General features: G+C 43.0%; 211 protein-coding genes, 1 other RNA gene, 1 pseudogene and 2 CRISPR repeat arrays (1 of these 215 cut by a window edge). Of the genes and pseudogenes, 67 read left to right on the forward strand and 146 right to left on the reverse strand.

All coding sequences use genetic code 11. From position 1 onward, the window contains the following. Window positions 1-251: 251 nt before the first annotated feature. The 3 genes from pgl to pgi all read right to left on the reverse strand — a co-directional run bounded on the left by pgl (window position 252) and on the right by pgi (window position 4,363). A complete protein-coding gene (gene pgl, locus ABMY45_RS09395) occupies window positions 252-962 on the reverse strand; it encodes a 6-phosphogluconolactonase (protein WP_010606511.1) in 711 nt (236 codons plus the stop codon). Then, the gene (gene zwf, locus ABMY45_RS09400; RefSeq protein WP_227387214.1) at window positions 962-2,431 is read right to left on the reverse strand and encodes a glucose-6-phosphate dehydrogenase; all 1,470 of its coding nucleotides are present in this window, start codon (window positions 2,429-2,431) and stop codon (window positions 962-964) included. The genes pgl and zwf overlap by 1 nt, the downstream gene beginning before the upstream one ends. Before the next feature lie 285 nt (window positions 2,432-2,716). Next, window positions 2,717-4,363 (reverse strand): glucose-6-phosphate isomerase, encoded by a 1,647-nt coding sequence (gene pgi, locus ABMY45_RS09405; RefSeq protein WP_349288801.1) that lies wholly within the window; start codon window positions 4,361-4,363, stop codon window positions 2,717-2,719. A gap of 382 nt (window positions 4,364-4,745) precedes the next feature. Here pgi and ABMY45_RS09410 point away from each other — a divergent pair, with 382 nt between their 5' ends. After that, entirely contained in the window at window positions 4,746-5,783 is a 1,038-nt protein-coding gene (locus ABMY45_RS09410; RefSeq protein WP_349288802.1) for a LacI family DNA-binding transcriptional regulator, read from the forward strand. A 50-nt stretch (window positions 5,784-5,833) separates the two neighbouring features. On the opposite strand, the gene ABMY45_RS09415 is transcribed toward ABMY45_RS09410, so the two are convergent. Continuing rightward, a complete protein-coding gene (locus tag ABMY45_RS09415; RefSeq protein ID WP_010606507.1) occupies window positions 5,834-6,901 on the reverse strand; it encodes an AI-2E family transporter in 1,068 nt (355 codons plus the stop codon). Then, entirely contained in the window at window positions 6,894-7,145 is a 252-nt protein-coding gene (locus tag ABMY45_RS09420) for a hypothetical protein (RefSeq protein WP_010375515.1), read from the reverse strand. Before ABMY45_RS09420 ends, ABMY45_RS09415 begins: the two co-directional genes overlap by 8 nt. A gap of 65 nt (window positions 7,146-7,210) precedes the next feature. Here ABMY45_RS09420 and ABMY45_RS09425 point away from each other — a divergent pair, with 65 nt between their 5' ends. The 5 genes from ABMY45_RS09425 to ABMY45_RS09445 all read left to right on the forward strand — a co-directional run bounded on the left by ABMY45_RS09425 (window position 7,211) and on the right by ABMY45_RS09445 (window position 10,802). After that, window positions 7,211-7,876, forward strand: a complete 666-nt coding sequence (locus ABMY45_RS09425) for a hypothetical protein (protein ID WP_010606506.1) — start codon at window positions 7,211-7,213, stop codon at window positions 7,874-7,876. Window position 7,877: 1 nt separating this feature from the next. Continuing rightward, the gene (locus tag ABMY45_RS09430) at window positions 7,878-9,329 is read left to right on the forward strand and encodes a M48 family metalloprotease (protein ID WP_010606505.1); all 1,452 of its coding nucleotides are present in this window, start codon (window positions 7,878-7,880) and stop codon (window positions 9,327-9,329) included. Between the two features lie 140 nt (window positions 9,330-9,469). Then, window positions 9,470-9,817, forward strand: a complete 348-nt coding sequence (gene arsC, locus ABMY45_RS09435) for an arsenate reductase (glutaredoxin) (RefSeq protein WP_010606504.1) — start codon at window positions 9,470-9,472, stop codon at window positions 9,815-9,817. Further along, on the forward strand, window positions 9,817-10,368 hold the full coding sequence (gene wrbA / locus ABMY45_RS09440; RefSeq protein ID WP_010606503.1) for an NAD(P)H:quinone oxidoreductase: 552 nt from the start codon (window positions 9,817-9,819) through the stop codon (window positions 10,366-10,368). The genes arsC and wrbA overlap by 1 nt, the downstream gene beginning before the upstream one ends. Then, complete coding sequence (locus ABMY45_RS09445; RefSeq protein ID WP_010606502.1) at window positions 10,365-10,802, forward strand: DUF2069 domain-containing protein; 438 nt, start codon at window positions 10,365-10,367, stop codon at window positions 10,800-10,802. Before wrbA ends, ABMY45_RS09445 begins: the two co-directional genes overlap by 4 nt. Before the next feature lie 94 nt (window positions 10,803-10,896). On the opposite strand, the gene ABMY45_RS09450 is transcribed toward ABMY45_RS09445, so the two are convergent. After that, window positions 10,897-12,234 (reverse strand): ankyrin repeat domain-containing protein, encoded by a 1,338-nt coding sequence (locus tag ABMY45_RS09450; protein WP_349288803.1) that lies wholly within the window; start codon window positions 12,232-12,234, stop codon window positions 10,897-10,899. Between the two features lie 145 nt (window positions 12,235-12,379). Between ABMY45_RS09450 and ABMY45_RS09455 the strand changes: the two genes are divergently transcribed. After that, entirely contained in the window at window positions 12,380-12,586 is a 207-nt protein-coding gene (locus ABMY45_RS09455; protein ID WP_010606500.1) for a DUF2897 family protein, read from the forward strand. A 35-nt stretch (window positions 12,587-12,621) separates the two neighbouring features. On the opposite strand, the gene ABMY45_RS09460 is transcribed toward ABMY45_RS09455, so the two are convergent. Then, window positions 12,622-13,032 carry a hypothetical protein gene (locus tag ABMY45_RS09460; protein WP_017218873.1) on the reverse strand — a complete coding sequence of 137 codons (411 nt, stop codon included), beginning with the start codon at window positions 13,030-13,032 and terminating at the stop codon, window positions 12,622-12,624. A gap of 106 nt (window positions 13,033-13,138) precedes the next feature. Then, complete coding sequence (locus ABMY45_RS09465) at window positions 13,139-14,296, reverse strand: endonuclease/exonuclease/phosphatase family protein (protein WP_174170954.1); 1,158 nt, start codon at window positions 14,294-14,296, stop codon at window positions 13,139-13,141. Window positions 14,297-14,462: 166 nt separating this feature from the next. On the opposite strand from ABMY45_RS09465, the gene ABMY45_RS09470 reads away from it, so the two are divergent. Next, the gene (locus ABMY45_RS09470; RefSeq protein WP_174170955.1) at window positions 14,463-16,481 is read left to right on the forward strand and encodes a response regulator; all 2,019 of its coding nucleotides are present in this window, start codon (window positions 14,463-14,465) and stop codon (window positions 16,479-16,481) included. A gap of 45 nt (window positions 16,482-16,526) precedes the next feature. Here ABMY45_RS09470 and ABMY45_RS09475 read toward each other — a convergent pair whose 3' ends face one another. From ABMY45_RS09475 to ABMY45_RS09490, 4 genes are all read right to left on the reverse strand, one after another. Next, complete coding sequence (locus ABMY45_RS09475) at window positions 16,527-17,498, reverse strand: RimK family alpha-L-glutamate ligase (RefSeq protein ID WP_010375495.1); 972 nt, start codon at window positions 17,496-17,498, stop codon at window positions 16,527-16,529. Window positions 17,499-17,667: 169 nt separating this feature from the next. Further along, the gene (locus ABMY45_RS09480; RefSeq protein WP_174170956.1) at window positions 17,668-18,957 is read right to left on the reverse strand and encodes a Glu/Leu/Phe/Val dehydrogenase; all 1,290 of its coding nucleotides are present in this window, start codon (window positions 18,955-18,957) and stop codon (window positions 17,668-17,670) included. 86 nt (window positions 18,958-19,043) lie between these two features. Next, a complete protein-coding gene (locus ABMY45_RS09485) occupies window positions 19,044-21,017 on the reverse strand; it encodes a UvrD-helicase domain-containing protein (protein ID WP_206471631.1) in 1,974 nt (657 codons plus the stop codon). A gap of 151 nt (window positions 21,018-21,168) precedes the next feature. Beyond that, entirely contained in the window at window positions 21,169-21,630 is a 462-nt protein-coding gene (locus ABMY45_RS09490; protein WP_010375489.1) for an HPP family protein, read from the reverse strand. Between the two features lie 110 nt (window positions 21,631-21,740). Between ABMY45_RS09490 and ABMY45_RS09495 the strand changes: the two genes are divergently transcribed. Continuing rightward, on the forward strand, window positions 21,741-22,271 hold the full coding sequence (locus ABMY45_RS09495; protein ID WP_174170958.1) for a TetR/AcrR family transcriptional regulator: 531 nt from the start codon (window positions 21,741-21,743) through the stop codon (window positions 22,269-22,271). On the opposite strand, the gene ABMY45_RS09500 is transcribed toward ABMY45_RS09495, so the two are convergent. From ABMY45_RS09500 to ABMY45_RS09535, 8 genes are all read right to left on the reverse strand, one after another. Continuing rightward, complete coding sequence (locus ABMY45_RS09500; protein WP_045989089.1) at window positions 22,261-22,572, reverse strand: YciI family protein; 312 nt, start codon at window positions 22,570-22,572, stop codon at window positions 22,261-22,263. The genes ABMY45_RS09495 and ABMY45_RS09500 overlap by 11 nt on opposite strands. 20 nt (window positions 22,573-22,592) lie before the next feature. Continuing rightward, a complete protein-coding gene (locus tag ABMY45_RS09505; RefSeq protein ID WP_017218863.1) occupies window positions 22,593-22,820 on the reverse strand; it encodes a hypothetical protein in 228 nt (75 codons plus the stop codon). 138 nt (window positions 22,821-22,958) lie between these two features. Next, a complete protein-coding gene (cyoE, locus tag ABMY45_RS09510) occupies window positions 22,959-23,837 on the reverse strand; it encodes a heme o synthase (RefSeq protein WP_010606490.1) in 879 nt (292 codons plus the stop codon). Between the two features lie 13 nt (window positions 23,838-23,850). Next, complete coding sequence (gene cyoD / locus ABMY45_RS09515; protein ID WP_017218861.1) at window positions 23,851-24,210, reverse strand: cytochrome o ubiquinol oxidase subunit IV; 360 nt, start codon at window positions 24,208-24,210, stop codon at window positions 23,851-23,853. Continuing rightward, window positions 24,210-24,830 (reverse strand): cytochrome o ubiquinol oxidase subunit III, encoded by a 621-nt coding sequence (cyoC, locus tag ABMY45_RS09520; protein WP_010606488.1) that lies wholly within the window; start codon window positions 24,828-24,830, stop codon window positions 24,210-24,212. The genes cyoD and cyoC overlap by 1 nt, the downstream gene beginning before the upstream one ends. A 3-nt stretch (window positions 24,831-24,833) precedes the next feature. Then, complete coding sequence (gene cyoB / locus ABMY45_RS09525) at window positions 24,834-26,816, reverse strand: cytochrome o ubiquinol oxidase subunit I (protein WP_174170959.1); 1,983 nt, start codon at window positions 26,814-26,816, stop codon at window positions 24,834-24,836. 2 nt (window positions 26,817-26,818) lie between these two features. Beyond that, the gene (cyoA, locus tag ABMY45_RS09530; RefSeq protein WP_349288804.1) at window positions 26,819-27,727 is read right to left on the reverse strand and encodes a ubiquinol oxidase subunit II; all 909 of its coding nucleotides are present in this window, start codon (window positions 27,725-27,727) and stop codon (window positions 26,819-26,821) included. Between the two features lie 335 nt (window positions 27,728-28,062). Next, a complete protein-coding gene (locus tag ABMY45_RS09535) occupies window positions 28,063-28,473 on the reverse strand; it encodes a hypothetical protein (RefSeq protein ID WP_174170961.1) in 411 nt (136 codons plus the stop codon). 392 nt (window positions 28,474-28,865) lie between these two features. On the opposite strand from ABMY45_RS09535, the gene ABMY45_RS09540 reads away from it, so the two are divergent. Further along, window positions 28,866-30,500, forward strand: a complete 1,635-nt coding sequence (locus ABMY45_RS09540) for a methyl-accepting chemotaxis protein (RefSeq protein WP_206471629.1) — start codon at window positions 28,866-28,868, stop codon at window positions 30,498-30,500. A gap of 303 nt (window positions 30,501-30,803) precedes the next feature. Here the strand turns inward: ABMY45_RS09540 and ABMY45_RS09545 are convergent, their stop codons facing one another. Next, window positions 30,804-31,259: an NAD(P)H-dependent oxidoreductase gene (locus tag ABMY45_RS09545; RefSeq protein WP_138583305.1), complete on the reverse strand. Its 456-nt coding sequence runs from the start codon at window positions 31,257-31,259 to the stop codon at window positions 30,804-30,806. An 81-nt stretch (window positions 31,260-31,340) separates the two neighbouring features. Here ABMY45_RS09545 and soxR point away from each other — a divergent pair, with 81 nt between their 5' ends. Further along, on the forward strand, window positions 31,341-31,847 hold the full coding sequence (gene soxR / locus ABMY45_RS09550; RefSeq protein WP_010375466.1) for a redox-sensitive transcriptional activator SoxR: 507 nt from the start codon (window positions 31,341-31,343) through the stop codon (window positions 31,845-31,847). 13 nt (window positions 31,848-31,860) lie between these two features. Next, window positions 31,861-33,645, forward strand: a complete 1,785-nt coding sequence (locus tag ABMY45_RS09555) for a DUF885 domain-containing protein (RefSeq protein WP_010606482.1) — start codon at window positions 31,861-31,863, stop codon at window positions 33,643-33,645. 159 nt (window positions 33,646-33,804) lie between these two features. On the opposite strand, the gene ABMY45_RS09560 is transcribed toward ABMY45_RS09555, so the two are convergent. The 6 genes and pseudogenes from ABMY45_RS09560 to ABMY45_RS09585 all read right to left on the reverse strand — a co-directional run bounded on the left by ABMY45_RS09560 (window position 33,805) and on the right by ABMY45_RS09585 (window position 40,506). Next, window positions 33,805-35,964, reverse strand: coding sequence for a S46 family peptidase (locus tag ABMY45_RS09560; protein ID WP_349288805.1), 2,160 nt, complete (start codon window positions 35,962-35,964; stop codon window positions 33,805-33,807). A gap of 150 nt (window positions 35,965-36,114) precedes the next feature. Further along, window positions 36,115-36,646: pseudogene (locus ABMY45_RS09565) on the reverse strand (hypothetical protein). Between the two features lie 70 nt (window positions 36,647-36,716). Further along, window positions 36,717-37,247 carry a hypothetical protein gene (locus ABMY45_RS09570; protein ID WP_211868615.1) on the reverse strand — a complete coding sequence of 177 codons (531 nt, stop codon included), beginning with the start codon at window positions 37,245-37,247 and terminating at the stop codon, window positions 36,717-36,719. Between the two features lie 70 nt (window positions 37,248-37,317). Next, window positions 37,318-37,845: a hypothetical protein gene (locus ABMY45_RS09575; RefSeq protein WP_349288806.1), complete on the reverse strand. Its 528-nt coding sequence runs from the start codon at window positions 37,843-37,845 to the stop codon at window positions 37,318-37,320. A 70-nt stretch (window positions 37,846-37,915) separates the two neighbouring features. After that, entirely contained in the window at window positions 37,916-38,443 is a 528-nt protein-coding gene (locus tag ABMY45_RS09580) for a hypothetical protein (RefSeq protein ID WP_349288807.1), read from the reverse strand. Next, entirely contained in the window at window positions 38,440-40,506 is a 2,067-nt protein-coding gene (locus ABMY45_RS09585; protein WP_349288808.1) for a DUF2235 domain-containing protein, read from the reverse strand. Before ABMY45_RS09585 ends, ABMY45_RS09580 begins: the two co-directional genes overlap by 4 nt. Before the next feature lie 247 nt (window positions 40,507-40,753). Here ABMY45_RS09585 and ABMY45_RS09590 point away from each other — a divergent pair, with 247 nt between their 5' ends. Continuing rightward, on the forward strand, window positions 40,754-42,349 hold the full coding sequence (locus tag ABMY45_RS09590) for an ABC-F family ATPase (RefSeq protein ID WP_010375453.1): 1,596 nt from the start codon (window positions 40,754-40,756) through the stop codon (window positions 42,347-42,349). Between the two features lie 152 nt (window positions 42,350-42,501). Further along, the gene (locus tag ABMY45_RS09595) at window positions 42,502-42,732 is read left to right on the forward strand and encodes a hypothetical protein (RefSeq protein WP_045965390.1); all 231 of its coding nucleotides are present in this window, start codon (window positions 42,502-42,504) and stop codon (window positions 42,730-42,732) included. Window positions 42,733-42,845: 113 nt separating this feature from the next. Here ABMY45_RS09595 and ABMY45_RS09600 read toward each other — a convergent pair whose 3' ends face one another. Further along, entirely contained in the window at window positions 42,846-43,607 is a 762-nt protein-coding gene (locus ABMY45_RS09600) for a peptidylprolyl isomerase (protein WP_174170970.1), read from the reverse strand. 278 nt (window positions 43,608-43,885) lie between these two features. On the opposite strand from ABMY45_RS09600, the gene ABMY45_RS09605 reads away from it, so the two are divergent. Together ABMY45_RS09605 and ABMY45_RS09610 are read left to right on the forward strand one after the other, a co-directional pair. Then, window positions 43,886-45,142: an aromatic amino acid transport family protein gene (locus ABMY45_RS09605; RefSeq protein ID WP_010606473.1), complete on the forward strand. Its 1,257-nt coding sequence runs from the start codon at window positions 43,886-43,888 to the stop codon at window positions 45,140-45,142. A 204-nt stretch (window positions 45,143-45,346) separates the two neighbouring features. After that, window positions 45,347-49,552 carry a DEAD/DEAH box helicase gene (locus ABMY45_RS09610; RefSeq protein WP_349288809.1) on the forward strand — a complete coding sequence of 1,402 codons (4,206 nt, stop codon included), beginning with the start codon at window positions 45,347-45,349 and terminating at the stop codon, window positions 49,550-49,552. On the opposite strand, the gene ABMY45_RS09615 is transcribed toward ABMY45_RS09610, so the two are convergent. Continuing rightward, entirely contained in the window at window positions 49,536-50,642 is a 1,107-nt protein-coding gene (locus ABMY45_RS09615) for an amidohydrolase family protein (protein WP_349288810.1), read from the reverse strand. The two genes, ABMY45_RS09610 and ABMY45_RS09615, sit on opposite strands and share 17 nt — an antisense overlap. 23 nt (window positions 50,643-50,665) lie before the next feature. After that, a complete protein-coding gene (locus ABMY45_RS09620) occupies window positions 50,666-50,983 on the reverse strand; it encodes a DUF962 domain-containing protein (RefSeq protein WP_010606470.1) in 318 nt (105 codons plus the stop codon). A gap of 118 nt (window positions 50,984-51,101) precedes the next feature. Here ABMY45_RS09620 and ABMY45_RS09625 point away from each other — a divergent pair, with 118 nt between their 5' ends. Further along, window positions 51,102-51,560, forward strand: coding sequence for a protease (locus ABMY45_RS09625; protein WP_349288811.1), 459 nt, complete (start codon window positions 51,102-51,104; stop codon window positions 51,558-51,560). 94 nt (window positions 51,561-51,654) lie between these two features. Here the strand turns inward: ABMY45_RS09625 and ABMY45_RS09630 are convergent, their stop codons facing one another. Then, window positions 51,655-52,560: an OmpA family protein gene (locus ABMY45_RS09630; protein WP_010606468.1), complete on the reverse strand. Its 906-nt coding sequence runs from the start codon at window positions 52,558-52,560 to the stop codon at window positions 51,655-51,657. Between the two features lie 164 nt (window positions 52,561-52,724). Between ABMY45_RS09630 and rnt the strand changes: the two genes are divergently transcribed. After that, window positions 52,725-53,399 (forward strand): ribonuclease T, encoded by a 675-nt coding sequence (gene rnt / locus ABMY45_RS09635; RefSeq protein WP_349288812.1) that lies wholly within the window; start codon window positions 52,725-52,727, stop codon window positions 53,397-53,399. Between the two features lie 46 nt (window positions 53,400-53,445). On the opposite strand, the gene ABMY45_RS09640 is transcribed toward rnt, so the two are convergent. Next, a complete protein-coding gene (locus ABMY45_RS09640; RefSeq protein WP_010606466.1) occupies window positions 53,446-55,098 on the reverse strand; it encodes a FapA family protein in 1,653 nt (550 codons plus the stop codon). A gap of 331 nt (window positions 55,099-55,429) precedes the next feature. Here ABMY45_RS09640 and ABMY45_RS09645 point away from each other — a divergent pair, with 331 nt between their 5' ends. After that, complete coding sequence (locus ABMY45_RS09645; protein WP_174170975.1) at window positions 55,430-56,581, forward strand: DUF1887 family CARF protein; 1,152 nt, start codon at window positions 55,430-55,432, stop codon at window positions 56,579-56,581. 106 nt (window positions 56,582-56,687) lie between these two features. On the opposite strand, the gene ABMY45_RS09650 is transcribed toward ABMY45_RS09645, so the two are convergent. Continuing rightward, window positions 56,688-58,694: a hypothetical protein gene (locus ABMY45_RS09650; RefSeq protein ID WP_349288813.1), complete on the reverse strand. Its 2,007-nt coding sequence runs from the start codon at window positions 58,692-58,694 to the stop codon at window positions 56,688-56,690. A 434-nt stretch (window positions 58,695-59,128) separates the two neighbouring features. Here ABMY45_RS09650 and ABMY45_RS09655 point away from each other — a divergent pair, with 434 nt between their 5' ends. The 6 genes from ABMY45_RS09655 (at window position 59,129) to ssrA (ending at window position 65,938) form a co-directional block, all read left to right on the forward strand. After that, window positions 59,129-59,929, forward strand: a complete 801-nt coding sequence (locus tag ABMY45_RS09655; RefSeq protein ID WP_349288814.1) for a hypothetical protein — start codon at window positions 59,129-59,131, stop codon at window positions 59,927-59,929. 2 nt (window positions 59,930-59,931) lie between these two features. Beyond that, window positions 59,932-61,047, forward strand: a complete 1,116-nt coding sequence (gene csm6 / locus ABMY45_RS09660) for a CRISPR-associated ring nuclease Csm6 (RefSeq protein ID WP_174170978.1) — start codon at window positions 59,932-59,934, stop codon at window positions 61,045-61,047. Further along, window positions 61,044-61,331, forward strand: coding sequence for a CRISPR-associated protein Csx16 (csx16, locus tag ABMY45_RS09665; RefSeq protein WP_211868595.1), 288 nt, complete (start codon window positions 61,044-61,046; stop codon window positions 61,329-61,331). Before csm6 ends, csx16 begins: the two co-directional genes overlap by 4 nt. Further along, entirely contained in the window at window positions 61,328-62,215 is an 888-nt protein-coding gene (locus ABMY45_RS09670) for a hypothetical protein (RefSeq protein WP_174170979.1), read from the forward strand. The genes csx16 and ABMY45_RS09670 overlap by 4 nt, the downstream gene beginning before the upstream one ends. A gap of 615 nt (window positions 62,216-62,830) precedes the next feature. Continuing rightward, window positions 62,831-63,407: a CRISPR direct-repeat array (repeat unit 24 nt; unit sequence CCCCGTTTAATAGGGGATTAAGAC). Window positions 63,408-64,173: 766 nt separating this feature from the next. Beyond that, window positions 64,174-64,466: a CRISPR direct-repeat array (repeat unit 32 nt; unit sequence AGTTACACCCCGCACACATAGGGGATTGAGAC). Window positions 64,467-64,929: 463 nt separating this feature from the next. After that, window positions 64,930-65,403: a hypothetical protein gene (locus ABMY45_RS09675; RefSeq protein WP_206471606.1), complete on the forward strand. Its 474-nt coding sequence runs from the start codon at window positions 64,930-64,932 to the stop codon at window positions 65,401-65,403. A gap of 178 nt (window positions 65,404-65,581) precedes the next feature. Continuing rightward, window positions 65,582-65,938, forward strand: a transfer-messenger RNA (tmRNA) gene (gene ssrA / locus ABMY45_RS09680). Window positions 65,939-66,223: 285 nt separating this feature from the next. Here the strand turns inward: ssrA and ABMY45_RS09685 are convergent. The 9 genes from ABMY45_RS09685 to ABMY45_RS09725 form a co-directional block, all read right to left on the reverse strand. Next, a complete protein-coding gene (locus tag ABMY45_RS09685; protein WP_039495876.1) occupies window positions 66,224-66,412 on the reverse strand; it encodes a hypothetical protein in 189 nt (62 codons plus the stop codon). 135 nt (window positions 66,413-66,547) lie between these two features. Next, window positions 66,548-67,684 (reverse strand): zonular occludens toxin domain-containing protein, encoded by a 1,137-nt coding sequence (locus tag ABMY45_RS09690; protein ID WP_349288815.1) that lies wholly within the window; start codon window positions 67,682-67,684, stop codon window positions 66,548-66,550. Between the two features lie 10 nt (window positions 67,685-67,694). Continuing rightward, window positions 67,695-68,018 (reverse strand): hypothetical protein, encoded by a 324-nt coding sequence (locus tag ABMY45_RS09695; RefSeq protein WP_349288816.1) that lies wholly within the window; start codon window positions 68,016-68,018, stop codon window positions 67,695-67,697. Further along, window positions 68,011-69,999, reverse strand: a complete 1,989-nt coding sequence (locus ABMY45_RS09700; protein ID WP_349288817.1) for a collagen-like protein — start codon at window positions 69,997-69,999, stop codon at window positions 68,011-68,013. The genes ABMY45_RS09695 and ABMY45_RS09700 overlap by 8 nt, the downstream gene beginning before the upstream one ends. Before the next feature lie 89 nt (window positions 70,000-70,088). After that, window positions 70,089-70,223, reverse strand: coding sequence for a hypothetical protein (locus ABMY45_RS09705; protein WP_275440285.1), 135 nt, complete (start codon window positions 70,221-70,223; stop codon window positions 70,089-70,091). A gap of 24 nt (window positions 70,224-70,247) precedes the next feature. Further along, on the reverse strand, window positions 70,248-70,514 hold the full coding sequence (locus ABMY45_RS09710) for a hypothetical protein (RefSeq protein ID WP_239421431.1): 267 nt from the start codon (window positions 70,512-70,514) through the stop codon (window positions 70,248-70,250). Between the two features lie 10 nt (window positions 70,515-70,524). After that, on the reverse strand, window positions 70,525-70,842 hold the full coding sequence (locus tag ABMY45_RS09715; protein ID WP_010377253.1) for a hypothetical protein: 318 nt from the start codon (window positions 70,840-70,842) through the stop codon (window positions 70,525-70,527). Between the two features lie 98 nt (window positions 70,843-70,940). Then, window positions 70,941-72,968: a replication endonuclease gene (locus tag ABMY45_RS09720; RefSeq protein ID WP_349288818.1), complete on the reverse strand. Its 2,028-nt coding sequence runs from the start codon at window positions 72,966-72,968 to the stop codon at window positions 70,941-70,943. A gap of 8 nt (window positions 72,969-72,976) precedes the next feature. Further along, window positions 72,977-73,219 (reverse strand): DNA-binding protein, encoded by a 243-nt coding sequence (locus tag ABMY45_RS09725; RefSeq protein WP_239421429.1) that lies wholly within the window; start codon window positions 73,217-73,219, stop codon window positions 72,977-72,979. Between the two features lie 106 nt (window positions 73,220-73,325). On the opposite strand from ABMY45_RS09725, the gene ABMY45_RS09730 reads away from it, so the two are divergent. Beyond that, entirely contained in the window at window positions 73,326-73,721 is a 396-nt protein-coding gene (locus ABMY45_RS09730; RefSeq protein WP_349288819.1) for a helix-turn-helix domain-containing protein, read from the forward strand. On the opposite strand, the gene ABMY45_RS09735 is transcribed toward ABMY45_RS09730, so the two are convergent. The 3 genes from ABMY45_RS09735 to ABMY45_RS09745 are packed head-to-tail and all read right to left on the reverse strand — an operon-like array spanning window position 73,714 to window position 74,995. Further along, entirely contained in the window at window positions 73,714-74,286 is a 573-nt protein-coding gene (locus ABMY45_RS09735) for a DUF2726 domain-containing protein (RefSeq protein WP_349288820.1), read from the reverse strand. The genes ABMY45_RS09730 and ABMY45_RS09735 overlap by 8 nt on opposite strands. Further along, on the reverse strand, window positions 74,283-74,549 hold the full coding sequence (locus ABMY45_RS09740; RefSeq protein ID WP_349288821.1) for a hypothetical protein: 267 nt from the start codon (window positions 74,547-74,549) through the stop codon (window positions 74,283-74,285). The genes ABMY45_RS09735 and ABMY45_RS09740 overlap by 4 nt, the downstream gene beginning before the upstream one ends. Further along, the gene (locus tag ABMY45_RS09745; protein WP_349288822.1) at window positions 74,528-74,995 is read right to left on the reverse strand and encodes a hypothetical protein; all 468 of its coding nucleotides are present in this window, start codon (window positions 74,993-74,995) and stop codon (window positions 74,528-74,530) included. The genes ABMY45_RS09740 and ABMY45_RS09745 overlap by 22 nt, the downstream gene beginning before the upstream one ends. Window positions 74,996-75,265: 270 nt before the next feature. On the opposite strand from ABMY45_RS09745, the gene ABMY45_RS09750 reads away from it, so the two are divergent. Further along, window positions 75,266-76,258: a tyrosine-type recombinase/integrase gene (locus ABMY45_RS09750; RefSeq protein WP_349288823.1), complete on the forward strand. Its 993-nt coding sequence runs from the start codon at window positions 75,266-75,268 to the stop codon at window positions 76,256-76,258. A gap of 320 nt (window positions 76,259-76,578) precedes the next feature. Here the strand turns inward: ABMY45_RS09750 and ABMY45_RS09755 are convergent, their stop codons facing one another. The 4 genes from ABMY45_RS09755 to ABMY45_RS09770 form a co-directional block, all read right to left on the reverse strand. After that, window positions 76,579-77,688: a hypothetical protein gene (locus ABMY45_RS09755; protein ID WP_349288824.1), complete on the reverse strand. Its 1,110-nt coding sequence runs from the start codon at window positions 77,686-77,688 to the stop codon at window positions 76,579-76,581. An 8-nt stretch (window positions 77,689-77,696) separates the two neighbouring features. Then, on the reverse strand, window positions 77,697-78,095 hold the full coding sequence (locus ABMY45_RS09760; protein WP_340548030.1) for a hypothetical protein: 399 nt from the start codon (window positions 78,093-78,095) through the stop codon (window positions 77,697-77,699). Window positions 78,096-78,532: 437 nt separating this feature from the next. Then, window positions 78,533-79,606: a DUF262 domain-containing protein gene (locus ABMY45_RS09765; protein WP_340548029.1), complete on the reverse strand. Its 1,074-nt coding sequence runs from the start codon at window positions 79,604-79,606 to the stop codon at window positions 78,533-78,535. Then, window positions 79,603-80,358, reverse strand: coding sequence for an FRG domain-containing protein (locus tag ABMY45_RS09770; protein ID WP_340548028.1), 756 nt, complete (start codon window positions 80,356-80,358; stop codon window positions 79,603-79,605). Before ABMY45_RS09770 ends, ABMY45_RS09765 begins: the two co-directional genes overlap by 4 nt. Before the next feature lie 516 nt (window positions 80,359-80,874). Here ABMY45_RS09770 and ABMY45_RS09775 point away from each other — a divergent pair. From ABMY45_RS09775 to ABMY45_RS09785, 3 genes are all read left to right on the forward strand, one after another. Beyond that, window positions 80,875-83,583 (forward strand): CHASE domain-containing protein, encoded by a 2,709-nt coding sequence (locus tag ABMY45_RS09775; RefSeq protein ID WP_349288825.1) that lies wholly within the window; start codon window positions 80,875-80,877, stop codon window positions 83,581-83,583. A gap of 221 nt (window positions 83,584-83,804) precedes the next feature. Next, entirely contained in the window at window positions 83,805-84,485 is a 681-nt protein-coding gene (locus tag ABMY45_RS09780; RefSeq protein WP_227387232.1) for a transporter substrate-binding domain-containing protein, read from the forward strand. A gap of 97 nt (window positions 84,486-84,582) precedes the next feature. Further along, window positions 84,583-85,623 (forward strand): tetratricopeptide repeat protein, encoded by a 1,041-nt coding sequence (locus ABMY45_RS09785; protein ID WP_010606438.1) that lies wholly within the window; start codon window positions 84,583-84,585, stop codon window positions 85,621-85,623. Between the two features lie 66 nt (window positions 85,624-85,689). Here the strand turns inward: ABMY45_RS09785 and grpE are convergent, their stop codons facing one another. Together grpE and ABMY45_RS09795 are read right to left on the reverse strand one after the other, a co-directional pair. Next, on the reverse strand, window positions 85,690-86,307 hold the full coding sequence (gene grpE, locus ABMY45_RS09790) for a nucleotide exchange factor GrpE (RefSeq protein ID WP_102056533.1): 618 nt from the start codon (window positions 86,305-86,307) through the stop codon (window positions 85,690-85,692). Window positions 86,308-86,372: 65 nt separating this feature from the next. Then, window positions 86,373-87,308, reverse strand: a complete 936-nt coding sequence (locus tag ABMY45_RS09795) for an HrcA family transcriptional regulator (protein ID WP_206471604.1) — start codon at window positions 87,306-87,308, stop codon at window positions 86,373-86,375. Window positions 87,309-87,398: 90 nt separating this feature from the next. Between ABMY45_RS09795 and nadK the strand changes: the two genes are divergently transcribed. The 3 genes from nadK (at window position 87,399) to recN (ending at window position 90,699) form a co-directional block, all read left to right on the forward strand. Beyond that, window positions 87,399-88,283, forward strand: coding sequence for an NAD(+) kinase (nadK, locus tag ABMY45_RS09800; RefSeq protein ID WP_045990546.1), 885 nt, complete (start codon window positions 87,399-87,401; stop codon window positions 88,281-88,283). A 62-nt stretch (window positions 88,284-88,345) separates the two neighbouring features. Beyond that, on the forward strand, window positions 88,346-88,927 hold the full coding sequence (locus tag ABMY45_RS09805; protein ID WP_010606436.1) for a hypothetical protein: 582 nt from the start codon (window positions 88,346-88,348) through the stop codon (window positions 88,925-88,927). Window positions 88,928-89,022: 95 nt separating this feature from the next. Next, window positions 89,023-90,699, forward strand: a complete 1,677-nt coding sequence (gene recN / locus ABMY45_RS09810) for a DNA repair protein RecN (protein ID WP_174168587.1) — start codon at window positions 89,023-89,025, stop codon at window positions 90,697-90,699. A 28-nt stretch (window positions 90,700-90,727) separates the two neighbouring features. Here the strand turns inward: recN and ABMY45_RS09815 are convergent, their stop codons facing one another. The 4 genes from ABMY45_RS09815 to ABMY45_RS09830 form a co-directional block, all read right to left on the reverse strand. After that, window positions 90,728-91,123 (reverse strand): DUF1801 domain-containing protein, encoded by a 396-nt coding sequence (locus tag ABMY45_RS09815; protein WP_010606434.1) that lies wholly within the window; start codon window positions 91,121-91,123, stop codon window positions 90,728-90,730. Window positions 91,124-91,516: 393 nt separating this feature from the next. After that, on the reverse strand, window positions 91,517-92,932 hold the full coding sequence (locus ABMY45_RS09820) for an FAD-dependent oxidoreductase (RefSeq protein WP_206471603.1): 1,416 nt from the start codon (window positions 92,930-92,932) through the stop codon (window positions 91,517-91,519). A gap of 9 nt (window positions 92,933-92,941) precedes the next feature. Beyond that, entirely contained in the window at window positions 92,942-97,399 is a 4,458-nt protein-coding gene (gene gltB / locus ABMY45_RS09825) for a glutamate synthase large subunit (RefSeq protein WP_174168585.1), read from the reverse strand. A 611-nt stretch (window positions 97,400-98,010) separates the two neighbouring features. Beyond that, window positions 98,011-98,355 carry a Grx4 family monothiol glutaredoxin gene (locus ABMY45_RS09830; protein WP_010375406.1) on the reverse strand — a complete coding sequence of 115 codons (345 nt, stop codon included), beginning with the start codon at window positions 98,353-98,355 and terminating at the stop codon, window positions 98,011-98,013. 386 nt (window positions 98,356-98,741) lie between these two features. On the opposite strand from ABMY45_RS09830, the gene ABMY45_RS09835 reads away from it, so the two are divergent. From ABMY45_RS09835 to ABMY45_RS09850, 4 genes are all read left to right on the forward strand, one after another. Then, a complete protein-coding gene (locus ABMY45_RS09835) occupies window positions 98,742-99,323 on the forward strand; it encodes a Fe-Mn family superoxide dismutase (protein ID WP_010375405.1) in 582 nt (193 codons plus the stop codon). Between the two features lie 185 nt (window positions 99,324-99,508). Then, on the forward strand, window positions 99,509-101,431 hold the full coding sequence (locus tag ABMY45_RS09840) for a PrkA family serine protein kinase (protein ID WP_010606431.1): 1,923 nt from the start codon (window positions 99,509-99,511) through the stop codon (window positions 101,429-101,431). Window positions 101,432-101,456: 25 nt separating this feature from the next. Further along, window positions 101,457-102,740 carry a YeaH/YhbH family protein gene (locus ABMY45_RS09845; RefSeq protein WP_174168584.1) on the forward strand — a complete coding sequence of 428 codons (1,284 nt, stop codon included), beginning with the start codon at window positions 101,457-101,459 and terminating at the stop codon, window positions 102,738-102,740. An 18-nt stretch (window positions 102,741-102,758) separates the two neighbouring features. After that, a complete protein-coding gene (locus tag ABMY45_RS09850; RefSeq protein WP_206471602.1) occupies window positions 102,759-104,264 on the forward strand; it encodes a SpoVR family protein in 1,506 nt (501 codons plus the stop codon). Between the two features lie 166 nt (window positions 104,265-104,430). On the opposite strand, the gene ABMY45_RS09855 is transcribed toward ABMY45_RS09850, so the two are convergent. Beyond that, window positions 104,431-104,790: a DUF4870 domain-containing protein gene (locus ABMY45_RS09855; protein ID WP_206471601.1), complete on the reverse strand. Its 360-nt coding sequence runs from the start codon at window positions 104,788-104,790 to the stop codon at window positions 104,431-104,433. Between the two features lie 388 nt (window positions 104,791-105,178). Between ABMY45_RS09855 and ABMY45_RS09860 the strand changes: the two genes are divergently transcribed. Together ABMY45_RS09860 and ABMY45_RS09865 are read left to right on the forward strand one after the other, a co-directional pair. Further along, window positions 105,179-105,838, forward strand: a complete 660-nt coding sequence (locus ABMY45_RS09860) for a hypothetical protein (protein ID WP_206471600.1) — start codon at window positions 105,179-105,181, stop codon at window positions 105,836-105,838. Next, window positions 105,820-106,305 (forward strand): DUF2269 family protein, encoded by a 486-nt coding sequence (locus tag ABMY45_RS09865; RefSeq protein WP_174168583.1) that lies wholly within the window; start codon window positions 105,820-105,822, stop codon window positions 106,303-106,305. The genes ABMY45_RS09860 and ABMY45_RS09865 overlap by 19 nt, the downstream gene beginning before the upstream one ends. 148 nt (window positions 106,306-106,453) lie before the next feature. Here ABMY45_RS09865 and ABMY45_RS09870 read toward each other — a convergent pair whose 3' ends face one another. Both ABMY45_RS09870 and ABMY45_RS09875 read right to left on the reverse strand, forming a co-directional pair. Then, window positions 106,454-107,428 (reverse strand): diguanylate cyclase, encoded by a 975-nt coding sequence (locus tag ABMY45_RS09870; protein ID WP_010375394.1) that lies wholly within the window; start codon window positions 107,426-107,428, stop codon window positions 106,454-106,456. Between the two features lie 2 nt (window positions 107,429-107,430). Next, complete coding sequence (locus ABMY45_RS09875) at window positions 107,431-108,435, reverse strand: response regulator (RefSeq protein ID WP_010606424.1); 1,005 nt, start codon at window positions 108,433-108,435, stop codon at window positions 107,431-107,433. 201 nt (window positions 108,436-108,636) lie between these two features. Between ABMY45_RS09875 and tpx the strand changes: the two genes are divergently transcribed. Beyond that, window positions 108,637-109,218, forward strand: coding sequence for a thiol peroxidase (tpx, locus tag ABMY45_RS09880; protein ID WP_010606423.1), 582 nt, complete (start codon window positions 108,637-108,639; stop codon window positions 109,216-109,218). A gap of 95 nt (window positions 109,219-109,313) precedes the next feature. Here tpx and htpG read toward each other — a convergent pair whose 3' ends face one another. Together htpG and recR are read right to left on the reverse strand one after the other, a co-directional pair. Beyond that, on the reverse strand, window positions 109,314-111,227 hold the full coding sequence (gene htpG / locus ABMY45_RS09885; protein ID WP_010606422.1) for a molecular chaperone HtpG: 1,914 nt from the start codon (window positions 111,225-111,227) through the stop codon (window positions 109,314-109,316). A 166-nt stretch (window positions 111,228-111,393) separates the two neighbouring features. Beyond that, window positions 111,394-111,993, reverse strand: a complete 600-nt coding sequence (gene recR / locus ABMY45_RS09890; protein WP_010606421.1) for a recombination mediator RecR — start codon at window positions 111,991-111,993, stop codon at window positions 111,394-111,396. 270 nt (window positions 111,994-112,263) lie between these two features. Between recR and ABMY45_RS09895 the strand changes: the two genes are divergently transcribed. Then, a complete protein-coding gene (locus tag ABMY45_RS09895; RefSeq protein ID WP_227387233.1) occupies window positions 112,264-114,339 on the forward strand; it encodes a M13 family metallopeptidase in 2,076 nt (691 codons plus the stop codon). 50 nt (window positions 114,340-114,389) lie between these two features. On the opposite strand, the gene ABMY45_RS09900 is transcribed toward ABMY45_RS09895, so the two are convergent. The 9 genes from ABMY45_RS09900 to ABMY45_RS09940 all read right to left on the reverse strand — a co-directional run bounded on the left by ABMY45_RS09900 (window position 114,390) and on the right by ABMY45_RS09940 (window position 123,111). Next, on the reverse strand, window positions 114,390-114,965 hold the full coding sequence (locus ABMY45_RS09900; protein ID WP_206471598.1) for a rhomboid family intramembrane serine protease: 576 nt from the start codon (window positions 114,963-114,965) through the stop codon (window positions 114,390-114,392). Between the two features lie 104 nt (window positions 114,966-115,069). Continuing rightward, the gene (locus ABMY45_RS09905) at window positions 115,070-116,050 is read right to left on the reverse strand and encodes a restriction endonuclease (protein ID WP_206471597.1); all 981 of its coding nucleotides are present in this window, start codon (window positions 116,048-116,050) and stop codon (window positions 115,070-115,072) included. Between the two features lie 12 nt (window positions 116,051-116,062). Continuing rightward, window positions 116,063-116,605 (reverse strand): hypothetical protein, encoded by a 543-nt coding sequence (locus tag ABMY45_RS09910; protein WP_174168579.1) that lies wholly within the window; start codon window positions 116,603-116,605, stop codon window positions 116,063-116,065. A 308-nt stretch (window positions 116,606-116,913) separates the two neighbouring features. Continuing rightward, window positions 116,914-117,240 (reverse strand): YbaB/EbfC family nucleoid-associated protein, encoded by a 327-nt coding sequence (locus tag ABMY45_RS09915; protein WP_010368987.1) that lies wholly within the window; start codon window positions 117,238-117,240, stop codon window positions 116,914-116,916. A 63-nt stretch (window positions 117,241-117,303) separates the two neighbouring features. After that, window positions 117,304-119,637 (reverse strand): DNA polymerase III subunit gamma/tau, encoded by a 2,334-nt coding sequence (gene dnaX, locus ABMY45_RS09920; RefSeq protein WP_349288826.1) that lies wholly within the window; start codon window positions 119,635-119,637, stop codon window positions 117,304-117,306. A 2-nt stretch (window positions 119,638-119,639) separates the two neighbouring features. Beyond that, window positions 119,640-120,185 carry an adenine phosphoribosyltransferase gene (apt, locus tag ABMY45_RS09925; protein WP_010606415.1) on the reverse strand — a complete coding sequence of 182 codons (546 nt, stop codon included), beginning with the start codon at window positions 120,183-120,185 and terminating at the stop codon, window positions 119,640-119,642. A 642-nt stretch (window positions 120,186-120,827) separates the two neighbouring features. Then, a complete protein-coding gene (locus ABMY45_RS09930; RefSeq protein ID WP_349288827.1) occupies window positions 120,828-121,577 on the reverse strand; it encodes a putative DNA-binding domain-containing protein in 750 nt (249 codons plus the stop codon). A 2-nt stretch (window positions 121,578-121,579) separates the two neighbouring features. Continuing rightward, window positions 121,580-122,416, reverse strand: coding sequence for a DUF692 domain-containing protein (locus ABMY45_RS09935; RefSeq protein ID WP_349288828.1), 837 nt, complete (start codon window positions 122,414-122,416; stop codon window positions 121,580-121,582). 155 nt (window positions 122,417-122,571) lie between these two features. After that, a complete protein-coding gene (locus ABMY45_RS09940) occupies window positions 122,572-123,111 on the reverse strand; it encodes a hypothetical protein (protein WP_206471594.1) in 540 nt (179 codons plus the stop codon). A gap of 268 nt (window positions 123,112-123,379) precedes the next feature. Between ABMY45_RS09940 and ABMY45_RS09945 the strand changes: the two genes are divergently transcribed. Together ABMY45_RS09945 and ABMY45_RS09950 are read left to right on the forward strand one after the other, a co-directional pair. Next, a complete protein-coding gene (locus tag ABMY45_RS09945; protein ID WP_174168574.1) occupies window positions 123,380-124,366 on the forward strand; it encodes a tRNA-dihydrouridine synthase in 987 nt (328 codons plus the stop codon). A gap of 37 nt (window positions 124,367-124,403) precedes the next feature. Then, the gene (locus ABMY45_RS09950) at window positions 124,404-124,778 is read left to right on the forward strand and encodes a TraR/DksA C4-type zinc finger protein (protein ID WP_010606408.1); all 375 of its coding nucleotides are present in this window, start codon (window positions 124,404-124,406) and stop codon (window positions 124,776-124,778) included. Here ABMY45_RS09950 and ABMY45_RS09955 read toward each other — a convergent pair. The 10 genes from ABMY45_RS09955 to ABMY45_RS10000 form a co-directional block, all read right to left on the reverse strand. Then, window positions 124,741-125,745: a hypothetical protein gene (locus ABMY45_RS09955; RefSeq protein ID WP_206471593.1), complete on the reverse strand. Its 1,005-nt coding sequence runs from the start codon at window positions 125,743-125,745 to the stop codon at window positions 124,741-124,743. The two genes, ABMY45_RS09950 and ABMY45_RS09955, sit on opposite strands and share 38 nt — an antisense overlap. A 51-nt stretch (window positions 125,746-125,796) precedes the next feature. After that, window positions 125,797-127,056 (reverse strand): tetratricopeptide repeat protein, encoded by a 1,260-nt coding sequence (locus tag ABMY45_RS09960; protein WP_174168572.1) that lies wholly within the window; start codon window positions 127,054-127,056, stop codon window positions 125,797-125,799. Window positions 127,057-127,067: 11 nt separating this feature from the next. Further along, a complete protein-coding gene (locus ABMY45_RS09965) occupies window positions 127,068-127,682 on the reverse strand; it encodes a TonB family protein (RefSeq protein ID WP_010606405.1) in 615 nt (204 codons plus the stop codon). Continuing rightward, window positions 127,682-128,086 carry a biopolymer transporter ExbD gene (locus ABMY45_RS09970; RefSeq protein WP_010606404.1) on the reverse strand — a complete coding sequence of 135 codons (405 nt, stop codon included), beginning with the start codon at window positions 128,084-128,086 and terminating at the stop codon, window positions 127,682-127,684. The genes ABMY45_RS09965 and ABMY45_RS09970 overlap by 1 nt, the downstream gene beginning before the upstream one ends. Window positions 128,087-128,100: 14 nt before the next feature. Next, window positions 128,101-128,625, reverse strand: coding sequence for a MotA/TolQ/ExbB proton channel family protein (locus tag ABMY45_RS09975; RefSeq protein ID WP_237116924.1), 525 nt, complete (start codon window positions 128,623-128,625; stop codon window positions 128,101-128,103). After that, window positions 128,625-129,986 carry a MotA/TolQ/ExbB proton channel family protein gene (locus tag ABMY45_RS09980; RefSeq protein WP_237116945.1) on the reverse strand — a complete coding sequence of 454 codons (1,362 nt, stop codon included), beginning with the start codon at window positions 129,984-129,986 and terminating at the stop codon, window positions 128,625-128,627. Before ABMY45_RS09980 ends, ABMY45_RS09975 begins: the two co-directional genes overlap by 1 nt. Window positions 129,987-129,992: 6 nt before the next feature. After that, a complete protein-coding gene (locus ABMY45_RS09985) occupies window positions 129,993-130,763 on the reverse strand; it encodes a DUF3450 domain-containing protein (RefSeq protein WP_138582638.1) in 771 nt (256 codons plus the stop codon). Between the two features lie 403 nt (window positions 130,764-131,166). Further along, window positions 131,167-131,811, reverse strand: coding sequence for a CatA-like O-acetyltransferase (locus ABMY45_RS09990; protein ID WP_174168571.1), 645 nt, complete (start codon window positions 131,809-131,811; stop codon window positions 131,167-131,169). 49 nt (window positions 131,812-131,860) lie between these two features. Continuing rightward, a complete protein-coding gene (locus ABMY45_RS09995; RefSeq protein WP_010606399.1) occupies window positions 131,861-132,901 on the reverse strand; it encodes a Glu/Leu/Phe/Val dehydrogenase in 1,041 nt (346 codons plus the stop codon). Between the two features lie 428 nt (window positions 132,902-133,329). Then, the gene (locus ABMY45_RS10000) at window positions 133,330-134,856 is read right to left on the reverse strand and encodes a fumarate hydratase (protein ID WP_010606398.1); all 1,527 of its coding nucleotides are present in this window, start codon (window positions 134,854-134,856) and stop codon (window positions 133,330-133,332) included. 164 nt (window positions 134,857-135,020) lie between these two features. Here ABMY45_RS10000 and pabB point away from each other — a divergent pair, with 164 nt between their 5' ends. The 6 genes from pabB (at window position 135,021) to ABMY45_RS10030 (ending at window position 141,937) form a co-directional block, all read left to right on the forward strand. Continuing rightward, window positions 135,021-136,370: an aminodeoxychorismate synthase component I gene (gene pabB, locus ABMY45_RS10005; protein WP_349288829.1), complete on the forward strand. Its 1,350-nt coding sequence runs from the start codon at window positions 135,021-135,023 to the stop codon at window positions 136,368-136,370. Further along, window positions 136,360-136,920 (forward strand): CoA pyrophosphatase, encoded by a 561-nt coding sequence (locus ABMY45_RS10010; RefSeq protein ID WP_349288830.1) that lies wholly within the window; start codon window positions 136,360-136,362, stop codon window positions 136,918-136,920. The genes pabB and ABMY45_RS10010 overlap by 11 nt, the downstream gene beginning before the upstream one ends. 168 nt (window positions 136,921-137,088) lie before the next feature. Beyond that, complete coding sequence (locus ABMY45_RS10015) at window positions 137,089-138,465, forward strand: L-serine ammonia-lyase (RefSeq protein ID WP_010606395.1); 1,377 nt, start codon at window positions 137,089-137,091, stop codon at window positions 138,463-138,465. A gap of 130 nt (window positions 138,466-138,595) precedes the next feature. Further along, window positions 138,596-138,826 carry a hypothetical protein gene (locus tag ABMY45_RS10020; protein WP_349288831.1) on the forward strand — a complete coding sequence of 77 codons (231 nt, stop codon included), beginning with the start codon at window positions 138,596-138,598 and terminating at the stop codon, window positions 138,824-138,826. A 229-nt stretch (window positions 138,827-139,055) separates the two neighbouring features. Further along, the gene (locus ABMY45_RS10025; RefSeq protein ID WP_239420923.1) at window positions 139,056-141,398 is read left to right on the forward strand and encodes a S8 family serine peptidase; all 2,343 of its coding nucleotides are present in this window, start codon (window positions 139,056-139,058) and stop codon (window positions 141,396-141,398) included. A 14-nt stretch (window positions 141,399-141,412) separates the two neighbouring features. Continuing rightward, window positions 141,413-141,937, forward strand: coding sequence for a hypothetical protein (locus tag ABMY45_RS10030; protein ID WP_010606392.1), 525 nt, complete (start codon window positions 141,413-141,415; stop codon window positions 141,935-141,937). A gap of 610 nt (window positions 141,938-142,547) precedes the next feature. On the opposite strand, the gene ABMY45_RS10035 is transcribed toward ABMY45_RS10030, so the two are convergent. Then, complete coding sequence (locus ABMY45_RS10035) at window positions 142,548-143,918, reverse strand: YjiH family protein (protein ID WP_349288832.1); 1,371 nt, start codon at window positions 143,916-143,918, stop codon at window positions 142,548-142,550. 65 nt (window positions 143,919-143,983) lie between these two features. Next, complete coding sequence (gene bamC, locus ABMY45_RS10040; RefSeq protein ID WP_349288833.1) at window positions 143,984-145,042, reverse strand: outer membrane protein assembly factor BamC; 1,059 nt, start codon at window positions 145,040-145,042, stop codon at window positions 143,984-143,986. A gap of 332 nt (window positions 145,043-145,374) precedes the next feature. Here bamC and ABMY45_RS10045 point away from each other — a divergent pair, with 332 nt between their 5' ends. Together ABMY45_RS10045 and bcp are read left to right on the forward strand one after the other, a co-directional pair. Next, window positions 145,375-145,908: an ACT domain-containing protein gene (locus ABMY45_RS10045; RefSeq protein ID WP_010606389.1), complete on the forward strand. Its 534-nt coding sequence runs from the start codon at window positions 145,375-145,377 to the stop codon at window positions 145,906-145,908. Window positions 145,909-145,917: 9 nt separating this feature from the next. Then, window positions 145,918-146,391, forward strand: coding sequence for a thioredoxin-dependent thiol peroxidase (gene bcp, locus ABMY45_RS10050; RefSeq protein ID WP_349288834.1), 474 nt, complete (start codon window positions 145,918-145,920; stop codon window positions 146,389-146,391). A gap of 85 nt (window positions 146,392-146,476) precedes the next feature. On the opposite strand, the gene putP is transcribed toward bcp, so the two are convergent. Next, window positions 146,477-147,958: a sodium/proline symporter PutP gene (putP, locus tag ABMY45_RS10055; RefSeq protein WP_010606387.1), complete on the reverse strand. Its 1,482-nt coding sequence runs from the start codon at window positions 147,956-147,958 to the stop codon at window positions 146,477-146,479. A gap of 319 nt (window positions 147,959-148,277) precedes the next feature. Here putP and ABMY45_RS10060 point away from each other — a divergent pair, with 319 nt between their 5' ends. Then, the gene (locus ABMY45_RS10060) at window positions 148,278-149,498 is read left to right on the forward strand and encodes an HDOD domain-containing protein (RefSeq protein WP_010606386.1); all 1,221 of its coding nucleotides are present in this window, start codon (window positions 148,278-148,280) and stop codon (window positions 149,496-149,498) included. A gap of 89 nt (window positions 149,499-149,587) precedes the next feature. After that, complete coding sequence (locus ABMY45_RS10065; protein ID WP_349288835.1) at window positions 149,588-151,606, forward strand: TonB-dependent copper receptor; 2,019 nt, start codon at window positions 149,588-149,590, stop codon at window positions 151,604-151,606. Window positions 151,607-151,653: 47 nt separating this feature from the next. On the opposite strand, the gene ABMY45_RS10070 is transcribed toward ABMY45_RS10065, so the two are convergent. The 10 genes from ABMY45_RS10070 to ccmA are packed head-to-tail and all read right to left on the reverse strand — an operon-like array spanning window position 151,654 to window position 159,391. Continuing rightward, a complete protein-coding gene (locus ABMY45_RS10070) occupies window positions 151,654-152,385 on the reverse strand; it encodes a VacJ family lipoprotein (RefSeq protein ID WP_102056499.1) in 732 nt (243 codons plus the stop codon). Continuing rightward, window positions 152,386-153,669 (reverse strand): c-type cytochrome biogenesis protein CcmI, encoded by a 1,284-nt coding sequence (gene ccmI / locus ABMY45_RS10075; RefSeq protein ID WP_102056498.1) that lies wholly within the window; start codon window positions 153,667-153,669, stop codon window positions 152,386-152,388. After that, on the reverse strand, window positions 153,666-154,130 hold the full coding sequence (locus ABMY45_RS10080; RefSeq protein ID WP_349288836.1) for a cytochrome c-type biogenesis protein: 465 nt from the start codon (window positions 154,128-154,130) through the stop codon (window positions 153,666-153,668). Before ABMY45_RS10080 ends, ccmI begins: the two co-directional genes overlap by 4 nt. Beyond that, window positions 154,127-154,699 carry a redoxin family protein gene (locus ABMY45_RS10085; RefSeq protein ID WP_010606381.1) on the reverse strand — a complete coding sequence of 191 codons (573 nt, stop codon included), beginning with the start codon at window positions 154,697-154,699 and terminating at the stop codon, window positions 154,127-154,129. Before ABMY45_RS10085 ends, ABMY45_RS10080 begins: the two co-directional genes overlap by 4 nt. 1 nt (window position 154,700) lies before the next feature. After that, on the reverse strand, window positions 154,701-156,659 hold the full coding sequence (locus tag ABMY45_RS10090) for a heme lyase CcmF/NrfE family subunit (protein ID WP_010606380.1): 1,959 nt from the start codon (window positions 156,657-156,659) through the stop codon (window positions 154,701-154,703). A 1-nt stretch (window position 156,660) separates the two neighbouring features. Further along, window positions 156,661-157,140: a cytochrome c maturation protein CcmE gene (gene ccmE / locus ABMY45_RS10095; protein ID WP_010606379.1), complete on the reverse strand. Its 480-nt coding sequence runs from the start codon at window positions 157,138-157,140 to the stop codon at window positions 156,661-156,663. Then, complete coding sequence (ccmD, locus tag ABMY45_RS10100; protein ID WP_010606378.1) at window positions 157,137-157,340, reverse strand: heme exporter protein CcmD; 204 nt, start codon at window positions 157,338-157,340, stop codon at window positions 157,137-157,139. The genes ccmE and ccmD overlap by 4 nt, the downstream gene beginning before the upstream one ends. Before the next feature lie 2 nt (window positions 157,341-157,342). Beyond that, on the reverse strand, window positions 157,343-158,080 hold the full coding sequence (locus tag ABMY45_RS10105; protein WP_010369087.1) for a heme ABC transporter permease: 738 nt from the start codon (window positions 158,078-158,080) through the stop codon (window positions 157,343-157,345). 1 nt (window position 158,081) lies between these two features. Then, entirely contained in the window at window positions 158,082-158,768 is a 687-nt protein-coding gene (gene ccmB / locus ABMY45_RS10110) for a heme exporter protein CcmB (RefSeq protein WP_010606377.1), read from the reverse strand. Further along, window positions 158,768-159,391, reverse strand: coding sequence for a cytochrome c biogenesis heme-transporting ATPase CcmA (ccmA, locus tag ABMY45_RS10115; protein WP_349288837.1), 624 nt, complete (start codon window positions 159,389-159,391; stop codon window positions 158,768-158,770). Before ccmA ends, ccmB begins: the two co-directional genes overlap by 1 nt. A 103-nt stretch (window positions 159,392-159,494) precedes the next feature. Here ccmA and ABMY45_RS10120 point away from each other — a divergent pair, with 103 nt between their 5' ends. Further along, window positions 159,495-161,948: a flagellar hook-length control protein FliK gene (locus ABMY45_RS10120; protein WP_349288838.1), complete on the forward strand. Its 2,454-nt coding sequence runs from the start codon at window positions 159,495-159,497 to the stop codon at window positions 161,946-161,948. Window positions 161,949-161,952: 4 nt separating this feature from the next. After that, window positions 161,953-162,249 carry an EscU/YscU/HrcU family type III secretion system export apparatus switch protein gene (locus tag ABMY45_RS10125; protein WP_010369096.1) on the forward strand — a complete coding sequence of 99 codons (297 nt, stop codon included), beginning with the start codon at window positions 161,953-161,955 and terminating at the stop codon, window positions 162,247-162,249. 290 nt (window positions 162,250-162,539) lie between these two features. Here ABMY45_RS10125 and ABMY45_RS10130 read toward each other — a convergent pair whose 3' ends face one another. The 29 genes from ABMY45_RS10130 to ABMY45_RS10270 form a co-directional block, all read right to left on the reverse strand. Further along, entirely contained in the window at window positions 162,540-162,971 is a 432-nt protein-coding gene (locus ABMY45_RS10130) for a DUF2802 domain-containing protein (protein WP_102056493.1), read from the reverse strand. Next, a complete protein-coding gene (locus ABMY45_RS10135) occupies window positions 162,972-163,469 on the reverse strand; it encodes a chemotaxis protein CheW (RefSeq protein WP_102056492.1) in 498 nt (165 codons plus the stop codon). 24 nt (window positions 163,470-163,493) lie between these two features. Further along, window positions 163,494-164,255, reverse strand: coding sequence for a chemotaxis protein CheW (locus ABMY45_RS10140; protein ID WP_102056491.1), 762 nt, complete (start codon window positions 164,253-164,255; stop codon window positions 163,494-163,496). Between the two features lie 8 nt (window positions 164,256-164,263). After that, complete coding sequence (locus ABMY45_RS10145) at window positions 164,264-165,034, reverse strand: ParA family protein (protein ID WP_010606373.1); 771 nt, start codon at window positions 165,032-165,034, stop codon at window positions 164,264-164,266. A gap of 130 nt (window positions 165,035-165,164) precedes the next feature. Continuing rightward, complete coding sequence (locus ABMY45_RS10150) at window positions 165,165-166,307, reverse strand: chemotaxis response regulator protein-glutamate methylesterase (RefSeq protein ID WP_010606372.1); 1,143 nt, start codon at window positions 166,305-166,307, stop codon at window positions 165,165-165,167. Between the two features lie 74 nt (window positions 166,308-166,381). Beyond that, a complete protein-coding gene (locus ABMY45_RS10155) occupies window positions 166,382-168,607 on the reverse strand; it encodes a chemotaxis protein CheA (RefSeq protein ID WP_010606371.1) in 2,226 nt (741 codons plus the stop codon). A 13-nt stretch (window positions 168,608-168,620) separates the two neighbouring features. Then, window positions 168,621-169,397 carry a protein phosphatase CheZ gene (locus ABMY45_RS10160; protein WP_010606370.1) on the reverse strand — a complete coding sequence of 259 codons (777 nt, stop codon included), beginning with the start codon at window positions 169,395-169,397 and terminating at the stop codon, window positions 168,621-168,623. A 20-nt stretch (window positions 169,398-169,417) separates the two neighbouring features. After that, a complete protein-coding gene (gene cheY / locus ABMY45_RS10165) occupies window positions 169,418-169,801 on the reverse strand; it encodes a chemotaxis response regulator CheY (protein ID WP_010369104.1) in 384 nt (127 codons plus the stop codon). Window positions 169,802-169,843: 42 nt separating this feature from the next. Beyond that, on the reverse strand, window positions 169,844-170,578 hold the full coding sequence (locus tag ABMY45_RS10170; protein WP_010369105.1) for an RNA polymerase sigma factor FliA: 735 nt from the start codon (window positions 170,576-170,578) through the stop codon (window positions 169,844-169,846). Between the two features lie 2 nt (window positions 170,579-170,580). Next, the gene (locus tag ABMY45_RS10175) at window positions 170,581-171,441 is read right to left on the reverse strand and encodes a MinD/ParA family protein (protein ID WP_010606369.1); all 861 of its coding nucleotides are present in this window, start codon (window positions 171,439-171,441) and stop codon (window positions 170,581-170,583) included. Continuing rightward, window positions 171,434-172,909: a flagellar biosynthesis protein FlhF gene (gene flhF, locus ABMY45_RS10180; RefSeq protein WP_235368049.1), complete on the reverse strand. Its 1,476-nt coding sequence runs from the start codon at window positions 172,907-172,909 to the stop codon at window positions 171,434-171,436. The genes ABMY45_RS10175 and flhF overlap by 8 nt, the downstream gene beginning before the upstream one ends. Window positions 172,910-172,928: 19 nt before the next feature. After that, window positions 172,929-175,031 carry a flagellar biosynthesis protein FlhA gene (gene flhA, locus ABMY45_RS10185; protein WP_039492505.1) on the reverse strand — a complete coding sequence of 701 codons (2,103 nt, stop codon included), beginning with the start codon at window positions 175,029-175,031 and terminating at the stop codon, window positions 172,929-172,931. 83 nt (window positions 175,032-175,114) lie between these two features. Next, window positions 175,115-176,245 (reverse strand): flagellar biosynthesis protein FlhB, encoded by a 1,131-nt coding sequence (gene flhB / locus ABMY45_RS10190; protein WP_010606366.1) that lies wholly within the window; start codon window positions 176,243-176,245, stop codon window positions 175,115-175,117. 9 nt (window positions 176,246-176,254) lie between these two features. Beyond that, window positions 176,255-177,034: a flagellar biosynthetic protein FliR gene (gene fliR, locus ABMY45_RS10195; protein ID WP_010606365.1), complete on the reverse strand. Its 780-nt coding sequence runs from the start codon at window positions 177,032-177,034 to the stop codon at window positions 176,255-176,257. A 2-nt stretch (window positions 177,035-177,036) separates the two neighbouring features. Further along, complete coding sequence (gene fliQ, locus ABMY45_RS10200) at window positions 177,037-177,306, reverse strand: flagellar biosynthesis protein FliQ (protein ID WP_010369116.1); 270 nt, start codon at window positions 177,304-177,306, stop codon at window positions 177,037-177,039. 1 nt (window position 177,307) lies between these two features. Next, window positions 177,308-178,045 carry a flagellar type III secretion system pore protein FliP gene (gene fliP / locus ABMY45_RS10205; protein ID WP_010606364.1) on the reverse strand — a complete coding sequence of 246 codons (738 nt, stop codon included), beginning with the start codon at window positions 178,043-178,045 and terminating at the stop codon, window positions 177,308-177,310. Then, window positions 178,038-178,496 (reverse strand): flagellar biosynthetic protein FliO, encoded by a 459-nt coding sequence (fliO, locus tag ABMY45_RS10210; RefSeq protein ID WP_349288839.1) that lies wholly within the window; start codon window positions 178,494-178,496, stop codon window positions 178,038-178,040. Before fliO ends, fliP begins: the two co-directional genes overlap by 8 nt. Beyond that, entirely contained in the window at window positions 178,496-178,894 is a 399-nt protein-coding gene (gene fliN, locus ABMY45_RS10215; protein ID WP_010369124.1) for a flagellar motor switch protein FliN, read from the reverse strand. Before fliN ends, fliO begins: the two co-directional genes overlap by 1 nt. Before the next feature lie 72 nt (window positions 178,895-178,966). Beyond that, window positions 178,967-180,061 (reverse strand): flagellar motor switch protein FliM, encoded by a 1,095-nt coding sequence (gene fliM, locus ABMY45_RS10220; RefSeq protein WP_010606361.1) that lies wholly within the window; start codon window positions 180,059-180,061, stop codon window positions 178,967-178,969. 10 nt (window positions 180,062-180,071) lie between these two features. Further along, window positions 180,072-180,596 carry a flagellar basal body-associated protein FliL gene (fliL, locus tag ABMY45_RS10225; protein WP_010606360.1) on the reverse strand — a complete coding sequence of 175 codons (525 nt, stop codon included), beginning with the start codon at window positions 180,594-180,596 and terminating at the stop codon, window positions 180,072-180,074. A 43-nt stretch (window positions 180,597-180,639) separates the two neighbouring features. Then, on the reverse strand, window positions 180,640-182,727 hold the full coding sequence (locus ABMY45_RS10230; protein ID WP_349288840.1) for a flagellar hook-length control protein FliK: 2,088 nt from the start codon (window positions 182,725-182,727) through the stop codon (window positions 180,640-180,642). Window positions 182,728-182,869: 142 nt separating this feature from the next. After that, window positions 182,870-183,316, reverse strand: a complete 447-nt coding sequence (fliJ, locus tag ABMY45_RS10235; protein WP_017218039.1) for a flagellar export protein FliJ — start codon at window positions 183,314-183,316, stop codon at window positions 182,870-182,872. Continuing rightward, a complete protein-coding gene (gene fliI, locus ABMY45_RS10240; RefSeq protein ID WP_102056486.1) occupies window positions 183,316-184,647 on the reverse strand; it encodes a flagellar protein export ATPase FliI in 1,332 nt (443 codons plus the stop codon). The genes fliJ and fliI overlap by 1 nt, the downstream gene beginning before the upstream one ends. 72 nt (window positions 184,648-184,719) lie before the next feature. Beyond that, the gene (fliH, locus tag ABMY45_RS10245; RefSeq protein ID WP_102056485.1) at window positions 184,720-185,535 is read right to left on the reverse strand and encodes a flagellar assembly protein FliH; all 816 of its coding nucleotides are present in this window, start codon (window positions 185,533-185,535) and stop codon (window positions 184,720-184,722) included. Between the two features lie 3 nt (window positions 185,536-185,538). Next, entirely contained in the window at window positions 185,539-186,579 is a 1,041-nt protein-coding gene (gene fliG / locus ABMY45_RS10250; protein ID WP_010369151.1) for a flagellar motor switch protein FliG, read from the reverse strand. Further along, complete coding sequence (gene fliF, locus ABMY45_RS10255) at window positions 186,572-188,290, reverse strand: flagellar basal-body MS-ring/collar protein FliF (RefSeq protein ID WP_130126591.1); 1,719 nt, start codon at window positions 188,288-188,290, stop codon at window positions 186,572-186,574. The genes fliG and fliF overlap by 8 nt, the downstream gene beginning before the upstream one ends. A gap of 20 nt (window positions 188,291-188,310) precedes the next feature. Beyond that, entirely contained in the window at window positions 188,311-188,643 is a 333-nt protein-coding gene (fliE, locus tag ABMY45_RS10260) for a flagellar hook-basal body complex protein FliE (RefSeq protein WP_010369155.1), read from the reverse strand. A gap of 257 nt (window positions 188,644-188,900) precedes the next feature. Continuing rightward, window positions 188,901-190,280 (reverse strand): sigma-54 dependent transcriptional regulator, encoded by a 1,380-nt coding sequence (locus ABMY45_RS10265; protein ID WP_237116910.1) that lies wholly within the window; start codon window positions 190,278-190,280, stop codon window positions 188,901-188,903. Further along, window positions 190,277-191,377 carry an ATP-binding protein gene (locus ABMY45_RS10270; protein ID WP_017218044.1) on the reverse strand — a complete coding sequence of 367 codons (1,101 nt, stop codon included), beginning with the start codon at window positions 191,375-191,377 and terminating at the stop codon, window positions 190,277-190,279. The genes ABMY45_RS10265 and ABMY45_RS10270 overlap by 4 nt, the downstream gene beginning before the upstream one ends. Window positions 191,378-191,613: 236 nt before the next feature. Here ABMY45_RS10270 and ABMY45_RS10275 point away from each other — a divergent pair, with 236 nt between their 5' ends. After that, entirely contained in the window at window positions 191,614-192,213 is a 600-nt protein-coding gene (locus ABMY45_RS10275) for a DNA-3-methyladenine glycosylase I (RefSeq protein WP_227387247.1), read from the forward strand. Window positions 192,214-192,481: 268 nt separating this feature from the next. Here ABMY45_RS10275 and ABMY45_RS10280 read toward each other — a convergent pair whose 3' ends face one another. Further along, window positions 192,482-193,921, reverse strand: a complete 1,440-nt coding sequence (locus ABMY45_RS10280) for a sigma-54 dependent transcriptional regulator (protein ID WP_206471581.1) — start codon at window positions 193,919-193,921, stop codon at window positions 192,482-192,484. A gap of 147 nt (window positions 193,922-194,068) precedes the next feature. Next, window positions 194,069-194,854, reverse strand: coding sequence for a flagellin (locus tag ABMY45_RS10285; RefSeq protein ID WP_017218047.1), 786 nt, complete (start codon window positions 194,852-194,854; stop codon window positions 194,069-194,071). Window positions 194,855-195,077: 223 nt separating this feature from the next. Between ABMY45_RS10285 and pseB the strand changes: the two genes are divergently transcribed. The 4 genes from pseB to ABMY45_RS10305 are packed head-to-tail and all read left to right on the forward strand — an operon-like array spanning window position 195,078 to window position 198,400. After that, window positions 195,078-196,079: a UDP-N-acetylglucosamine 4,6-dehydratase (inverting) gene (gene pseB / locus ABMY45_RS10290; RefSeq protein ID WP_017218048.1), complete on the forward strand. Its 1,002-nt coding sequence runs from the start codon at window positions 195,078-195,080 to the stop codon at window positions 196,077-196,079. Continuing rightward, window positions 196,076-197,257 carry a UDP-4-amino-4,6-dideoxy-N-acetyl-beta-L-altrosamine transaminase gene (gene pseC, locus ABMY45_RS10295; RefSeq protein ID WP_349288841.1) on the forward strand — a complete coding sequence of 394 codons (1,182 nt, stop codon included), beginning with the start codon at window positions 196,076-196,078 and terminating at the stop codon, window positions 197,255-197,257. Before pseB ends, pseC begins: the two co-directional genes overlap by 4 nt. Window positions 197,258-197,267: 10 nt before the next feature. Beyond that, entirely contained in the window at window positions 197,268-197,690 is a 423-nt protein-coding gene (locus ABMY45_RS10300; protein WP_349288842.1) for a Gfo/Idh/MocA family oxidoreductase, read from the forward strand. Next, window positions 197,684-198,400 (forward strand): Gfo/Idh/MocA family oxidoreductase, encoded by a 717-nt coding sequence (locus tag ABMY45_RS10305; RefSeq protein WP_349288843.1) that lies wholly within the window; start codon window positions 197,684-197,686, stop codon window positions 198,398-198,400. The genes ABMY45_RS10300 and ABMY45_RS10305 overlap by 7 nt, the downstream gene beginning before the upstream one ends. A gap of 28 nt (window positions 198,401-198,428) precedes the next feature. Here the strand turns inward: ABMY45_RS10305 and ABMY45_RS10310 are convergent, their stop codons facing one another. The 4 genes from ABMY45_RS10310 to pseI are packed head-to-tail and all read right to left on the reverse strand — an operon-like array spanning window position 198,429 to window position 202,780. Then, entirely contained in the window at window positions 198,429-199,937 is a 1,509-nt protein-coding gene (locus tag ABMY45_RS10310; protein WP_349288844.1) for a class I adenylate-forming enzyme family protein, read from the reverse strand. Continuing rightward, window positions 199,934-201,496 carry a pseudaminic acid biosynthesis protein PseG gene (locus ABMY45_RS10315; protein ID WP_349288845.1) on the reverse strand — a complete coding sequence of 521 codons (1,563 nt, stop codon included), beginning with the start codon at window positions 201,494-201,496 and terminating at the stop codon, window positions 199,934-199,936. Before ABMY45_RS10315 ends, ABMY45_RS10310 begins: the two co-directional genes overlap by 4 nt. Further along, window positions 201,477-201,746, reverse strand: coding sequence for a hypothetical protein (locus ABMY45_RS10320; RefSeq protein WP_102056476.1), 270 nt, complete (start codon window positions 201,744-201,746; stop codon window positions 201,477-201,479). The genes ABMY45_RS10315 and ABMY45_RS10320 overlap by 20 nt, the downstream gene beginning before the upstream one ends. Then, window positions 201,743-202,780 (reverse strand): pseudaminic acid synthase, encoded by a 1,038-nt coding sequence (gene pseI, locus ABMY45_RS10325; protein ID WP_349288846.1) that lies wholly within the window; start codon window positions 202,778-202,780, stop codon window positions 201,743-201,745. The genes ABMY45_RS10320 and pseI overlap by 4 nt, the downstream gene beginning before the upstream one ends. A 149-nt stretch (window positions 202,781-202,929) precedes the next feature. Between pseI and ABMY45_RS10330 the strand changes: the two genes are divergently transcribed. From ABMY45_RS10330 to ABMY45_RS10350, 5 genes are read left to right on the forward strand one after another with little or no spacing between them, the layout of a single operon-like run. Further along, entirely contained in the window at window positions 202,930-203,655 is a 726-nt protein-coding gene (locus tag ABMY45_RS10330) for a glycosyltransferase family protein (RefSeq protein WP_102056474.1), read from the forward strand. Window positions 203,656-203,705: 50 nt separating this feature from the next. Further along, a complete protein-coding gene (locus ABMY45_RS10335; RefSeq protein WP_349288847.1) occupies window positions 203,706-204,749 on the forward strand; it encodes an SDR family oxidoreductase in 1,044 nt (347 codons plus the stop codon). After that, window positions 204,746-205,618, forward strand: coding sequence for a sugar phosphate nucleotidyltransferase (locus ABMY45_RS10340; protein WP_349288848.1), 873 nt, complete (start codon window positions 204,746-204,748; stop codon window positions 205,616-205,618). The genes ABMY45_RS10335 and ABMY45_RS10340 overlap by 4 nt, the downstream gene beginning before the upstream one ends. A gap of 29 nt (window positions 205,619-205,647) precedes the next feature. After that, on the forward strand, window positions 205,648-206,739 hold the full coding sequence (locus tag ABMY45_RS10345; RefSeq protein WP_349288849.1) for a DegT/DnrJ/EryC1/StrS family aminotransferase: 1,092 nt from the start codon (window positions 205,648-205,650) through the stop codon (window positions 206,737-206,739). A 2-nt stretch (window positions 206,740-206,741) separates the two neighbouring features. Next, window positions 206,742-207,401: a hypothetical protein gene (locus tag ABMY45_RS10350; RefSeq protein ID WP_308373840.1), complete on the forward strand. Its 660-nt coding sequence runs from the start codon at window positions 206,742-206,744 to the stop codon at window positions 207,399-207,401. A gap of 99 nt (window positions 207,402-207,500) precedes the next feature. On the opposite strand, the gene ABMY45_RS10355 is transcribed toward ABMY45_RS10350, so the two are convergent. The 5 genes from ABMY45_RS10355 to ABMY45_RS10375 form a co-directional block, all read right to left on the reverse strand. After that, window positions 207,501-208,211, reverse strand: a complete 711-nt coding sequence (locus tag ABMY45_RS10355) for a class I SAM-dependent methyltransferase (RefSeq protein WP_308373841.1) — start codon at window positions 208,209-208,211, stop codon at window positions 207,501-207,503. An 11-nt stretch (window positions 208,212-208,222) separates the two neighbouring features. Beyond that, window positions 208,223-209,095, reverse strand: coding sequence for a phytanoyl-CoA dioxygenase family protein (locus tag ABMY45_RS10360; RefSeq protein ID WP_349288850.1), 873 nt, complete (start codon window positions 209,093-209,095; stop codon window positions 208,223-208,225). Between the two features lie 16 nt (window positions 209,096-209,111). Next, window positions 209,112-210,206, reverse strand: coding sequence for an FkbM family methyltransferase (locus tag ABMY45_RS10365; RefSeq protein WP_308373843.1), 1,095 nt, complete (start codon window positions 210,204-210,206; stop codon window positions 209,112-209,114). 24 nt (window positions 210,207-210,230) lie between these two features. Continuing rightward, the gene (locus ABMY45_RS10370) at window positions 210,231-210,953 is read right to left on the reverse strand and encodes a hypothetical protein (protein WP_349288851.1); all 723 of its coding nucleotides are present in this window, start codon (window positions 210,951-210,953) and stop codon (window positions 210,231-210,233) included. Between the two features lie 437 nt (window positions 210,954-211,390). Then, a complete protein-coding gene (locus ABMY45_RS10375) occupies window positions 211,391-212,473 on the reverse strand; it encodes an FkbM family methyltransferase (RefSeq protein WP_102056467.1) in 1,083 nt (360 codons plus the stop codon). Window positions 212,474-212,889: 416 nt separating this feature from the next. Here ABMY45_RS10375 and ABMY45_RS10380 point away from each other — a divergent pair, with 416 nt between their 5' ends. Both ABMY45_RS10380 and ABMY45_RS10385 read left to right on the forward strand, forming a co-directional pair. Further along, complete coding sequence (locus ABMY45_RS10380) at window positions 212,890-213,567, forward strand: class I SAM-dependent methyltransferase (RefSeq protein WP_102056465.1); 678 nt, start codon at window positions 212,890-212,892, stop codon at window positions 213,565-213,567. After that, window positions 213,557-214,534, forward strand: a complete 978-nt coding sequence (locus tag ABMY45_RS10385) for a GNAT family N-acetyltransferase (protein ID WP_102056464.1) — start codon at window positions 213,557-213,559, stop codon at window positions 214,532-214,534. The genes ABMY45_RS10380 and ABMY45_RS10385 overlap by 11 nt, the downstream gene beginning before the upstream one ends. A 13-nt stretch (window positions 214,535-214,547) precedes the next feature. On the opposite strand, the gene ABMY45_RS10390 is transcribed toward ABMY45_RS10385, so the two are convergent. From ABMY45_RS10390 to ABMY45_RS10455, 14 genes are all read right to left on the reverse strand, one after another. After that, window positions 214,548-215,927 carry an FAD-dependent oxidoreductase gene (locus tag ABMY45_RS10390; RefSeq protein WP_349288852.1) on the reverse strand — a complete coding sequence of 460 codons (1,380 nt, stop codon included), beginning with the start codon at window positions 215,925-215,927 and terminating at the stop codon, window positions 214,548-214,550. Continuing rightward, window positions 215,924-217,246 (reverse strand): DUF4910 domain-containing protein, encoded by a 1,323-nt coding sequence (locus tag ABMY45_RS10395; RefSeq protein ID WP_349288853.1) that lies wholly within the window; start codon window positions 217,244-217,246, stop codon window positions 215,924-215,926. The genes ABMY45_RS10390 and ABMY45_RS10395 overlap by 4 nt, the downstream gene beginning before the upstream one ends. Then, window positions 217,246-219,333 (reverse strand): 6-hydroxymethylpterin diphosphokinase MptE-like protein, encoded by a 2,088-nt coding sequence (locus tag ABMY45_RS10400; RefSeq protein ID WP_349288854.1) that lies wholly within the window; start codon window positions 219,331-219,333, stop codon window positions 217,246-217,248. The genes ABMY45_RS10395 and ABMY45_RS10400 overlap by 1 nt, the downstream gene beginning before the upstream one ends. An 18-nt stretch (window positions 219,334-219,351) precedes the next feature. Further along, the gene (locus ABMY45_RS10405) at window positions 219,352-219,648 is read right to left on the reverse strand and encodes a hypothetical protein (protein ID WP_010606314.1); all 297 of its coding nucleotides are present in this window, start codon (window positions 219,646-219,648) and stop codon (window positions 219,352-219,354) included. Next, window positions 219,638-220,066, reverse strand: coding sequence for a flagellar export chaperone FliS (gene fliS, locus ABMY45_RS10410; protein ID WP_010369245.1), 429 nt, complete (start codon window positions 220,064-220,066; stop codon window positions 219,638-219,640). The genes ABMY45_RS10405 and fliS overlap by 11 nt, the downstream gene beginning before the upstream one ends. 17 nt (window positions 220,067-220,083) lie before the next feature. Further along, window positions 220,084-221,493, reverse strand: a complete 1,410-nt coding sequence (fliD, locus tag ABMY45_RS10415) for a flagellar filament capping protein FliD (protein WP_010369248.1) — start codon at window positions 221,491-221,493, stop codon at window positions 220,084-220,086. Window positions 221,494-221,511: 18 nt separating this feature from the next. Next, a complete protein-coding gene (locus tag ABMY45_RS10420) occupies window positions 221,512-221,922 on the reverse strand; it encodes a flagellar protein FlaG (protein WP_102056460.1) in 411 nt (136 codons plus the stop codon). An 82-nt stretch (window positions 221,923-222,004) separates the two neighbouring features. Then, a complete protein-coding gene (locus ABMY45_RS10425; RefSeq protein ID WP_010606311.1) occupies window positions 222,005-222,967 on the reverse strand; it encodes a flagellin in 963 nt (320 codons plus the stop codon). 162 nt (window positions 222,968-223,129) lie between these two features. After that, window positions 223,130-224,095: a flagellin gene (locus ABMY45_RS10430; protein ID WP_010369253.1), complete on the reverse strand. Its 966-nt coding sequence runs from the start codon at window positions 224,093-224,095 to the stop codon at window positions 223,130-223,132. A 504-nt stretch (window positions 224,096-224,599) separates the two neighbouring features. Beyond that, a complete protein-coding gene (locus ABMY45_RS10435; protein WP_010369260.1) occupies window positions 224,600-225,562 on the reverse strand; it encodes a flagellin in 963 nt (320 codons plus the stop codon). Between the two features lie 317 nt (window positions 225,563-225,879). Beyond that, window positions 225,880-227,115, reverse strand: coding sequence for a flagellar hook-associated protein FlgL (gene flgL / locus ABMY45_RS10440; protein WP_102056459.1), 1,236 nt, complete (start codon window positions 227,113-227,115; stop codon window positions 225,880-225,882). Window positions 227,116-227,117: 2 nt separating this feature from the next. After that, a complete protein-coding gene (gene flgK / locus ABMY45_RS10445) occupies window positions 227,118-229,130 on the reverse strand; it encodes a flagellar hook-associated protein FlgK (protein ID WP_349288855.1) in 2,013 nt (670 codons plus the stop codon). A 1-nt stretch (window position 229,131) separates the two neighbouring features. Next, a complete protein-coding gene (gene flgJ, locus ABMY45_RS10450) occupies window positions 229,132-230,106 on the reverse strand; it encodes a flagellar assembly peptidoglycan hydrolase FlgJ (protein WP_102056457.1) in 975 nt (324 codons plus the stop codon). A gap of 108 nt (window positions 230,107-230,214) precedes the next feature. Next, window positions 230,215-230,686 carry the 3' portion of a flagellar basal body P-ring protein FlgI gene (locus tag ABMY45_RS10455; protein WP_010606307.1) on the reverse strand. The gene runs 629 nt beyond the window's last position, so 472 of the gene's 1,101 nt are visible here — the last part of the coding sequence; its start codon lies off the right edge, out of view; it ends in the stop codon at window positions 230,215-230,217.

A 230,686-nucleotide genomic window follows, 5' to 3' on the forward strand; every position in this document is an offset into this window, starting at 1 on the left:
AAGAAGTAAGAAGTAAGAAGTAAGAAGTAAGAAGTAAGAAGTAAGAAGTAAGAAGTAAGAAGTAAGAAGTAAGAAGTAAGAAGTAAGAAGTAAGAAGTAAGAAGTAAGAAGTAAGAAGTAAGAAGTAAGAAGTATTGTCGCTTCGAGCTTAATGTCCAGAGGTATTCAATCAGTTGACTCAAATAATCTAGGTAAGGCCAGCTACCACGCCAACCTTACCTTCTACTATTTCTAGTACCTATGATCTTAGGTTACGGGCACCAGAATACGGTCAAATTAATATCAGGATGATTTAATACAGCACGCAGTGGTACTTCATACTCTGAGCCGGGTTGTTTTGCCGCTTCATACACCGCTTTTTTTTCATCACCAGAGATCAATAAAACAGCCGCCTTAGAATTAGCTATTCCTGCCAAAGACAAACTCATGCGCTCGGTGATCTCACCTGTCACTTCGCTTTGATGAGCATTAATTGCGCACACAGTGTTTGTAGTCGTTAATGCGTGTTCTAGGCCATTTGCACTTGGGAATAAACTGGCGGTATGACCATCCGGCCCCATTCCTAAAATGGTTACATCAAACGGCTTTTTCAACGCTGCATAAGCAGACTCACATAGATCAGCGCCTTCTAGTGCTGACACTGCTGCATTCTTCATTGTCACAAATCGAGCATTTGCCGCTTTGTCTTTCAGTAATGTCGACTTAATAAATGCTTCGTTAGACTTTTCGTGATCCGGTTCGACCCAACGTTCATCAACCATAGCAACCGTAATTTTGTCCCAGCCTAGCTCAACACCTGAAAGGTAACGATACGCTGGAGCCGGTGATGAACCGCCAGACACTAGCAACACCGCTTCACCGTCTTGCTCAATACCTTGACTGAGCCCAGTTTGAAGTAGCTCTGCAAGCGCTGCTGTCATTTCGTCTTTCGAGTTGAAGTTTCTTTCTGTTAACTGTGCCATTACGCTTGCTCTCCCGCATTGAACCAAACATGTTTGTTTTCTTCAAGCAGTTCATCGGCATCTTCAGGACCCCAAGAGCCAGCACGATAAAGTGACGGAGTCCCTTTACTCTGCCAACGCTCAATGATTGGATCAACCCACTGCCACGCTTGTCGTACTTCGTCACGGTGAATAAATAAAGCAGGGTTATTTGCAGCTGCGTCTAGCATTAAGCGCTTATATGCATCTGAATGATAGCCATTGTTATACTTTTCACTCAATGAGATATTTAGCGTCACTGGCTCTAGTTGCATTTCAAGGTTATCTAGACGCTTAGACATTAGCGTTAATTGAATACTTTCTTCAGGCTGTAATCTTATCACCAAGCGGTTTGGCTGAATTGGACCCGCCGCATCACCATAGACGTTATGAGAAACAGGCTTGTACTCAACCACAATTTCAGCACAACGCTTTTTCATACGCTTGCCTGTTCTTAAATAGAAAGGCACACCAGACCAACGCCAGTTATCAATGTGAGCACGAATAGCAACAAATGTTTCTGTTTTACTCGACCCTTCGCCCAGCTCTTCTAGGTAACCAGGTACCAGCTTACCTTCAAGGTCGCCTGGTACATATTGACCACGCACAACATTATTATCTACATCTGAGTCAATTAGCGGTCTAAGCGCTTCTAATACTTTAAGCTTTTCAGTGCGAATACTGTTGGCATTAAGTTTATGTGGTGACTCCATCGCAACCAAGCAAAGTAGTTGCAATAAGTGATTTTGCACCATATCACGAAGCGCGCCCGCTTTGTCGTAGAAGCCAGCTCGGCTTTCAAGACCTACCGTTTCAGAGATACTGATCTGAATATTATCTATGGCTTTAGCATCCCATAAATTCTCGAACAGTGCGTTTGAGAACCTAAGCGCCATCAGGTTTTGAACCGTTTCTTTACCTAAGTAATGATCGATACGGAATACTTGCTCTTCCGAGAAGAACTCACCGATTTTGGCATTAATTTCTTCTGCAGATTTACCGCAATAGCCAATAGGCTTTTCAACAACTACACGTGATTGCTCAGTGATTAGCCCTTTGATTGACAATAGCTCACAACAACGGCCATAAACCGCTGGAGGAAGTGACAAATAGAATACACGAGACTTATCTTCCCCATCGGCCAACATATTCTTTAGCGTATCCCAGTGTTCGTCTTCTTCAGTAACATTGACTATCACAGGTACTAAAAACTGTTCAAATGCGGACCAATCTTTCTTGTTGTATTCGCCTTTGCCAAGGTGAGTTTGTAATGCGATATGTGCCGTTTCGATAAATTCTTGTTGTTTGTTTTGTTCACGAACGGTCGGTAAGATGCGAGTGCCTTCAGGTAAGTTACCTTCTTGATATGCACGATACAAAGCAGGTAGGAGTTTGCGAAGTGCTAAATCGCCTCCCCCACCAAAAATTACGATGTCAAAAGGATTAAGCATAATTCACTCTCATTAGGTTAGGCGTGCACTACAAGCACGCAGTGTTTATTCGATTTGGAGCCACTCCAAAGCCTACCAAACTCATTGTGTAACGGGTGATGATTTCGATTGCAATGCACTAGTAATATCAATTCGACTTAATACCTGCTCAATTTGAGGGATTAAGTAAGTTGGTATAAATGAGTCTTAGAAACCTGTATTTCCTCTCACAAAAATACAGGTTCTAAGTACTCCAGCGCTACCCGTTCAAAGGTATTCTGTTTACTTCCAGTTCCACTCGAAGTATTAATTTGTTCTCTTTTGCTTGTAATAAGCGATTAGACCCGCCGTTGAGCTATCATGCGGGTTAGTAACGCCTTCTTGCGTTAGCTCGGCTTCAATATTTGAAGCAAGCCCTTTACCAAGCTCAACACCCCACTGGTCAAATGAACACACATCCAAAATAATACCTTGGCAGAAAATTTTGTGTTCATACAAGGCAATTAGTCGGCCCACAGCTTTTGCATCTACCTTATCTAAGATAAATGAAGAGGTTGGACGGTTACCTTGGTGTATTTTATGCGGGATCAACTTGTCGATTTCCGCATCCGACTTACCTTTAGCCGTTAAATCTTCACGAACCTGCTGTGCATCTACACCCGCCATCATCGCTTCCGTTTGCGCAAAGAAGTTAGACAGTAAAATATCGTGATGCTGGCCTACTTTGTTTTGCGGCTCAATTGAAGCGATAAAATCAGCAGGCACGATTACATTACCTTGGTGCAAACACTGATAAAAAGCGTGTTGGCCATTTATCCCTGTCATGCCCCAAATAATTGGCACAGTCGTATAGTTTACCTGTTCTCCTGCAAAAGTAACATGCTTACCGTTACTTTCCATTTCACCTTGTTGTAAATACGCAGGCAGCATATGAAGCGCCTGATCATAAGGCAAAATAGCTTGTGCTTGATACCCTAAGAAACTGGTATTCCAAACGCTAAGTAACGCCATCAACAGTGGAATATTGTCTTCGTTGTTTGCCGTTTTAAAGTGCTCGTCAATTTCAAACGCACCTTCAAGCACTTCGACAAACTTATCGAAGCCTAAATAAAGTGCGATTGGCAATCCTATCGCGCTCCAAAGCGAGAAACGACCGCCAACCCAGTCCCACATCGTAAATACGTTGTCATCGCTAATACCAAACGCTCTGGTCTTCTCAAGATTGGTGCTCACCGCAACAAAATGCTTGGCGATTGCCGTTCTATCATTTGCAGCATTCAAAAACCACTCAACGGCAGTCTTTGCATTGGTCATGGTTTCAGAGGTCGTGAACGTTTTTGATGACACAACAAACAAGGTGGTTTCTGCATCCAAACCTTTTAGTACTGAAGCAATCTGTACACCGTCAACATTCGAAACATAATGCACGTTTAGCGTGTCATCTGCATACGCGGCTAGCGCATCAGTCACCATTTGCGGACCTAAGTTAGAACCACCAACGCCAATCGCAACCACATCTTTTACAGCTTTGCCTGTATACCCTCGCCACTCACCTGAACGAACTCGGTTACTAAATGCTTGTAGTTTTTCTAATTCCGCATTGACTTGCTCAGTAACATTTACGCCATCCACATAAATAGGTGTATTTGCTCGGTTACGCAGCGCCGTATGTAAAACCGCTCGGTCTTCGGTGATATTTATTTTTTCACCAGAAAACATCTTTTCTCGCCAAAGCGCGATATCGCTCTCTTTTGCGAGCTGCATCATTTCAGAGAATGTTTGGTCGTCAATGCGTTGCTTGGAAAAGTCGAACAACACACCTGGGATTTGACGAGAGAACTTTTCAAATCTTTGTGCATCGTTTGCAAACATCGTTTTTAAATGCTGCTGCTCTACTCGCTGCGCAGAACCACTGAGCTTTTGCCAACTATCCAAATCTACACGACCACCCATTACATATTCCCCTAAGACGTAAGTGATTGTTAGTTACCTTACTTTTCAGGTAGTAACAACAAAGAAACATTATTAAACAAGCACATTATGCCAAAATGACAACGCTGTCAAATCGCTTCTTTTCAATTTTACATTGCGAATAATAACCTAAAATAAAATTTTTGACACCGGTATCATTCATTTATTTCTGCGAATTGTAGTGCTAAATTCTGTACTTATTAGATAGACTAAGAAAAACAGATGATCCTTTTATTAAGCCAATAGTCACCTGAGCGGCTAAATATCTCAGAAATTGGGCGCTAGCTTCTGCATACATAAAGCGCTACTATTCCTCTGTGCTTAATAATGATCGATACAGACCTGTAAATAGAAGAACAATTACATGAAAGTCACTATTAATGATGTTGCCAAGCTAGCTGGCGTATCTATGAAAACCGTATCGCGGGTAATCAATAAAGAGCCTTCGGTTAGAAAAAAAACCTACGATCAAGTAATGCAGGCTGTAAAAGAGCTTAATTATCAGCCTAATATTGCTGCGAGAAACTTAGCTGGTACTTCTTCATTTGCAATTGGCTTGGTCTACGACAATCCCAATGCGTATTATGTCATTGATATGCAAAATGGGGTGTTATCTCGCTGTAGGGATGAAGGGTATGAACTCGTCATCCACCCCTGTGAATCCAATTCGGAAAATATGGCCGAAGAATTCGTCACTATGATCAAACGCTCACGTCTTGCAGGTTTGGTTTTGACTCCTCCTCTATCCGAGCAACAAACCATTATTGATATGCTAGATGAGCTGGGCATTCATTACGTGCGTCTACTTTCAGGCCGAGCGCAAGAAGCGGAAAACAGCGCAAATAACTGTATCTTTGTTGACGACTACGCTGCAGCCTATGAAATTACCGAGCATCTGATCCAACTTGGACATAAAAAAATTGCTTTTGTACTTGGCGATGAAGAGCATAAATCAACTGCAGAGCGACTAGCTGGATATCGCGATGCGCTGAAAGCACACGATATAAAACAAGACGATACACTGCTCTATCACGGCACGTACTCATTTGAATCTGGAGTAAAAGGCGCTAAAGCACTGCTGGCCGATGGTAATCCAAACCAAATCACTGCGATTTTAGGTGGTAACGATGAGGTAGCCGCTGGAGCTTTATTTGCTGCGCGGCTGATGAATATAGAGATCCCGGGTCAATTGTCTATCAGTGGCTTTGAGGACTCTCCATTCTCCCGCCAAACTTGGCCAAAGCTTACGACTGCACATCAGGCTAACAACATTATTTCTGAACATGCTGCGCGTCTATTGTTTTCTAAAACACGTGGACATCGAAAAAATGATAAAGAAGTCTCACATGTGTTCACACCGAGCATGGTGGTTCGTGAAAGCACGGGTAGAGTCACACAATAACTACTTATTTATAGTCGGCTCATGAGCCGACTAACATCAAAAAAACTTCACTATTTCACCAATAGTTCTTCACTCTTACTCGACCATGCATTGATCAGCGCCTTGACCAGAGATGCAAGTGGAATAGCAAAGAATACCCCCCAAAACCCCCATAAACCACCAAAAAATAATACTGCAACAATAATATAAACAGGGTTAAGATCCACAGCTTCTGAAAACAATAACGGCACTAAAACATTACCATCTAATGCTTGAATAATGCCGTACGCGATGAGAATGGTCCAAAATTCTGGCGCTAGACCAAATTGAAACAAAGCTACTGCGGCAACGGGTAAGGTAACGAGTGCAGCACCAATAAATGGGATAAGTACAGAAAGTCCAACCAATGTCCCCAGTAATGCGGCATAGCGTAAATCCAAAATAGAAAAGGTCACAAAGCTCACTACACCAACGATGACAATCTCAAAAACTTTACCACGAATATAATTCATGATTTGTTGGTCCATCTCATGCCACACTTGTGAAATAAGCTTTCTGTCCTTAGGTATAATTTTTGACACTCCAGATGTAAGTTCTGACTTGTCTTTCAACATGAAAAAAGCAAGCAGTGGCACTAAGACCAAATAAATCATCCATGCGACAACGTCTTTTAATGAGGTTAATGAGGCTGAGACAATAACTTCGCCAAGCTCTAGCAATTTACTTTCCACAGAGCTCACAATTGCCTGTACCTGAGTTGTAGAGATCAGCGTCGGGTAGTATTCAGGTAAATGTAAAAGGAAGTCCTTACCCTCTTCTACCATGGTTGGACTTTCTTGGAGCAAGTTACTTAACTGTTGCCACAGAACAGGAACGATACCAAATACCAGCCCCAAAGCGACGCCCACAAATACCGCCATTACGACTACTGCTGATAACATCCTACTGCCAGTCACTCGGGTGAGCTTATTCACTGGCCATTCAAGTAAATAGGCTATGACAATTGCGACCAGTACCGGCATGACATAACTGCCAAAAAAGTACAGCAAAGCAACTGTGGCAACTAGCATCAACAATAGCGTGACGGAATGTGGATCTGAAAACTTTTTGATGTACCACGCTTTTACTAACTCAAACATCCATGATCTCCAAACACACTTCACCGCTTTCAATTTCAATAATTTGGTAACTCACCGAGTTACCATCCAAATACTTTTTGATATCTAACAAGCTCTGATCCTGACTCATCAGCAATTTTAGTTTGCCTAGAGTATAGTCATGGCGCTTTAACCGCCACTTAAACTGAACAAATAATGCAGGACAGGTAAATTCTCGTAGATCATGTACAAATTTTGTCGTCTTGTCTCCACACAAATCACTCAATGCGGTAGCCCTCAAGGCGTTGATGGTTTATTCTTAATAGCATACTCTACTTCTTGGGAATCTTAATGCCAGGCGTTAATAATAAGGCCCGATTGCCAGCCAATCCAACACTAAAAGAAATAAATTGGTACAAAAAGCAAATTAATTGGGGAGAACTTCCGCCTTTTTATCACCTTGTCGCCTCAGCGGTAAGTGAATGTGAAGGTCTGCTCCATCACGGCTTTGACAATGCGGTAAAGCGTTTGCTAGATAAGCGAAATTGGAATATAGAACTATTAGGTGGTTATGAAGATGACAGTGGCATAATTCACTGTGACAATAAACCTCAAATCGCGTTACATCAAGCATTTACTGACAGAGGTTTTGAGCTTTGGGCTTACCCAATAGCCAAAGGCACCAAGATTGATGCCTATGTTAAAGACAATCGTTTTTTGGAGTTTCGAGTATGGGATCCGCATACGATGAAAAACTTACTGCGCATCAACCAGCTCCATAAATTCATTGCGTTTTACTTTGAACGCGGTGATATAGCTGACAAAGCTCTGATACTTCATGCGCACAAAGTGCTGCATATGACAGTGACGTTTTTGCAAAAAGAATTGAACATCACTAGTGTTGCTGGGGTCTCAATAAAAGATTTTTACCAACTTTGTGAAAAAGATGCTCGAGCATGCAATGATGAAGTCGACTTAGCTAGGATCATGCTCGGAGAAGACCTTAAAAGGGATTAAAATGCGGTTAAAACCCCTATTAAATTCAATCGTTTTAACATTTGCGCTCGCTGCATCAAGCAGCGCTATTGCACAAACAGAACTGAAACTACCAGATTTAGGCACTTCAGCTCTCCAAGTACTACCTATTGAAAAAGAACAAGCGATCGGCGAAGTCATGATGATGCAGCTGCGCTCCCGCTCCCCAGTGGTTGGCGATCCGGTACTTGAAGAGTACTTAACCAGCCTAGGCAATCGCCTCGTCGCCAATGCTAATGATGTACGCTTTCCATTTACCTTTTTTTGGATAAATAACAAAGATATTAATGCCTTCGCTTTTTATGGAGGCCACGTTGGTGTACATACAGGACTCATTGCGCAATCCGATAATGAGAGTCAATTAGCATCCGTTATTGGCCACGAAATTGCGCACGTTACCCAACGTCATTTAGCACGCCGCGTACAAAACGCAAAAGACAACAGCGCCTTGACCATAGCGGGGCTTATTACTGGTATTTTGGCAACCGTAGTTGCCCCAGATGCGGGTATCGCCATTTTATCCGCAAGCCAAACGCAATCATCGTTGAACCAACTAACGCATAGCCGAAAAGCCGAGCAAGAAGCCGACCGATTTGGTATGAATACACTACATAAAGCCGGCTTTGACCCCTATGCGGCCAGTGAGTTTTTAACTAAGCTCTCGGATCAAATTCGTTTTAAAAATAAGCCCCCTGCATTTTTGCTTACGCACCCGTTACCCGACAGTCGAGTATCGGACGTTAGGCTTAGGGCACAACAATTCGAGAAAAAGCATTATCCCTCAAGCCTTTCCTACGCGTTAGCTAAAAGCCGTGTGCTTGCACGATACTATTATTCAGAAGATGCTGGTGAAGCCTTTTTCAGAAACGCTCTAAAGCACTCAGCAGAGCTCGACAAGCGCGCCCTACAATACGGGTTAGCAATTACGTTACTCGATCAAAAAAACTACGAGGAAGCTGGCAAACTATTGGATGAGTTGTTAGAAAAAGATCCGAATAACCTGTTTTATCTTGATGTGTATACCGATTATTTAATTGCGACAGAGCATTCTGGCAAAGCGGTTGAGATGCTTCAAGCTCAACACCAACTTAGACCCAATAACCAAGTTATCACACTAAACTATGCCAATGCCGCAATAAAAGCAAAACAGTATGAAGTTGCCGAGCAATTGCTTAAGATCTTTTTGCTTGAGAAACCGGATCATATTCTCGCCCGTGATTTACTCACACAAGCCTATGAAGCCCAAGAAAACAAGGCGGCTTACCATGAGTCAAAAGCGAGTGTCTATGCCCAGTATGGTGCATTTAATAAAGCAGCAGACGAAGTCCAGCGTGCACTCAATCATGTCGAAGATAACGAAGATATCAAGCGTACCAGATTAAAAGCGCTACTTAGCCAATACCGTAATATGCAAAAAGAAATCGCTAAGCTGTGATGCTTGGCGATTGCTTACAGCGATATACAGCGATAGTAGAAACGTATTTAAGCCAATTTTCTTGCACATCGCTTTTCGTCATCTCTGCATTAAGCTATGATCCGCTTACATTACGACTTAGAGCAAAATAGAGCGAAATCATGTCAGTAGAAATCTATCACAACCCGCGTTGTTCAAAATCACGTGAAACCCTAGCTTTACTAGAGTCCAATGGCGTTAATCCTACCGTTATTGAATACCTAAAGACGCCAATCGATAGTGACACTTTGGCTAATTTACTTTCTAAACTTGGATTTAGTTCTGCTCATCAGCTTGTACGTAGCAAAGAAACGCTCTACAAAGAGCTTGGACTATCGAAAGAGTCGGACGAAGCGACACTGCGCACTGCCATGCTTGAAAACCCTAAACTGATTGAGCGTCCTATCGTTGTTAAAGGTGATAAGGCGGCGATTGGCAGGCCTCCAGAGTCGGTGCTTAATATCCTGTAATGAGTAAAATTCTTATTTTATACCACTCCAGTCATGGCTCTGTGGCAAATATGGCGCACGAATTTGCAGACACCATAGTGTCACAAGGTGGTGAAGCCATAGTGCGCGTATTTGAGAAGCGCCAAGACCATGATGTGATCGTAACAAAGCAAGACTTAGTAGCATGCGACGGGTTAGCGTTCGGTACTCCAACACGCTTTGGCATGATGGCAGCCCAAGCGAAAGCGTTTTGGGAAACCACCAGCGATTTGTGGCTTAAAGGCACGCTCATCGATAAACCAGCCTGCGTATTTTCGTCTTCAAGCAGTATGCACGGTGGCAACGAGGCTACCCTACTCAACCTCTCCTTACCGTTATTACACCACGGCATGATGTTGTTAGGTATCCCCTATGATGTTCCAGAGCTTTTGGCGACCGAAATGGGCGGAACGCCTTACGGTGCAACACATGTTGCGGGCAGCCAAAACAATGCTTCACTCACTCAAACAGAAATCAAAATTTGTCGTGCAGCAGCGAGTCGACTGCTACGCGTCGCGGAAAAGTTAACATGAATGAAATTGCAAAAAAGCCCATCACTAGACGCTTTCAACGCTTTGCGCTAGTCGGGTATTTTGGTCTTTTGATCCTGATGCCACTGTGGCTCTTCGTGCTTGCACCAAGAGAAGGTTACAGCTTGGGCTTTGTCTTTGTGGTGTACGTTTTACCTTTATTACTCCCGCTTAAAGGTATTTTACAAGATAAGCCATACACTTATGCGTGGGCAAACTTTGTCGTAATGTTTTATTTTATCCACGGCTTTACCCTGTTGTGGACATCTCCAGACGAGCTATTGTTAGTCCTGCTTGAGATTGGCTTTGCAACGTCCATGTTTATTGGTTGCACTTACTATGCAAGACACAGAGGCCAAGAGTTAGGGTTGAAGATCCGCAAGTTAAAAGAAGACCTTGCTGACGAAAAGGCAGCGCACGAGCATAAAGAGTCATAATCTCGCTCGCATAACTCCATTAAAAAAGCGCAGTCTTCAATGAAGTAACTGCGCTTTTTAGCATCAATCCGTCAGCTTAGTTCGTTACTGTAAGCTACTGCAACGATAGTACGGCTATCAACACCAATACTGAAAACAATACCTGCACACCAATACTAAGCCATGCTAACGCATTTACCCCGATTAGTGACCAAGGCGTTGAGCTGTTTGGGTATAGAGGGTTGCTGCGTTTACGCCTCGCAAAAACAAAAATTGCGATAGAAGCTGCCGTAGTGACAAGTGTTGCGATGGTTTTTTCATCCACCTCATCAGTAAAGAATAAAAATAACTGCAGCGGTAGCAAAATAGCAGCAAAGGCATAAAGAATATGGACAGTTTTTATTTTTTGATACTTTGCCTCATTAGAAAGCTCGATAATACCGTGCTGCTCAAATGTTTGCTTAGAAGTAAGCGCCTGATTTTTCATAGCCACACGGTAAGGGGTGTCGCCATGAATATCCGCAAGCGTCGGGTCATCACCATGTTCAAAAATCATTTCGATCATAGCTGCAGAGTTCGATGCCGCCGCATAGTGCATTAAGTTCCTGCCCGATTCGTCCAATTCATTTACTTTATGGTGCGGCAACATGGTTTCAACCGCGCTCACAAAGCCATTTTCAACCGCTAACATAATAGCTGAGCGCCCACTGCTATTATCTCTCGCAGTTCCTGTCGCGCCCTGCGTGACTAAGGTGATAATCGCTGATTGCTTCACCTGTTGTTGGGTTAGCTGGAACAATAGCGCTTGTTCCAAAAGACCCGTTACTTCATCTTTGTCACACATAGTGCAAAGCAGCTCAAAAGTCTGCTGTCCATCCAGCAAACTATCTGTTGCTAGTTTAGCCGTGGCTGCTCGGTCAAGCAGACAAGTATCAATATGAGTCAATAGTGCCGCATGTGTTGCCTCCGAGCTGTTGCACCACAGAGAAACAATTTCTTTCGCGCTAAACTTAAGCCCTTTCTCCAGTAGCCATATCAGCGTTTTTTCATAATGTTTGTCACAGAGCAACTCTACAAACGATAAGCTTTGCTCTTGCACCTGAGCTTGAATATTAGAGTACTGGCCAAGACGCTGAATGAGTGTTTTTATTAGCTCATCCTGATCAGTATCATTTTCCTCAATGTGTTGAATTACGCTATTAACGTATTGACGCTGTTTATCGTCATAGTCATCAATATGCTGAAAATAACAGGCTTCGAACGGCTCTAGCGGTCGTAACCAAGCGAGGTAAAATAAAGGAGGTAGAACAGTGGTCGTTACGCCCTGCTCATCTTTCATTTGTTGGCAATTCGGCCATGCCTCTATGGCATCTAGAATGTAAGCACCGTTTTGTTCGATTAACCCCTTTAACAGCATGGGATACTGAGCAGGCCAAATTAACACTTGTTCCATGAATGCGCTATTATCCTCAGAATGTAAATATATGCAGCATAATTATCGCGAAATGACTAGGTGGTGAATAATATCAACAGTCGCGCTAAAATGCTCACCTATTTCAGGACAAATTTAAAAAATAGGGCTTTTTTGAGGAGCTAGAATGGGCAATCAATTAGAAACATGGCAAGTGGTCTTGATCATTGCTGGCGTGTTAGGGGTGATTTGGAGCAATATTGCGTTGTTAAAGTATTCCGCCAAATTTGAAATGAAAAAGAAAATAGACGAGCAAACGGCACCTTTTGACAAAGATAAAGTAACATCCAAAAACAACACGCCTCAAAACAATCCAAAAAAGGATGAAGATTGAAGCATGTTGCGACGTTAGACGTGCTGACTAATCATTCATCCACATTTGAAATTTAATCGCACATCATAAGGCTTACCGAGCGCACCATCGGCTATTCCTCCACCTATGGTCATTGCAGCCCCTGCATCATCAACACTATTTCGACCAAAAATCCACATCGCCATACCGGCAGCCTCAACGGCGTTAGCTACGCCTTTTTGCGTGATATAAGTACTCTCAGGCGTATCGCTGTTATAAATGATATCTAGATTCACAACATACGCGACCATATCAGCTTGTTTGCAATAGTGTCTAGCCTGCTTTAATGCTTCTTTACTACCCGCATCACGGCTGTCGGAAAATAACATAATATTATGCACACCATCAGACGATGGACGCACATCATCATGATGAGCACACCCAGATAACCAAACCGCTAAACCAACACTTAATAGAATTCTTTTCATCACACTCTCCTATTCATTAAGCGCAAGCTTAAAGGTTATTTCGGTTTAGTTCCGTTAGTCATTGTTTAAATTTGTAGTAAGCGACACGGTTGACCAATCACTGAGCTCACTTAACTTCCACGTCCACCCAAACTAGGCGATGATCGGAGCTGGCATGACGACTTTCCACTAAACGGAATAATTCATCTTCTTTGCTTGGCCAGAAAACCCCGCTGCTAAGTACTCGAAAGCCGAACTTGGATGGTAGTACGTAATCTACGCGTGCCCCCCAATGTGCGGTATAACTGCGACTCGCACTTTCCTTGCTATGTTCACTTCCGCCTCTACTCGTTGGCGCTAAGTCCGAGAATACTTTAGGGTTATCTAATAATTGTTCTATCACACCAGGTCTATGTTTATCCCCTGTATCGGCAGCATTTAAATCACCGACAATGACAAACCGTGTATCATTTTTAAGGCCACCTTTAACGCCATTATCATCATAAATGTACTGGCTACGTTTAGGGTCGATATAATCGGCCATTAAGCGGATCTCATCGTGATTTCTGTTGCCATTTCTATCCTCTTCACCATCAAAAACTGGAGGCGTTGGATGCATCGCCAGCAGGTGAAATAATTTACCGTTCACTTCAATTGGCAGATCCCAGTGAGATTTTGAGCTTAGTCTCAAATTTTGCCACTCTTGCTCACTATACCAAGGCTGTTTCGTCACAGGGTCTGTTGTGACCTTATGGTCTGGCATATCTTTCCAAAGAAAGGTCTGCAGAGTTCGGGCCTGCTCTTTTTTAATCGGGTACTTTGACAGTACAACCATCCCATATTGCCCCTCATATAAACCAAACCCTTGGGCATCACCGCCATAACTAGATTGCTTGCCGTCATTATCTAAATCATACGGTGTTGGTAATCCAGTATTGACTGGCGCAATATAAAAGTAAGGATACGATATCGGCTGCTGATCCGCTTGAGGTTGTGCTAGATAGTTATTTACAAATGCCTGTACACCTTTATTTGGTTCAGCGATGTAATCAAATTCATTAAGTAGAATCACATCTGGGCGAACACGCTGAATGATTTCTGCAATATTTCTGATTTGTTGATGTTGACCATTCTGTAGCAGTTTACTGAGCTTTTGAGAGTCCAGAGCTTGCCCTTTTTGTTGATAGTTCGTTGCTTCCATACTGACATTAAAGGTAGCAACACGAAGTGTTTGTGCACTTACGACCGTTGTCATTAATAAAAAAAGTAGACCTACGTATTTCATAGACTTGCCTTAAAAAATTGTGAAAATCCCGCGTCGACTATTTTATTCATAATCCTTTGAAAAATGGAAATTATCTCGACAGATTCAAACGATTTAATGTTGGCAAGTTAGCAAAGAGCGGTTAAAGTTAAGTGATTAACTGCCTTGTACTGCCAATGTGAAATTTGTGAGTATTTTAAAACGATTACACCTCATCACCACAAACCAAGACACCACATTTGAAGAAAAAGTGACGGCGCTGCTGACACTTGGTCTCGATGTGTTTGAGCTTGATATTGCAATCGTCAGTGAAATTCAGGCTGATATATACACAGTAAGACATGTGATCACCCCAGATAATTCTTTGTTGGTAGGTACGGATTTTGAACTGGCGAACACCTATTGCTGGCACACTTTACAAGCTGACAGCGCACTGTCTTTTCATCACGCTGGTATCAGCGAAATTGCCACTCACCCTTGCTACGCAAACTTTGGCCTAGAGAGCTACATTGGTGCGCCGATTATTGTTGATGGTAAACGCTATGGTACCGTCAACTTTTCCGCATCTAGTGCCAAAGCCCAAGCGTTCAGTCAAGAACACTTAGATTACGTGAGTTTATTAGGTCAATGGATTGGTGTTGAAATTTCTCGGCAAAAGGCGTTAAAAAAGATACAACACCGTTCACAAGCATTAGCAGCGATGAGCCGTCTTGCTGATATTGGCTCATGGGAAGTCGATTTTAAAAAGAACAAAGTGTATTGGAGCCAACAAACGCGACTCATTCATGGCGTTGATGATAACTTTACACCAACACTCGACAATGCCATCAGCTTCTATAAACCCGGCGTTCACCAAGGAAACATTAAACAAGCCATAGACGACGCCATCACCTCCAAAACCAAATGGGACATAGAATCCATTATTATTGATGCCAACGGCAACGAAAAGTGGGTCGCCTCTCACGGTCAAGGTGAATATGAAAATGGCGAATGCGTTCGGGTTTTTGGTGCCATTCAAGATATAGATGAACAAGTCAAAATGCGTATTGCATTGGAGCAAAAGCGCGAAGAAGCGGAGCAACTTCTTAAAACCCGGAGTGAATTTATCGCCAAAATCAGCCATGAATTAAGAACCCCGCTGAACGGATTAGTCGGTATGCTTCAAGCGTGCAGAAAAGAAACCGACATAAAAGAAATCAAGAGCAACCTGAGCGTTGCAGTCAACAGTGCAGATATGTTGATCACATTAATAAACGACGTATTAGACTTCAGTAAGTTAAATAGTAATAACCTGAAGCTAGACAATACTCCGTTTGATCTTCATCAGTTAGTCGAACAAGTTGTAGGCCTGTACAGTCCAGCCTGTCGCGAAAAAGGGCTTTCAATTAACTTCCATATTCATAAAAAAGGTACAAATTGGCTCTATTCAGATCCGACGCGAGTTAAACAAATTATTGCAAACCTCGTGAGTAACGCCATCAAATTTACACCAACGGGTAGTATCGATATTTATGCCGACGTGCTGGGAAGTGAAACTTCACCGGTTCTACAATTAAGTGTCTCAGACACAGGCATAGGGATTGCTAAGACCAATCAAGTACATCTTTTTCAGCCATTTAGCCAAGGCGATGTCAGTGTAAGTCGGCATTTTGGTGGTACTGGTCTTGGCCTTTCAATCGTATTTGAGCTTTGTAATTTGTTACAAGGCGAAGTACAGGTAGAAAGTGAGTTGGGTAAAGGAAGTACCTTTATCGTTACCTTCCCAATAGAGTTTGCAGACGAGACCAACGACGTACAAGAGCAAAAGACTGAAGAGCAGCATATTTCCTTATCAGAATGTAAAATCCTGCTTGTAGATGATAATCAAATCAACGTACTGGTGATGGAAAAGTTACTGAATCAGTTTGGTGCAACTCACATCGACAAAGTTTATAACGGCGAGCAAGCCGTAAAATCATGCCAAGACAAAACCTTTGATATTGTGTTTATGGATTGCGTCATGCCGATTATGGATGGCTTTGAAGCCACTCGTAGTATTCGTAGGCTGTCAAAAGAGAAACGCCAAGGACCACATATTATTGCGTTGACCGCCAATACTTCAGAGTCCGATAAGGCAGCCTGTTATGAGGCCGGCATGAATAACTTTCTGTCTAAGCCTATTCAGCTTGACGCACTAAGAAGCGCGCTTGAGCCCTTCACGCAATAAAAAAGGAGCTTGACCTAGCTCCTTTCTTGTTATGACGTAGCGGTATTATTCCGCTGCTTTTTCTTTGCTCGCTTTAGTGCCGTTACTGCTCTTCTTTGATTGACCAGTGCGATTAAAGATCCCTAAGCGAATTCGAATAAAGTGTAAAATCTCTCTCGCCACATCAATGTCTACAGCCTGTTCTAGCCCTTCAAAACCTGGACTTGAGTTTGCTTCACAAATTTTAAAATGCTCTTCATCGAATAATAAGTCGATGCCAGCAACATCTAGATTCAGGATATTAGCGGTCTGTGTTGCTAGCCATTCGATTTCAGGGGTGATCGGGTGTGGGCTACCTTTTGCACCTAAACTTACGTTGGCCTTAAAGTTCTTACCGCCAGAATTACGCTCCATACAAGCGACAGCACGGCCGCCAATGGTCAATACACGTAAGTCTCGACCATGACTCGACTTCACAAAACGCTGCAAAATGATATTTGCTTTTGGATTTGTTGCTTCAATAAGTTGCATCAAATCATCAAATTCACCGCGTGATTTTGACAAAAATACGCCGCTGCCCTGCGAGCCTGATAGCGTTTTAATCACGACTGGGAAACCAATTTGCTTCTCTACCAGTTCAATATTTACAGGGAACTTAACCAACATGGTTTTTGGTGTTGGTAAGTTTTGCTCTGCAAGGATCTGCTGCGCATACAGCTTATCTTTTACAGTTTCGATAGACTGCGAAGAGTTAAAACAATGTACGCCTAAACGCTCAAGGTGACGGATAATCGCAAGCGTAAAGTAAGTCGTGCCTGCACCCATACGCGGCAGTACAAAGTCAGGTAACGCAACCGGCTGACCATCGATTAGAATACTTTCTTCATCTTCTCTAGTTACCAATAGATCGAATTGATCAGGTGAGTAAACTTGAAGATCAATACCTTCTTCCTTTGCCACCGCCATCAATCTATCTATTTCATAAATTTCAGGTTTTAACAAACTGGCAGAGTCTTTGTAAATGATCCAACCGCGCATACGAATTGCCCCTTGAGTAGCGGAATAAGAGGGTCGCTGTTGACACGAATTGTTAAGTGAAAACACCTAAGCTGGTTCGTGTATCACCGACCCCCAAACAAAAGCGCGATTATGTGGACTCACCAGAAAACAGTACAGCAAAATAAATTTATCGACACAATCTAAAAAACTACTCACGATTTTCAAAGTAAGATTGTGTCCCGTGGGCTTCCAAGGCGCTCTCAATACGTTTTAATGCCAGTTTGTATACGGCATCTCGCATTTCAAGCCCTTCATCACTTCGCAGCTGCCACGCCGCTTCAAATGCATTCGATAAATATTGCGCCAATTTATCTTGCACAGTTTGCTCGTCCCAAGCCTCTCCTTGGCGATTCTGACACCACTCAAAATAGCTTACGATGACGCCGCCGGCATTAGCTAAAATATCAGGGATCACTATCACGCCCTGTTCATGCAAGATTTCGTCGGCGTCCGCCTCAATGGGTCCATTGGCAATTTCGACAATATATTTTGCTGATACTGCTTTGGCGTTATCTCGGGTGATTGCGCCGGATAGTGCTGCGGGCACCAAAATGTCCACATCCAGCGCAAGCAGCTCTTCATTACTCAGCACTTTATGTTCAACGCTTTCACAGACCGAATCATCACAGTACACGGCTTTAAGCGCCTTATTGCGTTGCTTTTCTTGATAAATGCTTTCTATATCTAAGCCATCTTTACAGTAAATCCCGCCTTTTGAATCGCTTACTGCAACGACTTTATAACCCGCTTGCTGCAACAGCCTTGCACAGTGATAGCCACCGTTACCAAAGCCTTGAATAGCTACCGTTTGTTCCGCTTTATTCCAATTATTTTTTTCACTAAGCCGCTCTATCATTAAAAATGCACCGCGACCCGTGGCGGACTCTCGCCCTTCACTCCCTCCAAAAATAAGCGGTTTACCAGTGATCACGGCAGGACTTTTTTTACGGACGATTTTCTCGTATTCATCCATCATCCAACCCATGATCCTGGCATTGGTGTACACATCCGGTGCGGGAATATCTTGATTGGGTCCAATAAAATCAGCATTAGCTCTAATATATGCTCGAGCAAGGCGCTCAAGCTCCATGGGACTCAGTGATTTAGGGTCAACGGTTACGGCACCTTTACCACCGCCAAATGGCACGCCAACCGCCGCACATTTTAGTGTCATCCAAAGGGCTAAAGCTTGCACCTCACTCATATCAGATTCTTGATGGAAGCGTATTCCGCCTTTTGTTGGGCCTAGCAAATCATTGTATTGACAACGATACGCCTTAAAATAATCAAGCTTACCGTTGTCACGACGAATTGAAATGTTGCTCGACAGCGTTCTTTGAGGCTGGGCTAACGCTTGATAGGTAGACTCGTTAACTCCTGTTTTTTCGACTATATGGTTTAATCTTTTCAACGCGTCTTTTAGTAGATCCGTACTCATCCTTTCCTCGCTTATGTTTTAATTCAACAAGTAATTGTATGAGTGCCTGGCGCAAAAAGATCAAGTCCATCAACAGGGATTAATAATTATGCGATTTCCTCTAAAAAGTAGGAAGGTGTATCATTTGGTGCTAATAAAAAGCATTGTTTCTTCGCTCTAGTTAACGCCACATAGAATAAGCGTCGCTCTTCTGCGTCGGGAAATGCCCCTTGTGCAGGTAAAAGCGCATCGACAAATGCTGGCGTTTTTACCTGTGACGGAAAGTTTCTATGCTTGAGACCAAATACTATCGTAAAGTCTGCTTCAGACCCTTTGGCACCGTGAAAGGTGTTATGTGAAATAATAAGCTCTGGATAGAGCTGCCGCCACTGCGCAATCTTTGATTTATCAGGTAATGCTCTGTGATTCCTTGCCAGTAAGGCAACGGAAGTTTTCCCTTCGTTGCGCTGCTCAATATGATTGAGCAGTTGTTGCGCCTGCGACAATTCATCATCAACCATCACTTTCACTACGCCCTGTCCTGCCACGCCTGTGGTATGAGAAGTGATATGCTTGGTTATTTGTTCTGGATTGCGGCAAATAAACTCACTCGCCGTGTCTAAAATGGTTTGAGGATAACGGAATGTTTTATCCAAATATGTGGTCGTTGACTTACCAAAATACCGAGTAAACTCGGTAGTTAGGCGCATATCGCCACCACTAAAGCGATAAATAGCCTGCCAATCATCACCAACGGCGAACAATTGCGAGCCGGCTTTTTTATCTAGCAACACCTGAATGAGCTTTGCCCGCACACGGGAGATGTCTTGAAATTCGTCGACCAAGATGAACTTCCACGGTGAAATAAACTGACCAGACTCTACGTAATAAATAGCCCGCTCCAGCATGTCATCGAAATCGATGCTAGATTCATTGCTTAGATACAGCTGATATTCCGCAAGAACTGGCATGATCACACTCATTTGATTGCTAAATTGCGTCAGCAGTTGCTCAACCTCCCCCATTATTTGAGCATGCTTCATCAATGGTAATACCTGACTTATCAGGTCTATCGCCTGTGACGCTTGCTGTGTGCTCGAACTTTTCAGAAATAGTGCAAAATCTCGCTCAAAGTGGCTTTCTTGTCGCAACGACTGCACGGTGTCTGCAATAAATTGTTTAAATAGTTTTTTATCCGTTGCTAGATTTGAAATTGTCGGCTTTTCCCCGGTAACCGCTTCGATGATCTGCATGCCAAGCGAATGAAAGGTAGAGCAATTTAAGGTATTACAGAGAGGCCGACAGCGCTGACGCATCTCCGTCGCGGCATCATTACCATACGCAAGCAACAACAGCTCATTCGCCTGAGCTAATTTACGATGCAAGAGATACCCAACTTTGGCCTTGATAACGCTTGTCTTACCCGTGCCTGCGCCAGCAAGCAGTAATTGCCTGTCATCTTGGATCACACAAGCCTTACGCTGAGCTAGCGTAAGGGGATTTGATTCAATGCTGTCAAAATAGTTGGCGTCTTTTGCCAAGTAGTGTTCGACAAAAGCAGACTGAAATTCCGCAACCTCACGCTCATTCCAAAGTGCAATTTCTCGCACTGTTGCTACTTGAGGCTTTAACGAACTTGGTACGATATTGTCATCTAGGTGCTGCCAGCTGGACCATAAGGCACCGCAAACATGACGCACTAAACTTTGATTATGATGGCTAAGATATCGACGCGTTAATAATTGCTCAATTTTACGAACTTTGACTTGCAAGTGCTTGCCATGGTGTAAAATCCAAAGTCGTTGCAATTGTTGCACTAACTCATCTGCACCTTGATTTTTAACACTTAACACATAGGTCTCGTGACCCTGTTTGATCAGGACTTTTTGAGCAAGCCAACCACGCTGAGGTGCTGGTGGAACTGTCATAGCGCTAAAGGGGATGAAACTGTCAGCAGATTTCGACTTAAGGTGGAGGCCTTCTTTCGTACATTTGGCACCACGTACCCCATAAAACAGCCGACTAAAGAGATGTAATGCTATCAATTGGTCAATCAGACAAAGTAATTCCGTTGCAGCCATGCTAGCACGAAACCCAAAAACGCGCTTAATGAAATTTTGTCATCGCTATTTATTTTTTATTAATTTCAATGAACTAATCTAATACCTAGCTAACAGATTGTGCGACTCAATATTTGAGAAGGCAGGCGAATAAGGCCTGCACATCAACATATCAAGCAGCTGTTATTGTAGTTAGCTTTGTTTTAGCCGCTAACGTTGCTTTACCAACCAGTACGAGTACCACTGCACCAATAATCACAGGCGTAAATAAAAAGCTCCATCCCTCCAGTGCCAACATGATCAGTATTGGATTTGCGCCAGCCGGTGGGTGGGTGGTTTTTGTTACTAACATACTAAATACGCCAAGCCCCGTTGCTAATGCCAAAGTGAATTCGTTAACACCGATATACTGCGCAAAAATAATCCCGATTGTTGCGGTAATGATATGTCCAAAGATGACGTTTTTAGGCTGCGCTAGTGGACTTTCGGGCACACCAAATACCAGCACTGCCGTTGCGCCCAAAGGTGCCATTAAAAAAATATGCTCAGCACTTATCGTTTGACTAAACGCCAATATTGCAATTGCGATAAACGCCCCCGCTCCAGCAATTAAAGCAAGTTGTATTTCTCTCATTGTATTCTTTCCCTTTCCAAAAAGTAGACCAACTTGTCTACTCCGCAAATGGTAGACAAGTTGGTCTACTTCTGTCAACCTATAATCACGGTAATAAACATGACTGACTGATGAGTACAAAAAGACAACAACTGATCGATTGCGCAATGGACCTGTTCTATCAACATGGCATTCATGCCATTGGCATTAACGAAGTATTAAAGTCATCTGGCATTGCTAAAAAAACCCTGTACAACCATTTTGAGAGTAAAGAGGCACTGGTGCTTGCAACACTTGAGCAGCGGCATCACCTATTTATATCTTGGTTATCTCGTTGCCTCGAAAATGCTCGAACGAATGAACAGCTCACAGAGCAGCTATTTTCAGCGCTAGATCAGTGGATTAATAACAAAGTGGCAGTGCTGGGCGATTTTCGTGGTTGTTACTTTATCAACACGGCGGCAGAATTTGGTGAGCTTACCAATCCAATAAATCAACTATGCCAGCGGCACAAACTTGCGGTAAAAGCGTTACTTAAACAAGCGCTCAACGACGCTGATGATGCCGCTGTCGAGCGCCTGTTTCTATTGAGCGAAGGGATTATTTCAACGGCCTATACCTGTCACGATACGGATGTGGCCAAGCGGGCACTCAAGAATTAAGGTATTTCTCCACTTCTGTAAAGCAAGATGCAAACTTGCTTGGCACAAACTCGATAATGTCATACCGAGCCACTTCGGCGACATAAAAGGGATCTTGACGAACAATATCAAGTAGTTCAGCTTCACTACTCGCCTTTGCCAAAATAACCCCACCAGTTCGTGGGATTTTTCTGCCAGAGGCGATAAAAGTACCATTGGCATAGAAGCGATCTAAAAACGCAATATGAGGGGCGAGCAGCGGCTCTACCTGTTCAATTTCGGTAACATAAGTAAGGTTAACAATAAATATCGAAGCTGACATTAAGCTATTTTCCTGTGTAATTATGGTTCTGATTTGGGTGCTTTTTTACGTTGTTCTTGTTTGGCTTTCGCGACATTTTTAAAAACGGGTGGTGGAATAGGAAAAAGAGAGATGAGCGGCATTAAAGCCAAAAATAGATAGGCGCCTTTTGGCATTTTTTTGGCCCATAGCACGACCTTAAAAAGTAAAAAGGACGCGATAAAAATCGCCGTAAATAACAACAATACTTCTGTGATCCCTATATCCATTATTATCTTCTCATCTATTCAATAAGCTGGATATGGAGATAAAATGGGTAAAAAGCAAGCGACGTAAAACAAATAAGATAAGAACGAAAAAAGGCCCCGTGGGCCTTTGGATTTTAGTTACTTTGGGATAATCTGCGATCAGTACAGCATCGCAGAAACTGTGCTGTGATTATCAATCGCCATCGCGATACTTAGGACTGTGATATTGACTATTGAGAATGCAAATACTTGCCTCGCCCAACCATGTAAATCTAAGTCTCTTTGGTATCCTTTTAGCGCCATCAATAACCACCAAAAACTGGTTGTACAGGCCACCGCCATAAATGCTATGCCGGTATAACCGCTAAGCGGTAGTAACATCACCACCAGTGCATAAATGGCGATATACAAAACAATATGATGCTTAGCCTTCTCAACACCTTGCGCGACTGGCAACACCGGAATATTCGCGGCCCGGTAATCTTCAAAACGGAAAATCGCAATGGCATAAGAGTGCGGCATTTGCCAAAGACAAAACATCAATAATAAAATGGCAGCGCCAGAGTCAAACACCCCGCTTACTGCGCAGTAACCAACCACAGGAGGCACTGCCCCTGACAGGCTACCAACCACCGTGCCATACACTGAGTTTCGTTTCATGTATAAGCTGTAAACACCGACATAAATAAAAAACCCAAATGCGGCAAAACTCAGCGCAATCCAATTGGTGAAATAGGCTAAGAGCCCAAAGCCAGATAATCCGAGTACCAGACTATGTGACAGTGCAGCAACTGAGGAAATTTCCCCAGTTACTGTCACGCGAGTTTTAGTACGGGCCATTGCCGCATCGATATCCCTGTCGATGACATTATTAACTACACAACCTGACGCAACGACTAAAGATAGCCCTAGTAGAGTCAAGGCAAATAGCAGCCAATCAACTTCACCTCGAGAGGCCAATAAAAAGCCTCCTGCGACTGAAATCAAGTTTCCCATAATGATCCCAGGTTTTGTCACCTGAAAATAACGACGCAGCATGACTACTCTCCTGTTAATACATCATCATGGCGTTCGATTCGTAGATGATCCAGACCGACAGCCCCACTACCATCACAATAATCAACGCACTAAAGATAAAGGAAAGCGTGCTTGCCTTGCCTTCTTCCGTAACAAAATTCAGGTGTAAAAAGTACTTTAGGTGCACCCAAATTTGCACTAACGCCGTTGTCACTAACGTCCAAAATGTCGTGCTAGATGACAAGCTGCCACTCATCACGGCAGCAAAAGGAATGGCTGTCAAAATAACGGATAGCACAAAACCAATTAGATACGACTTCACACTTCCGTGGCTGTCGTGTTCATGCTCATGAACATCCATCTGTGCTAACGCTTGAGATTCACTATGGCTCATTACATTGCCCCCATTAAATAAACAACGGTAAATACACAGATCCACACGATATCTAAAAAGTGCCAGAACAAGCTTAAGCAGCTCAAACGCGTTACCGTTTGTGGCTTAAGACCACGACGTGTCACTTCAATCATCATCACAGTCATCCAAATCAAGCCTGCCGTCACGTGCATGCCGTGCAGACCCACCAATGAGAAGAAAGAAGTCAGAAAAGCACTATGCTGCGGCCCATGACCATGTACTATCAAGTGATGGAATTCATACACTTCCATGCCAATAAACACCGCACCAAAGGCAAATGTCACCGCAAGCCAAGATAAGGTTTGCGACTTTTTCTGTTTGTTTGCCGCTATCATGGCAAACCCAAAGGTAATACTACTTAACAGTAGGGCCGCGGTTTCAACCGCAACAAAACCCAGCTCGAATATGTCTTTGCCAGACACCCCGCCTGCCGTGTTCATGTACAACACGGCATAAGTGGCAAAGAACGAAGCAAACAACAAACAGTCCGTCATCAGATATAGCCAAAAACCGAATACGGTGTTTGAACCTGTGTCATGATCTGCATGCTCGTGAGCATCTTCTAACGCATGCAGCGTAGCGGGAGTAATCGCACTCATGAATTAACCCTCCTGTAATGCGCGAGAAAGGTGGGCAGACTCAATCTGCTCAATCTCGTCAACCTGAACATAATAATCAACGTCGCTGGTGTAACAACGCTTAATAAATACCGCGATAGCACTGACAAAACCCACCGCCGCTAACCACCAAATATGCCAAATCATGGCAAAGCAAAACACGGTCAATGACGCGCTGATAAGCACTCCAGTCGGGGTATTTTTTGGCATGTGAATAGGCTGATAATGTGCAGGCTTTTGATATGCCTGTCCCTGCTCTTTCATTTCTGTCCAAGCGTCAATATCGTCAACCACAGGGGTTTTCGCGAAGTTGTAGTACTGCGGGGGAGAGTCCGTTGACCATTCCAGCGTATGCCCATTCCACGGATCGCCTGTGGTGTCTTGCAATTGCTCGCGGTTTTTGTAACTCACCACTAACTGTACCACTTGGAAAATTATCCCAAACATAATGATAAAGGCACCAATACACGCGATGTATAGCCAAATGTTCCACTCTGGCGTGTTGGTATGATTAAGACGACGTGTCATGCCCAAGAAGCCGAGCACATAAAGCGGCATAAAGGCCACAAAAAAGCCAACCAGCCAGCACCAGAATGAGGCTTTCCCCCAACGCTCATCAAGCTTGTAACCCATTACTTTAGGGAACCAGTAAGCAAAACCCGCTAGATAACCAAACACCGCCCCACCGATAATGGTGTTATGAAAATGTGCGATCAGAAAAAGACTGTTGTGCAGCACATAGTCCGCGCCTGGAATTGCAAGCAGTACGCCAGTCATCCCACCTACGGTAAAGGTCACCATAAACCCTAACGTCCAAAGGACCGGCACCGTGATCCGCAAACGACCGCGATACATCGTAAATAACCAGTTAAAGAGTTTTACCCCCGTCGGGACCGCAATGACCATCGTCATGACCCCAAAGAAAGCATTAACATTGGCGCTTGAACCCATAGTAAAGAAGTGATGTAGCCAAACAATGAAGCCCAAAATAGAAATCGCACCGCTGGCATACACCATCGACTTATAGCCAAACAGGCGTTTGCCTGTAAAGGTTGAAATAATTTCTGAGAAAATCCCAAACGCAGGCAAGATCAAAATATAAACTTCAGGGTGACCCCATGCCCAGAACAGATTGATATACATCATGGCATTACCACCGGCTTCATTGGTGAAGAAGTGGAAATCCATATAACGGTCAAGCGTTAGCATCGCTAGCACCGCAGTAAGAATTGGGAAAGACGCCGCAACTAGGATATTTGCCCAAGTACAAGTCCAAGTAAAAATAGGCATTTTCATTAGCGTCATGCCAGGTGCACGCATCTTAAATACGGTTACCAAGAAATTCACGGCGGTGAGCAATGTCCCAAGCCCGGATATTTGCAGTGCCCAAATATAGTAATCAACCCCGACACCCGGACTAAACGACAACTCCGACAATGGCGGATACGCCACCCAACCGGTTTTTGCAAACTCGCCAAATGCCAAGGACAAGTTGATCAGAATTGCCCCGCCCGCCGTCAGCCAAAAACTGAGATTATTCAAAAACGGAAAGGCAACATCTCTAGCACCAATTTGCAGTGGCAAGATGATATTCATCAAACCAATCATAAATGGCATCGCCATAAAGATGATCATGATCACCCCATGTGCGGTAAAGATCTGGTCATAGTGCTCAGGAGGTAAGTAACCGGCAGCGCCGCTTGTGGCCATCGCCAACTGCGTACGCATCATGATGGCGTCGGCAAAACCACGCATTAACATAATTAATGCCAAGATAATGTACATCACGCCTAGACGTTTATGATCGATTGAAGTGATCCAATCGTGCCACAGCACGCCCCATTTTTTGTGTTTTGTGACCATTGCCGCCACAATTAGACCAACAATCGCCACCACAGCTAACGTCACCATAATGATGGGTTCGTGATAGGGGATTGCCTCGATGGATAATTTACCAAACAACGACATAATTACTCCTCAGCCTTGCCGTGATGTGGATGCGCAGCATGCTCTGGTTTAGCGTAATAACTCATTTCGCCATGGCCCTGCATGTACTTCATAACTATGGTGTGGAATAAGCCCTGCTCTACCGAGCCAAAATATTCAACGGGGTGATATTCCGAAGGCTCAGCCAGTTGCGTGTAACGACCTGCGGTTAAGGCTTCGCCGTTTGCTTTGACATCGGCAACCCAGTTATCAAAACTTGCTTGATCTTTGGTCGCAATGGCATCGAACTTCATACCCGTAAAGCCCGCTCCACTGTAGTTAGCAGAAAAGCCTTTGAATGTCCCCGGCTCGTTGGCAATCAGGTGAAGCTGCGTTTCCATTCCAGCCATCGAGTAGATTTGGCTACCAAGCTGTGGAATAAAGAAAGAGTTCATGGTGCTTTCGGAAGTGATTTTGTACTCCACTGGTACATTCGCTGGAAACACCAACTCATTCACTGTAGCAATGCCTTGCTCAGGATAGATAAATAACCACTTCCAGTTTAGCGATACCACCTGAACAGTGAGGTGTTCACCCTTACCTTCCAACGGCTTGTACGGATCAAGTGATTGTGTAGAGCGCCAAGTGATCACCCCAAGTACAATAATAATCACAATCGGAATGGTCCAAACCACGGCTTCTATTTTGTTAGAGTGAGCCCATTTAGGTGCATAGATCTCGTGGTCACGACCGTCTCGGTACTTCCACGCAAAATATAAGGTAAGAATAATAACTGGTACTACAACGAGTAACATCAGTACAGTGGCAATGATGATCAAGGACTTCTCATCCATGCCAATTTGCCCCTTGGGATCTAAAATGCCACCACTACAGCCGGTGAGCATAAGCCCCAATGAAGCGAACGCATAATTCACAACACTACGTTTATTCAATTGATTACCCTTCAACGATAAGCTGCGGCTTATTTATCAAGCACGCTGAGTATCTATTTGTGCAAGCTATGCTGCACAAGTTCGAATTGCACTGTATCCATCAGGGAAAATGCATTAGTGAAGGGAAACGCTCCTTTGATACCAGTCACTAACCATTTACCAAATAATCGATACAGTAAACGGACAATCACATTTGCTAAGCTTACAATTCGCCCAAAAAGGACAGTAAATAGCCGATTAATGTAATTGAAACTGAATTGCTGACTGCTGATCCAAATCGCTTAAATCAAACACATTGGACTCAAATATTGCGATTACGCAAACAGGCAGCGGTATCAAAAAGGAGGAGCACGACAACCATGTGCACTAGGCACCGGTTGAGGATGAATAGCCTCAGTAGAGGCGAATGCCGTTTTACGCAGGACAACGCCAGCGCGTGTAGGCAAAATAGTATGGAAAACTAACCAATAAAGACCTATCAATAATTGTAATGACAAGATAGGCTGAGCCCAAAACTCTCCGAGCATCACCAAAACAGAGTCAGGTAGTGAATTATCTGCAAAAAGTGCTTCTAATTCAGCTACATCACCTAGCATGCCAGTGAATAATAATGCCGCGTTAAACATCATCAATGCGCTTAGCACACTGAAAATACGACCGAATAACTGCGCACGCGTCATCGCACAACTTTGATAGGTTGTGTCGTTAGTAGTAGCAGTTTGTCGAGCATAGCTTAACAGTGGCACAGATTATCCTGATGTTTTTATCTTGATAGAATTGATTAGTTCAGAACTTTCAGTCCAAACTGAAAATTCGCAGCGAGTATAACAAAGTCGCTATTCGATTCAAGCGATATCTGCAATGATCTATATCAAATTTCCTTAATCTACCTCTAACCTTCATCCTTCTCTAAGACAAAATACTTAAACACACTTATTAGAAATAGTTCTCATTCACAATAATTTACAAAACGTGAATATTAACATTTTTATTAACTATCAATTAGATAGCCGTCTGCACGGCTTAACACCTTATTCATCTTTTGTTCATGCTATTTATTTTTGGTTCGTTCTAAGTATGATCCACGCCAACTGACATCGCTGTCATTTTAACTAATTCTTTGTTACTAGAGGAACTCATGAAGCAGCTGAATAAACTCTTAGGTTTAATGAAAGTGCCCAATAAACTCAGACTCAGTCTGCTTTTGTCTGTCGTGATCATTACCCTTGTGCAACTCTCATCAGCACTCGTTTTACGAGACAGCTTAACGCAAGAAAGACACATTAATGCAAAAAACCTAATGGAAACCACAATTGCGCAACTTAATATGGTTGCCACCGAGGCCTCGCTCACCCCACAACAAAGACAAGAAAAAATAAAAAAGCTCATTGATGCCGCACGCTATGGTGATGCAGGTTACTTCTTCTTATTTGACCTAGATGGGAATATGGTAACACACCCCATTAAGCCACTGCTCAATGGCACCTCAATGACTCACCATCATGAACGCTTTATTCGCGAAGCATTCAGCCAGTTCGTCGTCATTGCGAATCAAAATCAACAAGGCTTTGCCCAATATCAATGGCCAAAACCGGGGACAAAGGAGCTTGAGGGCAAGCTCTCTTATATTGCTAACTTAGGGCACTATAACTGGGCAATTGGAACAGGCATTTACCTTCAAGACGTTGAAGAGCAATTTTATGACCGCTTCATGTTGATGACTGCTGAAACGCTCGGCTATGCGATATTACTTATTTTTCTCTCTAGCTTAATCAGCAAAAATATTACCAAGCCACTGGATAAGCTCACCCGTACAATGGGACTTATTTCAGCGCAAAAAGACCTCACCATTGCACTGAAAAGCCACGGAAAAGACGAGCTTGCCCAAATGGCTATCGCATTTAATAAAATGAACTCGCATTTTCGTGATGTACTGCATGATATCAACGAAAGCACCCATTCTTTGGCCTCCCAAGCAGAGGAATTATCCTGTATTACCGAGCAGATCCAAGCTGGTATTGGACAACAAAACAGTGAAACAGAATCAGTGCAAAACCGCATGCAATCGCTTAATCAAGTGGCACAAGCTGTCAATAATGAGTCAAAGCGTGCGCTTGATAAAGTGACAGAGACAACCACACTGACGACCCAAGGGCTGACGCATGTAGACGAAAATGTAGCAGTCATAGCGCATGCCTCTCGTAGCGTCGACTCAGCGCAACAAGCTGTGCTCGAACTACAACGCTCATCAACCGAGATTGGTGCAGTACTTGACGTCATCAAAAAAGTGGCAGATCAAACTAATTTATTAGCATTGAATGCGGCCATCGAGGCTGCGAGAGCAGGAGAACAAGGTCGTGGTTTTGCCGTGGTGGCCGATGAGGTAAGAACACTGGCCCAGCGTACGCAACAATCTACCGATGACATTCAAGCGATCATTGATAAACTGCACAATGGCGTTACCACAACCGTTGAAGAAATGGAGAGCTGCCGTGCAGCATCCGAACAAAGCCTCAAAGTGAGCCAAGAATGTAAGCACGCACTAGAACAAATCAACCTCTCCATCGCAACCGTGCATGATATTAACGTTAATATCGCCACCTGGAGTGAAAAGCAATCTGAAGATCTTAATGACATGACTGACAACATCAGTGGTATCGCAACAGTGGCAAACCAAACCGCCCTTGGCGCTGAACACACCAAAGCGTCGAGCCAGCAATTAAGCGAAATGTCACAACGACTCTCGCAAATGGTCAATGAATTCAAGGTGTGATCTTACACCTGTTTGCAGACGCGGAAGTGCGTACTTCCGCTGAGAAATGTTGGGTAGCAAGGGGGGGTTAGCGCGCCAGTCACAAAGTGCTCGGCGGGTAAACCGTCTCCTACCAGACTGATGTTACTTCGGAGTAGGAGCTGCTTTACGCAACGATCTTTAAAAGCCTTCACCCTCCTCTAAATAAACACCAGTCACAACCGCCTTATACCAGACTGGATTTACTTCAGAGTAGGAGCTGCTTCACGCAGCGATCTTTAAAAGCCATCGCCACACAACCCCACCTAACAAAATCCACAGCGATTAATCAGCATAAGGGTAATGAACATGACGCTGCTCTTGTAATTTCATACCCAAATATTCAAAGGTTCCCACCAGCATCTCAGTAAATGGTGCTGGTGCTTTTTCTTGGCATGAGGTCGACAAGATAGAAAACTGCTTTTCACGTAGCGTTCTAAGCTCCGGCTTTAACGCTTCTATGTCCATAAAGTCGGTTATTCTGTCGATAAATGCCTTCATTCTTGGTGTCACTGCATACCAATAAACGGGGGATGCAAAAATGATGTGCTCAAAACCAAGTACCCATCTAAAAAGGTTAACAAAGTCATCATCACTGTGAGAGTGTTTGTAGCAATACTCACCAATTTTGTAGCGGTCTAAATAGATGAGTTCAGCTCTTTTTTCTGCTGCTAGTGCCTTTGCAGATTGGTAGGTATTTCCATTGGGGTTTGAGCTTGAGTAAATAACGACTGTTTTCATAATGTTCAATTCCAGTTGCACTAATAATAAATTGGGTGCTACCTTAAAACCTCACCTTAAGTTAAGGTAAAGTACTAATTTATGAAAACTGAAAAATTATTAAGAGACGAGCCCAACCTCAGTGTCGGTAAGGTTGCTCAAAGAGCTGACGTTGCGGTGTCTGCTCTGCATTTCTATGAGAACAAAGGGCTTATTCGTAGTTGGCGTAATAACGGTAATCAACGCCGTTACAAAAAGGATGTGTTGCGCCGTATTGCCATTATTAAAGCTGGCCAAAAGATGGGGATAACCCTAGGAGAGATAAAAGAAACCCTTGATACTCTGCCCGACTCAAGAACACCAACTAAAGCGGACTGGGCCAAACTTTCTACAGCCTGGCAAGCAAAGCTGGACGAAAAAATCGCTTACATGCAACGTTTAAGAGACTATGTCGATGGTTGCATTGGCTGTGGCTGTTTGTCGATGAAATCATGCCCTATCTACAACCCCGATGACATCGTTGCCAAAGAGGCTAACGGTGCGGTGTGGTTGGATGAGCCAGACAAAGCAAATAAAGCAAAATCTTGTTATGATAGCGAAAACCATTAAATAGGACACAATAATGAAAAAGACTGCCTTGTGCATGGCGCTAGCCATGGCAATGGGCCTGACTGGCTGCTCACTTTCTCCTTCGTCTGTCGAGACGACGCCTTCAGCTTCACAGCAAACAGTAGCAACAAATGCACAATTCGCTGACTTTTCTCAGCAATTTATCAATGACTTATGGAAACAGTACCCAGAAGCGTCGCTCTGGGCAGGCTTTGGCAAGTACGACGATATTATCACTGTACCAACCCAAGCGACTCGTGATGCAAGTGTTGCCTTCTCTCAGGCGCAACTGGCTAAGTTACAACAGTTCGACCTTGCTAACTTAAGCAATAGTCAAAAAATCGATTATCACTTGATTGAAAATCGCCTAAAACGCGATATCTGGCATATTGAAACCTTCAAAAGCTGGCAGTGGAATCCGTCAAACTACAATGTTTCTTATGGCTTTGCGACGATACTCAATAGCCGCTTTAAAACGGATGACGAAAAGCTCAAGCTCGTTTTAGCACGTCTTCAATATGTGCCAGCGTATTATGAAGCAGCACAAAACAATATTAACAATCCAACGCTCGAATATACTCAGCTTGCGATTGCACAAAACCAAGGCGCATTTAGTGTATTAAACGACGAGTTGCTTGATAAACTCGCGACTTCATTATTAACAGCCGAGGAAAAAGCCCTATTCAAGCAGCGCTTCGCTGCCGCGAAATCTGCCATCAATGGATATGTATCTTACCTTAGCAACCTTGAAAAAGAGTTAAGCGAAAACGGTAATGCGCGCTCATTTAGAATTGGTGAGAAGCTGTACGAAGAAAAATTTGCCTTTGATATTCAGTCTGGCTACACCGCCAAGCAAATGTATGAAAAGGCAATGGCCGACAAAGCCCGTGTTACTAATGAAATGGTTAAGATTGTTGATCAACTCTGGCCAACGTATTTTGCTGACAAGCCACGCCCAAAATCTGACATTGATGCGATTGCCACCCTTATCAAGCACCTTTCGGTCAAACACGTAAAGCGTGAAAACTTTGTGAGCGAAATCAAAGCGCAAATTCCAGAGCTTGAAAAGTTTGTGATGGAAAAGGATCTCATCACGCTAGACCCTGAAAAGCCGCTAGTTGTTCGCGAAACGCCTGAATATATGCGCGGCTTTGCTGGCGCTTCAATCAGTGCTCCGGGCCCATACGACAAAAAGGAGAACACCTATTATAACGTGTCTCCGCTGGACTCAATGAGCGACGAGCAAGCTGAATCGTATCTACGTGAATACAACCATTGGATCCTGCAGATCCTAAATATTCATGAAGCCGTGCCAGGCCATTACACTCAGTTGGTTTACTCTAACGAATCTCCGTCTTTGGTGAAGAGTATCTTAAGCAATGGCGCGATGATTGAAGGATGGGCAGTATACACTGAGCGCATGATGCTAGAAGAAGGCTATGGTAACTTTGAGCCTGAAATGTGGTTAATGTACTACAAGTGGAATCTACGTGTGATCTGTAACACTATCCTAGATTACGGTATCCAAGTAAAAGGAATAAGCAAAGAAGAAGGCTTAGATCTGCTGATGAATGGGGCTTTCCAAGAGCGTGCAGAAGCCGAAGGTAAATGGCGCCGTGCAACCTTGAGCCAAGTACAATTAACCAGCTATTACTCTGGTTATCGCGAAATTTACGACTTCCGTGAAACGCAAAAACAAAAGCTTGGAAAGGAATTTGACTTAAAGACATTCCACGAAGAGTTCTTAAGCTTTGGTAGTGCTCCGGTGAAGTATATCCGCCAGTTAATGGCAAAGTAACATAATAATGCCGGCCTCATGGCCGGCATTATTTTTCGAAAAATTGATATCACCCGTTAGTCGGCCTTTAGGCCGACTAACGTTTAAACCTAAAGGGTACCCTTTAAACCCAAAGACTACCCTTTAAACGTTGGGGGGATTGTCGACCTAAAGGTCGACCTACTTTACTATCTTCATTTCATCTAACAGGTTTTGTGCATTATCAACCTTGTCCATTACCCATAACATGTAACGCGAATCAACATGAATTGAGCGGTTTAGGTTTTTATCGTAATCCCAGTCACCAATAATGCTTTCATATACACCGTCAAACAGTAAACCTACTAACTCCGCTTTCCCGTTTAAGGTCGGCGAACCTGAGTTACCACCTGTGGTATCCACGTTAGAAAGGAAATTCACCGGTACGGTATTCATGCCACCTGTATATTGACCATATACTTTTTCGCGGATCAACTGCTGTTGCTTTTTCGGCGCGTTAAATGGTTCAACATCGGTATTTTTAGCCAGTAACCCTTCAAGCGAAGTAAATGGCGTTGCCACTAAGCCATCTTGCGGTGAGTAGCCACCTACCGTACCGTAAGTGACACGGAGTGTGCTGTTAGCATCTGCGTAAACTGGCTTATTTTGCGACTTGTTGTAAGCAATAATGGCTTCCATCAAAGCTGGACGTGCAGATTGCTGCTTACCAGCCAATTCTTTTTCTTCATCTTCGATTTGCTTCATCACTGCAAAAATCGCTTTTGCATATTGAATGAATGGATCAGAGCTTTGATTTAACTGCTCAAGCTCTAAATCTAACATCCAAAGACGGGCTTTTTCATCAGCAAGCTTAGAGTTAGCATACATCTCATCTAGCAGCGCTTGGTGTTTTGCTTTATTGAAGCCGCTTTCGAGTTGAAGCTGCTTATCGACTTCAGTTAAACGCGCTTCTTTTGGCAAGGCTGCATAAAGCTCCATGAAGTAAAGCATAATCGCTTTATCAACTGTTTCATCATAGCGGCGCGTCATACGCTGAAGCCCCGCTTTGATTTTTGGCATATCACGTTCTTGATAACCACTCTCACGCTCAGCATCAGGCTTTTGTTTTTCAACCGCCAAGCGATAAAGCTTACGCGCAGTAGACATCATTTGCGAACGGTGGATATAGCCAACCATCATATCACGCTCATAATGAGCTTGAGATTGAGCAACCAACTCGCTCAATTCGTTTAGCACGGCGCCATACTTTGCTTTACGGTCTGCATCGGCATTGATCCAAGTGCTAAGATCGCGCTCAAATTGCTGCTTGCGGCTATACATACTGCCTTTTTTGAAGCTCTCAATCATTGAACCAAAGTTTTTGATGTAGTTGTTGTAACCTGCAATGGTGCTTTCATAGGCGATACGAGCTTGCGACCCTTCTGGTGCATTTTCTCCAATTAGTGCCACATACTTTGAGTTATGTTTACGTACCATGGGGTAAACCGTGTTAAACACATAATCTACTTCAGAAGCAATGCGATAACGGTTGGTACGACCCGGATAACCCGTCACCATTACAAAGTCGCCCTCTTGCACGCCTTTTGCACTCACACTCAAGAATGACTCTGGGTTGTAGGGTACGTTATCTTTAGAAAACTCAGCGGGTTTACCATCTTTACCCACATATGCACGGTAAAAAGCAAAGTCGCCAGTGTGACGAGGCCACATCCAGTTATCTATATCGCCGCCATATTTGCCCACGCCCATCGCTGGCGTGTATGCCAGACGGACGTCTTTTATCTCTAGCGATTTAATGAGGTAATATTCCAATCCACCATGAAAGGTATAAACATTACAGCGATAGCTTTCATCTTGCTCACACTCGGCAACAAGCTGTTTGCGCTTACTGTCAATGGCGTCAAAACGTGCTTTACCGGTCAGTGAGTCCGTCCCAGCATTAACTTTATCCGTTACGTTCGACACTTCTTTTGTCACATAAACGCGTGAGCCCGGTGCCGCCGGCAAGTCTTCACTTGGCTGTTTTGCTAAAAAGCCATTCTCAAGAATATTGTTATCTGTTGTTGAATTGTATTGAATAGAGCCGTATGCACAGTGATGGTTTGTCACAACCAGACCTTTAGGAGAGACAAATGACGCCGTACAGCCACCTAAGCTAATCACCGCATTCATCGGGAACTCAGTGAGTTTTGAAATTGACTTAGCATCAATCTCTAGTCCTTTAGACTTTAAAATAGACTCAAGTTCAGGTAGTTGATGTGGTTGCCACATGCCTTCATCGGCAGCAACGTACTGAGAAAAGGCCAACACCATGGCCGCGGAGATAGCTTTAACACGCATATTCCAATCCTAAATGTTATATTATTTTAATTGCGGTCAGTAATGTGACCCAAGATAGCGCCAAATAGCAATTTATTTCGGTGGAATTCGATAAACCGATGTAAACAACCATGCAGAAAGTACCAAGATAAAACGCCTAGTTTTCACTTTTTAGCGAAACATTTCATCGGTTAATTCAAAGGGTTCCCAAGTCGCTTGTGCCGAACCAATTTCTTCTAAAATGCGTCCTTCCACGCCATCAAACGGGGCATTAGAAATCCACATTTTTACTTCACCCTTTTCATCACCAAAGCCGAAGATTATATAGGGCTCAACATCGGTTTCTGTTTCGCCTGTGTAATGAGTAATGCTCGGTAAATTACCCGCGATTTTGTACGCCTTGTCACGCTGTACAGATAGCGTTGCACGATAGTGTTTTCCCTGCTTGTAGTCCCACCACTGCGCTTTTACTTTATGCGGGATTTCGGCTCCCCAAAACGTCCCACTTCCTACGGCATTTCCCCAACCACCGCCTACCGCACCAGCAGGGGGGTGAAAACCTATCATCAAATATCAATTTCACCATCAAATCGCTTTTTTCGTACGAAGAAATACCTATATGTAATTTTTCTAGCTCGGTATGTGAAGAGCAACTGCAAAGCAGTATTACTAGCAACAAAATGATGTAGAGTTTATTTATCATCCTTTTCTCCAAGTCGAACATCCCTTGTCTTATTTGTTTTTTATCTTAACTTTGAATTGTGGGCGCTTATCTAATTAAACATCTCATCGGTTAATTCAAAGGGCTCCCAAGTCGCCTGTGCTGAACCAATTTCTTCTAAAATGCGTCCTTTAACTCCACTAGCAAACTGAGAATTAGAAATCCACATTTTTACTTCTCCCTTTTCACCAAACCCAAAGATGATATAAGGATCAACATCGGTCTCCGTTTTGCCTGTGTAATAAGTCACACTCGGTAAATTATCCGCGATTTTGTATGCCTTGTCTCGCTGTACTATAAACACAGCACGATAATGCCTGCCTTGCTTATAATCCCACCATTCTGCTTGAACTTTATGTGGGATCTCAGCTCCCCAAAACACACCTTTCTTTTGAGCGTTCCCCCAGCAACAGCCTATAGCACCAGCGGGAGGGGAAAATCTATCGTCAAATATCAGCTTTACCATCAGGTCACTTTTTTCATAAGCGGAAATGCCTATATGTAATTTTTCGAGCTCAGAATGTGAAGAGCAACTGCAAAGCAGTATTACTGCCAGTAAAGCGGTATAGAGCTTATTGAACATCCTTTTCTCCAAGTCGAACATCCCTAGTCTCATTTGTTTTTTATCTTAACTTTGGATTGTGGGCGCTTATCTAATTAAACATCTCATCGGTTAATTCAAAGGGTTCCCAAGCCGCTTGCGCCGAGCCAATTTCTTCTAAAATGCGCCCTTTAACTCCTGCAAATGCTGAATTAGAAATCCACATTTTTACCTCACCTCCTTCACCAAACCCAAAAATGATGAATGGATTCACATCATCATCAACACGTCCTGATGCAAATGTAACAGGAGTCAATTCGTCAATTATATGGTAGGCTTTCTTCCGCTGAACTTTGAATGAAGCTCTGTAAAGTTTTGCTTGCTTGTAGTCTCGCCATTCAACATCCACTTTATGTGGGATCTCAGCTCCCCAAAACACACCTTTCTTTTGAGCATTCCCCCAACAGCAACCTATTGCGCCCGCTGGGGGGGAAAATCTATCGTCAAATATCAGCTTTACCATCAGGTCACTTTTTTCATAAGCGGAAATACCTATATTTAATTTTTCGAGCTCGGTATGTGAAGAGCAACTGCAAAGCAGTATTACTAGCAACAAAATGATGTAGAGTTTATTTATCATCCTTTTCTCCAAGTCGAACATCCCTTGTTTTATTTGTTTTTTATCTTAACTTTGGATTGTGGGCGCTTATCTAATTAAACATCTCATCGGTTAATTCAAAGGGTTCCCAAGTCGCTTGCGCCGAGCCAATTTCCTCTAAAATTCGTCCTTCGACGCCATCAAACGGTGCATTAGAAATCCACATTTTTACTTCACCCTTTTCACCAAAACCAAAGATAATCTGAGGGACAAGCTCTTCCTTTATCTCTCCCGTGTGGAAGGTAATACTAGGAAGGTTTTTTGCGATTTTGTATGCTTTATCACGTTGTACACTGAACTCAGCGTTGTAATGCCTTCCTTGTTTATAATCCCACCACTGCGCTTTCACTTTATGCGGGATTTCAGCTCCCCAAAACGTACTATTTGCATTAGCATTACCCCAACAACAACCTATTGAGCCTGCTGGTGGAGAAAACTTATCATCAAACACTAATCTAACCATAAGGTCACTATTTTCGTAAGAAGATACACCAATCCGCAACTTATCCAATTCTGTACTTGAAGAGCAACTGCAAAGCAGTATTGCTGCCAATAAAACGGTATAGAACTTATTGTTCATCCTTTTCTCCAAATTGATTTATTTCCATTTTTAAATGCTTTCCAAATTTGTACCTGCGGTAGCGCTTTTGCATTATTGTAAAACATTTCCCTTTGTCCATTTTCAGTCACGTACTTTGCTTTTGTTTCCTCACCGTGAGCCAATTTATCTGTAAATCCCGAATACCTAGAACTAATATGGATATAATGCTCGTATAGTTTCTGCCAAGCTTGGCTTGCTGGCCCAGCTTTAAGAGCTTTAGGTACCAAAGTTGCGACCTTGTTGCTAAGTTCATAAGGGTAGATACTTTGAAGACGCGCCATTTCTTTTAGCGGAACGCCATGTTGAATCGCCTCGTTATACATTTGGTGCAGTCCATAATGGGCAAGGGTATTATCTATTTTACGTCTCCAAACAGGCCGGTATGTGGTGTAAAAATCCTTATCTCTTCCCGAGCGACTAGCACCATACCTTAGCCTTTTAAAGCGGTAGACCATATCCACATTAATGCCAGGCCACTGATATTTATGTTCAATTGCTAATTTCGCTTGTTGCACTTTTGCTTCATGCTCTGGATTTCCGGGAATACCACGAATGCGCTTTAAAGGATACTCAATATCAATACTGATAGGGGCATACCCGCCTCCAATATCAGAATGAACACCTGGCAAGTAGACTTCCTTATGGTTAGCAAACAAACTACCATCCTTATTTTTTAATGAGCTTAGTGGGAATTTATCACGCCGCTCATCCCAAGCCGTTAAGTGATATACAGCCCCTGCACTGGCTTGATTAAGATCGAGTCTAACCGCATCGTCTAACTCATCTTTCGCATACAGCTCACCATGATCATTATCTCCATCCCCTCCAATAGACGCTACGGTATCGAAAATCCCAACAAAGCGAAATACCACTTCTTTATCGGCTAGTCTAGCATCCTGGTTCTCCCTCATTTTATTGACTAAATTAGTAAGTGCTCTTGCTGCCGCAGCACCTCGACTAAAGCCAAAGCAATCAAGTAATACCGTGCTACAAAGACTAATTGAGCTTTTACTCTTAATGAACGTCTCGATTACATCTATGACTTCTATCAACCTTTCATCAAATGAGTAGGCAACGGCTAAATCAATTGTACTATTATCTTCTCCTGCCTTAGTGCCTACGCCTTCGACATAATGTTTAAAATGAAATTTATCATCCATTTCATACAACTCATGGAGCTTAGCGATATTCGTCGGCTCTTTATCATCAAATGGGTCCAAAATATCGTTGTACTTGTTGTTGCCTGTACCATCAAAGAAGATCCCGATACTCGGTGGCTCGCTAATAAAATATAGGTGTACATTACCCTCACCTGACACTCTGTGTTTAATCAGCTGCACTCCGCCCTCAGCGCCAATCTTAAGTGCTTTTACTTTTTCTATATCAAGTAGGTCTGCATAGGGCACATTGTTAAAAAGCACCTGCTCCGGCACACCCAAGATTTTTGCTTTTAGACTATAGCGACCATCTTCACTCAACTTGCCGAATATCAAAGGCGTTTGTGTTGTCCCTTCAGAGGCTCTGGATAATGTGGGAGTATTAGCACCTTGGATCACAAAACTCACCGCCAACTCCCCTTCCAGCGACACCAATATGCGCTTTTCAGCCACCTCAGGTGATTTATCGACGTTAATCGAGGCCAATACCTGTTCAACCGGTGTTAACGGGTCTAATTGGCTTGCGCCAATGGGCTGATTAGGATCAACCCCACCACTGCTTGTAAAGGCATTGTTTCTAATCTCTGCTTTGAAATAAGACTTGCGTTTAACGATGATTAGCTGCTCTCTAGAACCGGCAGCACTGCCAGACCTTACACTTTGTAAGCCCTTTTTGGTCTTTATAAAAACACGAGTAAATTCGTCACGCTGAACATGGCGCCAATTATGTCTTTGTTGCAATACTATCCAATCACTGGCATGAGGCTTTAGTTGCGTTCTAATTTCTGACGGTAAATGAGCGGTTGTGGTATGGGGTGGTAAGACTTCCAGCGCATCGATTTGTTGGTCAATCAACCAATTATGTTTTTCTTCAACTATTTTCATCCTTGTTCACCAGAGTTAGTTTTCTATATCATCCTTTCGCATTAAAACAGGCTAACATTTAACCACCTAATTGGTAAATAAAATTTAATAAAATCGTAAACAAAACATCTTATGGCGATAAGTTTTCAACGCCTAGGTCTTTGCTATATCAGCCGCAAAAGTAATGTGTGAGTTAGCCAAACTTTTTACATCATTTGTCACCCATAAATGATAGGATCGCCGCAATTGTCAGTAATGAGTCAAATTTATGCTTTCGTGTAACAACATCACTATGCAGTTTGGTGCAAAACCACTGTTTGAGAATATTTCCGTTAAGTTTGGTGACGGTAACCGCTACGGCCTAATAGGCGCTAACGGCTGCGGTAAATCCACCTTTATGAAAATCCTAAGCAAAGAGCTAGAGCCAAGTGCAGGTAACGTAAACTACGATCCAAACGAGCGCATCGCTAAGCTAAATCAGGATCAATTTGCCTACGAGCAATATACGGTTGTAGACACAGTGATCATGGGTCATAAAGAGCTGTGGGAAATCAAGCAAGAGCGCGATCGCATTTACTCATTACCTGAAATGAGCGAAGAAGACGGCATGCGTGTTGCCGACCTTGAAACGCAATTTGCTGAAATGGATGGCTATTCCGCAGAAGCAAAAGCGGGTGAATTACTCCTCGGTGTGGGTATTCCAACCGAGCAACATTATGGCTTAATGTCAGAAGTTGCTCCTGGCTGGAAACTGCGTGTACTACTTGCACAGGTATTATTTGCAGAGCCAGATATCATGCTCTTAGACGAACCAACCAACAACTTGGATATCTATACTATCAAGTGGTTGGAAGACGTATTGAATCAGCGTGATTGTACTATGATCATCATCTCGCACGACCGCCACTTCTTAAACTCAGTGTGTACACACATGGCGGATATCGACTATGGCGATCTGCGTATTTACTCAGGTAATTATGATGAATACATGTTTGCTGCGACGCAAGCTCGCGAGCGCCTGTTGTCAGACAATGCTAAGAAAAAGGCGCAAATCGCTGAGCTACAGCAGTTCGTTTCGCGCTTCTCTGCAAACGCCTCAAAAGCGAAGCAAGCGACATCTCGTGCTAAGCAAATTGACAAGATCCAACTGGAAGAAGTTAAAGCATCAAGTCGTCAAAATCCATTTATTCGCTTTGAGCAGGAAAAGCCGCTATTCCGTAACGCACTTGAGCTTATCTCGCTATCACAAGGTTATGACGACACCCTATTCTCTGACCTAAATGGCCTTGTTGAAGTTGGCGAGAAAGTTGCCATCATCGGTGAAAATGGTGCCGGTAAAACGACACTACTCAACACCTTAGCAGGTCGTAAAGCGCCGCAAGCAGGTGAGTATAAATGGTCAGAAAACGCCAATATTGGTTACTATGCGCAAGACCATGCTGACGAATTTGAAAAAGATCTGGATCTTTTCCAATGGATGGAACAGTGGCAACAGCCAGGCGATGACGAGCAAGTCGTACGCGGCTTCCTTGGCCGTATGCTGTTCTCTCAAAACGACATCAAAAAGTCAGTTAAGGTGATCTCAGGTGGTGAACAAGGCCGTATGCTATTTGGTAAAATCATGATGCATAAGCCAAATATCCTACTAATGGACGAACCAACGAACCACATGGATATGGAATCAATCGAGTCTCTCAACTTGGCACTTGAACAATACGAAGGTACGTTATTCTTCGTATCGCACGACCGCCAATTTGTCTCATCACTTGCAACGCGCATTTGGGAAATAAAAGACGGTAAGATCACCGACTTCCATGGTACGTACGACGAATACCTCGCGAAGAAAGCGGCTGAAGCCGTATAAGATTAGACAGTAAAGGGCCAAATTGGCCCTTTTTATTTTCTCAAGCACAGCGGATCTTTGCCCCCTCACAAACCAGCACAAAAAATAGACAAACACACAATTTTGCTGTTAGGATTGTTCTCGCAAAAATTGGAATAATAAAAGGGTCGGCTATGGAACGTTTACAGAATATGTATTCGATAATGTTGCTGTCTAAGCTGAAAGCAAGCTTTCCAGAATCGTGCGATATCAATCACCATACTTTTTCACTCCCATACGTAGATCAACAACTACTCGAAGATGTTGTAACCACTCACCTCAATGAAGGGCTTATCCAAGTGGATGGCCGTGACCAGTATAGTTTGACGACAAAAGCGATTGCACTGTTTGGCGAAGACGAATAACTTAATAATAAAGAAATAAGCGCACCGAAGTGCGCTTCCAAGTTATTAACCTGAGATCAGGTTAACTAGGGACTGTGATGCTATCGTTAGCATCTGCAACCAAAGTAACTTGGTTACCTATGAAATCTACGTCTAAATCCGAAAATACCAGCCAGCAACATAAGGCCGGCAAACATTGAACCGCCAGATGAATCAGAGTCAGTTGAAGGCTTATCAGGCACTTGATCAATCAAGGTATTTGCTTTTGGGCTTAAGCCTTGAGCTGATTTGGGATCATCATCCAGCACAGTAATTGCGTTTATGGTTACAAAGTTAGCTGCCCCCGGCTCACTATTGCTATCTTTACACTGTTCATCAGTGAAGTTAACTAATGGCACATTACCACAACGAGGAATTTTTGCTATCGCTTCTAATATTTCCATGCCATCACCAGTCACTTGACCAAAAACTGTGAAGCCACCGTTGTCAACGTCCAAATTTTTACTGTTGTCTACCAAATTAAAGAACCATTGGCTTGTCGCACTATCAGGTCTATTTGCTACCTTTGCCATTGCAATAGTGCCTTTTACGTTAGACCATTTAGGTTCATTTTTTACAGCATCGTAAGTAGCGATGGCATCAAGAGGCACGTCTCCTTCATATTTGAAGCCACCACCTTGCACAACAAAATCTGGAATAACGCGGTGAATTACCGTATCAGAATAACGCCCGTTATCTACGTATTTCAAAAAGTTTTCCACGGTTTTAGGCGTACTTTCATCAAATAAATTGACCTGAAAGCTACCATGAGAAGTTTGAAATTCGACAATCGTTGCATTAGCAGCGAAGCTTCCCAACAAAGTTGAAGCGAGCAATAGAGAGTTTAGCTTGAACATACTTTTCCACTTGGTTATTTTAATTCTCTTTGCAAACTAGAATAAAAATTTATTTATAAGTCGGCTAGCAATTCATTGCCAGTGGTAACAATTAAGAACATTTGCAGACTTAGATTTACAATAACCGGTGAAGAACCCACCACACCTTGAGCAAGTTTTAGTCAAACAAACGTATTTCACCGCATAACTCCTCGGAGTAGACGGTTTATACATGCAACACTTCGTCATTTTTTATATGATGCGCCCGATTATAATTCTAAATCCAGGACAACAAGTATATGAGTAATTCCTCTGAAGCGATGATGGAGATGAATACCATCAGCGACGGGCGCTGGACCCAACACGACACACATTGGGTATTAAGTTTATTTGGCACTGCGGTCGGCGCAGGTATCTTATTCTTGCCAATTAACATAGGTATTGGTGGTTTTTGGCCACTCGTTATCATGACAGTGCTTGCCTTCCCTATGACCTATTTAGCACACCGAGGATTGGCCCGGTTCGTCCTTTCATCAAAGCAAAAAAATGCCGATTTTACGGATGTAGTAGAAGAGCACTTTGGCGCAGGTGCTGGCCGTTTAATTTCCTTACTTTACTTTTTCTCTATTTTTCCTATTTTGCTTATCTATGGTGTTGGCCTAACCAATACCGTCGACAGCTTTATTGTCAATCAACTTGGCTTTGAATCGCCATCTCGTATTTTACTCTCCGGTTTGCTCGTTGCCGGGATGATTGCCATTATGCTAGGCGGCGAAAAGCTGCTACTGCGTGCTTTTGCTATTTTGGTTTACCCGCTGGTTGGGGTATTACTGTTTTTGTCACTCTATTTAGTGCCTAACTGGCAAATGCCAGTGATAAGCACGCCTGACGTTGCGAGCTTAACCGAGTTGCTTTGGCTATCCGTTCCTATCGTAGTATTTTCATTTAGCCATGCAGCCGCTATATCTAGCTTTGCTAACGTGCAGCGTCGTCACTACAAAAGTGAGGCAGTTCAAAAATCAGAAGCCATTCTTCGTACGACCTCCATTATGTTGATCGTGTTTGTTTTGCTATTCGTGTTCTCCTGCGTATTCTCTCTAACACCAGAGCAAATGGAAGAAGCAAAATCGGCGAACGTCTCTGTTTTATCCTATTTAGCTAACGTGTATAACAATCCATTTATTGAAATGCTTGGCCCTCTTGTGGCATTTATCGCGATTACTTCGTCTTTCCTAGGCCACTTCCTTGGTGCACGCGAAAGCTTTAACGGCCTTGCAACCAAGCAAACGAGTATGAGCTACAAGCTTGCTGACAAGCTAGGCGTGGTATTTATGTTTGTTGCTATTTGGGTGTGCGCCGTATTAAACCCAAGTATTTTGGACATGATGGGGGCTATCTCAGGCCCGATTATTGCGATGATCTTGTTTATCATGCCAACCATTGCCGTGTTTAAAGTACCGGCACTACAAAAATACAAAAGCCACATTGGCACTTACTTTGTACTATTCGTCGGCTTGCTAGCGGTTTCTGCATTACTGTATAACATGCTAGGCTAACCAAAAGGGAGGCATCGCCTCCCTCACCTCCCTTTCTTGTTGCTTATCCTCATGGCAGTTCAGACTAAATATAGTACTAGTTTTCAGTGTATTGAATGAACCACCATAACCGAAAAATGAACTTTGACTTTGTTTATCTTCATGGCAGTTCAGACTAAATTATGGTAGTTTTCAGTGTCTTAAATTGAATACTATAACCAAACGATGAATTTTGACTTTCCACCAGCAATTAACAAGGAAATCACAGCGCTAATCAATCAAGTGCATAACCTACCTGTGCACGAGCAAACGCTGTTGAGTGTGCTGGCGGTCGTCTATAAACCAGTTTCAGCAATCAAACTCAAACGCCTAGTTCAAGCACTCGTGGCAAAAGATATCATCCCCGAAAATGACTTTGAACAAGGTGTAAGTCATAGCCAAATTATGAAGTGGCGTTCAGACGGGTTAGTGACTTTTAACGAAGATGGAGTGCAAATAAATCTAAAACTCGCGACCAGTTTAAGCCATCGAGTCATGGCTGACGGCCAGTTTTTAGCAATCCTTAACGCTGCTGAAGAGTTTATCCCTGTATTGAATGCTTATGAATGGGAACGCCAATTTGCCGATGAACAGCGACTCATTCGAGACTTTTTATTTATCAACCAACTACCAAAAGCCCGCAATCATTTAGAACTGGCGAAAGACCCACAGGCGGTGTGTCATAAGACCAATCAAGTGCTATTACCACTGTATTTTTATCCTTTTTCAGTTGAAGGATTTTCGGCGCTTGCTGATGACTTGCAATATCAAGCTTTTGCAACTTTGCTCTATACCTTACTACAAGGTGGTCACAGCATTAGCTATGCACTTGAAGTACTCATACAGGTTCAAGCCAAGACACAGAGCCCACTACTGACCTGCTTATTAGCAGAGTATCAAATCTATACCCTGCAATTGGATAAGGCTCAGGCGTTGGTAGCCAATATCCAAACCGCTTATAGTGCACAAATTATGGCAAGCATTGCTTTTTTACAACAACACGACGATATTATCGTTTGTTTTGAACAAGCATTAAAAGCCAAAGACAAAATCACCAAACGTAAAAAGCAGTACCTAGGTAGAACACTGGGTTTGTTTCATAAGTTGGCGTTATTGCAGCAAGCCAATAGCCATGATGCCGCATTATTTGACACCCTCTCTCAACAGCTTGAGTTTGAAAGCCAAGACAGCAAAGCGCCTTATAATAACTTCTTTGCCAATAACGTGCTGTTATACTGCGCAGAGAGCTTGTCGCAAAACAGTACCTACAGCAGCGCCCATTTAAATTATTCAAGTCTGAAGAAATCTCATGTTTTTGACTATTCCTTAGGTCGCTTGCTCGACTGCTTTGCACACTTCTGGTGTAATCAGAGCTTAGATGCCAAAGCGCTTGCCAGTCTCGACGACTGCATCGCAATTTTTGAGCGCCTCTCTTTACCTCTTTTTGCTGGGCTTGCAAAGCAGTTGATGCTGGCAATGCACGGTGAGCAATATCCGCTTGCGTTTAATCCCGAGCTTAATGTTAGTCACCTTGTTGCCAAAAAGACGGCGTGGGATCTGGCACTGGACAAGCTTATTGCGCTCAACCCGAACGCAAATACCAGCCAAGAAGTTGACGAACAATTTCGCCTGATTTGGCAAATTAGGCAAGGTCGCTTTGATATTGAGTTTTTAGCACGCGAGCAAAAGCGGGGTAAAACAGGCTGGGGAAAAGGTAAGCCAATTTCCTGCAAACAACTGAAACAACACCCTGAGCAATTTAGTTATATCAGCCAATCTGATAAAAAGCTGATCGACGCCATCGCACCACAGTCAGGTTATGGCTACAATGGTCGTGCGGACTACACCCTTGCTGGAATTCCAGCGTTAAAAGCCGCAGTCGGCGCCACCAACCTATACCATGAAGAAGACTTAAAACAAGCCATTACCATTGCCGAGAAATCTCCCGAGTTACACATCCGTCAACATGGCGACGATCTGCTACTCTCTATTCCTAATTTACCCAGCTATTTTGGTCAACCGCAAACCTACTCATTTACTCAACAAGCTGAGCATCACTACGAGTTTATTGTGTTTAACCAGTCACATATACAGGTCGCTGAGATTATCGGCGAGTCTGGATTAACCGTGCCTACCAGTGCAAAACAAAAGGTGCTATCGAGTATTAAAGCCATCGCACCTTATCTTAATGTACAGTCTGATTTAGCTGATATAGATACTGGGCTGGATAGTATCGAAGCGCAATCGGCGCTTGTTATTAACATTCAACCTTATCATCAAGGCCTCGATTTTCACTGTGTGGTCATGCCCTTTGGCGAAAAAGGGCCGATTTTTCATCCAGGACACGGTATTGCCACTGTCAGCGCCGAAATTGATGGTAAGCGCTTATCCACCACCCGAAACTTGTTACTTGAGCAGCAAAGATTGGATGAGTTAGATACGCACTGTCCGCTATTTTTGGAGATGACGGATAATCGCTTAAGTTTAGCCGAAATGGATGCAGCGCTAGAGGTGCTGCAAGAACTTGAGCTGGTGATTAATCAAGAGCCTTGCCCTATGGCACTCAAGCTCAGATGGCCTAAAGGCAAAAAGGTTAAGCTCAGTAGCAAGCTCGAAAGCCAACATTTGCAACTTGCCATGAGCAAGAAAAATGAATGGTTCGACATGACCGGCGAGCTACAAGTAAATAATGACCAAGTTATCGAACTTAAACAGCTTCTAAAAATGGTTGCCACCAGCAATGGCCGCTTTATTGCGCTGGATGGTGAGCAAGTACTCGCGCTTTCAAGTGACTTAAAAGCGCAACTTGACCAGCTCAATAACGCGACCGAGGGCGGAAAGTTTCACCCGTTAGCCGCGCCTTTAATTGCTGAAGCCACCACAGGAATGCGGATGAAAACCTTGCCGGCTTGGGAAGAGCAAAACGAAAAAATGCAGCAAGCCGTTGCATTAACTCCAGCGCTTCCTTCAACATTACAAGCCGAGCTGCGCGACTACCAGCAGGCGGGCTTTGACTGGGCAATGAGACTTGCCCATTGGGGTGCAGGTGCGTGCCTTGCCGATGATATGGGATTGGGTAAAACCATCCAAGCGCTGGCGATGATATTGGCCCGTGCCAATGTCGGCCCGACGCTTGTCATCGCGCCAACATCGGTCTGCTTCAACTGGCAACAAGAAATCCAAAAGTTCGCTCCAACCTTGTCGGTGAAACTCTTTTCTGACTATCCACATTCTGATGCTAGAGCCGAGATGCTGAGCAACTTGCAACCACTGGATTGTGTGATATTAAGTTATGGTCTACTCCAGCGCGAAGTTGATATCTTAAAGCCTATCGCTTTTGAAACCATTGTCGCCGATGAAGCCCAAGCGCTAAAAAATCCTTTAGCAAAACGTACTCAAGCCGCGTGCGCGCTCAGAGGCAAATTTAAGCTGATCACCACTGGGACCCCAATAGAAAATAACCTCACCGAGCTTTGGTCACTCTTTCGTTTTGTAAACCCAGGGTTGCTCGGTAACCTCAAACGCTTTAGCGAAAAGTTTTCCGCTCCCATTGAAAACGCCAATGAAGATAAGCTCGCAGCACACCGCGCCCGTAAAGGCCTCAAACACCTGATCCAGCCTTTTATTCTGCGCCGTATGAAGCATCAGGTATTAACTGAATTGCCACCACGCACTGAGATCAATGTACCAATTCAATTGAGCCAAGAAGAACAAACCTTTTACGAAGCGCTGCGCCAAAATGCCATTGACGAAATTTCACAGTCAACACAGCAAGACAGTGCCAATGAACAACGCTTTAAAATGCTGGCAGCGCTAACCCGCTTGCGCCAAGCCTGTTGTCATCCAAAACTGTTAATGGCAGAAAGTCAGATAACCAGCTCGAAATTAGCGGCATTGGATGAGCTTCTAACCGAGCTGCAAGAGAACAATCACAAGGCACTTATATTCAGTCAGTTTGTAGGCCATTTGCAACTTATCAAAGCTCGCTTGGAAAAACGCGGGATCAGGTTTCAATATTTAGATGGCAGCACCCCAAGCAAAGCACGTCAGCAGGCCGTGAATGCCTTTCAAAAAGGTGAAGGCGAGGTATTTTTAATTAGCCTCAAAGCCGGAGGCTCTGGTTTGAACCTTACCGCGGCAGATTATGTTATTCACATGGATCCTTGGTGGAATCCTGCGGTTGAAGAGCAAGCGTCAGACCGCGCACATAGAATGGGACAAACACGCCCCGTTACTATTTATCGCTTAATTGCCAAAGGCACGATTGAAGAGCAAATTGTCGAGCTCCATCACCATAAAAAAGACCTCGCGGATCAATTGCTCGCAAACACCGACAAAGTGATGAAGCTAGACGTAAACGATGTGCTATCCATGCTCAAGGAGACGCTGTAATACAAATCTCTGGCGCGCGATAAGGTAAATCTAATAGCGAAAAGTAGTTTTGACCTAAGGCGATCTGGCGAAAAGCATTGTCATCAAGTTCGGCGAGAATTCGGCTATTGATATCGACTTCTTCTAAATAATCGAAAAAGCGTTTATTTTTACTAGCGACGAAGTCACTGCCTGGCAAAAAACGCTCAGCATGGGCATTAATAAATTCAACATACTGCCCCTGAATTTTCGGGTCACTAAAATAATAGTCGTACAAAATCCGCCATGACAGATCGGCCTTTAGGTTTTTATATTGGGAGAATAACCGCTCCATGGTGTTTATGTGCAGCTCTGGGTCAATTTGGTTTAACTCTTTTGATACTCCCATGTGCATCCAAATAATATCGTTTTCTGGGTAGCGTTTTAACACTTCCTCAAGCAAAGGTAAGTATTTAAGTGGCGTGTTGTTATCGCCTAAGTCAGCGTGCAGAGCAAGCGGAATACGCTTTTCTTTTAGCACAGCCATAAATGGCTGCCACTTGGCGATAGTCTCTTTTTCTACCGCTTGATGCCCATTACCAAAATGCGCTGCTTTAACTAAATTCACTTCTCCCATCCAACGAAATAAGTCACCAAACTCGCCTTCAAGTAGTGCCATTTTTGGCAAAATAGTCTCTGGTTTGTGTAAGTCAGCAAAGGTCATAGACAAGGTAATATGCACGTTATCTGCGCCATATTTAAGATAATTGCTCGCATTTTTAAAGTCATTTTGAATGCTGGGTGAAATCAACTGACTGTAGCACCCACGCTCACCAAAGCAATCAGGCTTTCGCTCGTAGGTTTGACCAATGCCATAAACGTTGACAAACACCACTCCCGCACGCTCTGCCCAAGTAACGAGCTTATCAAATGGGACCGCATCTCCCCGAAATGGCTGAAAATGGTGATGAGAATCAACGGCAAAATAACTAGATTGCGCCTTGCGGTCGTAGCACTGAGTATTATCTACACTAAAAGTTGCTAGCGTGCGTGTGCCAGTGGCTGACACACTTTGGCAACCAGCCAGTAAAACGGCACAGCTCATAGCAATAACACTTTGTTTTACATTCATTTTTATTATCTACTGAGTCTCCTTTACCAAGGTACTTTACCACGGATAATGTCCTTGTACATGACCCAGTCACCCATCAAGCTATACAGTGGATATTGAAATGTCGCAGGCTTATTTTTTTCAAAAAAGAAATGCCCCACCCAAGCAAAACCATAACCCGCGATTGGCAACAACCATAGTAAAGACCAATGTGCAAAAACCAGCGCAAAGAGCAAAATCAAAAGCACTAAGGTTGAGCCGATAAAATGCAAGCGACGGCAGGTTTTGTTTTTGTGCTCAGCGAGGTAATAAGGGTAAAACGATGCAAAAGAATTGAACTCTTTGTTATTATTTTTGGTCATGAGAGTATGCGATTCGTTATTCGACTGTAATACTCAGCATAGTGCAAAGTATTTACGTTGAAAATAAAAAAGGAATGAGCGTGGCAACAGGCTCAAAAACAGTATGTTGAAACCCCTAATGATTATCACCGCTGCTATGCTGCTCCAAGCTTGCAACGACACCGCCCCAACTACAAAATCAGAGGCAACGATGAATGCACAAAGTAACATTCAATGCAGTGTGAGTAAGGGTTCCGACTCAGGTATGACCTACCCCATTAATTTCACTTTTACCAACGCAGGCCATAATGATGAAAAGTTTCTAATTTGGCATACCCCTTTTGAAGGCTGGTGGAGCCAATTTTTAGAGGTAACACAAAATGGTAAGTCGCTTAATTATCAAGGACCCATGGCGAAACGACTCGCGCCGACAGCCAATGAATTTATGACCCTAAATGCTGGGCAAAGTAAAAGCGTAGAATTAGATTTAGCACTGGCTTATGAGATAACCACCGCACAGCCCATTACCATCACCTATCACAATCAGCTAAGCCATGCCAATGCATTAAAAGCGTCATGTAGTACGGTATTAGAATAAAACCGATATCAGCACCGTGTCTCGGCTTGTAGGTCGGCTTTTAAGCCGACAACCCAACTAACCAACAACCCACTACAAAACCAAAACCCCAACATCAAGGTCTTGAAATTTGGATCACGACTCGACGGTTCTTACCGCGACCAATAGCATTGTCGTTGGTATCAATATGGCGTTTTTCGCCAAAGCCGTCAGTCATAATCTTATTCTCTTCAACCCCTAAGCTCGCCATATATGATTTAATCGCCTCGGCACGTTTCTTTGACAATCTCAGGTTGGTATCACGGCCGCCATAACTATCGCTATAGGCCGAAATATAAATTTGCTCAATTTTCGAGTCATTTTTAAGATATTCGCCGATCATATCCAAGCGTTTGCGTGACGACTTTGTCAGTTCGCTGGAATTTTTCTTGTAATTCATCACCGTAAAAGCGATGTCTTCAAAGCTGTATGGCAACAAGTTATCGCGACATTGTAAGAACGCCCAATATGCCTGTTTAAAGTTTACTGACGACAAAGAAACTGAGATTTTATCTACGTCGTTGTGCCAATCTTTATAATAAAAAGTGGGAAAGTAGCCCTTTTCAAGCTCAGTCAGCAACTGCCACGCGACGTCATTTTCAAGTTCACCGTCAAATTTTTTCAGTAATTTCATTTGCCCGATGCTTCTTGCCGGTTTGCCGGCTCGCCAAAGCGGTGGCACCGATTCAAGTCCTGCAAAATCGTAACTTTCAGGACGTACCATCATATCAAGGTTAAAGGTTAAGTCTTTATTTTTACTGGCATTACTTGAAAATATAGCTTCACCGTAATACGGAACTTCATGATTAAGCGCACAACTCAAGCGATTGTTTTGGTCAACATTCCAATGTGATGAATCAGCTTCGGCAGCGTATTGCCGCATTGCAGCCTCGCTATTAAAGGTAATGGCGCATAACGATATACCAACCCAACCTACTGATTTATATAACTTGATCACCCCACACCTCACAACATCAACCATTAATCTACATGCGCTCAACACGCCAAAAACTAGAGCTTATCTCTACCAATTCGCGCTATTTAGAGTTAAGCAATAAATGTACCATATTAAGCGCTCTCAAGCTGCTCGCTTCTTGTCGAGGTATCAGTATAATAGGCCGCTAAATTTCACAAACCAAGAAGATTATGTCTGATACCGAGCAAACGCTATTTTCAAAACGCTTTCGCGGCTTCTTTCCTGTAGTTATCGACGTGGAAACCGCTGGCTTTAATAAAGATACTGACGCCCTACTAGAAATTGCCGTCAGTATGTTAAAAATGGACGATGACGGGGTATTAAGCTTAGATCAGACAGTACACTTTCATGTTGTGCCTTTTGAAGGCGCAAATATTGAGCAAGCTGCGATTGACTTTAATGGCATTGATCCATTTTCACCACTTAGAGGCGCAGTTGCAGAAGATGAAGTGCTGAAAGAAATTTGCAAAGCCGTGCGTAAAGCCCAAAAAGCCGCGGGCTGTCAGCGCTCCGTTGTCGTTGCCCATAATGCCGCTTTTGATCACGGTTTTTTAAATGCAGCGATTGAGCGTAACAAGATAAAGCGCACACCTTTTCACCCATTTGTCAGCTTTGACACCACTTCACTTGCCGGGCTTGCTCTAGGGCAAACGGTGCTTGCAAAGGCATGTCGTGCAGCAGGTATCGAGTTCGATAACAGTCAAGCACACAGTGCACTTTACGACACAGAGCGCACCGCAGAGCTCTTTTGCTACATAGTCAACAAGTGGCAAGCATTAGGTGGCTGGCCATTACCAGAGCCTGAAGCCGAGTCAGAACCTGATTCAACAACCGACACCGAATAATAAAAATGCCAGCAAATCCAGCTGGCATTTTTATCAATGCTCGTTTTTAAGCTATTTCTGCGGTTTTGGCAGTCGTAAACTGCTGCATGATCTTACCTTCATGCAATTTAACGAAATTAGGCGGGTAAATTCGTGAAAACAGTTTAGTGTCTTTCGCTATTTTCACTTCAGTTCCGGGGTGCATCAGCTCATTAACAGTGACTCGACTCAAGCGTGCTAATCGATGTATTTTTTGCTGTATTAACCCGATGTTACGCTGATTACGGCCGTAGTGTTTGTTGATTTGCATTTCGCTGTGCTGCAGCTTGGCAAGATATGCATCTCGTTTTTGCGATTGCGGCGACGCCTGTGCTTTATTCATAGCTTGTTTAATATCGATGACTTTGGACGCCAACACCTTTTCCAGCTCCACTAATTCGCGGTGCTTATCGTGCAAACTATCCCAATCTTGGGCTAATGAAATACGCGTTCTTGTGCCTGATGGTGCTCCAAGTTCACCCGTTTCAATACGCATGGCATCCAATACATTTCCGCCAATCAGCTTGCCTCTGGGGGTTTCACCTTTACCGATTTTGATTAAACGCTTGGAAGCCAAGTCACAATGCAAGGCTTGACGTTCAATGAGAATATCTTGTTCGCTTTCAATTCGGCAGTACTGCGCATAGCCTAACGAAACACTGCGCTTTGCTTTAATCGAGCACGAAAAAGGTTCGCCTTCGGTGCGCTTACGACCAATGGTGCCAAGCATTATCGTGACCGCGCTACCACTTTCAAGAATGGCCGATTCCACAAAGCCAATAACAGTAATATCGCCCGAAGCCTTAACACGCATTCCATCTTTAATATCACCGCTCACAATCACGCTGCCATCAAACTCAACATGCCCAGTCGTCACATCAATGTTTTCATAACACAGCACATCGTCAACACGCATGCCACGAGGAACGGCTACAGGCACGCCTTTTGAATCGGCAATAAGCAGGTTCTTATCGTTGGGATCGAGCTTGGTGCCTTCTGACACCTCAAGTGGCGCGTCTTTGCCTGGTTTAGGGTCAATCACGTCACCAAACACGGTATAGCCCGGCTCGCCTTCAGTTGGCGGGACTTTTTTCATTAATGGGCTGCCCGGCTTTACGGTGATGATAGCACCTAAGTTGCGCATATCGACTTTACCGCCGCTCGATTCTTGCGGGCTGAGCACTCTGTCCTGCGCTGTCATACACAGGCGCACAAACCGTGCGTCATTGCCATCTTTGGCTCGTTGACCATGCGCAACAATACCATTGTAAGTGTGTCCAGGAGGGAGTTCTAACTGCTGACCGAGAAGATTATCGAGGGCTTTGCCACTGACACCTTTTTTAATACCAGCTTGCTTTAATGCTTGTTTGGCTTTGTTCATACAAACCAACTTACCGCCTCGGGCTGTGGTTACTCTCGCTTCAGCAAGCATGTTGCCTTCTTCAATACGCACAGAAATAGACGCATCGATAGCGCGAGCCACAATCAGCGAGTCCTGCTCGGGCGTCTCACTAGCAGCGAATAATTGACCTATATTGGCATGAATGATTTCAAAATCCGCATATGGCGACTCCTCAATCATCTCTATCAATTGAGACGAGCTCGCCGGAAATCCGGATTCCACTGGATGAGAGAGCAAGTAGACATAGCCCTCATCCTCATCAAAACGAAATAATGACATTCATCAACCCTGAAAAGTATGCATGATCTTATTGTTATGTTGTTATTTTTAATGCAGCGAACTCATTTGAGCATAACTTCGCCAAATTGTTAAGCTTAACATTGCCTGAACTGCTACAAATTATAAATGAATGTAAATCATTCCGTGCATTAAAAGTACAACTTATTATTTTCCTTAGATTTATCGACTTTACAGTGCAGAACTTTAGACAAACTTTGGGATTTCACGCCAAATGGCGGCAAATTCATAACTAAGTATTACTCTGTTTTACACTTGCCGTTTTATAGGGTAATTTCATCTTTCATGAAGGACATAACTTTTACGGACAGTCATGACAAAGCACGTACACCTTAGTTTTATCGACACTAACTTTATTAACACGCTTACACCTGTACTCGACCACAATATCGACTCGGATGAAATACTCTATTTAATAGAATCTCAACAACAACAAAACCTTGAAGATATTAAAAGAGTGTTGGGGCCAAGAGGGGTAAAAGTACATCATGCCTTTATTCCTACCAGCCGAGATAGTGACACCTTAATCGACAGCTTCCACCAGCTCATTGATACCCTAATTAGCGAACAACCAGATACTCAATTTGTGTTTAATGCCAGTTGCGGCGACCGCCAACACTTACTTGCGATGTATGAGGTGATCCGCGCCTATCCAATAGAATGTTTTATCATTGAACCCGAACGCGACGAACTTCACTGGCTTGTACCAACAGAGCGAGTCAACACCATCCTTGCCGATAAATTAAAGATACGCGATTTTTTTAACCTCATCGACGGCGATATCACCGAAATTGCAAATGAGGGGATCGTTGATATTCGCTATCGCCAGCTCGGCGCCAAATGGGCAACCAGTCAAACAGATTTTAGCCATGCTCTAGCCCAGCTCAACTACCTCGCTGCCAGCAGCGAAGATAATGCACTTATCAGTGAGCCTTTGAGTCGCAGCCAAATGAATAGCCCAAGTTTGCAAACACTCATTGACGATTTAGAAGATGCTAACGTCGCCACAAGGCAAGACGACAAATTAAAGTTTGCTAATGAAGGCGCTCGTTTTTTTGCCAACGGTGGCTGGCTAGAAGAATATGTTTACGCCACCCTCCTCAGCCTAAAAAAAGAACTCACGATTTTACAAGATGTCGCCCAAGGCGTTGCGATTAAACGTCGCGTGGGGCAAGGCTATGTCAATAACGAGCTAGACATTGTGGCGCTCGCCAACAATAAACTTCACCTCATTGAATGCAAAACCAAAAAGTTTAGTAAAGGGGAAGGCAACCAAGTGATATACAAACTTGATTCCCTTAGCGAGCTATTTGGCGGCGTACAAGCAAGAGGCCTACTGGTGAGCTACCAAGGCATTAGAACCTCGGAAAGACTGCGCGCCAAAGCACTAGAAATTGGCCTGATCTGCGAAGACGACCTTGGCCAACTTAAAGATAGACTACGCAACTGGTTGCGCGGAGCGTAAACACAAAAGGCAACATATCCAGCGTTTGTTGGCGCTGCGTTTATCACCCCTACAAACACACAAAAGCGGTGGCGAGTGCGCCGCTTTTGTGTGGTACAAACCGCAACTACTCGCCGTGCACTAAATAGACTTGTTGTTGCTCACGGGTACGCTCATAATTAATGTAAATCCCTGCGCCCGAGTCAAGCAGCAATGGCCCTACTCCTTGTGCGCTTTCTTCTAACATGGATTTATATTCACTTTGCGGTGCAATAAAATTGAGATGCGCACCCAATCCAACACTTAGTTTTAATAGCCAATTCCCTGCGTTATCAAGCTGTACATGTGCATCATCGTTTAAGTTGTAAAACCCAACTTTTTCCTGCCAATACCACGTATTTGAGTCGGGATAGTATTGTCCAACAATGGAAGTGGTATCATAACCTTCAGTGGCAACCGCTAATACGCCAGCAGGGTTGTAGTCAAGGCTCAAGTAATTGGCTTGGCGATAGGTATAGTTACCAAACTGCGGCTCAAGTAAAAATGGTGCCTGCCAGGTGTCGCTGTTTTTGTCATAAAAGCGGCATAACGTTCTCTCGTTATAATCAAAACACCAGGTTTGATTTCCCTTGTTGTCTTTCGCTGTGCCTCTGAGCGTCATGTTTTTCATCGGATAGTCGCCTTGCACAACTACTTTGGCACCTGCTTCCGAGAGCGCATACCAATCAAGCTCTTCACTCTGGTCATTTGGCAAGCCAATAATTATATGACCTTCAGCTTCCATGCGATTGATATACTCATAAAACTGCCCTTCATTTAAGCCGGTGTTAGCAACAAGCGACTCTTCAACAATGCGCATAAGTACGTAACCACCGATATAAATACCATTACCATCACTATCGTGAGCAACATGCACTAACGCCCAAGGTGATTCAAGCCAAGGTTGTATCACCTCAATAGACTGAATGATCCCTTCGACCCCTTTATAATTGAGCGCTTGATCAAACTGATATTGCTTTTCAATATGTTGATAATTAGGTGCCTCACCATCAAGCTCAATGGTTTTTACATGGGTTTTTACGGTCACTATCCCACCAGCTCGGTTTGACTCACTTCGGTGTACCCGCAAACGTTCACCTAACTGTGTACTCTCTTTAAACTGGTTAAGATGCTCAGTTAAAGCATCACTTTTTACCAGCGCATTTTCGCCAAGCGCTGGGTCAAAAGTGTAGGCCAATGGCGCTTCCGTGACTGCTGCACTGGCTAATATAACAAAGGTGTCTTTGCTGTCGTTTTTCCATAGATATGTTGGCCTATTGCCATCCACCGGTTTTGGTAGCTCGCCCCAATGGCTTAGCTTATCTGCGGCAATATCGCCAGGATTGGTCGGTGCGATTTGCCATTGTTCGTTTTGATATACCACTTCAAGAGCATTCCAATCGAGCGGGTTTTGTGCGTCTTTCCATGCCTTAATAAGCGCAGCCACTTGCTTGGCGGCGAGTGGTTTTTCAGTCGCTGCAAGGTCGCTAAAATACACCTTTTGAAATGCCGTTGAGATAGCCATTAGCGCCTCGTCTGACTGAGCGATATAATCTTTAGCGATATCTAATTGGCTCAACCCAATATCACTCGCCGCAGCCGCGACGGCATCAGCCAACTCCCCACCGCTCTTAAGCTTATCTGCAACATAATGAGACAAGGGCGAAATCACACTGGCCAGTGGCGGCGCGATAAGTTGCTGAGCAGATTGAACCGCAGGCTGACCATCAGCCCGCTTAGTGACCCCCGGTACAAAGTTAGCGACGAGCAGATAGTTTTGTTCGTCGTCTATATCTTTAACATCTAGCGTGACTTTACCGTTTTCTGCCGTTAAACCACTCGGCTCATCAGCCTGCATCGCTAAGTCGCCATTTACATCCATAAATACGCGTACACTTTGGTAACCAGGTACTGTCACGGTGTGACTGTCTAGTGCCGTGGGTGTATCTGTGTTATCTCCGTTATTGCTGTTGTCACCATTGCTACTGTCACCGTTATTTACCGGTGTTGTAGAACTTGAACCGCCACCGCATGCACTCAGTGCGGTAGTGATAGCCAAAACTAAAGTCAATTTACTAAAAGAAGTCTTTAACATGCTAAATCCTTTATATTCACCTGTTGATAAATTTAAACTTTTCAATCACGTCACATTCGCTATAAAGTAATACCAAATGTAACGCCAAGAGAAAGACCGCATTAATTTGCTGGGCGACATGGGCGCAACTGGTAAAACGCGACACCTTAATCTCTCAATACCAATTTGCTTAATTAAGTGGTCTACTTTGAGGCGAGAAAATCTTGTCGATAACCAGGCAAAAATTTTGCTATTTAGTTACTCTAAATAAGAAATTTTTAACGCCGTTAGCGTCAGATTTACTCCTTCAAATTGAGCAAGTATTAAGGCCAATTGGTATCACACAGCATAAAAGATGAAAATGCAGAGAGGGATTTCACAAACTTGTGAAACCTAATTTCAGCACAAAATGGAGTTAACTAACTTAGTCAAACTGAGTAGCAGGAGGCGATATAATGAAACAAACAAGTTATGTAATCTTGGCGCTAGTAGCGCTAATAAACGGCTGTGAAAGCACCAGTTACCCATACCAAAAAAGCAAAGCGTATCGGCCAAACCAAGTTGACTTAGCAAGAGTATGCAGTGCTCAAATCGCGCCTTGCCACCAAGTCTTTTTAAGTCATTGGGATGCATTAAAACGTGCGCTGTTTCCACGTAAATCTTGGTTTGTGGATAACAAATCGCACCAGCCTAGTAATTATGTTACCCAAGCTGCACTCACGTATTGGGGCAGTTTACAGCAAGTAGAAAAGCAAGATTGCCCAGCCAACTACAACACCTGCCCAACCTACAAGCTGAGCGACCTCCAAAGCCCTGTTGCCTATCATCAATATCGTCATGGCCTGCTTAGTCAATTTGGCATACCAGAAAAGCACCGCGACTTTTCTTATACGACTAAAAACGTGCAACATATTACCTTTACCAATCAAGGGCACTGCCTCAACTCTCCGCTTGGTACAGCGCAAAGCGTGTGTGCTTACTTAAATGCGCCCAGCATGGCAGAGCAAGCAGGAATCATTAATAACCACAAACCCAACCCCTACAATAACGACCAAAAACTCAGCGGCAGCTACGCATTATTTGAAATACACATAAGTAACAATGAATTAAAACAGCAAGGCGTGTTCAACCACAGCATCGTGCTTCACATCGCCGTGCCCGGTGATAAAAATATGTGGCAACAACAAAGCTGGGCACAAATACAAGATGCCCTAAAGCATGCCGTTGTGGTATTTGAACAAACAGAGGAAGAATAGCAATGAAACACACACTGCTTGCCGTTACAGGCATGTCACCTCAGGTGATCACTGAATCCATTTATGCCTTTTACAAAAAAGGACAACCCATAGACGAAGTCAAAGTCATCACCACAACAAGAGGTAAAAAAGAAATTTGGCTTAACCTGATGCTCGGCCAAGACGGGCAACCACCGATGCTACAGCAACTCATCAATGACTATAATTTGCCCTCGATTACCTTTACCCAAGACAATATTTTTGTGATTGAAGATAACCAAGGAAATCAGCTAGAAGACGCAAGAACCGAGCTTGAACATCAAGCCTTAGCCGACTTTATTACTCAAAAGGTTCAACAAGAAACCGAAAAGCCAGAGCAAACCGTGCATGCCTCTATTGCTGGCGGTAGAAAAACCATGACCTTTTTATTGGGATACGCCATGAGTTTATATGGCCGACATCAAGATACTTTAAGCCATGTATTAGTAGACGAACCATTTGAAAGTAGCGAGTTTTATTACCCAACCCCCTACTCAAAAGCGATCCACACCCGACTTGGTCGCACCGAAGACGCTAAAGATGCCAACGTTAGCTTAGCGCTTATCCCATTTGTTAGATTACGTCAAGAGTTGCCAGAGAGTCTGCTCAGCGGCCAAGCAAGCTACACGCAAGCCGTAGAGATTTTAAATTTGGCCCATGAGAAATATACATTGGTTATTGATGTTTTTAACAGGCAACTACAAATTGAAAACCACATAGTAGAACTTCCTCCTTCTGTATTAACTTTTTACTGGTGGTTTTTAACCATGCAAGAACAACAAGGTGGAAGTGTTGTTTCCCCAAAACAAAGAAGTAAAGAGTATGGTGACTCTTTTGCCGAGCTAAACAGTATTATCAAAGACGAATTTAGTATGGATGACTTAAAAGCGTCAGCATTTAAAAAAGACAGTTTAGGGCAAGGAATGTCGAGCGCCTTTTTTACAGAGAAAGTCTCACTACTAAACAAAGCCATAGCAAAGCAGCTAGGACAATCTTTTCTACACCAGCTAGGCATTAATAAAGTCAACTACAACAGAAGAGATAGCTTGTACTACAAAGTCGCACTACCACTTGAACGAATAGAGGTGATCTCATCATGAATTATTTTATCAGCCGCCATAGTGGTGCAATTCAATGGGCTAAGCAACATCTTCACATAGACCGTTTTATCACCCATTTAAATATTAACGAGATCCAAGCGGGAGATGAAGTATATGGCACCCTGCCCGTTAACCTAGCGGCGCAGTGCTGCAAAAAAGGAGCACTTTATTTTCATTTAAACCTAACTCTACCAGAAGAGCTCAGAGGCAAAGAATTAACGCACACGCAAATGGAAACACTCGATGCAAATGTAACCCAGTATGATATTAAGGAAATGCCATGATCCGTAATAGACTCAAGTTTTTCCAACAAAAGATCTCAAGCAAAAACGCGGGGGTCTTTTTGTCTGGTACCTTATCCCTTGTCAGCCTAGCCTGGATTGGCGATCAGAGCTTTTTTTATTTTTACAACAAAGAGCAGTTTATTCTCTCTGCGCTGGTTTATGCCATTGTCGCTTTTTTTGCATTTAGCACCTTAACCGCGTTTTTAGCCTTTGATTATATCCGCGTGCGTGACTTGTCTAGCACCAATGACCTACCCAAAGCCGAGATCCTAATTATGGCAGTGTCGCCCATCTCGTTTGGCTATCAAATACGTGAGCATGGCGGTGTGTTTACGTTATACCAAAGGCAAGTTGATGAGCAGCAACAAGTACATTGGATTGAAAAAGCCCAATTTAGTGGCACATTGCAAAAAGATATTACCATGCTCGATAATTATCGCCTGAACTGGCAACAAACCCTGCGCGCACTCAAAGCAAATATAGGTGGATTACAGCAAGCCGTGCTCGTTCCAAGTGAGCAACTAAGAGAGCACATGTATGACGAGGTGAAGCAAATTCATATTTATCAACGCTGGCTCGCCCAATACGGACAAGATCCTCATGCCCCCGAAAACAATTTTATTGTTACCATCCATAAAGAAGCCGTTAACAAAGACAATATGCGCCAATACTATGATGCCTTTGACTATGAGATTGATCTAGCGCGATTGCAGTGCCATGACGAAAAGAAAATTCGGGTGGATGTAACCGGTGGTCAAGTTACCGCCAGCATTGGTGGTAGCCTTGCGACCCTACACAACAATTGCGCTATGCAGTACATAAACAATGACAAGGTCGTAAACAACTACAGTGCAGGTATCAAGCAAGTGCAAGCCAATCCATAACCACCTACCTTAGCATCACGCTCAACACATTCCGGCGCAAGTACTTAACTAGCACGTGCGTTTTAGTTAGGATAGTAGTTGGCCGCTAACCCGAGCCTACTGACATAACAATAAGCATTGAAACTTCAGTAGGTTAGCAAGATTGTATACAAGTCCCTATTTTACACTGTGTACAAGTATTTAGTTGGCCTAAAAGCACACACAACGAGCTATATTTGAGTTATTAAAGACCAGTCAACATAACCAAAAAGAATAAAAGGTTTACACGCTTTTTACCTTCTAATGCACTACACTTGCTGTTATCCACAAAATTCGACCACATAAAACTTGCTCACGTTATAAGCTGTGGACTGTAATCGATTTTGCTCTTTAAAAACATCACATTATCACTGTACCCATGACGTAATATGACAAACTCATCGGAACAGACAAAAACGCTAAAAACCGCAAGTTCTGAAGCCATTGAACTTTATCGGTTTTATGCAATAGCCCGTAAGCTAAATCGCACAAATGTCAGTAGCTATTGACTATTTTAATAACTCTGGTAAAACTATGTATTATCCACCGCTGCAGGCCACGCCACACAAGGCGTCAACACTGCAAGGGTTTGGAGACCCCCCGTTTAATAGGGGATTAAGACGTTCTTCAGTTTCTTGGAAGTTAAGCTTTTGTAGTTTGGAGACCCCCCGTTTAATAGGGGATTAAGACTTATAATCCTCATAATGGGGGCTATAATGATAGCCCGTTTGGAGACACCCCGTTTAATAGGGGATTAAGACTTATAAAAAGGTAGCCTTCTGGCATTGCCAGAAGGTTTGGAGACACCCCGTTTAATAGGGGATTAAGACATTTTGCATTCATCACCATGAACGATTTATTTGGTTTGGAGACACCCCGTTTAATAGGGGATTAAGACCGAACCATCAAAACGTCAGTGTTAGAAAGGTCTGTTTGGAGATACCCCGTTTAATAGGGGATTAAGACGTCAAGATCAGCATTACAGCCAGGGTGAATAGAGTTCGGAGATACCCCGTTTAACAGGGGATTAAGACTCATAAACATAGACACCTTTGGCAGCCACTTGACTGTTCGGAGATACCCCGTTTAATAGGGGATTAAGACAATTGCATTTTCTCATTCATACTCCACTCTGGTGTGTTTGGAGATACCCCGTTTAATAGGCTGAAACCCGTCTCGAGACAAGCGAGTGCTCGCAGCTTGGCTAGGGTTGAAACTGAGGCCTTGGACGGCCGAAGCGGTTAGCGCTTCATGGACGAATCAATGTGCACGGCCTAAAACTGGAAAGCTTTTTAGTTTATACAGCGATTTAAAGCTGAGCCGTAATACATCCCTGTAGCTGGTTCCATCAGGCATCGCCCTCACCTCCTCAAAACAAGCAAGTTAAAAGAGTCGCGACGTAAAGTCGCTGCTACGACTTGGACGGCCGAAGCGGTTAGCGCTTCATGGATGAATCAATGTGCACGGCCTAAAACTGGAAAGCTTTTTAGTTTATTCCAACATTTAAAACTGAGTGGTAATACATCCCTGTAGCTGGTTCCATCAGGCATCGCCCTCACCTCCTCAAACCAAGCAAGTTAAAAGAGTCGCGACGTAAAGTCATAGCAACACCAGCCCCGTAGCAGCGGGTTTATCCCGCGATAGGAACTGTAAAACCAATTAAAGATATCTAATCTAAAAGATTCGCGACGTAAAGTCGCTGCTACGAGTTATGCCCCCTCCCCCTCAACAATGCGTGTATGATCCAGCCTTTGATCTTACTTTATCGCTAGCCTGAGGTTCTCATCAAAACTCCACACAGCTAGCGGCAAGTTAACTTGGTGAATACCTTATAGTTTACAAAATGACCCGTGGCACAAGATCAAAAATAGCAGTACAATGACCATATCTAGCGGAAAACCGCTGATTCGCTCTTTAAAAATAGTCGCTTTGGCGCTGGCAGTTACACCCCGCACACATAGGGGATTGAGACATCGATAAAGTTATTAACTTCTTGCGTAACTACAGTTACACCCCGCACACATAGGGGATTGAGACATACGTTTCCCCTGATACCACGGTGCCGTTGATAGTTACACCCCGCACACATAGGGGATTGAGACCGCGCAATGGACGTTAAGTTAACTGAGTGTTGTTGTTACACCCCGCACACATAGGGGATTGAGACCTCGAATTGGGAACCACGCTTCACGAGAACATTAAGTTACACCCCGCACACATAGGGGATTGAGACCTATCCGTTTTTTCTCACGGATAGATTGGTTTTTTTGTTTGGAGATACCCTGTCTAATAGGTTGAAACCCGTCTTGAGACAAAATAGATTCGCGACATAAAGTCGCTGCTACGAGTTGGACGGCCGAAGCGCTTCATGGGCGGATCAATGTGTACGGCCTAAAACTGTAAAACCAATTAAAGATATCTAATCTAAGAGATTTGCGACGTAAAGTCACAGCTACGCCAGCCTCGTAGCAGCGGGTTTATCCCGCGATAGGAACTGTAAAGCCAATTAAAGATATCTAACCTAAAAGATTCGCGACGTAAAGTCGCTGCTACGGGCTATATGCCCAACTGCTCCCTCTACGTACATAGATTTAAACCCATAATATTAAACCAAACCAATATCCTAGGTTTGTTGAGCCACTTTTGGGCATAAACCTTGCTGAAGTTGTTATACATATTTCAGAAGGATTTGCTAAATGAAAGTTCAACACCAAGCAATGCTATATAATCAGGCTCAGGCTCAGGTGCGACGCGCGCAATCAATCGAAAATGAAGCGAAGGGAAGCGTTTTGCCAGCGTCAGAGGCAACAGATAGCCATACCAAAGAAGCGCAATTCGACTTTACCCACATCACCAAAAAAGAGCTTTCTCAAGCATCCAAAGCGCTGTATGACGAAGGAATATTGGATTTAGGGCAGCATGCTTCGCTTTCTTTACATTATTTTGCTGTTGAGCAAGGTCTAAGTCAGAGGAGTGGACTCCCCTCTCCTGCCGACATTTCACAAGCCGAGAATGAAAAAATCGACGTTATCGCCATACAAAAAGCCAGCTTAAGAGAGGCCCGCCGGAGTGGCCGTTCAGAAACAGAAATTCAATTTTCTGAAAAGCTGCTCAATACTTTAGAGAACTATCAATATGGTGGCAAAGGACGATTCTTTGCAAGTGCTTAGTCGCATATATTCAACACTTACGGTCTTGTTCAACAATCGGTGAGTAATTAATCAAACACGCCTCTGCTTCGTTAAATCATCAGCAAATGGCATGATAAGCCATTGTAATGACATTAATCCTATGTATAATGCGAGACATAGTTAGATGTATAGACACTAACAGTACTGAATTTATTCAGGGGCTGATTAGGATTCGACGGGATTCAAGAAGCCTAAGGTGCATGTCGAGGTGCGGCTGGCCTCGTAAAAAAGCCGTATTTAAAGTAATCGCAAACGACGATAACTACGCTCTAGCGGCATAATAGCCCGCTAGCACTCCTCCATGATATTCTTGTGGATCTGGTTCTGGAGTGTCACCCTACACAAGATCGCTACGGAAACCCTGGCCGGGGTTGAAGGGCTAAAACTAAGCGGCCTCGCCTTTACTTATCGTGTTCGTCCGAGATTTAAAGGTTAACCAAAAGACGATACTAAACATGTAGGACCGAAGGTCGACGCTTTCCGGACGGGGGTTCAAATCCCCCCAGCTCCACCAAATTTTAGCGTTTTAAATCAACCAGTTAGAGAGATTTTCTTTAACTGGTTTTTTTACGCCTGAAGCAAAGTGTCCACATCGTGACCACATTTGTTTTTTGAAAGTCCGCAATTTGTTCATCAGGGCGGTACATTGCCATAGTTCAAAAATATTTTTTCTGCGCGCATGGCAAGTTTTGTGAACAGGTAAAAACGGAGTGTGCTTGCGTTAACCATCAAGGGGCACGCCCCTTAATAATCCCCTTAGCTTTGACTTCCATGAATAGGTTTTGTTTGGTGTGGTGGTTTAGGTGATCTTTCGCATCTTGCCAGTTTTTAAGCTCCTTGCCATGTATGGGATATGGTCGGGGTTCTCGGTTAGGAATTCGACCATTTGTCTGATTTCGACCTCTGATTGGCAGGGAACCCAAAGCGTAACCTTGTTAAGCCCCCTATCCTTTTGCTTTTGTTCATAACGTTGATTACGTGTTTTCATGTGTCACCAGTGACGGGCTATGTATGTTGCCCTTGTTGATGTAGCGTGAATTGGTTTGTGGTGTTCGGTTGGGAAGCGCCAAAAGCGAAATTCAGACAAGCTGAATTGCGCTTTTTTGGGCGCTTCCGTTAGCCGTTACTCTGAGTACAACTTCGATGCAGCATCATCAGGGATTTGATTGAATATATCGCCCATCGGTTTATACCTAAAAATGGCCGCTAACGTTTCCCCAATGTATGCCTCGATACCTATTTCTGTGTTTCGCAATCGATACCCGAGCATCAATAGTTCGTTGCGATTAAACCTATCAATGAGCTGTTTGGATTCGGTTTCAACGACCAGTGTTAGCTCAACAATTTGGCCTTTGTAGATTTCCGAATACGTAACGTAAGCGCGGTTTGTTTGTATGAGTTCACGCATTCGTTGTTTTGGGTCACTCGATATATTGACCCGTTTAGGTTTGGGTGTTGCCTGATTGGTATTCGTCTCGGTCGATGTTGTGTCGGTTCTTGGCGTCGTTTGCTCACTGGCCTGTTTGGATTTGTCATCAACGATTTGTGTTTCACCACTAAACAAACTCGATAGATAGTAAATGGCGTAAGCAAAAATACCGATGAATAACGGCAAATAAAGCTTAAAGCTCTTTGACTTAAACAGATTTACCCTATCGTCTTGATAGACGTCTTTGTTATTGGTGTCTTGTTGGTGACTAAGGTATGAGCCAAAATATTTAGGGTCGTAGGTGTCCGTGCCCGATTTGATTTTCTTAAACACCACATCGCTTTTTTCACCCGATAACATGCCTTGGTACATTTCCCATTTGTACTTTTTATCGAGTCCGACCATAGATAATTTTAGAAACGTGATTTTGCGCTCAACCCGTCGCTTCCATGTTGTGTGGCAATCGGCCAGTGCTTGACCCATACACACAATGTCCATCCCTTTATGGCGGTGTTCGGCAATAAACTTGGTCATTTCATCACTGAGCTTTTGACGCCCAGACGGAAAAAAGTTTTGTAGCTCGTCGATAACCAGCAATGAATCATTTTCCACGTGACTATAGACCTCAGTAACTTGCTCTTCAGTAATTTCGGTATAGAGTTCTTTAAGCTCATCGACCGTCTTACCTGTCAGCTCGGATACTTTGTCGTAGTTAAAGCCATTGAGTCGAGCATACACTTTACGACCTCTTTCGAGGTTGGGAATAATGTGCTTAACAATGGCTTCGTAACTTTTGCCAGAGCCTGGCAAACCCTCATGGAAAATAATCATTGCTGTGTCCTTACCACTGGAATAGTGTTAATAATTTTCGGGTGAGTCGGAATGTATAGCCAAGGCCGATAATCGCCAGCGCATCAGCAAACCCCGTTACCCCGAGCAAATACGCGACATCATTAGGGATAGCGCTAGAAAAACCGCTAATCCCGCCTTGGATAAAATCAGGTGGCTCTATCATTGAAAACACATGCCTGAAGCCCTCTAAAATCAGAGAAAATACCTGTAATGACAGCCACATCATGGCATTAATTACAAAGAGGCAGACACCATAAAACCATTCAACCAGTGCTTGCCATGTGGCGATTAGCCAATCTATAAAATCATTCAATTGCTATCCTCCATGCAAAGAACGCTGCGCACAGCATTAGAATTGCTCGAATGAGCGGTAAAATATCCTGAACCACAGGACTACAAAATTGGTCAATTGATACCTCGAAAGATGCGTCTAAGACTCGAACGTTGGTTGACCATGTAGGGCATGAACCACCAAATGAGGTTTGGAAAAAGCCGTTGACGGCCTCGAAGATGGGTTCTTTTTTCATTTCGGTAACGTGTTCTTCAAGCACCGTCCCAAAATTCTCTTCTTCCCAATCAAATTCCGCGATTTCAGTCCACGCATCGGGCTTGGTTTCTAAATCTAGCGTTGGTTTTTCACCGTCATACTCGGCCATTTTGGTGAGTAGTTCAGTTTGTTTTTTCAGCTCTTTGTTGGTCTCACCAATAGCAGCAATAATGCCGTCTTCGTCAACACCATTGATATCGGTTTCAGTGCCATCCTCACAAATAATTTTAGCATCGCCCTTTTTAGGACCTGCTACGGTAGTGCATGACTTGCCATTTTCTAACGTCGCTGAGGTCTCAGCACAAACGATACTCGCCCCATCAGGCGTGGCAATAACAGAGCAGTCTTTGCCGTTCTCACCATCAACACCATCAGCGCCCTTTTCGCCTTTGTCACCCTTATCACCTTTTTCACCTTTTAGGCCGTCCGTTCCTGATTCACCTTTCTCCCCTCGTTCTCCTTTTTCACCTTTTAGGCCATCAGTGCCAGACTCACCCTTTTCGCCTTTCTCGCCTTTTTCACCATCTACACCATCTACACCGTCTACACCGTCTACACCATCTTGGCCCTTTTCGCCCTTTATACCGCGCTCCCCTTGCTCTCCCTTTTCCCCTTTCTCGCCCTTTTCGCCTTGGTCACCTTTTAATGTGCCTGATTGAATTAATTCATTGAGTTTGGTTTGTGATATGAAGGACGCCTCTATAGCGGATATGCGCTGATTATCGAGCGCGCTGGATTCGGCCAACATACGAACCTGATTCCAGTTGATTGCGATAGCGCTATCTGGGCAATCCACTTTGAATATATCGCCGTCTCTCGTTGCGGTGCAAAATTTATCCTCATATTCAGGCTCTGGATTCGGGCTGGATGCGTTGCCACAGCTCGCACCTGTGAATGTCGTCCCATTAACTGGCGACCACATTGTATGTGAATCAGATTGTTGCTCGTTAATCCATACATTGGCGGTCACCTCACAATAGGCCATTGAGCCGTCAGGTTTGCGCCCGTTCTCAACACAGCGTAACTTTGAGCTATCAGGATACTTATCATTAGACGTAGTAACGGAGTAGAAACCCGCATCATTAGATACCAAATCACTGCATTTTTTTGGTTCTTCAGGGACTTCATTCGGTTGCAATCGGCGGTAGCACATTTCTTCGGCTTCACCATCAAGCACCCAAATACCATCACGCATGCTAATTGATAATTTGGCAGTGTGACGAGGGAATGCGTCAGGTGGGCATGTAACACTATCCTCAATGGTTCTAACGTGGTTTGCACTAAATCGCTGGCTATACTCGCGAAGTTCGCAGTCTCCCTTCCAGTTTTCAACACCCTGAACGCCCCTTACTTCATAGTCACTAACCCATTCGTAATTGAAATGACAACGACTGGCGCCATATGCGTCAGCTAAACTACTCCAAACACCACGACATGCTTCTCCTGCGGTCTCTCCCTCTGAAATGGATGTTGACGATGTGTCACACTGATACTCGCTGATAGTTTCAACTTTTGGACCTTTAGCGTCACCAACATCATATTTAGTCGCTAAATCCGTTGCGGCCATTACCCCAAACGCGCAAATTGAACCTAACAGCAACACCAACCACAGGCGAACGATAAACCATGCTGTTTTTAATGGATGGCGCAGCATGTAGCATGCTAACCGCCACAATGACCGTGCGAACCTATTCAGATTCGAAGCCGCGAATGACTGCAACCGCGCAGGCGATACCCAGTGACGCATACCATAATCCCCATATCATTTGTAAATCCTCTGTGTTTAGATCAAAAAAGCCCCGCGTAATGAGGGGCTTTGTAGACTTGGCGTGTTGGTTAGCGGAACCAGCCGATTACCTTGTTATAACCCCACTTAGCAACGCCCGGTGCGATTTTAACTGCTGCAATTGCAGTGATTGCCGCCACGATTGTTGCTGAGTCAACTGCGCCTGTGATACCTGAAAAGTCCATAATGTTCTCCTTAATGTGTGTGTTTTATGGTTTGTCGTGTTCTGGCCGAAACCAGTTGATTACTGTTCCATAGCCCCAAGAGACTAAGTAACAAAGAATGACCAAACTGAAGCCAGCCATGAAAAGCATCTGGGCATCAGCTTGGGTAATTGCGCTTGGGTCAAAGAGACTTGAACCAAGCAGAAATTGTTGATATTCGTTAGGCTCAAGCAGTACAAAGCCCGTGCAATCATCTATGGATTGTGGCGTTGGTTTGAGTTCGCCATATTCGAGCTGTACGCAAGTAGCCATGATTTACCCCTTACTTCGCTTGCTGTGTTGCGATCGAGTTCAAGCGGAAGCCTTTCCATTCCATTTGGCGTGCGACGTTTGCACCCTCGTAATATTCAAGGTTGAGTAGCACAGGTTTTAAACCCCACCCATTCGGGTCGGATTGGAGTTTTTCTAGCTGCGAAAATGTGCCGTTAGCCATTTGGTCATTCGTGACCTTTACCGTCCAAATGCTCGCGGGGCTTTTAGTGTGAAATTTAAATTCAGCGGTTTCAGGCAACGGTGCGCCTTTGTCGTCCGTACGGTTGACACGTTGTAAGTCTGTGATTGCACCTTCAATACTGGCCATGGTTATTGCTCCTTTGAATAGTCTTCAATAAGTTGATGTTGTGACCGTAGTAGGTCGTTTAATCTGCTGTGTTGCATGTGAATTCCTTAGGGTTACAGTTAATGACACAAGTCCAAGGCGACTTCGTCGCTACCGACTACAGAAAGTGCCTCGTAATCCATAAACAAACACATGTTCTGATAGTCTTCGATTGCGCAGGATTCTAGGAACTGCATTTCTTCAACGCTTGGTTGTTCAAAGCGGCCATCGTCTACCCAGTTCTGGATAGATTCAGATACTCCTAGCATTATCTTGCGCTGTGATTGAATATCTTTTTCAGTCAAGACTTGGTTCGTACCGCGACGGGTAATGACCACAACCGAATCCCATGCAACGCCTAAAATACGCTTGGCTGGCATATCGCCATATTTGGTGGTGAAGTACGGGCTATTAGATTCACTGCGGCTGATCTCCCCTGTGATTTGGTCAACGATGTCAGGGATTTGATAGTGAATGCGCACGGCTTGGTCTTTACGTTTAACCTGCACACCACCCATGGCAAGACAAAAAGCCGCCCAATCGGAAGCGTCGGCCGCAGCTCTTACTTTCTCAAGGGCGTAACGGGAAACCGTGTCTAAGTTTGTGTTCATAGAGTTTGCAACCTCACATTTGCCGCTTTCACCCATGCCAAGGCGTCTAAGTTCGCGCCATGTGGTCACACTCGGGCCACCGATTTGCTGAAAACGTCTGATATTAAAAGTACTCGCCCATGTAGATGCGCGTTCGGCTGCATCAGCGGGAGCGATTGAGATTTTCCCCGCTTCAGAGCAAGTCACTTGATTGATGTGTTCACCGTTAACAGCTTTGGTGATGTATTTGGCGATATACCCCGCAGCACTGCCCTTTTTGGGGTCAATGCTGATTGCCTTAAAACGGGTTGATGATGTACGGACTTCACTTGGTGTGTCTTCAAGTGCCAAAGACTTGAGGATTTTACGAGCCTTGATTGCTTGACCTTTTTCCATAAACAGCAGCATGTGCCAGTGTGGACAGCCGTCATGATGAGGCTCTACAACACGAAAGCCATAAGGGCGAATATCAGCCTTAGCGAACAATGCCCTTGCACGTTTCCATAGGTCATTGAAATAGTTCTGCGCATCGTTGGGTGTTGAGCCGTTATATTTGCGGTTAGGAATGCCGCTTGCGTGTACTGAGTGAAAACGACTAGGCGCGGTGATAGTGTAAAACTCTCCACGGTGGCCGAGTGTCTTTGAACATTCTTCAAAGCCGCGAATGCGCACCATAAGTTCAGCGGCTAGCTGTTTACCAGACGTTGAGCTTTTAGCAGCAACGTCTTTCAATGATTCAAATTCATCAAAGGGATTGGCATCATTTGGTACAACATACAAATCATTCATTATCGCGTCTGATTTGGCGTTACGTTCGCGCTTGCTGCGAATGGTAAATTCACTGACATAAGGTGAGGACTTCTTATGTACGGTGCGCATATCACGGGCTAATTGCTCGATAACCAATGCTTGTTTAGTACGTAAACGACGACGCCACCAAAGTGGGCAAGCCATGCGATTTAGCGCACCTTTCAATTGATTCATTACGCCTTGGCGATAAGCTGGAGGAAGTTTCGAGCGTTCAGCGGGTGATAACGTAAAGTAGTCATCATCAAACGTGGGTGGTTCAATACAGTACACACGGAAGTCATTACAAAGCTGTTTGTAGAATTTGTAGGTAGGCTGATTGCGCTTAACACGCAATTCGAATAAACGCGCTTTGTCTTCTGCGATTTCGCATAGCTCATCATCAGAAACACTGAGATTAATACCACCTAAAGTGAGCACCCTATCGGCCTCTAATAAGCGTTTGCGTGCTTCAGCGTAACCAAAGAATTTTTCGGTAACTAAATAGCCATTAGCAAGCATGACCGCCAAGTTACTATGGGTGTGCAAAATCTCTGAACGCAATTGGTGACTATCGAGTTTTGATTCTGCTAAACGTTCTTTGTTCGGCAATTTAGCGCGAGCAAGAATAGCCGCAGCACTGGTATCAGGTCTGATATCAGCAACAGCATTTACCGCTGATTGTGCGGGGAATGTTTTTTCAAAAGTCGTCAATTGGCGTTCGTTAAGCATGGCTAGCCCTACCCTTGAACTTGAAATTCTAAATTCGCGGCTTTGGCTGCCTCTGCATATAATGCAACCATGTTGATATATTTTTTGACACGAGCAGGATTCTCGTGAGGTGCGCACGGCGGGGTGTATGTGGGTAAGCGTCCATTTGCTACAGCATTAACCACATCCTTGACCTTTTGACCTTGCAGCCTAGCGTATTCGTCATACGTCAAAATAGGCGATGCGAGAGATAAAATTAATTGGTTACTCATGTTATATTCGTCTTTGTCTGTCTGAAACTAACGAAACGAAGCTTAAGTAATAAATTTTATTACGTCAAACTAAAATTTAATTACTTTGGTTGCGAGGTATATTACTTTGGAACTTAACTCATCAGAAGTTTTTGAAAAACTTAAAGATTTGTATGGGTGTAAAACCCTAAAAGAAATTTGCGATATTTTCGGGAAAAACAAAGCTTGGGCTGGGCAAATGATAAAAAATAACTCCCTACCTTACCCACAATGTGTGCAAGCGGCAGCTGAAAAAGGAGTTAGTCTAGATTGGTTATTGTTTGGTAAAGACTCATACACGTTAAGTAAAAGTGCTGTTTTGAGTGAGATTCAAGATGGTATTTATGAGTCCGTTGAACTGGGGATTCTTGACGAGATCAGCACCGAGCAGCTAAAAGCCACATCAGCGCTGATTTTAAAGAAGTTAGAAAATATAACTCAGATCTCTGCTGAACAAATCAAAAATGAAAAGGCTGTCAGCTAGCCTTGTCTAAATCTGTTTTTAGCGCACTAACTTCCCGAGTAGTAAAAGCTTGATACACCACTTTTGCTACCTCTTCTATCTTGTATGCACGCTTGGCATCAAATTGGTAGAGCTTTAAGTCGGCACTGATACAAGCTTTTTCTAAAAACGCATCTCTTTCTTGTCTTGCTTTTTGCTTATGCGATTTATCATTTAACTCAATGGCCGCAATTACCTTTGAAGTTTGTGGGTCGCATAAAACATAATCGAAATGTTTTGAAGATATGGCATTAAAAGACTTCTGCCATAGTGATCGGTCTCCGCTAACATCTGGTTTTAAAACATCAGCAACTCTAACCTTTGAAAAGATAACCGCCTTACTTCCAATCACTGAAACTAAAACGTGATAAAAGCTCAATTCGGCAGGAGACATTAACTCTGATATTTGCTTGTATTTAAAATCAGACTGCCTAGGTTCGTCGTTCTCGATACTCCCCTTTTTAGAGCTTTTGGCCGCGAATACAACGAAAAGAGCCATAGCCAAAAAAAGTAAACCTATTAAAGTATATTCTGTGATGAAGTTCATTTTACAATCCTTAGTGCCCTGTCAGGCTCGATATTTTCCTTTAACAACCTCTGTTGATAGAGGTCAAACTTTATATCCCATAGACGCTTAGCCTCAACTCGCTTTTCTATGGGTAATAATTTTATAGCTTGGTACTCCGACAATAACAACATGGCAAGTTCGCCTAACGGCATATCTTCCTCGTCTTGTTCCTTTAATACGAAAAAGAAAATCAAAAATACTAATATAAAACAGAGCAATGCTAGCGGTAGCTCGATATACATTGACGAACCTTGATATTTGACCAGCTAAGAATGAAGTTTGTTGAGATTAAAACTGCTGTTGTATTTACAATAACGGTGTAAAAATCATAAAACCAATGTGTTTGATGACGATACACAAATGCTAAAAAGTGCATAGTTAAGTATGCCGACATATTAACTATCGACATTAGATAAGCGAGTTTAACTTCACTTGCATGGCGTTCTTTAGTCATCGTATGAACAGCAAATATTGCAAATACGGTAAACGCATCATAAATAAGCCAATTCAGATAATACGCATTAAGCGCAAAATATCGTCCCCCATCTTGTACAAGTTCACTCATAAAGAAGCTGGCCGAGTATGATAGCGCGTAACAAACAGCTGCATACTTAATTGATAAATTCTTATCTTTAAAAAATACCCACAAAGCAGCCGTTACCATTAAACAAAAAACTAAGGTGTCCATGGCCACTACCTGAGACCATGAACTAAGCAAATTAACTTCTAACATGGCAAACTTTTAACTACTAACCGTGCTAGTTTTAGTTACCTTTGCCGTTGCTGGCTCTTTTTCCGGTGGAACTACGACTGCACCACCATCACGACCACCTGATATTTTTTGAAGTAAACTTAAAGGGATTATTGATTTTTGGAATTGCATCGCTGTAACCTCCATTTGTTGCGATTCAGGGTATATTAATTTTTTGTAAAGTTTTGGTCAATGGAGTTTCGATGTATGACTATAAAAAAAGTGGCAAGTGGGTATAAAGTAGACATCAGGCCATGGGGAAGCGATGGCCGACGGATTCGAAAAGTATTTCCCACCCGAGGTGAAGCACAAAGATATTTAAACCACACAGTAGCTCAGGCAGAGGAAAAGCCTTGGAAGCAAGAAAAAACAGATCTAAGAAAGCTATCTGATATTGTCGCTACGTGGTACAAAATTCACGGCCAAACTTATACTGACCCGAAAAAAGCACTCAATAAATTAGAGATGATGTGCGAAGCATTCGGTAACCCAATTGCTCAATCATTCAGCTCAAAAACGTATGTTGATTGGCGAGGTAACAGAATGACAGGTGAAAAGGCTATTTCAGGTAAAACGGCCAATAATGACTTGGCACTTATCAAGGGTGTATTCAATAAGCTAATTGAAGTGGGTGAAATTAATTACCCTAATCCCTTAGCTGATGTTAAACCATTTAGACTCCAGCAGACCGAACTTGCTTTCTTAACTGAGGATGAAATACAAACCGTGCTTAACGAGCTTAAACGCTCGTCAAATCCGCACGTTTATATCGTGGCAAAAATTTGCTTAGCTACCGGATGTCGGATAAGTGAAGCATCCTCACTGAAAGGTTCTCAAGTGATCCACTCCGGTGGTAACTGCAAAATTATGTTTATGAAGACCAAAGGCAAGAAGAACCGTACTGTGCCAATCACTCAAGCACTCTATGATGAAATCCCTAAAAAATCAGGGCCGCTGTTTGCAGACTGCCGAAAGGCATTCGAACGAGCAATAAATAATACAGACATCATTTTGCCAGCTGGTCAGTGCAGCCATGTGTTAAGACACACGTTCGCCAGTCACTTTATGATGAACGGAGGGAATATATTGGTATTACAACAGATACTAGGCCATGCGAAGATAGAGCAAACGATGGTTTACGCACACTTCGCACCTAGTCACTTGGAAGATGCTATTAGGTTTGGGCCTAAAATACCTTAGCCCTAATAGCTCATATTTGATCTTACAGTTTCAATGAATGGGTTTGGACTTCTTCTACCTGACAGCTATGAGCGTATAGCGAACGGTTGCTTTAACAATATTTTGGAAATTTACGAGTTGAGGGTAATACATGATTTGCACGACTAATGGATCTTCAATTCTTATATTTGAAAGCATGTTGGATAGCGCCTTTTGCTTAATCAACCTCGTTCATGTAAATCGGTTAAGTGGCGCAGCCAACAGAAAGATGGTTTAGTTATATCAACTTTTTCATGCGTATATGACCCCTGGTGTACGACTTGCTCCCGTAGACATCAATCCTAATCAAATATTTTTATTTGCAAGTAGTCATCATTAACTATATGTATTCTATCTTGGTAGTTTTTAGAGCGTGGAAATACACGCCAAGAAGTATAGTCGTCAGATAGTAAATACTCTCTACGATCCTTAACTCGAAATAATTCATCTGAATCTGTTTCAATAAATCTTCCAGAATTAATTTTTTTAACCTTAGATATAACAGTTCTGCTTAGATCAAGTGTAGAGTCTGACAATTCTATCCATCTATTATTTTTGAACATATACTCTTTATTTCCTTCACCAGCGGCATATAATTTACCTTCTTCAAACCAAGAGTTGTTAAATTCAATTCTTGAGATATTTTTTACTTCTTCATTGTTCAAAATATCTGTTATTTTTCTTATTGATTTTTCTTTTTCTTCACTTACTAAGTTGTTTTTACTGGTACTTTTAAAGTTAGAGTCGCTGGTTATCTTGTTGAACAAATACACTATCTTATCTCCCAACCCTTCAAGTATTGCCAAGGTTGAGTTAGAGTTCCATTCGCAATCTAAACAAATACTATCATTTATAATTTTTTCCTTTTTTCTGCTAAAGCCAATATTTTTTAACTGTTCGACATCATTATTCATTATTTCTAAAGCACCGTTATCTCCAGCAGCAAGGATAGTTCGTCCCCAAGAACCAGTGCTCAACCCAAAAACTTTTGCCTCTTTCCATAATGGTACTAATTCATTAAATTTCATTATTTTTCCATTATCCCATTCTTCCAAGAATGGTAAGGTCTCTAACCCTCGCTCTGAAGATATATAAAGAATATTATCTTTCACATCTAGATCAGTACTCCAAACATCAAGGTCACAGCAAGTTCCTTTTTGATATTTCTCTAAAAATGACTTTTCGAAGTTCAAAGTTATATTTTCAGTAATAGGGTTGTTATTCCTGTTCCGACAATCTAGTATTTTACTTTTCATAAAGGAATATTCAGGGTGAAGACTAAAATAACGTTCAACTAAATGATTCCAGCTATATGAGCAAAGCCGACCATCTGTATCAACAGTAAATAAAACTCCTGAGTAAATAAATGAATCTATAAAGTCACCAGTGATGTTAATATTTAATTCTTTCATTTTCACTATCATTTTGCCTTGTTAAGTTTCATAATTTCTTTTTTAGGAATTCCTGGGCTCTTGTTCCAAGCTTTCAAAATTTCGCTGCTAGGAAAATCAGTAAGCGCGTTAACTGGATATCCATGCCAACAATTGGTGGTATGCTCTACAAACTTAGCGAGAACTAGCTCAGTGTACGTTTTCCCTTTTTTTATAAAGCGAGGGCGGTGATCTTCACCTATCACATCCAATGTTTTATCCGCACTCTTTAAGGACCAAATGTTTTCGCCATCGAACCATTTGGCTTTGTAACCACTTATGAAAACATCTTTTTCTTGCTCAATACTTATTATCCATTTGCTTTTTTTTGTTTTATTCCACCCCGGCAATCTATGATCGGCTTTATTTTCATATATCGGCATCTGCATTCTAATTAAGTCCTATTAAAAAGTGATAACATAAAGTCAAATTCAATTACTTTGCTTCATTTTAATTAGTTGGGAAAGTTTTTCTAAATTTTATTGCTACTCATACGAAATAGCATATTCATTCATAATGATATAAAAAATTTCTTCAGCCCGAGAGTTTGTAATACAAACTGATCTTTGAACTAGTTCAAACTCTCAAAAATACAAGAACCAGATTCTTTCACTTTTGTACGGAAAATGGGCACATCTTGCATTTGGCACGCTAATCCGAGTTTCATCTACGTCTGCTATTCGCTCAAAAAGTATCTGCATTAAGATACCTTGGAGTAGAAAGGAGTTACGCAGCTCGTCGACTATTGACACACTTGCAGCAGTCAGATTTGATTTAACTCTGTTAATCTATCCTGGCAGTTCGAGTTAAGACTTACTCAACTTAGCTAAATCTCAGTTTCAGATAGCTCCATATAACTACTAAGTATCCTGAAACGCTCTTTGATGTTTGAAGCATCATTGGTCCCTTGCTGTGCTAAGCGGTCAAACTCTAATAGCTCATATGATGATTCTGAATAATTTTTTTCTGCACGAGCTCTGTTATCAGAAAGCAAAACTCTAAAATTCAAAAACTTTCTTCTTTTTAACTTCTCTAGCTCTCCAAGTAAACTAGCTTTCCTGAAAAGAAGATAATAAAGCACCATATTACCTTGAGCTTTCAATATTTCATCGGATTGGCTGAATGTGTCACACATAAGCGATAGGTTTCGTGTTACTTCCTTAACCAGTCTTCGCATTCTAACTCTATCATTCACGTGAACTTTAGCAAACTTATCCAAATAAACCTTTTTGGTATCTACAATTTTCCCGTGTTCTTGCAAGCTGTCTTCTGTTAACAAAATTCTGGCAGCAACTTCTAAATGTTGATATCTCTTATTAGTAAAGCGAACACGATTAACAAAGAGATCTGAACCTGCAATATCCCTTATAGCCTTCACAGCTGCTCCTCCGAATGCGTTTCTCTTTTCAGCAGCATTTAATGGAACAGCTTCATTTAACCTAGAAAACATATCTTCTATTAGATCAATATCATCAGTTTCGACACCAACAATTGGCAATATAAATGAATCAAATTGAATTTTTATTCTCGGAAACTCTTTAGCAATGTCGCTATAAGTCAAACCTTTCATGTTTATTTCGGTATCCTTTTGATACTCGAAGTCTGACGATAAAGGGAACTCTCCTTCAATAAATTGCCAAATTGTTTCTAATCTTTGCCTACCATCAATTACAGAATAAGCAATGCCAGTTTCTTGGTTTGATTTCCTGTCGTAAATATGAAAATAAATCTTTGGTATATCATAGTTATTTAGAATAGAATCGATAAGAAGTTGTTTTTTCTCTTTTGTCCAAACATCGCTCTGGCGCTGGTATACTGGATCTAACTTAATTTCTTCTCGCTCTGCATAAATCAGCATTATGGTTGAATTTTTTAGCGGATTCGTTTGAATAAAGCTCACTGTATACTCTCCTTAATAATATCTCCAATACTTGCCAACTCAGGAAACAATTGAAACTTAGTGTATCCAAGTAATTCTAACTGTTTTTTTATAATCTCCTTTGAATCATTGGGAATGGTTATTTTAATTACATGTTCAAAAGGTTCGATATCATCAATAGCTACATTATCTAAGTGATGAATTGTAAATACCCCATGTTGAGCTTGAATTCGAGCATTATTTCTGGTCGCAATTGTAGCCACAGGTAGAAGCTCTGTATTCGGCGTACTTTTAAGACTGTCTATAGAATAGTTGGTTAATTCAACATCTTCGAAAGATGGAATGTAATCATGCTCATTTTTGTTTCTAATTCTGGAAAGCATATTAAGCTCTGTTGGAAAAAGCACCCAAAGAGCTGCATCTTCTCCTTCGTGCGTTGCTAAACTTTCTACAGCAAAATATAGAGCAACCAAAGGACTTTCACTCCAGTCTAAAAGGCGCGTAGGAACTCCGTAATGTTGCATTAAAAAAAGCCAATCAAAGTCTGATTTGGGAATGGTATTTGTATTTATAAGCATTGCAGCACTTTGTTTGAATTTTTTTAAAAAAGTTGATTCCGATGGCATGTTATTCTGACGCATGTAAAATGGTAATAAGTTCCAGGTGGAACGAGCCTGTCCACGAAACCAAACTTGTTTACTATCTGGATTGATCTTTCCTAATACTTCCAGAAGATCCTGAATTGATTTTATTTCCTGCTGATTAACTGCCAAATCCATTATCCTTAAACTACTGTTTTTGAGTGTCCACATTGTGCCCACATTCACTAGTTAACACAAGATACAACTAGCTTACATGAGATTACAAGTCATTGTTTTTGATGTAAATCATTGTTTTTAAAAGAGCAGTGAGAAAATCGACGCTTTCCGGACGGGGGTTCAAATCCCCCCAGCTCCACCAAATTTTAGCGTTTTAAAACAGCCAGTTAGAGCAATATGCTTTAACTGGCTTTTTTGTTTTCAGGGCAAACATCCACATTTCATCCTAAAAAATGTCCACATCGTGACCACATTTATATAAAGCCCAAAATCCGCATATTTATTTTAGCTTTTATGGTCACATGGCTTATCCGATTTCAATCTACAATTTATCCAAATAACAATTCAAAATATGTCTTTATTGAGCCAATTTAGGCATAAATTCGGGATTGTCACTTCACCGTAATCACTATCAATTCTATGCTATCTGGACTAACATATTGATTAGATTTAAAGCGTAAGGAATATAGCGTGTCGTTAGCGAATGCTCACACAGTTCGCCAGAGCCGATTTTTGCCACTTGTTGCTGCACTACTCGTGTTAGTTGGCAGTATGCTTTATGGGTTGGTGTTATATGAGCAAGAAAAGGAGCATCATGCTGAAAAGGTAGCGGCGGCACTTGCCTCACGGCTTGACCATGTGACTGAGGGTGTAAACGAGCGCGTTACGCTGTATTGGTACGGTATTTTAGGGCTTCGCACTGCAATTTATGCGAATCAACAACACAGCTTTGACTACCAGGCGATGCAGCGTTATATCAGGTCCTTTGACTTCCAAGCAGAATATTCTGGGGCTCGTGGCGTGGGGATCATCAAATATGTCCCCGTTGATAGCGTAAGCAGCTTTGTGCAACAAGCACAAGCTGAGCGTACAGACAGAACATTCTCCATCAAAACGCTAAACCCACATAGCACCAGCAAATTTGTTATCCAGTACATTGAACCCGAAGTAAACAACGATAAAGCCGTCGGCTTGGATATAGGTTCCGAAGCTAGTCGTAGAACAGCAGCAATAGAAGCTGCAACTGCCAATGAGCCGAGGCTTACCGCCCCAATTACCTTAGTGCAAGCCGACAATAAAATTAAATACGGCTTTTTGATACTCGCGCCAATTTATACCTCTATTGGTATGGCAACAAATGAAGAAAATCGGTTAGACAACTTAGTTGGTTGGACTTATTCCCCGTTACTTATCGATGAGATCCTGTCGACTTTGCTGTCTTTTCGACAAGATGTTTCAATTCAAATTTCCGATGTAACCAATAACGATGAAAACACACCATTTTATCAGGTGCTAAAAGAAGATATTAAAGAGTTGGATAACTCAGTGGCTAAACAGGTCACCTTGTTTGGTCGCTCTTGGGAAGTAAAAATTTGGCCAACTCCGCAATTTATCCGTTCACTCAATCTCGTCTCTCCTAATACCATTTTGCAAGTTGCGCTGCTGGTGTCTGCGCTATTGGCAATCATCACTTATATTCTGCTTTTAAGCTTTACGCGTCAGCGCTTAGCAGAAAAGGAAAAGCTAGCAGCCGAAGAAGAAAAAGCACAGTCCCTTGCTAAACTGAACTCTTCATTAGAACAGGAAGTAAAAGCACGAACTAAAGAAATCGTAAAATACAGCCAACTTCACACCAGCATTGTTGAAGGTTCGGGTTATGCCATTGTTGCCACCGATCCTGATGGTATCATTACCCAGTTTAACCCTGCAGCTGAGCGTTTATTAGGGTACAAAAAAGATGAACTCATTGGTAAATCATCCCCTGCCATTTTCCATCTTGAGGAAGAGGTCATAGCAAGAGCAAAAGCGTTAACGGAAGAGCTTGGCAGAGTCATTGAACCTGGATTTGAAGTGTTTGTCGCCAAAGCCAAACAAGGTGTGGTAGATACTAGTCGATGGACTTACGTTACTAAGCAAAATCAACACGTCCAAATTAAGTTAAATGTAACAACCTTGACCGACGAACACGGCAATATTGATGGGTTTTTGGGCATCGCATTAGATCTCACTGAGCAGCTCAAACATGAGCGAGAACTCTCGCACGCCAAAGAAGCAGCTGAGCAAGCAGCCAAAGCCAAAGCCGTCTTTTTGGCGAATATGAGTCATGAAATACGAACCCCCATGAATGGCTTATACGGCACATTACAACTATTAAAGTCGGAACCACTTAACAGCACCGCTACCAACCTACTTGAGAAGGCGACTTACTCGGTTAAGGCACTTAATACTATCATCAACGATATTTTGGATTTCTCTAAAATTGAAGCCGGTAGAATTGAGCTTGAAGAACGACCATTTAATATTGAGGTGTTGGTTGAACACCTACGCTCAGATTTCTTAGTGTTGGCAAAAAACAAGGGATTAAAACTTAAGATCTACGTTGAACTTGAGCATAAGTTTTGGCTTGGAGACGAAGTCAGAGTCAGGCAAGTGTTGCTTAACCTCTTGTCAAACTCCATTAAGTTTACTGAAACTGGTAGTATTATTACCCATATAAAACCACTTCAAAATGATTCAGGTATGCTTATCACCGTTGCCGACACCGGCATAGGAATGACAGAAGCCACAATCAAAAAACTCTTTTCACGATTTGAGCAGGCGGATAAGTCCACCACCAGAAAATTTGGTGGTACGGGGCTCGGCCTTTCTATCACCCGCTCCCTAATCGACCTGATGGGCGGCACGATAAAAGTAGAAAGTACTGTCGGAGAAGGCAGTCAATTTAGCATCAAGTTGCCCTTGCAAAAGGCTAAGTGTACATCAGAGCAACCAAAAGGCGATCCGCTAACAGCAGCAGACTTGAGCGGTACGTCCATATTGCTGGCTGAGGATAATCCAGTAAACCAGCTGGTAGTGCGCTCTATGATCAGTAAAGCCAATGGTGATATTACGATTGCGAATAATGGTAAAGAGTCCATTGAACAATTCGAGCTAAACAAACCCGACTTAATACTTATGGATATTCAAATGCCTGAAATGGATGGCGTTGAAGCCTGCAAGCGTCTCAAAAGAAAGGATCCCAATATCCCAATAATCGCATTGACTGCAAATGCCTTTGCGGAAGACAAAGCCTTGTATGAGCGCGTCGGATTTGATGGTTATGTTGCCAAACCCATAGAGCAGCTTGAGCTTATCAATACCATAGCGACCGTACTCGCACAGAGCCGCAATGTACAATAATAAATTAAGAAGCAAAAAACACTTTGCGGATACATTAAACATTCTTAATCGTTTAACAAAACACGTGTACCAGTCTTCCTTTGCTGATAAAATAAGCATGCTTTATAAAACGCTCAGAGATTTACGCCATGAAATGTTCTATATCACTTTTACTTAGTTTACTTATCACATTTTGGGCATTTGAAACTTTAGCGAAATGTAGCAAAACTTTGCGCATAGGAATGAACGAAACACTGTGGCCTCCTTATATTTCCCGTAAAGAAGGTAATGTCTCTGGTTTAGAGATTAATGCGCTAAACACCTTGTTTAACGACTCATCTTATTGCTTGGAATATGTCTTTTATCCCACTTCAGCGAGAATGCTAGCAGAGTTAAAGGTAGGTAAGGTAGATGTACTAATGGCTGCGACCAAAACGGCATCTAGAGCTAAGTTTGCTTACTTCACTACACCTTACCGCCAAGAAGTCATGGCATTATTCCAACATAAAGAAAAACCAAAAATTGGCGGCGAAGTCGAGTCGTTGATCCTTGCAGGAAACACATTTGCTCTGAATGCCGGCAGCTACTATGGAATTGCCTTTGAAAAACTGATCCAAGACTTTTATAACGATCAGCTGGTACACCTGCCCAATGCCGCTCGCCGCTTTAAAATGTTGGGTAAACAGCGAGTTGATTATGTTGTTGAAGATAAGCTCGCGGGCGAGCACTTTATTCAAGCCAAAGAGTATACCGATGTTATCTATTCTGGTATCGACGCGAATAGAACTCCGGTTAGCTATATGCTTAGCAAAGTCAGTTTAACCACTGTAGACCTTGAAAATATTAATCGGCTAATTGAATTGCACCAGAGTGAACTCAACAATTTGTTTTCTTTTCATCACGTTTCCGATCCCCATTTATAATTGAAGAGGTAACCTCTACATTGTTGCTTATCTTTGTATAATGCTGTTTGTCGTAATTGATTTGGAACTATTTGTTACTGCCGACTACAGTTAATAGATGCGCAAAAATGTGGTTGGGATTTGCTTGGTTCGGTTTTTACTCTTTGTAACTTGTACATTTTATTTTTGCCAACATGCGTTGGCGAAAGACTTCTCATATTTTGAAAGTAAGCTAGACGAGGCCAGCGACTATTTAACGGTTAACCCTGCACAATCCTTGATTATTCTCGACAGTTTAGAGCAACTGCAAGATGTACCTGTACCGTTATTTATTCAGTGGCATTTGCTGAGCGCTCGTGCATCTGTACCAACAAACAAAGTTGATAGGCTCTATACCTCAATAAACGCGACCTTTCTGTATCCAGATGACATGTTTTTTAAAGCCAACCTCCCTACCATTTTGAGTGCGCTAGGGATTTGGTTACGCCGACAAGAATACCTTGATGATGCTGATACTAGTCTTAAGTGTGCCTACAAATATGCAGAAAATGACCGCCAACGACTTACGCTGACTAACAGTATGGCGCTAGTTGCCCGCAACCAAGATGACTACCAAAAAGCGAGAACATTGTATGCCAAAGCACGCAAATTGGCTGAGGAGTTAAAGCAAACCCCGGTACTTGCGATGATCGAAAGCAATTTGGGTAGCCTCGCACTTGATCAAGGTCGAGTATTTGAAGCCGAGCAGTATTTTCGCCATGCTCTGTTGGGCTATCAAGCCGTTGATAAACGCTCGGGTCAAATCTCAGCGGGGATTAACTTGATGTTTGTCTTTCTTATTCAAAAACAAATCGTGAACTACGAACGTTTACAAGGGCCCACGTCTACCCTAACCACAGCCTTTCCAAACGAATCAAAACAAGCTTGGCTACAATGGCTTGAGGCGCGCTATAAACAACTCGAGGGGGAGATGCCCAACCAAAGCACTAAGCAAGCGTTACAACTGGCATATACCCAGTTAGAAAGCGATAAAGTAAAGCTACTAGTACATAGATATTTAGCAAAAGAGTTAGGCGTCGAAGTAACGGCTCCCCTCCCCATCACAGCCAAGTCTTTTTCAAGCCCTTGGTTTGATAGAGTGAAGCTGTGTAGCTGGTAAGCAAATACATTCGTTCCTAAACGCAAAAAAGCCGCTCAATGAGCGGCTTTTTCAAATTGAATTTGCTTATTCAGCAGCCTTAGAGACCATCACCATTGCAGGGCGCAATAGACGACCGTTTAAGGTATACCCTTTTTGCATCACAGCAAGCACAGTATTTGGTGATACATCATTGCTTGGCTGAATTGACATTGCTTGGTGTAGCTCTGGGTTAAATGCTTCACCCTGCGGGTTTACCGCTTCAACACCAAATTTAGCAAGGGCATCAGCAAATGTCTTGATAGTCATATCAATACCTTCAAGCACTGGCTTTAAAGTTTCGTTTTCTTTGTCAGAAAACTCAATCGCACGCTCTAGGTTATCGATTACAGGTAGTAATTCGTTTGAGAACTTTTCTAGCGCAAATTTATGCGCTTTTTCAACATCCTGCGCTGCACGGCGACGAACATTTTCAAGCTCAGCAGCGGCGCGAACAACGCTATCTTTTTGTGAGTCGATAGTTTGCTTCGCGGTTTCAAGCTCAGCATACAGACCAGCGATTTCTTCTTCTGGGCTCAACTCACCCGCATTTTCTGCCTGCTCTTCCTGAGTTTGTTGTTCTGCTTGTGCTTCTACAACTTCCGCTTCCGCTTGTGTTTGTTCTTGTTCAAGCTCTTGCTCTGGGGCTTTTGTCTGCTCAGACATGTGGTGATTCTCCGATTCTTTACAACTGCGGTAATTATGGGGATTGAAATGAGAGTTTCAACCCTTTATTGCGGCAATTTTTTGAATTCCGACAAGATAGCTTCGATCTTTGAATCCGCAGGGCAAATGACGCAAAAGCGACTTTGATATTCTCCTTTGGAGAAATACGGCACACTAAGCACCACTACGCGATGTAAACCGAGCATGCTTAGCTCTTCGCCAAGTAACACGGATATACCGTCTTTAAACGCCAAGCGGTCTTCAACTTGGTCTAAAAATCCGACGCCAAGATTAATCTCTCTATCCAACTCTAGGCGGTTATATAAGTAGCGCTCGCCCACAACAATCGCATTATCTGAGCCTAATTGCTGACTTAACTGCTTAGTCCACTGGGCCAAAATATGATGACAACTCGGCGGTGCGCTGTGTGCCATGGCGCGCATTCGGTGCAACCCTTCAACTAAAGTTTGTTGACTGAATACAGTATTCATCCAAGCCGCGAACTGGTAACGCAACGCGTCGGAGTCATCAACGGGTTTATCTATACAAATATTGTGTGATTGCCCCGCTCTGTCTAACAGCAGGACCAGCCAATTTTTACGATCAAAATCGAGCACTTCGACACGGAACATTTGTTTGCTGCTAACTTGTGGTAATCCAACGCAGCAACAGACCTGGAAGTTTTGGCTCAATAAGTGGGCAAAAGAGACTATTGCGGATTGATCTGGTTGCCAATGAACGGCAACATCAGCCAGAGGAAAAAACTCCTGTAGCCAGAATTTTACACCTTGATCGGTGGGCACGCGGCCAGCTGACGTGTGCGGCGAATACAATAAGCCTTGATTTTCAAGTCTTGCCATTGCATTGCGTACGGTTGCAGAACAAATAGCAAGGCCGTCCTGCTTTGCTATTTTGCTGGATGCAACAGGCTGCCCTTCACCATTACAATAATGGCGCATGACCGCACACAGAATTTGTTCATCTCTGGGATTTAGTTTCATAATTATTTTAATATGGGTGTCAATTGCCAGTTTCAAGCACTACGCTTTTAATATAATCTTGCAACAAAGATACCAAGGACAAATGACTGAATGACGACCACGTTTAACACCATCGGCTTAATTGGCAAACCCAACCACGAAGGCGCGGGGACGACCTTACAACGACTCTACACATTTTTGCAAGCATTAGGATATGAAGTACTCGTAGAAGATCGCGTTGCGGAGCAAATAAAGTCGTTAGACGAAGACGCTGTTGTCGAGTTAGTTGAACTAGGTAAACGCTGCGATCTTGCTATTGTTGTTGGTGGTGACGGTAACATGCTTGGTGCGGCAAGAGTACTGGCTCGTTTTGATGTCGCCGTGATTGGGGTTAACCGCGGTAACTTAGGCTTTTTGACAGATTTGAACCCCGAAGGCTTTGAAGCGCAGCTAGAAGCGGTGTTAAGCGGCCAATTTATTGAAGAATCGAGATTTCTGTTAGAGGTGGCAGTATATCGACATCACCAACTTAAAAGCGCAAATTTAGCAATGAACGAAGCCGTATTACACGCTGATAAGGTTGCTCATATGATTGAATTTGAGGCCTTTATCAACGACGACTTTGTATTTTCCCAGCGCTCAGACGGTTTAATTGTCTCGACACCGACGGGGTCAACCGCTTACTCGCTTTCAGGTGGCGGGCCTATTTTAACCCCAGAACTCGACGCTATTTCTTTGGTGCCTATGTTTCCGCATACCTTATCCAGCCGGCCTTTAGTGGTGGATGCAGAAAAAGAAGTCAAACTTAAGTTAAGTCTAGAAAACACCGATAGCTTACAAGTAAGTTGTGACAGCCATGTTGTACTGGCTGTGCTACCTGGCGACGAAGTTATCATCAAAAAAGCGGAGAAAAGATTAAGATTGATCCACCCTAAATGCTACTCCTACTACAATGTTCTTAGACAGAAATTAAATTGGGGCAGTAGGCTTTACTAAGCACGCAAAGTTACGCAAAATAACCTTGGTTAATTTTTCTAATTTAGGTAAATAACAATAAAATGGCTTACGTTGTATTTTTCACATTGGCGCTGCTTATCACTATACTTTCAGTGTATTTAGTGATTGAAAATAATAGAAGAAAAGCCCGTGAAGCGGAAAAAAAAGCCTTTAACGATCGTTTAAAAGTGATTAGTAGCAACTTTAAACTTAAAGTTGCTGAATTCGTCGAAGCGAAGATTTTAAGGCCAAAATACGCACCGCAGATCAATGCAATTGTTGGCAACTTTTTTGTCGTTCAAGCCCACTCGGAAGAAAACTTAGCGCAACTGGAAAAAGTGTCTGAGTTATTTATCTATTCAGTGACAAACGAGCTTAACAAGTGTCGCTCAAATGGCAATATGGATTTGCTTGCTGAGCAATTACAATATTTTGTTGCCGAATTACCCACGGCAGGCATTGCCTATAATCGCGATTTCTATCGCGAGATGCTCCCGGCCCTCATTGCTCGCATTCAAACACCTGAAACACCAGCACAACAGCAAGATGAAGATGTATTAGACTCACCAGAACTAACTAGCTCAGAGCCATCCAACCAACAAAAGCAAGCAGCAGCCTTAGTAAAAGAGCATGCCGTCGGTTAATCTTGCTATTATTTTTAGCAGAATTTTTTAATTTGAGTTGCTAAACAACAAAATACTGTATAAATTAACAGTAATTCTCTGTTAGGGTGTACAGTATGCTTTTAGCTTTAAATATTCAAAATTTTGCTATTGTTAGTGCGCTAAATACTGACTGGCATTGTGGCATGACCGCAATTACAGGTGAAACAGGCGCAGGTAAGTCCATTGCAATTGATGCGCTTTCTTTATGTCTCGGTGAGCGCGCTGATCCTTCTGCTATTCGTCCAGGTACCGACAAAGCGGATATCTCTGCTCAGTTTGATGTTTCAAATCTCCCAGCTGCCAAACGCTTTCTAACGGAGCATATGCTAGATAACGAAGAGAATGAATGTATTCTTCGTCGTGTTATTAGTAAAAGTGGGCGTAGTAAAAGCTACATCAATGGCTCCCCTGTTACTGCTGGCCAGCAAAAAGAGTTAGGCCAACATCTTATTGCAATCCATGGACAACACGCCCATCAGCTACTGCTAAAGCCAGAATATCAACTGCACTTGCTAGATGCCTATGCTAACCACACGACTTTGTTACAAGCAGTTAAGGGGCAATATAATCACTACCATAAACTGCAAAAAGAATATGCCGAACTACAAAAGTCACAGCAGGCACAAGCCGCAAAAAAACAACTTCTTGAGTACCAAGTAGCGGAGCTTGACGAGTTTGCCCTACAAGAAGGCGAATATGAAGATATTGAGACCGAACATTCACGCCTAAGCCATAGCCAAACCATTTTAGAACAATGCCACCGTGAGCTCTCTCGCCTTTATGAAAATGACGAGCAGACTGTGCTATCGCAACTACAACAAAGTGCACAAGTGTTCTCTGAACTCACCAGTTTTGACAAAACCCTTGAGAATATTGCGCAAGTGCTTGAAGAGGCAGCAGTACAAGTGGAAGAAGCCAGTAGAGAGATCCGCAGTTATTCCGATTCTGTCGAACAAGATCCGATGCGACTACAGGAGCTAGAAGATAGACTCTCTCAAGCTCTAGATTTAGCTAGAAAGCATCAAGTTCAGCCAGAATTGCTATATCAGCACCATCAAGCACTACAACACGAGCTTGAGTCTATTAGCTCTGATTCTGCACGACTGGATGCATTAGAGGAGGAAATTGCTGAAGCCATCAACGCCTATAACCAAGCTGCACAAGGATTAAGTCAAAGCCGCCAGCAAGCCAGTGCATCTCTTAACGAACGTATTTCTGCAAGTATGAAAGAGCTTGCGATGGGTGATGGTCAATTTGAGATCCAGTTAACGCCTAATCTTGGCGCTAAACCGAGCCCTCTTGGGTATGACCACATTGAATTTTACGTCTCTACTAACCCAGGCCAACCTTTACAGCCTATGGGCAAAGTTGCCTCGGGTGGTGAACTATCTCGGATAAGCTTAGCCATTCAAGTGATTATCGCAACACGCGTTACGACACCCACTTTGATTTTCGATGAAGTTGATGTAGGGATATCAGGTCCAACGGCTGCAACCGTAGGTAAATTGCTACGTCAGCTTGGCCAGTCCACGCAAGTTATTTGTGTTACCCATTTACCGCAAGTGGCATGCAGTGGTCACAACCAGTTCTTTGTCGCAAAACGGGTAGAACATGGCGAAACCTTTACCAAAATGACCCCAATGGCAGAAAGCCAACGCATTGATGAAATAGCAAGGTTAATTGGTGGAGATAAAATAAGTGACACGACAAGAGCGAGTGCAAAAGAATTACTACAAGTACAAAGTGCTTAGCCGTTATCAGGCTGATTGCTCCTGTTGATTAACGCGCAGCGTTATACCGAATTGCTGCGCGGATCAATGTACAGAAATGGGCTTCATTGATGGTGTCCTGCTGTTTTATATCAATCGCCCGTCGAGTGTTACCTGCAAACCCTGTATTGAATAACTGGTGCTCATCTTCAAACTTTGCACCGTATGCAAAGGTAAGTTTGACCTTATCTTTGTATACTTCGCCCGTGCAGATCATGCCAGCTTTTGACCAGACAGGCACTCCTGTTGGGTTGCTTGGCTTACGCCACTTGATATCTTCTTCTACCTCTTTATCAACACTTAGGATCAGACTTCTGACCTGCTGCAATACCACTGCACGCCAATCGCTTAAGCTCGCTATCTTTGCAGTGACCGCATCAGCGCCTGAGTTTATTGTTTCATTCATGATCTTTCCTTAATACTATTGATAAATATATGTTGAGTAAAATTAAGTTAGTGGCTAACAAGGGCCTGTTGACCTTTGCTGTTTGATTTTTGTTCTTCTGAGTGCGTTTTGGTCGCGACGCTCAACTTGCCGCCTAGTAATCTAGGTAAAAGTTGAGCAACAATGAACAAAGCACACTCAGGTGAACCCAAAGGGCAGCGCTTGATTAGCATTTCTACTGTGTTATCGCCTGACTCACATAGAACAACTATGCTACGCAGACTCTGCCTTGTATAAACACCAATCAAACTGCTGCAAAAACAAACTTAAAAGATAAACAGTCCCTACGCAAAATTCAAATAAAAAAACCCCAGCTACAACGAATGTAGTTGGGGTTTGTGAACGACAAAAGCGTTAAACTTCTAAATAATCCAAAATGCCTTCAGCGGCGTTGCGGCCTTCAAAAATCGCCGTTACCACTAAATCAGAACCTCGTACCGCGTCACCACCGGCAAAGATCTTAGGATTACTTGTTTGATGTGTAAATGCGCCTTTTTCTGGAGCAACAATACCGCCCCAGTGATTTATTGCGACATCGTATTGTGCTAACCAATCAAGGTTGTGAGGCTTAAAACCAAATGCCATGATCACCGCGTCGGCTTCTAGTGTATGCTCAGAGCCTTCCACGGTTTCAGCACTACGGCGACCATTTTTGTCAGGTTCACCTAATTGTGTTTTCACCATTTTAACACCCGTCACTTTGCCTGAGCTGTCAATTTCAATACCAACCGGCTGTAAATTGAATCTAAATTCAACCCCTTCTTCTTTGGCATTTTTAACTTCTCGAACTGAGCCTGGCATGTTTTCTTCATCACGACGATAAGCACAGATCACGGATTGCGCATTTTGTCTGACGGACGTTCTAACACAGTCCATCGCTGTGTCCCCACCACCTAGTACCACCACGCGCTTACCAGCCATGTTCACATAGTTATGCTGACTTTCGTCATAGCCCATAACTCGGTTGGTGTTACCAATCAAAAATGGTAGCGCATCATAAACACCATCGGCATCTTCATTTGCAAGATTACCTTTCATGCTTTGGTACGTCCCCACACCTAAGAATACGGCGTCGTATTGCGACAATAACTCGTCCATTGAGACATCACGACCAACCTCGGTATTGAGTTTAAACTCAACGCCCATTTCGGTGAAAATCTCGCGACGGTTTTCCATTACCGATTTTTCTAATTTGAATGACGGGATCCCAAAGGTCAGCAAGCCACCAATCTCTGGGTTACGATCATACACCACAGGGCGCACGCCGTTTCGCACTAGAATATCTGCACAGCCAAGCCCTGCCGGACCCGCGCCTATGATTGCGACTTTCTTATCAGTCCAAGTAACGTAAGAAAGATCAGGCTTCCAGCCCTGTGCAAACGCCGTATCAGTAATATATTTTTCAATATTTCCTATAGTCACTGCACCAAACTCTTCGTTCAGCGTACACGACCCCTCACAAAGCCTATCTTGCGGACATACTCGACCACACACTTCAGGCAAACTATTGGTACGGTGAGATAGCTCCGCTGCCTCAATGATTCTGCCGGTACGAATAAGTTTGAGCCATTGCGGAATATAGTTGTGAACTGGACACTTCCATTCACAATACGGATTACCACAATCTAAACAACGATCGGATTGCGAATGAACTTGCTGCTCAGAAAATGGCTCATAAATTTCAACAAAAGATTGCTTACGCGTAGAAATAGGCTTTTTGCGCGGATCTACACGTTGTACATCGATAAATTGGTAAACGTTCTCGCTCATTGCTCTCTCCTACTGCGCCTGAATTCTTAGCTCAGCGCTACTACGCGCTCGGTGGCCAAGTAAACTGTTTAAATCGCTCGACTTTGGCTTTACCAATGTAAACATTGGCAAATACAACTCAAAGTTAGCTAAGATCTGCTCAGCTCGGGTTGAGCTCGTTAAATCTAAATGCTCTGCAATTAAACCGCGTAGATGTTCTTGGTGCGATGCCAGCGCTTTGAGGTCTACCAGCTCGACCAACTCAGGGTTGATCCGCTTATCAAAATCACTTTCTTCATCAAGTACATAGGCAAAACCGCCGGTCATGCCTGCGCCAAAGTTAACGCCAACTTGACCAAGCACACACACCACGCCTCCCGTCATGTATTCGCAGCCATTATCACCAAGCCCTTCAACAACCGCTTGTACACCCGAGTTACGCACAGCAAAGCGCTCGCCTGCTCGGCCTGCAGCAAACAACTTGCCGCCGGTCGCGCCATATAAACAGGTGTTACCGATGATAGCCGCCTGATGAGAGGCAAAGCTTGAGCCAACAGGAGGACGCACGACTAGCTTTCCACCAGCCATCCCTTTACCAACATAATCGTTAGCATCACCGACTAATGTCATTTCAAGGCCACCCGCATTCCACACCCCAAACGATTGCCCTGCTGTACCATGTAACTCAAGTGCGATTGGATCTGCTGCCATACCTTGGTTACCATGCTTGCTCGCGATATAACCAGACAGCATTGCACCGATAGAGCGATCCGTATTGGATATACGACTCACCAACGAGATACCTGTCATTTCATCGATTGCCGTCTTCGCTTTCGCTAGTAAGCTTTCGTTCAACGCACCACTGTAATGTGATGGATTAGTATGGGTGCAATACAGCGCTTCATTTGACGGATTGTTCGGCTTCGCTAGAAGCGGACTTAAGTCGAGCTTTTTCTGCTTCGCAGTATTACCTTCAATGGCTTCAAGTAAATCCGTTCTACCAATCAAATCGGTGAGTTTTGTGACTCCCAAAGCGGCCATCAGTTCACGAGCCTCTTGCGCAATAAACTTAAAGTAGTTCATCGCCATTTCCGGCAATCCGTGATAATGCTTTTGACGCAACGTATCATCTTGCGTAGCAACACCGGTTGCACAGTTATTAAGGTGACAGATCCGCAGGTACTTACAGCCAAGCGCAACCATAGGGCCGGTACCAAAACCAAAGCTCTCAGCACCCAAAATTGCTGCTTTAATAATATCTAATCCGGTCTTTAAGCCGCCATCTGTTTGCAACCTAATGCGGTGGCGTAGACCATTTTCAACCAACGCCTGTTGCGTTTCAGCAAGGCCGAGCTCCCATGGGCTACCAGCATACTTTACCGATGTCAGCGGACTCGCCCCAGTACCACCGTCATAACCGGCAATGGTAATGAGATCGGCATACGCTTTAGCAACACCAGTCGCAATCGTGCCGACACCGGGCTCTGAAACCAGCTTGACCGAGATCATCGCTTCAGGATTGACCTGTTTGAGGTCAAAAATAAGCTGAGCTAAGTCTTCGATCGAATAAATATCGTGATGCGGCGGCGGCGAAATCAAAGTAACACCAGGAACCGAATAGCGTAGCTTCGCGATATAAGGGGTGACTTTTTCACCTGGAAGCTGACCACCCTCGCCCGGCTTTGCCCCTTGCGCAACTTTGATTTGAATAACGTCAGCTGAACGCAAATAATGTGGTGTCACACCGAATCGGCCAGAAGCAACCTGCTTAATACGCGAATTCTTTTCTGTACCAAAACGTAGCTTATCCTCACCACCCTCACCAGAGTTAGAGCAACCGCCGAGGCGATTCATCGCAATTGCTAACGCCTCGTGTGCCTCTGGTGATAATGCACCGATACTCATCGCAGCTGAGTCAAAACGTTTGTAGAGCTCGGTAGCAGGCTCAACGTCATTGATGTCGATTGCTTGTTGCGCCGTATTAAGCTTAAGCATATCTCGCAGATTTGTAATTGGGCGGTTATTTACCAGCTCCGCGTATTTAACGTAGTCTTGATAGTTACCCGAACGAACAGCGGTCTGCAAAGTTTGCACGACATCTGGGTTATACGCATGGTATTCACCACCATGCACATACTTTAATAATCCACCGTGTGATAGTAGTTTACGCTTGCTAAATGCCAATTTATTGAGTTGTTGTTGCTCCAAGGCAAAGTCGTCAAAACACGCACCTTTAATACGGTTTGCAACGCCTTTGAAGCACAATTCAACCACCTCATCGGATAAACCGACGGCTTCAAACAACATCGAACAACGATAGGAAGCAATGGTGCTGATCCCCATCTTCGACATGATTTTGTATAAACCTTTGTTAATCGCGCCGCGATAAGACAAAGTCACCTCGCGGTAAGACTTTTTAATGATCTTCTTATCACACATTGCAACAAGGGTTTCGTAGGCTAGATAAGGATAAATCGCTGTTGCGCCAAAACCTAACAAAACAGCAAACTGGTGCGGATCTCTTACGCTACCTGTTTCAACCAAAATATTGGTGTCGCAACGCTGGTTGCCATCCACTAGTCGTCTTTGTACTGCCCCCACGGCCATCGCCGCAGGGATAACTTGTTTACCTGCAGCGATTTCTCGGTCACTGAGCACTAACATCACGCACCCAGAACCTGCTTTTGCAACGGCTTCATCACAAATGCGCTTGATTGCATCTTGCAATGACTCTTCAATCTCGTAAATCAATGAAATTTTACACGCACAGTAATGGTCATCATCGGCGGCTAATAGCTGCTGCATGTCAGAATAAGTCAATACTGGCGAGGCAAATTGCAAACGTTTAGCGTGACCTGTGGTTTCGTTGAAAACGTTTTGCTCACGACCAATACAAGTCGCCAGTGACATTACATGATTTTCCCGTAATGGATCGATTGGCGGGTTCGTGACCTGAGCAAACTTCTGGCGGAAGTAGTCAAATATCGAACGGTGTCCTTCAGATAGCACTGCAAATGGCGTATCGTCACCCATTGAGCCGGTTGCTTCTTGGCCGTTTTCGCCCATTACGCGGATCACTTGGTCGAGCTCTTCATTGGTATAACCAAACTGCTTCTGATAGGTCAGCAAAGTTTCGTCGTCAAGATCGCGCTTGCCAGCTGCTTTCTCATCTAGCGCTTCAAATGGCGTTAAACGCTTAACATTTTGCTCAAGCCAAGTTTTGTACGGGTGTCTGGATTTCAGGTCTTGATCGATTTCATCGGACTGCCAAATCTTGCCATGTAAGGTATCAACCACCAGTAATTCACCTGGACCCACGCGACCTTTTTCTATAACTTCATCTGGCGCGTAATCCCAAATGCCCACTTCCGAGGCAAGCGTAATAAAGCCGTCTTGCGTGATCACATAGCGGGCAGGACGAAGACCGTTACGGTCCAAATTACAGGCAGCAAAGCGTCCATCAGACATCACGATGCCAGCTGGGCCATCCCACGGCTCCATATGCATGGAGTTAAAGTCATAGAATGCGCGTAAGTCTTCATCCATGGCACGATTTTTCTGCCATGCAGGTGGCACTAACATACGCATAGCGCGGAATAAGTCCATGCCACCAGCTAAAAATAGCTCTAGCATGTTATCTAAACTAGACGAGTCAGAACCCGTTTCATTGACAAACGGTGCCGCATTTTGTAAGTCTGGTAATAACGGCGACGCGAACTTGTAAGCACGCGCTCTCGCCCACTGACGGTTACCTTCAATAGTATTGATTTCACCATTGTGAGCTAAATAGCGGAACGGTTGCGCCAACGGCCATCGAGGCTGTGTATTGGTTGAAAAGCGCTGATGGAATACACAAATCGCACTGGTCATCCGCATATCAGCAAGATCAGTATAAAAATTCGGTAGATCCGCAGGCATCATTAAGCCTTTATAGATAGTCACCAAACCGGACAAACTACAAATATAAAACTGCTCATCTTGCTCTAAACGCTTTTCGATGCGTCGTCTTGCAATATAAAGACGACGCTCTAAATCTTTAGGACGCCACCCTTCAGGCGCACCGACAAAAACCTGTTTAAACTGCGGTAATTGTGCTTTAGCAATAGGACCCAACATAGATGGATCGGTGGGTACTTCACGCCAACCTATGAGCGTCAGTGTTTCTTTTTCTAATTCTTCACTGATCACTTTCTCAGCCGCAGCTGCAAGCTCATGATCCTGATTTAAAAATAGCATACCTACCGCATAGTTTTTGCCCACATGCCAATCATTTTCAGCTGCGACGGCGCGAAAAAAACTATCCGGTTTTTGTAATAACAGTCCGCAGCCATCGCCGGTTTTGCCATCTGCAGAAATACCACCTCGGTGCTGCATGCGGTCCAAACCTGTGATTGCTGTACGGATCAGTTTGTGACTCGGCTGACCGCTTACATGCGCAATCAAGCCAAATCCACAGTTATCTTTTTCTAATTTTGAGTCGTATAACATAGACTCCTCCCCTTGCTACAACGGCCAGCCCATGACGGTACGACGAAATGCTGGCAGATATTCAAAATTAGCCTTGATTGAAAGTAGAGTCAACACAAATATGAATACATATTCATAAACTTGAATATTTCTCATTGGTAAGACAAGTTAGCCAAAACCGTAATAAATTTGCCACTTTGAAAATAGTGAATATAAATTTGTAAAATGACACCGGTATCACACCAATAAAAATGCAACAAAACACAATCAGGAATAAACGTTTACGTAAACGTAAACTTTGATAAAAATGAATAATTATTCACTTTTCAGTTTTGTAAAACTCAATATCGGAGCGCGTTCGATTACACTGTTTATATAGGTATGCAAAACAGAGCGCGTTTTTAGCTTGACGCTAACGTCAACTTAAGTTGATAAAAATAAGCGAGTAGCTCTGAGTTAGATAAGCGCGGATAGCGTTAATGAAAGTGTAGATATCTTAAATTCAATGAACTGCCGGTTTTCAACCAAACAGCAGACAAAAAGACTTGCTAAGAAAAGTAGGTAGGAAAATATTAGAAGATTTTTAGAAAATAAAGCATGGCAGAGTATCTACTCTGCCATTAGCGGTTAGCTTATTCCGCTGCTGCTTCGTCTTTCTTATATTTAGCTGCTGTTTCAGCAATAAGAGGTTGAAGCTCACCCTTTTGGAACATCTCAATGATGATGTCACAACCACCGATTAACTCACCTTCTACCCAAAGCTGAGGGAAAGTTGGCCAGTTCGCATAATGCGGTAGTTCAGCACGAATGTCTGGATTTAATAAAATGTCAACATAAGCAAACTGCTCACCACACGCCATCAAAGCCTGAGATGCCTGCGAAGAGAAACCACAGTTAGGGAGTTTTGGCGACCCTTTCATATATAGAATAATTGGATTTTCTTCGATCTGCTGTTTAATCTTGTCAATAGTTTCCATTAGTTACCTCAAAATGACGTTTCATCCAATGCTTATCAATATTTAGTTTAGCATCGGCGTTTTAGCTTGCTACTCACCTTAACAACACCTGTTGCATTCATAATGCCAAACTTTAAGCAGCGATAGAACCTTAGCTGCCATGGCTAAAATAAGCATAACCGCCTGTCACGATGTTCTACGCTTTGACTTCTATTCGGCATATGTTCACAAAGAATGTGTATTATAAGTCATTAAGTCACTGGCACGCATTGCTGTTTGCCAAAACTTGAGTAAAATAGTCAGGAATTATAGTATCACTATATAGGCCAATGGTATAGAAAAGTGGGCTGATGTTAGCTACCTTTCGTATGCGTTATTGGCAAATCAACCAAAAAATGGAGATTAATATGGCATTTGAACTACCGTCACTACCTTATGCACTAAATGCTCTTGAGCCGCACGTTTCTCAAGAGACGCTAGAATTCCACCACGGTAAGCACCACAACACATACGTTGTAAAGCTTAACGGCCTTATCGAAGGTACTGACTTTGAAGGTAAATCACTAGAAGAGATCGTATGTAGCTCTGAAGGTGGTGTTTTCAACAATGCTGCTCAAATCTGGAACCACACTTTCTACTGGCACAGCCTTGCGCCAAATGCAGGTGGCGAACCAACAGGTAAAGTTGCTGAACTAATTAATGCAAAATGGGGCTCATTCGCAGCATTCCAAGAAGCTTTCAACGACAAAGCAGTTAACAACTTTGGTTCAAGCTGGACTTGGTTAGTACAACTAGCTGACGGTTCTCTAGATATCGTTAACACTTCAAATGCAGCAACGCCGCTGACTGAAGAAGGTGTTACACCTATCATCACAGTTGACCTGTGGGAACACGCTTACTACATCGATTACCGTAATGTTCGTCCTGATTACCTTAAAGGTTTCTGGGCACTTGTTAACTGGGATTTCGCAAACAGCAACCTAGCTTAACATCAACTATCAGTATTGATGCAACAATGGGGCGCAACAGCGCCCTTTTTTATGTCTGTAACTCAACATTAATACATAAAAAATCTAGTTTTTTTTGGGTATTCTTCATATCGCGACTAAGCTTTAAGTAACCTTTCCAAATCTGTGATCCGCAAACCACACCAAGTAGCTTATTGGAGGTCGTTATGACAATATTTGAACATTATCAGGCCAGATATGAAGCCGCGCAAGAAGAAGAGTACACCATCGCGGAATTTCTTGAAATTTGTAAAAATGACAAATCAGCCTATGCCAGCGCACCTGAGCGACTTCTGATGGCAATAGGCGAACCAGAAATGATCGATACGTCGAAAGATGCCAGACTTAGCAGGCTGTTTTCGAATAGAGTAATAGCTCGATACCCTGCCTTCAATGAGTTTTACGGTATGGAGGATGCCATCGAACAAATCGTATCGTATCTCAAACATGCCGCACAGGGGCTTGAAGAGTGCAAACAAGTACTCTATTTACTCGGCCCGGTAGGTGGTGGTAAATCGTCTATCGCAGAAAAGCTCAAGTATTTGATGCAAAAGGTGCCGGTTTATTCTTTAAAAGGCTCACCCGTTAATGACCACCCGCTTTGCTTGTTTAGCCCACAAGAAGATGCTGACCTACTTGAAAAAGAGTACGGCATTCCTGGGCGCTATATTAAAACGATAATGTCTCCATGGGCGACCAAACGCTTACATGAGTACAATGGAGATATTACCCAATTTAAGGTCGTAAAACGTTACCCTTCCATTCTTGATCAAATTGCTATCGCGAAAACGGAGCCTGGGGATGAGAACAACCAAGATATCTCAGCACTGGTGGGCAAAGTAGATATCCGTAAACTGGAGCATTTCGCTCAAAATGACCCCGATGCCTATGCGTATTCTGGAGCGCTATGCCTTGCGAACCAAGGTTTGATGGAATTTGTCGAGATGTTTAAAGCACCCATTAAGGTGCTACACCCGCTACTAACTGCAACCCAAGAAGGCAACTACAATGGTACGGAGGGTATTTCCGCCCTACCATTTAGCGGCCTAATACTTGCTCACTCTAACGAATCTGAATGGCAAACCTTTAAGAACAATAAAAACAACGAGGCATTTTTAGACCGTGTTTACATCGTTAAAGTGCCTTATTGTTTACGCGTGTCTGAAGAGGTCAAAATTTACGAGAAGCTTATTGAAAATAGTGAGCTCAGGGAAGCCCCCTGTGCGCCTGGCACTTTAGAAACTTTAGCGAAGTTTTCAGCACTGTCTCGGATTAAAGAGCCAGAGAACTCCAGTATCTATTCAAAAATGCGGGTGTACGATGGTGAAAGCTTAAAAGACACAGATCCAAAAGCTAAGTCCTATCAAGAATACAGAGACTACGCTGGTGTGGACGAAGGCATGAGCGGCCTCTCAACTCGCTTTGCCTTTAAGATCCTCTCTCGTGTGTTTAACTTTGACCATAGTGAAGTCGCAGCAAACCCAGTTCATTTATTTTATGTACTTGAGCAACAAATTGAGCGCGAACAATTTAACGCAGAAGTACAAGAGCGCTACCTAAGCCACCTTAAAGGGTATCTAATTCCGCAATATGTCGAATTTATTGGTAAAGAGCTACAAACAGCTTACCTTGAGTCGTACTCTGAGTACGGCCAAAACATTTTTGACCGCTATGTTACCTATGCAGATTTTTGGATCCAAGATCAAGAATATCGTGACCCAGATACTGGCCAACTGTTTGATAGAGCCGCACTTAACGGCGAGCTGGAAAAGATTGAAAAGCCAGCCGGTATTTCCAATCCCAAAGATTTCCGTAACGAGATAGTCAACTTTGTTTTAAGAGCAAGAGCCCATCACAATGGTGACAATCCAGTATGGACCAGCTATGAAAAACTAAGAACGGTTATCGAGAAGAAAATGTTCTCTAATACCGAAGACTTACTCCCTGTGATTTCGTTTAATGCAAAAACCTCTGCCGAAGATCAGAAGAAGCACGAGGACTTTGTCAATCGTATGGTTGATAAAGGCTATACCCAAAAACAAGTTCGCCTACTTTCAGAATGGTATTTAAGAGTTAGAAAGTCACAGTAACTTGTTAGTATGAAGAGGGTGTTATATGGCGCATTTTATTGACCGCCGTCTTAACGGTAAAAATAAGAGCACTCTGAACCGCCAACGTTTTATCCGCCGCTACAAGAAGCAGATAAAGAAAGCGGTTTCAGAGGCCATCAACAAACGTAGTGTGACTGATATCTCCAGTGGCGAAAGCATTTCTATCCCACAACGAGATATCAGCGAGCCCACTTTCCATCAGGGAAAAGGGGGTGACAGAGAGCTCATTCACCCAGGTAACGATCAATTTTCAACGGGCGATCGGATCCAACGCCCTCCTTCTGGGCAAGGTGGTGGGTCAGGTGATGGCGAGGCAAGTAACCAAGGCGAAGGACAAGACGACTTTGTATTTTCTATTTCAAAAGACGAATACTTAGACCTATTGTTTGAAGACTTGGAGTTACCCAACTTACAACAAAGCCAGTTAGATAAATTAATGCAATTGAAAACGCATCGAGCTGGCTTTTGTAATGATGGTATGCCTAGTAACCTAGATATTGTACGTAGTTTAAAAGGCTCAATGGCACGCCGCATTGCGATGACCTCGAGTAAACGCCGAGAGTTAAGGGAGTTGGAGGAAGAACTGGCGAGTATGCTTGCTGAACCGGTTCCTCCTCAACAAAAAATCAATGATATAGAACTGCGGATCCAAGTGCTAAAAGAGCAAATAGCCGCGGTGCCTTTCATCGACAATTACGACCTACGCTTTCGTAATTACGAAAGGCGTCCGCACCCCACCAGCAAAGCGGTCATGTTTTGCTTGATGGATGTGTCTGGCTCAATGGATCAAGCCACCAAAGACATGGCAAAACGTTTTTATATTTTGCTCTATCAGTTCTTAACCCGCACTTATAAAGATATTGAGGTAGTCTATATCCGCCACCATACCCAAGCAAAAGAAGTAGACGAGCAAGAGTTTTTCTACTCGCAAGAGACAGGTGGCACAATTGTCTCTAGTGCACTGAAATTAATGGATGAAATCATTCAAGAGCGTTATGCCCAAGGCGATTGGAATATTTACGCAGCACAAGCCTCTGACGGTGATAACTGGGCAGATGATTCTCCACAATGCACCCAAATACTCTCTAACAAACTACTTAAAATTGTCCGCTACTATGCGTATATAGAGATAACGACCCGTGCACACCAAAGTCTGTGGCGGGAGTATCAAGGAGTAGCCAACTCATTTGACAACTTTGCTATGCAGCACATTCGAGGTGTAGAAGATATTTACCCTATCTTTAGAGAATTGTTCAAGAAGAACAAAAATAAGCAAAGTGCGGCATAATTTTTGGAGGGTTGCGCGATGACATATCAGCCAATTGACGATGGTCCAGATTGGACCTTTGATTTACTTGATACTTATCATCAGGAAATTGCTCGTGTAGCCGAGCATTACAGACTTGATACTTACCCAAATCAAATTGAGGTGATCACAGCTGAGCAGATGATGGATGCCTACTCAAGTGTGGGCATGCCAATTGGTTATGCACATTGGTCGTACGGTAAAAAATTTATCCAGACTGAGCAAACCTACAAACGAGGTCAAATGGGTCTTGCCTACGAGATTGTGATTAACTCTAATCCTTGTATTGCGTACTTAATGGAAGAAAATACCATGCCTATGCAGGCACTGGTGATGGCGCATGCGTGCTATGGTCATAATTCTTTCTTCAAGGGTAACTATCTATTTAAAACCTGGACGGACGCATCATCCATCATTGATTACTTGGTATTCGCTAAAAATTATGTCGCCAAGTGTGAAGAAAAGTACGGTATTGATGAGGTAGAAAACCTGATTGACTCTTGTCATGCATTAATGAATTACGGTGTTGATCGGTATAAAAGGCCGCAACGGATCTCTATGTTTGAAGAGCAAAAACGGCAAAAAGAACGGGAAGATTATTTGCAGTCCCAAGTTAATGAATTATGGCGAACCATTCCTAAAGGTGAAGATGAAGAAACAGACAACCGTGCCCGTTTCCCATCAGAACCCCAGGAAAATATACTGTATTTCATCGAGAAAAATGCCCCATTGTTGGAGTCTTGGCAACGCGAGATTATTCGTATTGTGCGTAAAGTATCACAGTACTTCTACCCGCAAAGACAAACTCAAGTCATGAATGAAGGCTGGGCTACATTTTGGCATTACACTATTTTGAACCATTTATATGACGAGGGAAAACTAAGTGATTCCTTTATGTTGGAGTTTTTGCAAAGCCATACCAATGTTGTGTATCAACCGCCATACAATAGTAAATTTTATTCTGGGATAAACCCCTATGCGCTCGGCTTTAATATGATGGTCGATATTCGCCGTATATGCGAAAACCCAACGGAAGAAGACAAACAGTGGTTCCCGGAATTTGCGGGGAGCAACTGGCTGGATACACTGCATTTTGCGATGCAAAATTTTAAAGACGAGAGCTTTATCAGCCAATTTTTATCTCCAAAGCTCATGCGCGACTTTAAGCTTTTTACGATTGTCGATAAACAAAAATCTCCGCATTTGGAAGTTGGCCCTATTCACGACGAAATGGGTTATCAACAACTTCGCAGTGCCCTTTCAGCGCAGTACAACCTCAGTAACCATGAGCCTAATATTCAAGTTTATGACGTCGATGTACGGGGAGATCGCTCACTTACGCTGAGGTATGTCCCGCAAGGCGGGATCCCACTTGCCGCTTCTAAACAAGAAGTGATAAAGCACCTCTATCGCTTATGGGGATTTAAAGTGAGACTTGAGCAAGTAGATGAAAATGGCAATATCGAGCAGATAGCTCAATGCCCTGAAGAGGAAAGTGAATCGTAACTCTGTTAGTTTGACTTAGGAGACGGCAAACAGGTTGTATTTGCCGTGACTCCTTTCTAATGCTTAGACACTTTAGCTTCAACTACTCTACAGTGAGGTGTGTTATTAAATTCTAGACAGCACGTAAACACTTCCAACTGCAGAGCTTCGCTATTCAAAGTGCCGGTTACTTAAAAAAATTGAAGCTAAGTGGATAAATCCATACTTCCCCATTATTGGCTTTCATCGCGGCAATGATGGCAAATATAATATTAAGAATAGCTAACACAACGAACCCTAAAATACCAACCGCGACAAAAACTAAAATACCGCAAATTATGGAATAGATGATTAAGCTAATTAACCAGTTAATAGTGGCTTTTCCGTGTTGGTCGATTGTTTCGTTTTTATCCTTATTGGTTGCCCACATAACCACCGGTAATACAAGCCCTAGTCCCGGAGCAACAAAGCTCGCCAGTTGGCTCAAATGTAATAACATACAGTATGTATTTAGCGGCATCCCCCAGTATTCATCATTATCGTTCATTTTTCATTCCCTTTTATTGTTGTAAGTGATTACGCATTTCAAGCAAGTGTTTCATATTGACTGAAGTCTATGGAATTCTTCCTAATGAGTTAAAATCATTTAAGGAACTACTATTCACCTGCCTCATCTTAAAATAAATGGCTAAAGACCTCTAATTGAGAACTCAACTCCCCACTCCTCCATTAAAGCTAGATAAGCCATGATTTACAAGTCTTTTGATATCAAGAGCATGAGCGTAGACATAACAACTCTGGTTAACCGCTATAGTTTAAAGACAAGGTTTATTCAATTTTCACCAAGTAAATAGTGTCTACTCAGACTAAGGCTTTACCAATTTTGGGTATAGATTTAAGATGAACCAAAGGACTCTAATCCAGACATAAAACCAATGGATCAATACAAAACCAAATTTGTTGTTGTTTATCTAATTGCTGCAATAATTACTGCGGCATGCCTATTAATGCATGGACCGATGCGTCCTGGCTTGCCTCTTGATAACACGGTAATAATGCGTATGGAGTTTATTGCTGAAAACTTAGTATTGTGGCAGTGGTCTTGGATAGCTTGGATGTTCTCTGCACTAGGTCTTTTAGTATTTAGTGTTATTTTAGCAGGTGAGCTCAAAGCAGACTTTAGAAAGCATGTTGGCCTGCTATTAGTCGCCTTGGGTGTGGCCCCAGATCTAATTGCTGAAGTAATTTATGCCTTTGTTTTACCAAAAGTAGTTCATTTAGCCATGGGAGAATCTGTATTTTTACTGTTTGAGCATATTGCAACCCATCTAACCGGTTACTTAGGTAATGGCCTTTATAATTTAGGAGGGCTTACGTTAACCTGTCTAGCCATTAAGCAAGGTATATTTAAAACATGGGTATCAGTGTGGGGGATCACCGCTTGGATTTTAGGCTTATTGCTGTCTGTATCTATCGCTGCTGGTCAACTTAAAGCTGCTGAGATATTTACTGCATCAAGCATGACTCTTAGTACACTTTGGATGATTATCTTTGCACATCAAGTTTTGAGGCCTAGATGGAATACGCAATCTTAAAATTAGTGCACATAGGTGCCTTGATTTTTTGGCTCGGCCCAGCTCTTGGTGCTTGGCTTGTATTAAAAGCAATAGAAAATGAAAATATAGGACCGGTGACCGCGAAGGTGGATCATGTGTTCTTTCTCATGGTCACACTGGAACATGTAGCATTTATTGTCCTCTTATTAACAGGCTTTTCTATGGCTTTTTTAGCTGGATGGTTTACATCTCCATGGCTCCAGCAAAAGCTACTTGTGGTCGGTCTCGTGATTATCCCGTTAGAGATTGTGGATATTTTCTTGGGAAATTGGTTAGCAGCAAAGGCATCTAAAAGAGTCCACTTGGGCATTGCAAGCGCTCAGCAACGGCGTTGGTTAGCGCTCTACCACGGCCCTTTTACTAAACTTGCACTCTTAACCATACCGGTTTCAGTCGTTATCGTGATGTATTTAGCGGTGAGTAAGATGCCACTTTTATCACTTTAATTCGCGGAATAACCGAACGATACTGTTGATTTGTCTAACAGACCGCTGTTCATTCCACACCGATACTAAAAAGTTAGTGGGGTAAGAATTATAAAGTGGCAATATGAATAGAACCGCATCGCGCTAAAGTCACCATATAAAGATAAATTTACTCGCTGGCCATGTCTTCAGAGTATACAGTTACCCGATTTCTTCCGCCCTCTTTAGAAACATACAAAGCGCTGTCCGCGGCTTCAATCCATTGTTCATGTTTTTCAAAAGACTCTTCGTACACGGCAACACCAAGGCTAACCGTAATCTTTATTTGTTGTTCATCGTAGTAAATAGATGAGTTTTCTATTAACGAGCGCAGTCTTTCGGCGAAAGTGATTGCACCCTTTACGTCTGTGTCGAGCAAAGTCACTGCAAACTCTTCACCGCCGTAGCGGCCTGCAGTGTCCGTTTCGCGTAGTGTTTTGCGTAGTAAGTCAGAGATATGGCGGATTGCCTCATCTCCACCACTGTGACCGTATTCGTCATTGATACGCTTAAAGTGGTCAATATCAAACATAAGCAATGCACTTTGGCCTTGATTACGTTTCAAGCGTTTAAACTCTTGCTTTAGGCTTTCTTCCCAAAAGCCGCGATTATGCAACTGCGTTAAACTGTCTGTTCGGCTAATTTTTTCTAATTGTTTATTCAACGACTCAAGCTCTAACTTGTTGATTGCTTCGTCGGTTACATCGTATATGATCACACAAATATGCCCTACATCCCCCGTCACTGTGGTCAATGGGATGAAAGTTGCATTCTGATACATATAATCCGCTTTGCCTGTGATAGGTCGATAATTTTTGAATCGGAAAATATACGGCTGCTGCTCCCAAATGGTAAACGACCGATTTTTTAGCACGAATACAGGCTCAGCTTTTGATCTAAACCATTGCTCATCAATACTTGGGAACAAATCAAAAATGTCTTTATCTTTAACCGCACTCGGTAACAAACCAGAATGATTTTCCATAAAACCATTCCATATACATACCTTGTAGTCGCGATCGAGTACCACCAAGCCAACATCTACGGTGTTAAACATATCCATTAACCAATGGATTTCATTCATATCAAAATCGGCTGCAGGCATAGTTAATCATCCAATAAATAGGCTACTTTGTATTTTAATGTTTTAAGCGAGTCTTCTGTGAATAGCAGCATAAGGTCACAGTTAATGTTGTGATGCTCGATGCCATAGCTAATCTCTATAGCGAGCGTTCTTTGCCATCTCGCTTTGTTGGCTTTCACAAGCTCAGCAACATCACAATGTTGGCCAAGCACCACTGGGTGGCCTTGACTGAAAGACATATCGAGCTGCTTAGATAGTCCCGTTAAAATTGCGCCAATCAAGATATTGCTAATATCCATTAAAAGCTCGAGCTCAACTTTGGTATTAAGATCGCCATGATAATTCATCAAAGATGCGATCTCTTTGAAACTAGAATCATTGAGCAGTAGTAGCGCTTCTCCGGAAACACCACCGCCAATAAAGCCTTGGCAAACGCCCGACGTAGTTGCGCTCGCATCAATTGCTTGCAGTGCCATATGCAGCTCATTGACTTCGAGTACATTAACGTTTGGAATAGGTAATTCAACGAATACGTTTAGCAATCGCGCCAACAAATCCCCCGCCTGCCCCATAGCAACGTTGGTAAGCTCTTGATAGATATCACGGATCTCAGGGTCTAGCTGCTCACCAAGTTTATGAACCAAGCTTTCTCTGATTGCTTTGTCTTTTATTCCATGATGCTCAATAATTTCAGCAAGCTTAGCTGCATCACAGGGCTTACGGATAAAATCAATAGCGCCAAGTTCTATCACTCGTTGGTGCGCATTAGGCTGGATGTCGCCGGAAACAACGACAGTAAGCACGGATAAATCTTGCTCGGTAATGGCCTGTAGCACTTCATAGCCATCCATCTGCGGCATATTTAGATCAAGGAATAGAATCTCTGGAGAAAGTGCTTTTATTTGTTTAATACAGTCGAGTCCATTCTCTGCAAATTCTACTTTAATATCCCAGTCGTCTGGCAATGAACGCGCCAGCTGCCGACGGGCAAGTTTTGAATCGTCACAAATTAGGACTAGTGTTGACATACAAGCTCTCTTTCTGTTTCCCATGCGTATCGGCACGATGTCGGGAAGTTTTAGTTATAATTATGAGATTAAAGCTTAAAATTGCGACATATGTTAATAAAACGACGCCATCTTGACAATCTAAATGTCACTTAAGCTTGGTTAGTTACTGTCAGTATAATACACTCAAATCAATTAAGTTAACTTCAAAAGGAATACTTTATGCTGAAAGCGTTAGTTTTAGCGAGTGGTCTGTTTAGTGCGATATCATTGGCTTATGATTTACCTGAAAACTCGGTAGATATGGGCAAGGTAAAAGCGCAAGGTAAAGCGGTGGTATTGCTTGGTAATGGTGTAAAGCAAGGTCAGGCTGCACCGGATTTTAAGGTTGCCGATGCTGACTTCAGCCCTGTTACCCTGAAAGACTTTGAAAGTCGTGCAATTTTAATTAGTGTTGTTCCAAGCCTAGATACTGGCACTTGCAGCCTACAAACTAAACATTTCAATGAAAAAGTAGCAAGCCAATTTCCTGATGTTGCCATGTTGACGATTAGTGCTGACTTGCCGTTTGCGCAAAAGCGCTTTTGCAAAGCAGAAAATATCGACAAGGTTAAAACATTATCAGACGCCGTATGGCATTCTTTTGGTGAAAATTATGGCTTGTTGATTAAAGATATGGGCCTGCTCAGTCGTGCAATTTTTGTGCTAGACAAGGAACACAAGGTTGTTTACAAGCAGCTGGTAGAAAATTTAGCAAAAGAGCCAAACTACGAAGAAGTCGTTGGCGCACTGAAGAGTCTATAGCCTCACTATATACTCTCATCAATAAATACAACAAAGCCGGTCACTTAACAACGACCGGCTTTTTCAATTCGTTATACCAATTTACTTCATTAATTTTACTTTTGTAGATCTAGCATTAGCTTATTAAGACGGCTTACAAAACCCGCTGGATCTTTCAGGCTACCACGCTCTGCAAGCATTGCTTGGTCTAGTAGTACTTCTGCCCATTGTCCAAACTTATCTTCGTCTTGTTCGTTATTCAAGTGCTTAACCAATTGGTGCTCAGGGTTAAGTTCAAATACCGGCTTAGACTCAGGCACGGCTTGACCCACCTGCTCCATTAGCTTTTGCATCTGAGAGCTCATGTCGTGATCGTCTGCAACCACACACGCAGGAGAATCTGTTAAGCGGTGCGTAAAGCGTACTTCTTTCACTTTATCGCCAAGTGCTGTTTTCACGCGCTCAACTAGGCCTTCAACTTCTTTCTCACTTTCTTCGTGTGCTTTTTTCGTCTCTTCGTCATCCATATCACCTAAGTCAAGATCACCACGCGTGATTGACTGAAGTGGCTTCTCGTTGAATTCAGTGAGGTGGCTCATCATCCACTCGTCAACACGATCCGACAACAGTAAAACTTCAATGCCTTTCTTACGGAAGATTTCAAGATGCGGTGAACTCTTTGCTGCTTCAAAGCTATCAGCCACAACATAGTAAATCTTATCTTGGCCTTCTTTCATACGCTCAATGTACTGCTCAAGAGAAACATTTTGCGTTTTCTCGTCAGTATGTGTAGAGCTAAAGCGCAATAGTTTTGCAATAGCATCTTTGTTTGCGAAATCTTCAGCAGGACCTTCTTTGATCACATTACCAAATTCATTCCAGAATGCTTGGTAATCTTCTGGTTTGTTTTTGCCCATACGCTCAAGCATTTTAAGTACACGAGATGTACAGCCTTTACGAATAGCTTGAGTGATCTTGTTGTCTTGTAGGATCTCACGAGATACGTTAAGCGGTAAATCGTTAGAATCTAGTAAGCCTTTAACAAAGCGCAGGTAGCTTGGCATAAACTGCTCGGCATCATCCATGATGAACACGCGTTGTACATAAAGCTTAAGGCCAGCTTGACGCTCACGATTGTATAAATCGAAAGGTGCCTTTTTAGGGATATAAAGTAGGCTGGTGTATTCAGTTTTACCTTCTACTTTATTGTGTGCCCAAGTGAGTGGCTCTTCCCAATCATGACCAACATGCTTGTAGAACTCTTTATATTCTTCTTCGCTGATCTCTGATTTATCACGAGTCCAAAGTGCTGTGGCTTTGTTGATCGCTTCCCACTCGCCAGGTTGCGCTTCAATTTTCTCGCCATCTGGGCCTTCAGATTCAGGAACTGGGTCTTTATAAAGTTCAACAGGAATTGAAATGTGATCTGAGTATTTAGTCACAATACCGCGAAGGCGATAAGTTTCAAGGAACTCACTCTCTTCTTCACGAAGATGTAGTGTGATCTCTGTACCACGCTCTGCTTTTTCGATTTCAGCAATCGTGAAGTCGCCTTCACCTTGCGATTCCCATTCAACCGCCTCTGACTCACCCGCTTTACGCGTACGAACCGTTACTTTATCAGCAACAATGAATGCAGAATAGAAACCAACACCGAACTGACCAATCAGCTGTGAATCTTTTGCTTGGTCGCCAGTTAGGTTTTTAAAGAAATCAGCTGTACCAGATTTTGCGATGGTACCTAATGAGCTGATCACTTCGTCACGCGTCATACCAATACCATTGTCAGAAATGGTAATGGTTTTTGCATCTTTGTTTACGCTTAAGCGAACACGTAGCTCCGCGTCACCTTCGTAAAGGTCACCATTTTGCAAAGCTAAATAACGTAGTTTGTCAGCCGCGTCTGAAGCGTTAGATACTAATTCGCGTAAAAAGATCTCTTTGTTTGAGTACAAAGAGTGGATCATTAGGTTTAATAATTGTTTGACTTCTGTTTGAAAGCCTAATGTTTCTTTTTGAGCTGCGGACATTGTTCTCTCCAATATAAGCAATTAATGCAGTGTTCTTTATCAATATGCTAGGTATATGGGGGAGGAGAAAAAACTTTCAAGAGACTGAACAAAATTTTTAACAAATCGCCCTATTTTTTAGATTCAATTGCTCCAAAAACAGGGCTTTTAGCAAGAAGCGTTAAGATTAGAGCTTCTTACGCCCGCTAAACGCATGCATTAACGTCATACCGTCTACCAGGTCAAGCTCACCGCCGACAGGCATACCATGGGCAATACGTGACGCTTCAACCTGATACTTATGACATAACTCAGAAATATAATGTGCCGTTGCCTCGCCTTCCACCGTTGGGTTTGTCGCTAAGATAACTTCATTAATATTGCCAGCACTTAGCTTACGCTCAAGGACATCAAGGCCGATTTCATTAGGGCCAATTCCATCCAGAGGCGATAAATGCCCCATCAGCACAAAATACAAGCCATTAAATTGGCCCGTTTGCTCTATCGCCAATACGTCCGTTGGTGATTCAACCACACAAAGCAGCCCTGTGTCTTGGCGCTTGATACTTTGGCAAATATCACACACCTCAACCTCACTAAATGTTCGGCAGCTTGAGCAATGACCGATGGCTTGCATCGCATGAGTAAGGCTTTGCCCCAGTTGGCTGCCGCCCTCTCTGTCTCGCTCTAATAAATGAAAGGCAATACGTTGCGCAGACTTAGGCCCAATGCCAGGTAAACAACGCAGCGCTTCAATAAGCGCCGTTAAACTTGGTGATAATTGCATAAATTCGTTTCTTGTGGCCCATGCAGTGCAAACGCACCGATAACAATGCCGAAATGATAAGGGATATTTCTATTGATTTAAAGCTTGAAGCAATTTCAATTCCCTTCACGCATTGTGAAGTTTAAAAACGCATTTACCATGAATTTTTCAACAATTCGACTCAAATGCTTGCAGCAAACAGGTATTCGCTCGACAATGGTTCCATTCCCGATAGTAAATACAATAGGACGACTGTCGGGCTCACTTCTCGAACTAGATAGAGACTACATAATGAAAAAAACGATAATAGCAAGTGCACTTGCAGCCGTTATGCTGACGGCTTGCTCTGAGCCACAAGTCACAACAAGTGAAACCCAAAAAACAGAAAACGCAGCGGTAGCCACTGGTAAGGCCGAACTTGGCAACTTTGGTGTTGACCTCAGTGCACGCGATGAAAGTGTAAAACCAGGCGATGATTTCTTTATGTACGCCAGCGGCACTTGGTACAAAAACTACGAAATGCCAGCAGACAAAACGCGTTTTGGTGCATTCTCTGCACTTGCTGAACGCAGTGAAGAGCAAGTAAAAACCATTATCGAAGAGATTGCTAACGGTAAAAACCTAAACGCCGAAGAGCAGCTAATTGCCGATTTTTACAATGCTTATATGGATGTTGAAACCCTAAATAAGCTTGGTATTAAACCTATTCAGCCACTACTTGCTGACATTGACGCCATTAACAACACTGACGGTCTAACCAAAGCATTCGGACAATCTTGGTTAACTGGCGTAAATGCGCCGATCGGCGGCGGTATGTGGTTTAACCGTCTAGACCCAAATAAATATGAGATGTCGATGGGTGCTGGCGGACTTGGACTACCAGATCGCTCTTACTATTTAGAAGAGGCTGAGCGTTTTGTTAAAACTCGAGAAGCATACGTTACGCATATTGCAGATATGCTTAAATTTGCGGGTAAAGACAAGCCGACTGAGCGCGCAGAGGCCATTCTTGCACTTGAAACTAAAATTGCTGAGGGACACTGGCCACGTGAAAAACGCAGAAATCGCGACCTGACATTAAATCAAGTCAAACGTGACGAACTAGCAACACAGTACCCAGGTTTTAATTGGGATTTATATTTTGCTGAAACAGGCTACAAAGTGCCTCAGCTAAATATGTCTCAGCCAGAGCCGATTAAAGCAATGATTGCGCTTATCAACTCTGAAGACTTGGCCGTTTGGAAAGACTACTTAACTTATCACGCAATTAGCGGCAATGCGTCGCTGCTGTCTGAAGATATCTTCAATACTAACTTTGAATTTTATGGCAAACATTTAAGTGGTCAACAAGAACCACGTGCTCGTTGGAAACGCGCAATAAGCGAAATGTCTGGCACTACGTCGCTTGGCTTTGCAATTGGTAAAGTTTACGTTGCCCGTTACTTCCCAGAGTCTTCTAAAAAACAAATGTCAGAATTGGTTGAAAACCTACGCACCGCGCTTGGTGAAAGGATTGAAAGCTTAGACTGGATGGGGGAAGAAACAAAAGTAAATGCTCAAGCAAAACTTGCCGCATTTACGCCTAAGATTGGCTACCCTGATAAATGGCAATCATTTGATGGGTTAACCTTAACCCGCGATAACTTAATGACGAATGTGAAAAACCTACGTGAGTTTTTCCGCAATGACAGTATCGCCAAAGAGCTTGAAAAAACCGATCGTAACCGCTGGGGTATGACACCGCAACGCGTAAACGCCTACTACAACAGCTCGTTTAATGAAATCGTTTTCCCTGCGGCAATTTTACAACCGCCATTCTTCGACCCAAATGCAGATCCTGCAGTAAACTACGGCGGTATTGGCGCGGTGATAGGCCACGAAATGGGCCACGGCTTTGACGACCAAGGCTCAAAATCCGATGCCAATGGTATTCAGCGTAACTGGTGGACCGATGCCGACCGCGCTGCTTTCGAAGAAAAAGCAGACAAGCTCGCGGCACAATACAACAAATATGAGCCTATTGAAGGTAACTTCGTAAACGGTCGCAACAGCCTTGGCGAAAACATCGGTGACGTGGGCGGCCTTGCGATGGCTTATCATGCATATAAACTGAGCCTAAACGGCAAAGAAGCACCTGTGATTGATGGCTTGACTGGCGACCAACGTTTCTTCCTTGCTTGGGCACAAGTGTGGAAAGAAAAGCGTACTGAGCAAAGCATGCTAAACCAGCTACGCGCAGGTACGCACGCACCGGGTCAATTTAGAGCCCTTGCGCCTCGCAACCATGATGCATGGTATAAAGCGTTTGACGTTAAACCGGGCGACAAACTGTACCTAGCACCTGAAGAACGCGTGCGTATTTGGTAATAACTTAAATCCCAAAGCATAACCTGCCGTCACTGGTAGGTTATGCTGCTTTAACGCCGAGCAATACGCTTTTGCTTGGTTAAGTATGCCCCGCCTAATCCGCTTAAAAACCCAAAAATATGACTTGAACTACTCGTCTGTGCAGAAAAATCAAATAACGTCGCTAAAAAACTAATGTTGGCATAGTAAGTCAATACCAGCAGAGCAATAAAACTAACAATACCAAGCACATCTCGATTGAATAGCGCAGCACCCAGCAGTAAGCCAAAGTAACCCATTACAATGCCTGATGCACCAATGTGATTAGCGTGCCCAGCAAACAGCCACACCAACAGCCCTGTAGCAACCACAATAAAAAGTGTTGCTCGCTTAAACCTTGGTAATCTCGCTGCCAAATAGCCACTAATACTTAAGCCGAGCAAATTACTCAGCAAATGTCCCCAGCTACCATGCACAAAAGGCGCGGTTAACACACCACTCAAATGATGAACATTATGCGGTACAATCCCAAAACGATAGGCGGGTAAGCCAAAAATACCACCCAACACCTGTACGAGGCACATCACCACCATCGCGTACAAAACCAGCTTAAAATTGGGCGGAAAAACTAGTGCACGTTTACTCATCTTATTGTCCACATCCCCTCTAATGGCACACCGCTGATAAGGTGGCTAAATTTTATTAACCTGTTAAAGCCAAGGGCATGTCACAACATCTTGGCTAAGGTCGATTAGAGTAACTTAGGAAGTACAGATAACCCTAGTTTTTCTTTAGTTGAAACAGACAACTTATCAACTTGAGAGATTATTTTGGCGGCTAATGCTTCTCCTTCCATAACACTTACCCCATGTTCACTTGCATATTCTTTAACTTCATCTGAAACAATACCAGTGGTAATCAACCATAAACTAACATTCGGTGTTTCTTTTTCAAATTCAATTAACTGATCAACTCCCCAATTACTAGTTGTACCTGAATGATGCTTACACTGAACATACACGATATTTGTCCCAGAAAAGTCATCACTTTTTTCCGCCCTAATATCAATATCAGAATGATCATTTGTCTGACTTTTTGACATAATATGCGTTCGATAACCTTCAATTTCTAAGAGTTCAGCAATTAACTTTTCTAAACCATACCCACCACTTTCTAGTCTAGATTGCCCTGTTATCAATCTATCTAGCAAACTACGTTCAATATGTTTTAATTCAATTTCTACTCGAGTCTGAAATTCTGAGTCAAATTTTATCTCTAGGTTTTGCTGTAGTTTTTCAATATAGCCGGTAATTTCTTCTTTAAATTCATTAAGGTTGGCAATCGACATCCTTATCTTTAATCTGCTTTGTAAGCCCTCGGTTAATTGATACCTTGGGATCTTAACCAAATTACCATTAGACTTTTTAAAAAAATTGACCGCGACTCTATTAGCTCCATTCCAAGGTGTTTCAGCGAATGATTTTTCACCAACTGCAACCCCTATTAACACAGCCCTATTTATCGGAACTACTACGATATCGCCTGCTGAAATTTCAAAAAATCGTTTGATTTGATTTCTTTGTCTGCCGACATCGATTCCCCTCTCTTTAATAAACTCATCAATTTCAAAAAAAGAATTAAATTTACTCAAATTAATTTCACGCCAACCATAACCAACTAAAGCCTGCTCGGCTAAGTACTCTGGGCCTCTAACTAATATTATGTTTTTCATTTTGTTCGTCCTTTACAGGTTAAGCCAATGCCAAAACGCTTCGGGCATTTCTTGCTCTACCATTTCCATAGCTTTGATATCGACAGTACTGTTACAACCCATCAGAGGTACTTCAATTTCTCTTGATTGCTCAGCCCAGCTAACTTCAAAGTAACGAACATTTTCATCATCATGGCATATCTTAGTTACTCTACCGAAACCGTATAGCTTCATGGTTTTACCAAATTGTTCACGCTTTTTAAGGACAAGAAGGTCACCTGCACACACTTCATACCATCGATTTATCTGAACTTCACTCTCTAGATAGTCAAAACGACAAATCCCATTTTCTTTCCAAAAAATATCTAATCTATTTGAAAAATCAGCTTCGGGACAAAAGCCCATAAATAAAATTGATGTATCTGCAGGCTTACTATATGGGATCGCATCAAGTATTAACTTTGCGTCTTTATCTCCTTTGTTGAAAATGCGTAGCGCATTTTCTTGTAAAACAGCCATTTGAGCTCGCGTTAAACTGCCACTTTTTAACTGGTCAAGTTGATTTTGATACTTCATAAATCCATCTCCACATTTAGAGTAGTTCAATACAGATAGACTTAAGTTAGAACATTTCCACAAAAAATAAAAGCTTTATTATTCAATTATATAAAGATAATTTTCAATGTAAAATGCCTAAATCCCGTGCTATAGAATCGGTTTAAATCCATTTAGAACCCTCTTTTTTCAAAAAAGTAGATTACGATGATAATTTTAAGGGCTCAGATAAAGTAACAGCCCTCACCGAATCCGTGGTATCTATTAGGTATCCCTAAATTTCAGACAAAAAAATAGCGCCTTTAGGCGCTATTTTTATAGGATTCTTATTAAAACGGCATTTTGAAACCTGGAGGCATTTGCATGCCGCCGGTGACTTCTGACATACGCTTTTGCGTTTCTTCACCTACACGTCGCACTGCGTCGTTTACCGCAGCGGCTAGTAGGTCTTCGATCATGTCTTTGTCGTCTTCCATTAGGCTTTCGTCGATTTCTACGCGACGTACGTTGTGGCTACCAAGCATAGTCACTTTTACTAAACCTGCGCCTGCTTCACCTGTTACTTCTAGGCTCTTGATCTCTTCTTGGGCTTTTTCCATGCGCTCTTGCATTTGCTGCGCCTGCTTCATGATGTTGCCCATTCCGCCTTTAAACATATTCTGCTCTCTTATACTTCAATTTGGTTTACTGTGATAAAAGATAAGGGCTAACGCCCTTAATTACAATGCCTGAACACTATTTTCGTCAAGCATTGCGTCAAATTCTTGGACAAACGCGCTGACGAGAGGATCGTCACGCATCGCCGCTTTAGCTTGGACAAGCCTATGTTCATCTAACTGTTGCTGTACCAAAAACGGCGTGTTATTTACCGTGTCGATATAGTTAATCTCAAGCGCGATTGGCTGCTCAAGTAATGCGCTTAGGCTTTCAGTTAGTTTCTCTCTCAGCACTGCTGAATCCAAGTGCTGTTGACTCGCATCTACTTGCAATTGTACCTGCGCGCCTTGCTGCGTTATCACACTGTGTAATGCATACTGGCGAATTCGGCCACCTAATTGCATCTTTTCAATCATGTTTGCCCAATCGTCGCTCTGGTGAGCAAACTTAATGCCACTGATAGGACTAACAAAGTTTTCCGGTGCAGGGATCTCCACTTGAATACTTTGCTCGTTATCATCTTGTTTTACCGGTGATAACTGCTCTAGCAATTCTGGCGCTAAATTTTCCGTAATAGGTTTGTGGCGCTCTTGAAACGCTTCTTTCTTTTGCTTTTTTGGTGCCAAGCGAGGTGCTGCCGGCTGTGCACGTTGCGGCTGAGGCTGAAGCTGATACTCAGGTGTGGTTACCGTCGTGGCTGGCGCTTGCTCTATTGGCATTGGCGCACTAGGCGCCTCAGACTTTTTTACCTCACCATTGGCTCCCACCAATCGACCCGCCCCAGAGATATTACGATTTTTTAAAATTCGTGCTATTGCTGACTGGGCTTGGTTTTGCTGCTCAGTAACACTGGCCGTAGCAACAGGTTCTGAAGCGCTTTGGTTTTGCACCTCAGGTTGAGACCAATCCTCTTGATTTTGCGATGCCATTTGCGCGTATGCAGCATCATCGACTGGCGCACTTTCATGATGATGTGCAGGAACTTGTTCTTGGAACCCCTGCTCTACCGCCTCTGACATGATACTGTCGTATTGGTTGGCCATCTCCGCCTCAGATGGCACAGAGGCGACTGGTGCTTGGCTTTGCACAGCTGGCGTTGGCGACACCGGCTCATAATGTGTTGTTTGTTGCACGGCTGGTGTCGTTGCTTCTGGTGCATATGTAGGTGTTGCTGTCGGCTGCACCTGAGGTGATGCCGCTACCGTTGCATTATCTTCCGTTGGCTTTTCTAACAGCGCTCGTAAATCCCCTACTTTGCTTTGCTTTTCAGAAGTCTCTTGGCTCACAGGAGCGCTAGGCACTACACTATGACTTTCTTTTTCGAACGCCATTAAGCGCAGCATGACCATCTCAAACCCAAGTTTAGGCTCGGGTGCCCACTTTAGGTCTTTTTTGCCATTTAACAGCAGTTGATACAACAACTGACCCTGTTGCGGTGCTAATTGCTCGGCAAATAGCTTAATGTCGTTGTTATCAAAATTTGATAACCGCGCAGCACTAGGCACAAGTTGAGTGAGCTGAATAACATGCAATAACGCAATTAAATCGTCCAGCACACTGACAAAATTACCGTTTTGTAGTGCTATTTTTTCAACCGCATTGAGTAAGGCATCACCGTCGTGACATAAAATTGCAGACAGCAAAATGACCGCATGAGCACTATCCATCAGTCCCAGCATAGATTGCACTGCAGGCACCGTTAAATTGCCATTTGTTTGTGCAATAGCCTGATCAGTCAAACTGAGTGCGTCACGCATACTGCCATCAGCGGCCTTCGCTAACGTTTGTAGCGCTACTGGATCAAAGGCAACTTGCTCTAGCGGCAGGATTTTCTCTAACTGTTCAACTATTTGCCCTTGTGTCATTGCGTTCAGGTTGAACTGTAAACAGCGAGACAGAATAGTCACAGGCAACTTCTGTGGATCGGTTGTGGCGAGCAAAAATTTTACGTGCTCTGGCGGCTCTTCTAAGGTTTTAAGGAGCGCATTAAAACTGTGCTTCGACAGCATATGCACTTCATCGATGAGATAAACCTTGTAGCGACCACGGGTTGGTGCATATTGTACGTTGTCTAAGATTTCTCGCGTGTCTTCAACTTTTGTGCGAGAAGCCGCATCAATTTCGATTAAATCGATAAACTTACCAGTTTCAATCTCAGTACAGGCACTACACTGACCACAAGGCGTTGAAGTAACGCCTTGTTCGCAGTTAAGGCTTTTGGCAAAGATCCTAGCAATGGTTGTTTTGCCCACACCACGTGTTCCGGTGAATAAATAGGCATGGTGTAAACGCTTTTCATTGAGTGCGTTAACCAGAGCTTGTTTAACATGCTCTTGCCCCATTAATTCATGGAAGTTTTGCGGACGCCATTTTCGCGCCAGAACCTGATAGCTCATGCTTATTCGCCTTCGAACTCTACAAGTGAAAGGATTTTGATCCCAAGATCGTTGATTTTCTTTTCACCACCAAGCTCAGGCAATGAAATAACAAACGCCGCATCAGTGGCTTCACCGCCTAAGCGCTTAACCAGTTTTGCTGTTGCTTCAATAGTACCACCTGTTGCAAGTAAATCATCAACAAGTAGCACTTTATCACCTGTTTCAATTGCATCTGAGTGTAATTCAAGCGTATCTTCACCATATTCAAGCTGGTAAGACTGGCTGATCACCTCACGCGGTAATTTACCCGGCTTTCTTACTGGAATAAAAGGAATACCTAACTCATACGCCAATGGTGCACCGAAGATAAAACCACGCGATTCAGTACCGATGATTTTAGTGAAGCCGCCATCTTTATAAGCCGCAACGAATGCATCAATTGTTGCCTTAAACGCAGCTGGATTTGCTAGAAGTGAAGTCACGTCACGGAACATGATCCCTGGTTTTGGGTAATTAGGAACCGTCGCGATACTATTTTTGATCAATGACATATTCTCTGTCGTCATAATTGCTTTGCTTTAAGTTTATTACAAAAGAGTGAGATTATAACAATTTTCTATCCGGTTGAAACCGACTGAGTGACTTTGTGTGTCAGGATGGGGGAAAAGCGACCAATTTAGTGAGTATTTTATACCCATTAGCTTAATTAAGTGATCTATTTTGAGGCGAGAAAATCTTGTCGATAACACCGCTTCCGCATCCTGCTCACGCCAAGGTACCTACATCCATATAGGCAAGGCGAAAGTTTTGCGATTTAGTTGTTCTAAATGAGAAATTTTTAACGCAGTTAGCGTCAGATTTGCTCCTTCAAATTGAGCAAGTATTAAGACTAATTGGTATATATCTGTATAGAATCGAAAAAGGCTGCGAAAAGCAGCCTCTAGGTAAATACGTTCAGCTTGCCTTATGCAAGCGCTGTTGCCCAGCCTAGAATCGCGTTTAAACAACCAATTCCAGCGAATACAGCAACAAATGCAAGGAAATACTTTGCATTGAACGGATCTTTAAAGTCACCTTTAGACATAGATACTACCTTTAATTTTACAACTCGCGCCAACTGCATAGCAGCAGAAAGCATTGACTAGCGCCCTAGTCCGAGTTTAAGCACGACAAAAACAGGCCGTATAATAGTCGATGTTGCCAATAGCTTAAAGGTTTTTTGTTTTGATAATGCCAAGATCCGCGAATTCAGCTAGTGTATGCCGTGCCCCTTGCTGCAGCTGTTCAACGGTAAACTGAGGCACTTGCTGCGCTATAACATCCACAATGTCAGTGAGTTGCATACCATCATTGGCTTCAATCACCGATAACATTAAGGCCGTCATCGGATTTAGTGCGACAAACTGAACTTCGTCCTCTTCGTCTCTATACAATGCAAAGCTAAACGTTTGCCCTGCTGTTTTAGTTGGCCTAAAGGTTTCACTGATCTGATGAACCGGATATTGATAATGTGCAACTCTGGCTGTACTTGCCAAGCTAATTTCAACATCTGCAAGCGCTTGTACCTTAATCGAAAGCTCATGCTCTGCTTCAACGGTCGTTGCTACATCTAGCTCTAGCCATTCATAGTGAGCAAGCTCTAACAAGAACTCAGGATCAGCTTCAGAGGGCTCGTATTCTGTTTGTAAAAACTGCAAGAACTCTTTGCTAATCTCTAAAAAGTATGGCGAATGACAATCGTGCTTAACAAAAAATAGCCTAATTAACGCCAACCAATCTTCATTAGTATACAAGCTTTTAAGTACAGGAAACGCACTGCTCACGAAGCCTTCAACATTATTAAAAAACAGCTCTTGATAGATTTTTAATCGCCGAGCTTCTACGCCATCAGGTGCAGGTTGGTTGTCTGGATCTCTAATATGCGCCATAAACTGCCGCTGAGTTTCTACAAAAGACATAACTATACCTGCTCCAAGCGCTTGGCGTATTTGGCCTGTATTGCAGAAATTTGCCCCGCTTCTGCCAGTAATTCTGCCATAGGAGGAATATTAAAATCTCGCTCTAGTAACGTCGGGAATACCCCATGAAGCTCATAGGCTTTATCTAACAAGTCCCATACTGGCGAAGATACCTCAGCGCCGTGTGTATCAACGAGTAAATCTTCGGCTTCCACATAATGGCCTGCGATATGGCCATATACAATACGCTCGCTTGGCATAGCCGCTAAGAATTGTTCAGCATCGTAGCCATGGTTAATAGCGTTGACATAGATGTTGTTGACATCGAGTAGCAAATCGCAATCGGCCTCAGCTAATACCCCAAGGGTAAATTCTAACTCCGACATTTGTTGTCCAGGAGCCGCATAGTAAGACACATTTTCTACAGCAATTCGACGTTCTAGATGTTCTTGGACCGCTCGGATCCGCTTAGCTGTATGATGGATTGCTTCTTCCGTAAAAGGGATTGGCATCAGATCGTACATATGACCCTCTCCCGAACAATAACTCAGATGCTCACTGTACGTAGCGATATTATGCTGTTTAAAAAATGTTTTTAGTTGTGATAAAAATTCACGATTAAGCGGTGCAGGTGAACCTAGCGATAACGATAAGCCATGACAGATAAAGGTATGTTGTTGCGTCAATGCTTGAAATTGCTTTGCAAGCTTACCGCCAAATTTTAGCCAGTTTTCTGGTGCAACCTCATAAAAGTCTACTTGCTTTGGTGGTGTATTAAGCACATCATCGACCATTTCACGGCGTAAACCAAGTCCTAAGTTGCCTAACTGCACTGTCATACTTCTCTCACTTTAGACATTATTTTGAAATAATCAGAAGCTCGCATCACAAAGGCTTTACTGTATGCACGGCTTCACTTTGGAATTACCCAATAGCGCCGCTTACCTTAACATAACTAGCTGCGCTATTGGGTCGAATACAATGGTATTCCTATTTAGTGGTTACCACCGCATTTACCTTCTCCGCACTTACCTTCTTTTTTGCCTTTGGCGTCGCCACCACATTTACCTTCGCCGCACTTACCTTCTTTTTTGCCTTTGCCGTCGCCACCGCATTTGCCTTCGCCGCACTTACCTTCTTTTTTACCTTTAGCGTCGCCACCACATTTGCCTTCGCCGCACTTACCTTCTTTCTTACCTTTGGCGTCACCACCGCATTTGCCTTCGCCGCACTTACCTTCTTTTTTGCCTTTAGCATCGCCACCACATTTGCCTTCGCCGCACTTACCTTCTTTTTTGCCTTTAGCATCGCCACCGCATTTGCCTTCGCCGCACTTACCTTCTTTTTTACTTTTAGCATCGCCACCGCATTTGCCTTCGCCGCACTTACCTTCACCAGCGTCTAGTTGATAACCAGCGGTCATTGTTTCAAAACTAAATGGATTCGCACTTGCGTCCGTCGCGGATAACCCCGCAGTACCTGCAACAACAGCGCTTAAAGTAAGGGCAATAGAGTTCTTTTTAACGGTATTCATAATGTTTGCTCTCTCAGAAATAGTAGATTCAATAAGTAGACCCAAACGTCTAAATATTTATTTCGCTAAACGTTTAAAAATTTTAGCTGTAATGCCAATTCGCTAAGTTTTGGTTTACATCCAGTTATAGTCCATCTGTTGTCTTTTTGCTATTTGCGGATAACTAGGGGCTGCTGATGACTTGCAGCAAACAATTAGCTAAAATGTCGCGCTTTTCGATGAGTCATCAGTGACTCATTTTATTTTTGTTGTATCTGAAGGTTAACACATGAAGCTTGTTCTGGCGCCGATGGAAGGTGTAGTTGATTTTAAAATGCGCGAATTACTCACAGATCTCGGCGGCTTTGATCTTTGTGTCACTGAATTTATTCGCGTCGTTGATCTCACCTTTCCACGTAGGGTATTTACTAGATACTGTCCTGAACTATTAAATGGTGGTTATACCAGAGCCGGAACACCGGTTAGAGTACAGCTTCTAGGTCAGGTTCCCCATGCGCTTGCTGAAAATGCACGAAAGGCCGTAAAGCTTGGCTCTCATGGTGTTGATTTGAACTTTGGTTGTCCTGCAAAAACCGTGAATAAAAGCCGTGGTGGTGCGGTTTTACTGAAAGAGCCTGAGCAAATTTATCAAATCATTAAAGCGGTTAGAGATGCGGTACCAGAAGAACATCAAGTAAGCGCCAAAATACGCCTTGGCTTTGACGATGATGCCAATAGCACTGAAATTGTCGATGCGGTCCAGCAAGGTGGTGCGTCGAGTTTGGCAATACATGCGCGTACCAAACGAGATGGCTACAAACCGCCAGCGTACTGGGAAAAGATCCCCCCTTTATTATCAAGGTTAACCATTCCTGTCGTTGCTAACGGTGAAATTTGGCAAGTTGAAGATGCACTACTCTGCCAAACACGTAGCCAATGCCAAGATTTGATGCTTGGTCGCGGTGCGCTAGCCACCCCCGATTTGGCAGCAAAAATCAAAGCGCATGTTAGCGGAACTCATTATACTCCGCTTACATGGGAAAACGTGGTCTACCATATCCTCCACTCTTCCATGCATCAAGATGAGAATATGAGTGAAAAGTACTTTTCGGCTAGAACAAAACAATGGCTCAGTTATCTGAAACGTCAGTATGACGGCGCACATGTTCTTTTTGATGAAATCAAAACGCTTAAAAGCAAAGATGACGTCATGAAGGTGTTGCAGAAATATGCAATGTCTCCAGACATTGATTCAAATCATAACAGTGAAGTTTGACTGAAATGATAATGGGGTGTCGGATAGGAGAGCGCCCATGAATGAAAACACACAACACTACGAACAAAGCCTACAAGCAGAACTTGCCACACTTAGAAGCGACTTCTTGGGAGAGTTAAAAGCTTCACCCAATGAGTTTACTCATAATCTTGCCAATACCTTAGAGCTTAACCCACCTAATAAGTGGCTTGATATTGTGATGGAGAAGATAAATCCTGAGCAATTTCCACTCTATGATAGATTGATGAAAGTCGAAGCGGCATTATGCCAAATGGAAATCGGTCAGTTCGGGTATTGCTGTGATTGCGAGCAGACAATAGAACTTGAGTTGCTAGAACACGATCCAGCAACCCAACGCTGTCGCAGTTGTAAGACTAAGGCTTTAAAAAGTGGGGATATGCAGCAAAAATAGTCGCTGGGAAATAGACAAGATTAGCAATCAATTGTTGTGCTTGTTGTTCATTCAGCGCTAGTTTTGAGTTAAGCGCAACAAATGCTTGCTTTTGTGACCACCCTTGATAATGAATTCCCAAATCCACCGCCATCAAAGTCACGATTAGCGCTTTATGTTGCTCTATTGCCTTTGTACATTTTGCTACGGTCGAAGGCACATTAATAAACCCATCTCGCCAGTTGAGCCCTGCAATTCTTTGGCAGTTAGCCGGCAATAATTCCAGAATATAAGGTTGTTGAGTATCAGGCATTACCTTGAGCACATTCGCTTTGCTATTTTGATCATCAAACTTTGATAACGTCGCCAAAACTTTAGTAGGTGAATCTTGAATAGCCCCATAAAAATTGAGCTTTGATTGATACCATTCTTTTCCGTTGGGTAGTTGATGGAGTCCAAGCATAGCTCTTGGTTTATAATTACTCAGATAAGCTAACAAGGCCGAACGTGATGGTGCGTCAATATCCGAACTTTCAAGTTGGAGCATTAAAGTATCTCGCTCTAACCTGTTCAAGCGAATGTTACTTTCGTCTGCCTCTTTTAGTTTTACTTCTACAAACGCAAGCCACTGTCCAAGTTCATTGCTACTTACTTTATTTTTAACATTTTCCAGCACTGATATGTAAGCAGGCCAAGGCAAGTAGCGTTCAGGATATCTTTCCTGAATTCTTAAATAATCTAACTCTTTATGAGCCATAACATCTGGTTCATTCAACTCACTAGATAATAAGGCATGCCTTAGTTGTAAGTAACCTTCTGTGAACGGTAATACACTAATTTCATCGTCGGAGGGCTTGCTTAAACCATTATTAAGAGAAAGTAGTGAAGTTCTGAGCTCTTGGTAACTTACAGTTTGCTTCTGTTCAGTACAGCCAAAAAGGAATATAAGCGTAGCCAAAGTAAAACAGATCAGTAAATGCTTTTTCATAGTTCCACATTAAAATTTAGAATCAAAAAAGCCCCTTTCGGGGCTTTTTTACTAGAGACTTACGCCTCTACGCTGTGCTTTATCTTTGATAAAACCAGACCAACTTTTAGCAAATTTGCTAGTGCGAGGATCTTCCTGCGCTTTCAAAATTGCAGAGTAAGCTTGCTTAAACTTATCCTGATAGAAATAAGCTTCAGCCAAGTCTGTATAGGTATTGCCTTTTTTCTCAGTACCGAGCTCTAACGCCTTGTTTAGTCTCACAATAGCTGCACTAAACTGCTGATCCTGAAGTAAAAGACTACCTGCTTTACCATAAAGTTCTGCGTCATTGTCAAACTTCGCAGCTTCTTCGTAATATTTAGCAGCATCGCTGATATGTTTAGCTTGGTGGTAGTAACTTGCAAGCGCTGTTACGTTCTGCTTTGTTCGTTCAATTTTGCCATCTTTGATCGCTTTTTCGAACGTTTGAGCTGCACGCCAAGGATCTTCTGTTAAAGAGTATAAGCTTCCAAGAATCTTATAATCATTCTCTTTTTCAAAATAACCTTTTTTATACGCCACCTTCATTACAGTCATACCTTTGCTGTAATCTTCGGTTTGCAAATAAAAACCACCCAGCTGTGTCCAAGCTTTCGGGTCTTCAGGGAAAACACGTACTAACTCTTCACCAACCTCTACAGCCTTTTTGAACTGTTTTAATTCAAAGTACGCCGCAACTTTCATCAGGTAGTATTGCTTATTAGGCTCTTCTACACCCGCAATCGCTTTATCAGCTGGAGCAATAACATTCGTATATTGCTTTAACTCATAATAAGCTTGAGCGATACGACCATATACTTTGGCGTCATTTTCACCAGTAAAGTCCATCCACGCTTCATAAGCCTTAATGCCTTCTGCGTACTTTTCAGTACCAAGCAAAAGGTCACCTAACAGCTTCATCAAATCGCCTTGCTCTTTGAAGTTAAGCGCGTCAGGCGCAATGGCTAGACGTGAGTATTTAATCGCTTCGGCGTAGTTTTCCTTTTGAGCATAAAGCTGGCCGAGGTAACGGTTGACTGTCGCTTTATCGAAATCATCTGAAGGATCAAGTTCGCGAAGCATTGCAATTGCTTCATCGACCTTTTCTTCATTATAGAGTTCGAACGCTTTAGCAACTTTTTTACCTACACGCTCACCCATGATCTTAGTTTTTGCCGCTTTGCGCTTTTCTATTTCTTCATAGTTAGGCGCTGCAGAAACTGAGCTTGAGTAAATACCACCAGTTAACGCTATCAAGAGAGCAAGAGCTGTAAATTTAGGTAAACTTTTCATGTCCTGCCTCCTTAATCTTGGTTTAACTTAAAGTCAAGCTGAACTGTGATGCCAGGTTGCTTTTGTGGCTTACCGTCAACAACCTTAGGACGGTATTTCCACTTGCGTAGTGCACGTTTTGCTTCGCGGTCAAAGATGCGCTTCGGTTCAGCGTCGATAACTTCAATATCGTCAACTCCACCAAGCTCATTGATTGTGAATGATAAACGTACCCAACCTTCTTTGCCATCACGAGCAGCTTGAGGTGGATATTTTGGCTCGATTCGAACGATTGGTGTTGCATCACCGTCACGACCAAACTCACCAGGTCCAGATAAACCACCTGCGGTTCCACCTAGATCAATACTAGGCATATTAAAGCCGATATTTCCTGCAGTCGGATCAGCCGTGTCAGGCTGAGGCGGCTGCGGTTTAGGCGGCTGCTTTGGCGGTGGCGGCGGCGGAGGCGGGACACGCTTCCGCTGCTGCACCTTTGATTCAGGCGGATTCGACATAATCTCGACTACGATTTGTTCCTTTTGTACATCTGCCCTATCTGCTCCTCCGGAGATAAGATATGACATGAAAAAGAACAAGCCGAGAGTTACTGCCCCACCTGCTAGAAGTGAAAACAGAAGTCGAATCATTACTGATCTCCAGCTATTGAAATCTTCAAGTTGTCGCCAGTCGCTTTAATTTGGTCCATAACCTTAACAACTACGCCGTGTTTCGCACCTTTGTCGGCTTGAATAATAATCACGTCAGTAGGCTGTTCAGCCATTAGACTTTCAAGGTTTGCACTTACACGCTCAACATCAACCTGGCGCTTATCCATCCAAATCTCACCGTTTTCACGGATTGCGATAAAGATGTTCGCGTTTTTGGTTTTTTGTGCTTGTGCCGCTTTTGGCTTGTTAACCTCAATACCAGCTTCTTTAACAAAAGAAGTGGTTACGATGAAGAAGATAAGCATAATGAATACGATGTCTAGCATCGGCGTCATATCTACTGCTGCATCTTCCTCTTCACGAAAACGTTGTTTACGTGCCATAGTTCAATCTCTCTCTAGTGATGAGGCAAGCTATCAACTAGCTTCTCTTTAGCCATTTTCGCACGTGCTTCTAGACGCGTGCTAAAGAAAACACCTGATAGTGCCGCAACCATTCCAGCCATTGTTGGTACCGTAGCCATTGAAATGCCTGAAGCCATTAATCGCGCGTTACCCGTACCTTGAGTAGCCATAGTTTCAAATACGGTGATCATACCTGTCACTGTACCTAAAAGACCGATTAATGGACACATTGCAACCAATGTTTTGATAATCAACATGCGCTCATCTAATTTTTCAGACGCTTCAGAAATCCAAGCATCGCGGATTCTGTGTGCGTACCAAGACGTAGTATCTTGGCGGGCGTCCCACTTAGCGACGATTTCCTTATGCATTTTAGGAAATTCGCCGAGTAGGAACCAATAGCGCTCAATCATTAAAACCCACATTAGAAAGAGTGCCATTGCGACCACGTATAATACATCGCCGCCTGTAGCAACAAAATCCCTGATAGATTCCCATATCTCCATCAGGACTAACATTAGGCTTTCTCCTTCTCCGCGTGAGTAGCAACAATACCTGCGCTTTGCTCATCTAGGATGTGTAAAACCGCTTTACTACGACCATGCACAACAGCGTGAAGTAGAATTAGAGGTAGAGCTGCAATAAGGCCTAGTGCTGTTGTTACTAGCGCTAGGGAGATGTTACCTGCCATGATCTTCGGATCACCAGTACCGTAAAGTGTGATTGATTCGAATGTCATGATCATACCAACAACCGTACCTAGTAGACCTAGTAGTGGCGCGATAGCCGCTAGGATCTTGATGATGTTTACACCCATCTCGATACGTGGAGTTTCACGTAGGATAGCTTCATCAAGCTTAAGCTCTAGGTTTTCAACGTCTTGGTCTTTGTTGTCGTGATAAACTTTCAAGATACGACCAAGTGGGTTGTTTGTGTTAGGGTTATTTGCGTTTTTGATTTGCGCTTTGATTTTACCACTAACAATGAATAGGTCTAGCATACGAACGATAGCAATCAATGCACCTAAGATAAGTAGTGCTGTAATGATGTAACCAACCGTGTCACCTTGGTGCCAGCGCTCTTCCATCGTTGCACGTTGAGTATTAAGTTGTAGTAATGAACCACGAGTCGGGTCAACTGCAACCATTACGAATTTATCAGCAGATGCACCGATTAGACGTTCAACACCACCTAGTTCACCGCTTGGCTGCTTACCAAGAGGAACAATTTGCTTGTTCTCAGCATCGTAAATAACGTAGCCGTCTTTAGTAACTAGGTTAAAGTTACCAACACGTGTTACTTCTTTAACGTTTACGTCACCATTTAGCTCAGCAACTTCAGCTTCAAACTTAGAAACTTTAGCTGATTCAGTCATTTCAGTTTGGAAAGCAATCCAAAGGTCTTCAAGTTCACGAGTAGTTGGCAGCTCTTTCGCTTCAGCTAGTGAACGAAGAACTTCAGCACGTCCTGGCTTTTCAGCACTTACAAGTGAAGCTTCGATTGAACCGATAGCGTCAGCAGCTGAACGACGTACAACACCGAACATTTCACCAAGTGTACCTTTGGCATTTTCTAGCTCAACTTCTTTTTCAGCAAGTGTGATTTCATTTTGTTTGAACTGTTCATTTAAACGCTCACCGCGTGCTTTTTCTGCAGCCAATTCACGCTTCGCTTTGTTCAACAATGCTTGTTTGTCAGCACGATCGTTTAAAAACTCTTGCTCACGTTGCTTGTTGATTTTGCCTTCAGAAATACGGTTTTGTTTAACCTGCTCTAGGATTTTGTCCAAGGCTTCAGTGTTTGCGTGTGCATTTAGCGCGGCACCAGCAGAAACTGTTAACGCTGCAGCAACTGCAAAACCTTTAAATAGTTTCTTCATCATTAATTACTCCGCGCCAAAGATAGGTAGATCGATAAGTTCAGGAGCCGCTTGCTTACGTGCAATACGGATCATGCTCTTAACTGGCTTAAGATATTCTTCGCCAAGTTGTTCCCACTGCTTAGTGTTGTTGTTCCAAACCCAAGCGTGTTTTTGGTCGAACGACTGAGCTACATATGCGATACGGCCAAGGCGTGCGAAGTCAACATTGATGTTTTTGCCGTTTTGTTCAAGAGAACCTTGGCTCGCAACGATAGTTGTACTGTAGTCAGTTTCAATCGTGTAAGCTTCAAGCACTTGACGGAACTTCTCAGAAGTAGTTACAGATGAGTTAGTCATGATGCTGCGAAGTTTCTCAACGCGCTCTAGACGTGTTTCTTGATTAAACGGAACGTCCGCTTTGATGAATTGCTCAAGCGTATCGATCATGCGATACATCAAAGGCACAACGTCCTGTTTTGTCTTGTCAATAGTACCAATTTGACGCTCAAGAGACTCAATACCTGCATTTTGATCTGCTACAAGACGTGCAACGTGATCGTTATACACTTTAAGCAGTTCTGCTTCTTCAACTAGACCACGATATTCCGCGATCATTTCTTGAGACTGACCGTAAAGGTTATCAATCTTTTCTTGAGACTTTTTAGCAGCCGTTTGAGTTTGTTGACCTACTTTTTGTATGTCATTCAAAGGATCTGCAATCACATTGCTGCTTGCAAAAGCTGTCGCGCCTAAAAGCGCCGTAGCTACAAGGCTCTTTCTGATTTTAACAGACATAGTTCCCAACCAATTAAGTAATGTTACTTTTATAATTTTCGCGCTCTCACCAACGTAAGAGCAACCCTGATATCATTTGACAGATATCAACTGTCCAATAATGCTAAATGCAACACGATGTGTCAACTTCACTGTGAAAACATTTTTTGTCTATAAATAAGTAATAATTATATACAAAACAAAAAATTAACATCAAAAACACAGCAAAATATACACAACCCTCGCAAAACCAACCTTTTGCATACGCTGTTTACAATATTTTACATCGGATTTATTCCAATAAATTGAATAGATATTCCAAATAGAACTTATGAATAATCTATAAAAACAGTAGTATAGTCAAAATTACTCATTGCACAGAACGCAAATTATTTCATCTTCTGCGAACTAACGCAAAATTTGTTTATCTGTCCCAAATCGCTTGATCTATTTTTTCCTGTAGAATTTGAACGAATTCAGCGACGTGTAGGCCATCCATTAAGGCGTGGTGGACTTCGATACAAAATGGCATCGTACCATCTGCTTTATTGTATTTTCCGAACACAAATTTTGGGATACCGAAGTCATCTCTACTGTGCCTTGCATGACCAAAACTGGAAAAAGATAGCCATGGAAGTATAGATACATGAACGCAATTTGGCACCTGACTTTCCGTTAAAAATTGCTCGCTGACAAGCGGCCCATTTAATTGCTCAGTTTTACTATGCAAATTGGCACTAATAAAGCGCTTGAAATCGGTTTCAGGGGCAAGCCTTACAAATCTGAAGGTTTCATCCTCCCGCAGAAAAACACTGCTAATTTCTACCACATCATATTCGACTACTGTCCCCGCTTCGATTCGGTAACGAATGGGCGCATAGCTTTGCAAAGCCAACTGCAGTGCATACAGGCAGCTAAGAGAAAACGGCACTGTATTACGCTTACTCATTTCATAAACTCTTTCCATTTGTAAGCTGACGGTGACTGTAAAATATGGCTGGGTAAAATCATTGAAGAAGGAAAAATGTTCTTGGCGGGGCCAAGTATCAAGAGATAATTTCTTTTTCATACAAAAAAAGGGGCTCATGCCCCTCTCTGGTAATTAAACGGCGTTTTTATTATAGACCGTTTTCAATAATCTCTTGAGCTAATTTATCAGCAATAATATGCGTTGAAACTTTCTCATCTTCAGAACGCTTAAAGATTTCAGTTAGCGTGTCGTAGATGCCTTCTACGTGTTTAGTCGCTGCAGCCTCATCATAACCTTCAGGTTTTGTTTCATAGTAAACATTGATGATTCCACCAGCGTTGATCACGTAATCTGGCGCATAAAGAACACCTTTTTCACGAATGATCTCACCATGACGAGACTCTGCAAGCTGGTTGTTTGCACATCCTGCAATAATTGTGGCTTTGATACGTGGAATAGTATCGTCATTTACCGTAGCACCTAGTGCACACGGCGCATATACATCAACATCTAGATCATAGATTTCATCAATACCAACAGCAGTAGCATTGAAATCATTGACCACTCTTTGTACTGACTCTTCGTTGATATCAGTAACAAATAGCTCTGCACCCGCTTCATGGAGGTGCTTACATAAAGTGTAAGCAACTGCACCCAAGCCCTGCACGGCAACTTTGATACCAGCCAAGTCTTGGTGACCATACTTGTGTTGGTAAGCTGCTTTAATTCCAAGGAATGTGCCTAACGCAGTAAATGGAGAAGGGTTACCGCTTTTACCTTCGAGGCCCATTACGTAGTTAGTTTCTTTATGCATTACCATTACATCACCGGTTGTGATGTTTACATCTTCAGCTGAATAGTAACTGCCACCTAGGCGGTCTAGGTGTTTACCAAATGCTCTGAATAGTGCTTCTGACTTGATAGTCTTAGCATCGCCAATAATGACAGATTTGCCACCACCAAATGGTAAACGTGCAACCGCATTCTTATATGTCATCCCTTTAGACAGACGCAGTACATCATATACTGCGTCTTCATCAGAGGCATAATTCCATAGACGACAGCCACCTACAGCTGGACCTAGCTTAGTGTTATGTACCGCGATAATAGCTTTAAGGCCTGATGCTTCGTCTGAACAGAATACGACTTGTTCATGGTTATCAAATTCAACTTGGTTAAATACAGCCACTTTCTTCTTCTCCAAAAATTATCTATCCCATACGGGTAAGCTCTTAGGTGTGACTTTGCGTTCAATACCACACTAAGGGCAAATAGCGCTGAAATTGGCAAGACTCTATCACTAACTCTAGCACCATTCCACAAATTGAGATGATATAAACCCAATTCAAAGCAAATACAAATATTTAATTCAAAAGAAAAGAAAACAAAGGAAAAGCAAACCAAAAGTAAAAACCTTAAAGGAATTTTAATTTAACTTATTGAGCTTTTCTGAAGTTACTGTTTACGTAAACGGAAGGCTAATAAGCATTGTAAACATATCAGTACAAAAAAGGAGGCTGCTAGCCTCCTCAATAATGCTTCGGATCGTCACTTTAACACCGAAGACAAATATTTAAGTGGAAAGTACCTATATGCTCTCCACTAACGCAAAACTGATCAACTAAGTTTGCTATCTAACTCTTCAATTCGTGCTTTCCAAATTGCAGGGCCTTGGGTATGCGCATTCTCACCATTGCTATCAACGGCAACCGTCACCGGCATGTCTTCTACTTCAAATTCATAAATAGCTTCCATACCTAAGTCTTCAAACGCCACAACACGAGATTTCTTAATTGCCTTAGCCACTAAGTACGCTGCGCCACCTACAGCCATAAGGTATACAGCTTTATTCTGTTTGATTGACTCGACAGTTGCTGGACCGCGCTCGGCTTTACCGATCATGCCGATAAGACCCGTTTTCTCTAACATTAGATCAGTAAACTTATCCATACGTGTAGATGTGGTAGGACCTGCAGGTCCCACGACTTCATCGCCAACAGCATCCACAGGACCCACGTAATAGATGAACTTATTAGTGAAATCGACACCTTCTGGCAAGCCTTGACCAGAATTCATCATTTCTTGCAGACGTTTATGCGCTGCATCTCGACCAGTTAAGATCTTGCCAGAAAGCAGGACAGTTTCACCCATTTTCCATTCTTGGATATCTGCTTTGGTCAAAGTATCTAAATTGACACGACGCGTATCTTCACCTACTTCCCAAGTCACTTCTGGCCAATCTTCGAGCTTTGGTGCTTTTAGATCTGCAGGACCTGAACCATCTAGTGTGAAATGTACGTGGCGTGTAGCGGCACAGTTAGGGATCATTACCACTGGCTTAGACGCTGCGTGTGTTGGTGCTGTTTTGATTTTAACGTCAACAACAGTTGTTAAACCACCAAGGCCTTGTGCGCCAATGCCTAGCTTATTTGCACGTTCAAAAATTTCTAGACGCAGTTTTTCTTCTGCAGTTTCGGCACCGCGTTCCATCAGCTCATGGATATCAACCGGATCCATTAAGGATTCTTTTGCCAGTACAGCCGCTTTCTCTGCTGTACCACCGATACCTATACCTAGCATGCCCGGAGGACACCAACCAGCGCCCATTGTTGGTAATGTTTTTTCTACCCATTCTGCAACATCATCTGATGGGTTTAGCATCACCATTTTAGTTTTGTTTTCAGAGCCGCCCCCTTTCGCTGCAATCATCACTTCAACTTCAGCACCAGGTACTAAGTCAATGTGTACTACCGAAGGCGTATTGTCTTTGGTGTTTTTACGGCTACCTGCCGGATCGGCAACGATTGATGCACGTAGCGGGTTATCTGGGTTCATATAGGCACGACGAGTTCCCTCATCTACCATTTGTTGTACCGTCAAGTCAGTTTTATCCCACTTAACGTCCATACCGACTTTAACAAAGCAGGTTACTATCCCAGTGTCTTGACACAGCGGGCGCTTACCTTCTGCTGACATGCGTGAGTTAATTAAGATCTGTGCAATTGCATCTTTCGCGGCCTTACTTTCTTCTTTTTCGTAGGCTTTTTCTAATGCTTGGACAAAATCAAGTGGGTGGTAAAATGAGATATATTGAAGCGCATCTTCAATGCTATCAATAAAGTCTTGCTGACGGATTGTACTCATGACGGTTCCTCAATTTTCGACGGTATTTTTTGGTATTGAAACTTTCGCTGGCAATTGTTGTTATTCAGCGTCAGAAAGTCAATTTCAATACCTTAAACTATGGAATAGCAGGTAACTATGATAACCTCCCCGCCCGTTTGGGGCTAGCTTTGCAGGTCAAGTAAATGATAAACGAGCGAATAAACTGTACGAAATTAGACATTAGGCACAATGCACTAGAATTATTTGAACACTTTGCAAACGAATCTCAGGCTATCCTGTTAGATTCAAGCGACTCTGATCACATCAATAGCCGCTACGATATCATTGCGATTGCACCAATTAATTTGCTTGAAGCTAAAGACGGAAATGTATTTTTAGACGGCGAACTGCAGAGTAATTCTATTTTCACTGTGATGAAAGGTAAGCTTGCCCAGTTTAGTAATTACAGTGCTCCTTATGATTTACCTTTTAACGGCGGTTGGCTTGGTTATTTTGGCTATGATCTCGGCCGTTATATTGAACACATACCACATTGTGCGGAACATGATATTAAGCTACCCGACGCCTGTGTTGGTTTGTATCCAGACGCGTTAATTTATGACAAAGTACACAAAACTTGGTTTTATGTGTCGCAACCTGATACACAAAGGCTAGAAATGTATTTGCAGCGGCTCAAAGACGCCTCAGCGTTCGAGCCATTCAGACTGACGTCACAATGGCAGTCAAACATGACTAGAGCGCACTACGAGCAAAACTTTGAGCGCATTCAATCTTATTTGTTAAGTGGCGACTGCTATCAAATAAACCTAGCACAGCGATTCACTGCTAACTTTGAAGGAACTCCGTGGCTCGCGTATAGAAAGCTTCGAAACCATAACCAAGCGCCTTTCTCAGCATTTTTTAACTTAGGCAATAGTGCTATTGTTTCTGTGTCACCAGAGCGCTTCATCCAAGTTAAAAACAATATTGTAGAAACTAAACCGATTAAAGGCACCCTGCCACGGTTACCAAATACTGACGCCGATAAAGCGCAAGCTGAGAAACTGAGAAACAGCAGCAAAGACCGAGCCGAGAATGTCATGATAGTAGACCTACTACGTAACGACTTGGGTAAAGTGGCCAAGCCAGGTTCTGTCGCGGTTCCATCACTCTTCGCTATCGAGAGCTTCCCTGCTGTTCACCATCTAGTCAGTACGGTAACGTCTAAACTGGCAGAAGGAAAATGTGCTGTTGATCAACTCGAAGCCGCCTTCCCCGGTGGCTCCATAACAGGTGCACCTAAGATCCGCGCCATGGAGATCATCGAAGAGCTCGAGCCTCACAGACGCAGCGTTTATTGCGGCTCAATCGGTTACCTCAGCGCCTGTGGCAACATGGATACCTCTATCACTATCAGAACCCTAGTTTGTCATCAAAATAAGATACATTGCTGGGCAGGTGGTGGCATAGTCAAAGACTCTCAAGTACAGTTAGAGTTTGAAGAGACTTACCACAAAGTGAATAAAATTCTCCCGGTATTAAATGAAGATTGATCAGGTAATATCGCAATTTATGTTGGCGCCCATCATGGCGCAAACACCAACCTCACTGCATACTCTAAAGCAAAGTGCGGTGCTTATTCCCATTGTTGATGTAAACGCTCGAGCCCACCTGTTGTTTTGCAAACGCAGCAGCGAATTGCCGAGCCACCCGAATCAAATTTGCTTTCCTGGCGGCAAAGTCGAACAACAAGATCGCAATATCATCAACACAGCACTGCGCGAAACCGAAGAAGAGATAGGTCTGACAATCTCTGAGTCTCAAGTACTGGGCATATTGCCGTTTATGCAAACGCTCACCGGTTACCAAATCACCCCCGTTGTTGCTTCTGTACAACAAGATGCGACTTGGGCGAATCAAAGCGACGAAGTGCAACACACATTTACGGTGCCATTAAACCAATTAAGCGCGGCCAAGAATTGGCGAACCTTCCATTTTACCAATAAAGGCAAACCAGTTTCACTCGACGGATTTATGACACCGCACGGTTTACTGTGGGGTGCAACAGCAAAAATCGTCAAACAATTCACCGCCCTATTTTAGCCCTTAACTGGTAAGACCTTTTATAAAATCCACCTCCACCTTGCAGATTAGGGACCTTTCTATCATGCTTACTGCAAAACTGGCATATACTTTTGCCGATTATGGGTTACTTCCCTAAGTAGACACGTTATGATGGCGTCCGTTTTAAAGGCAATGTGAGTAAAATTTATGATCAGTGCATTCGATATGTTTAGTATCGGTATTGGACCTTCTTCCTCTCATACAGTGGGACCAATGCGTGCTTCTAGGTTATTCGTACAAGACCTTCAGGCACAAGGCATCGTTGATGATATCACTTCGGTGAAAGTGGAACTGTTCGGCTCTTTAGGCCAAACAGGTATTGGCCACGGCTCTGGCAAAGCTGTTATTTTGGGACTTGCGGGTTACGATCCTGAGACCATAGATGCAGATCTAGTACCAGAGATCTTAGAAACCATAGAAAATGAACAGGTTATCTATCTCGACAAGCAACATAAAGTAAAATTTCCTAAGCAAGGCGCGATTGTGTTTCACCGTCGAAAAACGCTGCCTAAGCACTCCAATGCAATGGAAATCAAAGCGTATAAAGGCGAAGAGCTTGCTCATAGCCAAATTTACTATTCGATTGGTGGTGGCTTTATCGTTACCGATCAGAATTTTGAAGCTGAAAAGCAAGCTGCGTTAGATATCAGAACAGAAAACCCGGCACCTTACCCATTCAATTCAGCCGCCGAACTACTGGAAATGTGTAAAGAGTCTGGTCTCAGTGTGTCTTCGTTAATGATGGCCAACGAGAAAACGCTACGTAAAGAATCTGAAATCAAAGAAACGCTATTCCACATCTGGCAAGTAATGAAAGCTTGTATTGAACGTGGTATGAAAACCGAAGGTATTTTACCAGGCGGTTTAAAGGTTCGTCGTCGTGCACCTAGCCTGTATTTAAAACTCAGTGTAGAAACGCACCAAGATCCACTGCGCGCAATGGATTGGGTGGATTTGTTTGCACTTGCAGTTAATGAAGAAAATGCAGCGGGCGGCCGCGTAGTAACCGCACCAACCAATGGTGCAGCCGGTATTCTTCCAGCGGTGTTAATGTACTATCACACTTTTATCAAAGAAGTGGATATAGAGATTGCCACACGTTATCTACTTACCGCAGCGGCGATTGGGATCTTATATAAGAAGAATGCCTCTATATCTGGCGCTGAAGTTGGATGCCAAGGTGAAGTAGGTGTTGCGTGTTCAATGGCTGCTGGCGCTCTTACCGAAATCATGGGTGGTAACGTAGTACACGTTGAGAACGCCGCTGAGATTGGTATGGAGCATAATCTAGGCCTAACCTGCGATCCTGTCGGTGGGCTTGTGCAAGTTCCGTGTATTGAGCGCAATGCAATGGGTTCTATTAAAGCCATTAATGCTTCTCGTCTTGCTTTGCGCGGTACGGGCGATCAAAAAGTATCACTAGATAAAGTGATTAAAACGATGCTTGATACCGGTAACGATATGAAAACTAAATACAAGGAAACCGCACGCGGTGGATTGGCGGTAAACATTATTGAGTGCTAGTTGACAATTGTCAGTTCACTTTACAGATGACTTAATGGCATCATGGTGGTAAATCATGATGCCATTTTTTATCGTCACTACAATGAATTCGTCATGATATTACTTATCAACAAAAAGGAGTAAATTGGCTATGTCAGGCACTACAATGGTTTTTTTGATTGTACTTATTAGTGTTGGTGGAGGAATAATTAGCGAAATCTATAAACGCCGCTTGGAATTTAAAAAAATAGACGCACAAAGAACAAAGGTGCATGATGAGCTACACTCAGAGGTTGCTGCATTAAAAGCAAGAGTGGCAACACTGGAGCAAATTGTTACCGATGAAGGTTATCAAGTTAAAAAAGATATAAATAACTTATAAAAGAATACGGCTAATAACGCTACTAGGCAAAGGAAAGGAGTCCTTTCTGGTTAATTTTTTCATCTCTTGTTACTGTTTACATTTGTTTTCAAAGAAGATAACCAATTGAATTAAATGATAAAAAAACACCTCTGATTACACCTTGTTTACAAAACTTAAAATTATATAATTGCTAACATTAATTTACTTGAGTACATTCGTTACTGCAAAGTGTACAAAGGTAAATAATATGAATAACAATAAATTCAAATACACCGCTTTATCCGCAGCGATAGTAGTAGCACTATCAGCTTGTGGTGGAAGCGATAACAACAATAATAGTTCAGCTCAAGAGCTAGATCATGCACCTCAGGCTGGTGTTACCCAGCTAGAAAATGTAAAACATTGGCAGACCATTTCGGGCTCAATTCAAGCCTCCGACGCAGATAGTGACAATCTATCAATTACAATATTTGACGGTGAGACAGAGATTTCGCCTGTAGATAATGTTTACACTTTTCCTCATGGTATTTTAACGCTAAAAAGTCTAACCGCTTTTGATTACTTGCCAATATCTGGCGAAGCGGCAACTATTAAGTACACTGTTACTGCAAAAGGAAAGTCAGCCAACGGTAGTATTGAGATCCCAGCATCACTAACTGACCCTCTTGCTTACCAGCAATGGCACCTAAATAATACGGGTCAAAAGGCTTACGCACTGAGTGATGCGATGAAAAAAGGCTTGGTCGACCTTTACGTCGGTCGTGGCATTATGACTGAAGAACAAGCGATTGAGTACTGGAATAGTGAATTTGCGGATGCAGAATCAAACATCTTAGTCGCTGGTGAAGATATGAATGTACCAGCAGCATTTGCCCAGGGTGTAACGGGCGAAGGTGTGACAGCCGTTGTCGTTGACTCAGGCCTAGAAATTAGACATGAAGATTTGGCTCCTAACGTTTTGCCAAATCGCTCTCTTAACCTACTTGACAATGCGCTTGATAAAACTGACCCTACGAGCACAGCGACTAATGGTGACCACGGGACTAGTGTTGCAGGTCTGATTGCATCTAAAGGCTGGAACGGCCTAGGCGGCCGTGGTGTTTCGCCTGATACTGGTCTTATCGGAATGAATTTACTAGCTAGCGGTGACAAGACACCGAAGCAAGATCTTTTAGTTCATGGCTTTCCTGGCTCTGGGATAACAGAAAGTGAGTCTATTTCTGTATTCAACCGCAGCTATGGCCTTACCTACCCTGTTCAATTTAGTTATTCGGAACTTGATGAAGCAATTGAATCTTATCCAAACAGGAAGCTTCGTTCAGGCAAAGGTGCTACTAACGTAAAATCAAGTGGTAATAGTTTTGTAAGTGAAGACTTAGAAGGCTCATTTTGTGATGACAATGGTGCAAATGACTTAGGATTAACCTGCTACAATAGCAACAGTGAAAGTAGCCAAGGGCACCCTTACTATTTCTCTATTGGTGCCGTTAACTCAAATGGTAAACATACTAGTTACTCAAGCGCTGGGGCAAACCTGTTAGCAGCAGCTCCTGCTGGGGAATATGGCCGTTGGGCTCCTGCAATGGTTACGACTGATCCAATGACATGTTTAAGTGGTAGTTCTGGTTATACTGGTCGCGCAATCGCCAGTTGGACAGGAGCTTATGGAGAGGAGTTCGCTGCAAGCCAATACCCATTCGATTACCCTGGACATCCAGAAAACCCTAACTGTAATTACCGTTCAACCATGAATGGAACCTCTTCTGCAGCACCAAACGCTTCAGGCGTGATCTCTCTGATCCTATCAGCGAACAGTGAGCTGACTTGGAGAGATGTACGTCATATCATTGTGTCAACAAGCACCAAAAATGACGCCGAAAATGCGCCAGTAACGGTGCCAGTAGGCGCTGGTGAATTTATCGCGCATGATGGCTGGGTAGAAAACGCAGCTGGCTATAGCCATAATAACCTTTATGGTTTTGGCCGTGTAGATGCCGGTGCAGCAGTTAAAATGGCCAAGTCTTACTCAACTAAACTTGGTGAAGAAGTTATTACAGATTGGATTGGCCAAGGCTCCGTAATGGGTCAAGATTCTCTAGAGATGGCAATCCCTGATAACAGTGAAGTTGGTGCCACTTACAAAGTGACTGTCTCAGAGGACATCAACGTTGAAGCTATCCAATTCAAACTGGATGTATTTAACGATGAGTTTGGTATGGGAATTCAAAATGATGAAGCGGTTATACAGTCTACAGCTGGTTCTGACTTGGCAATTGAAGTTATCTCTCCGAGCGGTACGAGAAGCGTTTTATTATCATCTAGACAAGCACTGATACGCCCTGCATATGATTTTAGCGGTGCTGGCTTCCAGGTTGGCTATATCCTAAAAAATGGCGTATTTTTATCAAACAGCTTCTATGGTGAGTCAGCTAAAGGAGAGTGGACAATTCGCTTGTTTGACGTGTCAGACAAGTCGTTTGCGACGACTAGCACAGGTGATATTGTCTACGATGGATACGTAAACAATTCAACGCCATCAAAACTGATGGGTGCAGCTGTACGTATCTTTGGCCATCAATCTGCTGAGTAATTGGAGTGTATACTATGAACAAGTTAAAAATCGCGGCATTAATTACAACTTCACTATTCTTAACTCAAGCAGAGGCTCGAGACAACTTGACTCCTAAACTGGAGAAAGCAAACAAAGTGGCAAATTTTGAAAAGCCTGATTTTGGTGCTTATAAGATTATGTCTGACTATGCATTAGTTCCGTTAGCCATTGCAGATCCTAGTGCTGTAATTAGCCAAAAAGGTGAAAAAGCGCTAGTCAAGTCGACGTCTATCAGCCAGTTATTTACTAAAGGCTCTTTAGTTAAAAATATATTCAATGGTGAGATTGCTCCAGTATCTGGTAACATCAACCTGCTTATGAAAGACAATGCGTCTGCACGCGAATTAGCAAGTGAGTACGGCGTTGCTGTTGAAAATACGTATGACGGTGGCCGAATTGCTGTTGTTAGTGTAAACAGCAACCAAGATTTACTAGGTAAACTTGCTGAGCTGAAGCAGTCAGGAAAGGTAGTTGAAGCTAGAATTGAAGTGTTAGGTACTTTATACACATCTAGATAATTTTTCTGTCAAACACTAATTTTTCTCAAGCCTCATTTAGAATGGGGCTTTTTTACGCTTCAAAAGCCTAATACACTGATGACTATATTTTCTGCTACCCCCTAAAACCTCAGATATGGCTAGCTCAAAAGTGACCTCCGTATTTTGAAATCCATTATTTTATAACTAACCTAAACTCGTATACTTACTATTCTTTATAAAATTGCCTATTAAAAATACAAGCATTGGCTGAAACTTAAGTTATACCAATTTAGGCCCCGTGCCTTATACCAATTCGCTTAATTAAGTGATCTATTTTGAGGCGAGAAAATCTTGTCGATAACAAGGCGAAAATATTGCTATTTAGTTGTTCTAAATGAGAAATTTTTAACGCAGTTAGCGTCAGATTTGCTCCTTCAAATTGAGCAAGTATTAAGACTAATTGGTATTGGGCTATAGCTTTAGCGATGATTGCTCGAGGAGGGAATTTAATAGCTTATTTTTAGTACCAATTGGTTATGGGGAGAAATAGAATAATGAATATCTGTATGAAGTTAGTCAACTGACCCACAATATTTAGGCGGGTAAATATTGTGGGTTATCAGTATACTCTGTTACTGAGTGTCCTGTTTTAGCCAACTAACCACTTGGCCATGAAGACGATGACAGGCAAAGTAACAAGTGTTCTCAAGATAAAGATTAGGAATAGCTCCCACAAGTTCACTGGGATTTTACTACCAAGCAATAATGCCCCAACTTCAGACATGTAAATTAACTGGGTAACACTCATTGCGGCAACGATAAACAATGTTGTTTCATTCTCTATACTAGTTTTTGCTAATATTGTTGGGATAAACATATCCGCAAAACCGACAACGATTGTCTGTGCTGCTTTTTCGGCTTCTGCCACATTAAGTAGTTCAAGGTAAGGAACGAAAGGTGTGCCTAAATATTGAAATACTGGCGTATATTCAGAAATAATCAGCGCAAAAGTACCAACGGCCATAACCACGGGAAGTACAGCAAACACCATATCTAATGCGTTGTGCAGGCCTTCTTCTATTGTTCCTTTCACCCCTGGAGCCGTTTTAGCCTTGGTAAGCGCTATATCTAGGGAGTGGCTAAACAACCCCTTCCCTTTAGGCACAGCTTCAGAATCTTCATTATGATCACTACCATCAACATAAATATCTTTTTTGAACTTTAGCGGTGGTAAGCGCGGCACTATAATTGCTGCAACAAAGCCAGCTGCACATACGGTCAGATAAAACGGAGCAAAAAATCTTTCAAGTCCAACATTTGTTATCACAACCATGCAAAAAGTGATTGAAACCGCAGAGAATGTAGTACCAATGATTGCTGCTTCTCGTTGTGTGTAATGCTTATCTTCGTATTGGCGAGCGGTCATCAAAATACCGACACTGCCGTCGCCAAGCCAAGATGCAACACAGTTTACCGCGCTACGACCAGGCACACCGAATAGCGGGCGCATCACTTTGGTTAAGAGTGTGCCAACCATCTCAAGTAGACCAAAGTTAAGTAGTAATGGCAGCAATAGTCCAGCTAAAATGAATACACAAAATAGCACGGGCAAAAGATCATTGAGCACTAACGCCCCTGTATTTTCCGAATGGATCGCTTCTGGACCAACACCATTGAAGGTAAGCACAATAAACACCATGCCAACTAGTCGGGTTATCAACCAAACCCAGCTAACGTCAAATAAGTGCTTTATTATGGTTATTTTTAATAGCGCTTGAGGTCTTAGGAGCTTCATCACCAAACTCATGATCCCGGTAATACATACTATTGCGACAATCATGTCGTTAATAAAAGGAGCGACTTGCGCTTGTAACCACTTCGCCATCACTGCAATTGGGATAGTCATTCCTTCCTCAATCGCCACTGGCGTCATAAATAAAAAGATACCAATCAATGACGGTACGATAAACGCAAACCACGTTTGTAAGGTGGAGCGTGGTGTCATAGTGCTCTCTGTCATTTTTTACTTCCACAAAAACAAAGAAAAGAGCCGAAGCTCTTTTCGTTTTTAAATTATTATATTTATTAAATCGTTAGACCTTTTTGCCTTAGCAAAGTGATCAAGGCTTGATGCAGGTTATTCATGGTGTTTGCATCAAGTACGTTACCGTCACTATCCTTCCAGGTAATTGAAGTACGCGTGTCCTGCGCTTGAGCGATCTTTATCGTGTAATCACCATTTTCAATTGGCAACACAACCGCTTCTTCACCCCAAATAGAATCCCAAACGCTGCTTTCAGGCGCTTCGTAACGGACCAAAACTTCCTGCTTTTCTCTATCGACACGGACAACCGTGAAGTTACTTCTTTCTAGGAAGTTAGAGAAGCGATCAAGTACCGCTTCTTGACCTTTTTCAGTCAGCAGCGCGGAATCACCATTCTTGTCAAACCCAAGTTCAAGTGCCAGTACACCTTGGCGCTTACGCATTTCAACTTGTAGTAAACGATATTGATAGTCAAATTCGGTCACAACTTCATTAAGCGCTCGTACCTCTAAGTGGTTCTTTTGAAGCGCAGTTAACTCGTCATCGCCTTGATAATCTATCAACTCAGCACGAATTGATGCGGTACGCTGGTGCTCTTTCTGTTCAAGGGTAAATTTAAATTTTTGCTTAGACGGCTCTACACTTTCTTCCCAAAACCAGCCGTCTTTTGGTTGGATCAGTGAATACCAAGTTGTCGTCACTGTCCCTTGTGCCTTGTTATCACTTTCAAACCCAGCGTTATGCATTGCGACGACGCCGTCCACGGCGCGCCAAATAAATGCTGGTAAATCCTCTATCCCATCATTTTTATCAAAATAAATCCTTGCGGCGTCTTCACCCTGCTCGACCCAACTACCTTGCGCAACCGTCAATACTTGCTGCGGTGCACGATAACTTACCGGCTCGGCCGTGTTCTCATATTGACCAACTGGCATGGCAAACTCAGGATCTCGGTAAGGTTGAGACAAGCCTTCAGGGGCTTTCACCGGAGCATTTGCACGATAATTTCTTTCATGATGTGCATCATTTGTGAAAATACTACAGCCGCTTAGACTCACGGCAATTCCAAGAACCAGTGATTTTGGGATCCAATACTGCACTCATTTACTCCTTAGCAAACCCTATTATTATTCGAATCAAAGTTATGATTTAGGATTGCCGAATTGGTTCACACAAAGTTGCCAAAAATTGACAATCTCTGAATTGTTAGTGCTATGACATCGAATGTCCCATCAAATATATTGGGAACACGTATTTCATAGCCAAAATTTTGCCCTATGTTACTTGTCATACATTAGAAAAACAAGCAACCATGTCCAGCAAGCACAATTCTATTTTTTATTACAACGCGCTAGCGCTAAAACTCAGATATGGTAGTATTTCGCGTTAATTATTAACCTTGAGCGCATTACGTGAAATCAGAGGTTCCAAAATGACCATGCATGCAAACCATCAACTTGTCTTAACCGCCATTGGAGAAGACAGATCTGGTATTGTTGGCGAATTGACACAGCTTGTGAGTGACTGCAACTGTAATATTATTGACAGTCGAATTGCAATATTGGGCAATGAGTTTACCTTTATCATGCTACTTGCCGGTGACATGGCGTCTATCAGTCGTGTCGAGCACACTTTACCTGCCAAAGGGATGGAGCTTGGCCTTTTAACGATGATGAAACGCACCGCAAGCCATCAACAAGGCGAATACAGTGCAGGTTATACTTTGGAATATGAAGGGTTAGATACTCCTGGTACGTTAAGTAAAGTAACACGCTATTTCGCAGCGCAAGGGGTGAATATTTGTTCACTGAAGTCAGATACCTTTGAGCAAGAAGACGAGCTACATATGCGCTGCGAGCTCGAGTTTAATATTCCTGTAGATGTGGATATCGATAACTTTAAAGTTCAGTTCGAAGATCTTTCACACTCCTTAAACGTAGACTATATATTCAGACGCATTCGCTAAGGATTTACTATGAATACTTTGAAAGTCGGTGATAAAGCACCATTATTCTCACTGCAAAACCAAAACGACGAGACCGTTGAGCTTGCTACTTTATTAAAGTCACATCAAGTTTTAGTCTATTTTTACCCTAAAGCATTGACCCCAGGCTGTACCGTTCAAGCTGAAAATCTGCGTGACCACAAAGCTGAACTGGCTGAATTAAACACCGTAGCCGTTGGCATTAGTCCAGATGCTGTGAAAAAGTTAAAGAACTTTGAAAACAAAAAAGAGCTTAACTTTGACTTACTTTCGGATGAAGACCACACGGTAGCCGATGAGTTTGGTGTGTGGGGCTTAAAGAAATTTATGGGTAAAGAGTATGACGGTATTCATCGCCTATCTTTCTTAGTCGGTCAAGACGGTACCATCAAGCACGTGTTCAATAAGTTTAAAACCAAAGACCACCATGAAGTCGTGATTAACCACTTGAAAGAACACGCTTAAAGTGACTCGTTAAGCCGTATATACGTATATTTGAGAAATAAAAAACGGAGCTGAATGCTCCGTTTTTTGTCCGCTTCAACCGACTTTAATCAAGCGCGTTTTCTACTTTATTAAATAAGGTAGTGATCTCTTTACTTGGTTCCTTGGTCAGTAGGCTAACAGCAAAGATAGCGACTGTCGCAACAATAAATCCTGGGACAATTTCATATAATGTCGCACTAAGCGGCTCGCCATTATAAGTAAACGGACCGTAGATCCATACCAACACAGTCACCGCACCAGATACCATGCCGGCGAGTGCTCCAGCAAAGTTCATACGAGACCAAAATAAGCTTATCAATACTAGCGGGCCAAATGCCGCACCAAAACCTGCCCAAGCATTACTCACAAGATCTAGAATCGAGCTATCTCTGTCGTACGCAAGATAAATGGCAGCAAGCGCAACAACTAGTACACTGATACGACCAACAAGCACAAGTTCTTTATCCGAAGCATTTTTGTTCAAGAATATCTTATAAAAGTCTTCAGTTAACGAGCTCGAACTCACTAACAACTGCGAAGAAATGGTACTCATAATTGCCGCAAGAATAGCTGCAAGTAAGAATCCCGCAATCAATGGGTGAAACAATAACTGGGATAAAATCAAGAAAATGGTCTCAGCATCGTCTACAACAATCCCATGCTCATGTGCATAAGCAGCACCAAACAAACCAGTGCCCACGGCACCGAGAGCTGCGACTATCATCCAGCTCATACCTATACGGCGCGCTGTTGGCATATCTTTAACACTTCGAACAGACATAAAGCGCACGATAATATGGGGTTGACCAAAATATCCAAGACCCCAAGACATTGCAGAAATAATGCCTATTGCGCCAGCTGATCCCACCCAAGTTAACATCGACGGATTTAACTCGTTCAGTGTTTGAGAAAGTGGATTATCGAGTAATGAGAAGGTAACTAAAGGCACTAAAATCAAAGCGATAAACATGATACAGCCTTGGACAAAGTCAGTCAGACTTACCGCTAAAAAGCCACCGAATAAAGTATAAAGCACAACAACACTAGTTGTGATATATAAGCCGCTCTCATAACTCATGCCAAATGAACTTTCGAACAGCTTGCCACCGGCAACCACGCCAGAAGAGGTATATAGCGTGAAGAAAACAATGATCACTAACGCAGAGACTATTCTTAACGCATTTCCTTTATCTTCGAAACGATTGGCAAAATAGTCAGGAATGGTGATCGCATCATTTGCATACTCTGTGTAAACACGCAGGCGCGGTGCGACCAATAAATAGTTGAGCCAAGCACCAATCACAAGGCCAATTGCAATCCATGTACTGCTAAAACCATAGAGGAACATTGCGCCAGGTAGACCCATCAAGATCCAACCACTCATGTCGGATGCACCAGCTGAAAGAGCTGCTACACTTGGTGGCAGACTACGGCCACCCAACATGTAGCCAGACACATCACTGGTCGACTTTTTATATGCATATAACCCAATTCCCAGCATCGCAATAAAATACAGTGCGAGAGAGATTATCGTACCAATCTCCAAATTAGCCTCCTAAATTGTTAGTTGGGCTCTTCTCCAAATGTGAGCTTTTTCTATCACTTAATTATTCGATTTCTAACTCACTTTGAATAAAAGCCAAAAACATAAAGACCTCACTATAACACGCACAAACCATACACCCAACCACCTGAGACTATTGACCAAAATAGTATTTTATTTGTACCTAATTCAACTGGTTAATTATCATTCACCCTATGCTCTGTATTTACCCATATTCTGTAAACTCAATTTCCCAGCGTGACCTGACTGCGCTTTTACCTTATATTAAAGCCAATAGCATTTTGTTTGGACGGTAGTATCTATGTACTTTTACGCGGCTCGCCAGCCAATTTTTGATGTCCAAAGGGAATTGATTGGCTACGAACTTTTATTTCGTGATGGATTAAGTAACGTATTTCCCGAAATTGACGGCGATGAAGCGACAAGCCGGTTAGTTGAGGGCAGCCAGTTTACCTTTGGCCTAGATGATTTAACCAATCAACAGCCAGCCTACATTAACTTCACCCTAGAAACACTTGCTAAAGGTTATGTACAAATGCTCGCCCCCGAGCAAGTTGTTGTAGAAATATTAGAAACAGTACAACCGGGCAAACGGCTCTTAGCCTGTGTCAAAGAGCTAAAAGAGCAAGGTTATACACTAGCGCTTGACGATTACCATCACCAAAATGTGTGGCGCCATTTTTTTCCTTATATCGACCAAATAAAAGTCGACTTTTTGGCGACTAACCTTGACCAAATTCATGCCATTAAAGGCGCGATACAGGATTTTCCTAACATTGATTTAGTGGCAGAAAAAGTAGAAACCTACGAGCAGTTTGAACTCGCCAAGTCGCTTGGATTCAAATATTTTCAAGGCTTCTTTTTTGCCAAACCCGAGATGGTCAAAACCAAAGCACTAGCCCCCTCGGAATTAGCCATGGCTGAATTGCTTTATGAGACTTCGAGCGTTGAGCCCGACCTTGCTAGGATCACTCAGGTCTTCGAGCGTGATGTAAACCTAAGCTACAAACTTCTTCGTTATGCAAATAGTGCCGTATTTAAACGCCGAGCAGAGATATCGACGATTAAACAAGCCTTGGTTGTACTCGGTAGTGATGAGCTTAAGCGTCTGATCTCATTATTGTTTGCTTCACAGCTTAATACAGAAAAGCCCAAAGAACTGCTTTCACTCTCATTATTGCGTGCACACTTTATGGAAGCAATAGCAACTAAGGCCAACAAAGTCTCCGATACTGGGAGTACATTTTTGGTTGGTATGATGTCACTGATGGACGCCATTCTTGATGACGATATGGCCAGTTTATTGACGAAGTTACCCTTATCTCAAGAAATTAAATCAACTTTACTGAAGAAACCGAGTGCTTTTGGTATCTATCTAGACCTTGCAGAATCTCTGGAAAAAGGTGATTGGGATAGTGTTGAAACCATATCAAAATCTCTTGGCGTAACCAGCCAAAATATCGCAGAGCTATATCAAAAGTCGCAAGTTTGGAGTGACACTCAAATAAAAGCGATAGAGTAACCTATCAAAGGATGCGACAATCTGTCGCATCCCGCTAAGCACCTGATAGCGATAAAATAAGTTCACCAAAACAACTTCAAAGTGAACTTATGAAACGCACTCTACTCTCTCTTGCTATTGTTTCCTTATCCCCCATAACTCATGCCGATGAAATTGAAAAAATCGTTGTTATTGCACCGATGCAAACACCAATTACGCTAACAACGGATACCAAAGCAGTACGCCAACCACTACCAGCACAAGATGGCGCGGATTTACTCTCTTCAATCGCTGGGTTCTCACTAATTAAAAAAGGCGGCGCAAGCGCTGACCCTGTGTTTCGCGGTATGGCAGGCTCTAGAATTGCGATTATCGCCAATAATGGTCAAACGCTGGGTGGTTGCGGTAGCCGCATGGATCCGCCAACGGCATATATTACGCCACAATCCTACGACACCTTAAAAGTCATCAAAGGCCCACAAACTGTGTTGTATGGTCCAGGCAACAGTGCTGCCACTGTGGTGTTTGAGCGTGAAAATGAACGCCTAGCTAAGTCAGAAGTGATTGGCTTTACCAATGCGGTGCTGTCGAGCCAAGGCCGCCACAGTGTTAACAGTGATATCAAGGCTGGTAATGAACGCGGATACGCTCGGATCGCTGCAAATTACAGCGATGCTGATGATTATGAAGATGGCAATGGTACCAAAGTTCACTCGGCTTACGAGCGCTGGAATATAGACACAGAGTTTGCCTATACCCCAAGCGATGACGCCTTTTACTCTATCACTTACGGGGTGAGCGATGGTGAAGTTGCCTATGCCGACCGCATGATGGATGGTAGCCTCTTCGACCGAGAAAATATTGGCCTGAATATCAAATTATCTTCCCTTTCATCTCTGATTGAAGAGTTAACATTCAACGCATACTATAACTACGTCGACCACATCATGGACAATCATAGCTTACGTCCTTTTGTTGCTAACATGATGATGAAAACCCCAACCTCCTCCAATCCTGACCGTAAAACTTATGGCGCAAAGCTTACGTTGACTTCAGAAATCAATGCCCAACATACTTTTGTCTACGGTGTCGATTATCAAGCAAATGAGCACCGCAATCGAGTCAGCCGAGATCAATTCAACAATCCGGTAGAAACGATGCCGCGCCAAATAGATGCTGAATTTAGACAGCTCGGTATATTTGCCGAGTTAGAATATCAATTGAGTCGCTCCAGCCAATGGGTTAGCGGATTACGCATTGATGATTGGCAAAGTGAAGATCATCGCACCATGATAAACGCAATGATGTCAATGAAACCAAACCCAACCGCCCTACAAACAAGAGACGATACGTTATTCAGCGGATTTAGCCGTTATCAAGCACAGTCTGAAAACAGCAGCTATTTTGTCGGTTTCGGCGTTACAGAGCGCTTTCCCGATTACTGGGAAGTTGTCGGTGGTAGTCGAGGAAGTGAAACGTCTATTTCTGCCTTTAATGTCGATACTGAAAAGACCTTGCAATTAGATGCTGGATTGGTAAAACAGTTCAAGGCCATTAACGTCAATTTCTCGGTGTTCTATAACCAAATTGACGACTATTTATTAGTCGACAATATGTTTGAAAAGATGAATATGACGTCAAAAGTGACCAGAAATATTGACGCGGAAACCTTCGGTTTTGAGGGTGAAGTAATGTGGCAAGCGAGCAAAGCGCTACAACTCACCGGAAGTATCAACTATGTAAAGGGTAATAACCTTACTGACAATCTCGCATTAGCTCAGCAACCACCTTTGCAACTGCGTATTGCAAGCAATTACCAATTAAGCGATAAGTGGCAACTAGGCGGATTGGTAAGATTAGTACAACACCAGCATAGAGTGGCGATTGGACAAGGGAATATCGCAGGTCAGGATATCGCTGCAACGACTGGATTTGGTACACTTGCACTCAACACCAATTATCAATATAGCGATGCATTACAACTCAGTGCAGGAGTAGATAATGTGCTCGATAAAACCTATGCCGAGCATTTAAGTCGTTCAGGCACCGCAGTAAGTGGCTTTGACCAAATTGATCGAGTCAATGAGCCGGGACGGACGCTCTGGGCAAATCTTAACTGGCGCTTTTAAGTTTTCGCAAAGATAACGAAAAGGTCGGCGATTGCCGACCTTTATTTTTACAGGTTCTCTAAAAAGTTCTCGTCAAAATCATCCGGCTCTTCTTCCATTGGCGGGTTGCCATCAAATAGCTCGTACAATTGACGTTGATAGTATACATCCTTTAAGAAAGTGTATGGATCAAGCGACTCATTTAGCAGCTTTTCTTGTGACATCAAAGCCGCTCTTGCCTCAACCGCACGCAGCGCAAACACTAATACTGTTTGTGGCGTGGTGAGTGCAATTTCTGGCAAGACAAAGTTATCGACTACATCACCCGTTAAGTTTCTCGCGGTCGTCGGTCCCATTCCTGGGATCATAATATACGCACCATCACCAACGCCCCACACCCCAAGGGTTTGGCCAAAATCTTCGTCTTTAAGCTCAAGGCCAAGTGTTTTCGCAACATCAAACAAGCCAAAAATACCGACCGTAGAATTAACTAAAAAGCGAGCAACATTGATTGCCATATGATCAGGCTTGCCCTGCAATGCCGCGTTTACTGCATCGGTCGGCGCGGCGATGTTGGTGGTGAAATTAACCACACTACTGCGCACAGGAGCGGGAGTCACCGCAACATATCCTTTAGCAACAGGCCGTAAGATATAGGCGTCCAACACATCCATATTGAAGTCATAAAGTGGACGGTTAAGTGATTGAAATGGATCTCGTGGATCCTTTTTCTCTTCGGGTACTTGCGCACAACCGACAACGGTCAGCACAAGTAAACCTGTGAGCACAGCTTTAAGCATTTATTTCCCTGTATTTGTTAAGACACGACTAATCTCGACAGTGAGCTGATTTTCGCCTTGTTGAAGTTCAATTACGCTTGAAGCACCCTCTAGTTCTCCATCTGAAGGCATTACTGAACCATCATTAGAAATACGTGCGGTGACCGTAACTTGAGAAAATTTCGACAAGGTTAATTCAGGCATCATTGCCATACTATCATCTAGGTTTACCGTCATTGGCAAGTTAAAGTTTGTAATTTTGGCGACCGCCAATGGCATGGCTGGGCCTTCAGCCGCTTTTGCAAAAACGAACAAAGTGCTGTCCTTTGGAATCTTGTTCTGTAACTCAGCTGAAATGGTTACAGTAGCGACAATACCAGCTTTTACAGCTACTGGTTCATCTGTTTGTTGACCCAACTTTTGCTCGATTTCAGCAATCCGCCCTGCGATCATCTCATAACGCGGATCATCTTTGGTTAATTGTGACAACAAGACTTCAAAAGCGGCTTTTGACTCTTTCCAATCTTGACGTTCATAGGCAATTAACGCCAGCAAGCTAATCGCATCAATATTCGTTGGATCATTCTTGAGCACTTTTGACAACATTCTGGCCGCGCGATTCATACTTGGCTCTGAGCCCTCTATCAATAATGCTTGGCTATAATTCACCAAAACATTATTGTTATTAGGTTGCATCACGAGTGCTTTATCAAATGCCTGCATCGCCATCTCAAAGTCACTAAGTGACATTGCAACACGACCAAGTAACATCCATGCAACTGCATCGTCGCCAGCGGTTGCTAGTTTAGTTCTTAGTCCCAGCGCAAATGCTTGTAGCTCGTTGGCATTTAGCGGCTCTCCAGATTGCATTACTGCACGCTCACCATACTCAGGTAACTTTTCAACGGCTTCATGCCAGCTAGCTATTTGCCTGTGGCTACCCGTATAGTAATAAAAGACACCTGTCACCAGCACCATAAAAGCAATACCTGTCAGCGCTAATACACGGTTGTCACCACGACTCGTCAATGATTGTTCAGGCGATAACTCGTTCAATAAGCGACGCTTGAGTTCAACCACAGATTCATTATAACTGTCTTTTTCGATACGCTGATTAGCAAGCTCTTCTTTTAACTCTTCCAAACGCTGATGAAAAATATCGATACGCTCGGCGTTCGCATCGTGATCAACCGTGACGCGCTTTTCCTTTTTAATAAACGGAAAAACCACAAACAGACCGGCAAATATGCCTAGCAGAAGAAACAAAAACCACATTTGAGTTAAATCTGTCGAGAATTCGCTCACTGCTCACGCTCCTGACGTTGATATTGATTAATGAGCTCAGCTAGCTTTTGTTCGTCTGCGGCATCCCAATCTTGTTTTTTCGCAGCGCGTTTTTGACGAAATATAATAAAGCCGAAACCTAAAATAATGATTGCCACTGGCAGTACCCAAAGTACGATTGTTGCAGGCGTAACAGGTGGTTGATAATGAACGAAATAGCCATAGCGGTCGATCATATAATCAATGACCTCTTGCTTAGACTGACCTTCATTAACCAATGCGATGACTTTGTCACGCAGGTCTTTGGCAACGACGGCATCTGAATCTGCAATGTTTTGGTTCTGGCATTTAGGGCAACGTAGCTCATGAGTCAGCTCTCGGAAAGTTTGCTCACGTTCCGCCGTGGCAAAGTTATACTTATCTTCCGTTGCTTGCGCCGCTGCAGTAATCATCATTAAAAGCAAAACAATTACATATTTCATTGCGTTAACTCCTGATAGATTGCCGCAAACTTAGTGCGCCACACGCGTTCATTGATGTCGCCAGTATGATGCAACAAAATCTTACCTTGCTTATCTACCAAAAAAGTCTCTGGCGCGCCTGAAACTCCTAGATCCAGTGCTAATGTACGCTCCAAATCAAGAATGTTAAATTGGTATGGGTTACCAGCACGACTCAGCATGTTATTGACATCTTGTCTTAGTGCATTGATATCAAACTGGTCGCCAAAATCAGGGTCATAAGCCTGCTCGTAATACAGGCCTATTATTTTCACGCCACGCTCTCTAAGCTCAGTTAAATAACCTAGCTCAGCGATACACGTTGGGCACCAAGTGCCCCATACGTTCATCAAGTAGACTTCACCCTTAAGCGAGTCGGCGGTCCAAGTTTTATCACTATCCATTAGATCGGGTAAAGAAAACTCAGGCATAGTGTGTCCTAAACGGCCTGTCTGAAGTTCTCTTGGATTACCAAATAGTCCTTGGTACAAAAACACACAAAGGAAAATAAATATCAAAAAAGGCACTAAACCTAATAACTTGCGGTTCATGTTAAGCCTCCACTTGGGATGATTTTTTAACGCGGTTGCGGTAGCGTTTATCCGCAAGCACAATGAAGCCGGCAAAAGAGATAAGTAGCCCACCTAGCCACATCCAGCGTACGTATGGTTTGTGATAGATCCTAAGCGACCACGCGCCTGCAGAAAGCGGCTCGCCGAGTGCTAAATATAAATCACGGAAGAAACCATCATCAATAGCGGCTTCGGTCATAAACTGCATCCCTACATCATAACGGCGTTTTTCTGCATGCAGCTCGGTTACTTTTTTACCATTTTTGAATACCGTCACTACGCCAGCATGACCACCGTAGTTCGGGCCTCGAATTTCTTTTACGCCATCAAAGCGATATTCGTACTCGTTTAGCATCGCCGTTTCACCGGGTTTCATGCTCACGGAGCGCTCAACTGAGTATGCTGAAGTTAGCGTCACCGACGCGATAACAAAGGCAATACCAATGTGCCCAAGTACCATTGCCCAATAGCTCAATCCTAGCTTTTTAAAGCCGATCGCAACACTTGGGTGAACAGTCACTTTATTAAATAAGTCAGCAGCAGTAGCCACACTTATCCACACAGCCAGCGCTGTCGCAACAAACGTTAGTGGTGCCACCACTTCGTAGCTCGAGTACAACCACGTCGCGGTGAGCACTAAACTCACCGCAATCAATACAGCCCATTTTTTCACTAGTGGCGGCATTTTATTTTGTTTCCAGCGCAGCATAGGGGCTAAACCCAGCAAAATCGCGAACGGCACGATTAATATCGCAAACATTTGGTTAAAGAAAGGTACGCCAATAGAAATAGAGCCTAAGCCCAACTCTTTGTGGATCATAGGCAATAGCGTGCCCAATAATACAATCAAGGTCGCAACCACTAAGAAGATATTGTTGATCCATAGCGCTACTTCACGCGAAATGAATTGATAACGCCCTTCGCTATATACTTGAGCTACGCGCAGTGCGTAAAGCGCTAAGCTGCCACCCACAACCACAGCTAAGAATGACAGGATATATAAACCACGGTCAGGATCGGTTGCAAACGCATGCACCGATACGATAATGCCTGAGCGAACGATAAAGGTACCCAGTAAACATAAACTAAACGCGGTGATAGCAAGTAGTACTGTCCAAGACTTAAACACACCACGTTTTTCCGTTACTGCGAGTGAATGCAATAAAGCGGTTGCAACAAGCCAAGGCATCAGTGAAGCGTTTTCCACCGGATCCCAGAACCACCAACCGCCCCAGCCAAGCTCTGAGTACGCCCACCAACTACCAATTGTAATGCCTAGAGTAAGAAAGCCCCATGCGGCCATTGTCCAAGGACGAGACCATTTAGCCCAAGTATTATCAAGTTTACCGGTTAAAAGCGCAGCAATTGCAAAAGAGAAAGACACAGATAAGCCAACATAACCCATATAAAGGAGCGGCGGGTGAATGATCATACCTGGGTCTTGCAATAATGGATTCAAATCACGCCCTTCAACAGGGAAGTAAGGAAGCAAACGCTCAAACGGGCTCGACATCCACAGGGTATAGAGCATAAAACCCACCCCTAAAAAGCCAAGGACACCTAACACACGCGCTCGCAATACCCACGGTAGCGACTTTGACATCACAGCAACCAGCATGGTCCACATGGATTGCATTACCAACCACAGTAAAATTGCGCCTTCGTGTCCACCCCATGTTGAGGTGATTTTATAATACCAAGGTAAAGTACTGCTCGAATGATGCGCCACATACGCAACCGTAAAGTCATCCATTAACGTGATGTAGATCAGTACCATAAATGAGAAAACAACTAGAATACACTGACCAACGGCCAGTGAAGGAGCGGCTTTCATCAGCCTCAAATTACCCGTATAAGCACCCCACAATGGGAAAATACACAGTAATAAGCTCAATGCCATCGCCAGAACTAAGGCGAAGTAACCTATTTCTGGGACCATTTTAGTTCTCGCTGTTTAAATTATATTTTGGCTTTTCGTGTTTAATGCCTTTCACGGCTTCAGCCACTTCTGATGGCATATACTCTTCATCATGCTTGGCAAGTACTTCAAACGCTTCAACTACATTAGACTCAACTAACGTCCCTTGCGCTACAATACCTTGGCCTTCACGGAATAGGTCAGGAAGGATGCCTTTGTAACGAATAGTAACCATAGGACCGGTGTCGATAAGTTTAAATGACACATCTAAAGACGTTTCATCACGCACCACTGAACCTGGCACAACCATACCGCCAATACGCAGCTTCTGGCCAATTTGCGGGATTTCTTTTAACTCACCTTTACCTTCAACAAGCTCGCTCGGCGTGTAAAACAAATTAATATTTTCTTGTAGTGCATAAAGCGTAAGCCCAACCGCTGCGCCAATACCAAAGATTACGGCAGCAACGGTGAATAATCTCTTTTTGCGTCTAGGATTCATGCTTGCGACTCCTCTTTTGCTTTTTTAATCCGTGCTTCTCTTGCCATTTGCGCTTTAACTGCTTGCTTTAGCTTCTTACCATCCAAGATAGAGCCGACTAACATACCAGCCAGTATTAATGCACATGAGCCGAATGAGAGCCAAACATAAAAGCCATAGCCACCCATGGCTAAAAATTCACTGAAGGATTCAAACTGCATGATTAACCCCTATTCACTAATTCGCGGACCCAAGGACGGTGTTGCTCGCTTCGTAAAATTTCATTTTTCAAACGAATTAGCGTAACCACGCCAAGCACACCAGCAAACGCCACTATGTTGATCAACAAAGGCCACAACATGGAAGGATCAATCGCTGAAGTATCAAATTTGGTGATAGTTGATCCCTGATGCAGCGTATTCCACCACTCTACCGAGAAATGAATAATAGGCAGATTAACGACCCCGACAATGGCAAGAATACAGGCAGCTCGACCACCTGATTTTTTATCTTCAAAGGCATGATATAGAGACAAAACACCGAAGTACAAAAACAATAGGATAAGCTCTGACGTCAATCTTGCATCCCAGACCCACCAAGCGCCCCACATAGGTTTACCCCAAGCAGCACCAGTGATTAACGCAATCGCAGTCATTGCCGCACCAATAGGTGCAATGGCTATAACCGCCAGTTCAGCATTACGAATTTGCCATACCAAGGCAACAATAGCCGCAATAGCCATAGACGAGTATGCGCCCATCGACCAGATAGCCGACGGTACATGAATAAAGATAATACGATAGCTGTCTTTTTGTTGGTAGTCGGCTGGCGCATAGGCTAACCCCCAAACCCATCCAACAATTAAGCCCACTACCGCAATCACGGCAAAGTAAGGAAGCAAGGTGTTACACAGTTGGTAAGCACGCTCCGCTTTGGCATAAGGATGTAACCACTTCCACATTTTAACTTACACTCACTCTTAAAGCTGACGATATGGCAATTGGTGCGGCAACAATTGCGACGGCAAGCATCGCACCAAGGATTGCAAGCTGACCACCATACGCTAAAGACATGCTACTGGTATCTATGGCGGACGTTGCAAAAATCAATACGGGGATATAAAGCGGAAGGACGAGTAAACTCATTAAAATGCCACCCTTTTGCAATGCAACGGTGAGTCCTGCGCCAATGGCCCCAATAAAACTTAATAACGGTGTACCTATCAGTAAGGTCAGTACAGTCGCATTGAGAGACTGCGATTCGAGATTCATTAACAGCGCGAACAACGGCGCAAGCACCACCATTGGCAAACCACTGACTGTCCAATGCGCTGCTACTTTTGCTAATACTGATAGCGATAAAGGATAAGGTGAAGCAATCAATTGCTCTAATGAGCCGTCGTTGTAATCGTCCCTAAATAATTTATCTAGACCTAACATAGTCGATAAAAGTGCCGCTACCCAAATAATACCCGGAGCCATTCTGGTAAGCAGCGCAGGTTCAGGCCCAATTGCTAACGGAAATAAGGTGATCACGATAAGGAAAAACAACAAAGGATTGACTATCTCAGCGCGTTGTCTAAAGGCCAAGGTCACATCTTTGGCATAAACCGATTTAAAAGCTAACCAATAAGAATGTTGAGTCTGCATTACAAACGGTACTCCAACGCCAAGGTTTGTAACTGTGCAAAATGTGCGGTGAGATCTTGGTGGGTCGTCAATAAAATAGCGCCCCCCTTGTCGAGATGAGACTGGAACTGGGTTTGCAACATGGCGACCCCTTTTTTATCCAGCGCAGTAAATGGTTCATCTAGCACCCAAAGCTTGGCTTGATTAAGCCACAAACGTACTAATGCAACACGGCGCTGTTGACCCGCAGATAACGTTCGCACAGGTACATCTTCAAGTCCGATTAAGCCGAGCTTAGCAAGCAGTGTATAGACTTCTTCTTCATCTGCCTGAGCGCCGTGAACCATAAGCCAATGTTGAACATTTTCGTAGGCACTAAGTTGTTGATTGACACCTGTCTTATGACCAATAAATAATAAATCGGCAGCGAATGAATCATAATCATCGCGGATATCAGTGCTGTTGTAGCGGATCTTCCCTTCATCCGCTCTGGCGAACCCAGCAATGATCCTCAACAAAGAGGTTTTTCCGGCACCATTTGGGCCTTCAATTTGCATGATCTGCCCCGCATGGAGAGTGAAACTTAATGAGTCAAACAAGCATCTATCTTGTTTGGTACAAGTGACGGCGTCTATCTCTAGCAAACTTGGGCTTCTCTTTACCTAAAATTGGGCGTTAGTCTAACATAATGGTATGGTAATACGAATAATCCGATGCGACCGATTAGCGAAAATTTGATTTAAAATAATGAATAAGCTGCCAATTACAACAAATACGACGACAGCATCTGTGATAAGCACAGATAATAGCGAAGTATCGAGATTAGACTTAGCCAAAAACCAACCGTTTGCAGCGAAGAATATCCAAATTAGTAACGATAAACTAAAAATGGATGTGGCAATTGATGGCCGCTGGCAAACTATCCAACTAGCGCTTAAGCCTCCAACCCAGCCCAATCAGCTTCCAGAAGCACAGGTTAGTATTGATGAAACTGGCAAGGTGGTCACCTTTCAAACGCCCAATTTACAAGCGCAAGTAACGCTGACAAAACAGCTTTTTGATATTTTAACGACGCTAAAGACGCACACGCCAAGCCCAGTAGTACAGTCTTCAGCAACCACGTTGCCAGACGCCACATTGCACATCAAGGTGCTTGATTTAAAAATACCGCTTCCGCAAGCCGTGGCACAATTGCTCGCAAGTGAAAACAAACTTATTGCGCATCTTAGTGCCCAACAAAATAATGTTTCCTTGCAGGTCGTCAATCAATTTAAAGACTTGCTGTTTAGTACGGCTTTACCTAAGTCAATGATTGCAAAACTTATCTCTAGTCAACTTAGCAGTGTTGAGGTGAAGCCTCAGCCAAGTGGAGTAACACTTAACATTCATGACCGTTCAATAACCTTATCGCCAATAAGCAGTAACTGGCCTGCAGCAACCACATGGCAAAAAGGCGAAGTAAAAACGGCTTTCAATGGAATTGATATCACAAAATCGACACAACAAGTAAAAGTAGAGACCATAAAGCCGCTTAGCGCTTTGCTGCAACAAGTCACTGCAGTGAATAAGGAAACCCCCTTACCGCTTGAGTCACGCTTAGCATCAGTACATACGCTGGCGTATGACAAACCGTTACTTGAAGTCAATCTGCAACAAATTAAGTCAACAGTAGTAAAAGCGTTGCAAGTACTGATCGGAAGACCTTTTGGGAAGCCACTCACAAATCAGGTTGATCAGCCCGCGAACTCCCCAGTCAAGAACGGCCAAGGTCATGTTTTGAGTCGTTCGGCCTCAGTGCTGTATATGCAAAGTGAGGAAGTAAGTGCTCACAATGAGAATAAACCAAGCACACCACTACAACAGCTCACAAACCAAATAAAACTTAATCTTACAGAGCTGATGGCAAAGCAACCATTACCGTTGCAAAAAAGTCACTTCCCCTTGCAAAGCGAAAAGTTAGCCAGCTCCATTGCTCGTTACTTACAACACCAGCTCGCAGAAACACCAAAATATCAAGCGCCACCGGTTGATTTTGAGGTGAAACAAAAAGCCCTGTCCTTATTATTGGACACTCTCACGGGTAAACTGTCGCTTAGCAATAAGCAAGTTGAACAGCTGACACAAGTCTTAGCGCGGCCGCTTTATCGTAAAGCGAGTTCTGCGCCTGTAGATTCTGCTAAAACGTTCCAGTTGCAATCTACAACACATTCACAAGGCACAAAAGTAACCGCTACGCCTTCTCAAGTACCGCAGCCTACCAGCAATCAAACTAAAGGGGTAATTGAAGCTCTGCTTACTCTGCCCATGACTAAGGCCGAACAAAAAGAAAACACGCCAAACATGTTACGCCAAGCTTCTGCAACCATCGAAAAGCTCGTCAAAGCAGATACATTCAAACAAACGCCTGAATTGCAGAAATTAGTCAATCAAGCATTTTCGCGCTTGCTTGATGACCGTTCAGTCAACGCGCTCACCGTTAAAAACCAGTTAGAAAGCCAACTGGGCATGGCAACCTTTGCTAACACGCCAACAAGTTTAGCTCAATCGAGCTTTACACAAATGTTGGACCGTTTAATTGTGTCGCTATTAGGTAGTCAGGTGGCAAACCAAACTCAGAGCAATGAGCAAGCAACGCAAAAAATACAAGCTTTACTGGATGCGCTGCTACCACAACTGAAGTTGACCTCACCCAAGCAAACAACTGAAGCGCTACAACAACCACAAGCAAAAGAGCTGTTAAACGAATTAGGACAATTGCATAACCAACTACAACCGCAACAATCACAAACTACAACCACCAACTCTGCGAAACAAGACAGCGAAGCACAGTTAATTATTAACCTGCTCTTTCCCACCAAAGTAGGACAAGAGCAACAGCAAACACAATTACAAATAGGTGAATATAAAAAGTCGCCGAAACCTGGTATGCCGGAGAAGTCTGTGTGGTTTATTCGTCTTTGTTTTGATTTTGCAGAAAAAGGTCAGATCCATGCCCAAGCCGAGCTGATGGATAAAGCCCTGGAATGTGCATTAGTAGCCACCTCCAATCAGGTCAAGCAGCTTGCAGAGCCACATTTGGCAACGCTCAGACATAAGTTAGCATCTCATGGGCTACAAGTCGCAGAGATAGGCCTTAGGGAAGAAGCCAGCTTTCAAGATAAGTTCTTTAATGAACACGCAATTATCAACATTAAGGTGTAAAGAAATGACACAAAAATCTGCAATCGGGCTGTTATATGAAGCTGGTAGCGCACCTCAGGTCACCTTTAAAGGATATGGCGAACTAGCAGAGGAAATTATTGCGCTGGCAAAAGAGAAAAACATCATGATCCATGAGGATGAATCATTAGCACAAACACTCAGTGCACTTGAGTTACACCAAGAGATCCCAAGGGAACTCTACTATGTGATTGCTGAACTCATCGCTTTTTCTTACATTATGCGTGGTAAGTTTCCACCTGGTTGGGAAGGTTTTCGTGGCAAGTTAGATATTAAGGCATAGCCAAAATTTCCTACTTTCTAGGGCCTGTTGACCTTTGCTGTTTGATTTTTGTTCTCCTGAGTGTGTTTTGATCGCGACGCTCGACTTGCCGCCTAGTAATCTAGGCAAAAGTTGAGCAACAAAGAACAAAGCGCACTCAGGGGAACCCAAAGGGCAGCGCTTGATTGGAATTTCTTCTGTGTTATCGCCTAACTTACATAGAATAACTATGCTACGCAGGCTCTGCCTTGTATAAATACCAATCAAACTGCTGCAAAAACAAACTTGAAAGGTCAACAGGCCCTAGACAATCATTTTGATTTGTTATGTAAAGACATGAGCAGCTCTGCCTCAGCTCTTGGCAACTCACACTCGTGCATCACCTCTTCAATATCAGCACCAAGCTCCACCATTTTCACGGCGCGAGAATACATTTTAGCGTCAGGGTCATCATATTTCTGTGCTGCTTGCTGATTCGCAACGTCATTTAACTCTTGCTCGGTTGCGACCACCCGCTTACCAATACTCATGATACTGGCACGTAACTCCGCAACTTCGCTGCGTAATATTGCTATTTGTTGCTCAGACCCCTGCAGTGAGCTAGAAAGTTGCGCTGTTTGCCCCTGCGCATTCTGTAGTTTTTTACTCAGCACAAAAACAAACCTCAAGCATACTAACGCAAGTATGCTTGAGGTTATTGATATAACGAGTAAAACGGTTTGTGCGTTTACTACTTCAGACATCTAGATATGACTCAGCTCATCCCATTCATCATCGTTTAATAGCTTATTAAGATCGACTAAGATCAACAGCTCGCCTTCTCGATTTGATACGCCTTGGATAAACTTAGCGCTCTCTTCGGTACCTATGTTTGGCGCGCTGTCAATTTCCGAGCTACGTAAGTAAACCACCTCAGCAACGCTATCTACTAAGATACCAATAACTTGCTTTTCGGCTTCGATAATCACAATTCTTGAATTATCCGTTACTTCAGCACTTTGTAGACCAAACCTAGCTCGCGTGTCTATAACCGTTACAACGTTACCACGCAGATTAATGATCCCGAGTACGTAGCTTGGTGCACCTGGGACTGGTGCAATTTCGGTGTAACGCAGCACTTCTTGTACTTGCATTACATTGATACCGTAAGTTTCCTCTTCAAGCTTGTAAGTAACCCATTGCAATACTTCATCATTACTATCAGCATTTTTGTCTGCAGAAAGTAGTCTATCTTGGCTCATGGTTTCACTCCATCAATATACTAGTTACTGCTCTCGACTATCGAGGCCTTGTTCTAGCAAACGGTTTAAATTCTCTACATCAATCAGCGCGCACATTTTCTCTTTAATCACTCCAGCCAACCAAGGCCGTTTACCATCTGCTGTGCGCCACTTTATGTCTTCAGGCTTGAGGGTTAAGTTGTTGACTAGTTTTTCTGCTAACAGTCCCCAGTTACTATCCCCAAGTGTAATCAAATACTGGTAATCCAGCGTATCTTCTAATTCTGGCGTTAACTTTTCAGGCATCACCCATCGTGCAGTATCAACAACATTGAGTTTTTCTTCACGATTTAGCATCACACCCTTAAACCATTTAGGTTTACCAAAGAGTTGATTGACTTCGCCCAGTTGGTGTATTCCCCCAAGTGATTTCAGCGGAACCGCCAGTGTTAAGCCTGCCACTTCAAAAAACAATGCCTGAAATTCACCTTCTTGATAGGCTTCCCTTGCAGAAACAGACTCTATCGTTGCCTGTTCTTTGATAATAGATGTATTTTCAGTGACTTCAAGATCATGAGCCAATTTACTCGGCTGTTCTTGAATAACTTCACTCACTGACTCCAGAGGTTCTGTTGCAACTACGACTGAGGATTCTATTTCCTCAAGTTCTGATTTAGGTTCTTTTACTTGTTCAAGTAGCTTTGCAACTGGTGATAATTCGCATTGTTCAATCTCTGGCTCCTCTTGCAACAGGGCACCAAGATACTGCTTCATCACCTTCTCATTTGCAAATAAATGCTTACTCATTATGCTCTCTAGCTTAACTGCTTCAAATAGTCCAATAGTGCACGATAAGCGAACACGCCTCGTGATTTAGGACAAAATTGTACAGGGACTTGTTGTGCAAGGCTTGCATCCCTAAACTTGGTATCTACGGGAACCACACCTGGCCAAACGGCATCTTTATATGTTTCCAGCAACGTTTTGTACGCCTCCAACGACGCTTTAGTCCGTTTATCATACATAGTTGGAATAATAGTATATTGGTACTGTTTCTGCTGTGAAGACTGCATTAGCTCCATCGTGCGCATCATTCTATCTAGTCCCTTCAACGCCAAAAATTCAGTTTGAACCGGTACCAAAATTCGCTCACTCGCTGCTAATGCATTTACCATCAATACCCCGAGCACTGGTGGACAGTCTAAAATAGCATAGTCATATTGATCCGCTATCTTTTCGAGCGATTTCTTTAAGATAAGTCCCATGCCCGTTTTATTACCCATGCTACGATCAAGCGTAGCAATGGCCATAGTAGCAGGCAGAATATCCAAATTTTCAATAGTCGAAGGGCAAAGAGACTGTAAAATTTCTTCACTCGTCATGCTGCTGCCGCGTGCAAAAATATCATACACACTGACTTCCAACTCTTCAGAATCAATACCAAAGTAATATGTAAGTGAAGCATGTGGATCGGTATCAATAAGCAAAACCCGATGACCTTGTTCAGCAAGAATGCCTCCTAAGCTCACCGTTGTCGTGGTTTTACCCACGCCACCTTTTTGATTTGCTACTGTCCAAATTTTCACTCTATATTCCTTTGCTTATCACTATTGATTGCGTTCAATAGATACTATACCAACTCAATGTTATTCATTCTTTTTAGACGTTTGATATTTACAAGCTTCAAGCAAAATAACCAAATCGTGGCTTAGCCTATTAGTTACCAGCTTCTTTATTAATTCTTGCAGCAAAGTCTTGTAGCGCGATACTATCAGACGAAAGTCCAGCGCCAGCGACTGCTTGAGGCATCCCATAAACGACACAAGTCGCTTCATCTTGCGCCCAAATGGTGGCACCAACCTGTTTTAGCATACGAGCGCCATCTCGACCATCAGCGCCCATCCCCGTTAATACAATCGCTAACGTGTCGCCACCATAGGCTTTTGCAACACTTGCAAATGTCACATCAACGCTGGGTTTATAGGTGATCCTTGGACTATCATCTTCAAACACTTTTAGTGTCTTACTACCACCGCGATTTTCAACCAGCATTTGCTTGCCGCCAGGCGCTAGATAGGCCATGCCTGGCATTAATCTATCACCTTGTTCTGCTTCTTTAACCTTAATCTGGCATAAACTATTTAATCTTGCTGCAAACGCAGGTGTAAATGCCGCAGGCATATGCTGGATAAGTAAAATTGGATGAGGAAAGTTTGCTGGCAACTGCGTCAATATTGTCTGCAGTGCAACGGGTCCACCTGTTGATGTACCAATTGCAACCAGTCCATATTTCTTACCTGATGCTCTAGCACCCGCAGCACTGGATGTGCCACCAGATACCGGTCTCTGAAAACTTCTATCCGGTTGAGGGATCGTTGCTCTTCCAGTGTCAGCGCGAGTTGCTCTAGACTCGACGCGCTTTGGCGGAGTCGCGATACTAGGGCGCGTAAAGCGGCTAACTCGGCGGCGGCCAATTTCCTTTACCTTGTTTTGTAACGATTTAATTGCGTCTTCGCTATTGCGGGCAATGTCTTCAAACTTTTTCGGTAAAAAATCTACAGCGCCCGCATCCAGTGCATCTAACGTAGCACTAGCGCCTTCACGAGTTAACGAAGAAAACATTAAGATTGGGGTCGGAGTAGCCTGCATGATCTGCTTCACCGCACTGATCCCATCAAGCACAGGCATCTCTACGTCCATAGTAATGACATCTGGACGCAATGAAGCGGCCTTTTCAACCGCCTCCTTTCCATTAACTGCAAAATCTATAACTTTGATTTCACTGTCTTTTTCTAAAATTTCACTGACTCGACGACGAAAAAAACTGGAGTCGTCTACGACTAACACTTTAACTGCCATTGGCAACGCTCTTTAATTTGCTCTACAGCAGAGCAGCACATGCTGCTCTAGAATTCGAACTACGCCTAATAAAATTAGGCGTAGTGTTTTAATAAGTTGGGGACATCAAGGATTAGCGCAATACCACCATCAGATGTGATGGTCGCACCGGCCATACCTGGTGTACCTTGTAACAAAGCATCTAATGGTTTGATTACGACTTCCTCTTGGCCTATCAGAGAATCAACCACAAAACCGACTTGCTTGGTACCGATTTGAGCAATAACAACATGGCCTTCAGCCTTTCTCATGCCCCTATTAGCACCTTTTACCAACCAATGCTCAAGATAAAATAACGGGATCGCCTTTTCTCTCACTATAATAGTCAATTGACCATCAACTACATTCGTTTTAGTCAAATCTAAATGGAAGATCTCGTTCACACCGGCAAGTGGTAACGCAAACGTTTGTTCTCCGACTACCACCATCAAGGTAGGCAAAATAGCCAGTGTAAGCGGCACTTTTATCTCTAATACGGTACCAACACCCAATTCTGATTGGATGTTTACCGAGCCATTCAATTGAGTGATTTTCGTTTTAACAACGTCCATCCCTACACCGCGACCAGAAATATCTGAAATTTGTTCTTTTGTTGAAAATCCAGGTGCAAAGATCAAGTTATAGGCTTCAGTATCAGACAATCGGCTTGCTTGATCGGAGTCAATAACGCCTTTATTTATAGCAATTTTCTTGAGTTTTTCAGGATCCATACCGGCGCCATCATCTCGGATGGTGAGAAGAATATGATCCCCCTCTTGAGATGCTGACAACGTGACAGTCCCCATTCTTGGCTTACCCGATGCTTCGCGCACATCAGGCATTTCAATACCGTGATCCACTGAGTTTCTCACTAAGTGAACCAATGGATCTGCGAGCGCCTCAACAAGGTTTTTATCTAAATCTGTCTCTTCACCTTGTAAAACCAGGTTGATTTCTTTTTTCAAGCTACGCGCAAGGTCCCTCACCACTCGAGGGAAACGACCAAATACCTTTTTGATCGGCTGCATCCGCGTTTTCATCACAGCGCCCTGCAAGTCTGCGGTCACTACATCAAGGTTCGAAATAGCTTTACCCATGCTTTCGCTGTTGGTGTTATTCGCTAAACTAACCAAGCGGTTACGCACCAATACTAATTCGCCAACCATATTCATGATTTCATCAAGACGTTTGGTATCAACTCGCACTGTAGTCTCAGCTTGCGCAGCAGGTTTCTTTGCAGCTGCTGGCGCAGAAGCTTTTGCAGGCTCTGGCTCTTTTTGCGGGGCTGGAGTCGCAGGTTTAGCTTCAACTTTAGGCGCAGGCTTTGGAGCAGGTTTCGGAGGTGGCGCAGCTTTAGCAGGCTCAGGTTGAGCTGGCTCAGCTTCTGAGATATCTGTCGGCGATTCATCTACCGCTTTAGGAGCACTGCCTTTACCATGAAGTTCGTCAAGCAAAGCCTCAAACTCATCATCGGTAATTTCTTCATCTCCAGAGGGCACACTCGCAGCGCCTGATGACGTTGCTTTAGCCGCAGGCTCACTGGCTTGAGAAGTAGCCGCATCTTCTGCATTTGGTGCTCCACCAAATTTCCCAACCCCATGGAGTTCATCTAAGAGATTATCGAACTCGTCATCGGTGATATCGCCGTCATCTGCAGTTGACACCGTTTCAGGTTTAGCCGCCGGTGCGACAGCAGGCGCATTACCAGAGCCGTGTAACTCATCTAATAGATTTTCAAATTCTTCTTCTGTTATCTCATCAATGCTAGAGCCGCTATCATCGCCTGAATCTGCGTCCGCATCGAATAGAATATCATCCGCACTTAAATCTGGTACAACAGATTCTGGCTCTGAAACAGGTTCCTCAATCACTTCACTGACTTCGTCTTCAGATGCAGGTTGGCTGAGTTTATGGAGGGTTTCAAGCAACACAGGATCGGCAGCTTCGGGTTCCTCTCGGTTTTGAATACAAGCGAACATTTCGTTGATCGTATCCAAAGATTGCAAAATAACATCCATTAATTCTGACGTTACTTTTCGCTGCCCTTGTCTTAGTACATCAAACACGTTCTCTGCACCGTGACAGGCATCAACCAGTTCGGTCATACCGAGGAAGCCTGCTCCACCTTTAACAGTATGGAAGCCACGGAAAATCGCATTGAGAAGTTCTTTATCTTCGGGATTATTTTCTAGTTCAACAAGCTGTTCAGATAACAGTTCTAATATTTCGCCTGCTTCAACAAGAAAGTCCTGCAAGATATCTTCATCGACTTCAAAGCTCATACACACTCTCCAACTAGAAGCCTAAACTAGATAGCAAGTCATCGACTTCGTCTTGACCAGAAACCACGTCATCTCGCGATTCAGCGTCAATAATTGGACCTTCAGGTCCAGACAATTCATCACTGATAGTCTCAGTTGTTTTTATTTCGTTTTCATTCGCATTTTCTGCAACTGCAGGCGCTTCATCCGAAGTACCAAACACAGTTAGAAGGTGAATGAGACTATCTTCTACTTCTCTCACAAGCTCAATGACTCGACGGATGACCTGCCCAGTCAAATCCTGATAGTCTTGCGCCATCAGCACATTAGTCATTAAGCCTTGTAATTCGTCTGTACGTGTCTTTGAAGTCTGCATAAAGCTGTCGAGATCATGACACAGAGATTTAAACTCACCGAGTTGAATATCTCTGCTCATCAACCGATCCCAAGTAGGCTTTATTTGTGCTAACTCATCCGCAAGATTCTGCGCAAGAGGTAAGCTTTCTTCGACCGCGTCCATCGTTTTATTAGCAGCGCTTTCTGTCATTTCCATAACATAATTAAGACGCTGCTTGGCGTCAGGTATAGCCTCTGTCGTGAGATCTGAGAGTCGAGTATCCAGCTCAAAGTTCTTCAAGGACTCGTGTAATTGGCGAGTTAGCTTTCCAACTTCTGCAAATAACTCCGATTGCTCTTTGTTAGCAGCTTCTAAAATCAGCTGGTCAGCTTTTTCTTGTTCACCTTGCTCTAGTAGCTCAACAAGTTGCTTGGCTTGTTCAAGTGTAATTTGCGGCGCAGCATTTACAGACATAGGCCATATCCCCTTGCTGTTTAGCCTAGTCGCTCAAATACTTTTTCAAGCTTAGTCTTGAGCGTACCTGCAGTAAACGGTTTAACAATATATCCGTTCACCCCAGCTTGCGCTGCTGCAACAATTTGTTCTTTTTTCGCTTCTGCGGTAACCATCAACACTGGAATGTGCTTAAGCTTTTCATCTGCGCGTATTGCACGAAGCAGATCAATACCTTGCATGCCCGGCATGTTCCAATCAGTTACTACAAAGTCAAACTCCTGATTTTGTAGCATCGGAAGTGCTGTACTACCATCATCAGCTTCTTGAACATTGGTAAAGCCTAAATCTCTTAATAGGTTTTTGATTATTCTTCTCATAGTAGAGAAATCATCAACCACGAGAATCTTCATGTTCTTATCCAAAACTTCCTCCAGTGAGGTTCGAACCCAACTATTTTATGTACTCTAATTTATCCAGTCATTGATTTTAGCTTTGAGCTTTATCATTGCCTGACCGTGAATTTGGCTTACTCGAGATTCACTGACATCAAGGATGGCACCAATCTCTTTCAAATTCATTTCGTCGTTATAGTAAAGTGACAACACCAGAGCATCCCTTTCGGGTAGTGCTTTGATAGCATTTACTAAAGACTCGTTAAAACGTTCATTTTTAACGTTATTAAACGGTTTGTCTAGCGCAAAATCGCTGTTTGCTGGGGTTATCACATCTTCATCAACCCCTAGATCCTCAATGCCGATGACTTTACTTGCATTTACATCATGTAAAATATGATGGTACTCATCTAAAGATATATCAAGTTTTTCAGCGATTTCAGTGTCTTTTGGTTCGCGGCCAAGGAGAGATTCGAGCTCAGATATCGCTTCGGCTACCATTCTGCTGTTTTTATGTACGGACCGAGGGGCCCAATCTCCGCGACGGATTTCATCTAGCATTGCACCTCGGATGCGTATCCCCGCAAAGGTCTCGAAACTAGCGCCTTTAGTAGCATCGAAATTTTTAGATGCTTCAATCAATCCAATCATACCTGATTGAATTAGATCGTCGAGCTGCACACTTGCCGGAAGCCGAGCGATCAGGTGACATGCCACTTTTTTGACAAGTGGAGCATGTCTCTCGACCACTTTATGGATATGGTCAGAAGTTTGATATCCCGCAGCTCTGTTGACCGGAGAAGCCATAATCACCCGTTTACAAGTTGTTCAATGAAAAATTCTAGATGACCGGAAGGTTGATGAGGAATTGGCCATTTAACTGCCTTGGCAGCAAGTCCTTTAATTGCAACTGCTGCTGGAGAGCTCGGAAATAAATCCACGATTGCTCTTTGTCTACGAGAGGACTTACGCATGTTTTCGTCAAATGGTACTGTGGCCACTAATTCCAATGCTACATCAAGAAAACGGTCTGTAACTTTTGAAAGTTTAGCAAATAATTCTTGCCCTTCACGCATACTGCGGACCATATTGGCAACTATTTTAAAACGATAAACGCCATGCTCTCTGCTTAAAACTTTGATCAACGCATAAGCATCCGTAATAGAAGTCGGTTCATCACACACAACAACCATCACATCTTGTGCAGCTCGAGAGAAGCTCAGAACCATATCTGAGATACCAGCTGCGGTATCAACAATTAAAACATCAAATTGAGTGTTAAGCTCGCTAAATGCGCGAATAAGTCCAGCATGCTCTGCGGGAGTCAACTCCACCATGCTTTGAGAACCCGAAGTAGCTGGCACAATTTTGATACCAGCGGGACCTTCTACGAGAATCTCATCTAGTTCACATTCACCCGACAACACATGTGAAAGGTTCTTTTCTACTCGGAGCCCTAACATCACATCACAGTTTGCCAAGCCCAAGTCCGCATCTAAAACGAGAACTCGCTGTCCTTGTTGGCCCATAGCGATGGCAGTATTGAGCGAGACATTGGTTTTACCCACCCCACCTTTACCACCGGTCACGGCTATTACTTTTACACCCTGGTTGCTATTTTGACTCATTCTACGCAGGCCACTTGCTTGATCTAAAACTGTGTTAATCATACATTCCTACTGACTCTGACGCTACAGGTACACGTCGAGAGTGCTGTGCTTTTATTCTTTTTAAATACAATTGCTCAGCCTTTTTTACTAGCTTTTGAGCATTTGCTACGCGAATGTCTTCTGGCACTCGCTGACCGTTGGTAAGATACCCTATTGGCAAGCGATTTTGAATCGCTATGCTAATTATCTCACCCAAACTTAGACTTTCATCAAGTTTTGTGAAAATACAGCCACTTAAATTTACTTTTTTGAAGTGTCTTACTGTTTCTTGTAACACATTCATCTGTGCTGTCGCACTCAACACTAAATAGCTACGAATATCTACTCTCGCGCTACGCATAAGTGTATTTAACTGTTCAGTTAAGCGCAAATCTCTTTGACTCATTCCCGCCGTATCTATTAATACTAGACGCTTATTGCGTAAATGATAAAGCACTTCTGCAAGTTCATTTGCATCTTTAACTTGTTTAACCGGACAACCGATGATTCTACCATAGGTAGCTAGTTGCTCGTAAGCGCCGATTCTATAGGTATCGGTGGTTATTAGCGCCACTTTATCTGCACCGTATTTTTGTGCGCCTAATGCCGCTAATTTTGCAACCGTTGTGGTTTTGCCAACACCAGTTGGACCAACCATTGCAAATACGCCACCTTGACGAAGAATATCATTGTTGGTGGTGTGCATTTGGTTAATTACCATATTCAACAGCGCGTCCCAAGCTTCTTTACGAGACACATCATCAGGGATAAAACATGCCATTTGCTCAGCGACATCTTTGTCTATGCCCATTCCTTCCAGACGATCTACAAGGCACGCACGGGTTGGATCGCGACGAGCCATTTCTTGTTTCATTAGACCAGATACTTGATGTTCAAGTAATTGACGAATAGCGTTCATCTCTTCACGCATCGCACTCATTTCGTCAGGCTTGGCATTTAACTCAGGTAAATCATCACCAAAACCGTTGTCTAATTCATCAGACTCGATCCACTGCTGTGGTTGCTCAAATCCATCATCATCAAAGTCAAAAGATTGGCGACGAGCTTGCTGTGGCTTCGCTTGGTGCGCCGGCGCAGCAGTTTGTGTTTTACGTTGGCTGCTTAACATTTGCTCTGTATCAATCCCCGACTGGGAGAACATAGAAGCAAGTTCTGGTGAGCGAGGACGCGGCGCTTGACGCTCTAGCAATGCCGCTAAGCTATCGGCAACTTGCGCTTGTTTTGCTGGCTGTGCTTGGCGAGGCTCTGGACGGACAAAGCGGGTCGGAGCCTCGTTTGAGGCAGTCGCACGGGCAGCTGGAGCTTGCTTAACAGGTGCAGCAGCACGGTCATTATCAACTGCTGCGACGATTTCAACACCATCTGCTAACTTTTTGTTAGACATGATGACAGCATCAGCACCAAGCTCTTCTTTTACTTCATTTAAAGCCGTACGCATATCTTTTGCGAAGAAACGTTTAATTTTCATGTTACAGCCCCTTTATCCTCTATTGTCCAACCGAGCTCACTATCTTAATTTGTCTTTCTTCCGGCACTTCTTGATATGACATCACTCGAAGACCTGGAATTGTATGTTTAACAAATCGAGACAGTACACTTCTTAACATACCTGAGGTTAATAAGATGGACGGCTCCCCTAGCATTTCTTGGTTGTGATGTGCTTCTCTTAATGATTCTTGAAGCCTCTCAGCCAAGCCAGGTTCAATACCTGCCCCCTCATCACCTGCGTTCTGAAGTGACTGATGCAACATCTGTTCCAACTCAGGCGCCAATGTTATGACAGGAATCTCTTCTTCGCTTCCAACGGCATCTTGAACAATCAATCTGCGTAATGAAATTCTTACCGCAGCCGTTAATACATCAGGGTCTTGGCTACGTGGTCCGTACTCAACTAAGGTTTGTACAATCGAGCGCATATCTCGAATTGCAACGCCTTCATTAAGCAGATTTTGTAGTACTTTTACTACGGTAGTGAGTGGTAAAATATCAGGCACTAAGCCTTCAACTAATCTAGGGTGACTTTTCGCAAGCATGTCTAATAGATTTTGAACTTCTTCATGACCAAGCAATAGTGACGCATTATTCGTCAATAATTGACTAATGTGTGTTGCCACCACAGTTGCAGCATCTACTACTGTATAGCCAAGTGAATGCGCTTCATCTTTTTGATCTGGTTTAATCCATACTGCATCTAAGCCAAATGCAGGGTCTTTAGTCTCTATGCCTTTAATCGGCCCAAACACCTGCCCTGGGTTAATTGCGAGCTCATCGCCATGCTTCAACTCACCGGTTCCTGAGCCAACTCCCATTAAAGTAATATTGTATGCATTTGGATCTAATTCTAGGTTATCGCGAATATGTACCGGCGGTACTAAAAAGCCCAGTTCCTGAGATAGCTTTTTACGCACCCCTTTAATACGACTGAGAAGCTCCCCGCCTTGGGCTTGGTCAACTAGAGGGATTAGGCGATAACCTACCTCTAAACCAATCACATCAACAGGTTGTACATCATCCCAACCAAGCTCTTTTTGATCTTGTTGATGGCCTCCTTTCGCAGCAGGTCCTTTGGCAGCTTGTTCCGCCTTTTCGATTTCCGCCTTTTTCTTTTGCTGACTTGTGTAATAGGCTATATAGCCAAGTAATACACCTAACCCTAAGAAGGCAACATGTGGCATGCCAGGAACGAGTCCCATGGTGATCAAAATACCTGAAGCAATAGCCAGCGATTTTTCATTACCCAGTTGGTTTTTAAACTGATCGCCCATGTTGTGCGATTCATTTTGACGCGTTACGACAATTGCAGTACCAATTGAGAGTAAAAGAGAAGGAATTTGCGCGACCAGACCGTCACCAATCGTCAGCATGGTATAAACTTCCATCGCGTGACCAAAGCTTAAATCATGCTGGATCATCCCAACGAAAAGGCCACCTATTATATTAATAGCAAGGATCACAATACCTGCGATAGCATCACCTTTAACGAATTTACTTGCACCGTCCATTGAACCGTAAAAATCGGCTTCTCGAGTCACTTCTTCACGGCGAGCCCGGGCGTCATCTGCAGAGATAAAACCGGCATTTAAATCCGCATCAATGGCCATTTGCTTACCCGGCATAGCATCGAGGGTGAAACGCGCAGACACCTCAGAAATACGACCTGCACCTTTGGTAATTACAACAAAGTTAATAATAATAAGGATAAGGAATACAACTAAACCGACGGCGTAGTTACCACCAATAACAACGCTACCAAAGGCTTCGATCACCTTACCTGCCGCATCACCACCATTATGACCTTCAAGTAATACGACTCGAGTACTCGCTACGTTTAATGCCAATCGCATGATAGTCGCGATCAGTAGTACCGCCGGAAACATACCAAATTCGAGTGGCTTCAAGGTATAAACAGTCACCAATAGCACCACAAGTGCCAATGCAATGTTGAAGGAAAATAGAATATCAAGCAAAAAAGGAGGTAGCGGCAGAATAACCATGCCAAGTGCTGCAAGCACCAACAATGGAGTACCCACACCTTTAGCATATTCTTTTTTATCTCGATTGAGTTGTTGTAAAACCGCTTTAAATTCCATAACTTAACACAAGCAAAAAATTGACACATAGCAACAAATGCAATATGCGTTCCAATTAATAGCTTATTTTTATAAGAGCAATTTTAGTGCTTTAAATCGTCTGGGATTGGTAAATCTCGAGTAAGTGCAACAGGTCTTTTCCCTTTACCCTTTTGGAAACGATTCAGCTGAAATACATAAGCAAGTACCTGTGCAACCGCGGTAAACAATTGTTCAGGGATTTGATCACCTACTTCGGTTGTATGATAAAGTGAACGAGTCAATACAGGTGACTCCACAATCGGTACTTCATTTCCTTTAGCTATTTTTCTAATTTGCATCGCAAGCTCATCAACCCCTTTTGCAATAACAATAGGCGCCCCCGCTCGTTCAGTATCGTATTTAAGCGCAACCGAATAGTGAGTGGGGTTGGTCACAACAACATCTGCATCTGGTACATCTTGCATCATACGTCGTTGCGACATTTCTCTTTGCGTGCGGCGGATCCGCGCTTTTATTTGCGGATCACCTTCTGAGTTTTTATATTCATCCTTGACTTCTTGTAGCGTCATTTTAAGCTGTTTATGGTGATTGTAGCTTTGATAAGGGGCATCAATCGCTGAAATAATGATCATGGTGCAACTAAGTGCTAAGAACATCCACGCAATGATTTCTAACGCATGCTCTATACTCGATGGGATTTGTTCAATACTCAAGTGCAATATTTCATTAAAATACATATTGATAAGCAAGATTGCAAAACCTGCTACCAATACAAACTTAAGAACTGACTTCAATAACTCAATGGCCGCTTGTGGGCCCAACATTCGCTTCAGTCCCTTCATAGGTGACATTTTACTTGCTTTAGGTGCGGCCGCTTGCCAAGAAAAGTTAAAGCCACCGAGTAACGTATTCCCCACTATTCCAGCAATTGCGATAATAAAAACGAACATAGCCATTGGGAATAACAGCTCAGCGCCAATATCCCCCCACACAGCAAACATTTTGGTTGTATCGTAGGTTTCATTGCGATTAAGCGACAACATTCGCCCCATCACGTTGTAAAGCGCCTTCCCTATACCAGGACCATACATCAGTAAAGCGATAGCAGAAAACAACAAGACAAACGTAGTCCCCAACTCCTTTGAACGGGCTACCTGGCCTTTACTCCTCGCATCACTTATCTTCTTGGAGGTGGGTTCTTCGGTGCGTTCTTGACCTGAATCTTCTGCCATTTCAAACTCCTAAACCGTACAACCAATTAGATCGCACATCAGCTCCGTCATTTTGAGCCATTGAAACTCAAATTGTGCTAAGAAGTTACCCAGTGTCGCCCAAATAATGGTAAGACCTGCAACCAGCGTAAAAGCAAACCCTACAGAGAAAATATTCATCTGAGGTGCAGCTCTGGTCATGATCCCAAACGAGATATTGATAACCAACATTGCCGTTAATGGAGCTAATGCAAGAGCCAGTGCCGTAGAAAACATCCAGCCCCCCCAATTAACGATTCTCCAAAAATTATCTACCACCCACCAATTACCTGCAATGGGAAAGCTTTCGAAGCTATACACTACCATTTGTATCATCATCAGGTGACCGTTATAAACAAAAAACAGTAATGTCGCTAATATTAAATAGAACTGACCAACTGCTGGGACACTTAATCCATTGGCAGGGTCAACAACAGATGCGAAACCAAGACCTGTTTGCATAGCAAGGATTTGACCCGCAATGATAAAAGTATTTAAAAGCAACAGAGAGCCAAAACCAATTGCGACTCCGGTCATCATTTCTTGAATAACAACCAAAATCATCGAAAAGGAGAACAAATCGGTAAATTCTGATTTGGGCAAAACGGGCACCACGGCAAAAGTGACGACCACAGCGAGCGCAAACTTAATTCGAGCCGGCACACTTTGTGCCCCAAGCCCCGCCATTACCATTATCATTGAGCTTATCCGCACCAGTGGAAGTAAAAAATCACTTAGCCACTGCATGATTACCGCAAAGGTGAACTCCATGGCTAACCTGCGATTTCAGGAATTCGCATAACCACGAGGTTAAAATAGTCCATCAGTTCTTGAGTTAACCAATGGCCACCAAAAATAAGGGCCAGAATCGTGATAATTAAACGCGGTAAAAAGCTTAATGTTTGCTCGTTAATTGATGTTGCAGCTTGAAACACAGCAACAACTAAACCAACTAGAAGCCCAGGTACTACAATCGCCGCCACCAGCTTGATGACTAAAAACAATGCATCACTTAAGATATCGACAAAGACTTCTGGTTCCACATTACACCCCCAATCCGAAGCTTCTGGCCAGTGTCCCCATGACCAAACTCCAACCGTCGACGAGCACAAAAAGCATAATCTTAAACGGCAAGGAAACTATCATTGGCGATAACATCATCATACCCATGGCCATCAAGACACTGGCTACAACTAAGTCGACTATCAAAAATGGAATAAAGAACATAAAGCCGATAATAAAAGCCGTTTGCAGCTCAGATGTAACGAAGGCCGGAATAATAACGATAAACGGCGTATCCTCAGGGCTATCAAGCTTGTCATAGCCCGCTATTTTAGCAAAGGTTTCCAGGTCTTTAATTCGGGTTTGTGACAACATGAAAGCTTTCATGGGTTCTTTGGCACGTTCAAGTGCTTGGATTGATGTGATTTCTTCTTTTATATATGGCTGCACCGCTTCATCATTTATCTGCGAAAATATAGGTGCCATTATAAATAGCGTCAAAAACAACGATAAACCGAGTAAAATTTGATTCGATGGCGATTGCTGTAGACCAATCGCTTGTCTCAAAATCGCAAGTACAACAATTATTCGAGTAAACGAAGTCATCATGATAACAGCGGCTGGAATAAAACTCAGCGCCGTCATAATGGCGAGCACTTGAAGTGTCACTGAGTACTCTTGAGAGCCATCAGGGTTTGTTGTAACGTTTATTGCTTCTATCCCTTCTGCAGAAGCTACCCCAGAAAACAGTAATAAACAGAGTATCAGCAATCTAGTCATGGCTTTTCTTATTTTGGTTATTGGCTACTTGCCCTTTTCCCGTTAAAAACTTTTGTAGCTCGTTTGCAAATGGCGTTCGGCTAACATCATCCAGTGGTGTTTCTAGCTGATATAAATAATTGATATTATTTGGTGTTACCCCGAGCAAGTGCTGTTTATCATCCAACTCTACAACCAGCAAACGCTCTTTCGTACCGAGCGATATACTGCGGATCACCTTAAAGTCCTTTTGGTTTACAATGTTGGGATTTAAACGCTTCAGCACAAATGCTAACCCCAAAATAAGTAAGATCACCAACACCAAGGACAATCCCATGGAGAGTAGTTCCGAGCTTAACCCCGCAGTACCTGCCCCTACAGAAGACTTAGGTACCACTCCTGACGTCGTTGCAACGGCAGCACTCGCGTAACAAGCAGTACTAAACAAAGCTACACACCAACCCCAGTGCATTAACGTAGCTTTTTAATACGCTCAACCTGACTAATAACGTCCGTTAAGCGAATACCAAACTTGTCGTTTACTACAACTACTTCACCGTGTGCAATCAACGTACCGTTAACAAGTACATCTAGCGGTTCACCAGCTACTCGATCCAACTCAACAACAGAGCCCTGATTTAGCTGTAATAAGTTACGAATATTAATTTTAGAGCGGCCAACTTCCATCGAAATGGTAACTGGAATGTCTAAAATGGTATCGAGTTTACGTTTTTCATCTGACGATAATGCAGGCGCTGAATCTTTGAGTTCATCTAACTCTGCAACTTCTGGCTCACTGCCACCTTCGGCACCTTCGGCTTCAGCTAGTGCTGCCGCCCATTCGTCCATAGTATCTTGATCATCGCTCATTGGATTACTACCTGATTAAGTTAATTTGTTGTCCATAATTAGTCTCATGACGTTGCTTGTACAACCTCACGACTACCAATCTAAATCCACACCTTCGGAAAGATGCAGATCTTCTTCTAATTCTGCCAGCTCAGCATCTGAATCGAGTTTTTTACCACCTTTGGTAAACACATGAAGCTCAGACTTCACTGATTCTGGCCGTTTAATTTTTTCACTGATCTGTAAAGCAACATTGTCACGAGAACGACCCATTTTAGCTCTGAAGGTTGGCAGCTCTTCTACAAATACGGTGACATGCTCTGGCATTTCCACAGGAATAACATCACCAGCTTGAAGTTTCATTATTTGCTCAAGTGATAAGTCCACTTCCAGCAACTGGGAGGAAATCTCAACTTCAACATCCATAATCTCATCACGAAGCGCTTTACTCCAACGCAGATCGGTATCTTCAGTATCTGATTGAACACCGGCATCGAGTAACTCTCGAATAGGTTCCAACATAGAGTAAGGCAATGAAATATGGAAATCGCCCCCTCCACCATCTAATTCAATATGAAAAGAGCTAATCACCACCACTTCAGTTGGCGATACAATATTCGCCATCGCGGGGTTAACCTCGGAGTCAAGATATTCAAACGACACATCCATAACCGGTGCCCAGGCTTCTTTGTAATCTTCAAAGATGATCTTAAGTAGCATCTGAACGATACGACGTTCTGTAGGTGTAAACTCACGCCCCTCGATCTTGGCATGATAACGACCATCTCCACCAAAAAAGTTGTCTACAAGGATAAAAACCAACCGGGCTTCCATGGTTATCAGGCCAGTACCTTTTAGTGGCCTAAAGCGCACCATATTCAAGCTGGTAGGAACGAACAGAGTATGAATATACTCGCCAAACTTAAGCATTTGCACACCATTGATAGACACTTCAGCGGTGCGGCGCATCATGTTGAAAAGGCTTATCCGCATATGGCGGGCAAATCGTTCATTAACGATTTCAAGCGTCGGCATCCGCCCACGCACAATCCTATCTTGAGACGAAAAGTCATACTGTAAGGCACCAGCGCCTTCGCCGTCACCACTATCACCGATTTCGTCTTCTTCGACTTCATCTACACCATGGAGTAGCGCATCAATTTCGTCTTGGGATAATAAATCGCTCACAAATACTACCTTATTGCATTACAAAGCCAGTAAACAACACACGCTCGATTACTTTGCTACCTTCAACCCCTTCCATCGCAGCTTGGACTTTATCTAGCGCCGTTAAGCGCAAAGTTTCTTTACCTGCACTTGTGCTTAACTCATCAGCGGTAGTCGTTGAAAACACGCTAAGTAAAGTACCTTCAATCAAGGGAATATGCTTCTTTGCTACTTCTTCATTAACATCACCGCGAACCAGCAGCTGAACTTTAATTTGCACAATTCTATCGCGACTTGCACCAGGTACATTGAAAACAAAGGGACGGGGCATGGCAACGTACAGTGCACTCCCCATTTGCGCAGCGCTACCTTGCTCCGCTTTAACTTCGCTTGCTGTCGTTTCTTCTGCTAAGGATTCTTCTGGCGCATCTGAGCCTGAAAATAAGAAAAACCCTGCGACACCGCCGAGTACCAATACCGCAGCGACAATAATGATAATCAGCTTTTTCTTGGAACCACCCGTTTCTTCTATTTCTAAGTCGGTTTCTTCAGCCATAGCAAGCCCTTATGATCTTTATTAATTACAATAATAGCAGGTGTTAGGCATAGTAATCTATTGCAGAATCAGTATTTCTCTTTTGTGATGGTTGTGGATTGTCAGAAACCCCCGATTCATCACCTAGAGTTTGCTGTCCACTCGTATTGCCACCAGCAGTTTGCGACTCTGATTCAGTATTTCCACCTTGCTGATGTGATATTTGGCTGTCACCCAGTTCAATACCCTGCTCAGCTAACATTTCTCTTAGTCTTGGCAGTGATTGCTCTAGTAATTCTTTAGCTTGCTGATTTTGCACCACAATATTCACTTGAGCCTGCTCTGCATCGCTTTTTATTCGAATTTGCATCGCCCCAAGCTCTGGCGGGTCTAAGCGAATCTCAGCTTCCTTATTGTTAAGGTTAAGCATCAACCCTACCCGTTGATGCAGCTCTTTAGCGGCATCTTGACGTGCTATGTTAATCGCCTGTTGAAGATTAGCATCTGTCGCTTGCTTTGTCTGTGTTGTGCTTTGGTTTGTTGGCTGAGACTGTTGAATTTGCTGAACTTCTTTCAGTGTTTGGTTTAGTGAGCTAGTGTCTTGCGATACACTTACAGGACTTGCTTCAGGCTTAACTTGATTTGGTATCGCTGCTGCAGTATTCGCCGATTGACGCTCATTTTTAACCGCCTCTTTCGCGATGCTTGCTTCCGCTTGCATCAGCTTACTATTTTCTTTATCAACTACCTTTTCACTTATTTGCTTTTCTAAGTTCTGTTTTTCTGAACTTTGCTTCTCTACTGCTAACTTTTCATCGCTAGTCAATTTATTCACAGCTATATTTTTTTCAGCACGTTCACCCTCTTTAACTACCACGGCCTGCTGCTCACTATTGTTAGACTTTTCTTGCGCGCTATTTACATTAAAAGACGCTTGGGTAGTATCTTTAACATCCGTAGCAGCTTCTTGCGGGGTGTTTGTTGAAGTTTGTGTTACGACAGAGGATGGCACAAATGCTTTAAATTGCTGTACATTTGCGATATCAACACCTTTACCAATTAATTGAGCTACGGCTTTTTGTACACTTGGCGACGCATCATAAATATCCAGCTTGCCAGCCATCACGGCTTTTAATTCTTGTTGTTGCTGTACGGTCAACTTTTCTACCATGGTTTGCACATCTGTAGTGCTTTTTGTACTTACTGCGTTTTTGTCTTTCGCGGTTTGTGTACTCGCCTCAGAAATGATTTGCTTTGTTTCTGATTGCTTAGCTTCAGATGAGGAAACAGATTGAGCAAGCTCTGATTTCTTAGCGGCTAAGAGTCCTTTCTGTTGCGCGGTTTCAGACTCACTTTCAACTTGAGACTCGACTGGCTTATTAGCGCTTGGATCCCGTTTTTCTATGTTTGTATTGGTAACCAAGGCTTGAGTGCTAGTATCCTTTTGCAACTTAGGCTGTAATGTTTGTTCTTTAGCTTCTGAACTGTCATTCAATAACGAAGGTTTAGCAACCTCACCTTCTGGGTCTTGGCTGTCCAAAGAAGTTGCCTGCTGTAATAACGAGGTTGGCTTAGTGCCGGCGTTTTCAGTTTGGCCTTTCCCCCCTCGAGTTAGTGGACTGGCTTCGTCTTGTAGCTGCTCCTGAGATAGTGCACTATCGCTAGCTACAACCTCTTCATCAGCCGCAGAAGCATTGCCCAACGCTTCTTTGACTGATTGCGCAATTGCTGTTGGGGTTTGGCTCAATGAAGTGCTCTGCTGTTTTGCAGCGTTGATCTGAGCATATAAGTCATTATCCGGGGGATCAGGAAGCGGTTTGTCCGCAACTACCAGGCCTTTGTCAGTGTAGCTAACAGTAGAAGTTGGTACTTCCCCTTGCAGCTTAGAGGAAGAGACTTGTGCTTTACTATCTGACTGCGGAGCATCATCTGATGCGACTTCGCTATCTATTGGCGCATCCAGCTCTGAGGTTACAGGATCTGCAGACTCTTTTACCTGCTTGTTTGCACTCTCTTGCTCGGCTAACTCAGCCATTAAAGCACTAAACCCAGAGCTGTCCTCAGAACCCTCAGCATCTGTCTCTTGGGATTTTTCTTTAATATCAACCTCGTTACTGCCTCGTTGCAGCATGGATGCAAGCATTAGATTCATCTTAAAGCTACCTCATAAAGTGGCAATGTCCTGCCGTTGTAATACACCATTAAAAACCAACACTATGAATATTCGTGACTTTTACGAGTGAACTACCTAAATAATAAAACGCTAATTATTAGGAAGCATATTTCGAGCCAATTTACCAAGCACGCGCTCTTCGCACAAACTGATTCGTTGCAAACTCATCAAGCATCTTTTGCTCTGCTTTGGCAAGACGAGTTTGCTTCGCGAGGGCTTGCTTCTCGATAAGCTTTTCAATTGCCTTCGTTTTAGCCTGCTGTGCTAGCCATAGCTTGCGGCGTTGTTCAACCACCTGCTTGGCTGTGTTGACCGTTTTTGCTTGCTGATCAATAGCCTGCTCAATCTTATTAATAAAGTTATGGTATTGATTGAAACCGCCACTAGACAGACCAACTTGTGCTTTACTATGAAGCTGCATGCTGTATTCCAGACGGAAATCGTTTAGTCCCGATAACCGTTGTTGGTTTGTTGCTAAGTGCTGCTGCGCTTGAACAAAATTCGCTCGAAGGTTATCTTCTTTGTCTTTTTCTAGCTTAAGCAATAAAGTCAGTTTGTTATTTGCCATTATGCTTGTCCTAGTAGCTTAGCGAGGCCTTGTAAACACTCGTCATAATTGATCACGTCTTTCATGCCTTGCTGAAGGAAGTTATTCACAGCAGGCATCATGTTTATCGCCTGATCTAGCATCTGGTCACTTCCGCGTTGATAAGCACCTAAGGTGATCATGTCTTTATTTTGCTGGTACATTGAATAGACTTGCTTGAGCACTCTGGCTTGCTGCATGTGTGCCTCTGACACCACTTGCGGCATGACTCGACTAATGGACTTTTCAATATCTATTGCTGGATAATGACCACTATCAGCAAGCTCTCGTGATAACACAATATGACCATCCAAAATAGCTCGGGCAGCATCGGCGATAGGGTCTTGCATATCATCACCTTCACTCAATACCGTAAAAAATGCGGTAATTGAGCCTTGTCCCTCACCACCATTACCTGCGCGCTCAACCAACGCTGGGAGCTTTGCAAACACGGAAGGCGGATACCCTTTTGTGGCTGGCGGCTCGCCTACAGCAAGCGCTATCTCACGTTGTGCCATGGCATAGCGCGTCACCGAATCCAGTAACAACAGTACATTTAACCCTTGATCGCGAAAATACTCCGCAATAGTCACAGCACTCTCACAGCCTTTTAAGCGCATCAGCGGTGAGGCATCGGCGGGAGCGGCAACCACTACGGAGCGGCGTCTACCCTCGACGCCCAAAATCTCATCGATAAATTCTTTCACCTCACGACCACGTTCACCAACCAAGCCAACGACAATAACATCCGCTTCACTGCCTCGTGTCATCATGCCAAGCAATACCGATTTACCCACACCACTCCCTGCAAACAGCCCCATACGTTGGCCTTGACCCACTGTCACGATCGAATTTATCGCACGCACGCCTACATCCATTGGTGAGTCGATTGGGCGTCTTGCAAGTGGGTTGATTTGCGCTGCGGCAAATTTCAGGTGTTTCTCAGCATCAATGGCACCAAGACCATCTAGTGGTCTACCAAGTCCATCAACTACACGGCCAAGTAGACCCATACCGACAGGTAATCCAGCATCCTTAACTTTTGGGATCACTCGCGCTCCAGGAAGGACGCCTGTAATATGGTCGTTTGGCATAAGATAAAGCGTTTCTTGATTGAAACCGATGACTTCTGCATCAATAAAGCCGCCCAGCGTCTCGATTTTACATTGACTGCCGACGGGAGCACTTAGCCCCCTAGCTTCAAGGGTGAGGCCAACCACACGGGTGAGGCTGCCAGCAACCGCAACCCCATATGGTTTGATAAATTTCTGATACTTACTGATGCGCTCGCTCATAGCAGCAGATGTCGACATGTTCGCAATTACCTTAGGAAGGCATCGTTATCTTGATTTGATTGCTTCGCTTATCTTGATAACAGTGCAGTATTATTGGTTTATACCGCTATCTTGCAAAAATGATTCCAACACTTCGCTAATACGGTTTTTAAGCGTCATATCAATGGATGACTGTGGTGTTTTCACCTCGCAGCCACCTCTGTCCAACGTCGGCTCTGGAAGTAACTGCCAATGCTGTGATTGTATATGTTCCTCGCCGTACATGGCTTGCACTAAAGCTAAATCTTCGGGGTGCAAATGGATGCGTACTGATTGATCTTTGACAGGCAGCGCGTCCATCGCTTTTTTCAACGCGTTTAAAATGAGCTCAGGCGTGGTCTTGAGCTCTTTAAAAATAACCTGCTCTGCCAATAAATTGACGAGTACAACCAGCTGCTTTTCACACTCATCATCAACCTTTTTCAGTGGCGTTTGCATGCCATCTAAAATAGTGGATAGCGCTTTCATCCTTTCTTCAATGAGAGGTTGTGCTTCCTCAAGTCCCTTTTCTTTACCTATTTCTACGCCTTCTTTATAACCGGCTTCTTTACCTTCAGAAACTCCTTTGTCAAAGCCTTCAATATAGCCTTGTTCGTGGCCTTGCTTTATTCCTTCGTCGTAGGCATCCTGACGGATCTGCTCTAATTCTTCAATGGTCAAAGTAGGGAATTCAGGCTCTTGCGGCTCAGGTTCTGCGCTCACCTCTCTCTTAGTATACAACTCTTCCAACGGCGTACCGAAGGCCGTAGAACGACCTCGGTATTTTTCGGGCTTATCCGTAACATCTGGAATGGGCCAGTTTTCTAATAACTCATCCAGTGCTTCGGTGCTGACTGGGCGGCCTTTATACAACTTTTTATCGACCATGGTTTATAGGAACTCCTCACCACCGCCGCCACCAAGCATAATTTCACCTGAGTCAGCCAAACGTCTAGCCGTTGCCAGAATCTCTTTTTGTGCAGCTTCGACTTCACTGATCCGCACTGGAGGCATAGCCTCAAGGTCATCTTGCATCATCTCAGCAGCACGTTTAGACATATTCTTCATAATCTTTTCTTTTAAAGATTCGTCCGCGCCTTTAATTGCTTTCATCAGTACGTCTTGCTGCACTTCACGCAGTATGGCTTGGATCCCTCGGTCTTCGACATCCATCAAGTTTTCAAACACGAACATGAGGTCTTGAATTTGTTGCGACATTTCTTCGTCATGTTCTCGGATTGAATCCATCAACTGGCCTTCAATATTGGTATCCAAGTAGTTCATGATATCTGCAGCGGCTTTTAAGCCACCCATCTTCGCCGCTTGTGCACCAGCTTGACCTGCGAACTGTTTCTCCATGATCTCGTTGAGTTCTTGCAGTGCCGCAGGTTGTACTTCTTCTAAGTTTGCAATACGCATTGTTAAATCTAAGCGTACTTTCTCAGGAAACTGAGACAAGATTTCGGCGGATTGCTCAGGCTCGAGATAAGACAATACAATCGTTTGGATCTGCGGGTGCTCGTTGCGGATAATATTGGCAACTTGCTTCGAGTCCATCCACTTCAACGAATCCAACCCTTTTGCACCAGAGCCCATAACGATTTGGTCAATAAGGCTTGCCGCTTTGTCTTCACCAAGTGCTGCGGTTAGCGCCTTCTTAATAAAATCTTCCGATTGGAAACCAATTGTACTAAAACTTTGAATTTGTTCGATAAACAAATTGTGCACAGCTGCAATTTTAGCCTGAGATAAGTCATCCATGGAGGCCATCGCCATACCGACCTTTTGCACTTGCTTCGGCTCTAAGTGTTTCAAAATCTGAGCCGCATCTTCTTCAGTCAAACTAAGCAGTAAGATGGCAGCCTTGTCGACGCCATCTAGCTTGTCAACGTCAAAGGCTGCGGGCAATTGTTTTTGTTCTTGATCAGTCATCTTCTGTCAACCACGCTTTCACAACTTGTGATGAGAGTTCTGGTTCGTTAGCAACTAAGGCACGTACTGCTTTGAGTAAGTCCTCGTCGCCATGTAAGTCTGGCAATTGTAATCTACCGTCAGAAGAGAAGCCAACCGCAGACTCATCGAATTCGTTATTTAGCATATCGAGTGTACTGTCACCTAAATCTACACCACTGGTCAACGCATCTTCATCAAAATCTTCAAGCGTATCATCTGGGTAAATTAGACGCTTAAGCATAGGTCTTACTACCGCTAAGATTAGCACAATGATCACTAAGGTACCTGCTGCAAGACGGATTGTCTTTTGGAACCAATCTTGCTCCCAAAGTGGTATCTCTTGCATTTCAGTGAGGTCTTCACGCACGAATGGCACAGTCACTACCTCTAGTGCATCACCTCGCTGCATATCAAAGCCCACACCACCTTGTAGCAAACGACGGATGTTATTTAACTCTTCTTGCGTACGCGGCGCCATTGCCATGTTACCTTCAGCATCAGGTTTTGCGAGGTAGTCAACGGCCACACTCACACTGATCCGGCGAATAACCCCAGTTTGCTGACGTTTATGGCTAATAGTGGTATCTAACTCATAGTTACGGGTTGCTTCTTTTTGATTACTGCTTGGTGTTGCACTTTGACCATTGCCGCCTTGACCCGCAATCTCTGGGATATTTGAGTTTATAGGAGGTTGATTAGTCAGCGCCCCCGGAATACCCACAGCTAAACCACCAATATTATTTTCTTCATACGTCGTTTCGCTACGAACCGCAGGTAAATCTGGGTTATAACGTTTTTGCGTTTCTTCAACTGCGCTGAAGTCCATCGTTAAGTCAACCTGCGCGGTAAAGTTACCAAGACCTACAGTTGGGATCAGGATACTATCAATTTTTTCTAGATATTCTTGTTCACGCTTACGTTCGATTTCATACTCTTTTCTCGAGCGCGCAGCCAAAGAGTCTTGAGAACCAGAGTTGAGTAGACGACCGTTTTGATCGGTGACAGTCACGCGTGAAGGCTCTAGGCCTTGTACCGCTGATGCCACAATGTCTACGATTGAATCAACTTCTTCGCCGCCAAGCGTTTTGCCACGTTTAAGGGTAATAACTACGGTTGCAGAGGGTTTTTTCTCGCGACGTGCAAAGACGTTTTCTTTTGGAATTGCAAGTAACACTTTTGCACGATTTACGTCTTGTAACTCTTCAATTGTTCTCGCAAGTTGTTGCTCACGGCTATGTTTTAAGCGCTCTCTTTCAAGACGTTGGCTAACACCAAAACCCATATCTTGCATCAGAATATCAGTGCCAGAACTCGGAGACTGGGTAAAACCGTCACGCGCCATGCGTAGTTTTATGTCTTGATAGTCCGACTCAGCGACTAAAATGGTATTACCATCTAATTGGTATTCAATTTTCTGTTGGTCTAAAAAGTCTAACGTTTCGACGAGTTCTTCTGTTGGGTATTTACCAAGTGGGCGCATATCTGGTTGGCGCGCCCAAATGATAATAAAGATTGCGATTGCTAAACAAATAGCAAGGGCAATAACCAGAGTAACCTGGCGCAACATATCAACACCGCTTAGCGCACTGAAGTAGCCTGATTTTTGCTCTTGTTGCTCATCCGATCCGCTGTCATTATTCAGCGCTGCATCGGAAAGCGTAAGATCTGTTGATTGATTAGTAGCCACGATTACTCTCCACAGTCACTCAATTAAACTGGCATGCTCATGATTTCTTTATAGGCCTCTACAAGTTTATTACGAACTTGCACTGTTGCCTCAAAAGCGACCGACGATTTTTGTTTCGCTATCATGGCTTCTGCAAGAGAAACGCTTCTGTCACCCATTTCAACAGCGGTGACTTTTTGTTTCGCTTCTTGTTGTAAGCCATGAACCGTATTAAGTGCGTCTGAGAGTAAATCGCCAAACTGAGCCGACGAAGATGCCGCCGTCTTAACCGGCTGCACTGATGGCTGTGTGTTTCTCGTCGCTTCTGCAGCCATTGCCTGCATTTCTTGAAATAGCGCTGATGATTGTACTTTCATGATGCTTTACTCAAAATAACTCTTAGTTACCTGTAATAAAGCAGAAAACGTGCCAACTTAAAATCGTTAATTTTCAGTATGTTGAAACATTTTTAGCATGTCGAAAAATTGGCAGTGCATAGAAGTGAAAACTAGGCGCCTAAGATCTGCTGATCTTTATAGGCACCTAATTAAATTTGAATTAACAGATAAAGCTTAGCCTGAGGTTTGGATAAGCAATGAGCTAACTCATTGTTTTTAAGCTCAGCTAACTTAGGTTAAGCGGGTAGCGCAATCCCTAAATCTCGCATTTTTGCCAGCTTGTAGCGAAGTGTGCGAGGACTCATACCCAATACCTCCGCCACCTCTTTACGTTTGCCATTAAACTTTGCCAGTGTATCTAAAATAATTTGGTGTTCTTTATCCTGTAACTCATCCTTATAGCTAATGATCTCATCCTCACCTTGAGAGCGCTCCATTAGAGCTGATGCTTCATGATTTACAAGTGGTGCAGACTCTATCAAAGCCATCGGTGAGAAATTTTCGATAAAAATATCATCTTCTTGAATTTCATTACCTTGGAACAAAATCAGGGCACGTTGAATAACGTTGTCTAGCTCTCTTACGTTTCCAGGCCAACTGTGTGAACTGAGCTTGCGCTTTGCACCGCTGCTTAATATAGGTGTTGGCTTGCCTGCTTTTTGCGTATGTCTTACCAACAAATGCTCAGCTAACACAGCGATATCACCCGCTCTGTCCTTCAGTGGCAACCACTCTAGCGGGAAAACATTGAGGCGATAATATAAATCTTCTCTAAATACCCCATCATCCACCGCTTCTTTTAAATCGCGGTTACTGGTTGCCAACACTCTGACGTCCAGTGAAATGGTTTTTCTACTGCCTAAACGCTCTACTTCCCGCTCTTGTAACACGCGAAGTAATTTTGCTTGTAATCCCAAATCCATCTCTGTGATCTCATCAAGCAAAATCGTTCCCTTTTGTGCTTGCTCAAATTTTCCAGGACACGCCTGAATGGCACCTGTAAATGCCCCCTTCTCGTAACCAAACAGGGTCGCTTCGAGCATATTTTCTGGGATTGCAGCGCAGTTAATTGCGATAAAGGGCTCATCTGCTCTGTCGGATTTATCGTGAATATAGCGAGCTAACACTTCTTTACCTGAACCGCTCGGTCCAAGTACCATAACGCTGGCATCCGACTTAGCTACTTTTGCAGCCAGTTCAAGTAGTTTAATACTCTTTGGATCGGCAACAATGGGGCCATCTGTCTCTTTTTCCTTCTCAGGTAGATAACGTCCAACCATATTGAGCAATACTTCAGGCGCAAATGGCTTAGCCATATAGTCGATGGCACCCAATCTCATCGCTTCAACCGCATCATCAATGGTCGCGTATGCTGTCATCATCAATACCGGTAATTCGGGATAGTTGAGTTTAATGGTCTTTAACAAGTCAAGCCCACTCATGGCACCCATTTGCACGTCACTCACCACCAAAGAAAAGGTTTCTTGCTTGAGCAATAAAACGGCTTGTTCCGCACAACTTGCTTCTACGCACTCGATATTTGAAAGCTGCAATGTATCAATGAGTGCTTCTCTTAAACCAGCATCATCTTCAACAACTAAAACTCTGTTACTCATAGTTCCTCCGCCTCAATTAGTGGTAGTACCAAGCTAAAACGCGCACCCTTGCCTTCAATATTGTCTGCCTGTGCAAACCCTTTGTGTGCGTTAGCGACCGAATTAACCACCGCAAGTCCTAACCCAGTCCCCTGCGACTTAGTTGTAAAAAATGGTTCAAACAACTTGTCGACTAAGGTTTCATCAATACCAGGACCATTATCAACAACTGAGATACGTACATACTCGCCACACGGCTCGCGCTCTGCATTAAGTTCAATGTGTGCCGCACTGCCAATTATTTGAATACTGTTGTGGATCAGGTTTTGGATCGCACTTGCAAGCGCAGTACGATTACCTAATATTTCGATATCTGGCTCGGGTAAAAATGCTTCCAACTTTGCTTGGTTAAGCTCAACCATAGCGTCAGCACCCGCTTTGACTTCACTCAATAACTGTTGCATTGACACTCGCTCAACCACTTGTTGTTCACCGCTTTTAGCGAACAACAGCATGTCATTAACTTGGCTTTCTAAGTCTTTTAACCGAGACATCAACTTATCGTGAAACTTTTCTCGAGAAGCCGGAGGAAGATTAGCTGCACCTAGATTTGCACCATATAACATCGCAGCCGATAACGGCGTACGCACTTGATGCGCCAATGAAGCAACCATTTTTCCCAACGCACTTAACCTTTGCATATGCGCAACACGACTTTGGAGCCGGCGCGTCTCGGTGAGATCTGTCATCAAAATGAGTTGCCCAGGTTCTGGTGTTAGCGCGGTTATATCTAACTTAATTCTTCTGCCATCTTTAAGAGAGACTTCATGACCATCGTCCTGCTGTGGTCGAAATGAACGCTGAATAACGCTAAACCACTTTTCACCTTCGAGTGGTTCACCCAACATATCCATCGCAATTTGATTCGCCTTGGCAATCATACCTTGACCATCAAGTACCACGACACCCGCAGGCATAGTATCAACAAGATGACTTAACCAACTCGCCTGCTGCCTAAGATCGCTTAATTCACCGACGTAGGCTTCTTGCAGCAAACAGGGATTGTAGCGATTCGTCGTTGGTACAAATTGTGGATTAATAACATGTGCTAATGCCATTTTTCCGCTCTCTTAAAAATAAACTCAATGGATAAAAGCAAAAAACGATCCAACTTTACATTCCTTTTAAAACATAGAGTTACACAACACTTAACAATATCAATTTATTGACACTGTTTTTATATACAGCATTGTGCTAGAGTTTTTGAAAGCCAAATGTGATGCCGCAATGAGTAGTTGGCGTAGTAAATCATTTAGCTTATTCATATTCACAATTAGATAGAAGAGAGCCAACAATGACAATACGATGCGGCTGGGTGGACGAGAGCAAACCCGATTATGTTGAATACCATGATAAAGAATGGGGAAGACCTGTACTGGATGACCAGAGCTTGTTTGAGTTTATCACATTGGAATCTGCACAAGCTGGCTTAAGCTGGTATACCATTTTGAAAAAACGTGAAGGCTATAGAAAAGCATTCCACGATTTTGATGTACACAAAGTGAGCCAGATGACAGAGCAAGATGTCGAGCAGCTATTAGCATTTGACGGAATTATCAGAAACCGCGCAAAAATCGCAGCAACGATAAACAACGCTAAGCGATTTATTGAAATTCAGCAAGAGTTTGGCAGCTTTGCAAAATACCAGTGGCAATTTGTTAATTACAAGCCTGTTATCAACTCCATGCGTGACAAACACGATGCCGTCGCCACCACTGAACTCAGCGACAAATTTGCCAAGGACTTAAAAAAACGTGGGTTTAAGTTTTTAGGCTCAACGACCGTGTATGCGCATATGCAAGCTTGCGGGATGGTTAACGACCATGCCGATAACTGTTTTTGCAAACAAACCATTATTGCCAGTTATCAAGACTTGGATTTTACTCGACTTTAAACAATAAAACACAAGGCCGCGTATTAAGCGGCCTTGCTGAGTTGATTAGGTAACCTGAACTTGGAATAACAACTTGTTCTCTAGCAGCTGTTATCCCTTACTACTGCGTTAAATTTGCTTGCAATAGGCCAGCTATTGACGCACAAATTTGCCTTGTATTAAGAAATAACTTCTGGCTAGAGTGATACTTCGCTTTTGAATTTAGTGATTTTAGTGGATTAACTTACTTCTTATCCCGAGTTCAGGTTAGGTAGTAATTGATAAACTATCAGTCACGATTGAGATTATACTTTTTCATCTTCTCAACTAATGTTGTACGGCGAACGCCCAAGATTTCAGCCGCGCGAGCGACCACATAATCGTAGCGCTCTAAAGCTTGAGTGATCAAATCAATTTCAAGCTCTGCTAAATATTCTTTTAACTCTATCCCCTCGTCCGGCAGCAAGCCAACATTCGGTGCTTGCGGCGCAAAATCTTCTGCTACCATATCCTCTTCATCGTCACTGAAGCCATCGCTAAATAGCTCATTGAACGCATCTTTTTCTAATAGTTCTTCTGGATATTCAGGCTCAAACGCTTCGACTTCTATATAGCGGTACTTTTGTGGTAAATCAGTCACATCGACAACCTTGTCTGGGAACATAATCACCATTCGTTCCACAAGGTTTGCAAGCTCTCGAATATTCCCAGGCCAAGCGTGCGACTTTAAGCTGTCTACGGCTCTATCGGTAAACTTAACCGAATTGCCCGTTTGTTCATTTACTCTACGTGTTAGTTCCTTTAGCAGTAGCGCAATATCTTCCGCACGCTCATTTAAAGAGGGGTTTTCAATGGGGAATACATTGAGTCTATAAAATAAGTCTTCGCGAAACTTGCCGTCTTCAATCATGGTTTCAAGATTACGGTGCGTCGCGGCAATCACACGAACATCCGCCTGAATCGGCTTTGTGCCCCCTACTCGTTCATAGGTGCGCTCTTGCAAAACTCGTAACAATTTCACCTGCATTTGCAGTGGCATATCACCGATTTCATCGAGAAAAAGCGTACCTCCTTGCGCCAGTTCAAAACGCCCTTTCCTGGCTGAAATCGCGCCAGTAAACGCGCCTTTTTCATGACCAAAAAGCTCGCTTTCTAACAACTCCCCAGGGATAGCACCACAGTTAACTGGCACAAATGGTCCCTGCGCACGTTTAGACAATAAGTGTACGTTACGTGCAACCACTTCCTTACCGGTTCCCGATTCCCCCAAAATAAGGACATTGGCGTCGGTTTTAGCCACTTGAGAAATCAAGAAACGAACGTTTTTAACCGCTTCGGTTTCCCCAACTAAACCATCAAAGCTCTTATTTTGTAGCTTGTTCTCTTTGTTTGGAAGCATACGTAAGTATTGCTGGCAGTCATGTAGCAATTGCATCGTGACTTCTTGCCCAAAGGGTTCGGTGATGAGCCCTATTACATTCGGTAACGCAAGTAGCGGCCTGAGCGTTTCACCTATTAATAAAAACGGGACGGCGGGATGAGATTTTATCAACGCTTCGTGTGTTAAGCTTTGCAAAGCGCCTAACACAAAAATTGGTTCTTGATTGTTATCAAGGATCTTGGGCTCATAACGCTCTTCGGCCAGCACTTCATTTGCTTGACCGACAAAACTAAGTGCCGCACCTAATCCGATCGCTCTTTTGTTGTTGTTATCTAAGATCAAGACCATTGCTTGAGAACCAATCTACTTAAAATTCTTTAATAGTTAGATTGTAAGAGAGATTAAGGGGGATGCAATACCTAAGTGGCAACTTTTTGACATTAACGCCAAAAAATCGCCACTAGAGCTGTTCTATATCAATACTTTGGTATTAATTTATAATAAACCCAGTACCGATGATGCAGACTGATTAGCTTGGCCACGCAAAGCAATAGACGCTTGCGATAAAATATCGTTGGCGACTTGATCGCTCACCGCTTGCGCGTAATCGGTGTCTTGAATTCGACTTTGGCTCGCTGCGATGTTCTCACGTTGGTTACTCGCAGAGCGAATCGTACTAGATACCGCATTTTCAAATGCGCCAAGCCCAGCGCGTTGGCTGTTTAAATCTTCAGAGACTGTATCTGCCGCATCAATGGCAGCTTGGGCACCCGCTTGCGTCGAAATGTCTACACTCAATATTGCATTGGCAAAACCACCATCAGTCTGCTGTAGCGACTGAGTGGTATTAGCGTCAGGACCTACCTGAAAACTACGAGGCTCACCGTCAAAAATTTGTGCGCCGCCAAATGTAGTATTTTCAAACGTTTCACTGATTTGCGTTTGCAGCTGCGACACTTCCTCTTGCAATGCTTGACGGTCACTATCTGTCAGCGCCCCATTACCGGCTTGAATCGATAATTCTCTAATCCGGGAAACTGCATCATTCACACCAGATAATGCCGAGTCAGCGGTTTGCGAATACGAGATACCATCGTATGCGTTACGAATGGATTGACTGTAGCCGTCCTGCTGAGACGTCAAACGGTTAATGATCTGCAAGGCTGCAGCATCGTCTGCAGCAGAATTAACCTTCTTACCAGAAGCCAGTTGCTGATTGAGTTTATTGGCAGTTTGCTCCGTGCGATTAAAAAAAGCAGTACTTTGTGATTGGATTTTCATATTTACCCCCATTCACTATCATTAGTTTAAATCTACGTTATTGTGAGCAAAAAGTCATCATAGTCGTTAAATTTCCTGCAATGGCTGGCATAAATACTGCAAAACCGATAGAAGTGATATAAAGTATTGAGTAGTAGCTAATTTATTGTATCGATAAGATATCTAAAGCAGTTTCGATACCCGATACTGTAAAGTTTTGATTGCACCTGTAGGTGGACACCCTATGTTTGATAATAAAACCATTTTAATAACCGGCGGCACAGGCTCTTTTGGCAAAAAATATGTCAAAACATTGTTAGATCGTTATAAGCCAAAGAAAATCATCATATTTTCGCGCGACGAGCTAAAACAGTTCGAAATGCAACAAGAGTTTAATCAACGTTGTATGCGCTACTTCATCGGCGATGTACGAGACAAAGACAGGCTGCGCCGAGCAATGCAAGGGGTTGATTATGTGATTCATGCAGCGGCGTTAAAACAAGTGCCTGCTGCCGAATACAACCCAATGGAGTGTATCAAAACCAATATAAATGGTGCCGAAAATGTGATTGAAGCCGCTTTAGATAATGACGTCGAAAAGGTAATCGCACTTTCTACCGATAAAGCAGCTAATCCAATCAACTTATACGGCGCTACAAAATTAGCGTCGGATAAACTTTTTGTCGCCGCAAATAATATGGCTGGCGGACATAAAACTCGATTCTCTGTTGTTCGGTATGGCAATGTGGTTTGCTCAAGAGGTTCGGTGGTCCCGGTATTCCAAAAGTTTATTGATGAAGGGAAAGGTCATATTCCTATTACTCATGCAGATATGACTCGCTTTTGGATTAGTCTTCAGCAAGGCGTTGACTTCGTACTTAAGAATTTTGAGCGTATGCTTGGCGGCGAAATCTTTGTGCCAAAAATTCCATCGATTCGGATTGTTGACCTAGCAACTGCAATGGCGCCCAATGTACCTCAAAAAATTATCGGGATACGCCCTGGCGAAAAGCTTCACGAAGTAATGTGTCCTCAGGATTTAAGTTTTGATACCTTTGAATTTTCTGATCATTTTGTTATTGCTCCGGGGATCAAGTTTAGTAGCAGAAGTAATTCTTTTGACCTTAATGCGCTTGGTGAGCAAGGAAAAGCGGTGCAACCTGGATTTGAATACAACTCTCTGACTAACCCAGTTTATATGAGCGTGGAAGAGATAAAAGCGTTTAACCTGCAAGCACTATTATGATCCCATACGGAAAGCAATCAATAGACCAAGCGGATATTGACGCCGTTATCGAAGTACTGCAATCGGACTGGTTGACACAAGGCCCTAAAGTGCCAGAGTTTGAGCAAAAACTTTGCAGTTATACCGGCGCAGTTTGTGCCGTTGCGGTAAACAGCGCAACATCTGCACTACATATTGCCTGCCTCGCCCTTGAAGTTGGTAAAGGTGATATTGTCTGGACCTCACCAAACTCATTTGTTGCTTCATCTAATTGTGCGCTTTATTGCGGTGCGAGTGTCGATTTTGTCGATATTGAAATCAGTACCGGTAATATGAGCATTCAAGCGCTAAGTGACAAGCTAGCACTAGCAAAGCAACAAAACCAACTCCCCAAAGTAGTTATACCGGTGCATTTTGCAGGGCAATCATGCGATATGAAGGCCATCCATCAATTAGCTGTGCAGTATGGTTTTAAAGTAATTGAAGACGCATCACATGCTATTGGGGGTTCCTATCATGATAAAAAGGTGGGTTGTTGTGAGTACTCCGATATCTGCGTTTTTAGCTTTCATCCGGTAAAAATAATTACCTCGGCTGAGGGCGGTGCTGCGCTGACAAACGACCCAACGCTGGCTAATACGATGACGAGGCTTCGCAGTCATGGTATTACTGGAAATCCTGACGAATTTAGTGAACCCAGCCATGGGGTCTGGTACTACCAACAGCAAGATTTAGGCTTTAACTACCGTATGACGGATTTACACGCGAGTTTAGGGATAGCACAGCTTACTAAGGTCGATGCATTTGTTAAGCAGCGAAATAACCTTGCTAACACTTACGATACGCTATTTGCCGATAGTATTGGGATCACGCCTCTCGCGTGCTCTGAAAGCTCAGTTTCTGCCTATCACTTATATGTTATTCGACTCGAAAGTTGTACACCTGAACAGCATAACTTTATGGTCAGCGCGCTTCGGAATAAAGGGGTTTTTGCGCATGTTCATTATATTCCAATATACCTGCAGCCCTATTATCAGAATTTAGGCTTTAAGGCAGGCTATTGCGCTGAAGCTGAATCCTACTACTACAGTGCAATCACTTTACCTTTGTATCCAACCCTCACTTTAACCCAACAAGAGTATATCATTAGCACAATTGAAGCGCTTTATCTTGAGTGTACCATCAGTGATGAAAGCTAAAGGAAAGATTATGAATAATAGACCATTGCAACTGGCTTTTATTGGCGGAGGTAATAACTCTGCAGTCGGCTATGTACATTTTTCTGCAGCACATTTAGATAATAAGTTTCAGGTCGTCGCTGGTGCATTTAGCCGAGACGCTAAGGTCAATCAGCACACGGCTGAACAATGGAATATAAGTACAGAGCGCACCTATAACTGCTGGAAGCAGTTGATTTTAGCCGAGCAAAACGCGGTAGACGCTTTTGTTGTTTTAACACCAACCCCTCATCACACTGAGGTGTTAACGGCATTATTGGAAAAGGATTTAGCCGTTATTAGTGAAAAGTCGCTGACTTGTGGATTGGCTGAGGCGAAGGAAATTGAAGCTTGTTACGATCCCAAAAAACACTTTCTTGCAGTAACTTTCACTACAGTGGTTATGCTATGGTGAGGGAGCTCAAGCATATCATTTCTAATGGTGCGCTTGGAGAAATACAAAAGATTCATCTTGAAATGCCCCAAGAAGGCTTTAAACGCCCACCAGATATCGCAGGTAAGCCTAGCCAACCTCAATCATGGCGTTTAAAAGATTACGACGTCCCCACTATCTGTCTCGATTTAGGTGTGCACCTTCACCATTTATCTAGCTATCTATTAGAAGTCGAGCCTGAAGCCACCTGCGCGCAATTTGCTAATCACTCAGAGTTCAAAGGGCTAGTTGATGACGTTAATATGCTCTTGAAATACCCAAATGGTATCGTTGGTTCAATGTGGATGTCTAAAACAGCAATTGGTCACAGAAATGGTCTGTCCGTACGCGTGTATGGCACCAAAGGAAGTGCTCGCTGGTTTCAGTTAAATCCTGATGAATTAGAACTCAACTATAATGATGGACGTCGGGAAGTGTTAGATAGGGCTGGCCAATGCCAGTATGCGAATCAATTTCGATATAATCGGATGAAACCAGGCCACCCCACCGGTTTTGTCGAGGCCTTTGCCAATTTATATAGCGATATTGCGGGAGCACTCCAATTACACTTAAGCAAGCAACCAAGCCGTTCAGAGTACGTTTTTGGGTTTGAGCAAGCCAAGCAAGGTTTGGCTTTATTTGAAGCCGCAAAGCGCTCTGCTGAAAGTGGTACATGGCAGCAGGTGAAGTAGTTGACTTCGCCTGCTTAGGTTATTCATTCTATTGACTAAATTGTGTCTTAACGTCGTTGCGAAGCACTTTTCCCATCTGGTTTCTCGGTAAAGCTTCCACTCTTTCTATAAATCTAGGCTGTTGATAGTCAGTTAGCTCTTGCAAGCACGCTTTTCTAATTACAGGAATTAAGTCGGTGTCTTGGTTTTGCTCTATGACCACTTTTACAATTTCGCCCAATTGCGCGTCTTTTATCCCAAACGCAACACAATCTTCTACGCCTTCTATTGATTTGACAACTGTCTCTATATCTTGAGGGAATACATTGATCCCGCCGCTAGAAATCACCTCTTTTTTACGGCCGACGTAGTAGAGGTATCCTTGCTCATCCACATAGCCTAAGTCTCCGGTTTTAAAGAAACCTCCCACATAAAAAGCCGCCCTAGTTTGCTCAGGCATTTTTAGGTAGCCACCAAAAATGGTAGAAGTGTTACAGCATATCTCTCCTACTTGGCCAGCTGCGACTTCACACCCTTGGTCATCCGTAATTTTCAATGAGACAAATGGCAGTGCTTTGCCCACACTGCCACTTTGCTCAGGATTTTCTGAAACCGCAAAATCAGTGACCACTCCCACTTCTGAAGCGCCGTAACACTCATGAAAGCGACAACTTAGCATCCCTAATAAACGCTTTTTTGTTGTACCTTCAAGCACTGCAGATGATGAAACGATACATTTCAAAGAACTTAAATCTGCACCAGATGTACCTTTTGCAATCAAACTTTCTAGTTGAGCAGCTACGGCAAACAAAAAGCTGACCTTATACTGCTCAATCGCACTTAGCCATTGTGAAAGATTAAATTTGGGCATAACAACGGTTGTAGCGCCAAGCATTAACGGCATTAGCACTCCTCTTTGTGCTAAAGAGTGATACATTGGTGTTGCTACCAGGATCACATCTTGTTTGGTCAAACCGTAATATTGGATAGTCGCATCCATAGCGCGGTTTATTTTACATGCTTGGCTTAACACTATTGGTTTCGGCTGCCCAGTGGAGCCTGAGGTCATCGTCAAAATAAACGGCGCATCAAGATCAACACCATGTTGCAAGTCATCTAATTTTTCACAAGATTGAACCGCTTCCCAACTAAGCTCTTCACTCACTGCTTTACCAAGAGTTACCAAGTTACTAGGCTCTATCAAATTGGCATCGAGTAATATCTTACTTATCGTCGGCCATGCCACGACCATGGCAACTGGCGTTTTCTTCAGCGCTGTTATTAATGCATTACCTTTGAGGCTAATTGGTAATGGCACAGCTGCGATTCCCAGCTTAGCAATCGCGAGTAGTGTTACGACAAATTCGATGCCATTAGGCGCAAATACACCCACTCGTTGATCCGGGGTAAGGCCCGACCGTACAAAGTGTGCACTTAACTTTAATACCTGTCGATTCAGCTCCTCATAGCTCACTTGCTGATCTAGATAGACAACCGCTGCTTTCTTGGGAGTCTGTTTAACATTTTCTTCGAATAACTCGTAAATACTCTTTGTCATGTATTTACCTCTTTACCAACATAATTAAACTCGCAGAGCGATGCATTTGGAAACAACTGTTGCGTTACGCGCATTTTCTTTTCATCATGTTCGATAGACACGAATCCCGCACGCTGGTTGAGCAGATTCACAAACTTATTTTCTTTGTTTATTACCGCAAGCCAAATGGCTTTAGGATATTTAGCTGCGGTTTCACGGAGTTGCCACTCCAAAACCATTTGTGCGTGGGCAAAGTTCACCTCATCAGAGGCTGCAAACCACCCACCAACCAGATATTCTTGCGCTTCAATACTATGCATTTGATGCCAAACGTATAGTAACGGTTTGCCGTTAGACTCCATCACAAATGACTCTCTACTGTTAGCAAACCACCACTGATAATGCCCCAGCACGTCAATACCAGAAGTAATTGTCATACGCCAAGTGTTATCTGGTAAATTTCTCGCTGCAAGGTATCTATTTACGTCTGAGTCGTTGACTTGACGGATCTTCACCTGTGCGGTTAGCTGGCATACATGTTCCTCTTGGCTATGTAGAGTTCTTTGTGTCACAGAAGATTTAATATCGTTCGCTAAAATAAACTCTGCTACTCGAATTGCCCCTCGGCCATCTACCTTAATCGGCGCTATTTCTCGCGCTTTAATTATTCGCGTAGACTGCTTCACTAACGTCAAAATTAACGCGACAACCTCACTAGCCTTTCGCGTTAATAGCTCTGGTACATGAAAATAATGACCTAAGTCATCAAGTGCGCTTTGTTGATTGTCTTGATTTGGAGCAATCGAAAACGTCAATGCTGGCGTTTTGGTTGCGGCCAGCTCATAAAGCGAAGTACCAAGTGCTCCCACAAATAGACTACAACTTTGATAATAAGGCACAAGAGAAGGCGGTTGCCGAATTAGCTGCAATCGAGAAGTCGTATTCGCAAGCAGAGTTAACGCCTCTACTCTCTCAGCCATCGGCCCTAAGATAACGTCAATTTCAATTTCCGGTGCCATATTTAGCAACAAGGCTATCCAGTCAGAAACACTATACCAATCCCCTCCACCGCCAAGAGAAAACATCACACGATTTGGCTTACGCTCTTGATGTGTACAGTGTTGATATGCCGGTGACAGCATAGCAAAATCAGGGCCTAGTAGCTTATACTGCGAGCTTGCGTAGCGCTCACCAGTCTTATCACCACACCACTTGCTATCAATAAGTAGCTTAGCACTATGCGCTCTTTCTAAATCGTCCACTACGATGATGGAAGGGATCTGTTTCGCAGCTTCTAATTCCCACTCTGAGTCAAAACGGTAGCTGTCTACGATAACGCTTTCAACCGGCTCTTGTATCTCAGAAAGTACCTTCAAAGTATTGCGAGCATCTTCTTTTTGTGTTTGTGTAAAAGGTAAAGTTTTTATGTTGCTCTTTAGCTCAAGTGATAACTGCTCGGGAACGGCTTTATCGACGAGAACTATCACCTCTTTGCTACAATCTTGAAGCGCTAACGCTAACCACTTACAACGCATAAAGTGGCCAAGGCCACATAAGGTATCAACTCTTATCGCGATCATTAACAAGCTTAACCAGTGAGTCTACTAATTTCCCTATTTCTGTATTACCTTGCTCCAATAATAGCTCTATCGGTATCGGTATACACAGCTCACTTTCCAATTGCATAATTAAAGTTAATATTTCAAACGAATCAAGGCTTCCTTCTCTAATAAAATTGTGATTTTCGATGATAGTATCATCTACCATTACGCCTCTTATTAATAAGAACTGTTGGATAGAATATATTAGCTCAGCTCTTGTTTTGCTCACAATAAATCACTCCATGCTAGCTGCTCACCACAGCGCAGATTTCTATTCACTGACCGACCTATTAAGCTCGGTAACTCTTTTGGCATGATTTCACCGCCGCCGGGTCGCATCTGCCTTAAATGTTCGGCAGTCAGGCGCTCACCTGATTTAATATCTTTTATAATGTAGACACAGCGACGAGCTTTTGACGCTTCAGTAGGATAATTAACCTCACCCATCGCCTTTTCAATCTGTCTAACGCCATGGACTAGCGCCTTCAATTCATCTGGTGTCATTGAAAAAAAGCTATCCGCGGTGTTGTCACTTTTATCGAGCACAAAGTGCTTTTCAATCATGCATGCCCCTACCGCAACTGATGCCAAAGGTACATCATTGCCAAGCGTATGATCGGATAACCCCACAGGACATTTAAATGCTTCTCTCATATGTGGAATTGTGCGTAAATTTATCGTCTCAGCAGGGGCTGGGTAGGTACTCGTACATTTCATCAGCCCAAGCTCAGTTACACCCGCCTCTTCAGCTACTTTCACAGCCTCAGCTATTTCTGGTAGCGTCGCGCCCCCGGTAGATATAATTACAGGCTTACCTGTTGCAGCGACATCTCGGATAAGCTGGTGATCGATCAATTCTGGCGAAGCGATTTTATATGCAGGCGCATCTAACTGACTTAACAAATCTACCGCGGTTTTATCGAACGGCGATGAGAAACACGTCAAGCTAAGTTTAGCAGCTAGCTCGAAAAGCTCAGCATGAAAATCCCATGGCATGTAAGCTGTTTTGTATAAATCGTGAAGATACTGACCTTTCCAAGGTCCCGTGGCTTCAAAATGCGGCAGTTTGCAGTCCATTGTTAAGGTGTCTGCTGTATAGGTTTGCAATTTTATTGCATCAGCGCCGGATTCATATGCCGCATGCACTAGTTCTTTCGCTTTGATTAAGCACTGCCCATGGTTCGCCGACATCTCTGCGATAATATAGCAGGGAGAATCATGTCCAATGACCTTGTCGTGGATTCTCAATTTTTGCTCAAACAAATTTATCCTCCGACATTTCGTTTGTTAAAGTTTCAATCAATTATTCTGATTTTTGCTTTTAAGGATATCGGCTGATATCAACAAAGCTTTACAGCTCGCCTTAATATGCTATCGTTTCAAGGAATTAAGTCCAAGAAAATTATCACTTGATGAGTAAATTATTTGTCATAATTCAAGCCAGAATGACATCTAGCCGTCTTCCAGGTAAAGTATTGCTGCCTTTTGGAACTCAGTCAGTGTTAGAAACCATGCTAAAGCGCTTATCACTGCTACAGGAAAATATCATTGTAGCCACTACAAATGATGGTTCCGAAACTCCAATAATTGAGGTGTGCATAAAAAACAAGATCAAATTTTACAAAGGTTCAACAGAGGATGTACTCTCCCGCTACTACGAAGCTGCAGAGTCATTTGGGGCAACAGATAACGATGTCATCGTTAGGCTGACAAGTGACTGTCCTTTCATCGATATAAACTTAGTATTAGCAGCAATAAATAAATTTAAAGCCAATGACCACGACATGGTCTCTCTTGGTCCTCACTCTGGATTTCCAAGAGGGCTAGACACTTGTGTATTCTCATTTTCACTCTTAAAACTGACTCACCAAAAAGCAAGCAATAGGCCTGATAGAGAACACGTAACCCTCGGTATGGCAAAATTCAAAAATATTCAAGTCTATAACATTAGCGCCACTCAAGACTTTAGCCATTACCGAATCACTTTAGACGAACCTGATGACTATAAAATGCTCAACAAGTTGTTCGAATTCTTCAACTACAAAACTGATTTTACATTCGAACAGCTACTAAAGGCGTTACTCACCCGACCTGATATCACAAAAATCAACCAACATGTAGAACAAAAAATTTATTAGCGGCACAAATTTTGCTAATGTTAAACAATAAACTTACTCGAGCATAAAATATGAAAAATGTACTAGTTACAGGCGCATCAGGCTATGTTGGTAGCGTACTAGTCCAACTATTGCTTGAACAGGGTTGTAAAGTAACTGCAATAGATCGATTTTATTTTGGCGATCGGCTACCTCAGCATGAGCGTTTGTCTAAACTAAAACTTGATTGCCGCATACTTACTGCCGATGTGTTCACCGATATAGATGTTGTAATAGATCTAGTTGCTCTCTCAAATGATCCCAGTGGTGAATTATTTCAAAATATTACTTTTGATATAAATCACAAGGCTAGAGCTAACACCGCTAAACTGGCCAAACAACAAGGTGTCAAGCAATACATTTTACCATCAAGTTGCAGTATCTACGGATACCAAGAAGCCCAGGTCGATGAAACATCCAAAACAAATGCACTAACTACATATGCTATAGCAAATGAACGGGCTGAAGCGGATGTGCTAACTTTAGCTGATTCTTCTTTTTGTGTGACAGTACTACGTCAAGCAACGTTATTCGGCTTTAGCCCTAGAATGCGTTTTGATTTAGCTGTTAATGGTATGGCACTTGGGGTATTTAAGAATGGCTATCTCCCCTTAATGCGAGATGGTACCCAAAAACGTCCCATGCTTCATGTGAAAGATACCTCAGAATTGATGTGTTTATTGCTAGATACCCCAACAGAATTAATTAATGGTGAAATCTTCAATGTTGGCGGTAATGAACAAAACTACCAACTTTATGAGCTCGCAGATAGCGTTTGCAAAGTTGCTGAGAATATTTTTAAAACTAAAGTGAGTATAAAGTGGTATGGAGACCCAGACCAACGCAGCTATGAAGTCAACTTTAATAAGATCCAAAGAGTCCTTGGGTGGCAACCCAAATATAGTATCAGCTTTGGTGTAGAAGAAATTATAACTAAGTTGGCAAGTGGGGAATTGGAGGATACCCCAGATACAATTACTCTAGATTGGTATAAATCTCTTATTAAGTGGCATCAAATAGTCAAACAGACTGAGCTGAATGGTAATATTTTACACCTTGATAGGGATTCAGTATGAAAGGATTAGTTTTGGCCGGGGGGACTGGCTCTCGCATGTTTCCTGTCACCCTAGGTATTAATAAACATCTCTTGCCAGTGTTCGATAAGCCGATGATATTTTATCCAATCTCAGTGCTAATGCTGGCTGAAATTAGGGAGATTGGTATTGTATGCCGCGAGATTGATCGTCCTGCATTCGAACGATTACTAGGCGATGGTTCCAATCTAGGTTTAAAAATTGAGTATATAAATCAGTCCAGAGCGGCTGGTATTTCTGACGGAATAAAGCAAGCTAGTGCATTTCTAAGTGACTCAGCTTTTTGTCTAATACTAGGAGACAACTTCTTTTTCGGTCCAGGACTCACACCCCGATTAAAAAATGCAAAAGCAAGTTTCGATAAAGCTACCGCTTTTGCATATGAGGTTAAAAACCCAAGTAGTTTTGGGGTAATATCATACAACCAATTCAACCAAGTTGACTCAATTGAAGAAAAGCCAACGGAACCTAAATCGAACACAGTCGCAACCGGATTATACATGTTTAATAAAAATGCTATTGACCATGTTAAACAACTTAATACCTCTGCGCGTGGTGAGTTAGAAATCACGGACTTACTAAATGTTTATATCGATAGAAATGAATTGTCTGTAGAAGTGTTAGGTCGAGGTTATGCATGGTTAGATATGGGTACTAGTGAAAGTTTGATGGAAGCATCTGTCTTCATACAATCCATTGAAAAACGGCAAGGATTTAAAATAGCATGTCTTGAGGAAATTGCTTTTCAAAAAGGTTGGATTCCAGCATCCATGCTTGAGAGTGCTAGTGTTAAATATGAGAATACTATCTACGGAGAGTACTTATCAAAAGTACTGAGTGATCTGAAATGATACATGTAACCTCACCTTATTTACCCTCTATGAAAAAGTACATCAAGTACATAGAGGGGATCTATGAACGGAAATGGCTTACTAATAACGGTCCTTTAGTCAAAGAACTCACTGCAAGACTTGAAGCATACCTCGGCGTAAAAAACTTATTGCTGGTCTCGAGCGGTACTATGGCCCTTCAAATTGCATTTAGAATAAAGAACTTACAGCAAAAGAACGTTATTTCTACGCCATTTACTTTTCAAGCTACCTATTCAGCTTTGGAGTGGCAAGGAGCCCACGTCGACTTTTGCGATATAGACTCTAAAACATGGAATATGGATCCATATTTGCTCGAAGAACAACTTTCTTCAGGTAAGAAAGTCGACTGCGTTGTGCCTGTACATACATTTGGTAACTCATGTGAACTGGAGCATTTACAGAAACTGCAAGAGAAATATAAGTTCAGCCTTATTTACGATGCAGCCCATGCCCTCACTACGCTGGACGATAAAGGCAAAAGTATCCTAACCTATGGTGATATTAGTTGCTTTAGCTTACACGCGACAAAGCTCTTCCATACAGTTGAAGGGGGCGCGCTTGTTTTTAAAAATGACAGAGAGCTAGAAACTGCAAAGCAGATGATTAACTTTGGGCTCGATGGAGATTTTGCATCAGAACCCGGTATAAATGGAAAGCTAAGTGAGTTTCACGCAGCTATGGGGTTGGCTATACTCGACGACATAGACCTAATTTTATCGCAGCGTAAAAATCAAATTACAACCTATAAATCAAACCTCCGCAACTGCACGGGATATCAAGCTATCAATGCAGAGCACGACATCTGTCCATCATATATGCCTATTTTATTGCACAACGAAAATACTGTTATGAGAATTATTGATAGACTTTTTGAGTTCAACATTTTTCCAAGAAGATATTTTCATCCCGCAATCAATAAAAGTCCTCATTACCAAAAGAGTTACTTAAATGTGACTATGCCAATAGCGGAGGACATTGCTAGTAGGATCTTATGTTTACCGTTGTTTCCTGGGCTAAGCAATGAAAAGATACTACAAATTAGTAACATAATAAAAAGTGAAATGCAATCGACTCTTCAAAGTCCAGGACTAAAAGATTAATTATGAGAGAGATCGTTATCTACGGCGATGGAGCTATGGCGAAAACTATTTTTCCATATATAGCGCAGCTCTATAGGGTAAAATGCTTTACGGTAGAGAGAGCATACAGAACATGCTCAACTCTGTTCGGAGTACCTGTTCATAACTTGGAAGAACTGCCTGAAGGGGATTTTGACTTTGTCATAGCAATAGGCTATGGGCAGTTAAATCAACTCAGAGAACGGTACTTCTCACTAATGCAGAAAAATGGCTACAAGCCCGGGTACTTTTACTGTGCTGAGCAAAAGAAAGCACATCATCTAGAGATTGGTGAGGGTAGTATAGTACTTACACAATCGGCGATACACTACGGTACCAAAATTGGTAAGAATGTGTTTATTTCTTCAGGGGTTAGCATAGGCCACAACTGTACAATTGAGGACAATGTGTGGATTAATTCAGGCGTAACTATCGCGGGGAACACAACAATTGGCAGAAACTCGGTTTTATGCATCAATTCCACTGTAGGAAACGACATAGTTATTGGTCAGGGTAACTTCATTGGCGCAGGTACCTTGATCACAAAAAATACTATCGAATTTGCCGCCTACGCAACTGAACCGACCAAGCCACTCCCGATCCCCTCACACACTTTCATAAAGTTATCCAAAACAACAAGCTGAAAAGACGGATATTTATGTATAGCTAGCAGCCAGTTCAGATAAGTTATTACTGTATTACTGGCTACTTTATATATAATATTTCTCTCTTACTTAAAGGCGTTATTGATTTAAATCATTCAAAGCTGATAGCTCAGCTTCCATACCAGGCCATATAAACGCCATATTCGTATGAGCAATATGAAAAATACTGTGTTCAAGACTGATCTTATCGATGAACTTGGTAACATCTGTATAGATGTCCGAGTTATAATCGTGCCAAACAACCACACCTCCTTCACCAAGCATTTCAAGCGCTTTTTGGGTGTCACTCTCGATTATTTCTGTTTCATGACCGCCGTCAATAAAAATAAGGCCACATTCCTTAGCCAGTTCAGATGTAGAAAAAGTTAGACTATTACAAAGCAATCTAACTATTTTACTTTTAATCTCATCGCCTTCTTTTTCTATACATTTAGCCTGTTGCTCTACACTCTGTTGTCTTAACAAATGGTCAACCTCTTGAGCTTTTGAGTTGAAGCTTTCGTTCCTATAATCCTCATGGGGTATATCCAGCGTATATACAACCCCGTCTTTATCCATATTTCTAGCTAAAAAAACGGACGTATGGCCCATGAAAGTTCCAAATTCAAAGACCTTGCTTGGTCTAATTAATTTAACGAAAGCAAGCAACATTGCAGACTCAAGCAAAGTAAGGCTGCCGATATAGCTTGGCGGCATGAGAAACTCTCCAACAATATTCTCTTCTGGGAAGCTCTCTTCAAGCATCTTAATTAAGACTTTAGGTTTTATCACTGTAACCTGATTGTTCATTCTTGGGTTCCTTAATTAACCTCAAACCAATAGTCTGGATGATGATATTTAAATATATCAGGGTACTTTGCCCTTGCTGTAAAATAATTTCTTTGTGCTAAGAAGTTATCATCGAGGCTACCATACCTTGCGGTAGCAACCCAACGAGACTTTTCAGAACAATTTGCACCGCTTCTATGGAGCAACAAAGCGTCAAACAAAACCATATCTCCAGGTGATACTTCCTGTAACTCAATTGAAGAGTCTTCCAATTGCTTTTCTAAAGTATCTAGGTTTTTGAGTTTGATGTATCGAGAATTATGAAACTGCTTTTTAATTTGATGATTATACTCGACGGGCAATAATTCAGATTTTGGTATCACAACTCTCATTCTCCCCATGTCCCGCTCAACAGGAAGAATGGGTATCCATGCGGTAATAGCGTTTAGCGACAACATATTATAAGGATAATCTTGATGCCATGGTAGGTTAGTTACCTCGCTATTTGGCCGATCTATTCTTAGCACATTACTGTCATCAGCCGACTGTATGTTCTCCGTACCTAACAATGCATAAACCCACCTCATAACGAAGTCTGATGAGATCAACTTCTTAAACACGGGTAAGTCTTTACCAATGGTTAGCAAATATTTAGACCTTTCCGGTGCCAGAGACCGCTCTACCAAGCAGTGTATGTCATCAAGAGACATTCCAAGATCAAACTCTATACCATGTTGCTTCAACACCGATTCAAAGAACTGACGAAGCTTATTCTCAACTTCTTCAATTAACTCTTTTGGAACAGCATTTTTGACAATCACTATGCCCAAATCCCTGTACCGCTCAATCACATCTGATGAACGAAGCTCATCAGATTGAACCTGAAATATCTTATCGATAACCATGATATCAAAGCCCTTACTATTTCTTAGGAAGAAAAAACATTACGCTTTCAGACCAGCCCTCAGTGTAATGCCTAAAACGTAACTTGTATTTATTATTGTTAGATAATACAAACTCAGGGATCTGCCAAAAATGATTTGGATCATGATATACAGAAATCGCCATAACAGGTGTGTCTTTCGTTATATGATCTTTTGCTCCCCTTAATGCTTTTAGATCAAATCCTTCAACGTCTAACTTTATAAAGTTAATACACTCGCTCACAGACTCATCTATCGTCGTTACTTCTGTATTTTTTACACCCGATTCGGAAAAGGAAGAGCATGTAGTACTTAGACTTGAAAATTGTAAGCTTCCACTTTTATCCGATAGGCCTTTTTGTTCTATTACAATATTATCGTATATTGATAAATTTTTTCTTGCTTCTTCTGCATTGCTTTCGTCGGGCTCAAATACGTATATTTTATTAAAATTACCACTACAAAATTCAATGTATCTCTCCGCAGTATCTCCATCAAACCCACCGCCATCCACAAAGGTGCCAAAAGCAGCATCTTTAATAAAATTCTCAAAGTACTGCTTTTCGATGTTCACCTTGAAACCAAGATCTCTGCAGTTATCACCTGTCAGTCTATACCGCATTACTTTACTAAAGCAGGCCTTAGACTCCTCATCTTCTAAGCTCTGAAAGACCCCCATGATTTTAGAGTGGTACTTAGAACAAGTATTGTAGGTATCACGCATGAAGGCAGGAGCGTCCAAAAAATGGTGGAATGCAGAAAAGTGGGCATAGCTAATGATATTAGCTGGCTTTAATTCGCGAGCAAGATTAAATACCGTCTGGGGATAGATAGAGTGAGAACAGTTTATTATATTCATCCCGGGAGGTACTTTTTCTCTAGATAGAATAGGCACTTCATTATAGCTTTGACCGTCCCTTCCATCATCGATGATAAATTCCAATTTAAATAACTCAGATAGCCGCCGAGAGTCTTCATTAAAACCAAAGCAGACTAAGTTTGTATCCAACCCTTCTGGGAGTTTTGAATAATAAGACTGAAGGAATGCCTTAATCCCGTCAAAACTCAACAAACTTTCAAATAACGTATTCACAGACTCCCTCCCAACAAAGATACATCAATCATAAACACTATACACATTTTCGACACTACGATACTGACTAAGCTGGTTTCTAATTTCATGGTGAAAAGAGGAAACGATCAGAACATCGTAACGATCATTTTGCAGAAATACTCTATCAGGCTCACTCACGGTCCAGCCAAACCAGTTATGTCCTGTTTTTGTCCTATCATTATCGCATAGATAACTGACATCAATTCCTTCAAAGTCAATCAGAAACTTCATGGTTCTTAGCGATTCAGATGCACCAAACACCACCACTTTATTACTTGATTCTCTGAGTTTTCTATAATAACAGGGCAATTCACTCGCTATAACATGTTTCGACTTTCTATGGTGCTCAAAGTACTCTTGCGTTGTATTGATAAAATCAATAACGCACCTCTCTGACTCTATTTCTAGCTCCTCAAGGAGAGCTTCCAGCTTGCTCTCAGTGTTAAGCGCATATGTGATCTGATCTTCACTATCTCCATAAGCAATACCATATCTTAGCTTTTCTACAGGTTGCCAATCTTGTTCGCTAATGCCGTCCTCAGGGATAACTATCGGAATACAACCACATAATGCGGCAAACGAGGAGTAAGCTGAATAAAGGTCGTAACAATAAAAATACTTTTTATCATTAAAGATCTCTGCAATTTCATAGTGAGATTTACCATCTATTTTTACTGACTCTGACACATCATGTACGAGTTTACGCCCTCTACCTTTTCGAAGCATATAGCAACTTCCTTCTCTATTTAGTTTATTTTTATTCCTGTATAAACTAGTCATAAAGTATACTACGTAAAGTCTGTGATTTGCCCTGTACATACTGTGATTAAATATTTCCTGAAAATAGAAATAAAGCTCTTGTTCTCCGTACCTTATGTTTTCTGTAAAAAAGCCGGGCTTGTTCAAGTACCACCGTACTACGTTAGGGCATTGAATCGGGTTACCGCTAACAACATCCATATATACAACGATAAAATCATCAAGCTGTTTAGTGCATATATCAGGTGTAATAAAGTCTTTATTTTTAATCAATTTTGACTTTCCATCATGCCATAAATACGCCTCTTCACCTTGAGTATTTAAAAGGTGACAAAGCCTATGCATGGAAATCGAACCGCCCACGTTTTCATCATAGCTAGGGGCGAACACTATATATTTTTTCCTCATTTATCCACTGCTCTTGCGTAAAGTACCGCTTCTGCGCCAGTATCTGTATAATAATCAAAATACATCTCATAATCACAATTAAGGCTATCAATAAAATCAGGTATACTGACTAAATCATCATCTTTATGATAGACACAAATAGCTAGCTTGGGTTTATATTTCAAGATTGTTTCTTTCGCACCTCTAAGTGCATTAAGTTCAGCCCCTTCAATATCCATTTTAATAAAATCAACATGAGTTCCTTTTTGGGCAGTGAATTCATCAATAGTGATTGTTTGAACCGTATCACCTTCGTTACTTGAACATTTCTGGACTGAGGTTGCATTACCATTTTCTGAAAAGCTTAATCGTATGTTACTTTCATCCCATAAGGCGCGCTCAACTAACTCAATAAGATTGCTAAAAGCTTTATTTCGCAACATTGTATTGTTGAATTTTATGATATTTTCTTTTAGAAATTCGAATGAATACACTTTACTAGCACCATAAGCGGTAAAATAAAGCGCAGTGTCTCCATTAGCAGCACCACAGTCCAAGACCACATCCCCATTTTCAATGACTACTCTGTTCTGGTAAGCATACTGCTGAAGTTTAAAATTGATAGTAAACCCGATAGGATCAAAAGGTAGATATACCTCATTTTCATTTACTGAGATCAATTGATATCCATCTGTGTCAACTATGCTCGATAATTCCCGCTCATAAGCATCAAAGCTTTCTATATCGAAAGGTAATCGAGCACCGTACCTTCTGATATAATTGAAGGAAATATAACTGAGATATTTTTCTTTACTAGCTTCATCCCCTAGCTTTTCATAAGCTTTTTCGAAACAATAAATACTATTTACAAAGTAATTGTTCTGATCCAGCAAAAGTAGTGTCGGCTCATACCTAGAAAGATAACTTTTGGTTAACTTTGAGAAAGTTCGCTGTAAATTGTTCATTATAACTTGGAAATAGTGTATGAGTTTTACCCTCGAGCTGACATGAGGTCTAAACCTGTTGACACACGCATTATCAGGTTTTTGTCTAGATTGCCGATTAATTTCTTTGATTAGCTTTAAATGAAAATCAGACATAAATATCTCCAACGAGTTACGGAAACTACCAAAAACGCAGTTTCCTGAAAATATAGCTACTAGCTGAGTTGATTAAAATTCAACCAACCAGAAAGAGAACTCCTCACATAAATTATAATCAATTCAACTCGCTTGATTGACAAACGCCTTTCCAGAGCATGTCAATCATTCCTTACTCTATATCTTATGGAGAAACATGTTTGATTCTTCCACATTTTTACAAACATTATCAACTATATCACTTGCTCATGCTATCATTAGAGGCAAGCTTGAGGAAAGTTACAATCTCTTTAGCGCGTACTTTACGTATAAATTCAAGATGCCAAATTCAGACCATAGCTCTGATCAATTTATAACACCAGAAAATACTGGAATGAAAATTGCTAGGTTGTAGTAAACAATTAAAGGAGCTTTTTATGTCATTTTGTCAAAACTGGGATCAACTTTACCGCAGTAATCAGCACATGTCCGTTTGGCCATGGAGCGAAATTGTGAGCGGAGCTCTGCGCAACACTAAGCTACGCGAGGGCAATCCAGACTTTACTATTTTGGAAGTCGGATGTGGTGCTGGCGCAAACTTTCCCTTTTTTCTAAGTTATTGTCCCAACGTTTATGCTATTGATGGCAGCGATTTCATTATTGGTGAGCTGAAACAAAGATTCACTAACATTTCAAATAATCTGTATGTGGGTGACTTTACACAACCCTGGCCCTTTCAAACACAGTTCGACTTAATCGTCGACCGGGGCGCATCCGTACACAATCCAGCCAGTAGCATTCAGCGCTACCTAGATGAGGCTTACGATAAGCTTAAGCCTGGCGGTGTATTACTGATCACTGACTGGTTTAGCACTGAGCACTCTGATTATGCTAAAGCGCCTGAGTCGGTCGATGAATATACTAAAACAGGCTACACTTGGGGACCATTTGCAGGTGTTGGAAACGTCAATTTCTTTAACGCAGACCTCATCCACCAGCTAGTATCGCGATTTGAAATTGTGTCACTCAGTCACGCTCAGTCTAGCGAGTACGGCAGCGATGGAGTACATGCTGCTTGGAGTATGGTACTGAAAAAGCCAACTCATGAAGAATAAGTTTACTCTTGAGCGTTGTGAGCTGGACCATCACTGGGACAGCTTTATCGCCACATCTCCCCATGGTAGTCCGTTTATTCATAGCCAGTTTATTGCGCTGCTGGGTGTGAAGTATCACGCCTATTATTGCTGTAAAGGCAAGGAAAAAATAGCCGCTGTGCTACTGATCGTAGATGAAAGCGAAACTCAGGTCATCGGCCACCATGATGTTATCCATGACGGCATAGCGCATCGCAATATCAGTCACCTTAATCGTGCCCAGGGCCACTCCGAGTTGTTCGCAGCGCAAGAATATATTGCCGAGTACCTCACAGAGCACTACACTCAGGTGCAGCTCAAATTGCACCCGGCCATTAAAGATATTCGTGCCTTTTTGTGGATCAATTATCATAATGACGGCCCTATGTTTGCTGCTGTGCCGCGCTATACTTCTATACTTGAACTCGATGAATTTAACACCACAGAAGTAGAACTTGAACAGTCTGATAACTACAGCAATAGCTCAGTATCAAGGCGTCAGGAGATACGCTATGGCATTAAAAAAGGAGTAACACTCCAGCCGTCACAAGACTTTGATTTGTTCGCTCAATATTATGGGTTGACCATGGCGCGTCAGGGAATTGAGGTCGATGGTAGGCAATTGTCGTCACTAGCACTAAGAATAAAGAGCTTAGCTGAACAGGGGCTGCTATGTATGTATCAAGCACAAACTCAGGACCAAAAAATCGGTAGTTTTGCGACCTATTTAATTCATCAAGATACTGCTTACTATTTTTACGGCGCAAACCACCCAGACATGCGCGATAGCCATACTGGGACGGCTGTTTTGTGGCAAGCCTTCCCGCTACTAGCGCAAAAAGGTATCTCGCGATTGGATTTAGAGGGGATTAACAGTCCGCAGAGGGGCTGGTTCAAATTGAGTTTCGGTGGCAATATCGAACCATATTTTCATATCAGGCTTGGCTAACACAGGCCGACGCTTAACTCGCGTCGGCTGCCCGCATAATTGACTCATAAGCCTCAATCAATACCTCAGCCTGACGCCAGCATTTTCCACTGAAACGACCCGAAACAACGACGTTGTCGACGCAGTTTATCAATGTCTCGTAGTTCTGCTGATTAACGGCCTGAAACTCTGTTGTTGGAACTGGAAAAGTGTTATTGATCACTTGAGTATGACCGCTTACAAGCTTCGCTTCTGGGTCAACAATCCCCATCGCCTTGAGTTGCTTGATAATCTCCGCTTCTGTAAAGGAACTTACTTCATCAGGACTGCACAAAATCTCCGCAGATATGTGATGATGTGTGCTTCGACCAATTAAGTTTGGATATAACGTCAAACGAAAAATAGCGCAGTCTGGATCCCAAACCCAAAGATAATGGGAATTTCTATCTAGTAAAGGACGGTCAAAATTTAGGTGAAAAATCAGCGCAGTTCGCAAGGTAATTTGGCCTCTGGAAGGCGTCAGCCCCATTGCACTCAAGGCAATGAAAGGTGGAGCACTCCAGAATAAAAAGTCACACTTTAACACTCGTTCAGTATTAGCTAACACCAAGTTGGTAACCTTATTGTTGCGATGCACTATTTGCGTAACTCGCTCTGAAGTAATGATTTCTACTCCTGCTTGTTCAACCTGCTGTTGCAGTTGCGTTACCCAGTAGCCAATCCCCTCCCCTGTGGTTGGATAGTAGTAGGTCACCTCACTGAGGTTATCTTGCACCTTACGTTTTTGAAAGTCAGATTCACGCTGGTATCCAAGCTTAGCATCAAATGCTGGTAACTGCTTGAGGTTCGCAGTCACATTTGCAGGTAATGCAAGAATGCGTGTAAATCCAAACAGCCCCGCCGCCATTGTTAACTCCTTCAGTGGCGCATCCTTACCATAGAGCTTTTCTAAAATAGGCAGCACAATACTTTCAGTAAAAACAACGCCTAAGGAGTCTACACAATAATCGTAAATCAGGTCAGTATCCGGTAGTTCTGTACAATTGATCAGTTCACCGCAGCCACTTAAGTAAGTCTCTTTTGGTAACTTAGTCGCATCAGGAAATGGACTGTTCAAATCCCAACTACCGCCGAAGAAGTTTCCTGAGCGTAGTCTAGATATTTTATTCCAACTGCCACTATCGGCATCCGAAAACAAAATCTTATCAAGCTCTTCTATTCCAGTAGCATTAGGTATATGCGAACCCATATCATAAGCAGCACCAGAGCTATCTTTCACGGAACAAAACAAACCACCAACGGTTTCTGCCTGTTCAATCAGTACCACATTGGTAAAGCGTCGTTTTAACAGTAAAGCTGCGACCAGACCACATATACCTCCCCCAACGACTACCGCTTGACTATTTGCCATCATGACTCCTCCCTAGGAGATAACATTTTTAGTAGCGCATGCCCCTCAAGTTTACTGATTGCAGTTGCAAACTCCGTAACCGGTTGACTGTACTTACGTGCAATATCTATCGTGTCATGTTCCCCGTCGCTGTAGCAAAGTAACATCTTGATATGATTTAGTTCATCCAGTTGGCGGGTTCGCTCTTCACTAAAAAAACTGAGAGTTGGGTATAAATCACGACTACCCAAATTGGGCTCACCATAAGGATGCGTGTTTTCAAACCGCGCGCTTTGCTCAAAGGCTAGGAAGATCTTTTCCAGTTTGTCTATGCTATCTAATAACGGCTTGATCCCCATATATTCTTTGTTATCTAATGATGTATGGTATTCTTTGTAACCTGTGTGGAAACTGCGGCTGACGCAACAAACTGGAAACTGGAACCCAGGGGCATTATACTGACGCTCATCAGAGCCACTCAGTGGTGTGAACGGAATATTGCTATGGCCATATCCTTCTTCGCTAAGATGATAAAGCAGCTTATCTAATAACCCATTATCATTTCGACTGTGCTTAAACACTAGCTCCCGTGGACTTCCGCCCAAGCAATTCAGTACAAGCCCTGAAACTAAGTTTTGGCGGAAATGATTTTGCATTACATGTAACATCCCCAAACTTCCAATGGTCTCGGGGTGAAGCGCAAAACGATATGAGTAGCGGCGCTTTGGCCATTGCTTTATTCGATGATAAAGCCCAAGCAACACCAGAGGACCACTAAGCTCATTGTTCGCCATAGAGGGGTGACATAGATAAGAGCTAAGTAGCACTTCCTGTTTAGATTGCCCTGCAAGCAGCGTGTGCTCGATATCTAAATGACCGTCCACAAATTTGCTTTTAATTACAGCTCGATACTGACCAGCCTTTAATTCGTCTCTACGTGTCTGGCTCAGGCAAAAGCCCCAACGCTTTTTATAATAACTAGTAACATAGGGAACAGCTTCTGGTAATTCAGGTAAGCTATACAGGTGAGGCTGGAGTTCTTCTAGCGTTAAGATCTTATCTACTGGCTCAGAATAATTAACAACTTCAAGGTTAAACCGTTTTATGTCAGCAATACGTTCGCCGTCAGGGCCCACCAAGTAAGCCTCATCACAGTGCCACTCCTGAGGGGCCTGCCAGTCAAATAAAGCAGTACCAGTTGGAATAGATAGTCTCTCCAATGGCATATATCGTCCAAAAATGTCGTAACTTTGTCTGAGCCCAGGCCCTGTGATAGACCTTAAGATTGGAAACAACTCGTCATAAAGGTCACTGTAAAATTGCTCACTTTCTTCGTAGTGCACTACTGCAACTCCTTTCCTAGATCACATTTTTCAGTGTAATGATCACAAAAATGAGTATAAATTTCCTTGATATAACTCATCCAAAGCTGATTCAGCCTTTCATATTGTGCTAAACAAAAAGTTTCATCTTCGTATGTATAAAGTAAGGTTATCATCGGACAGTGATAATACAGTAGCGACCCTTTTACCAAGTGAAATAGGTGTCCCAGAATAGAGTCTCGATATGCAAACAAATAGCGTGATTGACGTCTTAGCTGATCCGCTGCTTCTTGCCTAGACTTCACGGGTTCTGACGCTATCTCACAAATATGCAAAACAAGTTCATTAAGGCTATCTAGTGCAATAAATTCGTCACTTACATCATCAAGATTAAATACATCAAAGCAATCAGACTTAATTAACTCTACAGTTTCAGTAATATCATAATCTTCTTCAATATCGAGTAAGTCATCTGCTTTTACTGGTAGTGCCTTTTCAATTTTAGCGCCGCTCCCGATATTTAAACATGTATTGACATCATAATAATTAAGCAGCTTTTCTAGTTGGGCATGAGCGATCATAAATAGATCGTTTGATACAACGGTACCACCGAGGTTACCTTCTAAAGTGTGGCCCTGTATCTCCAAGTGAGCGTGGCCTAAAGATTCATCATCGCCATTATTAGGCCTGTAAATACTGTCTTTACTGTGATGAGCACCTCTTGGGTCTTTTCCATTATCAACGCCAAATAGGTACACATTTCTAAACCCTAAATACAAGGCAAATGATAAAGCGGTATTCGCAACAACTGGATTACTATACGGGATTTTTGGCAAAGTCTGTGACATATAACGCAATGCGATAATGTCCATCATCGAAGTACCAGCCTCAGAGCCTTTCGCAGCGATGCCAGCCCATTTGTATCTTTTATTTGTATCTGGGTATAAGGTGCTTAACCCGATTAGATTGGTATTTTGATAAACCTCTGGTGGAACAATATCACCAAAGATTTTGTAATTTGAATATGGCCTTTCTACTAAAACGTGGAAATCAACTGGGATCCCCTTTCTATACAAAGTGGCGATCGATGTGCCTGCAGCAATTACAATTGCTTTTTTGTGATTGCGCTTAATAAAATCTTCAGCTTCATCTAACGAAGGACCATTGCCTATAATGAAAACAGGTGTGTCTTTATTTAAGCTTGTGCTTGCTTTGGTAAGCCATGCCGCTTTGTTTCTAACATGGTGAATGCTGTGAGCTAATCCTGTCACGGCGTCATTGTAAAACCCGTGTCCAAACTGAAAGCGGAAATAATCCTTCGCCCATTGTTGAATAAGCACATTCAATCGTGCATCTGGTGTGTGCTGATAACAAAAGCTTCTAACAAGAGCAAATGCACCAACATCTTCCGCTATTTTTTCAATGTCTCGGATAAACGTACTGTGGTCAACTCCCAAGTGAAAAAATAAGCATCCACCCTGCTCGTCAATATCTGAAATAATCTGGTACCAGTCGGTACAAAATAGGCTCGCAAAAAACTGCTCAAAGTCGGGCTCTATTAGGAAAGTATAATCAAACTGAGTCCGTTCAAACAATAATGGGATGTGATACCCCAAACCAATACCAAAAATAATTGCTGTTGGGAAATGTTCAGGTAAATTAGTTAGTTTTTCTTCGCCTTGGTTTCGAATATCAACCATCAAATTAGTCAGTTCGGTCATATAACGGACATGCAGGCGATCATCTTCTTGATTTTGACCGTATCCGGTATAATCAGTAAGACTTAGTACAGGTTTACTGAGCTGCTTCTCAACTTGAGTTTGGGTTTGTTCTATCGGTGACTGAGAATAAATTGGCGCTGTGCAGCCCTTTGGAATAAAGTTACCATGCCCTGATGCAGTCACGTGCAGACAAAAGTCTTCACGAACATGATACTCCTTGATGGTCTGTGCAATACTGGGGAAATATTTTTCGAAACTTTTTAAATTTAGATTAAAACGTTCGTTAGCTTCTTCAGCAAACTTGGCTTCTTTAGCCTGATGAGCAGCGGTATCCGAAAGTTGCTCACTCAGAGACTCTAATTGTTGTGATAAGGGGTCTTTGTTCATACATTTGCCGGTGTCGTATTAAATATTTTTATACGCTTTGATCTTTTTTTTATTGCCAATAACTTGTGATAGTTCTTTTGCAACAGCGCTTTTTTCCTGCTGCAACTGGCTCATTATTGATTGGATATGATTGAATATGACTAAAGCCGATTGTTGAGCTTGTTCTGAATCAGCTAACACATCAGCTGTTAATGTTGTCCGGAGCTGTTTGTCTATCTGAATGAAAAGACATTGAGCCTCTTCCAACTCACCTGCCTGACAAGCAGCATCCAGCTTATTGAGGGTTGCTTCTATGTGAGCTAACTCAGCCGACATTAGCATCCGCGCCGTTAGCATCCAGTGTCTGCTTACGTACATCAATTGGAATCGCGTCCCAAGCAGACTTGATTTCCTTCAGCAAATTCGATACTTCATCAACTATAGCGGGGTCATTTTGCATGCTAGCATCTAACAACCTGTCTAACATGTATGAATAGAGGGCATACAGATTTTCTGTTACTTCGCCACCAACTTCAAAGTCTAAGCTTCCACGAAGTGCTTCAATGATGGCTGAAGCCTTAGAAATATGTTCTGCTTTGGCTTCGAGGTGACGCTTTTCAATAGATACCTTTGCAAGTACCATTTTTTCAACGGCACCAGCCATCAACATTTGAATTATTTCATAACGGTCTGCACCTGCAACTCTCGTTTTCAATGCTTCTCTTTGGTAATTTTTGACTCGGGCGTTATACATATCACATGCCTCTTAGTTTACTTAGATTTAGTGAAGCCAGGTAAATTTGCTAATTGAGCACCTAAATAGGACTGTGTTTGTTGCATTTGAGCAATCAACACGTCTAGACCAGCATATTTTTGACGTAACCCTTCTTCCATCGATTTCATTCGATATTCATGATTCAGGACGTCATCTTCTAAATCATCTAACTGGCTATTTAAGCTCGTCTCACGTTGCTTCAATATGCCTTTAGAATCGACGTAATTACCTAGCAACTCTTCAAGTTGTTTAGCTACACCGTTATCACCTGCAAAAGCCTTGCCAATATCATCGTAGTTATCGTCCATAGCTTCATTAAGACTTCTTACCAGTGAAGATTTTTCAAGATATCCATCTTTTTTAACGCCTAGGCCAATATCAAAAATGGAACCAAATGGACCTGCGTCTGTAAGCTCTGACGATAGAGTCGATATCATCTGGTCGCTCAATGTCCTCATTGAGGAGTCACCGTTTAACGGTCTACCAACTCGAGTGTGAAGACCAATAGTGCCAATCAAATTATTATAATTTGCAATAAACTCGTCAATCATTTTGCTAATAGATTCACGATCGTAATCAATATTTAATTTAGCTGTCGCATAACCATCAGTATCGTTACCTTCACTAACTTCAAGGGCTCTAATCGTCATGTCTTGCACCGCATCCTTGAATGTGTTGCTATCACTTGTCACTTCAAGGCCATCAACAGTAATAATTGCGTTTTGCGCAGCTTGAACTGTTGTCATTCCACCAGCACCACCACCAGATGCAGTTGTGCTGATTGCATCAAGCTCTGCAGTATCCGAAGTTATCGTTAAGTCGTTATTGTCGCCGGTGACATTGGAAGTAAGTACAAGCTTGGAACCAACATTACCCGTATTCACGATATTCGCGGTTATCCCGAAATTAGACTCAGAAGAGTTTATTGCGTCTCTGAGTTCAGCAAGTGTCATTCCCGCTGTCACATCTAAATCAAATGACTTATCTGGCCCAGCTCCGAACGAAAGTGTACCTCCGGATGCACTAACGACCGCATCAGTCGATGCAAATGCGTCGTCTGCTGAAATGATTCGGCTACCCTCTGCCAATTGTTTGACGGCAACTTTAAAGTTTCCTACGGATATATCTGATGTTGGAGTAACGCTGATTATATCTCCGCCACTAGGTTGGGTAATGTTTGCTACTCGCTTACCAAAGTTGTCAGGATCTGCAAGCTTCGCCATCGTATCTTTGAGTTTAGAGATTGCTGACTTTAACTCACCAACCGCAGATAACTCCACTTTTAAAGAGTCTTCTTTTTTGGCAAACGCTTGTAACTTAGGAACATTTTCAGCATCAATTGTCGCTTTAATGATGCTTTCTAAGTCAAGCCCCGAGCCTATACCCGCAGATGTAATTAATGGCATACAACCTCCAACCCAATATTAAGCTGTTTTATCAAACAGCAATCCTCTACTTGACACCTTATCGGCAAACTCTTCGAGAGCTTTAGCCATTTCACGAAACTCCTCGGAAGGAATTTCCCGTATTACTTCATCATTGTTCGTATCGATCACCTTTACAACGGGAGGATCTCCACGTTCGTCAAACTCGAAAGACAAATTAGTTGCTGTAACAGGAATAAACTGATTCAGCTTTTCTAAGTTGTTTTTAATTTCTTCCAAAATGTCAGGCTTTACAGCACCTTGTTCCTCGCTTTGCTTCGTACTAGATTCTGTTTTGCTAGTAGACTCAACCGCACGAGTCGTCTCAGCAGAAGATGCCGTCCTAATTAATTCTTCTGGTTTTGTATGATTGACGAATCCATTTGGTGTAGACGCTTGAACTTCTTTCACAACACACCTCCAAACCTTTTACCGTAAAGTATACGCCAAGTTTGAGAATTATTCACAAACCTGACGCTACAATACTAATCAATTAACCTAGTAGCGATAAAGCTACTTGCGGTCTTTGATTCGCTTGGCTCAAGATAGAACTACTTGCTTGTTGCAAAATCTGCATCTTAGTCAAGTTTGCAGTCTCTTGTGCGAAGTCTGTATCTTGGATCCGAGAACGTGCAGCCGTTAAGTTTTCAGCAACATTCGATTGGTTACGAATAGTTGACTGGAATCGGTTTTGAACCGCACCCAGCTCTGCGCGTTTCTTATCAACTACCGCAATCAACTGATCCATACCAGCAAGTACAGCCTGGGCATTCGCTTGCGACGATACAGAAATACCGGCTTCAGTAAATACATCAGAGAAGACTTTCGCATCTGATTCGGTACCAATCGTGGTACTAATTGTGCCTGTAGTCGCACTGAGTGCTACACCAGTTACACCACTTGCAACACCAGCGATGCCTGACAGTGTGAAGCCGCCATTAGCTTGTAAATCGTTTGCAGTACCTGCCACGTTTTGCATACTAAAGCCGATAGTTTGAACTGCATCGGCACCGACTTGGAAGTTCGCATCATAACTGCCATCAAGCAAGTTTTGACCACCGAATGTTGTATCCGCAGCGACACGGTTTACTTCTTCAGCTAATGAACGAATTTCCTCTTGTAGTGCAAGCCTATCTTCATCCGTATTCGAACCGTTCGAAGCCTGCTGAGCAAGCGTTCTAATACGCTGGAACATCTGAGTGGTTTCATCCAGTGCACCTTCGGCTGTTTGCGCTAATGAAATACCGTCGTTGGCGTTTCTCATGCCCTGATTCAGACCATTGATCTGACCATTTAGACGGTTTGTGATTTGCATACCTGCAGCATCATCTTTTGCGCTGTTAATGCGCAAACCTGACGACAAGCGTTGAAAGGATGTATCTAACGCACCTGAGGATTTATTTAGTTGCCGCTGTGCGTTCAATGAACTCACATTGGTATTTACATATAAAGCCATAATAGCCTCCGCTTTATCAACATAACTCGCTGGAGCGGGATACCCCTACCCTGCTACCAACGATGAATAAGAGTCCTAAATTTATAGTTCTCTAATTCTGCTATCGGCTGCTAAAGCGAAAGCTTGAGCTTTATTTGTAATTTTTTTATTTTTTATTCATTCCTAGCCCTGAAGTAGGCTCAGTGCCGCTTGTGGACGCTGATTTGCCTGGCCGAGAATCGTCTGACTTGCTTGCTGTAATATCTGATTCTTAGTTAATTTGGCTGTTTCTAGTGCAAAGTCAGCATCTTTAATTCGCGATTTTGCTGCCGACAAGTTTTCAGAAATATTAGCTTGGTTCCGTATTGTTGACTGGAATCGGTTTTGTACAGCACCCAACTCTGCACGCTTTTTATCAACTACCGCAATCAGCGCATCCATACCTGCCATAACAGCTTGTGCATTGGCCTGTGAAGAAACCGAGATCCCTCCTGCTGTGAAAACATTTGAGAACACTTTGGCATCAGCCTCAGTACCAATATTTGTACTAATCGTAGCAGTTGTTGCACTTAATGCAGCGCCAGAAACACCACTAGCTACCCCTGCAATCCCAGAAAGTGTAAAGCCACCATTGTCAGCCAAACTATTTGCTGTCGCACCTACATATTGCATGCTAAACCCAATAGTTTGAACCGCATCACCACCAACTTGGAAATTAGCAGCATAAGAACCGTCAAGTAAGTTCTGTCCACCAAAAGTGGTATCAGACGCTACCCTATTAACCTCAGAGGCTAACTGTCTAATTTCTTCTTGAATGGCTAAGCGATCTTCATCAGTGTTAGAACCATTCGCTGCCTGTTGAGATAGGGTACGGATACGTTGGAACATAGAAGTGATTTCATCCATTGCCCCTTCAGCGGTCTGAGCCAATGAAATTCCGTCATTGGCGTTTCGGTTCCCTTGGGTTAAACCTAAAATTTGAGATTGTAATCGATCGGAGATTTGTAACCCGGCCGCATCGTCAGCAGCACTATTAATACGCATACCAGATGACAAACGTTTGAAAGATGTATCTAGTTCATTGCCCGAGTTAGTTAGCTGTCTCTGTGCATTAATAGCACTAACATTTGTATTTACATATAAAGCCATAATTCACTCTCTTTTTGTCAAATCAATATCTAATTGATAGATAGTTAAATGACAAAGCGGCACTTATGCATCGGGTATTCAACCAACTAAGGCAACCAATTGCCACTTTGACGCCAGAATTTACTGTAACTAGTAGCAAGCAAATAGCAGGCCAAAAATCCAAAGCTATGATTAAATAACACAGGGAACTTAAAAATAGGTATTAAATACTTTGTTTATCGAGGAACGACTAACTAGCATTTCGGCATCTAGCCGCGGCTTTTTTGATGGATGGAGAGGCTTCAGCTCAAAGTGTAGGGAAATAAAAAGAGGCCAGTTGGCCTCTTTAGATAAATTTGAGAGTGAGTGTCATTTTTCTAGCATAAAGTTGGCATACTTAATGCTTTAATTAACGTGTTCATTGTTTTAATGAACGCTATTGGATTTAAGCACCTCCGCTTTATCATCCAATTCGGTGCCTAAGCAAATACCCCATTCGGCTTAGGCACCTTTACCTTCCAACTGTTATCCTAGAAGACTTAAAGCAGCCTGAGGACGTTGGTTAGCCTGACTTAGGATTGTTTGGCTAGCCTGTTGAAGGATTTGCATCTTGGTTAAGCTTGCAGTTTCCTGAGCGAAGTCAGTATCTTTGATACGTGATTTCGCAGCCGACAAGTTCTCAGAGATATTTGCTTGGTTACGAATCGTTGATTGGAATCGGTTTTGAACCGCACCTAACTCTGCACGTTTCTTATCAACTACCGCAATCAAGTTATCCATACCAGCTAGTACAGCCTGAGCATTCGCTTGCGAAGATACTGAGATGCCGCCAGCTGTGAATACATCTGAGAATACTTTTGCATCAGCTTCAGTACCAATGTTTGTACTAATAGTTCCTGTTGTTGCACTTAGTGCTACACCTGTTACTCCACTTGCGATACCCGCGATACCTGACAGTGTAAAACCGCCGTTTGCCTGCATATCATTTGCTGTACCAGCAACATTCTGCATACTGAAACCGATAGTTTGTACCGCATCAGCACCTACCTGAAAGTTTGCTGAGTAACTGCCATCCAGTAAGTTTTGACCACCAAAGGTCGTGTCAGCAGCGACTCGGTTTACTTCCTCAGATAGTGAACGAATCTCTTCTTGAATCGCCAAACGATCTTCGTCTGTATTTGAGCCGTTTGATGCTTGTTGTGCCAGTGTACGAATACGCTGGAACATTGACGTTACTTCATCCATCGCACCTTCGGCTGTTTGCGCTAGTGAAATGCCGTCGTTCGCGTTTCGGTTACCTTGGTTTAGACCATTGATTTGTGAACTCAAACGGTCAGAAATCTGTAGGCCTGCAGCATCATCAGCAGCGCTGTTGATACGAAAACCTGATGATAGACGTTTGAATGATGTATCTAGTGAATTACCAGATTGCATTAATTGTCTTTGTGCGTTCAATGAACTTACGTTAGTATTTACATAAAGTGCCATGATGGTTCTCCCACTTTAAATCGAGTCTTTCACTCTCAAACTTAGATTCTTTTCCAACCTTTGAATGTTTTTCACTCTCCGGCTTGGTTAATTAAGTTATCGGTCGGCAAAAAATTTCCTTTAGTATTTTTTTTAAAAAAAAATTATCGTCATGATTTCTATATGCTTTTATTATTGCTCAACCAAATATGGCAAAGTTTTGACGCACCTAGGTTACGGTCAGGTAATTATATAAAACTGTATTATTATTCAGCTTGTTACGAGGAAAAGTTGAGTTTAGAGCGGTGTGAGAGTAAACGGCCCGTAAAGGCCGTCTTTTAACGAATATAGTCTAATAGAGAAAGGTTAGTTAGGCGGCCAAATGTTGCCTGAGAGGCCTGCAGCGCAGTTTCATGCTTGGTGAGTTCTGAAATCGCAGAATAAAAATCGACTTCTATTAAAGCCGCTTTATTTGCCTTATTATCTACGTCCAAGTCTGAATTTGCATCAGATACAAGCTTAGCAGCATTTAACCTACCACCAAGCCCCGCTTGTCCTTGCGATATCTTGATTTTGGCATTGTCTAGTCCAGAGATCCCATCTGCAAGTACCTGTTTGTAATCATCGCCCGTAATACTGGGGTCTCTTAATGACGTAATCATAGATTCTAATGTATTTAGAATGTTTTCCTTCTGGGGCTTTTCTAAATCAAAACTGATTTGACCAGAACCGGCACCCTCATATTTAAATTCCATACCTGCTACTTTGACCGAATTACCTTCAAAGCTACCTGTTGAAATAACCGTTCCCCCCTGCTCAAGCTGGTAAGTATTTGGCGTACCCGCTGTCACTACTAAGTCAAAGGTGTTTGCACCTGCAGGCGCACTTGGATCGGCGTTGTAATTCGCTTTATGAAACTTATCAAACACAGCTTGCTCATCTACATAAACCGATGCAGAAGTAATTCCACCAGAAACCACACCTGTATTTGACGTAATATTCAGTCGCTTCTCTGCACTTTCAAATACATCAAAACCGTTATCACTTGAGCGTATTTCAACCCCTTCAGAAACTTTTATTTTATGCTGTCCTTGGTCACCGTTATATACGTACTTTCCAGTGGCTGAATCGAAACTATAAGTTTGCGTATTATCTTGGTAGCCGGAAAATATAAACTTACCATCCTCACTTTTTGAGTTCATTAAATCCAAAATAGTATCTTGGATGGACTCTAGCTCATCAGCAATCGCTTCACGGTCAACGTCAGATAACCCACCGTTACCTGCCTGTATTGACTTCGCATAAGCGCTATCAATGGCCGTTTTAATATTTTCAAGCACTGATTCTTGAGTATCTAATCTCGAAGACAACATAGTCAGGTTCTTGGTAAACTGATCGTTTGCTTGGATCCGGTCGTCAAAAAGCATGGCTCTAGCAGTCGCTGAAGCATCATCGGAGGCACTCAGTACCCGCTTTTGCGTGTTCAGCTGCTGTGTTGCTTTATTCACGTCCTGCTGATTACGCAAAATAGAATTAAGATTAGAATTAAAAATTTGATTTTGAGATAAACGCATAATTACCTCGCTGCACTTAATAAGGTATCGAACACAGTTCTCGCTGCCGAAATGACTTGAGCCGAAGCCGAGTAAGACTGTTGAAAACGTAACAAGTTGGCCGCCTCTTCATCTAGGTTTACACCCGATAGAGACTCAAACCATGCGCTTGACTGATTAGCCAGCGCTTCAAATGCCGCGCCATTGGTTTTCGCTTGATTGGTAATAACCCCTACACCTGTGACAATATCGGCATATGCTTCATTAAAGGTTTTATGGCTTTCGGTACTACCTGTAGACTCTACATTTTGCCTAACTAAATCCGACGATTTCAGACCATCGAGCGCCGCGCCATTACGATTGTCATCAAAGCCACCGGTGTTAAAACTAATCTCAAAACTATCACCGGTATTCGGTGTACCCTCGATATCGAAAGTGAAGCCAAGATTATCAAAAGGTGCAGGTGCAACTCCCACTCCAGAGAGAATATCTTTACCATCGGCAGGAGCCGTAAAGGTATGCGTTGTACCTGAATTACTGGTTAATGTATATTCGTTAGCATTGGCGGTTTTAGTCAAAGTATAAGGACCATCATTCAACGTTGGCGGCGTTCCCGCAGTAAACGCACTGGTCGCGGGATCGGTATCAGTGACGACTCCTGCTGAAATGGTCGCCGTACCATTATTGTCTGCTGATTTTTCAGTACGAATTGGCGACGCTAATGCGAGAGCTTCTGGTCTTTGAGTTGCAAGCTCCAACCCAGTTGCAGCCTGTTGATTTAATTTCACAAGAAATCTATCACCTGTTGCACCACTACCCGTTACGTTCATTTGTAAGCCAAAATAATCTCCCGTTCCCGTGATGACTCCACCTGCAATATTACCAGTCGTCGGCGTACCGATAGGATTGCCTTTGGCATCTACAGCTGTTATTTCAACGGTTGTTGCACTGGTATAAGTAACTTGAAAATCGGTAGCTGGCAACTCATTGCCGCGCCCAGGCTCAAGTGTTGCCGTAAGCGCTGCGGTGCCTGTATTTTCGCTGTAAGCAAAACCACCCACGGTGGGTATTTTAAATATATCTCCACCTATATTGCCATCTAAGTCCATTCCCAATCTATTTTGCTGATTAAAAGCATCTGCCAATGCGAGGCCAATTTGACCTAGTTGGTTTTGTGCCGGGAGCAACACTTCATCTCTAAATGCCAGTAACCCGCCGATTTTGCCTTTCAAGCTGCCGCTATCTAACTCGAGTTGCACAACATTTTTATCTTTAATGTCTAGGATTAGTTCTTTATGATTAGGATCTGGATTGCCTTTCATCGCGAATAAATTGAAGGCACCACCTTGCATCACAAGCGCATCCCCAGTGCCTAAAAATACGAGCTTCTCGCCATTTTCACCGTCGAGTGTTTCTATATCTACGAGCTCAGCAAGCTCTTTAATTGCTTGATCTCGCTCATTAAGCACGCTGTGATCGACATTGTTAAGATTGAGCGCTGACTTACTCGCCACTTGTTTATTCAATTCACTGATTTTTTGCACAAGGTTATTGGCTTCTTCTGAGAAAATATCCAATTGCTCGTTCACGATACTGTTTTGATCAACAACAATACCTGACAATCTATCCATTTGATCGACTAGGCCTTGAGCGCCCGTCATAAATAAAGAGCGGTTAGTTGTCGATGAAGGCAAGTTAATCGCGCTTTGTAAATTATTAAACATCGAGTTGATGCTCTTGCTCAGACTGTTTGAGTCTTGTGCAAACAACGTATCAACGCGGCTTGCCTCAGTGACAAACTGCTCATAGTAAGATTGATTAGAAATATCACGATTTAATTGCTGCTGCGCAAATTGGTTGATCAAACGCACCGTTTCACCACGACCAACCATGCCACCTATCATCGTTCCGTGCTCAGTCCGTTCACGGATATACCCTTTGGTATTTAGGTTAGCAATGTTTTTACTGGTGGTTTGTAGTAACTCGGAGTTAGCCCTAACCCCTGCTGCACCAATATTTAATAGATCAAATGACATCTCATCTGACTCCCTTTGTTAGCGCACCGGATAAGAAATCGGATACATCAATACGCTTTAAAACTGACTTAATTTTGTTGGCATAATTCGGATCGGTCGCATAGCCTGCATTTTGAAGTTCACTTAAATAGGCGTGACTATCACCAGCCTTATTTAAGGCTTGCTCGTATCTCGGATTACCTTTTAGGAAACTGACATAATCATCAAAGCTTTGTTCAAGCGACTTATAAGCACGGAAATCGGCTTGCTTTTGCACCGGTAACCCTTGCTCAAATTCAAGTGTCGATTTTCTGGCGCTTTCACCACTCCAGCGGCTATCCGCTTTAATATTGAATAGATTAAAACTGCTACTACCATCCTTTTTGCTGATGATGTGTTTACCCCAACCGGTTTCCAGTGCAGCTTGTGCAACCATTACCGCAGGGTTCAAGCCCAACTTTTTCGCCGCTGTTTGAGCGTATTCCCAAATTCTGTCGACGAATTCCTCAGGAGAACCAAAGCCTGTTTGTTCATCGCTTGAGGCATCTGCCTTTACATTGACAACCTGCGGTTCGGGTTTATTCACACTCTCACTCGCTGTCGCCTGCTTTTTAAAGGAAATATCGCCGTCAGCTCTCATTACTGAGGCAGGCTTATACTTTTCAGAGTTAGGAGACAACTGCTGCACAATCAGATCTGCCAGTCCTAAGCTGCCTTGCTCAGATAAGTGCATCGAAAGTTGCTGATCATGCATTTCTTCAAAAAATTTGACACCACTAGAGTTAAATGGACTGTCTTTATCCTCTAGCGCCTCATTCGCTTTACGCATGCTTTGTAACAACATTTGCGTAAAGATAGACTCAAACTGTTGTGCCGCCTTCTTCAATGCCTGATCTGAGGCACCTTGATCGCCAGCACCTTTCAGCGCCTCTTTACGGATCGAATCAAGGTTTCCTAGGTCAAAAAAGCTTTGATTTTTCAATTGGTCGGTGTTCATACACTCAGCACTGTTTGACGTTAATAACTATACAAATAGAAATGCAAAATCCGAGCCAAAAAAAAGCCCCACAATTGCGGGGCTAACTAGTTGATTAATAATGGAACATCAAATGACGACTAATTGACCATTTATCGCGCCTGCTTCTTTTAGCGCTTCAAGGATCGCCATTAAATCGCCAGGTGCTGCGCCAACCTGGTTAATTGCCCTAACCAAGTCATCAAGACTCACGCCTGGGTCAAACACAAACGCTCGAGAGTCATCCTGATTTACGTCGATAATGCTTTGCTGCGTCACTGTTGTTTCGCCATTCGCCAGCGCATTAGGTTGTGACACATTTTGCTGCTCAGCAATTGTTACGGTAAGGCCGCCATGAGTAATTGCCGCAGGCTGCAACTTGACATTTTTGCCGATAACGATAGTGCCAGTGCGCGAGTTAACGATGATCTTCGCAGCGGTATCCGCTGGTTTGAATTCAAGATTCTCTAGCGTAGATAAATACGCAACGCGCTGAGACGGATCTCTTGGTGCAATTACTCGAACTGAAGCTGCATCCATAGGTTTAGCACTGTTTGGTCCA

The sequence above is a fragment of the Pseudoalteromonas sp. XMcav11-Q genome, from assembly GCF_040104525.1.
Classification (GTDB): Bacteria; Pseudomonadota; Gammaproteobacteria; order Enterobacterales; family Alteromonadaceae; genus Pseudoalteromonas.

Coding starts and splice junctions, on each gene's coding strand:
- nadK (WP_045990546.1), top strand. CDS start 87,399: ATGACGACCACGTTTAACACCATCGGCTTAATTGGCAAACCCAACCAC.
- ABMY45_RS09945 (WP_174168574.1), top strand. CDS start 123,380: ATGAAGCTTGTTCTGGCGCCGATGGAAGGTGTAGTTGATTTTAAAATG.
- grpE (WP_102056533.1), bottom strand. CDS start 86,307: ATGTCTGAGCAGACAAAAGCCCCAGAGCAAGAGCTTGAACAAGAACAA.
- ABMY45_RS09745 (WP_349288822.1), bottom strand. CDS start 74,995: ATGGACACCTTAGTTTTTTGTTTAATGGTAACGGCTGCTTTGTGGGTA.
- ABMY45_RS09990 (WP_174168571.1), bottom strand. CDS start 131,811: ATGAAAAAGAAATTATCTCTTGATACTTGGCCCCGCCAAGAACATTTT.
- ABMY45_RS09455 (WP_010606500.1), top strand. CDS start 12,380: ATGGGCAATCAATTAGAAACATGGCAAGTGGTCTTGATCATTGCTGGC.
- ABMY45_RS10330 (WP_102056474.1), top strand. CDS start 202,930: ATGAGTAAATTATTTGTCATAATTCAAGCCAGAATGACATCTAGCCGT.
- ABMY45_RS10155 (WP_010606371.1), bottom strand. CDS start 168,607: ATGAGCTTTGAAGTCGATGAAGATATCTTGCAGGACTTTCTTGTTGAA.
- ABMY45_RS10375 (WP_102056467.1), bottom strand. CDS start 212,473: ATGTCTGATTTTCATTTAAAGCTAATCAAAGAAATTAATCGGCAATCT.
- ABMY45_RS09585 (WP_349288808.1), bottom strand. CDS start 40,506: ATGAAAATAGTTGAAGAAAAACATAATTGGTTGATTGACCAACAAATC.
- ABMY45_RS09495 (WP_174170958.1), top strand. CDS start 21,741: ATGAGTACAAAAAGACAACAACTGATCGATTGCGCAATGGACCTGTTC.
- pseB (WP_017218048.1), top strand. CDS start 195,078: ATGTTTGATAATAAAACCATTTTAATAACCGGCGGCACAGGCTCTTTT.
- apt (WP_010606415.1), bottom strand. CDS start 120,185: ATGACGACAGAGAATATGTCATTGATCAAAAATAGTATCGCGACGGTT.
- ABMY45_RS09595 (WP_045965390.1), top strand. CDS start 42,502: ATGGAACGTTTACAGAATATGTATTCGATAATGTTGCTGTCTAAGCTG.
- ABMY45_RS10430 (WP_010369253.1), bottom strand. CDS start 224,095: ATGGCTTTATATGTAAATACAAATGTTAGTGCTATTAATGCACAGAGA.
- ABMY45_RS09850 (WP_206471602.1), top strand. CDS start 102,759: ATGACATATCAGCCAATTGACGATGGTCCAGATTGGACCTTTGATTTA.
- ABMY45_RS09900 (WP_206471598.1), bottom strand. CDS start 114,965: ATGAGTAAACGTGCACTAGTTTTTCCGCCCAATTTTAAGCTGGTTTTG.
- ABMY45_RS10360 (WP_349288850.1), bottom strand. CDS start 209,095: ATGGTTATCGATAAGATATTTCAGGTTCAATCTGATGAGCTTCGTTCA.
- ABMY45_RS10105 (WP_010369087.1), bottom strand. CDS start 158,080: ATGTGGAAGTGGTTACATCCTTATGCCAAAGCGGAGCGTGCTTACCAA.
- ABMY45_RS10060 (WP_010606386.1), top strand. CDS start 148,278: ATGTACTTTTACGCGGCTCGCCAGCCAATTTTTGATGTCCAAAGGGAA.
- ABMY45_RS10270 (WP_017218044.1), bottom strand. CDS start 191,377: ATGGCATTAGCACATGTTATTAATCCACAATTTGTACCAACGACGAAT.
- ABMY45_RS09630 (WP_010606468.1), bottom strand. CDS start 52,560: ATGGTTGATGTTGTGAGGTGTGGGGTGATCAAGTTATATAAATCAGTA.
- ABMY45_RS09545 (WP_138583305.1), bottom strand. CDS start 31,259: ATGAAAACAGTCGTTATTTACTCAAGCTCAAACCCCAATGGAAATACC.
- ABMY45_RS09540 (WP_206471629.1), top strand. CDS start 28,866: ATGAAGCAGCTGAATAAACTCTTAGGTTTAATGAAAGTGCCCAATAAA.
- ABMY45_RS10355 (WP_308373841.1), bottom strand. CDS start 208,211: ATGAACAATCAGGTTACAGTGATAAAACCTAAAGTCTTAATTAAGATG.
- ABMY45_RS09930 (WP_349288827.1), bottom strand. CDS start 121,577: ATGTCTTTTGTAGAAACTCAGCGGCAGTTTATGGCGCATATTAGAGAT.
- ABMY45_RS09975 (WP_237116924.1), bottom strand. CDS start 128,625: ATGTTAGTCCTGATGGAGATATGGGAATCTATCAGGGATTTTGTTGCT.
- ABMY45_RS10000 (WP_010606398.1), bottom strand. CDS start 134,856: ATGAGTACAATCCGTCAGCAAGACTTTATTGATAGCATTGAAGATGCG.
- ABMY45_RS10020 (WP_349288831.1), top strand. CDS start 138,596: ATGTCAGGCACTACAATGGTTTTTTTGATTGTACTTATTAGTGTTGGT.
- ABMY45_RS09855 (WP_206471601.1), bottom strand. CDS start 104,790: ATGAACGATAATGATGAATACTGGGGGATGCCGCTAAATACATACTGT.
- zwf (WP_227387214.1), bottom strand. CDS start 2,431: ATGCTTAATCCTTTTGACATCGTAATTTTTGGTGGGGGAGGCGATTTA.
- csm6 (WP_174170978.1), top strand. CDS start 59,932: ATGAAACACACACTGCTTGCCGTTACAGGCATGTCACCTCAGGTGATC.
- ABMY45_RS09600 (WP_174170970.1), bottom strand. CDS start 43,607: ATGTTCAAGCTAAACTCTCTATTGCTCGCTTCAACTTTGTTGGGAAGC.
- ABMY45_RS10435 (WP_010369260.1), bottom strand. CDS start 225,562: ATGGCACTTTATGTAAATACTAACGTAAGTTCATTGAACGCACAAAGA.
- ABMY45_RS09450 (WP_349288803.1), bottom strand. CDS start 12,234: ATGGAACAAGTGTTAATTTGGCCTGCTCAGTATCCCATGCTGTTAAAG.
- flhF (WP_235368049.1), bottom strand. CDS start 172,909: ATGAAAATTAAACGTTTCTTCGCAAAAGATATGCGTACGGCTTTAAAT.
- ABMY45_RS09670 (WP_174170979.1), top strand. CDS start 61,328: ATGATCCGTAATAGACTCAAGTTTTTCCAACAAAAGATCTCAAGCAAA.
- ABMY45_RS09845 (WP_174168584.1), top strand. CDS start 101,457: ATGGCGCATTTTATTGACCGCCGTCTTAACGGTAAAAATAAGAGCACT.
- ABMY45_RS10170 (WP_010369105.1), bottom strand. CDS start 170,578: ATGGCTTCTCCGGTCAACAGAGCTGCGGGATATCAAACTTCTGACCAT.
- ccmD (WP_010606378.1), bottom strand. CDS start 157,340: ATGCAGTTTGAATCCTTCAGTGAATTTTTAGCCATGGGTGGCTATGGC.
- recN (WP_174168587.1), top strand. CDS start 89,023: ATGCTTTTAGCTTTAAATATTCAAAATTTTGCTATTGTTAGTGCGCTA.
- ABMY45_RS10340 (WP_349288848.1), top strand. CDS start 204,746: ATGAAAGGATTAGTTTTGGCCGGGGGGACTGGCTCTCGCATGTTTCCT.
- ABMY45_RS09575 (WP_349288806.1), bottom strand. CDS start 37,845: ATGATAAATAAACTCTACATCATTTTGTTGCTAGTAATACTGCTTTGC.
- ABMY45_RS10275 (WP_227387247.1), top strand. CDS start 191,614: ATGACAATACGATGCGGCTGGGTGGACGAGAGCAAACCCGATTATGTT.
- cyoB (WP_174170959.1), bottom strand. CDS start 26,816: ATGTCGTTGTTTGGTAAATTATCCATCGAGGCAATCCCCTATCACGAA.
- ABMY45_RS09710 (WP_239421431.1), bottom strand. CDS start 70,514: ATGGCTACTTGCGTACAGCTCGAATATGGCGAACTCAAACCAACGCCA.
- pabB (WP_349288829.1), top strand. CDS start 135,021: ATGATAAACGAGCGAATAAACTGTACGAAATTAGACATTAGGCACAAT.
- ABMY45_RS09780 (WP_227387232.1), top strand. CDS start 83,805: ATGAACGAAACACTGTGGCCTCCTTATATTTCCCGTAAAGAAGGTAAT.
- ABMY45_RS10135 (WP_102056492.1), bottom strand. CDS start 163,469: ATGAGCCAAGATAGACTACTTTCTGCAGACAAAAATGCTGATAGTAAT.
- fliE (WP_010369155.1), bottom strand. CDS start 188,643: ATGAAAGTACAATCATCAGCGCTATTTCAAGAAATGCAGGCAATGGCT.
- ABMY45_RS09640 (WP_010606466.1), bottom strand. CDS start 55,098: ATGTCATTATTTCGTTTTGATGAGGATGAGGGCTATGTCTACTTGCTC.
- ABMY45_RS10305 (WP_349288843.1), top strand. CDS start 197,684: ATGGTGAGGGAGCTCAAGCATATCATTTCTAATGGTGCGCTTGGAGAA.
- bcp (WP_349288834.1), top strand. CDS start 145,918: ATGAATACTTTGAAAGTCGGTGATAAAGCACCATTATTCTCACTGCAA.
- flgJ (WP_102056457.1), bottom strand. CDS start 230,106: ATGAACACCGACCAATTGAAAAATCAAAGCTTTTTTGACCTAGGAAAC.
- ABMY45_RS09870 (WP_010375394.1), bottom strand. CDS start 107,428: ATGCCTGCAGCCGATTTTGATATGAATGAAATCCATTGGTTAATGGAT.
- ABMY45_RS09910 (WP_174168579.1), bottom strand. CDS start 116,605: ATGAAGTATCAAAATCAACTTGACCAGTTAAAAAGTGGCAGTTTAACG.
- ABMY45_RS09715 (WP_010377253.1), bottom strand. CDS start 70,842: ATGGCCAGTATTGAAGGTGCAATCACAGACTTACAACGTGTCAACCGT.
- fliS (WP_010369245.1), bottom strand. CDS start 220,066: ATGTATAACGCCCGAGTCAAAAATTACCAAAGAGAAGCATTGAAAACG.
- ABMY45_RS10130 (WP_102056493.1), bottom strand. CDS start 162,971: ATGTCTGAAGTAGTAAACGCACAAACCGTTTTACTCGTTATATCAATA.
- ABMY45_RS09720 (WP_349288818.1), bottom strand. CDS start 72,968: ATGCTTAACGAACGCCAATTGACGACTTTTGAAAAAACATTCCCCGCA.
- ABMY45_RS10150 (WP_010606372.1), bottom strand. CDS start 166,307: ATGGCAGTTAAAGTGTTAGTCGTAGACGACTCCAGTTTTTTTCGTCGT.
- ABMY45_RS10045 (WP_010606389.1), top strand. CDS start 145,375: ATGACCATGCATGCAAACCATCAACTTGTCTTAACCGCCATTGGAGAA.
- ABMY45_RS09895 (WP_227387233.1), top strand. CDS start 112,264: ATGAAAAAAACGATAATAGCAAGTGCACTTGCAGCCGTTATGCTGACG.
- ABMY45_RS09950 (WP_010606408.1), top strand. CDS start 124,404: ATGAATGAAAACACACAACACTACGAACAAAGCCTACAAGCAGAACTT.
- ABMY45_RS10230 (WP_349288840.1), bottom strand. CDS start 182,727: ATGAATCTAATGCTTGCATCCATGCTGCAACGAGGCAGTAACGAGGTT.
- ABMY45_RS09620 (WP_010606470.1), bottom strand. CDS start 50,983: ATGACCAAAAATAATAACAAAGAGTTCAATTCTTTTGCATCGTTTTAC.
- ABMY45_RS09965 (WP_010606405.1), bottom strand. CDS start 127,682: ATGATTCGACTTCTGTTTTCACTTCTAGCAGGTGGGGCAGTAACTCTC.
- ABMY45_RS09875 (WP_010606424.1), bottom strand. CDS start 108,435: ATGTCAACACTAGTCCTAATTTGTGACGATTCAAAACTTGCCCGTCGG.
- ABMY45_RS09460 (WP_017218873.1), bottom strand. CDS start 13,032: ATGAAAAGAATTCTATTAAGTGTTGGTTTAGCGGTTTGGTTATCTGGG.
- ABMY45_RS09805 (WP_010606436.1), top strand. CDS start 88,346: ATGGCTTACGTTGTATTTTTCACATTGGCGCTGCTTATCACTATACTT.
- ABMY45_RS10345 (WP_349288849.1), top strand. CDS start 205,648: ATGAAAAAGTACATCAAGTACATAGAGGGGATCTATGAACGGAAATGG.
- ABMY45_RS09465 (WP_174170954.1), bottom strand. CDS start 14,296: ATGAAATACGTAGGTCTACTTTTTTTATTAATGACAACGGTCGTAAGT.
- ABMY45_RS10140 (WP_102056491.1), bottom strand. CDS start 164,255: ATGAGTAAGCATTTATTTGCAAATGAGAAGGTGATGAAGCAGTATCTT.
- ABMY45_RS09605 (WP_010606473.1), top strand. CDS start 43,886: ATGAGTAATTCCTCTGAAGCGATGATGGAGATGAATACCATCAGCGAC.
- ABMY45_RS09555 (WP_010606482.1), top strand. CDS start 31,861: ATGAAAAAGACTGCCTTGTGCATGGCGCTAGCCATGGCAATGGGCCTG.
- ABMY45_RS09480 (WP_174170956.1), bottom strand. CDS start 18,957: ATGAGTACGGATCTACTAAAAGACGCGTTGAAAAGATTAAACCATATA.
- wrbA (WP_010606503.1), top strand. CDS start 9,817: ATGAGTAAAATTCTTATTTTATACCACTCCAGTCATGGCTCTGTGGCA.
- cyoD (WP_017218861.1), bottom strand. CDS start 24,210: ATGAGCCATAGTGAATCTCAAGCGTTAGCACAGATGGATGTTCATGAG.
- ABMY45_RS09865 (WP_174168583.1), top strand. CDS start 105,820: ATGGAATACGCAATCTTAAAATTAGTGCACATAGGTGCCTTGATTTTT.
- ABMY45_RS09785 (WP_010606438.1), top strand. CDS start 84,583: ATGCGCAAAAATGTGGTTGGGATTTGCTTGGTTCGGTTTTTACTCTTT.
- ABMY45_RS09685 (WP_039495876.1), bottom strand. CDS start 66,412: ATGAAAACACGTAATCAACGTTATGAACAAAAGCAAAAGGATAGGGGG.
- fliH (WP_102056485.1), bottom strand. CDS start 185,535: ATGGTCGATAAAAAGTTGTATAAAGGCCGCCCAGTCAGCACCGAAGCA.
- ABMY45_RS10380 (WP_102056465.1), top strand. CDS start 212,890: ATGTCATTTTGTCAAAACTGGGATCAACTTTACCGCAGTAATCAGCAC.
- ABMY45_RS09740 (WP_349288821.1), bottom strand. CDS start 74,549: ATGTATATCGAGCTACCGCTAGCATTGCTCTGTTTTATATTAGTATTT.
- rnt (WP_349288812.1), top strand. CDS start 52,725: ATGTCTGATACCGAGCAAACGCTATTTTCAAAACGCTTTCGCGGCTTC.
- ABMY45_RS09935 (WP_349288828.1), bottom strand. CDS start 122,416: ATGACAGTGCAGTTAGGCAACTTAGGACTTGGTTTACGCCGTGAAATG.
- ABMY45_RS10015 (WP_010606395.1), top strand. CDS start 137,089: ATGATCAGTGCATTCGATATGTTTAGTATCGGTATTGGACCTTCTTCC.
- ABMY45_RS09625 (WP_349288811.1), top strand. CDS start 51,102: ATGATTATCACCGCTGCTATGCTGCTCCAAGCTTGCAACGACACCGCC.
- ABMY45_RS09415 (WP_010606507.1), bottom strand. CDS start 6,901: ATGTTTGAGTTAGTAAAAGCGTGGTACATCAAAAAGTTTTCAGATCCA.
- flhA (WP_039492505.1), bottom strand. CDS start 175,031: ATGGAATTTAAAGCGGTTTTACAACAACTCAATCGAGATAAAAAAGAA.
- ABMY45_RS10300 (WP_349288842.1), top strand. CDS start 197,268: ATGAATAATAGACCATTGCAACTGGCTTTTATTGGCGGAGGTAATAAC.
- ABMY45_RS10265 (WP_237116910.1), bottom strand. CDS start 190,280: ATGAGTAACAGAGTTTTAGTTGTTGAAGATGATGCTGGTTTAAGAGAA.
- cyoC (WP_010606488.1), bottom strand. CDS start 24,830: ATGAGTGCGATTACTCCCGCTACGCTGCATGCGTTAGAAGATGCTCAC.
- ABMY45_RS09830 (WP_010375406.1), bottom strand. CDS start 98,355: ATGGAAACTATTGACAAGATTAAACAGCAGATCGAAGAAAATCCAATT.
- pgi (WP_349288801.1), bottom strand. CDS start 4,363: ATGGGTGGTCGTGTAGATTTGGATAGTTGGCAAAAGCTCAGTGGTTCT.
- ABMY45_RS10035 (WP_349288832.1), bottom strand. CDS start 143,918: ATGACAGAGAGCACTATGACACCACGCTCCACCTTACAAACGTGGTTT.
- fliN (WP_010369124.1), bottom strand. CDS start 178,894: ATGAGCGATGATCAAGATACTATGGACGAATGGGCGGCAGCACTAGCT.
- ccmB (WP_010606377.1), bottom strand. CDS start 158,768: ATGCAGACTCAACATTCTTATTGGTTAGCTTTTAAATCGGTTTATGCC.
- fliJ (WP_017218039.1), bottom strand. CDS start 183,316: ATGGCAAATAACAAACTGACTTTATTGCTTAAGCTAGAAAAAGACAAA.
- gltB (WP_174168585.1), bottom strand. CDS start 97,399: ATGTTATACGACTCAAAATTAGAAAAAGATAACTGTGGATTTGGCTTG.
- ABMY45_RS10025 (WP_239420923.1), top strand. CDS start 139,056: ATGAATAACAATAAATTCAAATACACCGCTTTATCCGCAGCGATAGTA.
- ABMY45_RS09615 (WP_349288810.1), bottom strand. CDS start 50,642: ATGAATGTAAAACAAAGTGTTATTGCTATGAGCTGTGCCGTTTTACTG.
- flgL (WP_102056459.1), bottom strand. CDS start 227,115: ATGCGTTTATCTCAAAATCAAATTTTTAATTCTAATCTTAATTCTATT.
- ABMY45_RS10070 (WP_102056499.1), bottom strand. CDS start 152,385: ATGCTTAAAGCTGTGCTCACAGGTTTACTTGTGCTGACCGTTGTCGGT.
- ABMY45_RS10285 (WP_017218047.1), bottom strand. CDS start 194,854: ATGAAAATCCAATCACAAAGTACTGCTTTTTTTAATCGCACGGAGCAA.
- ABMY45_RS09500 (WP_045989089.1), bottom strand. CDS start 22,572: ATGTCAGCTTCGATATTTATTGTTAACCTTACTTATGTTACCGAAATT.
- ABMY45_RS10175 (WP_010606369.1), bottom strand. CDS start 171,441: ATGATTAACACAGTTTTAGATCAAGCAAGTGGCCTGCGTAGAATGAGT.
- ABMY45_RS09645 (WP_174170975.1), top strand. CDS start 55,430: ATGACAAAGCACGTACACCTTAGTTTTATCGACACTAACTTTATTAAC.
- ABMY45_RS09955 (WP_206471593.1), bottom strand. CDS start 125,745: ATGAAAAAGCATTTACTGATCTGTTTTACTTTGGCTACGCTTATATTC.
- ABMY45_RS09570 (WP_211868615.1), bottom strand. CDS start 37,247: ATGTTCAATAAGCTCTATACCGCTTTACTGGCAGTAATACTGCTTTGC.
- ABMY45_RS10385 (WP_102056464.1), top strand. CDS start 213,557: ATGAAGAATAAGTTTACTCTTGAGCGTTGTGAGCTGGACCATCACTGG.
- ABMY45_RS10350 (WP_308373840.1), top strand. CDS start 206,742: ATGAGAGAGATCGTTATCTACGGCGATGGAGCTATGGCGAAAACTATT.
- ABMY45_RS09820 (WP_206471603.1), bottom strand. CDS start 92,932: ATGAGCGAGAACGTTTACCAATTTATCGATGTACAACGTGTAGATCCG.
- ABMY45_RS10125 (WP_010369096.1), top strand. CDS start 161,953: ATGACACAAAAATCTGCAATCGGGCTGTTATATGAAGCTGGTAGCGCA.
- fliG (WP_010369151.1), bottom strand. CDS start 186,579: ATGACTGATCAAGAACAAAAACAATTGCCCGCAGCCTTTGACGTTGAC.
- ABMY45_RS09980 (WP_237116945.1), bottom strand. CDS start 129,986: ATGAAGAAACTATTTAAAGGTTTTGCAGTTGCTGCAGCGTTAACAGTT.
- ABMY45_RS09650 (WP_349288813.1), bottom strand. CDS start 58,694: ATGTTAAAGACTTCTTTTAGTAAATTGACTTTAGTTTTGGCTATCACT.
- ABMY45_RS10315 (WP_349288845.1), bottom strand. CDS start 201,496: ATGATCGCGATAAGAGTTGATACCTTATGTGGCCTTGGCCACTTTATG.
- fliI (WP_102056486.1), bottom strand. CDS start 184,647: ATGTCGACATCTGCTGCTATGAGCGAGCGCATCAGTAAGTATCAGAAA.
- ABMY45_RS09915 (WP_010368987.1), bottom strand. CDS start 117,240: ATGTTTAAAGGCGGAATGGGCAACATCATGAAGCAGGCGCAGCAAATG.
- ABMY45_RS09490 (WP_010375489.1), bottom strand. CDS start 21,630: ATGAGAGAAATACAACTTGCTTTAATTGCTGGAGCGGGGGCGTTTATC.
- ABMY45_RS09485 (WP_206471631.1), bottom strand. CDS start 21,017: ATGGCTGCAACGGAATTACTTTGTCTGATTGACCAATTGATAGCATTA.
- ABMY45_RS10010 (WP_349288830.1), top strand. CDS start 136,360: ATGAAGATTGATCAGGTAATATCGCAATTTATGTTGGCGCCCATCATG.
- soxR (WP_010375466.1), top strand. CDS start 31,341: ATGAAAACTGAAAAATTATTAAGAGACGAGCCCAACCTCAGTGTCGGT.
- ABMY45_RS09985 (WP_138582638.1), bottom strand. CDS start 130,763: ATGTCTGTTAAAATCAGAAAGAGCCTTGTAGCTACGGCGCTTTTAGGC.
- ABMY45_RS09690 (WP_349288815.1), bottom strand. CDS start 67,684: ATGATTATTTTCCATGAGGGTTTGCCAGGCTCTGGCAAAAGTTACGAA.
- ABMY45_RS10120 (WP_349288838.1), top strand. CDS start 159,495: ATGAATAAGCTGCCAATTACAACAAATACGACGACAGCATCTGTGATA.
- ABMY45_RS09700 (WP_349288817.1), bottom strand. CDS start 69,999: ATGCGTCACTGGGTATCGCCTGCGCGGTTGCAGTCATTCGCGGCTTCG.
- ccmE (WP_010606379.1), bottom strand. CDS start 157,140: ATGAATCCTAGACGCAAAAAGAGATTATTCACCGTTGCTGCCGTAATC.
- ABMY45_RS09905 (WP_206471597.1), bottom strand. CDS start 116,050: ATGAAAAACATAATATTAGTTAGAGGCCCAGAGTACTTAGCCGAGCAG.
- ABMY45_RS09735 (WP_349288820.1), bottom strand. CDS start 74,286: ATGAACTTCATCACAGAATATACTTTAATAGGTTTACTTTTTTTGGCT.
- ABMY45_RS09505 (WP_017218863.1), bottom strand. CDS start 22,820: ATGGATATAGGGATCACAGAAGTATTGTTGTTATTTACGGCGATTTTT.
- fliD (WP_010369248.1), bottom strand. CDS start 221,493: ATGCCATTAATTACATCTGCGGGTATAGGCTCGGGGCTTGACTTAGAA.
- arsC (WP_010606504.1), top strand. CDS start 9,470: ATGTCAGTAGAAATCTATCACAACCCGCGTTGTTCAAAATCACGTGAA.
- ABMY45_RS10405 (WP_010606314.1), bottom strand. CDS start 219,648: ATGTCGGCTGAGTTAGCTCACATAGAAGCAACCCTCAATAAGCTGGAT.
- fliL (WP_010606360.1), bottom strand. CDS start 180,596: ATGGCTGAAGAAACCGACTTAGAAATAGAAGAAACGGGTGGTTCCAAG.
- htpG (WP_010606422.1), bottom strand. CDS start 111,227: ATGTCCGCAGCTCAAAAAGAAACATTAGGCTTTCAAACAGAAGTCAAA.
- ABMY45_RS09815 (WP_010606434.1), bottom strand. CDS start 91,123: ATGAATGAAACAATAAACTCAGGCGCTGATGCGGTCACTGCAAAGATA.
- ABMY45_RS09795 (WP_206471604.1), bottom strand. CDS start 87,308: ATGAAACTAAATCCCAGAGATGAACAAATTCTGTGTGCGGTCATGCGC.
- pgl (WP_010606511.1), bottom strand. CDS start 962: ATGGCACAGTTAACAGAAAGAAACTTCAACTCGAAAGACGAAATGACA.
- ABMY45_RS10090 (WP_010606380.1), bottom strand. CDS start 156,659: ATGGTCCCAGAAATAGGTTACTTCGCCTTAGTTCTGGCGATGGCATTG.
- ABMY45_RS10390 (WP_349288852.1), bottom strand. CDS start 215,927: ATGATGGCAAATAGTCAAGCGGTAGTCGTTGGGGGAGGTATATGTGGT.
- ABMY45_RS10335 (WP_349288847.1), top strand. CDS start 203,706: ATGAAAAATGTACTAGTTACAGGCGCATCAGGCTATGTTGGTAGCGTA.
- fliR (WP_010606365.1), bottom strand. CDS start 177,034: ATGGAGTTCACCTTTGCGGTAATCATGCAGTGGCTAAGTGATTTTTTA.
- ABMY45_RS10080 (WP_349288836.1), bottom strand. CDS start 154,130: ATGAAATATGTAATTGTTTTGCTTTTAATGATGATTACTGCAGCGGCG.
- ABMY45_RS09430 (WP_010606505.1), top strand. CDS start 7,878: ATGCGGTTAAAACCCCTATTAAATTCAATCGTTTTAACATTTGCGCTC.
- ABMY45_RS09675 (WP_206471606.1), top strand. CDS start 64,930: ATGAAAGTTCAACACCAAGCAATGCTATATAATCAGGCTCAGGCTCAG.
- ABMY45_RS09960 (WP_174168572.1), bottom strand. CDS start 127,056: ATGAAAAGTTTACCTAAATTTACAGCTCTTGCTCTCTTGATAGCGTTA.
- ABMY45_RS09410 (WP_349288802.1), top strand. CDS start 4,746: ATGAAAGTCACTATTAATGATGTTGCCAAGCTAGCTGGCGTATCTATG.
- ABMY45_RS09760 (WP_340548030.1), bottom strand. CDS start 78,095: ATGCAGATGCCGATATATGAAAATAAAGCCGATCATAGATTGCCGGGG.
- cyoE (WP_010606490.1), bottom strand. CDS start 23,837: ATGCTGCGTCGTTATTTTCAGGTGACAAAACCTGGGATCATTATGGGA.
- ABMY45_RS10030 (WP_010606392.1), top strand. CDS start 141,413: ATGAACAAGTTAAAAATCGCGGCATTAATTACAACTTCACTATTCTTA.
- pseC (WP_349288841.1), top strand. CDS start 196,076: ATGATCCCATACGGAAAGCAATCAATAGACCAAGCGGATATTGACGCC.
- fliO (WP_349288839.1), bottom strand. CDS start 178,496: ATGCACTGGGGTTGGTGTGTAGCTTTGTTTAGTACTGCTTGTTACGCG.
- ABMY45_RS09750 (WP_349288823.1), top strand. CDS start 75,266: ATGACTATAAAAAAAGTGGCAAGTGGGTATAAAGTAGACATCAGGCCA.
- ABMY45_RS09560 (WP_349288805.1), bottom strand. CDS start 35,964: ATGCGTGTTAAAGCTATCTCCGCGGCCATGGTGTTGGCCTTTTCTCAG.
- ABMY45_RS10085 (WP_010606381.1), bottom strand. CDS start 154,699: ATGAACCGCAAGTTATTAGGTTTAGTGCCTTTTTTGATATTTATTTTC.
- ABMY45_RS10425 (WP_010606311.1), bottom strand. CDS start 222,967: ATGGCTTTATATGTAAATACCAATGTGAGTTCATTGAACGCACAGCGG.
- ABMY45_RS10370 (WP_349288851.1), bottom strand. CDS start 210,953: ATGCTTCGAAAAGGTAGAGGGCGTAAACTCGTACATGATGTGTCAGAG.
- ABMY45_RS09655 (WP_349288814.1), top strand. CDS start 59,129: ATGAAACAAACAAGTTATGTAATCTTGGCGCTAGTAGCGCTAATAAAC.
- ABMY45_RS10065 (WP_349288835.1), top strand. CDS start 149,588: ATGAAACGCACTCTACTCTCTCTTGCTATTGTTTCCTTATCCCCCATA.
- ABMY45_RS09445 (WP_010606502.1), top strand. CDS start 10,365: ATGAATGAAATTGCAAAAAAGCCCATCACTAGACGCTTTCAACGCTTT.
- ABMY45_RS09840 (WP_010606431.1), top strand. CDS start 99,509: ATGACAATATTTGAACATTATCAGGCCAGATATGAAGCCGCGCAAGAA.
- fliP (WP_010606364.1), bottom strand. CDS start 178,045: ATGACTAGATTGCTGATACTCTGTTTATTACTGTTTTCTGGGGTAGCT.
- ABMY45_RS09970 (WP_010606404.1), bottom strand. CDS start 128,086: ATGGCACGTAAACAACGTTTTCGTGAAGAGGAAGATGCAGCAGTAGAT.
- ABMY45_RS09860 (WP_206471600.1), top strand. CDS start 105,179: ATGGATCAATACAAAACCAAATTTGTTGTTGTTTATCTAATTGCTGCA.
- ABMY45_RS09755 (WP_349288824.1), bottom strand. CDS start 77,688: ATGAAAGAATTAAATATTAACATCACTGGTGACTTTATAGATTCATTT.
- ABMY45_RS09725 (WP_239421429.1), bottom strand. CDS start 73,219: ATGAGTAACCAATTAATTTTATCTCTCGCATCGCCTATTTTGACGTAT.
- ABMY45_RS10310 (WP_349288844.1), bottom strand. CDS start 199,937: ATGACAAAGAGTATTTACGAGTTATTCGAAGAAAATGTTAAACAGACT.
- ABMY45_RS10160 (WP_010606370.1), bottom strand. CDS start 169,397: ATGTCTGTAAATGCTGCGCCGCAAATTACACTTGAACAAGCCAAGCAA.
- ABMY45_RS09940 (WP_206471594.1), bottom strand. CDS start 123,111: ATGAATACCGTTAAAAAGAACTCTATTGCCCTTACTTTAAGCGCTGTT.
- ABMY45_RS09590 (WP_010375453.1), top strand. CDS start 40,754: ATGCTTTCGTGTAACAACATCACTATGCAGTTTGGTGCAAAACCACTG.
- ABMY45_RS09425 (WP_010606506.1), top strand. CDS start 7,211: ATGCCAGGCGTTAATAATAAGGCCCGATTGCCAGCCAATCCAACACTA.
- ABMY45_RS09705 (WP_275440285.1), bottom strand. CDS start 70,223: ATGGACTTTTCAGGTATCACAGGCGCAGTTGACTCAGCAACAATCGTG.
- flgK (WP_349288855.1), bottom strand. CDS start 229,130: ATGTCATTTGATCTATTAAATATTGGTGCAGCAGGGGTTAGGGCTAAC.
- ABMY45_RS09580 (WP_349288807.1), bottom strand. CDS start 38,443: ATGAACAATAAGTTCTATACCGTTTTATTGGCAGCAATACTGCTTTGC.
- ABMY45_RS09475 (WP_010375495.1), bottom strand. CDS start 17,498: ATGCGCGGTTGGATCATTTACAAAGACTCTGCCAGTTTGTTAAAACCT.
- ABMY45_RS09835 (WP_010375405.1), top strand. CDS start 98,742: ATGGCATTTGAACTACCGTCACTACCTTATGCACTAAATGCTCTTGAG.
- flhB (WP_010606366.1), bottom strand. CDS start 176,245: ATGGCAGAAGATTCAGGTCAAGAACGCACCGAAGAACCCACCTCCAAG.
- ABMY45_RS09610 (WP_349288809.1), top strand. CDS start 45,347: ATGAATTTTGACTTTCCACCAGCAATTAACAAGGAAATCACAGCGCTA.
- csx16 (WP_211868595.1), top strand. CDS start 61,044: ATGAATTATTTTATCAGCCGCCATAGTGGTGCAATTCAATGGGCTAAG.
- ABMY45_RS10400 (WP_349288854.1), bottom strand. CDS start 219,333: ATGAACAAAGACCCCTTATCACAACAATTAGAGTCTCTGAGTGAGCAA.
- ABMY45_RS10280 (WP_206471581.1), bottom strand. CDS start 193,921: ATGGTCTTGATCTTAGATAACAACAACAAAAGAGCGATCGGATTAGGT.
- tpx (WP_010606423.1), top strand. CDS start 108,637: ATGCTGAAAGCGTTAGTTTTAGCGAGTGGTCTGTTTAGTGCGATATCA.
- dnaX (WP_349288826.1), bottom strand. CDS start 119,637: ATGAGCTATCAGGTTCTGGCGCGAAAATGGCGTCCGCAAAACTTCCAT.
- recR (WP_010606421.1), bottom strand. CDS start 111,993: ATGCAATTATCACCAAGTTTAACGGCGCTTATTGAAGCGCTGCGTTGT.